Here is a 225,542-nt window from a genome sequence, read left to right on the forward strand (position 1 = left end):
AGAACCCACGCCGGGGCCGATGGCCACGCCTTCGAGCAGGGCCATGTAGTCTGGCGGCAGGCTGGGGCCGGCCGCGCTGTGCATGTGGACGCCATCGTCGTCGAGCAGCATGATGGAGCAGAGCACGCCGCGCGACTGGCCTTCGATTAACAGCAGCAGCTGGTTCAGGGTCGGGATCAGCGGCGCGCCCTTGGCGACCATTTCCAGCAGGGCGCTCTGGCCCGAGCGCATCGCTTCGGCGAGGTTGCGTTCAGTCAAGTCGATGATGCGCGCATGCACGAGCTGGCGTCCCGGCACGGACAGGCGCATCAGCCGGATTTCGCAGGCGATCGGGCGGCTGTCGCGGTGGCAGCAGCTGGCGCGGAAGACGACGATCTTGCCTTGCAAGGTATCGCGGATCTTTTCTTCCAGCAGTTGCGGCGAGGCGCGGCCGTCGCTCTGATGCTGGGGGAACAGCGGCTCCATGCCGCCTTGCAGCAGCTCGGCCAGCGGCATGCCGAACAATTCTTCGGCCAGATGGTTGGCGTCGATCAGCAGGCCGTTGTCGATATCGAACAGCAGCACGGCGTCGGGCGAGCCGGCCAGGATCGAGTGGTAATTGACTTCCAGCGTTTGCGGATGCAGGGGGCGCGGCGGCGTGGCCGCACGCGGCGCGGGCGCCTCGGCCTTGTGCAGCGCCAGTTCCATGAGGATTTTTTCCGCCACGTCGCGCGCGTTGAAGGGCATCTTGATGTAGTCGGAGGCGCCGGCGCCCACGCTGCGGCCCTGTTCCTCGGCGCTGGGCGTGGCCGACATCAGCAGCAGGGGCACGCTGTGGCGTCCGCCCGCATTGCGCAGGCGCATGCAGGTGGCGCCGATATTCGAGCCCGCCAGGGCCGCGTCGAGCAGGATCAGGTCCGTGCCGCCGGCCGCCAGTTCCACGCCTTCGTCGATATCGCCCGCCAGTCCCGTGCCCAGATTATGCCTGTCCAGCACATACAGCAGTTCGCGCACATCGTTCGGCGAATTGCTGACCAACAGCACATTGGCCCGGTCGGTGATGGAAGAAATCAACTGGTTCATGGTGTCGCGCCCTTACGCGTTTCATGGGCCTAGTATTACATCAAGGCAAGTAGGAGTAAACGATAATTCTTGATGACTCAAGGCAATGCGGATGGGTCTCGTTCACGCGGCGTTTTGTGCCGCGGGCGCCGCTGCCAGGTCGGCGCGCGCCTGTTCGATGCGCGGGTAATTATCCTCGATCCAGTCGACCAGCACGGCCAGGCGTTCTGCCGCCTCGCGTCCCAATGGCGTGAGGCTGTATTCCACCTTGGGCGGTATCACCAAGTACGCCTGGCGCAGCACGAAGCCGTCGCCCGCCAGCGCTTCCAGGGTTTGCGCCAGCATTTTTTCGCTGACGCCGCCCACTTCCCGGCGCAGTTCGCTGAAGCGCCGTGTGCCGCTCAGCAGCAGTACCAGCACCAGCACGGCCCAGCGGCTGGTCAGGTGGCTGAGCACGGCGCGCGACGGGCAGGTGGCCGCCAGCAGGTGGGCGTCCTGGGTTTGCCGGGCGAGGGCGGCGCGCAGGCTGGCGCCGGGAGTGTCTGTGGACATGATAGTTGGCCTTGTTAAGGTGGATTGCATTCATACTTACCAAGAGGTACGTACTTACAATAAGTAAGTAATAGTCCTATTATAGGGTTTTACCACCCACGTACCAAGGAGAAATCATGATCGTCATCACCGGCGCCACAGGCAATCTGGGTCAGCACGTCATCGCCAGCCTGCTCAAATCCGTCCCCGCAGCCAATATCATCGCCGCCGTGCGCAACCCGGCCAAGGCCGCCGACCTGGCCGCCCGGGGCGTGCAAGTGCGCCAGGCCGATTACAACGATGGGGCCAGCCTCGACGCGGCGTTCAAGGGCGCAAGCAAGGTTTTGCTGATTTCGTCGAGCGAAGTGGGTCAGCGCGCGCAGCAGCACCAGAACGTCATCGATGCGGCCAAGCGCGCCGGCGTATCCCTGCTGGCCTACACCAGCGTCTTGCGCGCCGACACGTCGCCGCTGGGCTTGGCCGCCGAGCACGTGATCACGGAAGCGGTCATCCGCGCCTCCGGCCTGCCTTACAGTTTCTTGCGCAACGGCTGGTACCTGGAAAACCATACGGAACACCTGGCGCCCGTGCTCGAGCATGGCGTCGTGCTGGGTGCGGCGCAAAACGGGCGTTTCTCGTCCGCCGCGCGCGCCGACTACGCAGCGGCCGCCGCCGCCGTGCTGACGACGGCCCAGCCGCAAGCCATCTATGAACTGGCTGGCGACCAAGGGTTCACCCTGGCCGAGTACGCGGCCGAAGTGGCGCGCCAGTCGGGCAAGGCGATCGTGTACAAGGATTTGCCGCAGGCGGATTTCAAGGCGGCGCTGGTGAGCGTGGGCGTGCCGGAAGGCTTTGCCGATCTGCTGGCCGACTCCGATGCGGGCACGGCCAAGGGCGGCCTGGAAGACCATGGCAAGCAATTGAGCGCGCTGATCGGCCGTCCGACGACGAGCCTGCTTGACGCCGTGAAGGCGGCGCTGGCGAAATAAGGGGGACGGATGCCGTGGCAACGCGGCATCCGGAAATGAAAAAAGCCGCAAACTCGTGAAAGTTTGCGGCTTTTTTGCGAATTAGGTAATGGTGCCCACGAAGGGACTCGAACCCCTACACCCGAAGGCACATGGACCTGAACCATGCGCGTCTACCAATTCCGCCACGTGGGCACTGATGCTGCTTGTTGCTTACTGCTATATCTCACTACTGTACTGCGGACTACAACGAAAACAACTCGTTGCTGGTGGTGCCCACGAAGGGACTCGAACCCCTACACCCGAAGGCACATGGACCTGAACCATGCGCGTCTACCAATTCCGCCACGTGGGCATTGTGCTGCTTGTTACTGCAATCTTACTACTTTACTGCGGATCACAACGATGAACAACTCGTTGCTGGTGGTGCCCACGAAGGGACTCGAACCCCTACACCCGAAGGCACATGGACCTGAACCATGCGCGTCTACCAATTCCGCCACGTGGGCATTGTTACTGCTTGCTGCTTGTCGCTGCGTGTTCTGCAGCGAGGACAAAATCATAAGGGCTGGCGCGCATTCGGTCAATCAACATTTTGCACTTTTCTTCAAGAAACATGTTTTTTCGCCTGAAAAGGGCTGTTCCCTATGAAGAAAGGCTGAGGCTGCCTATTTTTTCAGCGTTTTCCGCAGCTTTTTGTCCGCAGCCATGCCGGGTGAGTTGCTTGCCGGAAGGAGAGGGCTTTTCGCTGCGGAAATGAAAAAAGCCGCAAACTCGTGAAAGTTTGCGGCTCTTTTGCGAATTAGGTAATGGTGCCCACGAAGGGACTCGAACCCCTACACCCGAAGGCACATGGACCTGAACCATGCGCGTCTACCAATTCCGCCACGTGGGCACTGATACTGCTATTGCTTATTACATTGCTGCTCGAGTACTTGTTGCCAAATAATTTAGCAACAATTCTGCTATTATAGCGACTTGAAGAGTTTTGCGCCAGATGAGCTTTCGCTCCATACTGCACATCAACCCTGTACCGCTTTCCTGTAACTGCATTCCCGTGAAGGTTTGTCGCTGCAAGAGACCGAGATTATAGAGCAATATTTGCCGAAGTCAAATGCATTGCGCAGCTTTTCTCCTTTTTTTCATCGGCGGGGCACTTGTTCGGTTTCCGCTACGCTGTCCGTTAGGCAAACCAAGGCGTCCTCCGGTACACTACCGGACATCACCGTGTCAATATTGACGGTGATGTCATCGGTCTTTGTCTTCCGTTTGATCACTGTCAATAACAACTATAGAAATACTTTTGAGCCAAAATACCCACACCATCCCCAGCCGGGAGGACATTCTCGGCATATTCCGCAGCGTCAACGCGCCTCTCGACCCGCAGTCTCTCGGGAAAACGCTGCAAGTGCATGCCGATTCCATGGATGTCCTGGTCCGTCGCCTGAAGGCGATGGAGCGCGACGGCCAGCTCAGGTCTGACGCCAGCGGTGTTTTCAGCCTGGCCGACCAGAGCGCGCTTGTCGCCGGTCGCGTCACCAGCCACCGCGATGGCTTCGGCTTTGTCATTCCCGATGACGCCAGCGCCGACCTGTTCCTGCCTGAGAAAGAAATGCAGAAAGTACTGCATGGCGACAAGGTCATGGCCCGCATCGTCGGCACGGACCGCCGCGGCCGCCCCGAAGGCACGATCGTCGAAGTCACCTACCGCGCCAATACCCACGTCATCGGCCGTCTGATCCAGGAAAACGGTACCTGGGTCGTGGCGCCGGAAGACCAGCGCATCGGCCAGGACATTCTCGTCACCGGTTCGGTCGGCAAGGCAAAAGCCGGCCAGATCGTCAGCGTCGAGTTGACCGAGCAACCAATGCGCTTCAAGCAGCCGGTCGGCAAGATCGTCGAAGTGCTGGGCGCTTTGGATGATCCCGGCATGGAAATTGAAATTGCCGTGCGCAAATTCAACGTGCCGCACATCTTTTCCGCCGCCGCCCTCAAGCAAGCTGAAAAGCTGCCGTTCGAAGTACGCGCCGCCGACCTGAAAGACCGTGTCGACCTGCGCGACGTGCCGCTCGTTACCATCGACGGCGAAGATGCGCGCGATTTCGACGATGCCGTGTATTGCGAGCCCGTCAAGATCGGCCGTGCCAACTGCTTCCGCCTGATCGTGGCGATTGCCGACGTCAGCCATTACGTGAAACCGAACGACGCGCTCGATATCGACGCGCTCGAGCGCAGCACGTCCGTCTACTTCCCGCGCCGCGTGATCCCGATGCTGCCGGAAAAACTGTCGAACGGCCTGTGCTCGCTGAACCCGGCCGTCGACCGCTTGACCCTCGTCTGCGACGCTGTCGTCAGCGACAAGGGCGAGCTGAAGGCGTATCAGTTCTATCCGGCCGTCATCCATTCGGCCGCGCGCCTCACGTATGACGAAGTCGCTGCCGTGCTGGGCAACACCAAGGGTCCCGAAGCGGCACGCCGCGCGGACATCCTGCCGCACCTGCAAAACCTGGAAGCCGTCTACCGCGCCTTGCTGAAAGCACGCACGGAGCGGGGCGCCATCGATTTCGAGACGACGGAAACGTATATCGTCTGCAATAGCGCCGGCAAGATCGAAAAGATCATTCCCCGCACGCGCAACGAAGCGCACAAGATCATCGAAGAGTGCATGCTGGCGGCCAACGTCTGCGCGGCCGATCTGTTGCTGCGTAACAAGCACCCAGGCACCTACCGCATTCACGCCAGCCCGACCAAGGAAAAGCTCACGCAAGTGCGCACTTTCCTGAAACAGGTTGGCCTGAACCTGACGGGCGGCGACACGCCATCGGCATCCGATTACCAGACCCTGATGCAGCAGATCAAGGAGCGTCCCGACGCGGCCCTGCTGCAAACGATGCTGCTGCGTTCGATGCAGCAAGCCGTCTACAGCCCGGACAATATCGGCCACTTCGGCCTGGCGTACGAGGCGTATGCGCACTTCACCAGCCCGATCCGCCGCTATCCCGACCTGCTGACGCACCGCGCCATCAAGGCCATCTTGCAAGGCAAGAAGTACGAGCCGAAGCTGTCCGAAAAGACCGTGCTGAACACGAACGTGTCGAACGCCACGCGCAAGCAGCAGGCCAAGGACAAGGCCGACGGCAAGCCGAAGAAGACGGATCTGACGATCTGGGACGCGCTGGGCGTGCATTGCTCGGCCAACGAGCGCCGCGCCGACGAAGCATCGCGCGACGTGGAGGCATGGCTGAAGTGCTACTTCATGCAGGACAAACTGGGCGAGGAATTCACCGGCACGATCACCGGCGTGACCACCTTCGGCGTCTTCGTGCAACTGGACACCCTGTTTGTCGAAGGCCTGGTGCACGTCACCGAGCTGGGTACCGACTACTTCCAGTACGACGATGCGCGCCATGAATTGCGCGGCGAACGTACGGGCAAGCGTTATCAATTGACCGACCGTCTGACGGTGCAAGTGGCACGTGTCGATCTGGAAACGCGCAAGATCGACCTGCGCCTGGTCACCGATGCGGAACTGGCGGGCGAAGAAGCGCCAGCCAAGCAAGCTGGCGGCAAGCGCAAGGGCGAAAAGAAATCGATGGTCAAGCCCGGTCCCGCGACCGAGCAGCGTCACGAGATCAAAACCAGCGTCAATGGCGGCGGCAACAATGGTGGCAAACCCGGCAAGGGTTCCGGCGGCCGTTCCAACGGCGCCAAGGCGCAAGCCAAGCCTGCAGCCAAGGAAGCCCCCAAGGCGGCAGCCCCCAAGGCCGCCGCGCCGAAGCGCAGCAAGAAACCAGCCGCGGCACCCGCTGCGGCGGCACCACGTGCAGCAAAAACTGTATCAAAATCAAGCAAGAACAAGCGATAAGCGATAGATAGATAATGAAGAATAAAATGATTTTCGGCTTCCACGCCGTCACCTCGCGTCTGCGTCATGAAGCGTCGTCCGTGGAAGAAATTTTCGTCGATGCCAGCCGCGTCGACGGCCGCATGAAGGACATGATCGCCGCCGCCAAGGCTGCCAACGTGCGCGTCATGCCCGTCGATTCGTCGCGCCTGGACAAGATCGTCGGCACGCGCCGCCACCAGGGCGTGATCGCGTTTGCCTCGCAGCTGTCGCTGGCGCGCAATCTCGATGAGCTGCTGGATGCCATCGACGGCCCGCCGCTGCTGTTGATTCTCGACGGCATCACCGACCCGCACAACCTGGGCGCCTGCCTGCGCGTGGCCGACGGCGTCGGCGCACATGCCGTCATCGTGCCGAAGGACCGCGCCGTGGGCTTGAACGCCACGGCCGCCAAGGTTGCCAGCGGCGCCGCCGAAACCGTCCCGTACATCACCGTGACGAACCTGGCGCGCACCATGCGTGAACTGAAAGAGCGCGGCATCTGGCTGATCGGCACCTCGGACGACGGCGAAAAAGGCTTGTACGAAGCCGATTTCACGGGTCCGACGGCCCTCGTCATGGGTTCCGAAGGCGAAGGCATGCGCCGTTTGACGCGCGACACCTGCGACATCCTCGTCAGCATCCCGATGTTCGGCTCCGTCGAGAGTCTGAACGTGTCCGTGGCATCGGGCGTATGTCTCTATGAAGCCCGCCGCCAGCGCATCGCGCTGGAAGCCTAAAAAACGTCCATGGCGGCGTTGCATTGCCTCGCCGTACATTCGTACTGTCTTCGGCAATGCGCCTTGCCCTGAACGTTTTGTAACGCTTCCAGAAAATCAGCCGCCGCCCTTGAGGCGGCGGTTGTTTATCTGCCTCTCCGGCAGCACGCCTCCGAATACGCTACCATTTGCGTTCCACCTTATCCATTTTCATTATGTTCCACCACCTGCGCGAAGACATCAACAGCATCATTGAACGTGACCCGGCCGCCCGCAATGGCTGGGAGGTGCTGACCTGTTATCCGGGTTTGCACGCCATCGTCATGCATGGCTGGGCGCACTGGTGCTGGACGCGGCGCATGAAGTGGGTGGGGCGCTTCATTTCCTATATCGCCCGCATCATCACGGGCATCGAGATCCATCCGGGTGCGGTCATCGGCCGGCGCGTCTTCATCGACCATGGCTTCGGCGTGGTGATCGGCGAGACGGCCGTCGTCGGCGACGACTGCACTATCTACCAGGGCGTGACCCTGGGCGGCACGTCGCTGCACAGTGGCGCCAAGCGCCATCCGACCCTGGAGCGCGGCGTCATCGTCGGCGCCGGGGCGCAGGTGCTGGGCAGCTTCACCGTGGGCGAGTACGCGAAGGTGGGTTCGAACGCCGTACTGCTCAAACCCGTGCCATCCGGCGCCACTGCCGTCGGCAACCCCGCACACATCGTGCAAAAGGATGTCAGTGCCTTGCGCGAGGGCAGCACCGCCCATTTGTTCGCCGCGTATGGCGTCACGCCCAACGGCGACGATCCGCTGTCGAAAGCGCTGCAAGGCTTGATCACGCACGCGGTGGCACAGGAACAGCGTATCGAAACCATCCTCGCCACCCTGAAGGCGGCGGGCATCTGCTGCCAGGGCGTGCCCGAGTGTGATAAATTCGATTCCGAGCAAATGAACAAGCTGGTTGACTAAGGATACAGGCATGACTACAGACGTACACATAGCTGAAAACGCAGCAGAAAAGAGCAGCGACAATCCGAATCTGCTCGACCCCTTCGAGATCCGCGTGCTGGCCGTGCTGGCGGAAAAGGAAGCGCTGACGCCGGACAGCTATCCGCTGTCGCTCAACGCGCTGACGAACGGCTGCAACCAGCTGTCCAGCCGCGACCCCGTCATGGCTCTTTCCGAAGAAACCGTCTACGACGTGCTGCAGCGCCTGATGCAGCGCAAGTTCGTCAACGGCATCACGCAGGCGGGTGCGCGGGTCGCCAAGTACGAACACCGCATGCGCATCAAGTGGTCGCTGGAACAAGATAAACTTGCCATCCTGACGATCCTGATGCTGCGCGGCTTGCAGACGGCGGGCGAGATCCGCAGCCGCAGCGGCCGCGTACATGAATTCAAGTCCGTGGCGGAAGTGGAGTCGGGCCTGCAGTTCTTGATCGACAAATATCCGCCGCTGGTGGCCAAGCTGGCCGTCGCGCCCGGTGCCAAGGAACCGCGCTACGGCCACTTGCTGGGCGGCGAGGAAGCGCTGGCGCAGATCGAGACGGCGGCAGGCTACGCCGGCGCCGTCAGCGCGCCGCAGCAGGGCAGCCGTGTCGCCCAGCTGGAGCAGGAAGTGCTGCAATTGCGCAGCGACTTCGATGGCCTGGCGGCGCAGTTCGAGGCGTTCCGCAAGCAGTTCGAGTAATTTCCGGGCACGCCTATTGGGCTTGCGGGTCGAAATAGGCGGTCCAGGTCAGGCTGCAAGCGGCAAGGCCCTGCGCCTTGCCAAATTGCGCCATGGCCTTGCGCGGTTTTGCCAGTCCCGCCAGAGCCACCCCCAGGTTGTAATGGGTATGGCTGTCCGTCGAGCCCAGCGTGAGCGCCGTTTCCAGCACGTTGACGGCTTCCCTGTACTTGCCCTGGTCACACAGCACGGCGCCCAGGCAAGTGAGCAGGGCGGTGTCTTGCGGATCCGTTTGCCGATCCGATTGCAAGGCGCCGCGCAGCACGGCTTCCGCTGCCGCCATGTGCATATCCCATTGCCCGGCATCGCCTTCGGCCAGCTTGATATATGCCTTGCTTGCGGCGATGGCGTCCATTGCCGTTAGCTGGGCCAGGCGGCGCAATTGCCTCCGGCTTCCAGGGCTTCACGGCCGATTTGCTCTATCAGTTGCCAAAATTTTTCTTCGTTCATTGTTCATTTCTCGTCAATGGTCAATCGATGCCGAAAGAGGGCAGGCATGCAATGCCGGCGGCGCGCTGCGTCCCGTCCGCGCATCTTGAGCTTGTTGAGAATACCATCTTGCCAAACGTTCGCCTATCGGCCCCTTCTTCGGTTGGCGCGTGCCTGCCGCGTGACAGGCCCGGCTTTGCAGCCGCTCCCTGTCGGTCAGCTCGCGTTTCCGGTATCATTCGGCATGAATAATATTTCCTTCCAACCGTTTGTTATTGGTGTCGCTGGCGGAAGCGGCAGTGGCAAGTCCACCGTATCCCAGCAAGTGCTCGCGTCCTTCGGCGCCGACATGGTCTCGGTCGTGATGCAGGACGACTACTATTGCGACCAAACCCATCTTTCCCCTGAAGTCCGGCGCCAGCAGAATTACGACCATCCGCAGGCGTTCGAGTGGCCATTGCTGGTGCAGCATATCCAGGCCTTGCGCAATGGCGAAGCGATCGAGATGCCCGAGTACGACTTCACGCTGCACAACCGCTCCAACCGGACCATCCCCGTCAAGCCGGCGCCCGTGATCGTGATCGAAGGCCTGTTTGCCTTGTATGACGAAGACTTGCGCAACATGATGTCGCTGAAGATATTTGTCGACACGGCCTCCGACGTGCGCTTCATCCGCCGCATGCAGCGCGATATCACGGAACGTGGCCGCTCCGTGGAAAGCGTCATCGAGCAGTATCTGGAAACGGTACGCCCGATGCACAAGCAATTCATCGAGCCGACCAAGCGCAATGCCGATGTCATCTTGCCGCATGGCGCCAACGGCCCCGCGGTCGACATGATCACGGCCAAGGTGGCCAGCGTCATTGGCCGCCTGAAGCCTGCCGGTTAACAGCCCGCCAGCTTACCGCTCCCCCATCGATTCCGAGAATGTCTTGGTGATCGGTTTCGTCAGGTAGCGCAAGACCGTCTTGCGGCCCGTGTTGATTTCCACGGTGGCCGTCATGCCGGGCTGGATCAGGATCGGCTCGCCATTCTTGCCCATCAGGTTGCGCCCGCTGGTCTTGATCTGCACGCGGTAGTACGGCTGCTCGTTGCCCTTGTTGTCTTCACTTAAGGTGTCCGCGCTGATGTAGCTGACGGTGCCGCGCAGGCGCCCGTAAATGCCGTAGTCGTAGGCGTCGAGCTTCACGGCCGTGGGCAGGCCCGGCTTGATGAAGGCGATGTCGGCCGGTTTGACTTTCGCTTCGATGATCAGGTCATCGTCTGTCGGCACGATCTGCAGGATTTCCTCGCCCGGCTTGGCCACGCCGCCCAGGGTAGTAAGGCGCACGTTGCGCACGATGCCGTCCGTGGGCGCGTAGATATCCGTCGAACCCAGCTGCTCCTTGCGCTGGGTGACTGTCTGCAGCACGCCGGCCAGGTCTTCCTGGGCTTTCACCAGATCCGTCTGGCTATCCTGCAGATATTTGTTGCGCCGGTTGGTGATCTGCGCCTGGATGTCGACCACTTGCCGCCGCAGTTTCAGCACTTCGGCGCGGCTGACGTCTCCCGTTTCCAGCAGCGGCAGGTTCATTTCCAGTTCTTCCTTGATCAGCTTCATGGCGCTTTCCAGCGAGCTCACCTCCGCCTGCACGGCGCCCTGGCGCTTGCTGAACAGGGCCAGCTGGTTGGCGCGAAACTCCGGAAACGCCTGCAGTTCGGGCGGGAACTTCGGCGCGCCGCCAAACACCTCGGCTTGCAAACGCGCCACGGCCGCCTTCAGTCCCGCCGCCTTGGCCGTGCTTTCCAGGTAGCTTGTCTCGGCCCGCGTGCGGTCGAAGCGGGCCAGTAATGCTCCCTTTTTCACCACGCTGCCTTCGTGCACACGCAGTTCGGCCAGCACGCCGCCATCGGCCACCTGGATGATCTGGTTGCGCGAACTGGCGATCACCTGGCCGTTGGCGCGCGTGACCTGGTCCAGCTCCGCCCACGAAGCCCAGGCGATGATACCGGCCAGTGCCGCCGTGCAGCTCCAGATCAGCACCCGTCCCCGTTTCGCTTCCTCTTTCGCTTCGACCTTGGCCAGTTTCATGCGACGGCTCCTTGCGCCACCGGCGCCGTTGCGGAACTGGGCACGGCCTGCGGCTTGCCCGACAGCTTGGCCAGGACAAAGTCGCGCGGGCCGTCGAGCAGCACCCGGCCCGCCTGCAGCACCACCAGGCGGTCGAGCAGCGGCAAGAGGGCGTTCTTGTGCGTGGTGGCGACCATGGTCACGCCTTCGGCCGCCAGTTCGCCCAGCAGCCCCACGATGCGCGCTTCCGTCTTCGCATCCATGGCGCCCGTCGGTTCATCGAGCAGCCAGATGCGCGGCTTGGCCAGCAGCAGGCGCGTGACGGCGATCAATTGCCGCTGGCCGCCAGACACGCCGCGCCCGCCTTCGGTAATGCCCAGCGCCAGTCCCCGTGGCTGGCCCAGTATCAGCTCGATCAGGCCCGTGCGCTTTGCCGCCGCCAGTATCGCTTCCTCGCCCGGGTCGGCCAGTCCCAATAACAGATTGTCGCGCAGGGTGCCGCTGAACAGCCGCGTTTCCTGTGGCAGGTAGCCGACCATTTCGCGCACCACGGCCGGCGCCAGCAGGGCCATGTCGACGTCGCCCAGGTACACCTTGCCTTCGGCCGGCTGGTACAGGCCCGAGGCCAGTTTCAGCAGGGTGCTCTTGCCCGAGCCGATGGCGCCCACCAGGCCGACCCGTTCGCCGGGGCGGATGGCGAGATTTTCCACTTCCAGCGCCACCTTTTGCGCGCCGCCATACGTAAAGCGGATGCGCTCGAAGCGCAATCCCGTATCGAGGCTGCGCGGCGTCAGCGCGAACTGCGCGGTGTCGGCCTCGTTGGGCAGGCTGATGACCTGTTCCAGGCCGTCGATCGAGGCGCGCGCATGCGCCCACTGCACCATCACGGCGGGCAGCTGCACGATGGGCATCAGGGCGCGGTTGCTGATGATGGTGCACGCCATCAGGGCGCCCATGGTCATCTGGTTCTCGGCCACGAACCACGCACCCATGGAGATCAGCGCCACGTTGGTCAGCTGCTGGAAGGCGGCCGTGATGTTTTGCGACAGGGCAGCATAGTCGCGGATATTCTGCTCCGCGTGGCTCGTTTCGGCCACCAGCTCGGCCCAGCGCGCCTGCATCATCCATTCGGCGCTGCTGCCCTTGAGCGTTTCCACGCCATCGACGGCTTCCACCAGCAAGCCCGCCTTGCGGTTGCTGGCGTTGAGGTTCTTGCGCGTATGGATCTGGATGGCGCGCTGGAACATCAGCCCGCACACGAGGGCCAGCGGCAGGGCCACCAGCGGCACCACCACGAGCCAGCCGCCGATGATGGTGATCATGGCGAGGAAAATCACGGCGAAGGGCACGTCCGTCAGCACGAACAGCGATGTCGACGTGAGCACGCCGCGCACCATTTCAAAGCCCTTCACTTGCGCCGCCAGGGTGCCGACGGAAGCGGGGCGCGCCTCCATGCGGATGCCCAGCATGCGCTGGAAAAACCATTCGGACAATTCATGGTCGACGTCATTGCACGAGTGGTCGACGATGCGGCTGCGCACCTGCTTGAGGATGAATTCCAGGCCGATCGACAGCGCCACGCCCACCACCAGCACCCACAGGGTGCTGAAGCTCTGGTTCGGGATCACGCGGTCGTACACCTGCATGGAAAACAGCGAGGTGGCCATGGTCAGCAGGGTCACCAGCGCGGTGGCCAGCACGGCGTCGACAAACACGCTTTTCTTCAGCCACAGGGCCTTGCGCACCAGGCTTAGCGCTCCGGGGCGGGCGCCGCTTTTTTCGCTGCGGCGCGGCAGGCCCACGCAAGCTAAACCTGCCAGCGAGGCCAGTTGCAAGGCGCGCCCATCGATGCCTTCGCCGCGCCAGGCGCCGTCGGCGCCGCGCGACTGCAGCAAGCCCCAGCCCGTGCTGGCGCTGTAGACGGCGAATGGCAGCTCACCCGGCGTCGGCTCGTGCAGCGGGCGCGCCGCGCCTTCCAGCCCGGCCGCCTGCCAGATGGCGGTAAGCACCATGGCGGGTGCGCCGCTGCCGTCGATATCTTCGAGCTGGCGCTGCAGGTCGGCCAGGCGCGCGGCCGCCAGATGCTGGCCTGTCAGGCGGGCGGCCCGTTCGACGAGTGTCAGCAAGCCATGTTTGATGGAGGTATCCACGCTGTCTCCTGTGTGCATCATGTCGGTGTCAATTCGCGCGCGCCAGGCCCGGCGGCGCCGTGCGCCCGGCCAGGGTGCCCGTCTGCGCGGCCAGGCGCAGGCTGGCGGCAATCGCCTGCGCGCGCGTGTCTTCCAGCGAAAACCGCGCCTGGGTTGCTTCGCGCACGGCGTTGAGCACATCGTTCCAGCTCTTGCGGCCGATCACGTACTGGCGTGCATACGATTCGAATACCTGCGTCGAGGTGGTGCTGGCCTCGCCCGCGTTGCCCAGGCGCTGGCGGCTTGCCTCGGCCTCGTTCCAGTCCAGGGTGAAACGCTCGCGCACCTCACGTTCGGCCACGTCGTGCGCGGCGCGCGCGCCTTCGCGCCGGGCCACGGCGGCGTCCACGCCGGCCTTGGCCGACAAGCCGGCGCCCGGCTGCGCCTGCAGCACCAGCATGGCGCGCGCGCGGTTGTCGGCATTGATGCCGCCGCCCGTGGGCTTTTCCATGCGCAGCACCACCTTCGGCATGTAGGCCGAGCGCTGCATGGTGATCTCGGAATCGGCCGCCTGCGCCTCGAAATCGAGGCGCTGCAGGGTAGGGGAGTAGCCGATGGCCTGGCGCATGACCCGTTCCAGGCTGGCGTCGGGCAGCGGTTCGCCCACGCCGATGCCGGCGGCGGTGACGAGGCGTACGGGTTTGCCGGCCAGCTGCGACAGCTGCGCCAGCGCGTTTTCCTGCGCCTGGAGCGCATTCGACACGTCGTTGGCCGCCTGGTAGGCGCGCGATTCGGCCAGGCGCTGGTCCGTTTGCGAACTGACCGACTGCGCCACGCGGCGCTTGATCATGTCCAGCAGGCGCTGGTGCTCGGCCAGTCCCTCTTCGGCCGAGCGCATGCGCGCCGTCTGGCGCAGCGCTTCCGTGTAGGCGGCGATCACGCGCAGCGAGAGGGTCAGGCGTTCTTCCTCGATGGCGGCGCCGGCCGCGTCGACCCGGCTGCCGGCCGCATCGATGCCGGCGTCGATGCGCCCGCCGCTCCACAGCGGCTGCTCGAGGCGCACCACGCCGCCCGTTTCCTGCGAACCGGTGGGGACTTCGGCCGACAGGCTGGGGAAGCGCTGCCATTGCGCGCCATCGAGGTCGGCGCGCGCGGCCGCCTGCGCCGAGCGTTTGCCCTGCACGGCGGGATGGCTTTGCAGCGCCTGCTGCAAGACCTGGTCGAAGCTCCAGGCGGTGCCGCCCTGGGCCTGGACGAAGGAGCTGATGGATGCCATGGCCATGGCCGCCAGCAAGGCCGCGCCACGTGGCAGTACAAACAATGCTGGGGAACCGCGTAATCTCATCCCGTATTTTTCCGGCACCAGGCCTGACGCATTTCTAGGTGTGGCGGGAGCGCCCGCTGTGCTGCGCTCCCGCCGCCGTGCCAGGCGCGGGGCCTGGCGTGGGTGCCCGGCTTCAGACGACGAAGTTGGCACCCGTCAGCTGCGTGATGTTCACGCCGCTGAGCAGCACCAGCGCCGTGTCGATGGCGTTGGCGTTGCTCAGGTCAGTCGAGTGATACACGGTTACGGCGCCGCTGTTTTGCGCATCGGCGATGACGATGTAGCCCTGTCCCGACAAGACGCTGTCATCGGCCGCGATGGCGCTGGCCGCCGCGCCGATCGACACGGACGTGCCGTCGAAGATGAACAGGTTGTTGTTGCCAAAGTCCGTGCTCACGTTGACGCCCACGGCCACCGATGCCGTCAGGTCGGCGATGGCCGACATGTCGATCACGTCGCCGCCGGCGGCCGGCAATCCCGTGCTGAAGTCGGCTACCGTCAGCGGGTTGTGCAGGGCATTCTGGCTCAGCACGAACAGCTGGCTCGCGTCCGTCAGGTCGGCCTGGGCCTGGGCCGCCGCTGCCGCCGCGGCATCGGCATTCGCCGCCACCGTCAGCGAGCCGGCGTCCGTCAGGTCCGCCTGCGCCTGCGCCTGCAGGGCCGCGGCCGCGGCCGCATCGGCGGCCAGTTGCAGTGCGCTGGCGTCCGTCAGGGCGGCCGTCTGCGCCGCTGCCAGCGCTGCTGCCGTTGCCGCATCGGCGGCCTGCGTGAGCGCCACGGCATCGGTCTGGTCGGCGATCGCTTGCACGGCGGCGGCGTTGGCCGCATCCGCATTCGCCACGACGGCCAGCGCGCTGGCGTCGGTCTGCGCCGCGATGGCGTTCGCTTGCGCCAGTGCCGCGTCGGCTGCCTGCGCGTCGGCATTGGCCTGGGCCGCCGCCGTGTCGTCCGCCTGCGCGGCATCCGCATTGGCATGTGCTTGCGCCGCAGCCGCTGCCGCGCTGGCGGCGACCGCATCGTCCGCTTGCGCCGCTTGCAGGGCCGCCAGGGAAGCGGCGGCCTGTGCCTGCGCCAGCGGCGCGGCGGCATCGGCCGCATGGGCTGCCGCTGCCGCTGCTATCGCATTGTTGGCGTTGACGGTGGCTGCCGCTGCCGCCGCATCGTCGGCCTGTGCCGCCTGGGTGATTGCCAGCGAGGCGGCGGCCTGGGCCGCTGCGGCTGCTGCGGCGTCATCGTCGTTCTGCGCTGCCGTGGCCGCTGCCAGTGCGCTGGCGGCCGTTGCCGCCGTGCTGACGGCCAGCGCGTCGGCGGCGATGGCTGCCGTGTGCGCGGCGGTGGCGGCAGCGGCATTGGCCGCTGCCTGGTTGGCGGCCGTGTCGTCGGCTTGCGCCGCCTGGGCTGCGAGCAGCGATGCTGCCGCTGCGGCGGCGCTGGCGGTGGCGGCGGCATCGGCGGCTGCCGCTGCCGTGGCAGCCGCTTGCGCCAGTGCGGCGGTTGCGGCGGCATCGGCTGCGGCCTGGTCGTCGGCGACGGCGGCATTGTGCGCCGCCTGGGCGTTGGCCGCGTTGGCCGCTGCCAGCGCGGCTGCCGCGTCATCGGCCTGCGCCGCCTGTGTGGCGGCCAGGGTGATGGCGGCCGCAACGGCCGCTGCCGCTGCCGCAACATCAGCGTCATGCGCGTTTTGCGCCGCCAGCTGGGCTGCCGCCGCGGCGGCGGCCGTGGCGGCGACGTCGGCGTCGGCGGCCAGCGCTGCATCGAGTGCCAGTTGCGCATTGGCTGCGGCGGTGGCGGCTGCTGCCGCAGTGGCGTCGTCCGCCTGGGCATTGAGGGTGGCGGCCAGGGAAATGGCCGCTTGCGCCGCTGCCGCTGCCGCGGCGGCATCGGCGTTTTGCGCCGCGACCGCCGCCGCATGCGCGGCAGCGGCATTGGCGGCGGCGGTGGCTGCCGCCGCATCGTCGGCCTGGGCCGCCGCCAGCGCCGCATGGGCGGCAGCCGCATTGGCATTGGCCTGGGCCGCGTCATCGGCCGCACTCTGGGCGGCGATGAGGAGGTTCAGTTTCAGCGTCTTGTCATTGTCGGCATCCGTCGCGTTGATATCGGCCGTCACGGCGGCGTTCAGGTTGAGGATGGCCGCATCGAGTGCGGCATGGGCGTTGAGGGCTGCCGTATCGGCCAGTTGCGCCGCCAGAGTGGCGGCCGCCGAGAGGGCGGCCGTGTGCGCGGCATTGGCGGCTGCATCGTCTAGGGCCAGCGCCGCGCTGGCTGCCGCCAATGCATTATTGGCCGCCGTGGCAAGGGCCGCCAGGGCGACATCGGCCACCAAGGCCGCATCGGAAAGCAGCTGGGCCGCTGCGGCCGCGGCTGCCGTGCTTGCCGCCGTGGCGTCGTCTGCCGCAGCGGCATTGGCGGCGGCGAGCGAGGCGCTGGCCGTCAATATCGCCGCGTTGAGCGTGGTGACGGCCGCATTCAGGGCCGCTTGCGCGTTGGCCGCCGCCGTGGCTGCGGTAGCAGCGGCGCCGTCGTCGGCCAGGGCCTGGTTCAGCGCGGCCAGGGCGCTCGCTGCCGTTGCCGCGGTCGTGCCGACGGCGAGATCGGCGGCCAGCGCGGCTTGCGTGGCTGCCAGCGAGATCGATGCCGTGAGGGCGGCGGCGGCAGCGGCAATATCGTCCGCTTGCGCGTGCTGCGTGGCGGCGGCCGAGATGGCGGCCACGGCGGCCGCCGCGGCAGCAGCCGTGTCGGCGGTGGCGGCGGCCACCGCGGCGGCCGTTGCATTGGTGGAGTTCAGCACGGCCGCAGCGGCAGCCGCATCGTCGGCCAGGGCCGCATTCAGGGAAGCGAGCGCGTTGGCGGCGATGGTGGCGGCGCTGGCGGCGGCATTGTCTGCCAGTTGCGCCGCTTGCGCGGCCGCTTGCGAGACGCTGGCGACAGTGGCAGCCGTCGCAGCGGCCAGATCGTCGGCGATGGCGGTAGCGGTGGCCGCACTCGCCGTGATGGCGGCAGCGGCCGTGGCGGCCGCATTCGCGTCCGCCTGCAAGGCCGCATTCAGGGCGGCCAGGGCGTTGGCCGCCGTCGCTGCCGTCGCGGCGGCGGCGGCATCGGCTGCCTGCGCCGCCTGGGCCGCGGCCAGCGAGGTGGCCGCCACGCCAGCGGCCGTGGCCGCGAGCGTGTCGTCCAGCGCCGCCGCCGTGGCTGCCGCCTGGGAAGTCAGGGCCAGGGTGGCGGCGGCGGTGGCGGCACTGTCAGCCGCGAGAGCATTGTTCAGGGCGGTCAGGGATGCTGCCGCCGTGGCGGCTGTCGAGGCGGCAGCCGCGTCATCGGCTTGCGCCGACTGCGCGACGGCCTGCGACAGGGCCGCCGTGGTGGCCGCTGTGGTGGCCGCCAGCGCCGCCACCAGGTCGAACGGGTGGGCAGCTGAATAGGCGGCCAGGGCGGCGGCATTGGCCGCATCGTTGCTGGCGATGGTGGTCAGTGCGGCGGCATCCGTCAGGGCAGCCTTGGTGGCCGCCACGGTGGCGGCCGTCACATTGAGCGTGTGGGCGGTACCGAGCAGGACGGCGTCGGTGAGACCGGCGACGGCGGCTGCTGCCGTCGAGGCGGTGGCATTGACGGTCGCGACCAGGCCCAGGGCGACGGCGTCCGTCAGGTTGGCCGTCGTTTGCGCGGCGGTGGCGGCGGCCGCATCGACGGTGGACACCAGGCCCAGGGCGACGGCGTCGGTCAGCGCGGCGGTGGCCGCTGCCGTGTTGGCGGCGGCCGTGGCGGCCGTCGACGCGGTGCCCAGGGCGACGGCATCGGTCAGGTTGGCAACGGCGGCAGCGGCGGTGGCGGCCGTGTTGGCGGCCGTCGACACGAGGCCCAGTGCCACTGCGTCGGTCAGGTTGGCTGTCGTTTGCAGGGCGGCGGCGGCAGCCGCGTCGGCCGTGGCGACCAGGCCCAGTGCCGTGGCGTCTGTCAGCGCGGCGGTGGCGGCAGCCGTATTGGCGGCCGTGGCGGCTGCTGCCGAGACGGTGCCCAGTGCTACCGCATCGGTCAGGTTGGCAACGTTCGTCGCCGTATTGGCGGCGGCAGCGGCGGCCGTGGCGAGCAGGCCCAGGCCGGCGGCGTCCGTCAGGTCGGCCGTTGCCTGCAGGGTGGCGGCCACGGTGGCATCGGCGGTCGAGATCAAGCCCAGCGCCGTGGCGTCCGTCAGCGCCGCCAGGCTGGCTGCCGAGGAGGCGACCAGCGCATCGGCATTCGAGATGAGGCTCAGCGTGGTGGCATCGGTCTGGCCAGCCGTCGTGACGGCCAGGGCTGCGGCCGCGTCGGCTGCGGAAGAGACCAGACCCAGGGCCACGGCGTCGGTCAGGTTGGCAACGGATTGTGCCGCCGTCAGCGCGTTTTGCGCCAGCGTGTTGGCGGCCGTCAAGGTGGTGACAGCCGTCTGGGCGGCAAGTTCGGCGGCGGCGTCGGTGGTGGAAACGAGGCCTAGCGCGCCGGCATCGGTCAGCAGGGCCGTGGCGGCGGCAGCCGCGGCGGCGGCCTGTGCGGCGGCGGCAGCACTGACTGCCGAGATATCGATCCCGCCCAGCCCAGCGGCCACCTCCGCCGCCGAGACGGCAGCGGCCGCCGCAGTGATGAGTGCATCGGCATCGGTCGCGGCGGCGAGGGTTTGCAGGCCGGCTGCCGTCAGCGCATCGGCGGTGGAGATGCCGGCAAGGATGGTGGCATCGAACAGGGAGGCCGTGATATCGGCATTATCGGCACCGAGCTGCAAGGTATTCACGGTGGCCGTCAGGTCGAGCACGCTGGTTTGGCCAGCCGTGACGTTGGCGGCCAGGGCGGCGAGGCTGGCGAGATTGAAGGCATTGAGCGCGACATTGACGTCCAGCAGGCTGGCCTGCGCATTGGCGGCGGCCGCATCGGCATCGGCCTGATCGGCCGCTTGCTGCAGGGCGACCACATCGGTCTGGTCGGCCACTGCCTGGGCGTTGGCGGCATCGCTGGCGGCCGCTGCGTCGGCGGCGGCCAGGGCGGCCGCATCCGTCTGGTTTGCCGTCGTTTGCGCGGCCAGCGCGGCGGCGGCATCGGCGTCGGAAACCAGTTGCAGGGCGGCCGCGTCCGTCAACGCTGCCTGCGCGGCGGCGCCGATGGAGGTATTGGCGGCCGCATCGGCCGTGATTTGCAGGGCGGCCGCGTCGCTCAGGCTGGCTGTGACGACGGCGTTGGCCGCCACGGTGGCGGCAAGGGCGGCGGCGGCGTCGAGCGCGGCGGCATCGCTACTGGCGGCCAATGCTGCTGCGGCTGCGGCGGCAGCGTCGGCATCGGAAATCAGGGCCAGCGCAGCCGCATCCGTCAAGCCGGCCTGCAGTTGTGCCGCGTCCGACGCCAGGGTAGCGGCATCGGCGATCAGGCCCAGGGTGGGCGCGTCCGTCATGTTCGCTTGCGTCTGTGCATTGGCGGCGTTCGTCGCGGCGGCATTGGCGGCCGCTTGCAGGGCGACGGCGTCGGTGGCGTTGGCGATGGCGGCGTCCTGGGCGGCAATACCGGCGGCGGCGTCCGCTGCCATCGTCAGCGCGACGGCATCGGTGAGGTTTGCTTGTGCATCGGCGGCAATGGAGGCATTCGCGGCGGCGGTGGCGGCAATGCCCAGTGCCGTGGCGTCGCTGGCATTGGCCGCTGTCGCCGCATCGGCCGCGGCCGTGGCCGCGGCGCTCGCGGCGGCGGCCAGGGCGGCGGCATCGGTGACATCGGCCAGTTCGGTCGCGGCGGCAGACGCGGCGGCATCCGCATCCGAAATGAGGGCCAGGGCAGCGGCATCGGTAAAGCTGGCCTGGATGCCTGCGGAGACGGCGGTGTTGGCGGCGGCGGTTGCCGCCAGGTCCAGCGCGGCGGCGTCCGTGGCATTGGCCAGCGCCGTGGCGGCGGCTGCAGCGGCGGCGTCATTGGCCGCGATGACGCCCAGCGCGGCCGCATCGGTCAGCGCCGCCTGCGTGATGGCCGCGGCGGCGACCACGTCGGCCGCATCGGCGATGGCTTGCAGGGCAGGGGCGTTGGTCTGGTCCGCTTGTGTTTGCGCCGCATCGGCGGCGGCGTGTGCGGCGGCGGCGTTGGCGGCGGCCGTGGCGGCAGCCGCATCGGCATTTTGCGCCGACGTGGCGGCGGCCTGGGATATGGCGGCGGCAGCGGCAGCGGCAGCGGCAGCGCTGTCGTCATTCGTGGCGGCGCCAGCGGCCGCTTGCGCGCCGGGCACGATAGCGGCCGTGCTGGCCGCCAGCGCATCGTCGCTGGTGGCGCTATTGGCGGCGAGCAAGGCTGCCGCCGCGTCAGCGGCCGCTTGCGCCGCCAGCTGGTCGGCCAGGATGGCCGCATTTGCCGCGGCCAGCGAAGCTGCGGCCGTGGCCGCTGCAGCCGCCGCTGCGGCGTCATCGGCCAGGGCATTGGCGGCGGCCGCCGCGGCGGCAGCGGCGGCCAGCACGGATGCGTTGCTCACGACGGTGGTGGTGGATTGATTGCCCGTGCCACCGCCGGTCGAGCCGCCCGTGCCACCTGTGCCGCCCGTCCCCGTGCCGCCTCCGGTACCACCGGTGCCGCCTGTGCCCGTGCCGCCACCGGTGCCGCCTCCGGTGCCGGAACCGCCAGCCGCGGCGCCACCGCCTCCGCCACCGCCGGCTGCGGCGGCGACCAGGCCAAGGCCGCCGAGCGCGCCCAGCACGCCAAGTCCGCCCAGGCCGCCCGCAGCGCCCGCGCCCGCGCCGCTACCGGCGCCAGCCGATGCGCCGGCCACATCCACGACACTGCCGCTGGGGATGCCGGCAGCACCGGCGCCTGTGCCCGCAGCGCCTGCGGCGCCACCATTGTTATCGCTTTGCGGCGTGCCGAGGTCGGCACTGCCATTGCCGGCCTGGCCTGCGGCCGCGCCACTGCCACTGCCACCGGCTGCCAGGGCGGCTGCCGCCACAGCGGCCGCCGCGCCCACGGCGCCGGCATTGCCGTTGGCGGCGCTTCCCGTGACTTCCACGACATTTTCAGGCGGCATGGTCGCGCTGGCATCGTCCCCTTTGATCAGTTCATCTTCGTCATACTGCTTGCGGTCGCCGTTTTTTGGGTCGACGGCTTTTTTTGCGGGCGTCGCGATCTTGGCGCCAGCGCCTTCGGCATTGACGGGAACTTGTGCTGGGTTTTGGGTGGTGGCCATTTGAAAGTCTCCGGAAAAGGTTAAGTATTCGTACAATTTTCTAAAATAATAAAAAATCAATAATCTGCTTCGATTCCTTGCTTGCTCCGGCGAGGCTTGGGCCGTGGTTGAACTCTGGTGTTTCCGCTGTTGATAGTGGCAAGTAAAACATAATTGGGAAAAAAACGTTGGGGCAAAAGAACGCGATTGCGGCGATATTTAAAATGTTATTTCCATATTCGTTTTATGCGTTGCCGCTTTCCTGTATTTTGTGGCGCCGGCAACTGGCTGGTCCGGCGAGACGTAACGGCAGGATGCAGCGTGTGCACGACGTATGTGCTGACTTCCACTATGAGGATAGTTTCAATTTTGAAACTTCCAATTTCATTTTGATCACTTCCCACGGTCTTATTTTCTCTGGCGTCATGCGGGTAAATACTCACGAATTGTCACGAAACAGGTGTTTTCGGCTGAGTCTGCTGTCGTGCCCGCGTATTTTTGCGCTTTTTATCCAAAAAACCGCCTTGCTATCGAATTGCTAGTTGTTGTTTTTTAACTGTCGATTATCAAATGTGATTGGTAATAAAATACGATAGAAATAATTATTTGTAATTTTTATATCGGATTAATGCTATCGAATGAATAGTCTTGATGTGGCGATGGGGAGTTTTCATAATAACTATCGCTAAGGTAGTTATTATTTTTTGGGGCTGAATGGAGTAGAAATGAAAAACGCCCCGGCGGGCGGGGCGTTTTGTGGGGGAGGTGATATGGCGCTGTCAGCCTTCCTCGCGCCAGCGGCGCAGGCGGATGGCGGCGTAAATCAGCGCCGCGCCTGCCGCCGCACCCAGCCAGACGGCTGGCAAGGCCAGGCTGGACCAGGAATTGCTGAACACGTCGATGCGCGTCATGTGCGATCCCCCCTCTGCCAGGGCATGCATTTGCGACAGCAGTTGCGGCTCGAACAGATACCAGCTGCCGGGGAGGGTGCCCAGCAGGGCGCGTCCGATGACATTCATCTGTATCCAGCTGACATTGCTTTCCGTCTGCGTCAGCTTGCCGGCCCACACTGTCAGGATGAGCAGCAGCAGCGGCACGCCGACGGCCCACAGGAAGACTTTCGATTTGGCCCAGCTCGAGACCATCAGCAGCCAGCCGACCGTCGGCAAGGCCCATAGGCAATACACGGGCAGCAAGCCGAACACGCGCAGCGGTCCCAGGTACAGGCCGGGGGTGGCGAGCAGTTCGGCAAACACGTGGATGCCGTTGGCTGCCAGCACGCCGCTGAGTATCAGGATCAGGGCCAGCGAAGTCAGGCTGGCGGCGGCGGCCACGATCAACGGCGCGACCAGCAGGGCGATGGCCGCTTTCGACAGCACTGTCTGCGCATCCGAGATGGGCAGCGATTTCCAGAACAGCACGCTGCGGTCGCGGCGGTCGTCATGCAGGGTGCTCAGGCAATAGAAGAACACGAGGAAACCCAGCGCCAGGAACAGCGGCGCGGCCGCGTACGTGTAGTTGTTGGCGACGGCGTCGATGATTTCCGTGCGGCGCGGGCCGAAAGTGCGGGTATTGAAGACGGTGCTCCAGGACACTTCCTCGCCATTGACGATGAGCGCCGTGCGCATCTTGGTCTTGGCGATGGTGCCTATCGTCATCAAGGCGCCCAGCACAGTCATGACGATGCCGATCAGGGCGGGTGTCCATACCAGCATGCCCTTGTGTTCCCACAGTTCACGCCGGATCAGCCATTGCAGCTTGTTGGCAGGGGAAATACTCATTGGTACGATCCTTTCATGGTCGCGACAAACAGGTCAGCCAGGCTGGGCGTGCGTACTTCGCCCAGGGCGGCCAGCTGGGTGCGGGCGACGCCGTCGAACAGCATCACCGACTTGCCGAATACGCTGCGTTCGCTGATCGGCTGCAGGGTGCGCGCCGGATTGACGTGCTGCGGGCCCACCATCACCTCGATATAGCGCTCGCCCACTTCTTCCATGCTCGAGGCCAGCACGATCTTGCCGTCGCGAATGAACATCAGGTCGCTGAGGATGTGTTCCACTTCCTCGATCTGGTGTGTGGTGATGACGATGGTCTTGTTTTCATCGAAATAGTCTTCCAGCAAGTTCTGGTAGAACTGCTTGCGGTACAGAATGTCCAGGCCCAGCGTCGGCTCGTCGAGCACCAGCAGTTTGGCGTCGATGGCCATCACCAGCGCCAGGTGCAGCTGTACCACCATGCCCTTCGACATGGCCTTGACCTTCATCTTCGGCGACAGCTTGGTGTGGGCCAGGTAGCGCTCGGCCTTGCTGCGGTCGAAACGTGGATGCACGCCAGCAACGAAATCGATGGCGTCGGCCACGCGCAGCCAGCCCGGCAGGATGGCCACGTCGGCGATGAAGCACACGTCGTCCATCAGCGCATCGCGCTGCACACGGGGATCGCGCCCCAGCACCGACAAGTCGCCTTCGAAGCCCGTCAGGCCCAGGATGGCTTTCAGGGTGGTGGTCTTGCCGGAACCGTTCGGCCCGATCAAGCCGACGATGCGTCCCGGCGCGATATCGAAGCTGATGCCATCGATGGCCACCTGCTTGCCATATTGCTTGCGCAAGCCGCGCGCGCTGATGACGCTATCCTTGTTCAATGCATTCATGCGCTCTCTCCGTGTGCGCCGCTGTCGCGGCTCGCTTGCAGCAGTTGCTCGAGGTTCAGGCCCAGTTGCGTGATGCGTTCAAGCATCGCCGGCCATTCTTCGCGCATGAAGCGCTCGCGTTCACTGGCCAGCAATTTGTCGCGGGCGCCTTCCAAGACATACATACCGAGTCCTCTGCGTTTTTCCACCAGGGCATCGTCGACCAGTTCCTGGTAGGCGCGCGACACCGTGATGGGATTCAATTGATAGTCGGCCGCCACCTGGCGCACCGAAGGCAGGGCGTCGCCGGACTGCAGCACGCCATCGAGCATCATGCCCACCACCCTGGCCTTGAGCTGGCGGTAGATGGGGCTATTGTCGTTCCATTCCGCGCTCATGGAATGCGCTCCCATAAGGGTGGCGCGGCGCGGCGCGTGAAAAATGCGGTAGGCATCGAAGCTCCGTGATGTATTGAGTTGGTGTTGTAGTTAACTATAACACTAAGCCCAAAAAAATCAACACGTATTTTCAGGTCATCCGCGCCTGCAGGTCCAGCGCATTGAACAGGGCCGCCCCGGCCGCCGTATTGTCGAAGATGCACCAGCTGTCCGCCTGCGCCGATGCGTGCAATTCAGCGGCCAGCGCCGCCAGGTAATCGGCCGGGTAGTCCGAATAATATATTCTCGGGCTGCCATGCAGGCGCACGTAGGCGATATCCGTCGTCGGCACGTGCGGGCCCGGCTGGCCTGCGGGCGGATCGGCGCGGACGCGCGTGATGCGCTGCATTGTTAACAGCTCGGTCGCGCCTTGCTCGAACCAGCTGGGATGGCGCGCTTCACACGCGAGCATGCCGTCGAAGCGTTGCCGTAGCGCAGTCAGGAAGTCAAAGGCCACGTCCGCTTCGAATCGCAGGCTGGGCGGCAGCTGCACCAGCACGCAGCCAAGTTTATTCCCCAGCTGCATCACTTCTCCCGCAAAACGATCGAGTTCGGCCGCACAGTCGCGCAAGCGCCGTTCGTGCGTGATGCTGCGCGGCAATTTCACGCTGAAGCGGAAATGAGCGGGCACGCTGGCGGCCCAGCGTGCGTAGGTGGCGGGCTGGTGCGGGCGGTAGAACGAGCTGTTGATTTCCACGCAGGGCAAGACTTGGGCATAGCGCTGCAGGTGGCTGCCATCGAGGGGGAAGTGGCTGGCGGCGGCGCTGGAAATGCTCCAGCCGGCCGTGCCGATGTAAACAGTATGCATGGCGCCATTACAGCAAGGCCAGGCGGGCCCGGCTATCGGACAAACGCCCGTGCCGCCGTCGGCGCAGAGCTAGTCGATGATGTGGCCGTTCAGGTCGTGGCGCGTGATGTTGCCGCGCGTATCGATGGCGATCCAGCCGCCGCGTGGCGGCGTGACATCGCATTCCCAGTCGGGCAAGACGTAGCGCAGGGTATGGCCGACCTGGTGCAGTGCAGGGCGGTGCGTATGGCCGTGGATCATGATGGTGCTCGCATGTTCGGCAAACACTTGCGCGACAGCATCGGGCGTGACATCCATGATGTCCATGGATTTTTCGCCATTGTGCTCGCGGCTGCTCTTGCGCAAACCGTCGATGATGGCCTTGCGCTGCGCCAGCGGCATGGACAGGAACTGTTTTTGCCAGGCGGGCTGGCGCACCATGGCGCGAAACTCCATGTATTGCACGTCTTTCGTGCATTCGGCGTCGCCGTGCAGCAGGACGATGCGCTGGCCGGCTATCGTGGCCACGTGCGGTTCGCTGAGCAGAGTGGCGCCGGCGGCAGCGGCAAAGCCGGAGCCGACCAGAAAGTCGCGGTTGCCGGCGATCCAGTAGACGTGCACGCCAGCATCGCTGACGGCGCGGATGGCGGCCGTCATGCGCGCATTGAACGGGTCTTCCAGGTCATCGTCGCCGGCCCAGTATTCAAACAGGTCGCCTAATAGATACAGCGCTTGCGCATATTGCGCATGGTGTTCCAGGAAAGAAAGAAACGCCGCGCTGGTGCGCGGGTGCGAGCTCTGCAGATGCAGGTCGGAAATAAAGAGTGCGGCAGGCATTGTCATCGTTCAACGCTCCCAAAAAGTGATGTGCATGGAGAGGCGAAAACGTTGCAATGCCTGTTATTCATGATGCTGAAGCCTGATTACGCGGCTTCTACCTTCTCGATGATCACGTCCGTCACTGGCACGTCGGCGAACATGCCGGCGCGCGAGGTTTTCACGGCGCGGATGGCGTCGACGACTTCCTTGCCTTCGGTGACTTTACCGAACACGGCGTAGCCCCAGCCGTCCTGGCCTGGATAGTCGAGGAAGCTGTTGTTCTTGATGTTGATGAAGAACTGGGCCGATGCCGAATGCGGATCCGACGTGCGGGCCATGGCCAGCGTGTAGGTATCGTTTTTCAGGCCGTTCTTGGCTTCGTTTTCCACGGTGGTGTCGGCTGGCTTTTGTTTCATGCCTGGCTCGAAACCGCCGCCTTGGATCATGAAGCCGTCGATGACGCGGTGGAAAATCGTGTTGTCGTAGTGACCGGCTTTCATGTAGGCCAGGAAGTTGGCAACCGTTTTCGGCGCTTTTTCGGCGTCCAGTTCAGCGGTGATCTTGCCCAGATTGGTGGTGATGATGACGGAGGTCATGATGATCCTTAATAAATTGGATGAATAATTGATTCAGCGGCGCCAGGCAGGCCGGCGCCGCAAAAACGCTATTTTACAGTTTTGCTGGCGCGGATTTGAGTAAAGTCGCCGATTCGATCACCACGGGGGTGACCGGCACGTTCTGGTGCGGGCCCTTGTCGGCAACGGGCACGGCCTTGATCTTGTCGACCACGTCCATGCCGCTGACGACTTTGCCGAACACCGTGTAGCCGAAACCGTCGCGGCCAGGGTAGTCGAGCGCGCCATTGTCGTTGACGTTGATAAAGAATTGCGCGGTGGCCGAATGCGGGTCACCCGTGCGCGCCATGGCGATGCTGTAGGTGACGTTTTGCAAGCCGTTTTGCGCTTCATTCTTGATCGGCGCCTTGGTGGCTTTCTGTTTCATGTTCTTGTCGAAGCCGCCGCCCTGTATCATGAAGCCGTCGATGACGCGGTGAAACACCGTGCCCTTGTAGTAACCGCTTTTGACATACTGCAAGAAATTGGCCACGCTGTGCGGCGCTTTTTCCTGGTTCAGTTCCAGCACGATCTCGCCCATGCTGGTTTTCAGGGCCACATGGGGCGTGGGGTCGAGGGCCGTCGCCGGGGCGGCTGCCACGACGGCGCTGCCCAGGGTCAGGCCGGCAAACAGGGTGCAAAAACGGGCCAGGAAAGACAGGCGTTTCGATTTGGTTTCTTGCATGAAGGTGTCCTTGATCGTTATTTTTCTCTAAACTTGCTTTAATTGTAAAGAAATGAAAATTCGGTTGAACATCGTAAAAACCTGATTCATATCGGGCCAGTATGGTTTTTATCAATGTTATACTTGACCGCTAACGCCCTAATTCTAACAAACAAGAACAACAATACAGCGGGTCGTCCCGTCTCGGCGCACACGGCAGTTCTGTGGCGCGGCACCCCCGGTGTCCGCGCCTGTCTGTCGTTTTGCCAGGCTGGCGGCCGCTCCACTTGCAAAGTACGATGAGCAATCTAAAGATTTACAACACCCTGGCGCGCGAGAAGCAGGTATTCGTCCCGATGGAAGCGGGCAAGGTACGCATGTACGTGTGCGGCATGACCATCTACGATTATTGCCATATCGGCCATGCGCGCATGATGATGGCGTTCGACGTCATCTACCGCTGGCTGAAAGCCTCCGGTTTCGACGTCACCTATGTGCGCAACATTACGGACATCGACGACAAGATCATCCGCCGCGCCGTGGAAAACGGCGAGACGATTTCCCAGCTGACGACGCGTTTCACCCGCTACATGGATGAAGACACGGCCGCGCTGGGCATTTTGACACCCGACCACACGCCGCGCGCCACTGAATACGTGCCGCAGATGCTGCGCCTGATCGAGCAGCTGGAAGCGAAGGACCTCGCTTACCAGGGCGCGGACGGCGATGTGAATTATGCCGTGCGCAATTTCCCCCATTACGGCAAGCTGTCGGGCAAGTCGCTCGACGACCTGCGCGCGGGCGAACGTGTCGACGTGAACACGGGCAAGCGCGATCCGCTCGATTTCGTGCTGTGGAAGTCGTCGAAAGAGTCCGAGCCGGAAGAAGTCAAATGGGATTCGAAATGGGGCAAGGGCCGCCCGGGCTGGCATATCGAGTGCTCGGCCATGTCCTGCGCCTTGCTTGGCGAACAGTTCGACATCCATGGTGGCGGCGCGGACTTGCAATTCCCGCACCACGAAAACGAGATCGCCCAATCCGAAGGCGCGTTCGGCCATACCAGTGTCAATTACTGGATACATAACGGCTTCGTGCGCCTGGACAATGAAAAGATGTCCAAGTCGCTCGGCAATTTCTTTACCATCCGCGAAGTGCTGCAAAAGTTCGATGCCGAAGTGATCCGCTTCTTCATCCTGCGCGCGCACTACCGCAGCCCCCTGAATTACTCGGATGTGCACCTCGATGACGCGCGCCTGTCCCTGACCCGCTTGTACACGGCGCTGGCCGACGTGGCGCTGGAAGAGGGCGCCATCGACTGGAACGAGGCGCACGCCGTGCGCGTGCGCGAAGCGATGGACGACGATTTCAATACGCCGCTGGCCGTGGCCGCCCTGTTTGACCTGGCAACGGAAGTGAACAAGAGCAAGTCGCCGGCCCTGGCGCGCCAATTGAAGGGCCTGGCGGGCGTATTCGGCTTGCTCGAACGCACGCCGCAGCAATTCCTGCAAGCGACCGTCGGCGCCGCCGCCGGTGGCCAGGACGAAGCGGCCGGCATCGAAACGGCCATCGCGGCGCGCAGCGCGGCGAAAAAGGCGCGCGACTTTGCCCAGTCCGACAAGATCCGCGCCGACTTGCTGGCTGCAGGCATCATTCTTGAAGACAAGCCTGACGGCTCGACCAACTGGCGCCGCGCATGATGCCAACGTCCAGGGAAAACGGGGAAGCGCCGGTGGAAGCGCAGGTGATCCAGGTGCCGCATTACTGGGAAGAGGCGAAGATCGAGCTGATGAAGCGCGACCGCATCATGAAAAAACTCATCCCGCAATTTGGCGACCTGCACCTGGTCGGCCATAGCGACCCGTTTACCACCCTGGCCCGTTCGCTGGTGGGACAGCAGATCACGCCCAAGGCGGCCGATGCTGCCTGGAAAAAGCTGCTGCTCGCTTGCCCGAAATGCACGCCGTCGCAAGTATTGAAAGCAGGCGCCGAGCAGCTGTCCGCCTGCGGCTTGTCCAAACGCAAGACCGAATACATCCTCGACCTGGCCGACCATTTCAAGGCCAAGCGCGTGCACGCGAGCCAGTGGGACCAGATGGATGACGAAGCCGTCATCGCCGAACTGGTGCAAATCCGCGGCATCGGCCGCTGGACAGCCGAGATGTTTCTGATATTTAATCTGCTCCGGCCGAATGTCTTGCCGCTCGACGACCCCGGTTTGATCCAGGGAATCAGCGTCAATTATTTCTCCGGCGAACCAGTTTCCCGCAGCGATGCGCGCGAAGTTTCCGCCAATTGGGAACCGTGGCGCACCGTGGCGACGTGGTATTTGTGGCGCAGTCTCGACCCTGCAGCCGCCCCTGCCGCACCCGATGCAGCCCCCGGTGCACCAGCCGGTACGGTAAAATAAACATAGATGACGCCGCGCGCCCTGGCGCCGTGGCCGGTAAAACCTGGAGGTACAATGACTAAAACGACTTTCCTCAATTTTGAACAGCCGATCGCGGAACTCGATTCCAAGATCGAAGAGTTGCGCTTCGTGCAAGACGATTCGGCCGTCGATATCTCCGAAGAGATCGACCGCCTGGCCAAGAAGAGCCAGCAGCTGACCAAAGATATCTACGCCAAGCTGACCCCTTGGCAAGTGGCGCAGATCGCGCGCCACCCGCAACGCCCCTACACCATGGATTACGTGAATGAGATCTTTACCGATTTCCACGAATTGCATGGCGACCGCAGCTACGCGGACGATCTGTCCGTCGTGGGCGGCCTGGCCCGCTTCAACGGCCAGCCGTGCATGGTCATCGGCCACCAGAAGGGCCGCGACACGAAAGAGCGCGCCATGCGCAATTTCGGCATGCCGAAACCGGAAGGCTACCGCAAGGCCATGCGCCTGATGAAAGTGGCTGAAAAGTTCAACTTGCCCATCTTCACCTTCGTCGACACGCCAGGCGCCTTCCCCGGCATCGATGCGGAAGAGCGCGGCCAGTCGGAAGCCATCGGCCACAACCTGTACGTGATGGCCGAACTGAAAGTGCCGCTGATCGCCACCATCATCGGTGAAGGCGGTTCCGGCGGCGCGCTGGCCATTGCCGTGGGCGACGCCGTGCTGATGCTACAATACTCGACCTATGCCGTGATCTCGCCGGAAGGCTGCGCCTCCATCCTGTGGAAGAGCGCCGAGCGCGCCTCCGACGCGGCCGAAGCGCTGGGCCTGACCGCCCACCGCCTGAAAGCCATGGGCCTGATCGACAAGATCATCAACGAACCGCTGGGCGGCGCCCACCGCGATCCGAAACAGATGGCCACCTTGCTCAAGCGCGCACTGGCCGACACCCTGCGCCAGTTCCACGGCATGAAAACCAAGGACCTGCTGGCCGCACGCCATGAAAAACTGCTGAGCTACGGCAAGTTCAAGGAAACGACGCCGAGCGAGTAAGCCATCGTCGGTCAGTGCAGGTCGGCGTAGGTCGGCTTAGCGCAGCGTAAGCCGACATGACGTAAGCCGACAAGACAGTAGAACACACCAGGGACAGTCCGCTAAACGACACCATCCGTTTAGCAGCCTGTCCCTCTTTGCATTCCCGGAGTCCTGATTGAAAAAGCAACAAACCGCCACCGTCGCCGATATCTTTGCCCATGCGCTGGACGCCTGCGGACCCCAAGCCGGCGAGACGGTCGGCATTGCCCTCAGCGGCGGCCTCGATTCCTCGGCCCTGCTGCACCTGGCGCTTGCCTGGGCGCAAGAGCACGGCGTGTTTCTTTACGCGTTTCACGTGCACCACGGCCTGAGCCCGAATGCGGACGCGTGGCTGGCCCACTGTGAACAATTGTGCGCCGGCATGGGCATCGCTTTCGAGGCGCGCAATGTCACCCTGGAAAAAAATGCGAAGACGGGCACGGAAGAAGCGGCCCGCAAGCGCCGTTACGCGGCCCTGGGCGAGCTGTGCGCCGCGCACGGTGTGCGCCTGCTGCTCACTGCCCACCACCAGGATGATCAGGCGGAAACCGTGCTGCTGCAATTGCTGCGCGGCTCGGGCACGGCGGGCTTGTCCGGCATGGATGGCGCCAACAGCGCGCCCGAGCTGCTGGGCAATCCGGACCTCGTGATGGCGCGCCCCTTGCTGCCCGTGTCGCGCAAACAGCTCGAAGCGTATGTGGCGAAACATGCGATCGCGCATATCCACGATGAATCGAACGACGATCCCCGCTTTGCCCGCAATGCCTTGCGGCATCAGGTGATGCCCGTGCTGGCGCAGGCGTTTCCCGGTTTCCAGGAACGCTTCGCCCGCAGCGCGCAGCACGCGCAATCGGCGCAGCGCCTGCTGACGGAACTGGCGACGCAGGATCTGGCGGCGTGCCTCGATGGCGATTGCATCGAGCTGGCGAAATTGCGCGAGTTGAGCGCGGACCGCTGCTACAACCTGCTGCGCCACTGGTTCGGCACGCGCGGCTTGCGCATGCCGTCGACGGCATGGCTGGCGGAAATGCTGGCGCAATTGCTGGAAGCGCGGCCCGATGCGCAATTGCTGGTCACGCACCCAGAATGTCACGTGCGGCGCCACCGCGACCGGTTGTACCTGACGCCGAAGCTCGATGACCTGGCCGGCATGCGCGACAAGAGCGACGCGGGCATTCCCGGCCTGGAAAAAGCCAGCCAGGAATTTGTGTGGAAAGGCGAGGCCAGCCTGGCCTTTCCCGCGTATGGCGGCGTGCTGCATTTCGATGCGGTGGAAGAGGGCGGCCAGGGTATCGATATTGCCTGGCTGCAATCTCAAACCTTGACCATCGATTTCCGCCAGGGCGGCGAGCGCCTGAAACTGGCCTTGAACCGACCCACGAAGAGCTTGAAATACCATTACCAGGCGTTTGACGTGCCCGCCTGGGAGCGCGAACGCCTGCCGCTTGTCTGTGCGGCGCAACAATTGCTGTTCGCGGCCGGTATTGGCCTCGATTGCCATTGCTTGAGTCTGCTGGATCGTCCCCGCGTCACCTTGCGCTGGGTCTCCTGCTGAGCGCAGGGGCAGCCGCCACGGCCACTCCCGGGGTGGCTGGCAAGTGGCTGCCCAAGCCGGCTGGACTGCATGGATTGGTTATTTCCATATGCGCAATCGGTATGAGCTAATGCGCTTTTTAGCTTGTTATTTTGCATTGCGGCATGTAGAGTAAAGCCCTCCTTTTTTATTCTTCTTGAGCGGAAACTTCACTCTTATGGCTTTAATCGTCCACAAATATGGCGGTACGTCGATGGGCTCGACTGACCGTATCAAGAATGTCGCCAAGCGCGTTGCCAAGTGGCACGACGCTGGGCATCAAATCGTGGTGGTGCCATCCGCCATGTCGGGCGAAACCAACCGCCTGATTGGACTGGCCAAGGAAATCATGGATCAACCCGATCCCCGTGAACTTGACATGATCGCCTCGACAGGCGAACAAGTGTCCGTCGGCCTATTGTCGATGGCACTGCTGGCGATCGGCAAACAAGCCGTATCCTATGCTGGCTGGCAAGTCGCGATCAAGACCGATTCCGCCTTTACCAAGGCACGCATCCAGTCGATCGATGACGAAAAAGTCAAACGCGACCTCGATGCGGGCAAGATTGTCATCATTACCGGTTTCCAGGGCGTCGACGAACACGACAACATCGCGACCCTGGGCCGCGGCGGTTCGGACACCTCGGCCGTGGCGATCGCCGCCGCCATGAAGGCGGCCGAATGCCTGATCTTCACGGACGTCGACGGCGTCTACACGACCGACCCGCGCGTGGTCTCCGAGGCGCGCCGCCTGAAGACCATCACCTTTGAAGAAATGCTGGAACTGGCTTCGCTGGGCTCCAAAGTGCTGCAAACGCGTTCGGTGGAATTCGCCGGCAACTACCGCGTGCCCACGCGCGTGCTGTCGTCGCTGACCGACCCGATGTTGCCGCTGGAAATAGAAGCCAATTCAGGCACCCTGATTTCGTTTGAGGAAGATACAAACATGGAACAAGCAGTCATCTCCGGCATCGCCTTCAACCGCGATGAAGCCAAAATCACCGTGCTCGGCGTGCCCGACCGTCCAGGCGTGGCATACCACATCCTGGGACCGGTGGCGGACGCGAACATCGAAGTCGACATGATCATACAGAATCAGTCGGTCGACGGTAAAACGGACTTCACCTTCACCGTCTCGCGCGGCGAATATACGCGCGCGCTGGCCGTGCTGGAAGCGAACCGCGAATCGCTGGGCGCGGCCAGCATCACGGGCGACGCGAAAGTGTCGAAACTGTCCGTCGTCGGCGTGGGCATGCGCAGCCACGTTGGCGTCGCATCGCAAATGTTCCGTACCCTGTCGGAAGAGGGCATCAACATCATGATGATCTCCACTTCCGAGATCAAGATCTCCGTGCTGATCGACGAAAAGTACATGGAACTGGCCGTGCGCGCGCTGCATAAAGCGTTCGAGCTGGAAAAAGCTTAAATATCCAAAAATATTGCCCCACGCCCTTGACCAAAGGGGGGGCAATCGATATTATGACGTTCGTCGCTGCAGCGCAGTTAGCTACAGAGACATAGTTGAGTAATCAGCTAGGAGACGTGGCCGAGTGGCCGAAGGCACATCCCTGCTAAGGATGCATACGGCTTATACCTGTATCGTGGGTTCGAATCCCACCGTCTCCGCCAGAATCAAATAAAAAAGCCTCCCCTGCGGGAGGCTTTTTTATTTGTCTGGACGGAACGGTGGGATGCGAAGACGGAGCGCCCTAGGGGGCGCGAGGCTATTCGAATCGCCATTCTGCCGCGCCCCGCGCGGCCCCGCTGGCCGCGCAGCGGCCAGCGCCGTCCCCTCATCTCAGGCACTAGCAGCCAGCTCTCCCACCGGCGCCATGCCCCACACCAGCATCCATGCCGACATGGAGTGATGAACGTACGGTGGCTCAATGAATTTTTGCAAGATTACATCTTATAAAAAGTGATCGAACAAGCGCGACTCAATGAATCGTTTGCCAGAAAGAATGCGCACAATCGCTGGCCGGTAGCCCCACATACCCCTACGGCGCACGCGCGCATACACAAATAATAATGATTCTCATTTATAATTCGGGTCAATGGGGTAGCATGGGCTGGCGCCATGGCGCCACAGGTGGTGAAGGAGGCATGATGGGCAGTGTGTATGGCAACGAGAATGTGATCGCGCACGAGCATCGCGTGCTGATGGGAGAGTATGGCCGCGCGCAGGCGCGCTGCAGTGCGCAACTGGCCGCGCAGGCGGCCCGCATCGCGCAGCTGGAATCGGAATTGATGCGCGCGCGGGCGCAGGTCGTGATCCGCGATACCAAACTGGCGCTGGCGCGCGACGAACTGGCCGAACTGGCGGCCAGCGTGCCGGGCTTGCCGACGCGTGCCAGGCTGGCGCGCAAGGTCGAGTGGCTCAGCGAGCGCGTGCAGGACCTGATGCGCGAGTTGCTGCGCCTGCAGTGGCTGCCCGCGCCAGCCTTGCAAGCCGACGTGCGCGAAAAAGCCGTGCTGTATGTGGGCAGCTATCTGGACCCGAATGCGGGCCAGCAGGCCGCCGGCGCCAACGTGGCGCAGCAGGCCATCGAGCAGGCCGGCGGGCGCTTCCTGCACCATGCGGGCGGCGACGACGGCGCCGATGACGCGGCCGCCCTGGAAGCGGGCCTGGTCGCGGCCGATCTGGTGATTTGCCAGACGGGCTGCGTCAGCCACGACGCCTACTGGCGCGTGCACGACCACTGCAAGCGCACGGGCAAGCAGTGCGTGCTGGTGGACGAGCCGCAAGCCATGCATTTCGTGCGCAAGGAAGCGCTGCTTACCTGACGCCTGTTTCTTCCTGGCCGAGTCCGATGCCGGCGTCGTATCCGACGCGCGCCGTTTCGCGCAGCAGGGTGGGCTGCGACAGGTGCTGGATCATGTGGCCGGCGCCGGGCAGCAAGGTCAGTGCGCTGTTGTCCAGCGCATCGTGCAGGCGCGCGGAATGGTAGCTGGCGCTGACGATCGCATCCTCGCGTCCGGCCACGATGGACACGGGCATGCGCAGTTCCGGGTAGTGTTTGCGCAGCACCGCCGCGCTCGGGATCATCATGGCCGTTTCTTCCGCCTCGGCGCGCAACTGGCCGGGCCGCAGCATCATCCACGGCGACAGGCGCTTGAAGCTGTCCGGCACCGCCGAGGGCGCGAACGCGCGTTTGACCAGCAGGGGCCACATCAGGCGCCCCAGCAGGGGCGACACGGTATGGCTGAGCACGTCGCCGATGACGGGGATGGCCGGCGTTGCCGTCAGCACATCGAAGCGCACGCTGGGATAGTAGTAGCCGGAAGCGAGCACCAGGGCTTGCACCAGCTGCGGGTGCTGCACGGCCATCGAGATCGCCACCAGGGTGCCCCAGGAGTGCGCCAGTACCACGGCGCGGTGTACGCCCAGCTGCTCGAGCGCGGCCGCCAGCAACGCGGCCTGGGCGGCCGGCGTCCACAGCGTGCCGCGCGGCCGGCTGCTGTAGCCGAAACCGGGCCGGTCGAAGGCGATCACGCGGTGCGTGCGCGCCAGCTGCTCGAACAGGCCCGCATGGCGAAAATCCTCGGCGATCACGCCGTTTCCATGCAATAGCACGATGACGGGGCCTTCACCCTGGCTCAGGTAATGCAGGCGCGTGCCGTGCACATCGAGAAATTGGCCGGCCGGCGGATGCGCGCGCTCCGCCTGCCGGCTGCGGCTGCGGACAAACAGCCACGCCGCGCCCAGAGCCAGCGCGCCCAGGGCCCAGCCCGTATGTGCCGACACCGGCGCGCCCTTCGCCACAGCGTTGTTGATGTCTTTGTTCATCTCTTGCTCCCGTGCGAGTGTGCCAGGCATCCATGATGCCCATGGCAGCCCGCTGGCGCGGTAGGCGCGCTGCGGTGCCTGGCGTAGGAAAAAGGCCCGCTCGTCTTTGCCGTGTGGCGCTGCCCGGCGGAGCTTGAGGCACAATGGGCGCCTTGACTGTTGATGAAAGCGCCCATGCTGTCCCTGCAAATCGGTCCCCTGGTCCTGCCCACGGGCCTCGTCCTGCTGTTCGTTTCCCTGTGCGTCGCCTACGGCGTGGCGTGGTGGCTGCGCAGATCCCGCCAGTTGCCGGACGCCGGTCCCCTGGTTTCCGACATGCTGATCGCCGGCCTGCTGGCGGCGCGGCTGGCCTTCGTCTTGCGCTGGCACGAACAGTACCTGGCCGCTCCCTGGTCCATCATCAATATCCGCGATGGCGGCTTCCTTGCGCCGGCCGGTATCGCGGCCGCGCTGGCCATTGCCGCGTGGCGCTGCCGGCGTCCCGCCATGGCGTCCATGCGCCGACCGCTGGCCATCAGCGTGGCGGCCGGCGCGCTGGCCTGGGGCATGTTGAGCGCGGGGATCTCGCTGGCCTACGACAAGCCGGCGGCCTTGCCGGCCGTGGCCCTGCATGCGCTCGACGGCGCGCCAACGACCCTGGCCGCGCTGGCCGGCGGCAAGCCGCTGGTGGTGAACCTGTGGGCCAGCTGGTGTCCGCCATGCCGGCGCGAGATGCCCGTGCTGGCCGCCGCGCAGCAGGCGCGCGCCGATATCGTCTTCGTGTATGCGAACCAGCGCGAGGATGCGGCGGCGGCCAGCAATTTCCTGGGCAGGAGCGGCGTGACCCTGCGCAATGTGGTGCTTGACAGCGAGGCGGCGCTGGGCAAGGCGGCCGGTTCCTCGGCCCTGCCCACCACCCTGTTCTACGACGCGCAGGGGCGCCTGGTCGACACGCACTTGGGCGAACTGTCCGATGCCTCGCTGGCCAGCAAGCTGCAAAAGATCGCGCCGGCGCCTTGAGGCGGCCGTGGCCGTTTCTGATAGTATACCCCCCTATAGTATTGATCGAGGTGAAATCATGGGACACACGACGCACAACAAGACCAAGCTGCTCAATCGCGTAAAGCGTATCCGGGGGCAGGTGGAAGGCCTGGAGCGGGGCCTGGAAGAGGGGCGCGACTGCGGCGAAGTGCTGCAGCTGATCGCGGCCGTGCGCGGCGCCGTCAATGGTTTGATGGCCGAAGTCATCGAAGAACACTTGCGCGAGCACGTGGCCAGTCCCGATATCTCCGGCGAGGAGCGGGCCAGGGGCGCCGACGACATCGCGGGCATCCTGCGCACCTACCTCAAATAAGGAGAACGTCATGAAAACGCAATCCCTCGGCGAAGACCTCTCCGCCTGGCAGCACGAACACGTTTTTGACAGCAGCAATGGCAAGGCCGAACGCCGCGCGCGCATCGTCATGTGGATCACCCTGGCCACGATGGTGCTGGAAATCGTCGCCGGCTGGTGGTACAACTCCATGGCCCTGCTGGCCGATGGCTGGCATATGAGTTCGCACGCGCTGGCCATCGGCCTGGCCGCGTTTGCGTATGCGGCCGCGCGCCGCTGTGCGCGCGACCCCCGCTTTGCCTTCGGCACGTGGAAGATCGAAGTGCTGGCCGGCTACACGAGCGCCATCCTGCTGCTGGGCGTGGCCGTGCTGATGGTCGTCGCCTCGCTCGAGCGCCTGTTCTCGCCGCAGCCCATTCACTATCCGCAGGCGATGGCGGTGGCGGCCATCGGCCTGGCGGTCAACCTCGTGTGCACGCTGATCCTCGGCGGGCACCATGACCACCACCATGGCCATGGGCATGATCATCACGATCATCACGGCCACCACGATCACCATGGCCATGGCGAAGACCTGAACATGAAAGCCGCGTACATCCACGTACTGGCGGACGCCGCCACGTCCGTGCTGGCCATCGTCGCGCTGGCCGGCGCTTGGGCTTACGGCTGGCAGTGGCTCGATCCCGTGATGGGTATCGCGGGCGCCGTGCTGGTGGCCCTGTGGGCGAAAAAGCTGATGCAGGAGACGGGCAAGGTCTTGCTGGACCGCGAGATGGACCACCCCGTCGTGGCTGAAATCCGCGAGGCCGTGGAAGTGGAAAGCGCGGGCGATACGCCGCGCATCGTCGACCTGCACGTGTGGCGAGTCGGCAAGCAGCTGTATTCGTGCGCCTTGTCCGTCGTCAGCCGCGATGCCGCATTGACGGCCGCCGAGCTGCGCGCGCGCATCGGCATCCACGAGGAAATCGTCCACAGCACCATCGAGATTATTCGCCGGCCTTGACAATGATGGTGAAACAAGCCCGCTGATGCGGGGCGTAGGCAGTATAATGTCGGCTTTTACAGCACGCGCTGTTCACCAGACAGAGAAGAAAATGAGCACATTACCACCATGCCCGCAATGCAAGTCCGAATTCACGTACGAAGACGGCAGCCAGTTGATCTGCCCTGAATGCGCGCATGAATGGTCGGCCACGGCCGGCGAAGCGGTCGAAGAGGGCGCCAAGGTGTACCGCGATTCGGCCGGCAATATCCTGCAGGACGGCGACACGGTCAGCGTCATCAAGGACTTGAAATTGAAGGGCGGCGGCGGTGTCGTCAAGATGGGCACCAAGGTCAAGAACATCCGCCTGGTCGACAGCGACCACGATATCGACTGCAAGATCGACGGTTTCGGTTCCATGAGCCTGAAGACGGAATTCGTCAAGAAGGTCTAAAGCTTTTACCCGTAACACGGCGCGCCGGTTTCATTCCTGCGCGCCGTTTTTTTATTCAGACGCCATGCAAATCGATACCATCCGCCAGCGCCTGAGGGCCCTGGGCGCCAAGCCCCTGCACGAACAGCGCGTGCTGCGCGACTGGATACAGGGCCAGCCGCACGACCAGGGCCGGCGCCGCGCCGAGGATTTTTTGCCGCTGCCCGTGCGCGTGGCCTTGCCCGCGCTCGACCTGGAATTGCAGGGCATGCTGAAACTGCTCAGCACCCATCCGGGCGCCGACGGTTCCGCGCGCCTGCTGGTGGGACTGCACGACGGCCAGACGGTGGAAAGCGTGCTGCTGCCGCGCGACGGCTTGTGCGTCTCGAGCCAGGTCGGCTGCGCCGTGGGATGCCAGTTCTGCATGACGGGCCGCGACGGCTTGATCCGGCAAGTCACCAGCGGAGAAATTGTCGCCCAGGTGGTACTGGCGCGCACCATGCGGCCCGTAAAAAAAGTCGTCTTCATGGGCATGGGCGAGCCGGCGCATAACTTGAACAATGTGATGGAAGCGATCGAGCTGCTGGGCACCGAAGGCAATATCGGCCACAAGAACCTCGTGTTTTCCACCGTGGGCGACCCGCGCGCCTTCGAACGCCTGCCGCAAGGCAGGGTCAAGCCGGCGCTGGCGCTGTCGCTGCACACCACTAAGCCGGCGCTGCGTGAACAGCTGCTGCCGCGCGCGCCCAGGCTCACTCCGCGCGAACTGGTGGACTTCGGCGAGTCGTATGCGCGCCTGACCGGCTACCCGGTGCAGTACCAGTGGACCCTGATGGAAGGCATCAACGATGGCGAGGACGAGATGGACGGCATCGTGGAACTCCTGCAGGGCAAGTACGCGGTGCTGAACATGATCCCGTATAACACGATAGCCGACTTGCCGTTCAAGCGCCCCAGCTGGGAAAAGGCGCGCGCCATTGCCGCCGCCCTGCACGCGCGCGGTGTGCTGACCAAATTGCGCGATTCGGCCGGGCAGGACGTGGAAGGCGGCTGCGGGCAGTTGCGGGCGCGCGAAGCGAAGGGCAAGGTTATTCCCATCCGCGCCAGCGTGGCGGCGTAGGTCGGATTAGCGGAGCGTAATCCGACATTCGAGCATACGCTAACAATGGTGTCGGATTACGCGGTGCCCGCTAATCCGACCTACGTGACTGAGCAAATTGCGCGATTCGGCCGTGGAAGGTGGCTGCGGGCAGTTGCGGGCGCGCGAAGCGAAGGGCAAGGTCATTCCCATCCGCGCCAGCGTGACGGCGTAGGTCGGATTAGCGGAGCGTAATCCGACATTCGAGCATACGCCAACAATGGTGTCGGCTCACACCCCGCCCAGCAAATCGTTTTCATTCAATATCGCAAACGCGATCTCGGGATGCGCTGCCAAGCAGCGGCGCACGGCGGCGGGAATGGCGGCGCGCGTCTTGCGGCACAGGCCGGGCTGCTCCAGCAGGCGGATATGGAAGCCGCGCACGGTGCGCACTTCGCCGCTGCCCGGCGTAATCTGCAATTCCACGCCCAGGTTTTTCTGTAACAGCAGTTGCAGCTTCCGCAACTGCGCATGGGTGGCGATGCCTTCGATGTGCGCGAGCAGGCGCTTTTCTTCCGTCAGGTTCAGGCGCAGGATAGACAGGTCCGCCTGCGCATCGCCTAGCAGGCGCTCGCGCTCGCAGTCGCACAACTGCGGCGGACACTCCTTGCGGACTTCAAAGTCGACGATACGCATGTACGGCTTCCAATGGCAACCCCGGATGTCAAGTATCGTCCGCCACCTGGCGCGTGTCAATCAGCGCGGGCTGGCGATCAGACGCCACAGGATCGGCCCCCACTCTGGCACACAATCGTGCGCGGCCTTGACCGCGTGTCTTGGCGCGCGCGCCGCCCTGTGTTGTAATGTTGATCATCCAGACTGCACACGCAAGGCCATGAGAACCCGCATCAAGATCTGCTGTATCGCTTCCATCGACGAAGCGCAACTGGCCATTGCCGCCGGCGCCGACGCGCTGGGCCTGGTGGCGGCCATGCCGTCCGGCCCCGGCCCGATTCCCGACGCGCGCATCGCACAGATCGCCGCCTGGACGCCGCCGCCCGTGGCCACGTTCCTGCTGACGTCCGAGACGACGGCGCAAGCCATCGCCGAACACGTGCGCGCCACGCAGCCGTCCACCGTGCAGATCGTCGGCCATATCGACCCGGGCGAGGTCGAGAAACTGGCGCGCTTGCTGCCGCACGTGCGGCGCGTGCAGGTGATCCACGTGGAGGGACCGGAGGCGCTGGACCTGATTCCCGCCTACGCGCCCCACGTCCATGCTTTCTTGCTCGACTCGGGGCGTCCTGGCGCGGCGGTGCCGGAACTGGGCGGCACGGGCCGCACGCACGACTGGTCCGTCAGCGCGCGCTTCGTGCGCGCCAGCCCCCGTCCCGTTTTCCTGGCCGGTGGACTGGACGACACCAATGTGATGGAAGCGCTGCGCCAGGTTCGCCCCTACGGCATCGACCTGTGCTCGCGCGTGCGCACGGATGGCCAGCTCGATGTCATGAAGCTGGCCTTGCTGATGGCGGCCGTGCGCGACGTCGATGCGGCGCTGTATGCGGAAGGCTAGAGTGTATTCATCTCGCGCACGAACGCTTCCGTAAATGCGGCCACCATGCCGCTGGCCGCGCGCGGCGAGATCAGGCCGACGACGGAGTGCGATTCCTCGTCCGGCAGGGCGATGAAACGCACGCCCGGCGGCGCCACCAGGCGCATGCTGTCGGGGACGATGGCGATGCCCATGTTGGCCTCGATCAGGTTCAGCTGCGACGTCTTGCGCGACAGGGCGCGCGCCGCCTTCGGGAAGAAACCCTGCGCCAGGCACAGGCCCGCCACCAGGTAGCTGAGGCCTCCGCGGTCCTTGTGCGGGATCGAGACGAACGCTTCGTCGCGCAGGGCGGCAATCGTCGTGCGTTCCAGCGCGGCCAGCGGCGACGCCGCCGACACGGCCACCACCAGCTTTTCCGCAAACAGTTCGCGCACGACGATGTTGGCGTGCTTGCGCAAGGTGGGCAGGCGCACGAGGCCCAGGTCGGCGCGGCCTTCCTCGATGTCGGCCGCCTGGTTTTCCGACGATCCCTTCGACACATCGAGCGAAACGCCGGGGAACTGCGCCAGCAGCCGGTTCAGCACGGCGCCGATGGCGGGCGTGAGGGTGACGGAGCTTGAATGCAGCAGGCGGATGATGCCTTGCGCGCCTTGCCCCACATGGCGCGTCTGGCGCACGGTTTCCTCGATGTCGTCGAGGATGCGCTTGGCCCGTTCATAGAACACCTGGCCCGCGGGCGTGAGTTCGATATGGCGCGCGTCGCGCGTCAGCAGCAGCGCCTGCACCTCGCTTTCCAGCTCCTTGATCTGCCGGCTCAGGGCCGACTGCGCGATGTACAGCTTTTCCGCCGCGCGCGAGTAGCTGCCCGCATCGACGACTTCGACAAAGTAGCGGAACTGTCTGATGGAAATCAATCGTATGCCTTTTCGAGATCGGAAACTGCCTGATTTGATATTGGCCCGGCCCCGCCGTTCGCGCTACAGTGCCTGGTCTGCTGTCACTGCAAAGGAAAGGCCATGCTGGAATTGATCGGGGTGCTGGGACTGCTCGTCAGTATTATCGTAAAACTGATTTTCGTCCAGATCGGAGGCGCTGGAAAAGGAAAGGAAGACTAAGAGGCGAGGGTCGCGACGTAAGGCGCAGGCAGGGATAGGGGCTGTAAATGGCAGTCTATGGGCCGTGCATCCCACTCCGCCAACTGCCTGCCCATGCACTTGAGCGCCGCCTCGCGCGCCGTCCACGCCTGCGCCAGCGCCAATGGGCGCTGCGCATCGGTGCAGGCGCTCAGTGCTTCGGCCACCTGCGGCCCCAGGTAATCGCGCGCCAGAGTGAACCAGTCGGCAATGTCCTGCACGCGCATCGCGTCGATGCCAACGGCGCCTTGCAGGTTGATGGCGCCCAGCGACAGTCCCTCGTCATGGCTGAACGACAGGCTGGCCGCGCGGCCGGCCAGCAGCAAGCGGGGAGGGGCGCCCGGCGTCGACTCCACCGAGATCGCCTCGATGTCCAGCTTCAGCCAGTGCGCCACCGCCTCGCGCACGGCGGCGCGGATGCGCAACCGGGCCTCCAAGCGCGGCAGCACGGCGGCGATGCCGATCACCAGTACGCCATCCCCTGACCAGAGCACCGTAAAAGCCATCAGCTACGATCCGTTGCGTAAAGGCGCGGCCGGGCAGCCCGCCCAGTTGCTGCCGGCGGGGATGTGCTCGCCCTTCATCACCAGGGTCAACGGTCCCAGGCGCGCGTTGTCGCCCACCTTGGCGCTGTACAGCACGGAGCTGCGCGGGCCCATGTAAACGCGCTGGCCGATCTCCACGTGGTCGATCTTCATCACGCGGTCTTCGAACAGATGCGTCTGTGGGCAGGTCAGCGCATTCAATTCGCTGTAGTCGCCGATGTGCACGCAGTCGAATTCCGTGATGTCCGTCGTGTCCATGTAGACGCCGCGGCCGATCTTGCAGCCGAACAGGCGGAAGGCCAGCGGCAGCCACGGCGTGCCGCGCAGGTAGCGCATGAAGTTGGGCACGGCGATGCCTTCATACAGATTGGTCACGCCTTCGGAAATCCACACGAATGGCGTCCACATGGGCGCCGCGTGCTTGCGGTAGCGTCCCAGCAGCAGCCACTTGAACAGCACGACGACCAGGAAATTGCCGATGCCGTAGGCTAGGCCGGCAATGGCCAGGTCGCTCACCACTTCACCCCAGCGCCCGGCACCCGCGATTGGCATCACGTCCAGCACGAGGGTATAGCCGACGGCGATCACCACGGCGTGCGGCGCGACGATGCGGAACGCTTCGATCAGGCTGCGGCCCAGGCGGCGCAACAGCGATGGCTTGAACGTCAGGTGCTCGGCAAAGCCGCTGACCTGTTCGCGCGCGGGCAAATGTATGGGCGGGGAGCCGAGCCACGTATCGCCGCTGTGCATCTGCTCATTGCGCGGCGCATGCGTGTGCACGCCGATCAGCACGTGCTCGGGCAGCACCGTGCCATCCGGGATGTAGCTGCCGTTGCCGACGAAGCTGCGGTGCGAGATGACAGTGGGGCGCATGGTCATCCAGCCGCCGTCGATCTGCTCGTCGCCCAGCATGACGGCGTCGGCGATGAAGGTGTCGTCGCCCAGGGTCAGCATGTCGGGCACGACGCCCAGGGCCGTGGAAATCTCGGCACCCTTGCCCACCTTGGCGCCCAGCAGGCGGTACCAGTACGGCGCGTACACGGTGGCGTAGATGCCGTGCAGGACGTTCAGGCTCGATTCCTGGATATGGCTGACCAGCCACTTGGCGCAATAGATATTGCTGTGCACGGGGGAGCTGCCCGGCTTCAAGCGGGGCAGCGCACCCCAGCGGATGGCGGCCGACAGCAGGGCGGTGAGCACGATCAGCACGGCGCTGGCGGGGAAGGCCAGCAGGAAGTAGCGGGCCAGCTGGGTCGTCACGTCGCGGCCCTGCAGCCACGGCATCATTTCGCGCTCGTCGAACCAGTCGATCAGCACGAAGCTGGGGAAGACGGGCATGAAGAACAGCACGGCGATGAGGACCATGCCGAAGCAGAAGAACACGGTTTCTCCCGTCAGGCGCAGGCGCGAGACGGCGGGGCGCGGTGGGTGGCTGGCAGGGTCGAACGCGCCAATGTCGCGCGCGGGCGACCCCGTGTACACGCGTCCGGCCGGTACCGCGGCGCCATCGGCCAGCGCGGACTGGCCTTCCAGGTGGCCAAACGCGCCCACCGTGGTATTGCCTTCCAAAATCGCGTAAGAGCTGATGCAGGCATCGTCGCCGATGTCGATCTGGCCCAGCAGCAAACGGCCCCGTTCGACCCGGGCGTTTTCAAAGTTGACGGCATTGCCCACGCTGACGTTGTCGCCGATGGACAGCAGGTCGGGCGCGCGCAGGGTCATCGAGCCGATGACGACTTCCTTGCCCACTTTCGCGCCGAGAGCGCGCAGCCACCAGCTGTTCAGGGACGAGCCGCTGAGCAGGTAGGCGGGCGCCGATTCGACCAGGCGGTCGGCCAGCCACCAGCGGTAGTAGGTAACGCCCCACAGCGGATAGCTGCCCGGCTTCAAGCGTCCGGCGATCAGCCACTTGCCGGCAATCGCAATGGCAAATTCGGCCAGGGTCGCCAGCAGGAACACGCCGATCGAGGCGGCGATGGCGCGCGACACGGTGTCGCCCGTGTCGCCCGTGAAAAAGTGATAGGTGAAGAACGGCGCCATCCACTGCGCCATGCGCAGGGTGACGAGGCCCGGCACGGCCGCCGCCTGCGCCGCGCCGCAGGTCCAGCGCTTCCACGTCGATGGCGGCGTCCACTCCGCTTCCGGCGTGGCCAGCGCCGGCGCTTCATTGAGCACGGCGGCGATCTTGCCGATCTGCCGGTTCTGGTAAATATCGCGCACCGTCATGTGGGCGTAGGCCGGATCGGCGCGCAGGGCGGATGCCAGGCGGGCGGCCAGGAAGGAGTGGCCACCGAGGTCGCTGAAGAAGTCCAGCTGGCGCAAGATCGCCTGGCCCGGGAACAGCTTGGCCAGCGCCGCGAACAGGGCCGCTTCGGCCGGCGTTTCCGGCATGTCCGATACACCTGCTTCGCCAGGCGGCGGTGCCGACAGTGGCATGGCTTTCAATGCTTTTCTGTCGATCTTGCCCGAGGTCAGGCGCGGCATCAGCGGCAGCAATTCAAAACGGCCCGGCACCATGTAGGGCGGCAGGTGCAGGTTCAGGGCCGCGCGCAGGGTTTTCACGGCCAAGGCGTCGGCCGGCGCCTCGTCGCTGCCGACGATGTAGGCCACCAGCTGGTCGATGCCGTCATCCTTGCGCAGCAGGACGGCCACCGTGCCCACGCCCGGTTGCTGCGCCAGCACGGCTTCGATCTCGCCCAGTTCCACGCGGAAGCCGCGAATCTTCACCTGGTCGTCGGCGCGGCCCAGGCACAGCACCTGGCCGTCCGCATCGATGCGCGCCAGGTCGCCCGTGCGGTACAGGCGCGCATCGTCGGGGCCCGTGCTCCAGGGATTGGGCAGGAATTTTTCCACCGTCAGGTCGGGCCGGCCCAGGTAGCCCTCGGCCAGGCCGGGGCCGATGATGCACAGCTCACCCGTCTCGCCGCGCGCCAGCAAAGTCAATGGACGGTTTTCTCCCGGCTCGGCCACCTGCAGCACCAGCAAGCCGTAGTTGGGCAGCGGCGTACCGATGGTCACAGGCTCGCCGGGGCGCAGGCGCGCCAGGCTGCACGAGACGGTCGCTTCCGTGGGACCATAGGTGTTGAACATGGCGCGGCCCGGACGCGACCAGCGCTCGACGAGCGATTCCGGGCACATCTCGCCGCCCAGGTTGATCAGGCGCAGGCTCGGTACTTCCTCGGCGAACAGGGCCAGCAAGGTTGGTACGGCGTGCAGCACCGTCACGTGGTTGTCGGCCAGTGCGCGCGGCAGCGCTTCCGGGTCGCCCGACATCTCCTTGGGGCCCAGCCACAGGGTGGCGCCCACCAGGTAGGCGATCCAGATTTCCTCGAACGACATGTCGAAGGCGACGGAAAAGCCCTGGTAGACGGTGTCGGCTTGCGTCACTTCCAGCACGGCGTTTTCGCTGCGCAGGAAGTGGCAGATGCTGCGCTGATTGATCAATATGCCCTTGGGCTTGCCCGTGGAGCCGGACGTGTAGATCACATAGGCCGGGTGCTCGGGCAGCACGGTTGCGCGCGCGGGCAGCAGTTCGCCTGGCGCGGCGGGGGCCAGCAGGCTTTCCGCCGTCCATACGGGGCGGCCGATGCCTGCCTCGGCCAGGCGCGGCGCGAATTGGGCGCAGCTGACGACACCAAAGCCGTTTGCGTCATCGAGGCACACCTGCAGGCGCTCGACGGGCGTGTCTTCATCGACGGGCAGCCAGGCGGCGCCCGACTTGGCGATGGCCGCCTGCATCAGCAGCAGAGGGGCACCGCGCGGCAGCCACAGGCCCACGATGTCGCCGGGCTTGACGCCGGCCGCCACCAGGCGCATTGCGGCCAAGCTGGCTTGCGCATCGAGCTGCGCATACGTGATGCGGCGTTCGCCATCGATCAGGGCGATTTGCTCGGGGCAGCGGCGGGCCGTCGCTTCCAGCAGGTCGGCCAGTGCTTCCTCGCGCAGCAGATCCGGTCGCGTCGGGCCGTACAGGATGTCGGCGTGGGTGGAAGGGATGCCTGGACTGACTGCGGTGAAATCGTTCATGGATGACGCTTATCTGTAATGCGGAGTGAGGAATCTGATGGGCTGCGCATGGCGCGCGGCACAGTTGATACATTACAGTACGCAAGACATTTCAGCGTTGCAGATCGGGGAATTTTGTGACGCTTTCAGTAATTTTTGTGCCGCAGGATCAACTGCCATGATTACGGAATGTAAATCGCGGAAACATGGCGCCGATTTGCGCCAAAGTCGTCGCCGCCGGATAGCCGTGCAGGGGGCGGCCAGCCAGCGCCGCGTCCGCGCAGCCTTCGGCGCGGAACTGCTGCAGCACGTAGTTGTCGACACCTTTCGCGGCCAGGGTGGCGGCCAGGGCCAGCAATTGTTCGTCCGGCAGCAGGTCCGGGTGGGTGGTGGTGCGGCATTCGTAGGCCACGCCGCTGGCGAGGATGGCATCGAGGCAGGCGCGCGCCGGGTCGCCGCTGCCGGCCACGCGGGTCACATGACGATAGTCGGCAAACGGCGCCTTGATATCGAAGCCGACCCAGTCGACCAGGGGCAGCACTTCCTGCAGGCGTTGCGGATAGATGCAGGCCGTGTGCAGGCCGATGCCGAATCCCAGTGCCCTGGCGTCCTGCATGGCGCGCGCCAGCGCCGGGTCCATGCACGCTTCGCCGCCGCTGAAGACGACGGCATCGACCAGGCCCACGCGGCGGCGCAGCCAGGTCAGGACGTCCTGCCAGGGCATGGCGCCTTCCGGCGTGCGCGCCTGCAAGTGCGGATTGTGGCAATAGCCGCAGCGCCAGGGGCAGCCCTGCACGAACACCACGGCCGCCAGCTTGCCCGGGTAGTCGGTGGCGGAAAAGGGCGTCAGGCCGCCCACTTTCAGCTCAAACGCCATGGCAGGCGGGCTGGCCAAGCCGGGCGCTCGCTTCCGTAAAATACTGGCGCTCGTGGAATTCGCCCTGTTTGCCGATGTTGAACGAGGCGACGGGGCGGTGGTAGCCCATCACGCGCGTCCAGATTTCGCAGCGCTGGCGTTCCGTATCGAGCAGGGTGATGGCGGGAGTGAAGTCGGGACGTACGTTCATGGCGTTTCCTTGAGTGGGTGAGCGAGATCGGACTGCTTGCGGGCGATCAGTTCCGCGTCGCAGGTGGGGCAGAATTCATGTTTTCCGGCCAGGTAGCCGTGGCGCGGGCAGATGGAAAACGTGGGCGTGACGGTGATGTAGGGCAGCGAGAAGCGGCTCAGCGCGCGTTTCACCAGTTCGCGGCAGGCGTTGGCATCCGACAGCGCTTCCGTCATGTACAGGTGCAGCACCGTGCCGCCCGTGTACTTGCGCTGCAGCGCGTCCTGCAATTCCAGCGCTTCGAACGGGTCGTCCGTATGGCCGACGGGCAGCTGCGACGAATTCGTGTAATACGGATTGTCGACGGTGCCCGCCTGCAGGATGGCGGGATAGCGCTTGCGGTCTTCGCGGGCGAAGCGGTAGGTCGTGCCTTCGGCCGGCGTCGCTTCCAGGTTGTACATATGGCCCGTCTCTTCCTGGAACTGCACCATGCGGGCGCGCACGTGGTCGAGCAAACGTATCGCCAGCGCATGGCCCTCGGCGGACGTGATGTCGTAAGCGTCGCCGCTGAAGTTGCGGATCATCTCGTTGATGCCGTTCACGCCCAGGGTGGAAAAGTGATTGCGCAGGGTGCCCAGGTAGCGTTTCGTGTACGGGAACAGGCCTTGCTGCATCAGTTCTTCGATGGTGCGGCGCTTGATTTCCAGGCTGGTCTTGCCCAGTTCCAGCAGGCGGTCCAAGTCGGCCATCAGCGCTGGCTCGTCGCCGCGCCACAAGTGGCCCAGGCGCGCGCAGTTGATGGTGACCACGCCCAGGGAACCCGTCTGCTCGGCGGAACCGAACAGGCCATTGCCCCGTTTGAGCAGTTCGCGCAAGTCCAGCTGCAAGCGGCAGCACATGGAACGTATCATGTTCGGCTTGAGTTCCGAATTGATGAAATTCTGGAAGTAGGGCAGGCCGTAGCGGGCCGTCATCTCGAACAGGCGTTCCGCGTTGTCGCTATGCCAGTCGAAATCCTCGGTGATGTTATAGGTGGGGATGGGGAAGGTGAAGACCCGGCCCTTGGCGTCGCCCGCCATCATGATTTCGATATAGGCGCGGTTGATCATGTCCATTTCCACCTGCAGCTCGCCATAGCTGAAGTCCATCTCCTGGCCGGCGATGACGGGAATCTGCTCGCGCAAATCGTCCGGGCAGATCCAGTCGAACGTGAGGTTGGTGAACGGCGTCTGCGTGCCCCAGCGCGATGGCACGTTGAGGTTGAAGATCAGCTCCTGCATGTACTGGCGCACGTCTTCGTAGCGCAGGCTGTCCTTGCGGATGTAGGGCGCCATATAGGTGTCGAAGGAGCTGAACGCCTGCGCGCCGGCCCACTCGTTTTGCAGGGTGCCGAGGAAATTGACAATCTGGCCAATGGCGCTCGACATGTGTTTCGGCGGACCCGATTCGATCTTGCCCGGCACGCCATTCAAGCCTTCGTGCAGCAGGGTGCGCAGCGACCAGCCGGCGCAATAGCCGGCCAGCATGTCGAGGTCGTGGATGTGCAGCGCCGCTTCGCGGTGCGCCGCGCCCACGTCCGGCGGATACACCTGGTCGAGCCAGTAGTTGGCGATGACCTTGCCCGACACGTTGAGTATCAGGCCGCCCAGCGAGTAACCCTGGTTGGCGTTGGCGTTGACACGCCAGTCGCGCCGGTCCAGGTATTCATTGATGGACGCGGCGACGTCGACCTGGCCGCGTGTGGGGGAAACTGCATTTGTCGTCATGAAACCTCCAATAAACACAACATGCGGTGTTTTTATGGAGATTAATCACTAAATATAGTGACGTCAAAGGGCGCGTGCAGTTGCGTGACGAATCCTTGATGCAGGTGAAGAAAGCGCGTCAGCGGCTTTTTTTCGCGCGCCCCAGGCGCGGGATGAAGCAGCTCAGGCCAAAGTACATGGCGCCGCAGACGGCGATGCTGGCGACGGAGGCGGGCAGCACGTGCGCCCAGATTTCCCGCGCCGAGAAGGTGCTCCAGCTGGCCACGCGCGCGTCGAACGTGACGTAGTTCGCCAGCAGCCAGTAGACGGCCAGCAGGCCCGTGCAGATGGCGGCCTGGCGCAGCACGGGCATGGCGCGGCGGGCGAAGACGGCTTGCAGGAACAGCAGCAGCACGCCGGCCCAGACGCCCAGCGCCTCGGGCGACAGCACGGAGAGCGTTTCTTCGACATAGCCGTCGGCGGGCGAAGCCCACTGTATTTGCAGCACGGTGAGGAATAGGGTGAGCAGGAATAGCAGCAGCGGTTTGCGGGGCATGGCGGGCAATCGGTGAGGGAGAAAAGTGGGGCATTTTACAGCCAGGTCAAGCAACTTGAACGCGCGCCAGCCATGCATGCATTCCTTCACCTGCGTCAAGGACTGGGCGGTATGGGCGGGGCTATAGTCTGCACCCTGAGCCGATACAGGACTGTGAACACCATGATGCTTGAATCAACCACCGCCACCCGCGTGGCCGGACCGCTGGAACTGGTCTGCCCCGCCGGCAGCCTGCCTGCCTTGAAAGCGGCCATCGACAATGGCGCCGATACCGTCTACCTGGGTTTTCGCGACGCCACCAATGCGCGCAATTTCGCCGGCCTCAATTTCGACGAGAAGGCCATCGCCGAGGGCGTGCGCTACGCCCACCAATATGGACGCAAGGTGCTGCTGGCGCTGAACACCTATCCGCAGCCGCACAACTGGGCCGTCTGGCGCAGCGCCATCGACCGCGCCGCGCAGGCCGGTATCGACGCCATGATCGTGGCCGATCCGGGCCTGATGGCGTATGCAAGCGAGCACCACCCGCAACTGCGTTTGCACCTGTCCGTGCAGGGTTCGGCCACCAACTACGAAGCGATCAATTTTTACCATGAGCACTTCGGCATCGCCCGCGCGGTGCTGCCGCGCGTGCTGTCGATGGCGCAGGTCGAGCAACTGATCGCCAAGACGGAAGTCGAGATCGAGGTCTTCGGCTTCGGCAGCCTGTGCGTGATGGTCGAAGGGCGCTGCGCGCTGTCGTCGTACGCGACGGGCGAGGCGCCGAACACTCACGGCGTGTGCTCGCCGGCGAAATCCGTGCGCTGGCTGGAAACACCGAACGGCCTCGAATCGCGCCTGAACGGCGTGCTGATCGACCGCTATGCCCCAGGCGAAAACGCCAGCTATCCGACCCTGTGCAAGGGACGTTTCGAAGTCAACGACGAAGAGTATTACGCGATCGAGGAGCCGGCCAGCCTGAACACGCTGGCGCTGCTGCCGCAGCTGATCGCCATGGGCGTGCGCGCCGTGAAGATCGAAGGACGCCAGCGCAGCCCCGCCTACGTGGCGCAGGTGACGCGCGTGTGGCGCGAAGCGATCGACGCCTGCCGCGAAGGCAATGCGCGCTACGCCGTCAAGCCGGCCTGGATGGCGTCCATGGACAAGCTGGCCGAGGGCCAGCAGCACACCTTGGGTGCCTACCATAGATCTTGGAAATAAAGGATGAACATGCTGAAGCTTTCTTTGGGCCCTTTGCTCTACTACTGGCCGCGCGCCACCGTTTTCGAGTTTTACCAGCAGATCGCCACCACGGCCGTCGATATCGTGTACCTGGGCGAAACCGTCTGCTCGCGCCGGCACGAGGTGCGCCTGGCCGACTGGCTCGATATCGCCGACATGCTGGCCGCCGCCGGCAAGGAAGTGGTGTTGTCGACGCAGGCGCTGATCGAGGCGGGTGCTGAACTGGCGACCCTGCGCCGCATCACGGGCAATGGCCGCTACGGCGTCGAGGCCAACGACATGGGCGCTGTGCACTGCATGGAAAAGGGCACGCCCTTCGTCGCCGGCCCCCATTTGAACCTGTTCAATGGCCCCAGCCTGCAATTGCTGGCGCGCCTCGGGGCGCGGCGCTGGGTGATGCCGCTGGAAATGGGACAGACGGCGCTGGCCGAGATGCAGCGCCAGAAACCGGAAGGGCTGGAGACGGAGGTATTCGCCTACGGCCGCATGCCGCTGGCGTTTTCCGCGCGCTGCTTCACGGCGCGCAACCGCAACCTGCCGAAGGACGATTGCGGCTACAGCTGCCTGGAAGAGCCGGACGGCCTGCTGCTGCGCACGCGCGACGAAGTGCCGTTCCTCGTGTTGAATGGCACGCAGACGCAGTCGGCGCTCGTCTACAACCTGGTGCGCGAACTCGACGCCATGCGCGACATGGGCGTGTCGGTGGCGCGCATCAGCCCGCAAGCCATGCACACGGAACAAGTCATCGCCATCTTCGACCGCGCGCGCCGCGGCCAGGTCAGCGGCATCGGCGCCCAGGCCCAGCTGGCGGCTTGCCAGCCGGCCGGCGCTTGCGACGGCTACTGGCACGGCCAGCCTGGCATGGAACAGCACCAGCACGCCGCCCATTGAACGCATCGAAAGGAAGCACCATGCAAGATCAACTGGAAAGATTGCCCGTCCCGGCCAAGCCTCCCATGAGCAAGCCCGCCGCGTCATACCGGCTGCCCGAACCGCTGGCCGAATTGCTGTCCAAGCTGCCGCCGTATCCCGCCTCCTGGCTGTTCGTGCAAGGCTTGAACCGCCTGCTGGCGCCGCAATTGCCCGACGACGTGCGAAGCAGCCTGGAAGGGCGCAGCCTGCGCTTGCGGCTGCTGGACGCGGGCATCGCCTTCGATTTCGAGTGGCAGGGAACGGTGTTCGTGGCCGAGCGCTATGTCGACGTACCGGACCTGTGCATCGCCGCCAGCGTGCATGACTTGATGCTGCTGGCGCGGCGCCAGGAAGATCCGGACACGCTGTTCTTCAGCCGCCGTTTGAGCCTGGAGGGTGATACGGAACTGGGCTTGCTGTTCAAGAATACGCTCGATGCCATCGAGCTGCCGCCGTTCGACCTGCAGGCGCTGGGACCGCGCCGGGTGCTGGCGCATCTGCGCGACCGGGGCGCACGGGGAGGGTAAGTTGGGAGCTGGCGGGCTTCAATGACGGCAGTGGCCGCAGGCGCCGCTGCACGAGGCCAGCTGTACTTCATCCGTCGCTTCGCCCATGAAGCCGGCGTCGTTGACGGCGGCCAGCAGGCGTTCCTGCGTGGCCAGGCGTTCGTCGAATTGCACCGTGGCGCCGTGGCGCGCCAGCGAGACGCAGACGGTGGCCACGCCCGTGACGGCTTCGAGCGCGCCCGTCAGCCTGTCGGCGCAGCCTTCGTGATCCATTCCAATAATATTCAAGCGCGCTGTCTGCATGTGTTCCTCTTGTTTTTCAGATAAAAAAACAGCGTAGGCGAGGGGCGCGCATGCCGTCCAGAGCCGCACGCAAGATTTATTTTCTATTTACGGTTTTATTGATCTGGATTAATTCCAATCGCTGCTGGCCATCCTGAAAGTGCTGTTGTTTTATACACGGTCGCCGTATTCCAGTCGACAAGCATGCTCTGCTACGTGATACTGTCATTCTGATAAGTACGCTGATGAAAGCGCTGGAAAGGAGGGCCCATGCAGCGCCGCCCCCTGCTCAAGCTTGCCGCCCTGTGGCCGTTGGGCGCTGCCGCCGCCGGCAAGTCGCCGCCGCTGCCGCTCGTGTATCCGCGCCACCAGGCGATCGATGATCCGCAGCAAGGCTATGTGACGGCCTTGCTGCAACAGGCGCTGGCCCGTTCGGGCCAGGCCTATGCCTTGCGCCGTTCCGCGCTGCGTATGGTGCAGACGCGCGCCATGCAGGAAATCGCCACGGCGTCGGGCAGCGTCGATGTCGTCTGGACGATGACGAGCCGCGCGCGCGAAACGCAATTGCTGCCGGTGCGCATCCCCATCGACCGCGGCCTGATCGGCTGGAGAGTGGCCCTGATCCACGCGCGCCAGCCGCAACTGCTGCGCGACGTGCGCAGCATCGCCGCCCTGGCGCGGCTGTCTGCCGGCCAGATGCGCGATTGGCCCGACTCCGCCATCTTGCAGGCGAACGGCTTGCGCCTCGATACCTCGAGCACCTATGAAGGCCTGTTCCAGCAACTGGCTGCCGGGCGCATCGACTACTTTCCCCGCTCTGTGATCGAAGCGCAAAGCGAGCTGGCCAGCCATGCGCAATTGCCGCTGGCGCTCGATACTCACCTGGTCATCAGCTACCCGGCCGCGCTGTATTTTTTTGTCGGCAGGCACCGGCCGGAACTGGCGCGCCACATCGAGACCGGGCTGGAGAAAATGCTGGCCGATGGCAGTTTCGCGCAGCTGTTCCAGCGCCATTTCGGCCGCCTCGCGCAGGGCCTGAAGCTGCCCCATCGTTACGTGCTGGAGCTGGCCAATCCCGACCTGCCCGAAGAGACGCCGCTGGCGCGCAAAGCACTTTGGTATCGTCCAAAACATTACTAATAGTTTTATTGATCAGTGTCAAACAAGCGCTTCAATCGTGCGCACGATGTTTGATGAAACGCAAAGCGAGTTCAACAGAACACCTGTTGACATAAATAGAATCTTCGCCGAACATAATTCCACGTTGCAACACTTTTGCAATACGTTCCCAGCACAAGCGGTGATACGCAGGTGTCGTGCGGGACCCGTGCGCCCGTTCAACAGCCAGCTGCCGCCAGCCGCCGAACGCTCTGTTCCCTTGTAACCATCCGTTATCTTTTCGAAGGTTTGCCCATGCTCGAGTCGATCACGTCGGTATTGCACCAGGTGCCGGAACTGGCCCTGTTCCTGGCGCTGGCGCTCGGTTATGCGGTAGGGCAGATACGCTTCGGTCCCATCCAGCTGGGCGGCGTGTGCGGCACCCTGATCGCCGCGCTGCTGATCGGCCAGCTGGGCATCACCCTGGACGCCAGCGTCAAGAACGTCTTCTTCATGCTGTTCATCTTTGCCCTCGGCTATGCAGGCGGTCCCCAGTTCTTTGCCAACCTCAATGCCAAGGGTTTGCGCCTGGGCCTGCTGTGCCTGATCGAAGTGGTGGTGGTGCTGGCGCTGGTGCTGCTGGCCACGCGTTTCCTGGGCCTGGACCAGGGCACGGCGGCCGGCATGATGGCGGGCGCGGCGACGGAATCGGCCGTCGTCGGCACGGCCACGGACGCCATCTCGAAACTGGCGCTGCCGGCCGCCCGCATCGCCGAGCTGCAGGCCAACGTGGTCACCGCGTATTCGATCACGTACATTTTCGGCCTGATCGCCATCGTCATCGTCACCAGCCAGATTTTTCCGCTCCTGCTGCGCGTCAACCTGCGCGAGGAAGCAGACAAACTGTGGGAAAAGATGGGCGGCGCGCAGACCGATGGCGACGGCGTGCAGGCGACGCCGGAAATGGTGGGGCGCGCTTACCGCATCAGCCGCGGCGCGGGCCGCCGTCTCGACGCCTTGCAGCATATTTTCGCGGGCCGCGCCAGCATCACGCGCGTGCGCCGGCATGGCAAGGTATTGGCTCTGGAGCCCGCGCTGCGCCTGCGCAATAACGACGAAGTGCTGGTGATCGGCCACCGTCCCGCGCTGGTGGCGGCCGAAGCCATCCTGGGCGAAGAATTTGCCGACACGACGGGCTTGAACATGGCGGTCTCCGCCGTCGAAGTGGTGCTGCAGCAAGCCGCGCTCGTCGGCCAGCCCTTGCGCCAGCTGGCCTTGCCTTCAGGCGTGCACGTGGCGGCCGTCGTCCGTGGCGAGCACAGCATGCCGCCGCTGCCGGACCTTGCATTGCAGCGCGACGACGTGCTGCGCCTGTACGGCACGACGGAAGGGCGCGAACTGAACACGGCGCTGGCCGCCATCGGCAAGCGCGTGCCGACGGGCGACCGCAGCAATATCGTCTACGCCAGCATCGGCATCGTCTTGGGTGTGTATATCGGCGGCTTCAGTGCCAAGCTGGGCGGCATCCCGTTTTCGCTGGGCACGGGCGGCGGCGCCTTGCTCACAGGCCTCGTGTTCGGCTGGTACCAGGCGCGCAAACCGGGCATGCCGGGCATCCACCCGAGCGCGCTCGACATGATGAAAGATATCGGCCTGGCCACCTTCATCGCCTGCGTGGGCCTGGCGTCGGGGCCGCAGGCGATCGACCTGATCCGCCAGTACGGCCTGTCGCTGCCGCTGATGGGCGTGTTGATCGCCGTCATCCCTGCTTCGCTGTCCCTGCTGGTCGGTCACTTTTTCCTCAAGCTGGAAGCGCCCGTGCTGCTGGGCGCCATCGCCGGCCAGCAGTGCAGCACGCCGGCCCTGTCCGCCGTGCAGAACGCGGCCGGCAATTCCACGCCCTTGCTGGGCTACACGATTACCTATGCGATTTCGAACGTGGTGCTGCCCCTCTTGGGGCCGCTGATCGTGGCCCTGGCCGGGTCGGTGCACGCATGAACAGCTTGCAAGAGCATAAGCAGTAAAGAATTCCTTCAACATGAAAGGCGGTCCGCATGGAATGGTTGCATGAGTTATTCAAGAAGTCGCCTGAAATTGCCTTGTTTCTCTCCCTGGCAGTGGGTTACTACATCGGCAAGATCAAGTTCGGCTCGTTCCAGCTGGGCGGGGTGGCCGGTTCATTGCTGGTGGCGGTACTCGTCAGCCAGGTAGGCGTCGCCATCGATCCTGGCGTCAAGTCGGTGCTGTTCGCGCTGTTCATTTACGCGGTCGGCTATGAAAGCGGCCCGCAGTTCTTCAATTCGCTGGGGCGCCAGTCCGTGCGCGAAATCATCCTGGCCGTCGTGCTGGCCGTGACGGCGCTGCTGACGGTGGTCATCCTGGCCAAGATGTTCGACCTGGACAAGGGCCTGGCGGCCGGCGTGGCGGCTGGCGGCTTGACGCAGTCGGCCATCATCGGCACGGCAGGCGACGCGATCACCAAGCTGGGCCTGGCGGCCGACGAAGTGGCGCGCTTGCAGGGCAACGTGGCCGTCGGCTATGCCGTCACCTATGTGTTCGGCTCGTTTGGCGCCATCATCGTTTGCGTCAACATCTTGCCAAAGCTCATGGGGCGCACCATCCGCGAAGATGCGATCAAGGCGGAAACGGCGCTGCAGGCGGGCGTGCAAGTGCTGGGGCCGGGCCAGACGCCGGCCGCACCCGACTTGATTGGCCGCATCTACGACGTGGGCCCCGGTGCCGGGCGTTCCGTCGAGGAGATCGAAAGCGCCCATCCGAACACGGCCATTACCATCGAGCGCGTGAAACGCAATGGCCAGATCATCGACGTCAGCCCGGACCTGGTGCTGGCGGCCGACGATATCGTGCTGCTGGTGGGCCGGCGCGAAGCCATGCTCAGCGTGTCTTCCCAACTGGGCAAGGAATTGCTTGCCGTCGAAGGCATGGAACTGGTGATGCAGCGCCGCGACATGGTGCTGACCAACAAGGCTTACCACAACAAGACGGTGGGCGAGATCCGCAGCGCGACGGCGCCGGGTGTGCGTCACGGCATCTTTGTCGTGCAACTGAGCCGTATGGGCAAGATTTTGCCCATGCAGGCGGAAACCGTCGTGCAGACGGGCGACGTGGTGACCATCTATGGCGCCGAACAGGACGTCAAGCGCGTGGCGGCCGAAGTGGGCTATATGATCGTGCCGAGCGCCAAGACGGACTTTGTCTACATGGGCGCCGGCCTCGTCGTCGGCCTGCTCGTGGGCTTGCTGGTGGCGCGCATCGGCTCGATTCCGCTGACCCTGGGCAGCGGCGGCGGAGTTCTGCTGTCGGGCCTGGTGTTTGGCTGGTTCCGCGCCAAGCGCCAGACGTTCGGCTACATGCCCAGCGGCGCCGTGCAAATCCTCAAGGATCTGGGCCTGGCCGGCTTCGTTGCCGTCGTCGGCCTCACGTCCGGCCTGCAAGCCGTGCAAACCGTGCGCGAACACGGCCTGACACTATTCGGCGTCGGCGTGGTGGTGACCATCCTGCCGATGATTTTGACCATGCTGATCGGCCGCTACATCTTGCGTTATGACAACGTGGCCGTGTTTGCGGGCGCCTTGTCCGGCTCGCGCAGCGCCAATCCCGCGTTCGGCGAAGTGCTGAACGCGGCGCAAAACTCGATTCCCACCGTACCGTTTGCCATCACGTATGCCTTGGCCAACGTTTTCCTGACTTTGCTGGGGCCGCTCATCGTGGCCTTCGTCTGAGTCTGCAAGAACCCTGCACATTGTCTGTCAATAAGGAGTAGCACACATGGATTTCAGTAACCCAAGCAAACTCGCCCTGTTGAGCCCATTCGAATTGAAGGATGCGCTGATCCAGACGGCCAAGCAAAGCAACCGTTTGATGCTCAATGCGGGCCGCGGCAACCCGAATTTCCTGGCGACCACGCCGCGCCACGGCTTCTTCCAGTTCGGCCAGTTCGCCATGACGGAAGCGGAACGTTCCTATGTCTACATGGACGACGTGGGCGGTTTCCCTACGCGCGACGGCATCGAGGCGCGCTTTGAAATCTTCGTGCGCAAGCATGAAGGCAACCCGGGCGTGCATTTCATTGAGGCGGCCGTGTCGTATGTGCGCGACCAGCTGGGCTTGAGCGCGGGCGACTTCCTCTACGAGATGTGCGAAGCCATCCTCGGCTGCAACTATCCCGTGCCGGACCGCATGCTGCGCCTGTCCGAGAAAATCGTCGGCCAGTATATCCACCGCGAAATGGTGGGCGACCATCCCTTCGTCGGCAACTTCGACATGTACGCCGTCGAAGGCGGCACGGCCGCCATGACGTATCTGTTTGCCAGCCTGAAATCGAACCACATCATCCAGGAAGGCGACACGATCGCCCTGGGCATGCCGATCTTCACGCCGTACATCGAGATTCCCCAGCTGAACGATTACAAGCTGAACACCGTGCACATCGATGCGCCGCAATCGAACAACTGGCAATTCACGAAGAAGGAGCTGGACAAGCTGCTCGATCCGAAAGTAAAAGCTTTCTTCCTCGTCAACCCCAGCAATCCACCTTCCGTCAAGATCGATGACGACACCCTGGAATACATCGCCAAGATCATCAAGAAGCGCCCGGACCTGATCATTTTGACCGATGACGTGTATGGCACTTTTGCCGACAATTTCGTCTCGCTGTTCGCCATCTGCCCGTTCAACACCATTCTCGTGTATTCGTTCTCGAAATACTTCGGCGCGACAGGCTGGCGCATGGGCGTGGTGGCCACGCATGAAGACAATGTGCTCGACGCCAAGATTGCCAAGTTGCCGGAAACTATCAAGAAGCAGCTCGATGCGCGCTATCACTCGATCACGACGGAGCCGCGCGCGCTGAAATTCATTGACCGCCTGGTGGCCGACAGCCGCACCGTGGCGCTGAACCACACTGCCGGCCTGTCCACGCCCGTGCAGGCGCAGATGACCTTGTTCTCGCTGTTCTCGCTGATGGATGAAGAGCAAAAGTACAAGCAATCGATGAAGCGCATCGTGCTGCGCCGCAAGGAAGCGCTGTATCGCGAGCTGGGCTTGCCGATGGTGCATGACGCCAATTCCGTGCGCTACTACCACTTGCTGGACATGGAATCGCTGGCCGCGCAGATGCATGGCGTGGAGTTTTCGCAGTGGCTGCTGAAAAAACTGAAACCCAACGAAGCGCTGTTCCGCCTGGCCGAGGAAACGGGCGTCATCCTGTTGCCGGGCCGCGGCTTCGGCACCACGCACCCGTCCGGCCGCGTATCGCTGGCCAACCTGAACGAATACGACTACGCCAACATCGGCCGCGCCATCCGCAACATGGCGTCCGAGTTCTTTGCCCTGTTTGAAAAGGAAAAAGAAAAGGGCGGCAAGAAGGCGAAGAAATAATTAGTTTGGTAAAGGCTTGACCGCAACGGGCGCCCCGCAAGAGGCGCCCGTTTTCATGTGCCAGTCCCGGTAACCAATAGTGCAGGCTGGAATGGACATCCGTAGATATAATTGCTATTGTGAAAGTATAAACATGGCAACCCCGTGCTTTCCCCTCATTCATTGACTGGACGCTACATGGGCAGATTGCAAGGACACTTATCATTATTGCTGGCCGGCGCGCTGGGCGCGGCCATGCCCGCCCAGGCGGAACCGCTGACCTTTAACGAAGCGCTGCAGCAAGCGGCCAAGGCTTCGGGCGCCGTGCAGGGCGCCGCGCTCGACGTGCGCGCAAAAACACTCAAAGCCGAGGCGCTATCGAATATCGATGGTCCATCCGTGGACTTGACGGCGTTTCGCGGCCGTTTGTCGACGGACCTGAATATCGATACGAGCGGCCTGGCCGGCGTGGTGGGCGGCATCGAATCCGTGCTGCCGCCGATTCCCGGCTTGCCCACGCCGCACATTCCCAATTCCCTGAACCGCGAAGTGGTGACGGATTTGACGTCGTTCGGCTTGCTGGGCATGTGGCCCATCTACACGGGCGGGCGCCTGGACGCCGTCAAGGGCCTCGCATCGAGCCTGACCTTGGCCGCGCAGGCCGAGCGGACGGAAGCGGAAGAGCAGCTGGCCACCTTGGTGGCGCAGCGCTATTTCCAGTTGCTGCTGGCCAAAAGAGTGGTGGCCGTGCGGGCCGAAGTGACGGCCGGCGTGACGCAGCACCAGCGCGACGCGGCCAGGCTGGAAAAGGGCGGCCTGATTTCGCGTGCGGAACGCCTGCGCGCCGACGTGGCCATGGATAGCGCCCGCAGCGACGAAGCGCAGGCCCGCAGCGACGAGGAAATCGCCCAGGTGGCGCTCGACCGCTTGCTTGCCGTCAATACACAAGTGCTGCCCAGCACGCCGCTGTTCGTCAACAGCTTGCCGGTCGGCACCTTGCAATCGTTCATCAGCACGGGCATGCGGGAAAACGCGAACTGGAAAAAGATCGACAGCAAGCGCGTGCAGGCAGAGCAAGCCTTGAAGCTGCATGGCAAGGAATACGCGCCCACCGTGTTTGCCATCGGTAACTACAATCTCAATCGCGGTAACGAAAAGCTCGTGCGCTCGAACTGGGCCATTGGCCTCGTCGTGTCCATGCCGCTCGTGCACCGCATCAATACGGGCAAGATGATCGCCGCCGCCAAGCTCGACCAGGAGCGGGTGGAAGTGGTGGCGCGCCAGGCCGAGCGCGACATTCCCACCCTGATCGAGAAGAACTGGCGCGCGCTGGAAAACGCCCGCATCCAGTATTTGTCAACGGCCTCGTCGGTGGAGCTGGCGCGCGAGAATATCCGCTTGCAAACGGTGGCTTTCCAGCAAGGGCAAGTGACGTCGCTGGAAGTGGTCGACGCGCGCCTGAACCTGGCCAAGGTCGAAACCCAGCGCGCGCAGACGGCTTATAACTATGTGATGGGGCTGGCGCAATTGCTGGAAGCGACGGGCGAGACGCAACGCCTTGGCAGCCTGGCCGCCGCGGCCGATATCCAATTACCTGTGGACAAATAATAATGAGTACCTCCAAAAAACCCTTGGCCATCGGCGCCACCGTCATCGTGCTGGCCTTCGTCGGCTGGGGCTTGTACCAGGCATTCCAGCCGCAGCGCCTGCCTTTGCAGGGACAGATGGATGCGCAGGAAGTCAATGTCTCGTCGAAAGTGCCGGGCCGGGTGGGCGAGCTGTACGTCAAGCTGGGCCAGACGGTGCCGAAAGGCCAGCTGCTGTTCCAGCTGACGAGCCCGGAAGTGGATGCGAAGATTGCGCAAGCGACGGCGGCCACGCAAGCGGCCGAGGCCGTGGCGCAAAAGGCGCAAGCGGGTGCGCGTCCGGAAGAAGTCGCGGCCGCGAAAGCCAACTGGGAGCGGGCGCAGACGGGGGCCACCATTGCCAAAACGACGTACACCCGCGTCAACAATATGTACGAGCAAGGCGTGATCGCCCAGCAGAAACGCGACGAGGCGCAAGCGCAATGGCGCGCCGCCGACCAGCTGGCGCAGGCTGCCCGCGCGCAATATGACATGGCGCAAAAGGGCGCCCGTCCCGAAGACAAGACGGCCGCCGCCGCCCAGGCGCGCCAGGTGGGCGCCGTGCTGACGGAAGCGCAGGTCGCCCTGGCCGAAACGAGGATTGCCGCGCCCGTGGCGGGCCAGGTCAGCAAGATCCAGATACAGCCGGGCGAGCTGGCGCCGCAAGGTTTCCCCGTGATTACCCTGGTGAACCTCGACGACGCCTGGGCCGTGCTGCAAGTGCGCGAAGATGAAATGGCCGCGTTTGGCATGGGCAGCACGCATACTGCGAATGTGCCGGCGTTGAAACAGAAACTGAGTTTCAAGGTCAGCTCCGTGGCCGTGCTGCCGGACTTCGCCACGTGGCGCGCGGCCCGTCCGGGCGGCACGGATTTGCGCACGTTTGAAATCCGCTTGCGTCCCGCCATCAAGGTCGAGGGCTTGCGTCCTGGCATGTCGGTCGTGTTTCCACCGCTCTGATACTAGATGAACGAAGCGGATAAAGAACCGGTTTCGGTGCTGGCACGCGAGTGGCGGCGCTTGCGCGGCGACTTCTGGGACTTTGGCATGCTCAGCTGGATTCCGGTGGTGCTGTGCGGCATGTTGTGGCTGGTGTTTTCCGCCGGCATCGCGCGCGACTTGCCCATCGTTGTCATCGATAATGATAACTCCACCTTGTCGCGCCAGCTCACGCGCTGGCTCGACGCCTCGCCCGGCATCGAGGTGGCGGCGAAAGTGGCGTCCAGCGATGAAGCCTTGCATCGCCTGCGCGAGCGCACGGCGTTTGGCTATTTGCTGATCCCCGACGATTTCGAGCGGAAGCTGCTGGGCGGCCGGCAAGCCACCGTGCAATGGCTGTACAACGCGCAGTTTTCCTCGCACGCAGGCGCCTTGCTGCGCGACGTGCGCACGGTCAGCACGACCTTGTCGGCCGGCATCGAGATGACGGCGCGCGCGAAAAAAGGCATGTCGGGCGTGCAGGCGGCCGCCCAGTTCGAACCGATACGCACGACCTTGAACAGTTTGTATAACGAAAACATCAGCTATGAAGCGTTCCTGACCCTGGCCCTGATGCCGGCCATGCTGCAGATTTTCATCGTCGTCGCCATCGTCACGAGCATAGGACGCGAGTTACGCGACGGCACGGTGCCGCAATGGCTGGCTTCAGCCCATGGCAGCTGGCTGCGCGCCATCGGCGCCAAGCTGCTGCTTCCCCTCATCGCCTACTGCGCGCTGGCGCTGCTGTACTTGCTGTTCTTCAGCCTGGCGCGAGGCTGGGCCGTGGCGGGCAGCTTGCCGGCGTTACTACTGAGCATGCTTCTGCTGGTGCTGGCCTATTGCGGCCTGGCCACCTTGCTGATCGCCGCGACCTTGTCGCTGCGTCTGGCGCTGTCGGGCGCGGCCTTCATCACGGCGCCGGCCTTCGCGTTTGCGGGCCAGGCCTTTCCCTTGATGGCCATGCCGGTGCCGGCCCGCGTCTGGGCGGAAGCCTTGCCGCTTACGCATTATCTGCAGCTGCAAACGAAATACTGGCTGGCCGGCGCGCCATGGCGTTATGGTGTGCAGGAAATGCTGATACTGGCCGGTATCGCCATCGGCTGCGGCGCCGTGGGCGTGTTCCTGCTGGCGCGCCGCGCGAATGCGCCAGCCGCCTGGGGACGCGCATGATGTGGCCGGCCTTTCTCGCCACCTGGCGCGCCATGCTGACGGACAAGGGCGCGCTGACCTTGTTGTTCATCGGCGGCATCATCTATTCCTTCTTCTATCCTTTGCCGTACTCGACGGAAATCGTTCAGCGCGTGCCCGTGGCCGTCGTCGACCAGGACCGCAGCGCCTTGTCGCGCCAGCTGACGCGCTTTGCCATGGCCCATCCGTCGCTGGAGGTGATCGCCGTCACGCCGGACCTGCCCGTCGCGCAGGATTTATTGTGGCGCGATGAAGTCATGGGTGTGCTGATCATTCCCGACGGCTTGCAGACGGACGTGCTGGCCGGACGCGCCGCCCACGCGCAAGTGGCGGGCAACGGCTTGTATCTGATGCTCAACAAGGTGGCCTTGAATGGCCTGGCCGAAGTGGTGGGCACCGTGTCGGCCGGTATCGAACTCAAGCGTTTGGGTGCGGGCACGCCATCGGGCATCCAGGCCAATGCGCAGCGCTCGCCCATCGCCTTCGACGCCGTGCCCCTGTTTAACGTCAAGGAAGGCTATGGCGCGTATGTCGTGCCGGGCGTGGCCACCTTGATCGTGCAGCAGACCTTGCTGATCGGCATGACCATGCTGTTCGGCACCTGGTACCAGCGCAAGAGTTTCCCCGTGGCGGGCAAGCGCACGGCGGGTGGATATATGGGCATGCTGCTGGCGTTTGCCTGCGTGGCTTTCCTCAACTGCTGCTATTTCTTCGGCTTTGTCTTCTGGTTCCAGGATTACCCCCGTGGCGGCAACTTTGGCGGCATGCTCTTGCTGCTGGTGCTGTTCTCGCTGGCGGAAGCGGCGTTCGGTATGCTGCTGGGCATGCTGTTCCGCACGCGCGAACGGGGCACGCAGCTGATGATCGCCACCTCGATGCCCGTGCTGTTCCTGGCGGGCCTGACCTGGCCCGTGTCGTCCATGCCCGTCGTGCTGCAATGGCTGCGCTGGCTGCTGCCATCGACGGCCGGCATCCAGGGCTTTGTCGCGCTGAACCAGATGGGGGCCTCGCTGTATGAAATCCGCCATGAAGTGGCGGGCTTGCTGGCCTTGCTCGTGGCCTGCGTGGCGCTGGGCTGGTGGCGCTGGCGCGCCGAGGCGCCAGTGCCCGTCATCCAACAAGGCTGAGCATGCAGCCAGGGAGTGAGCTGGAGCCATAACTGCCCGTATCGTTAGCGACGGGATCCATCAAGCTTTCTGCAGTGCCGCCAGCAGCAGCTGGCAAAAACCGTCACGCACGGGGTCGGGCAGGTTGTCATTGGCCCGCAGCAGGCTGTCGACGCGAGGCAGCGGTACCAGCCGTTCCAGTGCCGCGTGCCGGTGCACGCCCGGGCCCAAGTTGCGTTCATTGACCACCGCCATGCCCAGGCCGGCGGCAATCGCGGTCAGCATGCCCGCCACCGATGGGCATTCCAGGCCCACACTCCAGGCCATGCCGGCCTGGCCCAGCTTTTCCTCTGCCAGCCGGCGGTAAAAGCAGTGCGGCCCGTATGTGATCAGCTTGACGGTCTCTCCCGGCAAGGTCTGCTCTGCCGTGGCAGCGCACCAATGCAGCGTTTCTGTCCATAACAGCGCGTCACCCGGCGCCGCCTTGCCGGCAAAATCCTGGTGCAAAATCACATCGAGCACGCCGTTGGCAAAGCGTTCGCGCAATACCTGGCTTTGCTCCACCACCAGCTGCACATCGACCTTGGGGTGGTGGTGCGAGAACTGCGACAGCACCGTGCACACGTCGGCCAATGAAATCTGCTCCGTCACGCCGATGCGCAGCCGGCCTTGTATCGCCGATGGCGAAAAATGGGCGACGGCGTCATCGTGGGCGTCGAGTATGTTGAACGCATGCCGCAGCAGCACGGCTCCCTGGTCGGTCGTGCCAAACAGCCCGCCGCTGCGCGCCAGCAGCTGGCAATCGAGCTGCTGCTCCAGCCGCTTGATTTTCCAGCTGACGGCCGACTGGCTCAGATGGAGCAAGCTGGCGGCCTGGCTCATGCTGCCGGTTTGTACCACTGCCCTGAACACACGCAGGGCGTCGACGGATAGGCGTAAATTCATGGGTTATGACAAAAGTTGGATTGAAAGTAAAAAGAATGTCACTGGTGTCATGTTCAGTCTAGCCTTAGCCTGCAGGTTCTGCAAACAAAAGGACATCTGATGACGAGTCAAGAACCGCTGTTGAATGGCCACGCCCTGATCCACGGCCAGCGTATCGCCACCGGCATCCATGGCGCAGGCACGCCGCTGGTGCTGGTACATGGCACGCCGGCGCACAGCATTATCTGGCGCGAACTGGTGCCGCTGTTCGTCGATGCCGGTTTCCACGTGCACCTGTATGACTTGCTGGGCTTCGGACGATCCGAGCGGCCCGTCGAAGCCGACACCTCGGTAGCGGCGCAGGTGACCTTGCTGGCTGCCTTGCTCGACCACTGGCAACTGCCGACCACCCACTTGTTCGGCCACGATATCGGCGGCGCCATTGCGCTGCGCCTGGCGTTCGACCATGCGGCGCGCCTGCGCAGCTTGAGCATCGCCGACGCGCCCAGCTACGATTCGTGGCCATCGCCTACCTGGAAGCATCTGCGCGATGACTTCGCCCGGTGTGCTTTGATGCCGGCCAGCGAGCATCGCGCCACGATGGCGCGCCAGCTGGGCATGGCCGTTTTTCACAAGGACACGATGCAGGGCGAGCTTTTGCGGTGTTACCTGGAGCCGCTGTGCGGCGTGGTGGGGCAGCCCTCGTTCTACCAGCACCAGGTGGCGCACTATAACGCCTGCCATACGATGGACTTTACCGAAAAACTGCCGCAGTTGACCTTGCCGGTACAGGTCTTATGGGGCAAGCAGGACGAGTGGCAGCCGGTCGCGTATGGCCATCGCCTGCAGCGCGATATTCCCGGCGCCACCTTGCACCTGTTTGACGAGGCCGGGCACTTCCTGATGGAAGATGCGCCAGCGGCCGTCGCGGCACAAGTGATCGCGTTTATTCATCAGATGGAGAGGAGGGGGCCATGATATTGATCGGAATGCTCGATTCGCCTTACGTCAGGCGCGTTGCCATTGGCATGAAAGTGCTGGGTCTGGAACATGAACACCGGCCCTTGTCGGTGTTTTCCGATTTCGACCAGGTACAAGCGATCAATCCTGCCGTCAAAGTGCCGACCCTGGTCACCGGCGACGGCCAGGTGCTGATGGACTCGACCCTGATCCTCGCATATCTGGAGGAATTGGCCGCGCATGCTCCCCGCATCAGGCCTGAGCCGGAGCCTGCACGCCTGCGCGCGCTGTGCCAGACCAGCTATGCTTTGGCAGCCTGCGACAAAGCCGTGCAGATCGTCTATGAGCGGCGCTTGCGCCCGCAGGAAAAACAGCACCAGCCCTGGCTGGACCGCGTCCAGCTGCAGTTGCATGGGGCCTGGCGGCAGCTGGAAGCGTCATTGCGCGAAGAGGCGCCGGACTGCCTGAGTATGGCCGGCATCACCATTGCGGTGGCCTGGAGTTTTGCTCAGCAGATGGTACCCGACGTGATGGCGGCCGGCGACTATCCGGCCGTAGCCGCGCTGACGGCGCTGGCCGAGCGGCAGCCGGTGTTTCTGGCTACGCCGATGGCGGGCTAATCTGCTTTCATCCGAACCGGTGCTTGCAGGCGGCTTGTGCAATAATTTCATTTCCTTAACGGAAGAGTATTGCCATGCCGTCTTTTAATCTGTTCCAGCGCCTGTCCCAGGCCCCCACCAAACCCAAGTCCGCGCCCGTTGCGCGGCAGTTCGACGTGGCGGACCTGTACCAGGGGCCCATCGCGCTGGGAGCGGAAGGCGAGACGCAGGCGCGGCCTTTCGATGAAAAGCTGCGCCAGGCCTACTTCTGGATCGTCAACCACGCCATCATCAGTCCCCATTACGACATCGAGTACAACGACGGCCCGTCGCAGACGTATTCCGTGGGCGACAGCCGGCGCACCCTGAATCTGCCGTCGGCGCAAAGCTATTCCAGTTTCATTTTGCTGCCGCTGCTGACGTTCGCCACGCGCCGCAAATGCCTGTTCGTCGGCGGGCCGGGGCGGGGCAAGACGGCCAGCGCCTTGCTGATGGGCGTGCTGGCCGGCTCCACCGTCAAGGAAGTCAAACGCGCCATGCAGCATGGCCACCCGCAGATGACGGTGGCCGACTTGCTCGGCAATCCGCTGCCCGCCGATTTGGTCAACGCGCAAAGCATGGACGATATCCGCATCGCCTGGCGCGCCTGGCTGGGCATGCGCGTGAAAATCGTCGATGAATACAACCGCATCCCCACGCGCACGCAAAGCGCGCTGCTCACCGTCATGGGCGACAATTATGCGGAAGTGCTGAACCATATTTACGAATGTCCAGAGGCTGCCTGGTATCTGACGGCCAACGACGACCAGGGCGGCGGCACCTACCAGGTGATCGAGGCGCTGCGCGACCGGGTCGACGTGACGGTGCAGGCGCTCGCCTTCAATCCCCGCTTTTTAAATGAACTGCTGCTGCGCGTGGAAGAAAACGTGCGCCCCGAAGAGCTGGTGCCGCCCGATATCATCTTCACGGAAGGGGAAGTGGACCAGATCGGCGAAGCGATCCGCCAGGTGGATATCCCCGACGCCGTGCGCCGGCGCCTGGAATTCTTCGCCAGCCAGTTCGAGCTGTTCGAGACGGCCGGCGGCCAGTTCGAATACATGACCAAGGACACGGCCCGCCTGGCCGGCGCCGACCGGGGCCAGGCGCAGGCGGCCGACAATGGGCGCGACCGCCTGAAGGATCTCGGCTGCCAGACCCTGAACGGCATCTCCGTGCGCACCCTGATGGCGCTCATGATCTACGCCAAGGCCATGGCGTATTTTCGCGGCAATGGCGAGGTGGAGCTGGAAGACTTGCGCCAGGTGCTGCCATTCGTCCTGCATAACAAGCTGCAGCCGGACCCGGACGCGCCATTCTTCGCGCTGCCGGAAAACGCCGCCTACCGCAGCGACAGGCTGGGCTGGCTGCGCCGTTTGTTCGATCTGTCGAACGATGAATTCAACCGCCTGGACCTGGACCGCGACGATCCTGTCGGCGTGCTGTCGGCCGAATTCGACCTTGGCCTCGACGGCGTCAGCGAACGCGAAACCCTGGCGCGTTTGAACCGCATCGAAAAGCTGATCGCCGAACGCACGAAAGGGAGAAAACTGTATGGTCCTCTGTACGACGACCTGTTGAAGCTCAAATACCTGCACCAGCGCTATACCAACTACCGCAGCTGGCTGCGTTCGCAATGAGCGTCCTGCATTGTCAAGGCTTCCTGGAAGCGCTGGCCCTGCTCAATGGCGAAGCGAGCGACCTGTGCGCCAGCTACGAATTGCAGCGCCTGCCCGATGCGCCCGATCTCGCCACGGCGCTGGGTTTGCGCGTGGAAGATTATGCCTTGCACGTCATCGCCCCCGCGCACGACTTGCCGGCCGACCTGTGGCATATCCATACGGTGCCGTGCGGGCGCGCGCAGCTGGAGCAGGTGTGCCAGCGCTGGTTTTTCTCGTCGCGGCACATGCAGGCGGCGCCACCGGGGCGCTTCCGCGCGCAGCTGGTGGCCTCCTTCATGGAATCGATCGACGACGCGCTCGGTGGATTTTCCCTGCACGCCGTGACGATGACGCCACCAATGTGGTACGCGATCCACTGGGACGAGATCGCGTTCGAGCGCGATGGCGAACGCTATCTGCTGCACTTTTCGCATAGCGACTGACGGGCCGCGATGATTTCTCCTGCTTTTGCCTCGATACTCGCCAGCGGCCGAGCTCAGTTCAATGCACGCGCAGCGGAAGCGCGCCGGCGTTTTCCCTCGCTCGACATGGCCGCCTTTGGCGCCTTCTTGCACGATGGCGTCGATCCGCTGGTGCTGGCTGTGGCCGCCGCTGCGCCCGAGCGCGTGGGCGGCGTCACCCTGGCCGCCTATGACATGGCACTGGAACTGGTGGGCCACGGCCTGGCCGGCCCCGCGGCGAAAAACCCGTTCTTGAATACCGTGTGGCGCGAACTGGCGCCGCAGTTTGCGCCGCTGCTGGCGACGGCCCCCGTCGACGTGCTGGGCATGCTCAGCAACGCCGCCATCCACATAGCCTCTGTGGCGGGGGCGCGGACCGCGCAGTGGCAGTGCGAGCTGGCTGCCGTGGCGCCGCAAGTCGGCAGCGTCGCGCAGCTGCGGGCCGTAGGCCAGGTGCTGGCCTGGCGCGCCGGCGTCGCGCATTTCCGCCAGGGCGCGCTGGCCGCCGCCGGCACCTTGCCGCCCGCGCTGGCGCTGGCCGCGTTTGGCGAGCCGGGTGCGCAATGGCCGCAGGTGCATGCGCAGTTGCTGGACTATCCCTGGCGCGGCAATCCAGAGGGCAGGGAGTTTGGCAGCTTCAGCGGCCTCGGTGGCGACTTCGGCACGCCGCCGCAGGTGCGTGCGACGGCCGACGGTTTTGTCGTGCGCAGCGCCGAGCGCCACTACCTGCTGGTGGCCGATGCCTATGGCGCCGTGCTGCACAGCGCCACGGCGCAGGAGTTTGAGCAGGCCAATACCGGCATGCCATCGTCCGTGCGCCTCGATGGGACGACCGTGCATATCGGCGCGCGCAGCATCGCGCTCGACCTGCCTGCCGGCGACATCGCGCTTGCCGCGAATGCGCATACGCTGGCCATCTCGTCGCCGTGGACGCATGCGATCCGCCTGCTGCCGCTCGCATGAAGAGGACCGCCGACACCGCGCTGATCGACGCCTGGCACGCCGCCTGGCCCGAGGCCCTGGCCGTGTGGAGCAAGTTTACGCGCTTGCGCGACCCCAGCCTGTGCGCCAGCCGCGTCGAGGCCAGCAAGCAGGGCTTGTCCGGCAGTTTCGCCATGATCCGGCTGCTCGATCAGAGCGTGGTGGTGGACTTGCCGCTGGTGACGGAGCTGGGACTGGACGACTATGCGCTGGAAGTGCTTGCCCATGAAATCGGCCACCACATCCTCGCGCCTGGCAGCGCAAGCGACCAGTTCCGCCTGCTGGCCCGCATGCGCCGCGCCTTGCCCACCCTGGAGCAGCACGCGCCCATGGTGGCCAATCTGTACACGGACCTGTTCATCAACGACCGCTTGCAGCGCCAGGCGAACCTGCGCATGGCCGATATCTACCGCAAGCTGGAGCAGGGACGCTCTGTGGACGCCAAGGCCAGTGGCGGCGTATGGACCCTGTACATGCGCATCTATGAAAACCTGTGGCAGCTGGAAAAGGGTGAATTGGGAGGCGGTCAGGCCGACGAACGCCTGGACACGGACGCCTGGCTCGGCGCGCGCTTGATACGCGTCTACGCGAACGATTGGATGCTGGCGGCGGGCCGCTTCGCCACCTTGCTGCTGCCTTACCTGGTGGAAGACACGGACGCTCTGAGCCCGAGCCGCTATCTGCTCGACACGCGCGATGCGGCCCGTGGCTGCCAGACGTATGGCGCGCAGCAGATCGAGGATGACGAGGAGGACGGTGCCATCCATCCCGTGCACGACAAGCGCATCTCGGGCCTCGATGGGGATGAGCCGCCTGCCGAGCCGGCGGCCAGGCAGGGCGGCGGCCAGCTGCGCGAACCGTTCGAGCTGGGCGACATTCTAAAGGCGTCGGGCGTGGACCTGAGCGACCATGAAATCGCCATCCGCTATTACCGCGAGCGGGCCTTGCCGCACCTGGTGGCGTTCCCCAGCCGCCCCGCGCCCGAATCGCAGGAACCGCAGATGGAAGGGCTGGAACCGTGGGAAATCGGTGACCCGCTCGAAGACATCGACTGGCTGCAATCGGTGATGCAGTCGCCGCGCCCCGTGCCGGGCGTGACCACCGTGCGCCGCGTGTATGGCCGCGAACCGGCGCGCGCCATCGACGCCGTGCCCGTCGACCTCGACATGTACGTGGACAGTTCCGGTTCCATGCCGAACCCGCAGGCGCATACCTCGTTTTTGACACTGGCTGGTGCCGTCATCGCGCTATCGGCCTTGCGCGCGGGCGCGAAAGTGCAGGTGACCCTGTGGAGCGGCAAGAACGAAGTGATGCAAACGCCGGGTTTCGTGCGCGATGAAGACATGATCCTGGGCGTGCTGACGGAATTTTTCGGCGGCGGCACCTGCTTCCCCATCCACCGCCTGCGCCAGACCTATGCAGCCAAACGCGAACGCCCCGCGCACATTCTGATGATTTCCGACGACGGCATCACCACCATGTTCGACAACGATGAGCTGGGCAACAGCGGCTGGGATATCTCGGCGAAAGCGCTGGCCCAGGGCGGCGCGGGCGGCACCATGGCCCTGAACCTGGAGCGCGACTGGGAGGGAGCGGCGGCTAACAAGTGGCTGCAGAAAACCTATGACGACTTGAAACGCGCACGCCGTGAACAGGGCTGGGACATCCACGCCGTCGAGCGCTACGAGGACTTGCTGGACTTTGCGCGGGCGTTCAGCCGGCGCCACTATGTTTAAATCCGGGGTCAGACCCGCCGGGTCTGACCCCAGCCTTTGCTTTTGGGGCTAAATTTGCGCATCACTGTATTAAGAAAAGGCCCATGAATATCTCTGGTCCCCACCTCGAAACCCTGACCCATCGCCTGGCCGATACGCCCGTCGAATTCCTCGCCGAGCCCCGCATTGCCGGCGTCGCCAATGCGCAAGCCGTGGCCGTGGCCGCGCTGGTCAACGACATTTTGCTGCTGCATGGCGCCCGCGCGCCGGCCGCGTCCTTGCAGGGGTTTATCGGCGCGCAGGTGAAGGCGGACCGCAACCGGCTGGCGCTGGCCATGATCGTGTGCTGGCTGCTGGCCGACGACTGGTTCACCAGCCAGCAGTTGCCGCAGCCAGCCTTGCTGCAGGTGCTGGGCGAGGCGGCGCGCGAACTGGCCGCCGCCACGCCGGCCCACCAGTTCACGCAAGACCCCGAGCGGCGCGAGGAACTGGCGCGCATCGTGCTGGCGCGCCTCGGTTTTCGACCGCGCGACGAAAGCGTGGCGCAGGCGACGGATCGATTGTCGGCCATCAGCGGCACGGAACGCCGCCGTCTGCTCGAAGCGAGCCGGCTGGCCGAGCAGCGCGCGCGCGAAATCCGCGAAGCGTTGGCGAAAAAGGCGGCCGAGGAATCGGCCGACAAGTGGTCGCGCGAATGACGCTCGCTGGCAAACCTGACGTCAACCTGCCTGGCGGCGCCTGGGAATCGGACCGCGACTACTGTCCCACCCTGACGCCGGCGGGCGCGCGCATGCTGGCGCACTTGCGCAATCATCCTAGCGCCCCTGTCTACCGCAACCGCAGCGGCAACAAGCTGCTGGCAGCGGAGGTCGAATCACTGCGCACCTACGAGCAGGAAGTCATGGACGCGGTAGTCGCTTGGGGCGCCGATGCGCCGCCGCCCTGGCTGGCCGATTTTCTCAGGACGGTCTACGCCACAGTGCCGCATTACCGCGCCTGCGGCTCGCCACCCGCGCGTCTCGCGGACGTGGCGCCCATCAGCCGCGCCGAACTGGCGCACGACATCGCCGCCTTCGTGCCCGACGATGCGGACCTGGCGCGCATGATCAACTTCCAGACGACGGGCACCACGGGCCACCCGCTGCTGATCGCTTCGCACCCGCTGGTGGCGGGCCGCTACCTGGCCTTTCACAAGCGCGCGCTGCGCCGCTTCGGCGTGACCCTGCGCCATGGGGCGGGACAGGTGGGCGTGATGCTGCTGGGGCACCAGCGCCGCTGCTTCACCTATGTCTCCGTCACGCCCACGATGAACGAATCGGGCCTGGCGAAGCTCAACCTGCACGTGGACGACTGGCGCGACCCGGACGACCGCGCGCGCTACCTGGACGCCATGGCGCCGGAGTTGATCGCGGGCGACCCCATCTCGTTTGCCGAACTGCTGACCCTGTCCATGACGCACAAGCCGGCCGCGCTGATGTCCGTGTCGATGATGCTGTTGCCCGGCATGCGCGCGCGCCTGGAAGCGCGTTTCGGTTGCCCCGTGCTCGACATCTATTCGCTCAATGAAGTGGGACCCGTCGCCGTCTACGATGAACAGGCGGGCGGCCACGTACTGCTGCAGCACCGGCTGTACGTGGAAATCCTCGATACTGCGGGCCAGCCCGTGCCCGAGGGCGCGCGCGGCGAAATCACGGTGACGGGCGGCTTCAATTTCTGCTTGCCCCTCGTGCGCTACCGCACGGGCGACTACGCTTCGCTGGCGCATGGCCCGCACGGCCCCGTGCTGGTGGGGCTGGCGGGACGCAGCCCTTTGCGCTATCGCACGCTCAACGGCGAATGGATCAATAATATCGACATCACGCACGCCTTGAAACCGCTGGCCATCGCCCTGTTCGGCGTGCACCAGCATGGCGATGGCGCCATCGTGCTGCGCCTGGCGCCGAACGCCATGCCGCAGGCTGACCGGGCGCGCGCCTTGCTCGCGCCTTTTTTCGGCGCCATCACGGTCGAGACTTTGCTGGCGGAAGACAAGATCATTCAATACACCTCGGATTTGCAGGAAGCGGCAGCATGAACCTTTACAAGCGCGGCCTCGTGGTCGGCAAATTCTGCCCGCTGCACCAGGGCCACGAACTGTTGCTCCATCGTGCGCAAGACGCCAGCGAAGAACTGCTGGTGGTCAGTTACACCAAGCCCGAATTTCCCGGCTGCGAGCCGGCGCGCAGGGACGGCTGGCTGCGCGCGCAGTTCCCCCAGGCGCACATCGTCGTGCTGGACGATGCGCGCCTGGCCGCGCTGTGTGCCGCGCGCGGCGTGCCTGCGCGGACCTTGCCGCACAACGATGCCGATGGCGACGCGCATCGCCACTTCATGGGCTGGTTGTGCTGGACGGTGCTGGAGCGGCCCGTCAATGCCGTCTTCACCAGCGAAGAGTATGGCCCCGGCTTTGCACAGGTACTGGACCGGCATTATGCGAGCGGACCTGTGGCGCACGTGAGCGTGGATCAGGCGAGAACGTTGGTGCCCGTGTCCGGCACCGTGGCGCGGCAAGACCCGCATGCGCACAGCGCCTTCCTGTCGCCGATTGTGCGCGCTGATTTTGTCACGCGCGTGTGCGTGCTCGGTGGCGAATCGAGCGGCAAGACCACCTTGGCGCAAGCGCTGGCGGTGCATTTCGAGACGGACTGGGTGGCCGAGTATGGCCGCGAATTGTGGGAAAGTCAGGATGGTATTTTGGTTTATGACGATCTGCTGAAGATCGGCCGGGAACAGCTGCGCCGCGAAGCGCAGGCGCTGTTGGCCGCGCGGCGCTGGCTGTTTTGCGACACCTCGCCCATGACCACGTATTTCTACTGCGTCGAGATGTTCGGCAAGGCCGAACAGGAACTGGCGCAGCTGGCCGAACACCGCTACGACCTGGTGCTGCTGTGCGCCCCCGATTTTCCCTTCATCCAGGATGGCACGCGCCGCGACGAGGATTTCCGTGCGCGCCAGCATGCGTGGTACCAGGCCGAACTGGCGCGGCGGGGGATTGTCTATGTCAATGTGTCAGGCACGGTGGCCGAGAGGGTCAGGCAAGTCGCCCAGTTGCTCGCGCGTAGGTCGGATTAGCGGAGCGTAATCCGACATCATAGTTGGCGTGCCATGTCGGATTACGCGCTCGCGCGCTAATCCGACCTACGTCGTAAAAGCTGTGTTCACGGCTTTCAGGATTTCATCGGAAAACGCTTCATCGTCGACGGCGCGCGCCAGCGCCACGGCGCCCACCATAGCCGACAGCATGACGATGGCGTCCTGCCGCGCATGGTTTTTCTTTTTCCACGGAAAATGCGCTGCCAGCTTGCCGATGATGGCTTTCAGATGGAAGGTGAAGGCAGGGCGTACGGCCGGCTGCTTGCGCGCGTCGCCCGCCAGCGCCGCCAGCAGACAGCCATCGCCCGGTGCGTCGCGGTGGGCTGCGCTCACGTAATCGCGCACGTACTGGCGCATCGCTTCCGGGCTGATGGTCGCCGCATCGAGCGCCACGCGCGAGTGTTCCGAACCGTGCAGGGTGCTTTCCGCCATCAGCGCTTCCTTCGAGGCGAAGTGGTTGTAGAAGGGGCCGTGCGTGAGTCCCGTCGCCTGCATGATCTGCCCCACGCTGACGCCGTCGTAACCCTTTTCACGGAATAGCCGCGCCGCCTGCGTCAGGATGCGCTGGTGCTTTTCGGCGGTTTCTTCGGCGGGATAACGCATGGCAGGCTCCTGATCGCGATTCAAAAAATAATGGTTGACATCATACATGATGTTCGTCATGCTTCAACACATTAAACATGATGACCGTCATATTTAATGTGTTGAAGCATGATGGCTATCATGTTTTATGGCCTCAACCCACCCCATACTGAAGAAGGAATGACCATGAATGCAGTTACTACCCAAGGCACGGCCCTCATCACCGGCGCCTCGTCCGGCCTGGGCGCCGTATATGCGGACCGCCTGGCCGCGCGCGGCTTCGATTTGATCCTCGTGGCGCGCCGGGTCGAGCGCCTGGGCACCCTGGCTGCCTCGCTGGCGGAAAAATATGGCGTGGCCGTGCGCGCCATGGCGGCCGATCTGGCCGCACCGGCCGACCTGCAGCGCGTAGCCGAAGAACTGGCCAGCAACCCAGCCATCACCATGCTGGTGAATAATGCTGGTGTCTCGACCCTGGGCGCCGTCGTGGACTCGCCACGCGAGGGTATCGCCGCGATGGACCAGGTCAACGTGGCGGCGCTGGCGCAACTGACGTACGCCGTGCTGCCGCAATTCAAGCAGCGCAACCGGGGCACCGTCATCAACATCGGCTCCGTGCTGTCCTTCCACATCCTGCCCGTCAGCACGATCTACAGCGCCACCAAGGGCTATGTGATGAATTTCACGCGGGGCTTGCAGCAGGAACTGGCCGGCACGGGCATCACGGTGCAGCTGGTGCTGCCCGCGTCGACGGCGACGGAGATCTGGGAATTGAGCGGCGTGCCGCTGGCACAGCTGGACCAGGCGACCATCATGCGCGCGGAAGACTGCGTCGATGCGGCGCTGGCGGGCCTGGACCAGGGCGAGCTGGTGACCTTGCCTTCGGTGGAAGACCAGGTCTTGTGGGAGCGTTTTGACGCGGCCCGCCTGGCCCTGTTCGCGGGCGCGATGCGCGGCAAGCCGGCATCGCGCTATGGCGTCAAAGCCAGCGATTAAGCGGCGTTGAGCGCCTGCTCCAGGTCTTCGCGCAAGTCGTCGATATGCTCGATGCCCACGGACAGGCGCAGCATGTCTTCGGACACGCCCGCCTTGGCCAGTTCCTCGGGATTGAGCTGGCGGTGCGTGGTGGACGCCGGATGCGTGGCCAGCGACTTGGCGTCGCCGATATTGACCAGGCGCGTGAACAGCTGCAGGGCGTCGAGCACGCGGGCGCCTGCCGCGCGCGGATCCTCGCCAGCCGCCAGTTTCAGGCCGAAGGACAAGATGCCCGAGGCGCGGCCGTGCATGTATTTTTTCACCAGCGCGTGGTCCGGGTGGTCTTCCAGGCCCGCGTAATTGACCCACGCGACCTTCGGATGCTGTTTCAGGTGTTTTGCCAGTGCCAGCGTGTTGTCGCAGATGCGGTCCATGCGCAGGGCCAGGGTCTCGATGCCCTGGATCAGCTGGAACGCGCTCAAGGGCGAAATCGCGGCACCCATGTTGCGCAGCGGGACGACGCGCGCGCGGCCGATGAAGGCGGCGGGGCCGAACGCTTCCGTGTAGACGACGCCGTGATACGACACGTCCGGCTCGTTCAGGCGCTTGAAGCGTTCCTTGTGCTCGGCCCACGGGAATTTGCCGCTGTCGACGATGGCGCCGCCCACGGTGGTGCCGTGGCCGCCCAGGTATTTGGTCAACGAATGGACGACGATGTCGGCGCCATGCTCGATGGGGCGGAACAGATAGGGGCTCGGCACCGTGTTATCGACGATCAGCGGGATGCCGTGCGCGTGCGCGATTTCGGCCAGTTTCGCTACATCGGTGACATTGCCCAGCGGGTTGCCGATCGATTCGCAGAAGATGGCCTTGGTGCGCGCATCGATCAGGGCGGCAAAGGTCTCGGGCTGGCGCGCGTCGGCGAAGCGCACTTCGATGCCGATCTGCGGCAGGGTGTGGGCAAACAGGTTGTAGGTGCCGCCATACAGCTGGCTGGCGGAGATGAAATTGTCGCCCGCTTCGGCAATCGTCTGGATCGCATAGGTGATGGCCGCCATGCCCGACGCCACGGCCAGCGCGGCCACGCCGCCTTCCAGCGCGGCGACCCGTTTTTCCAGCACGTCTTGCGTGGGGTTCATGATGCGCGTATAGATATTGCCTGCCACCTTGAGGTCGAACAGGTCGGCGCCATGCTGGGCATTGTCGAAGGCGTAGGCCACCGTCTGGTAAATGGGGACGGCGGCCGCCTTGGTGGTCGGGTCGGGGGTGTAGCCGGCGTGCACGGCCAGGGTTTCGATTCTCATGTGGTCTCCGGTGTCGATGGTATGCGGTGGTGAAATCCGCAGCCATTGTGCCATGCGACCCTTAGCTCGATGCTACGCTTGATAGAATATTAAGTCATAAGCTAGTGCGGTCTTGATATAAGTCATGCAGCTCCGCCGGTCCGATGAAACGTTCATGCGTGCCATGCTGGGCGCAGGCAAACGCGCCGCCGATGGCGCCGCGGTGCATGGCGGCGTCGATGCCTGCACCATCGAGCCAGGCATGCAAAAAGGCGGCGACAAACGAGTCGCCGGCGCCATTCGTGTCCACCACGGGCAGCGTCAAGCCCGCCGTCGGATAGTGGCGCACGGACGCGCCGTTCCGTTCCAGCAGGTAGGCCCCATCCGCGCCCGCCATGGCGATGACGGCTTGCGCGCGGCCTTCCGAAATAATCGCGTGCATGACGTCGTCCCGGCGCTCGCCCAGCGCCGCCGTGCTGAGAAAGACCAGGTCGGCGCGCAGCGCAAAGACTTTGTGGTGCGGGTTGACGCCATCCCAGTCGTGCAGGTCGGTCGATACCGTCGTGCCGCATACCTGCGCATCGTCAAACAGCTGGGCCACCCAGCCCATGATGGAAAAGTGCGCGTGGCGCGCCGGTCCCAGATAGGGCAGATAGAAGGCGGCAGGCATGCGCACGTCTTCCGGATGGCGCCCGTCATACAGCGACAGCCGGCGTCCTTGCGGATCGACGAGGTTGACGCTGCGCCGCGTGCCCGAAGGTTCGACGATGTGCGAGAAATCGAGTTTGGCTTCCTTGTAGCGCTGCAGGATGGCCGCGCCTTGCGCATCGTCGCCGATGAAGTCGAGGAACTTGCAGCGCAAGCCCAGCGCGTGGCAACCGAGCGCCACGCCATTGCCCGTGTGCGCCACGTAGTCGCGGATGGGTGGCACATGCAGCGAATCGGCCACGGGCAATTGCAGGTCGGGGACGCGGACGATGGTGTCGATGCCGGCGCCGCCGACCACTAAAATGTCATAGGTACTCATTGTGCAGCTTTCTCCAGCAGGACGGTGCCGGCAGCGTGTACCGCGACGGCGCCGTCCTTGACTATGTAGGTTTGGTTTGTATAGGCGTCGCGCAAGCTGGCGCCGTCGGCGAACACGCCGTGTACTTTGAGTTCGAGCGCGCCTTGCGCTTCGGGCACGGCGATGATGGCGTCATCCTGCATCATGCGGGCGAACGCATACGGCTTGTCGTTGATGAACCGGTGTTCGCCGCGCGCCAGGGCAGGGTGGCGCAGCCGGAACTGGCCCAGCTTGCGCGCATGGGCCAGGGTGGCCGCATCGAGCGTATTCCAGTTCATGTCGGAGCGGGTCGCCTGCTGTTCGTCGCCGATGGGCGCCGCGCCAGGCTGGCGTGCGCTTTCATCGCCATAGAACAGCTGCACGCCGCCTGGCGCCAGCAGCAGGGCGGACAAACCATGCTTCAGTTGATCGCGCGGGAACAGGCTGGTGTCGTGCGACGAGATATACGACAGGATGTCGTAGCGGGGTTCATTGCCAATACGTTTTCCCAGCAAGCCCGCGTACTGGCGGTAGACGCCATCGATGCTTTTCCAGTCGCCGCCCGCGCGATTCTGGAAATCGAAATTGATCATCGAGTCGAATCCCGCGTCATGCCAGCTGCTGCGCTCGGGGCCATGGCCCCATGCCTCGCCCGTCATCCAGAATGGTGCGTCGTCGATTTTCTGCTGTGGGTGGCGCGCCTTCCAGTCGGCCAGGGCATCGGTGGCCGCCGCGCGCAGGGCCAGCCAGCTGGCCGGCTCCACGTGCTTGACGGTGTCGGCCCTGAAACCGTCGACGCCGAATTCGCGCACCCAGTCGGCCAGCCAATGCACCAAGTAGCCGCGCACGGTGGTGTCGGGCAGGGCGACGGCGCGTGTATCGGCTTTGCGCTGCAGAATCGGCGGCAAGCCCACGGCCTTGCCGCTTTCCGTGCGGAAGTCGGGCAGGTAGGCCAGCTGCATGGTGTAGTCGTCCTTGCCGCCGTCTGAATAGCCGGGCAAGCCGGCGCGCACCCAGTCTGGACCCCACCACTGCTTGAATTCGAAGTTGTTGTAGTCGATGAAGCTGTGATAGTCGCGCAGCACGGCCTTTTCGTGGCCAGGCCACAGCACGGGCACCTTGTACTGCGCCAGGGTGCGCAGGTCCGCATAGCCGGGATGGTTCAGCACCACGTCGAACAGCACGCGGATGCCTTGCGCGTGGGCCGTGTTGATCATTTCGCGCAATTCCTCGCGCGTGCCCATGTTGGCGTCCATCGTCGTGTAGTCGAGCGCCCAGTAGCCGTGGTAGGCGTAGTGCTGGAATTGCTGTTTGCCGCCCACCACCCAGCCGTGTATCTGCTCGTACGGCGCCGTGATCCACAGGGCGTTGACGCCCAGTTCCTTGAAGTAGCCGGCTTTGAGCTGCTGCGTGATGCCGGCGATGTCGCCGCCGTGGAAGCTGCCGACGTCGCCGCCTTGCGGGTCGGCGGCGCGGCCATAACTGTGGTCGTTGCCGGGATTGCCGTTGGCGAAACGGTCTGTCACGGCGAAGTAGACAATCGGATTCTCGGCAAAGCTCCCTGCCTGCGCCGAAGCGCACAGGAGCAGGGCGGCCAGCGTAGTCAGGGTGCGCCGCATGGTCAGCCTTTCACGCCGCCAGCCGTCAGGCCGGAGATCATCCATTTTTGCGCCAGCAGGAACACGGCCGTGATGGGCAGGCCGGACAAGATGGCGGCCGCGGCGAAGTCGCCCCACAGGTATTTTTGCTCGTACAGGAACAGCTTGGAGCCGACGGCCAGGGTCAGGTTGTTCTGCTCATGCAGCAGCACGGAGGCGATCGGGTACTCGATGATGGCGCCGATGAACGACAGCAGGAACACCACCATCAGAATGGGCACCGTCATCGGCAGCAGCACGTAGACGAACGCTTGCCACTGCGTGGCGCCGTCGACCTTGGCCGCTTCCTCGATTTCGATGGGGATGGTTTGATAATAGCCCTTGATGGTCCAGATATGCAGGGCGATGCCGCCCGTGTAGGCCAGCACCAGGCTGCCGTGGTGGTCGATGCCCAGCCATGGCACGTAGCTGCCCAGCACGTCGAAGATGGCGTAGATGGCCACCAGGGCCAGCACGGCGGGGAACATCTGCAGCAGCATCAGCGCGGACAGCGTCTGCGACTTGAAACGGAACTGCATGCGCGCGAATGCATACGCGCAGGTGGTCGACAGCAGCACGGTGACGGTGGCGCTCATGCTGGCCACCTTGATGGAATTCCATAGCCACAGCAGCACAGGGAAATCCGGTTCGACGAGGGCACCGTTGGGCGCCTGGTAGGACATGCCCAGCGCCAAACGCCAGTGCTCGAAGCTGATCTCGGGAGGGATCAGGCTGCCCGAGGCGAAATTGCCGGGCCGCAGGGAGATCGACAGGATCATCAGGAAGGGAAACATCACCAGCGCGATCAGCGCGATCACGGCGACGTGGGCCGCCAGGATGCGCCAGCGGTTGGAACGGTCGACAACGATAGCCATGGCTGTCCTTTATGCTTTGTTCATGCGCGTCAGGCGCATGTTGACCAGCGAAATCGCGGCCACGAGGAAGAAGATCAGGGTCGAGATGGCGGCGGCCAGGCCAAAGTTCTGGCCGGAATCCTCGAACGCGATGCGGTAGGTGTAGGACACGAGCAAGTCCGTCGTGCCGGCCGGCAAGGTGGTGTCGAGGAAATCGGGACGCCCGCCCGTCAGCAAACTGATCAGCACAAAATTGTTGAAGTTGAAACCGAGACTGGCCACCATCAGCGGCGTGAGCGGCTTGATGATCAGCGGTAACGTGATCTTGAAGAAATTCGTCAGCGGTCCCGCGCCGGCCAGGGCCGACGCTTCGTACAGGTCCGATGGAATCGCCTTGATCAAGCCCATGCACACCACCATCATGTACGGGTAGCCGAGCCAGGTGTTGACGATCAAAATCATGGCCTTGGCCAGGGTGGTGTCCGAGAACCAGGCGGGCTTGATGCCGAACAGGGCATCGAGCACGAGGTTGATTTCGCCAAAGTTGTTATTGAACAAGCCCTTGAAGACGAGGATGGAAATGAAGCCGGGCACGGCGTACGGCAGAAACAGCAGGGTGCGGTACAGGCCGCGGAAGCGTAGCGCATCCCAGTTCAGGAGCACGGCCAGCACCATGCCCAGGCCCGTCGTGGTGGCCACGCTGATCAGGGCGAAAACGATGGTCCACACAAAAATGCGCAGGAAGGGGCCGCGGAACGCTTCATCGGAGAAAATCTTGACGAAGTTGGCGAAGCCCACGTTCACTTTGAAGCCCGGTTCCAGTTTCGTGCCGTCCGGCATTTCATAAAAGCCCGTCTTGAAGTTCGGCGTCACCAGTTCGCCTGTGGCGATCTTCTTCAGGGTCTTGTCGGGCAGTTGCTTGTAGACGTGCGCGACAGGTCCGAATTCGCGCAAGCCCACCATGCGCAGCTCGATCTTGTTCGGCAGCACGAGGGTGAGCAGCTTCAAATCCTTTTGCAGGGCGATGATGTCCTTGATGCCCAGCGGCGCGGCCAGCACGGGCGCCTGCACGGGATCGATCGGCGCCACCTCCACGTTCAGGGGCACGGCGCGCTTCAGGGCCAGCGGCTGCGTCAAGAGCACTTCGCCCGTGTCCGGGCTTTCCAGGCGCAAGCGGTATTCCTTGTTGTCTGCATGCACGGTCATCGCATAGCCGGCGCTTTCCACCCGCTGCGTTTCGTCGAGCAAATATTGCGTGGCCCGTTCATAGGTGAGCAGGTTGCGCGAACTGAAATTGGTAAAGCCGATCGACACCGTGTACACCATCGGCAGCAGCACGAAGACGATGACCGCCGTGATGCCGGGAAACAGGTAACGGTAGGCATAGGCACGCGGCGACGTGAAGACAAACGTCGTCAGGGTCAGCAAGCCGAGGAAAACGGCGGCCAGCATGGTCTGGCCGGAAATGTACAACATGAAGAGCAGATACAGACCCAGCGCCATGCTGATGGTCAATACCGTAGGGCCGATAAACTTGCGCACGATGGATACCTGTGAAGATGGATGCTGGATGAAGGCGTTGTGGTGTAGGTCGGATTAGGCCCAAAGGGCCGTAATCCGACAACATTGTTGGCTGCACATGTCGGATTACGCGCAAGCGCTAATCCGACCTACGCGAAGTTACGTGGTGCAGCGCGACATTGATTAATTCGCCGTCGTAATCCGCTTCGCCGCCGCATCGAGGCCATCCTTGGTCGTCTGGCGGCCTTGCGTGATGTTTTCCAGCGCCGATTGCATCGACGACCAGAAACGGCCCATTTCCGGGTTGTTCGGCATCGGGCGGCCCGCTTGCGCGCTTTCCATCGTTGCCTGGATGTTCGGATTGGCCTTCAGTTCCGCGAACAGCACCTTGTTGGCTGGCGTGCCCAGCGGGACGTCGGCGTTGATGGTTTTCAGGCCATTGATCTGCAGCATCTGGTTTTCCAGGAATTCCGTGGCCAGGTCCTTGTTCGGGCTGGCCTTGGAAATCATCGCGCCCAATACGCCCACGAATGGCGTGGCCGTCTTGCCTGCCACGGTAGGGATCGTGGCCACGCCGAAATTGATCTTCGACTTGCGCGCATTGTCCCACGACCATGGGCCGTTGATCATCATGGCGATCTTGCCCTGGTTGAAGCCCGCTTCCATTTCCGCGTAGCCGGCGCCCTTCGGCATGGCGCCGCTGTTGATCAGGGTCATCAGCGCATTCACGCCTGCCTGCGAACCGGCATTGTTCACGCCGGTTTTCGCCGCATCGTAGCGGCCGTCGGACTTGACTTCAAACGGGAAGCCGCCGCCCGCGCCCAGCAAAGGCCAAGTGAAATAGGTATTCGTGTAATCCCACAGGATGGCTTTCTTGCCTTGTGCGGACAGTTTCTTGTCCAGCGCGGCGATTTCCTCGAAGGTTTTTGGCGGCGTCGGCACCAGGTCCTTGTTGTAGACGAGGGCGACGGCTTCGATGGAGATCGGGTAGCCCCAGGTCTTGCCACTCACCGTAAAGGCGTTCCAGGCCAGCGGCAGGATGGCGGCGCGCGCTTCCTTGCTTGGCGTCAATGGTTGCAGCAAGCCAGCGTCGATCCAGGTGCCGATGCGGTCATGCGGCCAGATCCAGATGTCCGGGCCCTTGCCGGCGGCGGCCGCTTGCTGGAATTTGTTTGGCGCATCTTCTGGATGCTCGACGACGACCTTGATGCCCGTCTTCTTGGTGAATTCTTCGCCGACCTTGGCCAGGCCTTTGTAGCCCTTGTCGCCATTGATCCAGATCAGCAGGGTGCCTGCTTCGGCCGCGTTCGCCATGCTGACGGCGGCCAGGTTGCCGATGCCGGCCAGTACGGCGGCGATCAGGGTGGTTTTGATGAAGCTGCGTTTCGGGTGCGTGAAGGACATGTCAATCTCCAGTATCTTTTTTTATGCTAAGTTTATGTTGAGTATCAAGGCTGAAACGATACAACCAGGCCAGGCGGCGCCTGTAGCGCCTGGCCCTTTAAATGCGGAATCAGGTACGGGTCTGGCCGTGCTCGTCGAATACGTGGACGCGGGCGGGCGCCACCTGCAGGGCCACGGATTGGCCAATGGCCCAGTCCGTTTCCGCATCGGCGCGCACGACCAGCGGCTCGTCGCCGCCCGGTACCTGCACATACAGATAGCTGATGTCGCCCAGTTTTTCCACGGCCTGCACGGTGGCCGTGATGGCGGCCGTGGCGCCGGGCGCGCATGCCTGGACGTGTTCGGGACGCGCGCCGACGGTGACGGGGGTGCCGCTGGCCAATGGCTGCGTCAACACGGCTTGCACCATGCCGCCCGCGTTGGTGGCGATGGTGGCCACGCCGTCGGCGTAGCTGTGGATCTTGCCCTTGAGGAAGTTCATGCGGGGCGAACCGAGGAAACCGGCCACGAACAGGTTGGCTGGGTGGTGGTACAGCTCGAGCGGCGCGCCCACCTGTTCGATGCGGCCCGCGTTGAGCACGACGATGCGGTCGGCCAGGGTCATTGCTTCGACCTGGTCATGCGTGACGTAAATCATGGTCGAGCGCAATTCGCGGTGCAAATTCGCCAGTTCGATGCGCATTTGCACGCGCAGGGATGCGTCCAGGTTGGACAGCGGTTCGTCGAACAGGAAGACGTCGGGCTTGCGCACGATGGCGCGGCCGATGGCCACGCGCTGGCGCTGGCCGCCCGACAAGTCCTTGGGTTTGCGTTCCAGCAAAGGCTCGATGCGCAGGATTTGCGCGGCGCGTTGCACGGCGTCGGCGATTTGCACCTTGCTCATGCCGGCCAGTTTGAGGCCGAAGGCCATGTTCTGCGCCACGCTCATGTGCGGGTACAGGGCGTAGCTCTGGAACACCATGGCGATGCCGCGTTTGGCAGGCGGCACGTCGTTCATGCGCGTCTTGCCGATGAATAAGTCGCCGCCGCTGATTTCTTCCAGGCCGCAGATGCTGCGCAGCAAGGTGGATTTGCCGCAACCCGACGGACCCACGAAGACCATGAATTCGCCATCGGCGATCTCCAGGTCGATGCCGTGCAGGGTTTGCACGTCGCCATATGCCTTCTTCAGCCCTGCTAATTTCAGTCCTGCCATGTCGTCCTCATCATCTCAATTTGGCCCCGCTGATGCGCGGGGCTCGTTATTGTAATTGGCGGCATGGCCGCCAAAGCCTGCGATTTACGCCAAAGTGCCGAACCAGCCGCCATGCGGAGGCAGGCTGAGCTGTTGGTTATCTTTACTACCTGGCAAGCCATGACCGGCAAGATCGGCCGCTGCCGCCGCGTCCGGCCAAGTGAAGGTGACGGCCTCGGTGCCCAGGTTGAAGGCAGCCAGCACGGACGGTTGGCCGGGCAAGTCGCGGCGCAGGGCCAGCACAGGTTCCGGTGCATCGAAGAAGACGATATCGCCGCGCAGCAATTGCGGCAGGGTGCGGCGCCAGGCGAGGATGTTCTGCGCAAAGCGCAGCGCCGAGCCGCTATCGTGTTCTTCCACGTCAGCGGCGCGCGCCAGGTGTTCCGGCGGCACGGGCAACCACGGCGTGGTGGTGCTGAAGCCGCCATGCGGCGCTTCGGCCACCCATGGCATCGGCGTGCGGCAGCCGTCGCGGCCCTTGAACTGGGGCCAGAACGGGATGCCGTACGGGTCTTGCAGCGCTTCGAAAGGAATGTCCGCTTCCGTCAGGGCCAGCTCGTCGCCCTGGTACAGGCACGGCGTGCCTTTCAGCGCCGCCTGCACGGCCAGCACGACCTTGGCCAGCGAGGGCGATGGGTTCTCGCCGCCCCAGCGCGTCATGACGCGCACGCTGTCGTGGTTGCCCACGGACCAGGAAGCCCAGCCGTCGGCCACTTGCGCTTCGAATTCTTCCACTTGCTTGCGGATGTGCGCGGCCGAAAACTCCGCCGTCAGCAAGTTGAAACTGTAGGCCATGTGCAGCTTGTCGGCGCCCGTATAGGCAGCCATGGTGGCCAGCGCATTGTCGTCGCCCACTTCGCCGATGGAAACGGCCTTGTATTCATCGAGCACGGCGCGCACGCGCTGCAGGTAGGCGATGTTTTCCGGCTGCGTCTTGTCGTACACGTGCGCCTGCATGCCGTAGGGATTGATGGCCGATACGCTGCTCGCATCGCGCTGCGCGGCTGGTGGATTGTCGCGCAGCAACTGGTCGTGATACGGGAAGTTGCAGGAATCGAAGCGGAAGCCGTCGACGCCGCGTTCGAGCCAGAAGCGCAGGTTGTCCAGCTGGGCCTGCTGCACGGCCGGATTGTGGAAGTTCAGGTCGGGCTGGCTGACGAGGAAATCATGCAGGTAATACTGGCCGCGGCGCGGCTCCCATTGCCACGCGGAACCGCCGAACACGGACAGCCAGTTGTTCGGCGCCGTGCCGTCCGGTTTCTGGTCGGCCCACACATACCAGTCGGCCTTGGGATTGTCGCGGCTCGAGCGGCTTTCCACGAACCACGGATGGTTGTCGGACGAGTGCGACAGCACCTGGTCGATCATCACTTTCAAGCCCAGTTCATGGGCGCGTGCCACGAGGCGGTCGAAATCGGCCAGGGTGCCAAACATCGGGTCGACGTCGCAGAAATCGGCCACGTCGTAGCCGAAGTCCTTCATCGGCGACGTGAAGAAGGGCGAGATCCACACGATGTCGGCGCCGAGGGCGGCGATGTAGTCGAGCTTGGAGGTAATTCCGGGCAAGTCGCCGATGCCGTCGCCATTGCTGTCGAGGAAGCTGCGTGGATACACCTGGTAGATGACGGCGCTGCGCCACCAGTCGGCGGGCAGATGGGCGAGATTGTTCTGGATGGTCGGCATGAATGATTTCTTAAAAGTTGCCTGTAGCGTTGGCTATCAGGGCGGCGCTGCTGGTTGGTAGGCGAACGTCTTATTTTAAAATTCAAAGCGCTTTGGGTATGAAATGAGTATAGTTCAAAGCGCTTTGAAAAGTAAAGCGATACACGCTCCAGACATACGATTTTTTTATGAGGGTGATTCAGGACAACAAGGTGGGAGGACCGGGGTCAGACCCGGCGGGGGAATGGCCCCAGTGGGACCCATTCCGATCACGCAGTGACTGACCCCAGCTTTCTGCTGCGGGCCAATGCAATATTTAACTACCTAATTACCGGTCCCGCCGACTCGCCCGGCAACAGTTCGCACGGCCACAGTTCCTGCAGGTCGGTGACGGGCGTGCCGTCCATCAGGGCCAGCAGCATGTGGATCATCTTCGCGCCGGCGCCGCGCGGGTCGGGCTGGACGACGGTGGTGACGTTGTGGCCGGCCAGGGAATCTTCCATCACGCCCCAGACGATCAGCGACATCTCGCTGCCGATGGCGATGCCCGCGTCGAGCAGGGCGCGCACGGCGCCCACGCCCGACATGTGATTGTCGACGATGACGGCGGTGGGGCGGGGCGAGCGGGCCAGCAGGCGCTGCATGGCCTGGTAGCCGGCGCGGCGGTCGTGGGCGTTGTCGACCAGGTTGTCCGGGTCGACGGCCAGGCCGCCCGCCTGCATGGCGTGCTGGAAACTCTCGACGCGCTGGCGCACGAAGTTCAGGTCCGGCGTTGCGCTGATCAGGCCGATGCGCTGGTGGCCCAGCTGCGCCAGGCGCTCGACGGCCAGGCGCATGCCCGCCTCGTTGTCGTAGTCGAACCACGCGTGCGGCTGGTTCAGCTGCGTGCGGCCATGCGCGACAAACGGCATGCCCTGCTGCGCCAGGTAGGCGATGCGCTCGTCGAACGGTTTCGTGCGCCCGACGATCAGGCCGTCGATGCGGCGGCCCTTGACCATGCGCTCATACGTGTGGAATTCATTGGTGGCCGAAGCGGGCGCGATCATCATGTCCATCTGCTGCGCTTCCAGCGCTTCCGACATGCCGCCCACGATGTCGATGAACATGGGGTCGGCCAGGTCGTTCGGCATCAGCGGGTAGATGATGCCGACGATATTCGTGCGCCCGACGGCCAAGCTGCGCGCCATGGGATTGGGACGGTAGCCGGCCGCCTGCGCGGCGGCCAGCACCCGCTCGCGCGTGCGTTCGCTTACTTCCGGATAGCCATTCAAGGCGCGGCTGACGGTGGTTTCGGATATTCCTAGCGTTTTGGCGAGATTTTTGAGGTTCATGGATGCTGCAGTCGGGGTGGGTCGGGAGCGGTGCGGTGCCGTGCAATGCAGGGTAGTTTATCTGATAAATGCCGGAATGATCAGAGGTATGGCAAGCGGCGGCGGCGCCCAAAAAAATACGCGGGCAAACCCAGGGGCGCCCGCGCTAAAAGAGGATACTGCTGAATCACTACATTGAAGCTGCCGGCCATCGCGTGCAGCGGCGAAATGGTGGGTCCGGTTACTACCTGCCCCTGAATGAGCGGGCGGTGCTGCTGCCAGTGGCTGGCGCCTTGCGGCGTCAGCCAGTGTTCGATGCTCTTACCACCACGACTCGACCTGGAAACCGACCGAGCTGCCGTTTGTTTTTCCACCAAACACGCCCGTCGACGACAGCGCCGATTCCGCTGCGGCGGCCGACTGGGCTGCCTTGTTCCATTTGGCGTAGGTGTAGAAGGCGCGCAGCACGGGACGCGACCAGAAGCTGTTGCCGGCCGACAGTTGCGGCGCGAAGGTCAGCTTGGTGAGATTGCGGCTCTCGCCGCCTTCCGGCTTGACGATGTCGTGGCCCAGTTCCACGGCCAGGCTGTAGTTGTCCGTGAAGTGGTAGACGGGACGCGCGCCGATCGATGTCCATTTGCTGCTCACGCCTGCCGTTTCCTTGTCTTCGTAGACGAAGGTACCCATGCCCGACCAGGCGCCTTTGGGCTGGATCATGATCTGTTCCGTCAGACGCACGACCTTGTCATCCTTGCCGGCGCCCAGGCTGAAGCCGCCCGTGTTGGCGGCGCTGCCTTTGCCGTACTGCAATGCCACCTTGTTGAAGCCGCCCAGCAGATTGCCTTGCGTATGCATGATGGTCAGCAAGTGGCCGCTGGCGATGGGGCCCGCGCCTTGCGCATTGCGTTTCTGGTTGAATTGCAGGCCCAGGGTCAGTTCGCCATCGGGGTTGACCTTGATGCCGGAGAAGCGCAAATCGTGGGACAGACCCATGCGATTGCTGTCGCCGTCGTCGGCCGTGCGCACGATGGCGTAGGCCAGTTTGGCGGCGCCCAGGTCGATGTTTTCCAGGCCGGCGCCAGGGCCGCTGTTATTCCAGAAGTAGTAATCGGTGATGTGCACGTCCTGGCGGTCGTAGTAGCGCTTGCCGACCCAGGCGCGCGCCTCGGCGAAGGCGCCCGTGCCGATCTTGTCGGCGACCACGTTCATTTCGCGCCACGACGGATCCGATTGTTCCCAGTCCTGGTTCTGGTTGACGGAAAACGCCACCAGGGTGTTGATGCGGAAAGTGGTGCCGTTGGCTGCCTTGAAGGCTTCGCCGCCGAATTTCAGCTCGCCGTAGGTTTCGCACTCATTGCCCAGACGATACTTGGACGAGGCGCCAGCCAGGCCGAAACACGCTTCCTTGCCGCCTTCACTGCTGGTGCCGAAGCCCGAGCGGATGTAGCCGCCGAAGTCGATCGGCAGGGCGGCCTGGGCCGACGCGCTCAAGGCCATGAGCACTGCCGCTGGCAACGCTTTCAAGAAAAATTTGTTCATTGTGTCTCCAGTGTTTTTATAGGTGTGGGATTAGCGCGCGTAATTTCGCACAACCAAAGCGCTTTAGTTATGCTTCAAAGCGCTTTGAGTATAGTTCAAAGCGCTTTGATCAGTAAACTAGTTTTATTCCTTGAAACTTTTGAGGTGTTGCGGAGAAACATCAGGGCGGGCGGCGGCGCGTGGGCGCCGCCGTGTACGGCAGGAGGAATGGTGATGGTCGTGAATTATTGCTGCGCCTTGCAGGCGGGCAGGGCGGTCGTGTTCGTTGGCACGGCCGCCGGATGACGCAAAAAGGCCAGGATCAGCAGGGCCGAGGCCGTCGTAATGCTGGCCAGCACATACAGCAAGTGGCGGAAGGCGGCGCCATACGCTTGCGCCAGTTCGGCGGCGCCGGCCTGCGGCAACAGAGCGCCCGCATGGCGTAATTCTCCCAGCGCCAGGAAGGGCGCCGCCAACGCCGCCTGCTCCGTGGCGAGGCCGGGCACCTTGCCCAAGGCCGCCATCGTGAGCGTGCCCAGCAGCGCGCTGACGATGGCCAGCGCCAGGCCTTCACCCGCCACGCGCGTCGTGTTGAAGATGCCGGCCGCCATGCCGGCCCGCTCGACGGGCACGACGCTGATGGCCAGGCCATCCATCAAGCCCCACGGCAGGCTGATGCCGCAGCCGATCAGCAGCAGCGGCCCGATCAAGGTAGCGGGCGCCTGGCCCGGCGCACAAGTGGACAGCCACAGCAAGCCACCCGCCGCCAGCAGCAGGCCGCTGGCGCAGATGTGCGCGGCGGCGATGCGTTGCGCCGCCATGCCGGCCAGGATCGGCAGCACCAGCATGGGCGCCGACAGGGCGATCATCATGCGTCCCGCCTCCAGCGCGCTGTAGCCTTCGATGCCGATGAAGCGGGCCGGCAGCAAGACCAGCAGCACGACAAAGGAAAATGCGGGCGCGGCCGCCAGCAATTGCACGCCGGCAAAGGCGGGCAGGCGGAACAGGGTCAAGTCCAGCATGGGGCGCGCCGCGCGCCGCTCCACGCGGATGAAAACGGCCAGCAGCAAGGCTGCGCCACCGAACAGTCCCAGGCTGGCGGCACTGCCCCAACCACTATCGGGCGCCTGCAGCAAGCCATAGGTAAATAGGGACAGCGCACCGGTAAACGTCAGGGCGCCCGGCCAGTCGACGCCTTGCGCCTGTGGGTCGCGCGATTCGCGCATGGCGCGCGCGGCGGCCAGCAGGGCGGCCAGGCCGGCCGCGGCCGTGGCCGCAAAAATGGCGCGCCAGCCCGTGTGCGTGATCAAGGTGCCTGCCAGGAAGGGGCCGAAGGCCAGGCCCACGCCGAAGGCCGTGCCGATCAGGCTGAAGGCGCGCGCACGGGCGGGGCCGTCGAATTCCTGCGCCAGGGCCGCCAGTCCGCTCGACAGGGCCATGGCGCAACCGAGGCCCTGGACGGCGCGCAGCACGTCGAGCCACACAATGCCGGGCGCGGCCGCCAGTGCCAGCGCGGCGACGGAAAACACGGCCATGCCCAGCAGGAACACGCGCTTGCGGCCATAGCGGTCGGCCAGCGCGCCGGCCACCATCAGGCAGCCGCCAAAGCTGAGCATGAAGGCATTCGTGATCCACGCCAGCGCCAGCGGCGTGCCGTGCAGGTCGGTGGCGATGGCGGGAATGGCGATGGCCGGCCCCGTAAAACTGAGCGGCATGCACAGCGCGGCCAGGCAGACGGCTGCCAGCACCAGCGTGCGCCGTGCAGTCGCTGGTTCCGGGGCTTGCGCGGGAAGATTCGTATCCATGGGAATGATTCCAGAAAGAGGGAATCCGATGATAATATGGACGTAATCTGTGAAAAAGTGGCTGAAAATCCGCTCATAACGGACAAATATTCCCTAATAGAGACAGCGAGGTCGCATGGATAATCTGAATGGCATTGCCGCCTTCGTGCGCGCGGCGGAAACTTCCAGCTATGTGGCGGCCGGGCGGCTGCTCGGCGTGTCGGCCTCGGCCGTGGGCAAGAGCGTGGCGCGGCTGGAAGAAAAGCTGGGCGTGCGCCTGCTCAACCGCAGCACGCGGCGCATCAGCCTGAGCAACGAGGGCGCGCTGTTTTACGAGCGTTGCCAGCGCATCCTGGCCGACCTCGGCGATGCCGAGGCGGAACTGTCGCACCTGGCCGAGGCGCCGCGCGGCAAGCTGCGCGTCAGCCTGCCCGTGATCGGCTACCGCATCATCCTGCCCTTGCTGGCCGAGTTTACGCGGCTGTACCCGGAGATCGAACTCGACCTCGATTTCAACGACCGCCTCGTCGACGTGGTGGCCGAAGGCGTGGACGTGGCCGTGCGCAGCGGTACGCTCACTGATTCGCGTCTGATGGCGCGCGAATTGGGGCCGTTTGCCTTTGCCATCGTCGGCTCGCCCGCGTATTTCGCCCGCCATGGCGTGCCGGCCACGCCGCGCGCGCTGGAAGAGCACGCTTGCGTGCGCTACAAATTTCCCACCACGGGCAAGTTGCAGGAATGGGTATTGCAACGGGGCGAGGGCGACAGCGGCGGCGAGTTGCGCTTGCCGACCGCCTTGACCTGCAACAATATCGAAGCCTTGATCGGCGCCGCCACACAGGGCGTGGGCCTCGCCTATCTGCCTGACTTTATCGTGCGCGACGCCATTGCGCGCGGCGAACTGCAAGCGGTGCTGGCCGGCTACTTGCTGCACTCGAGCAAGTTCTGGGTGCTGTGGCCGTCAAGCCGCCACTTGTCGCCGAAGATTCGCGTCTTTGTTGACCATTTGTGTACCCACTTGCATTTCTCTTCGCTTCCTCCCGGCCCTGCATCTATCCCCTGATGCCCCTGGCCGCCGCGCTGGCGGCTGCTTGGGGAATATTCCTACCCTAAAGCGATTAATCCTAACGCCGCCGAATTTATATTTGCTGCACCGCATCAAGCTATGCCGCACGGCATCAACTTATACCCTTTCTGAATACCTATCATTCGTTATGGAAATTGCCATAAGGAATTTATTTATGTTAATTTCATATCTGTTTCTGCAACATTGCATCGGCTCGCCGCTTGCGGGGACATGGGCAGGATTAGGCGCCATCAGCGTGTAGTAACCAACAATTAAGGGATGATAGTCCCGTTCCGTTCAGGGAGTGTGCATGAAGACAGTCACGACGACACCGCCGGATCCGGCATCAGCCGCGACAGCGAAACCGGCCCGCAAAACGGGTCTGCTGCTCGGTGGCGGCGCACCAAATTCCACCTTGATCGCCGGTGCCCTGGCCGCGTTTCTCGATGAGGGCATCGAATTCGACGTCATTTCCGCCTCGGGCGCCGGTGTGTTGATGGGCTTGCTTTACACGACGCCGCACGAAGCCACGCCGCGCCAGGCCTTGCAAAGCTGGGCCGACACGGGCGTGGCCGACAGCATCTACAAGATGATCCCGATCAATTACAAGGTCTTCCAGAAGCCGGGCATGCATGCGAGCGCTTTCCGCGATGCCTTCCAGCCGCCGGCCAACAATCCTTTTTTTCAGGCGTTCCAGCAAACGTTTGCGGGCGTGCCCACGGCCTGGTCCGACTGGGGCAAGCTGATGGTGTCGTCGCTGTCGCCATCGGATCTGTCGGCGAAAAGCCTGGGCCTGTGCGCGCATTTGCCCTTTCTTGAAAAAGCCGTGGATTTCTCGGGCGTGGCGCGCATGCGCCCCGATTTCTACATCAATGCCTACAACCTCAGCGAGCACCGCATGCAAATCTGGGGCAAGCACGAGATCGAACCGATCCACGTGCGCGCCGCGTTGTCGTTTCCCTTCCTGTATGCGCCCACGACCATCGCCGGCGACGACTACATCGAAGGTGCGGCCCTCGATACGCTCAATTTCGACCCGTTTATCGAAGGCAAGGGCGAGCACCATGACGCCGATACCCTGGTCATCCTCGACATCCTCGGTGACGAGCGCTTGCTGCGCAAGCCGCGCAACCTGTACGACGCCTGGGTGCGCTCCATCATCACGCCGCTCGTGAAAATTTCCAAGAGCGAGCTGCGCCTGTTTGAGCTCGAGCACAACACGGATGCGCGCACGGGCCAGCCCAAGCGGCGTTTGCTCAAGCTCGACCTGATGGGCGGCATTCCCGAGCAGCACTGGCCCGACACCCTGGACTGGTCCAGTTCGAACATGCAGTTGCTGTTCGACGTGGGCCACAAGGCGGGCCTGGCGTTTTGCCGCCAGCATGGCGACTTGCTGCGCCGCTTGCCTGACGCCGCCCCGCTGGCGGCCTAGCCGCTAGCAACCGATCCCGGCCACCCGATCGGCAGCTACTCATCCTGCCTGGCCTTGCCAGGCCACCTTTTTTACTGTGACACACCATGAATATCACCAAGCAATTAATTCTGACCCTCACCATCGCCTTGCTGGCCCTGCTATTGCTGGGCGCCGGCGGCGCCATCCAGCTGCAGCGCGCCCAGGAGCGTTTTGACACCGTGCAAAACCGCATCATTCCCAGCATCCAGGGCTTGAATGCGGCCAAGGGTTTCCTCGCTGATTCGCGCCTGGCCGGCTACCGCCTGTCCGTGTTCTCGAACCTGGCCGACAAGACGGCGCTGGACAAGGCCGTGGCCGACGCCAACACGAATTTCGACAAGGTCATCGCCACCTACCGCGCCGAGCGCCTGTATGACGCGACGGACAGCAAGATGCTCGACGCCGACCAGGCCGCCATGGAAGCCTACCGCCGCGCGCTGGCGCCATTCTTTGCCGCTGCCTACGCGGGCGACATGGATGGCGTGCGCGCTACCTTGCTGGCCGGCACGCCGCTGGCCATCACGGCCGCCGCCGCGAAAAAGAGCATGGATGACCATATCGCCTACAACAACAAGCTGGTCGACGATGTAAAAGCGGAAAGCCTGGCCGCCTACGACACGGCGTTCAACACCATGCTGGCCGTGCTGGGCGTGGCCGTGCTGCTGACGGGCGCGCTGGCCTGGCATATCTACCGCACCATCAGCGGTGGACTGGGCAATATCGAACATACCCTGGAGCGCGTCAGCGCTTCGCTGGACCTGTCCGCCGCCATGCCCGTCGAGCGCATGGATGAAGTGGGCCGCACGGCCACGGCCTTCAACAAGTTCCTCGAGCGCATCGTCGGCGTGATCGCCACCGTGCGCGCTTCGGCCGATACGGTCAGCGTGGCGGCCGCGCAGATTTCCGCCGGCAACGCGGACCTGTCCGTGCGCACGGAGCAGCAGGCGTCGTCGCTGGAAGAAACGGCGTCCAGCCTGGAAGAGCTGACCTCGGCCGTACGCCAGAATACGGACAATGCGCGTCAGGCGAACTCGCTGGCCGTGTCCGCCTCGGACGTGGCCCGCAAGGGCGGCGCCGTGGTGGCGCAAGTGGTGGGCACGATGGGGTCGATCAACGAATCGGCGAAGAAGATCGCCGACATTATCGGCGTGATTGATGGCATTGCCTTCCAAACCAATATTCTGGCGCTGAACGCGGCCGTGGAAGCGGCCCGTGCAGGCGAGCAGGGCCGTGGCTTCGCCGTGGTGGCCACCGAGGTGCGCAACCTGGCGCAGCGCTCTGCGGCTGCCGCCAAGGAAATCAAGGGCTTGATCGAGGATTCCGTTGATAAAGTCAACACGGGCAGCGCGCTGGTCGACCAGGCGGGCGCGACGATGGAAGAAATCGTCGCCAGCATCCGCCGCGTGACGGACATCATGGGCGACATCGCCAACGCCAGCCACGAGCAAAGCGCCGGCATCGAGCAAGTGAACCAGGCCATTTCACAAATGGACCAGGTCACCCAGCAAAACGCGGCCCTGGTGGAGGAGGCGGCCGCCGCCGCATCCTCGCTGCAAGACCGCGCGGTCGAGCTGGTCGACGTGGTGGCCGTGTTCCGCCTGCGCGGCGACGCCCAAGGGACGGCGTTGAAAGTGGCGGGCGGCTTGCCGGCCCCGGCAACAACTGCCGCGAGCCGGCGGGTGGCGCTGCCGGGACGTAGTGCTCGCGGCTAAATCTTTTGACCGCTCCGGTTCATTTAAGGGGCGGTATTAGGAAAAAAGCGCAGGTATCCAGCGATGTCAGGTCCGCCTCCAGCACTTTTATCTTTTGGATGGAGTCGGCCTTCGTTGACTGCTACCTCTTCAAAGTCAAACGGACTGATTCCTTCCAGGCAGGCTACATTGATCCCGAATTGATCGGGTTTTGACCGGCGTTGGTGATGTGTGTATATCCCGCATTTTGAGCAGAAATAGTGCTTCGCTTGCATGGTGTGAAACTGATAGAGGGTGAGCAATTCCTCTCCAGAAGTGATCTCTATATCCTGAAGCGCCGCAGAAACCGCTATCGCACCGCGCATGCGGCAATAGGAGCAGTTGCAGCGCCGTGCTGTCTTGAGTCCGTCGCTAAGTCGAACTTGAAATCGTACAGATCCACAATGGCATGAACCTCGTAACTTCCCATCAGTACTGTTCATTTTTTTCCTTTCAATGACGGCTTCTGGCCGAACACGGCCTTCAATCAAAGACAATCCGCTGCCCCACCTCGAATTGATTCTCATGGCAATAAAACACGATAAGCGGCGTGTCGTTCGAATAGATCATCGCGTCGTCACGTGACGGCACAAAAATATCCGGCCAGTTCTCGATCAGGAACACACTGCTGCAGATGAAGCATGCGTCTTCTCCAAACACCACTATGACCTGCTGAATTCCCGGCACACGGGCGCGCAACCAGCTGCTTGCAGCGGCCACATCGTCTCCGAAGGCGAGCCGTTCGATTGAGTCAACGGTGTCAACGTTCAGGCCGGGATGCGTCTTCGAGTCATAAAGGCCGACCAAATCATAGGCACGGCGAGCTTCCTCGGCATCCAGCCAGGCAATATCGGCCGAGTGATGCTGTAGCTCCTGAATCCTCCAATGTGTTGCATTCATAATTTTCAAAATCTAAGGGCTCTTGGTCAGCGTTTCTAGGGTAGCATCGTGCCCAGGTGTGGATACATGCCTTGTCATTTGTTTGTACAGCCAGAATGCAATTATATTGATATTAATAGGGAGATACCCACTGATGCAAATCGAAGAAAGCATCCACATTGCCGTCCCGCCCACGGTCGTCGATCAAATTTGGAGCGAGGTCGACCGATGGCATCAGTGGGACCCGGACACCAAGCAAGCCCGGCTCAATGGGCCATTTGCGGTGGGCACACATGGCCGTATCGTTCCCAGCAAGGGGATGGGCATTCCCATGCTCGTCACGGAGCGCTCCGCGGGCCGCTCGTTCACCGTCGAAGGCTACATCCCTTTGTTCCGCATCCATTTCGAGCACACGGTGGTTGCCGCAGATGGCGGATCGGAAGTCGTTCACCGCGTGTGGTTTACGGGAGCGCTTGCCTTTTTGTTCGGGCCAGGCGTTGCCAGGCAAGTCCGGGACGGGCTTCCCAGGACGATGCGCTCGCTCAAGGCCTATGCCGAGAAGCGCAACGAGACTCCCCATGATGGTGAAGCGGCGGGGCCAGCGCGACAACAGCCTGATAGATAGTTTCCCCTCGTCAATTCCTTGCAAACTGCCGCGTCAAATTAACGTGCCGTTCCCCTCATGATGGAATACAATTCTTGCGTGGCAGCCAGCTTGCCTGGCAATGCCGGGCACGGCGCCTTTGACCTCGGAAAGATGTTTGCTTATGACTCTGCAGTTCCCCCTGCCGAATGTACCTCTTGCGCCTTGCGCGCCATCGAGTCGGTCCCAGCCACTCGGCTCCCTGTTTGCCCTGACCCTGTTCTGCCTGATTCCAGCCGCGTCCGTGATGGCGGCTGCGCCCGCCAGCAGCAGCGTCATGCTGGAAGAGCTGACGAGCACGGAGTTGCGCAGCCGTATCGACCACGGCGCCACGACCGTGTTGGTGCCGATAGGCGGCGTCGAGCAGAGCGGGCCGTATATTGCGCTGGGCAAGCACAATGTGCGCGCCGGGCTGCTGGCGCGGCAGATTGCGCAAAAGCTGGGCAACACCATTGTCGCGCCCGTCGTTTCCTATGTGCCCGAAGGCGCGATTGTTCCGCCGGCCGGCCACATGCGCTTTGCCGGTACGATCTCGATACCGCCCGCCGCCTTCGAAGCCGTGCTGGAGGGGGCGGCCGCCAGCCTGCGCCAGCATGGTTTCCGCGACATCATCTTCCTCGGCGACCATGGCGGCTATCAAAAAAACGAGCAGAACGTGGCCAACAAGCTCAACCGTGCCTGGGGCAAAGCCGCCACCGCCAAGGATGCGCGTGCTTACGCCTTGCTCGACTACTATGACATCACGCAATCGGCCTACATTGCCGAGCTGCAAAAGCGCGGCCACAGCAGCGCCGAGATCGGCCTGCATGCGGGCTTGGCGGACGCGGCGCTGATGCTGGCGACGGACCCGTCGCTGGTGCGCAGCGTGGCCATGGCGCACGGACCGAAGCCCGGCGTGGCGGACGGCGTGCGTGGCGACGCCTCGCGGGCGACGGCTGAACTGGGCCAGATCGGTATCAAGCTGCAGGTGGACACGTCGGTGGCCGCCATCAAGCAGCTGCTGCAACGTACTAAATAATTCCGCTGGAAGTGCTGAACTTCCGGCTTTTGCAACGAAACGACGCGAAATTACATGAAAAAATCTCAACGACGCACCATCGTCACCTTGTCCGCCCTGGCTGCCGCACTGGCCGGCCTGGGCGTGGCCAGCCAGGTCATCGGCGCCAGCACGCCGGCCCCGGCCGCCGTAGCGCCGGCCGCCGCCTATTCGCCGCTGCCGGGCATGCCGCCGCTGGTGGATCCGAAAAACGTGTACGGCAGCATCGCCAGCAGCAATATGAGCCCCGTCGTCAAGGATCATTTGCGCCGGGTCTACGTGCCCAATCTGCGCTCGAACGATGTGTACGTGATCGACCAGGAGAGCCTGAAAGTGGTCGACAAGTTCAAGGTCGGCAGCGGCCCGCAGCACGTCGTGCCGTCGTGGGACTTGCGCACCCTGTGGGTGGCGAACAATGCCGAGCGCACGGACAAGGGCAGCTTGACGCCAATCGACCCGTTGACGGGCAAGCCGGGCAAGGAAGTGCCCGTCGATGACCCCTACAATATGTACTACACGCCGGACGGCAAGTCCGCCATCGTCGTGGCCGAAGCGCGCCACCGCCTCGATTTCCGCGATCCGAAGACCATGGCCGTGCAGTATTCGATCGACACGCCCCAGTGCGGCGGCATCAACCATGCGGACTTTTCGAATGACGGCCGCTACGCCATGTTCACCTGCGAGTTCGACGGCACCATCGCCAAGATCGATCTGGTGGGCCGCAAGGTCGACGGCTACCTGAAATTGCAGATGCCGGCCAAGCGCTTTGCCGAGTCCGGTCCTGTGGGCGGCCCGGCGAATGAAATCTGCAGCGTCAAGAAGGGCATGCCGCAAGACATACGGATCTCGCCGGATGGCAAGAAATTCTTTATCGCCGACATGGACGCCGACGGCGTGCACATCGTTGATGGCGCCACCCTGAAGGAAATCGGCTTCATCCAGACGGGCGTGGGCGCGCACGGCCTGTACCCTAGCCGTGACGGCAAAAAGTTATACGTGGCCAACCGCGGCACGCACCGTATCCACGGCAAGCCGAAGGGCAAGGGCAGCGTCAGCGTGATCGATTTCGCGACGGAAAAAGTCGTGTCGAACTGGCCGATTCCCGGTGGCGGCAGTCCCGACATGGGCAATGTGTCCGCCGACGGCAAATATCTGTGGCTGTCCGGCCGTTTCGACGACGTGGTCTACCGCATCGATACGAACAGCGGCGACGTTGCCAAGGTCAAAGTCGGCCAGGAGCCGCACGGCCTGACCGTGTGGCCGCAGCCGGGCCGCTATTCGCTCGGCCATACGGGCAACCTGCGCTAGGCTGGCGCATGGCGCTTCCTGGAGTAACTGCGGCGGATATACAGTCGTGATTGCCTAAAAAGCAATATTGGCGCATACTGTATTTTCTATTCCACTACCTCCAGGGAGCGCCACCATGATTCTTGATCACATCGGTTTGAATGTCAGCGATGCACAGGCCAGCAAGGCCTTCTTTTCGGCCGCCCTGGCGCCACTGGGCGTATCGGTGGTGATGGAAGAGCAGGGCTGGGTTGGCATGGGCAAGGATGGCAAGCCCGATTTCTGGTTCGGCGTGGGCGACAAGCCGCATGCCGGCATGCATCTGGCCTTCGCGGCGGACAACCGTGCCCAGGTGGACGCATTCTACAAGGCCGCGCTGGAAGCGGGCGGCAAGGATAATGGCGCGCCAGGCATCCGCGCCCTGTACCACCCGAATTACTATGGCGCTTTCGTGCTGGGGCCCGATGGCCACAATGTCGAAGCCGTCTGCCACCGTCCCGAGTCTTGACGCCGGGCATTACCTGAAGAGAGCAGCATGAAGCACAGCGCCACCCTGTTTGCCGACGATGCCGGCCGCTATGCCTACGTCAAAGCGGGTTTTTCCTGGCCGGCCCTGTTCCTGGGCTCGTTCTGGGCCGTCGCCAAGCGCCGCTGGTGGCTGTTGCTGCTCATGCTGGCGATGGATGCCTGCCTGTGGTTTGGCAGTCATCTCGCCACCGGAATGCGCATCGGCCCGATGATGCTGCTGATGGCCGGCGCGGAACTCAGTTACCTGCTGGCGCGTGGCTGGTATGGCAACCGCTGGCTGGAAGCCTCGCTGCGCAGCCATGGCTACAAGCCCGTCGTGCCAGGCACGGGCGCCGTTGGCTGAGCCTGCCTGGCACAAATTTCCCCCTCTGTTACTGACGTTTGCCAAGGGCAGGCTGTCCAGTACAAACTTTCTGCGCTGCCTGGCGCACCTTTGATCCAGATCATCCCTCACCTGTGGTGCTCACGTAGCCTTGGGACTCGCGTTGCAAAGCATCTTCCCACCAACCGGATATGTTTTTTCGCGTTTCGTGGCGTAGCCCGGCCGTCTGCCTATCCGTTCGACAGCCGGTGGTGCCGCCATATGTCCACCCAACCGCTATTTAATGAGGAACTCCATGTATCCATATTCCCGTAGTGTTACCCCCGCCGCCAAAAACCACCTGGAAGCACAACTGGCTTTCTTCAATGGCCTGTCGAAGTCGCTGTTTCAATCGATGCAGCAGTTCAGTGACCTGAATATGCAACTGGCGCAAGGCTTGCTGGAAGAAACCACGGTCACCAGCCAGAACCTGCTGACGGTCGAGCGCGCTGAAGATGCGTTCCAGGTGGCTGCCGCATCGGGCCAGCCAGCCGCCGAGCAATTGCGCAAGTACCAGCAACAGGTGTCGCGCCTGGCCGCCGATACGCAGGTCGAACTGGCCAATGTGGCAGAGCGTCATGTGAATGAAACGAGCCGTACCGCCAAGGCCCTGGCCGAAGAAGTGGCCCGCACCGCTTCGGAAGAAACGGAGAAAAACGTGCGCAAGCAGCAGGAAGCGATGCAGCGCATGGCTGAACCGTTCCAGGCTTATCAGCAAAACGGCGCCAACCGCGACCAGCAACGTGGTGCGCAAAGCCGTGACGGTCAAAGCCTGCAAAGCGCCAGCCACCAGGGCAGCCAGCAGTCGGCCGGCAGCGAAGGCTCGGCCAGCGGCAGCGCCTCGCAAGCGGGCTCTGCACAAAGCAAGAGCGGCGCCAGCCGCAAAGAGTAAGCACGAGGCTGCTTGCAGCTGAGCCGCATCGCGAGGGCCGAGCCTTGCTATGCGGCCAGACGGCACGCGGTATCGTGCGTATTGGTTCAGGCAGAACGCCCGCCCTTCACGGGGCGGGCGTTTTGTCGTAGGCGTGCGGCTCAGGCGCCGGCATGGCCGCGCCAGATACGTGAGGCTGCAAGGCTATGCCTGCCGGCAAGGCTGTATTGGACAAGACCGCGGACAAGACTGCGGACGAGGCCGCGTCACCGCTCCCGGTCCCGCTGTTCGCATCGATGAAGGCGCTGACGGCATCCAGGGTGGGTGCCAGCCTGCGCAAGGGGCCGGCCAGCGTGGCGACCAGGGTGGCGTGGCCCACGTGGTCGAAATAGGTTTCCGTCACGGGCCGGTGCAGCGCCCGCAAGGCGCTGGCCAGGCCGCCCGTGTTGCGTTGCGGATTGACCAGCTTGTCCTTGCCGGGCAGCGGGGCGATTAGCAGGGCGGGCGGGGCGTCGGCCGTCACATGGTGGATGGGCTGCGAAGCGGCGGGCGTGTCCGGGTAAAAAAAGACGGGCCGGGTCGTGGTGTTTTCGATGGGCAGGAAATCATAGGGGCCGGCCAGGCCTATCCAGCCCCGCAAGTCGTGCGGACGCATGCCGTGGCGCGCCAGCAGGCTGGCGTCGAGCGCCAGCATGGCCGCATTGTAGGCGCCGGCGCTATGGCCCATGACGAACAGGCGCGTCGGGTCGCCCCCATGGCGGCGCGATTCCATCGCGGCCCAGGCCACGGCGCGGGCCGCATCCTGCAAGATCTCGGGGTAGTGCACGTCCGGATACAGCCGGTAATCGGCGATCACGGCCATGTAGCCGCGCGCAGCGAGCGCGTGGCCGACGAAGGCATAGTCGGCGCGTTCGCCCGTCGTCCAGTTACCGCCATAAAAGAACACCACGACGGGCACGGGTCCCGTGCGGGTCTTTGGGGCATACACATCGAGCTTCTGCCGTGGCAGGGGGCCGTAGGCCAGGCCCCGCGTCACTTGCGAGGCGCTGCCGGACGACAAGGCATTGATGGCGGTCAAGGGCGAGCAGGCGGCCAGGCCGGCAGCGAGCGGGATGGCCGCCAGCACGCCGAACAGGGTGGTGCGCAGGATCGTCATGCTGGCTCCCGATGGTGGTGGATGATGCTTGCAGTGTAGGCCAGGCTGGGCAGGGCGCACACGGGGAAGTTGCTCTCTAGTATAGATAAATGTTGCATGCGTCAATCAATCCTGTAACAGCCATTTGCGCGCCGTGGCGATGACGGCGTCCGACAGCGTGCGCGTGAGGGGCGTCTGGATATCCCAGGCATGCCAGGTCAGGGGCACGTCGAGCGCTTGCCCGGCCGCCACGTCGATGAGCCGGCCGGCGGCCAGCGCCGTTTCTGCCTGCAGCAAAGGCACCATGCCATAAGCATAGCCCGCTTCGATGAAGCGTACGAAGTCGCGCGCAGAACCGAGCACATGGTGCGGATAGCGGCCCGTGTAGCCGAGCCGGTGCTGCAGGTAGCGCTCGTGCAGCGCATCCTTGCTGCCAAACGTGATGGCGGGCGCCTGGCTGACGGCCTCCACCGTAAAGCCATGGGGAAACCACTGCTGCGCGAACACGGGCGAGGCCACGCACAGGTAGCGCATGCCGCCCAGCGGCGTGGCCGTGGTGCCGGCCACCAGGTCGTTGGCGCTGGTGACGCAGGCAAACACGCGCCCTTCGCGCAGCTGGCTCAGGGTGTGGTCCTGGTCGTCGAGGCGGATATCGAGCAGGCACGACGGCGGCAACAGCAGCGGCCCCAGCGCTTCCGGAATCCAGGTGGCGGCGCTGTCGGCGTTGACGGCGATGGCCAGCGCCGGCAATTGCGTGGTGGGGCCGGGCTGGGCGTCGAGCGCCGCTTCGAGCAGCTTGACTTGCCGGTAATGGGCGATCAGGCGCTGGCCCGCTTCCGTCGGCAGGGGCGGATGGCTGCGGATGATCAGCAGAGTGCCTTCCAGATTTTCCAGGGTGCGGATGCGCTGCGACACGGCCGGCTGGCTGATCGCCAGCGCCTGCGCGGCCTTTTCAAAGCTGCCCAGTCCGATCACGGCGTCGAGGGCGGCCAATCCACGGTAATCGACGACACGCATAAGTTTCTCTTATATATGGTTAGAATCATTCATTATACTTATATTTACTTTTTCTTTACACTGTTGAAATAGGGTAACAACTCCACTCTGCCGCGCGGTCCTCCTGGTTCCGCACCACCCTCCACCTACCTCTGATGACTTTGCCTTTGCCGGCAGAGCGTGGGCGGCCGTGCGCGTGATGGAAAGCAATAAAGGAATCGATATGGACAGCGCAATCTTCTTGAAAGGCATGGGGCTCGGCGCGAGCCTGATCGTGGCCATCGGCACGCAAAACGCCTTTTTGCTCAAACAGGGCTTGAAGCGCCACTACGTGCTCACCTGTATCCTGGTCTGCCTCGTGTGCGACGCGATGTTGATCACGGCCGGCGTGGCCGGCATGGGCACCTTCATCGCCGACAACCCGAATTTCCTGCTGTGGGCCAAGGCCGGCGGCGCCACGTTCCTGATCGCCTACGGCTTGCGCGCGGCGAAGTCCGCCTGGCGCCCAACGGCCCTGACGGTGTCGGCCGCCAAGTCGCCCGAAGGCTACTGGGCCGTGATCGGCGCGGCGCTGGCGTTCAGCCTGCTGAACCCGCACGCCTTCCTCGACACGGTCATCCTGCTCGGCTCGATCGGCGGCCAGCATGAAGGCGTGGGACGCTTCTACTTCGCCGGCGGCGCCATCATGGCATCGGCCCTGTGGTTCTTCCTGCTGGGCTTTGGCGCCCGCTACCTGGCGCCCGTGTTTGCCAAGCCCATGGCCTGGCGCGTGCTCGACGGCATCATTGCCCTCGTCATGTGGGCCATCGCCGCCTCGCTGTTCCTGTAAGCGTGACAAGCGCCGCAGCCTGCCTGCGGCGCGCGGCAATTCCCCGTAGAATAGCTGTCAACTTGACGCTATGCTTTCCAGGAATGCCATGACCACCACGCCAGACTCCCTGCACATCGTGTGCCCCCATTGCGACGCCGTCAACCGCCTGCCCGCCGCGCGGCTCGCGGAACAGCCCACTTGCGGCAAGTGCCAGAAGGATTTATTCACGGGCCAGCCCGTGGACCTGGCCAGCGCCCGTTTCCTCAAGCATATCGAACGCAGCGACATTCCCGTGCTGGTCGACTTCTGGGCGCCGTGGTGCGGCCCGTGCCGCAGCATGGCGCCATTCTATGTGCAAGCCGCCAAGACCCTGGAGCCGGCGTTTCGCGTCGTCAAGGTGAATACGGAAGCGTCGCCAGACCTGGGCAGCCGTTTCAATATCCGCAGCATTCCCACCCTGGCCCTGTTCCGTAGAGGCGTGGAGGTGGCGCGCCAGCCGGGCGCCATCGATGCCAATGCCATCGTCGCGTGGGCGAGGGACAAAGCCCGCCTTTGAGCCGGCAGGAAAACCAGCACGGTTTTCCATTTGACATTTAATATGGCGCCATATTATATTGCGCCATATGATAAAACTCGAACAGAAATACACGGCCTTGCTCGGTGACGTGCAGCGCCGCGCGCTCGGCGCGGACACGCAGGCATCGATCGGACGCTTGCGCCTGTGCTTTGAAGTGCTGGGCCTGGCGTCCGCCATCGATGGCGATTGCGCTGTGCGCCTGGGCCGGCATGGCTTGTCGGAAGGGAAATTTGTGCTGCTGTCTCTGTTGCGCGACGTGCCCGACGGACTTTCGCCGCACGAACTGGCCGAGCGGGCAGGCGTGACGCGCGGCACCATCACGGGCTTGCTCGACGGCCTGGAACGCGACGGTTTCCTCGCGCGCCATCCTGACCAGCTTGATCGGCGCAAGCTGCTGGTGCGCCTGAGCGCCAAGGGAGAAGCCGCCGCCGCGACCCTGGTCGATGAGCACGCGCAGTGGATCGCCAGCCTGTTTGCCGATTTCACGCCGGCAGAAATGCAGCTATTGAGTGCGCTGCTGGAAAAAGCCTGGCGCAAGACGGACCGGGGTGCCGCATGAGCCGCGGCATCGCCGACATCGCGCCCGCGCGCCTGGCCCTGCTGAACGGGGGCAATGTGCCCAGCGCCACCCTGACGGAAGGGCTGGCCATCGATTTCGCCCAGCTGCTGGCCGCGGCCGTGCCCGGTATTGGCGCCGCCCGCCTGGAGCAGATGCGCGCGCAGGCGGCAGACGGCATCACCAGGCGCATGGCGCTGGCGGCGCAATTGCTGCTGGACGCCAAGGCCGATCTGGCTGTGCTGCAAGCCCACCCATCCGACACGGTACGCGGCTGGGTCTGCTTTGCCATCGCCGCCCAGGCTGGATTGAGCTTGCCGCAGCGGCTGGCCGCCATGCGGCTGCTGGCCGACGATGGCCACTTCGGCGTGCGTGAATGGGCCTGGCTGGCGCTGCGTCCCCATCTGGCGGCGCATCTTGACGAGGCAATCACCTTGCTGGCGCCGTGGACGGCGGATCCGTCGGAAAGAGTGCGCCGCTTTGCCTGCGAAGCGCTGCGTCCGCGCGGCGTGTGGTGCGCGCATATCGCCCGGTTAAAGGCGCAACCGCAGCTGGCCTTGCCCGTGCTGCAGCCTTTGCGCGCCGACCCGGCCATCTACGTGCAGGATTCCGTGGCCAACTGGCTCAACGATGCGGCCAAGAGCCAGCCGGACTGGGTGCGCAGCCTGTGCGGGCAATGGCTGCAGGAAACCCCTGCCGCTGCCACGCAACGCATCTGCAAGCGCGCCCAGCGCTCGCTTTCTTAATTCTTGGGAGGAAAACATGCATTATCTGTTAGAACTGTACAGCCCGAAACCGGCCTGGCTGGCCCTCGATGGCGTCGCGCGCCAGGCGTATTTCGACACGGTCGGCGCCGGCATGGCGGCCTTGTCCGGCATGGGCGCCGAAGCGCTGGCCATGGGCGCCATCGATGACGGCAAGCTGCATGCGGCTGCCCAGCAATTCTATGCCGTCTGGCGCTTCCCGGACGGGGCGGCACTGGACGCCTTGCTGGCGGGCATCGCCGGCACGGGCTGGCATGATTACTTCGACACCGTCAATGCGGCTGGCACGGCCGTGGATTTCCCTGGCCACCTGGCGCAGCTGGCGGCAGTTTAAGCGTACGGCGTTTTCCTTGCCACTGAGGTAAAGTTGACATTTCCATCTGAATACCGACGTTGATGCCGACCAAACTGCTCTCCACCCTGTTGCTTGCCCTGGCGCCCATGCTGGCCTCGGCAGTCCCTGCCACTCCGCAAGCGCTCGTCGCCGCCGCCCGCAAGCAGGTGGGCGTGACCGTGCAGTACGATCCGCGCTACGAACGGCTCGCCTATCCGGGCGGCGACGTGCCGCTCGAGCGGGGCGTGTGCACGGACGTGGTCGTGCGCGCTTACCGTCAGCTGGGGCAGGATTTGCAGGTGCTCGTACACGAAGACATGCGCAAGGCGTGGCAGGTGTACCAGCAGCAGGGACGCTGGCAGATGAAGGGACCGGACCGCAATATCGACCACCGCCGCGTGCCGAACCTGGGCACCTACTTTGCCCGCCACGGCACCAGCCTGCCGCCAAGCAAGGAGGCGAACGCCTACCGCGCGGGCGACATCGTCACGTGGCGCTTGCCGGGCAACCTCACGCACATCGGCATCGTCAGCGACAAACAGTCGTGGGGCGGCGTGCCGCTCATCATCCACAACATCGGCGAGGGCGCGCGCGAGGAGAATATTCTGTTCAGCTATCCGATTACCGGACACTACCGCTGGCAGCCGCGCTGACGGATACGGGCGCTATTTCCTGCAGGATCGCCAGCACCTTGGCCAGCGCCGTGTCGATATCGAGCTTGTCGATGGCGCCATAGCCGAGGAACAGGCCTTCATGGCGGGCGGGGCCATGGTAAAAGCTGGCCAGCGCATACAGGCTGATGTCGGCCTGGCGCGCGCGGCGCTGCAATTCGGCGATATCGAGCGGCGCCTGGGCCAGGGCCGCCACGTGAAAGCCGGCGCTGGCCGGCACCAGGCGGAACCACGGCGCCAGCGGACCGTTGAACCAGTGCAGCAGACGCTCGCGCCGCCCCGCATAGATATCGTGGCAGCGCCGGATGTGGCGCAGCAAATGGCCGTCGCCGATGAACTTGGCCAGCGCATGCTGGCCCAGGCTGGCCGTATGGCAATCGCTCAGGTATTTTACCGTCTGCACGGCGGCCACGATGGCTTGCGGCAGCACCACATAGCCGAGCCGCAGTTCCGGCAGCATGATCTTGGAAAAGCTGCCCACGTGCGCGACGATGCCGTAGCGGTCCATGCTTTGCAGCGCATCCTCGGGCCGGCCCTCGTAGCGGAACGCGCTGTCGTAATCGTCCTCGATGATGATGGCGCCCAGCTGCTGCGCCCGCTCCAGCAGGGCGTGACGGCGCGCCATGCTCATCGGCATACCCAGCGGGAATTGATGCGCGGGCGTGACATAGATCAGCCGCGTGCCGTCCGGAATTTGCCCGACGATCAGGCCATCCTCGTCCACTTCGATGCCCACTACGCGCGCGCCCTGGCTGGCGAACACGGCGCGCGCCACCGGGTAGCCGGGTTCTTCCACGGCAACCGTGTCGCCCGGTTCCAGCAAGGTTTGCGCCAGCAGGTGCAAAGCTTGCTGTGCGCCGCTGGTGACGAGCACCTGTTCTTCTGTGCAATGGATGCCGCGGCTGAAGGCGGCATGGCCGGCGATCGCCGCGCGCAAGGCGGGCAAGCCTTCCACAGGACCATAACGGCCGCGCGCCTGGCCACCCTGGCGCAGCGCGTGCAGCATGCAGGCGCGCCATTCATCCTGCGGGAAGTGCGCGGGCGTGGCACGTCCGCCGATGAAGGCGTAGCGCGCCGGCGTTTCCTGGCTGGCGCGGCGCAAGGGCGTGGGCGTCGCTTCCCAGCGGGCGATGCGCTGCGCGCTGGCCAGCGGCGCGCTGGCGTGGCGGCGCTGCGGCGAGGCGTGCGGCGTCTGCACGAAGCTGCCCACGCCCACTTTGCCGACCAGCAGTTTTTCATAGCCGAGCTTGTCATACACGTCGGACACCGTCTTGCGCGACAGGCCCAGCTGGCTGGCCAGCAGGCGCGAGGGCGGCAATTGCTGGCCATCCGTCAGCCGGCCCGAGCGGATGGCTTCGCTGAGCTGGCGGTACAGCTGGCCGCCCAGGTCGCGCGTGCCGTCGATCAGGATATGTAATTCCATGGTGTGTCTGCTGGTGGTCTGCTGTTTTTCGGGGAGATTGGCCTGCCGCACGTACTTCTTGCGCTTCTACAATGATGCATCTCTACTTTATCAAGGAATGCCATCATGACACAGCAACGACTCGATTTCATGCAAGCCTCGCCCGATGCCATCAAGGCCATGTACGCGCTGGAAGCGGCGATCGCCAAGCTGGGCGTCGAACACTCGCTGCTCGAGCTGATCCGCCTGCGCGCTTCGCAAATCAATGGCTGCGCCTTTTGCGTGGACATGCACACGAGCGACGCGCGCAAGGCGGGCGAAACGGAGCGCCGCCTGTATGCCGTGTCCGTCTGGCGCGAAACGCCGTTCTTCACGCCGCGCGAGCGGGCCGTGCTGGCCTGGACGGAAGCGCTGACTCTGCTGCCGCAGAACCACGCGTCCGATGAAGATTATGCTGCGCTGGCGGAACAATTGACGCCGGCGGAAATGGTCAACGTGACCCTGGCCATCGGCTCCATCAATACCTGGAACCGCCTGGCCGTGGGCTTTCGCAAGATGCCGGAATAAGTTCTTTGTTCGTTCGCGAACAGACGCATGGCTTGCCCCTGCGTAGGCTGGCAGGACGATTGATCAGCCAGGGAGCAGCCATGCAAGTACCTATCGGGGAGGGCGCCGACAAGACGCCCGAGCAACAGGAAGAAGCGCGCCGCGAATTCATCGCCGAACTGTGGCGGCGTTTCGAAGCCTTGCAGGAGTGGGCTGTCAGCCACTGGCCCGACCAGCAGCACCCGCTCAGTTCGGCAGACTTCGTTGAGACGCGCAAGGAGATATTGAGTCTGCGTTCGCCGGCGGGGTCGTTGAACCAGCCGTCGCAAAAGGATGAAGCGGAACCGGAGCAGGGCGGGGCGCAGTACCTGGATGTGACGCCAGCGCCGTGGCCGTAGGTCGGATTGGCGCTTGCGCGTAATCCGACGCCACCCGCCAATAATGTTGTCGGATTACGGCCCTCCGGGCCTAATCCGACCTACGCGTCGCTTTTGCCTTGCGCAAACACCCAGCAAACCAAACTCACCAGCAATCCCGCCATCACGCCATACGCCAGGTTCAAGGCGCTGTCGAACAGCAGCGGCGCCACCAGGCCCGAGACGAGGGCGAACAGCAGCATCTGGATGAACGACTGCATCGACGAGGCCAGGCCGCTGTTATTGGGGAAGTGGTTCAAGGCCATCAGGGTCATCGGCGGCATGGCGATCGACAGGGCGAACGAGTAGAAGAACAGCGGCAGCACGGCCCACGGCACTTCGGCGGCAAAGACATAGTTGTAGCCGATGTTGGCGGCCGCCGCCACCAGCATCAAAATGAAACCGGCCCAGATCATCTGGCGCTGGCTGTAGCGGTGGGCGATTTTCGCCGACAGGGCCGAACCGAACACCATGCCGCTGATCAGGGGAATGAACAGCCAGGCGAATGCCGTTTCCGGCAGGTGCAGGATGTTGATGATGAAGTAGGCGGCCGAACCGATGTACAGGGCGAAGCCGCCAAAGGCGGCGCCGATGGCCGTCGACAGCAGCAGGAACTGGCGGTGGCACAGCACTTTCCAGTAATTGACGGCGATGTCGCCCAGGTGGAAGGCTTGGCGCTGCTCCTTCGGCAAGCTTTCCGGCAGCGCGCGCCAGACGACGACGAACATCAGCACGCCGAACGCCGTCAGGAACCAGAATATCCAGCGCCAGCCCAGGCCCACTTGCAGCCAGCCGCCCAGCACGGGTGCGATGGCCGGCGCCAGCGCGAACACCATCATGATGTGCGAGAGGATTTTCTGCGCGGCGGCGCCAGAATAGCGGTCTTGCACGATGGCGCGGCCGATCACGGAACCGGCACCCGCCGAGAGTCCCTGCAGCACGCGCCAGGCCAGCAGCCAGCCCAGCGACGGCGCCAGCGCGGCGCCCACGGAGGCGATCACATACAGCACCAGCGAGACGAGAATCACGGGACGGCGGCCGAACGAGTCGGACAGGGTGCCGTAAAACAGCATCATGAAGGCGAACGTGAACAGGAAAAAGCTCAGGGTTTGCTGCACCAGCAGGGGGCTGGCATTGAAATCTTGCACGATGGCGGGGAACGACGGCAGATAGGTGTCAATTGCAAGCGGTCCGACCATCGCCAGGCCCGCCAAAATCCATGTTAATAATTTAGTCATGTTGAACAGTGTTTTTGTTAGTCCGTCATTTTACGCTAGTGGCAACAATCGGGTTTGGCGCCGGCTTTGTTTGCCACCCATATGCGTTTTTCGTATATACAATCTTGGAATTCTTCGTTTGATTCGCAGTGCCTGGCCGCTAAGCTGGGGCGACCCGGCTTGTTCGCCGTTTTCTGGAAGCGATACCTATGCACAGCATTTATCCCGCGGCGCCCGCCGACGACACGGCCCAGTGGAACCTGGGGCCCGTGATCCAGGCCTTGCGCAGCTCGCGCGAAGACAAGCACAAGATCCGCCATAACGGCAGGGTGCGCGAACTACCGTCGCGCGAAGCGCTCACCACCATCGTCAACGGCCTGTCGGCGGCCCTGTTCCCCACGCATTACGGGCGGCCCAACCTGACGGATGAAAGCATCGACTACTTTGTCGGCGACACGCTCAATACCACGTTGAACCGCCTCAGCGAACAGGTGCGGCGCGGTTTGCTGTTCTCGGCTCCGGCTCACGCCGTTCCGGCCGGTGATGAAGAGGGCGGCGCCAATGACGATGCAGCCCTGGCGCAGCAGGCGCGCGACATCACGCGCGCGTTTGCCGCCAGCCTGCCCGATATCCGCGCCTTGCTCGTATCGGACGTGCAGGCCGCCTACGCAGGCGACCCTGCCGCCACCTCGGTGGCCGAGATCATGCTGTGCTATCCGGGCACCATCGCCATTTTGTACCACCGCCTGGCGCACCAGCTGCACGCGCTCGGTGCGCCATTCCTTGCGCGCCTGATCGCCGATATCGCGCACACCCTGACGGGCATCGACATCCACCCGGGCGCGCATATCGGCGCCTCCTTCTTCATCGACCACGGCACGGGCGTCGTGATCGGCGAGACGGCCATCATCGGCCAGCGGGTGCGCCTGTACCAGGCCGTCACCCTGGGCGCCAAGCGTTTTCCGGCGGATGCTTCCGGTGCGCTGATCAAGGGCACGCCGCGCCATCCCATCGTCGAGGACGACGTGGTCATTTACGCGGGCGCGACTGTGCTGGGGCGCATCACCATCGGCGCGGGGTCGACTATCGGGGGGAATGTGTGGCTGACGCAGAGCGTGCCAGCTAACAGCAATGTATCGCAGGCGCAGATGCGCAACGATTAGGTGCGGCGGAAGGGGCTTGACTCCAGAGTTAGTGCTGGGGTCAGACCCGACGGGGGAATGCGCCCCAAAGGGCGGATTCCGATCGCGAAGCGACTGACCCCACAGTTTTACTTCACCGTCAGCACTTCATACCGCGCCACGGGCACGCCATCCTTCAGCAGCAGCAATTCCTGGTCGGCGTAGCGGTAGCCATTGACTTCGCCCAAGGTGGCCAGCAGCAGGCGCTCGAGGTCCATGTCCTGCGGCTGGCACATCATCATGGTGCCGGCCATCTGTCCAAAGTTCAAGGTGCTGACGCCATCGCTGGTGTAGCCGCCCATCATCTGGTTGCAGCCGCTGTTGCCGCTGGCGCGGCCTTCAGCCAGCTGCAGGGTCACTTCGCGCTGCTCGGGCGCCTTGCGCACCACTTGCTTGCCCTTCAATTCCTTCAGCTTCCACTGCGTGCCCGTCAGCTTCGGCGCCGGCTTGGCGGGCGAGGTGGCGCCAGGCGCGGCGGCGGCAGCATCGCTGCGCACGGGCGTTTGCGCGCAGCCGGCTGTGATGGCGACGATGGCGGCGAGGGGAATCAGTCTGGCGAGTGTGAACATGGTATTTCCTGGTTAAGGTGATAAATGATAGCCGCCAGCGTAGCAGATCGGCGCCGCGCCAGCGTGCACGGTTGACAAGCTCACTGCTGTTTTTCCTGCTCCAGCCGGGACTCGAGCACGGTGCGCGCCGCCGCCACATAGGCGCGGCAAGCCTGCGGGTCGACAAACGCCTCGCTGCCGGCCGTGGCGCTCGCTTCCAGCCTTTCCCACAATTGGGACGCTTCCGGGTGGGCCGAGATCAGCACGTCGCACGGCAGTTTTTCCAGGGTCTCGAAGCTGTGGCGCAAGTCCGCCACCGCGTTCGGATACTCGCTGCTGGCGCTGAACTTGAAGCCGGGACGCGAGACGGCGTTGAGGCTGTCCGCGTAGACCATGTTCAGGCAGCGGGGGCCGTCGCACGATTGCCAGGTCCAGCTCAGGCCTCCGGGCGTGTGGCCCGGCGTGGCGTGCGCCGTCACGTTGACGGGACCGACATTGAACTGGCCGCCGTCGCGTGCCAGGCGCATGTCCTTGACGGGCGGGTACTTGGGCAGCGCGTGGTATTGCGGATCGTCCGGGCCCACTTCGCCCGACGCCAGGTCCAGCGCGGCCGACGGGCTGGCCGCCACCAGCGCATCGCTGCGCCGCTGCAGTTCGGCCAGGCCGCCCGCATGGTCGATATGGCCGTGCGAATTGAGGATCAGTTTCACGTCCTCGATGCGAAAGCCCAGGGCGGCGATATTGGCGATGATCTTGGGTGCCGATTCCGGCAAGCCGCCGTCGACCAGCACGTGGCCCTGCGGCGACGTCACCAGCACGGAACTGAGGCCTTTCACGCCCACATAATAGGTATTGCCGAAGATGCGGAACGGCGCCTGGTCCGCGTTCCAGGTGGCGCAGATGTCGCAACCTGGCGTCTGCGCCCGGGCGACGGGGCCGGCCAGCAGCAGCGCCAGTGCCAGCGCCGGCGCGCGCGTAAGAGTGGGGGGCATTGCGATCCTTATCCGTGTTGCCAAGGTGGCGTATGCTGACATGGAACGGGGCTGGACGCAAACGTCACAACGATGCGGGCGGCGCATAGCCAGTGTCCTTGTACACCAGTTCGATCAGGGTATCGTCCGCATAGCGGGTATCGCCCACGGGCGCCAGGAAGGACGTGCCGCCATTTTTTACCTGCAGCGCGACGCGGCGCTCCCCATCGAGCAGGGTGGCGCTGGCGATGGCCGGATCGCTGTGCGTGCCCATCTTGAGCGCGTCGGCGGAACACCAGTCGGTGGTGCGCAGCTTGGTGGCGACCAGGGTGCGTATCAAGAAGGGCGTCTCTTTCTTTGCAATGGCGACCATCACCTGGCATTGCAGGCGCAAGTCGCCCAGGCGGCGCATGCCGGGCGGCACACCGTCGCTGCGGACGCTGGCCTGCCAGCGGAACTGGCCTTGCTTCCTGTTGGTGACCAGGTCCGCATCTTCGCTGTCGGCTTGCGCGCTGCGGGGCAGCACAAAACTGCCATCGGCCGACAGGGGCACGGTGATCGTGGTGTCGTTGCCGGCGATGCGCAAGGTCACGTCCTGCATGGCGTCCGCAGGAGCGTCGGGTCCGGGAATCAGCTGGAAGCGCACTTCGCGCGCCTTGGGCGCCAGTGCATGGTACTCGTCAAAGGCATCGAGGCCGGCCGCCATCACGCGGTAGGATTTCAATTCCGGATTGCGAATGCTGTTGACGTGGACGGCCTGGCCTGTGTCGGCCGGCGCGTCGGCGTGCGCCGCGCTGTGGATGAGGACCAGGATGGCGAGGACGGGAAGGAAAGGACGATGCACGTAGCAGCCTGTTTGTTTTTGACATGGCAAGCTAACATGAATAGCAAGGCTTGTCACTGGGGCGGCGAGCCAGCCTCAGATCGCGTGCGCGGCGTGCAGTTCGCCCAGGATGGCCTCCTTCAATGCGGCGTGCGCAGGCGGGGGCGGGGTGCGGCCACGTCGTAATGGGCGCGTGGCGTCTGAAATGGTCATAACTTAGTTCACTTTGATGTGATGGCGGCTAAACAATGCTTTGAAGAACTGTTCAACCATAATCGATGACTCAGCGGATTGCAGTTCAATCCCTCCAAATCGATAAACCTCATAACCTGCCAATTTGAGCTCCCGATCTCCTGCCGCCAATCTAGCATACCGGCGCGTGTCAGCTCGGCAGGTATCATCGGCGTAGTGTTGAACCCCGTCAACTTCAATTACGACTCTAGCACCGCCAGGGAAAAGAAGAAGGAAGTCCATACGATGGTTGAGTAGTGCGTGCACACCACGCTGTGCCACTGTCTTAGGATCCCAGTGCAGCCATACCTCAGGTAATAGCGCCGGTAAATCGGGAATCTCCTTTCCGAATGCTCTGTAGAACGATGTAAACAGTAAGCGCTGGGGTGGTGAAGATTTTGGCAAGCAAGATAATAGTCTTTGGTACAACGTCTTTTTCGCAGCTTGCTGGTCTTTTTCCATCGACATATCGGCCCACCATTGCTGCAAGTCTTTCCAACGCAGACCTTCTAAGCCTATTGGCCTGTCATAGAAGAGACAGTCGTTTGCGTTTGACACAATTTCGATGTCGTTGTTTACTGCGTCTCGAAAACGAATGTCTGGTTTGGTGGAGGATGCGAAGATAAGGTTTTTCGGCCGAGTGAGTGTTGTATGCAGAGTTACCAAGTTGAAGACAGGGTAGCCTTCGTGCTCGTCTGTGTGACGCATCTCTGCGCCACATGCCTTAAGAGGTACGTTCATCGCCGCTATGATAGACATCTGGTGCTCGATGTCTCTTTGGACATCTGCTGAGGTGAGGCCTTTGAGAAAGACACTAAATCGATTGTCAGAAAGATCAAACGCATTCAGGTAGTCGAATAGCCATTCGACGTCGGCGTCTTCTTCATTGCGGACAAAATGTCGAAAAATTTCTCCGAGTACTCCAGTGGGTTCGCCATTTAAAGATGCCCAGCTTACTGTCTCGTAGATGACAAACACATCTTTAAGCAGTTGAGCAAAGCTATCCCAATGGTGAAAGAGCACGAGTGATTGCAGTGCACGTGCGACGTCGCGACGGTGCCGTTTCGGTATAACAACAACTGGCGTATCGCCCCAAAGGATGTCTTGGACGTTATTACGCACTTGAGGACTCAAGTGCTCCCGGTCGACCAATTCTTGTGCGAAGAGGGGGACATCCACATCTTCCAAAGCATCGAAAGCGGCGTGCCATCGTTCTCGCTTACTGCCTACGTCGTCCGGAACTGGTAGCCCTAACTCAATGCAGCGTTCCGGTATAAACGTGTTCGTACAGTGATCTTTGAAATCGCCGACGATAGGACGAAGTAGGTCGCGTAAAGCAGGAATATCCATTTGGTCGCGTTGGTCAGAGGACTAACCAATTCTACTCTATGGCGAACAGCTATAGGCGAGTTGCCGAGCTAGACGAGCAGAAGTAACTATCGAGCGTAGAATTTTTATATATTGTGTAAGTGTGACCTGGCCAGCCGCAGGGGACCTTTATCGGAGCTAACCGCCGACTGCAGCTCATCTCATAAAGTGTCTGGAATTGCGGAATTGGCGAAATCCTATGGTGAGCTTTTTTATCTATTCTGCACGGCCGCTCCACACGCAAGAAGTCGGGATTTCACTTCACCTTAGTCCGGGCTCGGTCAGGGTGGGCAAGACGCCGACGGCGGCGCCGCTGGCGGCCAGTTGCAAGATGGTTCTGCGTTTCATGGTGTCCTTGAATGGGGAATCGGATATGTCAGGCCGCTGCCAGGGCGTCGGCGGCGGATGCGATGCTGACCAGGCGTCCCGCGTGATCGGCAGGCAGGCGCGGGCCCCGGCCGAAGACCTTGTGGCGCAAGCTGCCTTCCTCGTAATGGGTGCGGTAGCGGCCGCGCCGCTGCAGTTCCGGCACGATGTGGGCCACCACGTCGGCCATGCTGTCGTGGGCCACGGCGAAGGCGAGGTTGAAGCCGTCGATGCCCGTTTCATCGAGCCAGCTTTCCAGCTGGTCGGCCACCTGGCGCGCATCGCCCACCAGCACGGGGCCGCGCCCGCCCAGGCCGATGTATTCGGCCGCTTCGCGCACCGTCCACGTGCGATCCGGATCGGCCTGGCTGAACGAGGCCAGCGCCGAGCGGCCGGCCGGGGAATCGATGTAGTCGATGGTGGCGTCGAGCGGGTAGCGGCTGAAATCGACGCCCGTCCAGCCCGACAGCAGCACGAGGGCCGCCTCGATATTCACGTGGCGCAGGTAGCCGGCGTGCTTGGCGCGCGCTTCTTCTTCCGTGGCGCCCGTGATGACGAGCGCCTGCGCGTAGATCAGCAGCGCGTCGCCATCGCGTCCGCTTTGCCGCACGGCGGCGCGCAAGTCGTCGGCGTAGCGTTTCACCACCGTCTTGCTGGGGCCACTGACAAAGGTCGCTTCCGCGTGGCGCGCCGCGAAGCGCGTGCCGCGCGGCGAGGTGCCCGCTTGGTACAGCAGCGGCGTGCGCTGGGGCGACGGCTCGCACAAATGGATGCCGGGCACTTGGTAGTGGCGCCCGGCATGGTTGATCGGATGGACTCTGGCCGGATCGGCGTAGATGCCGCGTGCCTTGTCGTTGACGACGGCGTCGTCATCCCAGCTCTTTTCCCACAGCTTGTAGACGACGTCCAGGTATTCGTCGGCCAGGTCGTAGCGCTCGTCGTGGCCCAGCTGCTGGCTCAAGCCCAGGTTGCGCGCCGCGCTGTCTAAATAACCGGTGACGATATTCCAGCCGATGCGCCCACCCGTCAGGTGATCGAGCGTGGAAATGCGCCGCGCGAACGTGTACGGGTGTTCGTAGGTGAGGGCGCAGGTGACGCCGAAACCCAGGTGCGTGGTCGCCTGCGCCATGATGGGCACGAGCGCCAGCGGATCGTTCAGCGGCACCTGCACGCCGTGTTCCAGGGCCGCATCGAGGCTGCCCCGGTACACGTCGTACACGCCCAGCACGTCGGCCAGGAACACGGCGTCGAACAGGCCCGCTTCCAGCAGCTGCGCCAGTTCCGTCCAGTGTGCGGGATCCGTGTAGCGGTGGCTGCGGTCGCGCGCATGCGTCCACAGCCCCGGCGACTGGTGGCCGACGGTGTTCATCTGGAAGGCGTTGAAGCGTATCGTCTTGGCCATGGCTTACTTGGCTGCCGTTTGCAACGCTTGCTGGTAATCGGGTTTCGAATAGCCGGCAAAGTGCTTGTTCGTGATGTCGAGGAATTCGCGCGAGCGGTAGGCCGCCGCCAGGTCTTTCGCGAACTGCTTGTCCTTGTCCGCAGTGCGGATGGCCACCAGGTTGATGTAGTTGGGCGAGATTTTCTCGGCCACCAGCGCCTCCGTCAGTTTCAGTCCCGAGGCCAGCGCGTAATTGCCATTGATGAAGGAGTAATCGGTGTCGCCCAGCGAGCGTGGCAGTTGCGCCGCTTCCAGTGGCAGCAGCTTGATTTTCTTCGTGTTGACGGCGATATCCTTTTCCGACGCGCGCACGGGGTCGAAGCTGGCGCGCAGCTTGATCCATCCCAGCTGGTCGAGCAGCACCAGCGCGCGCGCCTGGTTGGTCGGATCGTTCGGCAAGCCCACCGTCGTGCCTTCCTTCACGTCGTCCAGGGTCTTGTGCTTCTTGCTGTAGATGGCAATCGGCGCGGTCGGGATCGTGATCAGGTCCGTCAGGGCCAGCTTGTGCTCCAGCGCGAATTTCTTCAGGTAGACGATGTGCTGGAAGACGTTGGCGTCGAGCGAACCCTCGGCCAGCGCGAAGTTCGGCTGGATGTAGTCATTGAACTCCACCAGCTTGACCTTGTAGCCCTGTTTTTCCAGGATAGGCTTGATGCCCAGCTTGATCTGGTCCGCATACGGCCCGGCGCTGGTGCCGATGGTGATGTCTTTCGGGTCCTTGGCGTGGACGAAGCCGCCGGCCAGGGCGAGTGACAGGGCGGTGAGGATGATGCTGCGGCGGGCGATGGTCATGTTAACTCCTGCATAATGAAGAACTGGGGTCAGACCCGCCGGGTCTGACCCCGGAAGTCCGCTAAATAGCCTGCGGCGTGAATGTATCGATTCGCCAGGCCGTGGTTTTACGAATACGCCGTCGGCTCGGGCACCGTGCCTGTCAAGGCAAAGCGTCCCAGGTCGCGCAGCTTGTAGTCGATGGGATCGTGCAGGGTATGCACGCGCACGTTGCGCCAGTAGCGGTCGTAGCCATACTGGGCCGAGGTGGAACGGGCACCCGTCAGTTCGAACATCTGGCTGCTGATCTCGAGTCCCGCCTTGTGCGCCAGGCACTTGGCCTCGGCCACGGCCACGGCCAGCAAGCCCCGTTCGCGCGCCGTCACCAGCGCGCCCTTGCGGAACACCTTTTCCAGTTCCTGCGCCGCATTGTCGGCCAGCACTTGCGCGGGGCGCAGCAAGAGCCACAGCTGGCCATAGCGGTGCTGCACCAAGGGGTCGTCCGTTGCCTTGGCCACGCCCGAGGCAAACCAGGCTTTTGCCTGCTCGTCCGTGTACTGGCGCGCCGCCTCGAACGCGCCTTCGGCGATGCCCAGATAGAGGTTGCTCATGATCAGTTGCGCGATCTGCGAGCGCACGGTCGCTTGCGGCGTGGCCGCTTGCGCGGGCGCCTGCAGCACGAGGTCGCGTGGCAGGGCGACACCGTGGAAATGCACATTGCCGCTGTCCGTCTGGCGCTGGCCGAAGGCGTCCCAGTCCGCCTGCACGGTGACGCCATCCTGGCGCGTGGGCAGGGCGGCGATCAGCGCCGTCTGCGTGGGCGCGTGCCAGGCGGAGACGGTCAGCCAGTCGGACCCCACGGAACCGGAAGAGAAGCTCTTGATGCCGTCGAGGATATAGCCGTCGCCACTGTCGGTGGCCGTGACCCGTTTGTCGAGCGGGTTCAAGGCATTGCCCCAGAACAGTCGCTCGTCGACGGTCAGGGTGAGCAGGCGGCGCTGCTGCTGCGCGCTGCCATACAGCTGCAGGCCGGCCAGCTGCAAATGGTGGAAGCCGAAGACGTGCGCCAGCGCGCTGTCGGCGCGCGCCAGGATGCGGATCACCTGGTAGACGAGGGGCCACGACGCGCCCTGGCCGCCGAATTCCACGGGAATCGACAGGGTCAGCAAGCCCGACTCGCGCAGCCATTCGCGTTCCTGCGCCGCATGGCCGCCGGCCTGGTCACGGGCATTGGCCGTTTCGGCCAGGCGCGCGGCCAGCGACGTGGCGATGCTGATGGCGTCCTGCAGGGGTTCCGGCACAGGCGGCTGGGGACGGGCGGCATGGAGAAAAACGCTAGACATGGGTGAGATTCCAGAAAGACGATGACGCTGATATTGCACCGCCCCGCGCGCGCCGTACACGAAGAAAACCGCGCATGGATATGCGAAAAAAGCCATGCGCGGACCGGTGCCTTCGCTTGCGGGGCGTCAGGCCCGGATAGTCAAAAAACGCATATCGAAGCGCGAAAGCATTCGTTTTACTGGGCTTCTGATGGCGATAGGCTGCAAGCATCCGAGCAACGCCACTTTCGACAACCTACAGGGACGGGCATCACATGAGCATCTTGTTATTGGGCGGTAGCCCGCAACTCCCATCGAGTTCCAGCCGCCTGCTGCTGCATATCGGCGAACAGCTGGCGCTGCAGGGCCACAGCTACGCCCAGCTGCATGTGCGCGACTTGCCGGCGCGCGCCTTGCTGCTGGCCGACTACGACGATGCGGCGATCGCCCGCGCCGTGCGCGCCGTGGCCGATGCGGACGCCATCGTGATCGCCACGCCCATCTACAAGGCGTCCTATACAGGGCTGCTGAAAGCCTTCCTCGACCTGCTGCCGCAAGATGGCCTGGCCGGCAAGCTGGTGCTGCCGCTGGCCACGGGCGGCGGCCATGCCCACACCCTGGCGCTCGACTATGCGCTGCGTCCCGTGCTCCATGCGCTGGGCGCCAAGCAAGTCTTCACCAGCATCTATGCTAATGCGCAGCAGCTGGCGTGGCACGAAGAAGGGGGCCTGAGCCTGGACGCGCCGATTGCCGATCGTGTGCAGGCCGGCATCGAGGAATTGTCCACGGGCCTGTTCGTGCTGCAGGGACAGCGCCCGCCTGCGCCAGCCGAGATCCCGCACCCCGTGCGTTCGCTGCAAGACCAGCCGTACGCGTCCCACTATCAAGCTGCCTGATTATTCACCGACCAAGGAACTGCCATGACACACCGCCACGCACAACGACTTTCGCGCCGTACCACCCTGGGCCTGCTGTTTGCCGCCGCTGCCGGCGTGATGGCGGCCGGCATGCCGGTCGCGGCGCAGGCGCAGGCCAAAGGGGAGCTCCAGGTGCGCATCGGCTACCAGAAATACGGCACGCTGACCCTGCTGAAAGGGCGCGGCACCCTGGAAAAACGCCTGGCCGAACAGGGCGTGGGCGTGAAATGGACGGAGTTTCCGGCCGGCCCCGTGCTGCTCGAGGGCTTGAACGTGGGCAGCATCGATTTCGGCACTGTGGGCGAGGCGCCACCGATCTTTGCCCAGGCGGCTGGCGCCAACCTGGTCTACGTCGGCAATGAGCCGGCGTCGCCGGCCAGCGAAGCCATCGTCGTGCCCAAGGGTTCCGGCCTGCGCACCCTGGCCGATTTGAAGGGCAAGAAAATCGCCCTGAACAAGGGCTCGAACGTGCACTACCTGTTATTGAAAGCGCTGGAAAAGGCCGGTGTCGCGTACGCCGACATCCAGCCCGTGTTCCTGCCGCCGGCCGATGCGCGCGCCGCCTTCGAGCGGGGCAGCGTGGATGCGTGGGCCATCTGGGATCCGTTCCTGGCGGCCGCCGAAAAGCAGCTGGGTGCGCGCGTGCTGGCCGATGGCAAGGGCCTGGTGGCGAACTACCAGTTCTACCTGGCTTCGCGCACGTATGCGGAAAAAAATCCCCAGATCCTGCGCATCTTGCTCGATGAAGTGGCCAAGGTCGATGACTGGGGCCGCAACAATCCGGAGGAAGTGGCGACGATCCTGTCGGCACAGACGGGGCTGGGCAAGGATGTCGTGGCGCTGGCCGCCTCGCGCTATGCGTATGGCGTCAAACCCGTGTCGGTCGATGTCATCGCTTCGCAGCAAAGGGTGGCCGATGCGTTTTCCGGACTGAAGCTGATACCCAAACCGATCGTCGTCAAGGACGCGCTGCTGCCGGCGCGCCAGCTGGCCACCAGCACAAAATAAACAAGCAAAGGAAAGCGCACCATGTCATTGAATGTCTTCTGGTTTATCCCTACCCACGGCGACAGCCGTTACCTGGGCACGTCGCAGGGCGCGCGTCCCGTCGATGCCGATTATTTGCGCCAGGTGGCCGTGGCCGCCGACACGCTCGGCTACGACGGCGTGCTGCTGCCGACGGGCCGATCCTGCGAAGATGCGTGGGTGGTGGCGTCGTCGCTGATCAGCGTGACGCAAAAGCTCAAGTTCCTCGTCGCCATCCGCCCCGGCCTGTCCACGCCGGGCCTGGCCGTGCGCATGGCGTCAACGTTCGACCGCCTGTCGAACGGGCGCCTCCTGATCAACGTCGTCACGGGCGGCGACCAGGGCGAGCTGGAAGCGGACGGCCTGTTTGCCGACCACGCCAAGCGTTATGAAATCTCCGATGAATTCATCAAGGTGTGGCGCGCCACGCTGGCGGGCGAGGGCGGCGCGGCCGGCTACGATTTCGAGGGCAAGCATATCCAGGTGAAGGGTGCAAAAACCCTGTATCCGCCCGTGCAAAAGCCGTATCCACCGCTGTATTTCGGCGGCTCGTCGGAACCGGCGCATGAACTGGCGGCCGAGCAGATGGACGTGTACTTGACGTGGGGCGAGCCGCCGGCCGCCGTCGCGGAAAAGATTGCCGACATCCGCGCGCGCGCGGCAAAAAAAGGCCGCACAGTCCGGTTTGGCATCCGATTGCACGTGATCGTGCGCGAAACGAACGAGGCGGCCTGGCGCGCGGCCGATGAACTGATCAGCCACCTCGATGATGACATCATCGCCAAGGCGCAGGCGGCCTTCGGCAAGATGGATTCCGTGGGCCAGCAGCGCATGGCGGCCCTGCATGGCGGGCGGCGCGACAAGCTCGAGGTGTCGCCCAACCTGTGGGCCGGCGTGGGCCTGGTGCGCGGCGGCGCGGGCACGGCCCTCGTCGGCGACGGGCCGACCGTGGTGGCGCGCATGCAGGAATACGCGGACCTGGGCATCGACACCTTCATTTTCTCGGGCTACCCGCATCTGGAAGAATCGTACCGCTTTGCCGAACTGGTGTTCCCGCTGCTGGGCAAGGGCAAGGCCGTGGGTGAGCAGTCACTGACGGGGCCCTTCGGCGAAGTCATGGCCAGCAATATCGTGCCTGCCGCGCCGCAGAAAAAGGCGGCCTGAGATGGCGGCCGGCTCCATACGACGGGCAGGCGCCGCGCCATGGCGTGATTCGCTGGCGCCATGGGCCTTGCCCGTGGCGCTGCTGCTGGCCTGGCAGCTGGCGGCGCAGTGGGGCTGGCTGTCGAGCCGCATCCTGCCCGAGCCATGGGCCGTGGCGAAGGCGTTCTGGCACCTGGCCGTGTCGGGCGAATTGTGGCTGCACCTGAAAACGAGCTTGTGGCGCGCGACGGTCGGTTTCGCCGTCGGTGCGGGACTGGGCTTGCTGCTGGGCTTATTGACGGGCAGCTTCCGCCACGCGGAAACCCTGCTCGACACGACCCTGCAAATGGTGCGCAACATCCCCGCGCTGGCCCTGATTCCGCTGGTGATCCTGTGGTTCGGCATCGATGAAACGGCCAAGCTGTTCCTGCTGGCCGTCGGCGTCTTCTTTCCCGTCTACCTGAATACTTTCCACGGCATCCGCTCGGCCGACCAGGGCTTGATCGAAATGGCGAAAAGCTATGGCCTCTCGGGCTGGCCTTTGTACCGCGACGTGATCCTGCCGGCCGCCATGCCCTCGATTCTGGTGGGCGTGCGCTTTTCGCTGGGCCTCGTGTGGGTGCTGCTGATCGTCGCCGAAACCATCTCGGCGCAGGCCGGCATCGGCTACATGACGATGAATGCACGCGAATTTTTGCAAACGGACGTGGTGCTGGTGGGGATTTTGTTGTACGCCTTGCTGGGCAAGCTGGCCGATCTGTTCTCGCGCCGGCTGGAACGCCACTGCCTGCGATGGAATCCCGCTTACCGATAGTGACGAAATGACGAAGGAAGACACCATGCTGCTCGCCCCCATCCAGATCGAAACGGATTTTTTGTCGCATTTCGTGCAATACGACCCGGCCAGTGCGCCGCCGCAGGCCAAGGCCGCGCCGCAAGCTCCCTTGGCGCGCCGTGGCGTGCCTTTGGAGCTGACGCAATTGAGCAAGGCCTATGGCGAACGTCCTGTTTTGAAGAACGTCGACCTGCAGCTGGAAGCGGGCGAGTTCGTCGCCATCGTGGGGCGCAGCGGCTGCGGCAAGAGCACCTTGCTGCGCTCGATCGCGGGACTGGAAAGCGTCGATGACGGCAAGGTTGCCATCGGCAGCGGCGTGGGCGCGCCCGACATCCGCATCATGTTCCAGGAATCGCGTCTGCTGCCGTGGAAAACGGTGCTCGATAACGTGGCCCTGGGCCTGCCCCGTTCCGTCGGCGCGGCGGCCGCCTCGCTGTGGACGGTGGGCCTGGCCGAACGGGCAAACGACTGGCCATCTGCCCTGTCGGGCGGGCAGAAGCAGCGCGTGGCGCTGGCGCGCGCCCTCGTGCACGAGCCGCAACTGCTGCTGCTCGACGAACCGCTAGGTGCGCTTGACGCCCTGACGCGCATCGAGATGCAGCAGCTGATCGAGTCGCTATGGCTGGCGCGCGGTTTCACGGCCGTGCTGGTGACGCACGACGTGGCCGAAGCCGTGGCCCTGGCCGACAGGGTGCTGCTGATCGAGGGTGGCCAGATCACCATGGACGTGCCGGTGGACTTGCCGCGCCCGCGCCAGCGCGGCCATGCGGCCTTCGCCGCGCTGGAGCAGTCTATCTTGTCGCGCGTGCTGCAGCCGTCTCGGCCAGGACAATAAAGCCGTCGGCATCGACGGTTGCGACGATGGCTTCATAATTGTCGATGGCCGGGTGGCGCGTGGCCAGCGGGTGCGCATGCGTGGCCGTGACGACGATGACCTTCGCGCCAGCCGCTTCGCCCGCCTCGATGCCGACCGACGCGTCTTCGAACACGAGGCAGTCGGAGGGCGCCACGCCCAGTTTTTCAGCCGCCAGCAGGTAGCAATCGGGTTTCGGCTTGCCCGCCTTGACGTCTTCCGCCGTCACCATGATGGCCGGTATCGGCATGCCGGCCGCCTTCAGGCGGGCCGTCGCCAGCGCACGCGGCGCCGAGGTGACGATGGCCCATTGTGCGGGCGGCAGCGATTCCAAAAAGCGCAGCGCGCCCGCGATTTCAATGATCCCTTCCACGTCGATGATTTCCGCATCCGTGATGCCCTGCGACTCGCGCTGCGCGTCGACGCCGGGCAAGCGCAGTTTGGCGATGGTGTCGACCGAGCGGGCGCCGTGGATGGTGGGTAAAAAGGCCGCCACGTCGAGGCCCTGGCGCTGCGCCCACGTGCCCCAGATGCGTTCGGCGGCGGCGATGGAATTGATGACGGTGCCGTCCATGTCGAACAGAAAAGCGCGGTAGCGGCCGGCGGCCGATGGTGTCGGGGATGAAGACGGCGAGGGCAGTGCGGACATGGCTTCCTTCCAGATGATGGGCTGGAAGCCATTGTAACGGCAGTCGATTTTTATTTCACAGGTAGACCGATTCAAACCTGGCCACGGGCGCGCCATCCTTGAGCAGGATCAGCTTCTCGCCTTCGATCTGGTAGCCCGTCACGCTGTTCAAATCGGCCAGTACGGCGCTTTCCAGCTGCATCAACGGGGGCGGGCAGGCCATGCGCGTGCCGGCCAGTTGCGTGAAGCGCAGGGCCGTGCCGGCCAGCGTATAGCCGCCCATGACGCGGTTGCAGCCTGTGAAACCGGTGACCTTGCCATCGGCGGTAAGGGTGATGCGCACTTCGCGCTCCTGCTGCGGCGCCATCGCCACGGGAGCCCCATCGAGCTGCGTCAGCTTCCAGTAGGTATTCGTCAGGCTGGCCTGCGGCGCCAGGCTGGCGTTCGGCTTGGCGCTGTCGCTGGTGGCCGCGCAGCCACCGGCCATGGCGATGGCGGCGGCGAGAGGAAGGTATTTCAGGCGATGCGGCATGGGATGCTCCTGTGAGGGGGAATGCCTGCAGACTAGCAGGTTTTTCGCGCCGTTCAGCGCACGGCAGCGGTGATTGTTTCCATTTTGCCAGTCCTGGCATTAAACTCATGCTTTCTTTAACGTTGATCGGGGAGCCGGGCCGATGCTGCAAGCGCAAGCGCTGGATAATCGACTGGTGGCCACCACTGCCGACGACGTGCTGGTCGACCGCATCGTGCCCGGCGCGCCGCTGGTGATCGCCTTCGGCTTCGTTTCGTGGACCACGCGTCCCGCCTTCGATTTTTACGGGCGCCTGAGAAAACTGGAGCAGGCCAGCGGGCAGCCGCTGAACAAGATCCTCGTGCGCGATTCGGGCAATGCCTGGTACCACCGCCGCATCGCAGGCCTGGGCAACCATGTCGATGAGACGGCGCAAGCCTTGCGCGAACTCGTGCGCCGCATCGCGCCCAGCCAGGTCACGACCGTCGGCCAGTCCATGGGCGCGTACGCGGCCGTCATGTATGGCTTGCTGCTGGACGCGCAGCAGATCGTCGCCTTCGGGCCGCTGTCCTTCCTCGACGTGCAGCAGGCGCGCTTGTACCATGAGCTGCGCTGGCTGCCCGTGATGGAATCGCTGGCGCAAGACCCGCCAGCCTCCGGCTATTACGACCTGGCGGCCCTGTGCCGCGCCAGGGCAACTGAGCATACGCAGCTGCACCTGGTGTTCGGCACGCGGCCTGACGCGGCCCGGCCGGATGTGGCCAACCCTGGCGCCAGCGCCAGCGAATCGGTCAACCTCGACGCCATGCACGCGCAGCGCCTGGCCGCCTTCGGCCGCTGTACCCTGCACCCATTTCCGCACTCGGGCCACGCCGTGGTGCAGCACCTGATCGACACGAAACGCATCAACGGCTTGCTGGCCAAGTGCATACTGGGTCTCACCCTGGAAGAGGAAGCGATGCCGGAGATCGGCGCCGCCTGGCGGGACTGGGTGGCGGAAAACCTGCGTTTGGGCTGCGCCGGCGAACAGCTGGTGGCCGTGCTGCAGCAGCACGGTTTTTCGCTGGCCAGCAGCATGGCTGCCGTGGATGCCGTCCGCGCCAAGGCCACATGACGCCGCAGTTCGAACTCGACACCCTGAAAATCCGCATCGCCGCGCCCGAACTGGCGGCGCTCGATTTGCGCGTGCGCGTGCAGCGCGCGCTGCGCCAGCTGATACTCGATGGCGTGCTGGCACCGGGCCTGCGCCTGCCGGCCACGCGCGCGCTGGCGCAGTCGCTGGGCGTGTCGCGCGACACGGTGGAAATGGCGTACGCGCAACTGCGCCTGGACGGTTATATCCAGCGCCAGGCGGGATCGGGCAGTTTCGTCTCGTCGACGATAGGCGCGAGCTTGCTGGGCAAGCCGGCGGTAGCGCCGTTGTCGATGCCGGCGCAGCCGGTGGCGCTCAGCGTGCGCGGTGCGCAGATTCTCGCCAGCGGCGGCGTGGCCGATCAGCAGAACGTAAAAGCTTTCGCCACGGGCTTGCCGGAAACGCGGGCTTTTCCGCTCGACGTGTGGGAGCGCTTGCGGCGCCAGGCGGCCAGCGAACACCATGTGCTGCTGCACGGCGACCCGCAAGGGGCCGAGCCTTTGCGCCAGGCCATCGCCGACTATGTGAACCTGGAGCGGGGCGCGCGGGCCACGGCCGGCCAGGTGCTGGTGCTGAGCAGCACGCGCCAGGCCCTGTACCTGTGCGCGCAGGTGCTGGCCGACGCGCATGGCCCCATCCTGATGGAAGACCCCGGCTATTTCGGCGCGCGCAAGGCCTTCGAGATGGCGCAACTGCGCGTGGTGCCCGTGCCCGTCGATGCGCATGGCTTGTCCATCGAACACCTGCGCGCGGACCGCAGCGGGGCCAACACGGTGTATGTCACGCCGTCGCATCAATATCCGACGGGCGCCACCCTGGCGCTCGAGCGCCGCCTGGCCCTGACTGCCTGGGCGGCCGAGCGCCAGGGCTGGATCATCGAGGACGATTACGACAGCCAGTTCCACTACGCGGGCATGCCGACGGCGTGCGTGCAGGGGCTCGACACGCAGCAGCGCACGATTTACCTGGGCACCTTCGCCAAGTCGCTGTATCCGGGCCTGCGCATCGGCTACATGGTGCTGCCGCCCGCGCTGGTGCAGCCGATGACCCATGCACGCAGTATCCTCGACGGTCACACGCCGCAACTCGATCAGCTGACACTGGCCCGTTTCATCGCCGATGGCCATTTCGCGGCCCATGTGCGCGCCATGCGCAAGGTCTATGCCGTGCGCCGCGATGCGATGGCGCAGGCCGTGCAGCGGCACCTGCCGCACGTGGTCACGGCGCAGCTGCCGCCGGGCGGCTTGCAGATGCCCTGTCTGCTGCACGAGGGCAGGGTGGAGCTGGAAACGATACGCCTGGCGGCGCAGGCGGGCATCGTGCTGCCGGGCCTGAGCCGCTTGTACGCGACGCCGCCGGCGCGCGGCGGCTGGCTGCTGGGTTTTGCGGCCTTGACCCCGCACGAGATCGACAGCGGCATCGTCCGCCTGGCCCGCGCGCTCGATTGATGCTGTCAAAGTGGTCTGCTGTATGTGCTTGAATTGGCATGCTTCAGCAGTCCATACGGCCATTAATATGCTCGCTTTTAATGGCAGAGGCATATACATGACAACAACCACTACAACCGCCGCCATGGCCGACCGGGCGCGCTGGCGCGACCTGGCGTCCCCCGCCATGGCCGCCTTCATTTCCGTCCTCGTCAACTATGGCGGCACCTTCGTGCTGGTGTTCCAGGCGGCCCAGCTGGCCCAGCTGAGCGCCGCGCAGACGGCGTCCTGGGTCTGGTCGCTGAGCATCGGCGTGGGCGTGACGGGCATCTGGCTCAGCTACCGCTACCGCGCGCCCATCCTCACGGCCTGGTCCACGCCCGGTGTGGCTTTTCTCGCCACCGTCATGCCGCACACGCCGTATGCCGAGGTGATCGGCGCCTATATGATTTCCGCCATCGCCTTCATTCTGCTGGGCATGTCCGGCGCCTTCGAACGTCTCGTGCGGCTGATCCCCGGTGGCATCGCCGCCGGTTTGCTGGCCGGCATCCTGCTGCAGTTCGGCGTGAACGCGTTTGGCGGCGCCAGCGCCGATCCTGTGCTGGTGGTGGTATTGCTGCTGTCGTACGCGGTGCTGCGCCGCTTTACGGCACGCTTTGCCGTGGTCGGCATCATGCTGATCGGCCTGGCCCTGCTGCTGGCGCAGGGGCGCATCGATGCGCAAGGCATCGAACTGGCCTTGGCCGCGCCCGTGTTCGAGATGCCGCGTTTTTCCGTGGCGTCCCTGCTGGGCGTGGCGCTGCCCCTGTTCCTGATCACCCTGACGGGGCAATACATGCCCGGCATGCTGGTGCTGCGCAACGACGGCTACCAGGTCAGCGCCAATCCTATCTTGACGGTGACGGGGCTCGGTTCGCTGCTCATGGCGCCGTTCGGCGCGCACGCCTTCAACGTGGCCGCCATCACGGCCGCCATCTGCACGGGCAAGGATGCCCATGCGGACCCGTCGAAACGCTATGTCGCGGGCCTGACTTGCGGCGTGTTGTACATCCTCGTGGGTATCTTCGGCGTCACCCTGGCCAGCCTGTTCATGGTCTTGCCGCGCTCCTTCATCACGGCGCTGGCGGGCCTGGCCTTGCTGGGCGCCATCGGCAATAGCCTGGCACAGGCGATGGCGGACGTGCGCATGCGCGAAACGGCCTTGATCACCTTCCTGGCCACGGCTGCGAACGTGACCCTGCTGGGCGTGGGCGGCGCCCTGTGGGGGCTGGCGGCGGGACTGGCGGCGCATGGGCTGATGCATTGGGGGCGCAAGGCGGCATAGCATGGATATTTGCCCATTTTGCCAGCCGCCGCATACAATTGCTGCGCCCGTGCCCGTTGGCACCGTCTTTTCCCGATGTGAGCGATGGCCGACCTGACTTCCCTGGCGCAGTATCTGCTGGCGATCACGCCCGCCTTCCTCGTCTGCGCCGCCTTGCTGCTGGCCGTTCCCCGGACGGTGCCGCTGCTGGGCGTGCTCGTGCACATCGTGTTTTTCGTGCTGGCGCGCGACGCGATGACGGCGCACGGCTACTGGCAAGTGGCGGCGGGCGGTTTGCGCTTCACTGCGCCGCCGCTGGTCTTGCTGGTGCTGGGCACCATGTCGCTGGGGCTGGTGGCCAGCACGTGCTGGCTGGAAAACGAGGCGCGCCGCCAGATCCGCTGGTTCGGCATGCGCCCGGTTCTGTCCGTGCTGCTGGGCGTGGCGGGCGCGGCACTGATCATCGCGCTGGCGACGGGTTTGAAAGCGTTGTTCGGCTTGCCGTCCCTGCCGCCCGTCGCGTCATCGCTGCTACCCTTGCTGCTGGGCTTTGCGCTGGCGGCCAACTGTTATGAGGAATTGCTGTTTCGCGGCTTGCTGCAACAGCAATTGCGCGCCTGGCTGCCGGCCTGGCGCGCGGCGCTGGTGTCGGGCCTGCTGTTTGGCTTGTGCCACGCCTTCCTTGCCACCACCGTCACGCAGGTGGGTGCGCCCATCGTCGTCTTCACCGTGATCGAAGGCGTGGTGGCGGGGCTGGTATATTGCCGTGCCGGCTTACTGGGCGCGTCCCTGGCCCATGGCCTGGCGATTTTTGCGCTGGCCGCCGGCTGGGTGTGAATCCTGTTGTTTCAATTTAATGAAGAGTGAGAAAGCGATGCCTGTCAGTTCCTACCTGAATACCCGCCCCGTCGTGGGCGAGCGCGTCTACCTGCATGACACGGCGCAAGTGATTGGCGACGTGCAGATCGGCGACGACTGCTCGATCTGGTGCAACAGCGTGCTGCGCGGCGACGTCAACCGCATCGTCATCGGTGAAGGCAGCAATATCCAGGACTTTTCCATGGGTCACGTATCGCACAGGAACGCGGCCAAGCCCGACGGGTCACCGTTGACCATCGGCAAATACGTGACCATCGGCCACTCCGTCATCTTGCACGGCTGCACGATTGGCGACGAGTGCCTGATCGGCATGGGCAGCATCGTCATGGATGACGTGGTGGTGGAAAAGCACGTGATGCTGGGCGCGGGCAGCCTGGTGTCGCCGGGCAAGGTGCTGGAAAGCGGGCACCTGTACGTGGGCCGTCCCGCCGCCAAGGTACGCGCGCTGACGGAAGCGGAAATCGCCTACCTGCGCTATTCGGCCGAGCACTATGTGCGCGTGAAGAACAACTACCTGGTTGGCGAACCGGACTGATGCTTCAGGCTGGCGCCATGGCCAGCGCATTGATGCGCGCCGCCATGGCGCGTGCATCAGGCACGCCCAGCACCAGGCGCGCCCATTTTTCGCCTTGCAATTCGATGACCAGTGGCTGCATGCCACGCGTCATGAAGACGAACTGGCGGTCGCCGCCCTTGTGATACGTGCCTGCCGAAATGACTCCCGGCAGGTTGGTGCCCGGTGCGCGCAAGCCAAGGGCCGCGCCGCGGAAACCGTCATCGTCGGTGGCTCCACGCACATGTTGCAGGGGAATGCACAGGTTGCCCTGAAAGGACGCCAGTTTTTCCCACAGGGCCAGGCGGATGGTCAGTGCATCGTCGTTCAATTCGAGGCTAGGCATGGTGTCTCCTTCGTTGGTTGATCCAGATGGCTTAACAGGCGTTCGCCCAGCAGGCGGGACGTATCGGCACCCGTGTCCAGTACGGCGGCACGGCACAGCGCCGTGATGGCGGCGTCAGAGGGCGCCAGTTCCTTCAAGGCGATGATCAGCAAATCGACCGCTTCTTCCCGCGCTGGCCAGCCAGGCTGCAGTGCTTGTGTCAGCACGCGCTCAAACAGATGGCGTTTGGAGCCGAAAGCCTTGTACAGGCTGCCGCGCAGCAAACCCGTCGCCTTGACCAGGTCATCGATCGACGCGGCGTTGTAGCCCAAGCTGCCAAAGACGGCGGCGGCCTGGCTGGTGACGGTCGCTTCGTCAAAGTTGCGTGGTCTGGCCATGGTAGGTAGGCGATGGGTGCGACGGGGCGGGATGCCCTGTTTCTGGCACCACTATATGCATTGGTGAACGATTGGTCAATAACTATCTGCAGCCAGCCGTTTCGCGCAGTTCCGGCCGCGGCGCCAGGTCTTGCGGCAGGCGCAGGCCGGAGACGAGCCCCAGGCGCCGCAACAGCAGCAGCATCCACCAGCCCGGGTCCCATTCTCCCGGCAGCAGGCCCAGCCTGGCTGAGCCCGGATACGCGTGATGGTTGTTGTGCCAGCATTCGCCCATCGTCAGCAGCGACGTCAGGCGGATATTCCGGCCCTGCACGGCGGCGCCGTCGACGTGGAAGTGCATCTGGCCATGGTTGTGGGCGAAGTAGCCGATCAACCAATGGCCGAGCACGCCGGCGCTGACCCGCGCGCAGACGCCCCAGCAGACCAGGCCCCAGCCGCCCCAGACAAAGAACAGCAGGGCCCATGGCAGTTGCTGCAGCATCCAGCTTCTTTCCAGAAAACGGTAAAAGCGGTCGTGCGCGATGCGCGGCTCGATGGCGATGTGCGGCGGGTGGTCGAGGTCGAGGCGGCAGAACAATTGCCACCAGGCATCGCGCCAGAAACCGGCGCCGTGGCGCAAATAGGGGTGGCAATCGGGCAGGCGCTGCGCATAGTCGCGCAGTTCGTGCTGGCGCAGCAGGCCCAGCGGACCGCTGAGGCCCACCAGCACGCCCAGGTACACCAGCAGGTATTCCAGCCATTGCGGGCATTCAAAGCTGTCGTGGATCAGCTTGCGGTGGCTGCCCAGCGAGTGGCCGAACAGCAGGACGATGGCCGTGCCGGCCGCAAACAGCAGCAGGCCGGTCCAGCTGAAGAAGTACAGGGCGCCCGTCACGGCGCCGGCCAGCATGGCCGTCAGCCATAGCGATGGTAAAGGCGCAAAGCGCACCGTGCCGTGCAGCAGGCTGTCGGCGTGGGTGGCGCGGGCGCGGTGGCCATCCAGGCTGGCCGCCGTCATCAGGCCTTGGGGGCCGACGATGGTTGCGTGTACTTGTCGAAGTTGGTGATGTAGTCGTTGAAGTTGTCGGTCAGCATGCGCTTGTACTGTTCCGTGAAGAATGCCACTGCGCCTTCCTTTTCTTCCTGCATCTTGGCCACGTCGTTGCTCTTGCTGGCGACGAGGAAGGCGTTGAAGCGGGCGGCTGCGTACAGCAGCGAGGTGGCCACTTCATTGCCGCCGCTGTGCATGCATTGCTCATTGGCCAGGGCGATGACCTGGTCGGCGCGTTCCCAGAATTCCGGGCCCGGTGCTGGTTTTGTCGTTGGTGTGCTCATAGAAATCCCTCATGAAAGTGCGCGCCAGTCTACACAGGGGGCCGCGGGCTGTCCAGCCGCGCGGCCGCCCGTCAGGGCGCCTGCAGGATTTGTTCCAGCAAAACGGGCAGCGGCTGGCGGATGTCGAGCACCATGCCGGCCTCGTCCGGCTGCAATGGCTGCAAGGTGGCCAGCTGGCTGTCGAGCAGGCTGGCCGGCATGAAATGGCCGGGGCGCTGCAAGCGGCTTTCCAGCACGTCGCGCGGGCCATCGAGGTGGATAAAGCGCAGGGCCGGGTCGCCCTCGCGCAGCACGTCGCGGTAGGCGCGCTTCAGGGCCGAGCACGAGACGACGAGGCCGCTGCCTTGCGCGCGGGCCGTGGCGATGCGCTCGCGCAGGGCGGCCAGCCAGCCGGCCCGGTCGGCATCGTCGAGGGGAATGCCGGCCGCCATCTTGGCCACGTTTTCCGGTGGATGCACCTCGTCGCCTTCCACGTAGGGCACGTGCAAGGCGCCGGCCAGCAGGCTGCCGACGGCGCTCTTGCCGCAGCCGGATACGCCCATCACGACCCAGCGCACGGCGGGCACGCCCATGGTCAAGGCGCCGAAACGATGACGGTGACGCGGCGGTTTTCCGCCTTGCCCGTCTTGCTGGCGTTCGAGGCCACGGGTTTGCTCATGCCCAGGCCCTTGACGGTGATGTTCTCGCGCGGAATGCCCGATGCGCTCATGGCGTCGGCCACCACGTTGGCGCGCGCCAGCGACAGCTTGTTGTTGTACGCTTCCGTGCCTTCGTTATCCGTATGGCCTTCCACGCGCATGTGCGTGATGCCCACTTTCAGCAGGGCGGCGCTGATTTTCTGGATGGCGCCCCGGCTGGGTGCGATCAGCTTGGCGGCGTCGAATTCGAACAGCAGCTTGTCGGTAAAGCTCAGTTCCCAGCCTTCGTCCGTCTGGTTGAAGCCTTGTTCCTTCAAGGTGGCCACTTGCTCGGCATTGAACAGCGGTTTGATTTCTGGCGTGCTCTGGCAGGCGGCCAGCAGGCCCAGCATGAACAAGCCGAGTAAGCCGCGGCGTAATTGCGTGTAGATGAATTGCATGGTGTTGCTCCTTGGTTCAGGGGTGAGTATGGGGTTGCGGCAGGCGTGCCACCTGGCGCGTGCCGCGCTGCGCCTGCTTGGCGCGGTACATGGCTTCGTCCGCCGCGCCGACGAGCGAGATGGCGTCGATGGCGTGATCGGGAAAGACGGCCACGCCGATGGTCAGCGAGCTGACGATGCTGTTGCCGGTGGGCAGTTCAATGGCTTGCGCCATGGCGGCGATGATGTTGTCGGCGATGTGCATGGCGTCGCTGCTGTTGCGCAGCGGCTTGAGCACGATGGCGAATTCGTCGCCGCCCAGGCGCGCCACCAAGTCGCCTTCGCGCAATTGCTGCTTGATGCGCGCGGCGATCGTCACCAGCACCCGGTCGCCCGAGGCATGGCCGAAGGTGTCGTTGATGTATTTGAAGCGGTCGCTGTCGAGGAACAGCACGGCCACCTTGCCATTGCCCACCCGCGCGTCGAGGATGGCGCGTTCCAGTTCCGCTTCCATGAAGGCGCGGTTCGACAGGCCCGTCAGGCTGTCATGGTTGGCGCGGTGCGACAGCGAGGCGTGTTCCTTCTGCAGATGGCTTTGCCACGCTTCCAGTTCGTCGAGCAGGGCGTTGAAGTCGTCATTGATCTGGTTCAGCTCGGCGATATTGGCGGGCGGCACGCGCAGCTCGAATGAGCGGTCGCGCCGCACGCGGTGCGCCGTTTCCGCCAGGTGGCGCAGGGGCGACGTGATTTCCGTTTCCATGCTGCGCGACAGGCGCACGGCAACGACCAGGCTCAGCACCAGGCAGGCGAGCAGGCAGGAGAGGCCGCTGAGCAGGAAGGGCAGCAGGCTGCGGCTGTGCGGCACCAGCTTGATGCTGCCGATGGCCTGGTCATTGCGCATGATGGGGAAGGTCAGCGAATCGGGCAGCATCCAGCCCGTCAACGCACGCTCGATGTAGTAGCGCGTGCCGTGTTCGCCCCGTTCCCAGCGGGCCAGCACCTTGCCGGCCTGGTCGCTTACCTGGGCCTGGTCGATATCTTCATTGACGCCGATCAGGGCCAGCGCTTCCCTGGCGGCCATGGAGTCGCCAAAGACGACGGCCCCTTCCACCGTGTAGCTCATCGACCGGGCCACCAGGCGCAGGTTCTGGTCCGAATACACACGCAGGGCCAGCAGCGCCACGGCCGTCAGGGTCAGGCCGGCGGCCAGCACGGCGATCAGCGACACGCTCAGGTGGGCGCGCCGCAGCACGCTGTCGAGCGTGCGGCGGGGCTGGCGGGCGTGCTTGTTGCTCATGCGGGCGCTCATGGCGGCGGTCCCTTGCGACGTGCAATTTGCAAGGCATTCGGATGCACGCGCAGGCCGCTGCGGGCGATGGCGTCGAGGTTGACGTCAAAACCGATCTGCGCCTCGGTCAGGCGCAGGCAGAACATGGTGCCCACGGCGCAGGAAGTACCCGGTTCGGCGACCGATAGAATCGGTTTGCCGATGATCTGCGCGAGCAGATGCTCGCGTTCGCCCTCGGGCAGGCTGCCCATATAGACGACGTCGCATTCGCTGGCCGCGCTGGCCATCGCCGGGAGTTTCACGCGGATGCGCTGGCCCAGACTGGAAGCGGGAGTGTCGACGATGGACGCGCCGTAGCGTGGCGCACCGAGCATGCAGACACGCACTTCCTGGCGCGCCACGGGCCAGCGCACATAACTGATGATGCCGAACAGGACCTGCGCCACTTCGGCGGGACGCCTGGCGTCGGCAGCCGCGCCCGTTTGCGCCCACGCCGCGCACGGCGCCAGCGCACCGCAGGCGAGCAGCGAGGCCAGCAGCACGACAGCGAGCAGGACGGGCGGCGCGGGGCGCTGCCGGTAGCGAGGGAAGGAGGGCACGGCGTCGGTGTCTTTATGCAGGTCGGTGGCTATTCAAATAGTTACTTCGCAACACAGACTCTACGGAAGTCCATGTTGAAAGTAAATCACGGCATGACGCCATAAACCTTGCATTATAAACACGAATGTGAAAACTTGCATTCTTTACCATGAGAATTACTTATCAACACTGCCTCGGCGGGCCAGAGTGTTGCTATTCTTCCAGTGTCGCTTCCAGCAAGTCGATTTCGCGCAGCAGGCGCAAGTGAATGGTGTCGTCCAGCTCGCCCGAGATGCGGCGGCGGAACAGTTCATCGCGCTCCGCATTGAGCGCTTCCAGGCGCAGCGAGCGTTCGGCCCTGGCCAGTTCCTGCAAGCGCATCGCCTCGTCGTTGCTGCTTTCGCCATACGCGAGGCGGCGCCGGTAGGCTTCGATCAGGCGGTTGGCCGCTTCCGTGACGACTTGCTGCTTGTCATTCTTGTCGATGCCTTCGCACACTTTTTCCAGCCGCGCGATGGCCGCTTCGGCGGCAGCGGCGCGGGCGTTGCGCTCTTCCGTCGAACGGCGCGCGGGCGGCGCGAAGACGAGGCCCTTGGTCAGCAGGGGCAGGGTGACGCTGGCCAGCAGCAGCGACAGCAAAATCACGCCCATGGCCAGGAAGATGACGAGGTCGCGCGCGGGAAAGCGCGTGCCATCGGGCAGGAACAAGGGCAGGGTCAAAATGCCGGCCAGGGTCAGCGCGCCGCGCACGCCCGCGAACGACGCCACCAGCAGCAATCGCAGGCTGGGGCGGGCCAGCAGCGCCGCGTCCTTCGGTTCGCCCGCCACCTTCTTGTGGTGCTTGAACAGGGTCAGCTTCATGGAAATGAAGACCCAGAGGAAGCGCATGAAGGTCAGCCCCACCGTGATGGCGATGACGAACAGCGGCAGTTTCCAGGCGCTGCCGGCGCCGATCTCGGCTGAGGCGGCGGGCAAGCCGGCAACGGTGGTGGGCAGCTGTGCACCCAGCATGACGAAGATCACGCCATTCAAGACCAGTTGCACGGTATCCCACACGGCCTTGCGCTGGGTGCGCGTGGCAGCCAGCGGGCGGCCGATCAGGTCGGCATAATGCATGGACACGCCCGCCGTGGCGGCGGCCAGGATGCCGGAGCCGTGGATTTGCTCGGCGCCCAGGTAGGCGGCAAACGGGATCAGGATGCTGATGAGGATTTGCAGGCCCGGTTCTTCGCCGACCTTGCTCACCAGCCATTTATTCGCCAGGCCCACGCCCCATGAGATGGCCAGACCGATGATGATGCCGCCGCCTGCTTCCTGCAGGAAACTCAGCGAGGCGGCGCCGATGGAAAAGCCGCCCGTCATCATGGCGCCGACGGCAAACGTGAAGCAGACGAGGCCCGACGCATCGTTGAGCAGGGATTCGCCTTCGAGGATGTGCATCAGGCGCGGCGGGATCGGATTGCCTGCGGCGATCGCCGAGACGGCCACGGGGTCCGTCGGCGACAGGATGGCGCCCAGCGCGAAAGCGACGGCCAGCGGCACGCTGGGAATCAGCCAGTCGATGAAAAAGCCCATGCCCAGCACGGTAAACAGCACGAGGCCGATGGCCAGCATCAGGATCGAGCGCGCGTCGGAAAAGAAGGCGCCCTTGGGAATGCGCCAGCCATCGAGAAACAGCAGCGGCGGGATGAAGAGCAGGAAGAAAATGTCGGGATCGAGCGGTACTTGCACGCCAAACACGGCCAATCCCGTGCCGCCGGCGATCTGGATCAGGGGCAGTGGCAGCCTGACCCAGCGCGAGCGGGCGAGAAAGCCGCACAGGACGACGGTCAACACGAGGATGAGGATGATGGTAACGGTATGCATGAAGGAGCGGCGGCGTGCTGAAACGCTGATTATAAGGCGCAGCCCGCCTGCAGGCGGCACCTGCGTGTCATTGCGTACATACAACAAGTCACAATCGCGGTAAGATTCTCCCATTCATTGCCACAATCTGCCCTGCTGCCGCCGTCCGTGCGCGGCAGGCGCGTGCCTGGCCTTTTACCGGACTCCTGTTTTGCTCAAGAAAATCTTCACCGGCTTGCTGCTGTCGCTGGCATTGCTCATCGTGGCGGCCCTGGCCGCGTATCTGTATTACTGGCGTCCCGCGCTGGCGCCCGTCGATCCCCCTGCCGCCACGGCATTTCCCCCGCAAGTGGTGGAGCGGGGCCGCATCCTGGCCGGCATGGGCAATTGCGCCGCCTGCCATACGGCCAAGGGCGGCGCCGAGTACGCGGGCGGCCACGGCCTGGCCACGCCGTTCGGCACGATCTATGCGACGAATATCACGCCCGACCGGCAAACGGGCATCGGCCGCTGGTCGCAGGCCGCCTTCCAGCGGGCCATGCGCGAAGGCGTGGGCCGCGACGGTGCCCATTTGTATCCCGTCTTTCCGTACACCCATTTCAACCTCGTCTCGGATGACGACCTGGCGGCCTTGTACGCGTATTTCATGACGCGCCCGCCCGTGTATGCGGCAGCGCCCGCCAACAGCGTGCCTTTCCCCCTGAACTTGCGGCCCTTGCAGGCGGGCTGGAAGCTGCTGTTTTTCAAGCCGGCCAGCTATCAACTCAATCCCGCGCAAGGGCTGGACTGGAACCGGGGCCGCTACCTGGCCGAGGGCCTGGCCCATTGCGCCGCCTGCCACACGCCGCGCAATGCGCTGGGCGCCGAACTTGCCGGCTCATCCTATCTGGGCGCGGCCATCGACCACTGGTATGCGCCGGCCTTGACCAGCGCCAACACGGCCCCGCTGCCGTGGACGCAGGACGAGCTGTACGCCTTTTTGCGCACGGGGGCGACGTCCCTGCACGGCGTGGCGGCCGGGCCCATGTCGGCTGTCGTGCATGAAGGCATGGGCGCCTCGCCCGATAGCGATATCCGCGCGCTGTCCGTGTATTTTGCGGGCGTGGCCGGTGCAGAGCAACGCCAGGTCGATACCGATACCGTGGTAAAAGCTGGCATCAAGCGTTCGCAGCGCGTCAGCCTGGTCGACAATGATCGTGGCGCCAGCCTGTACGTGGCCGCCTGCGCGTCGTGCCATTCGAACAGCGATGGCAAGCCCGCGGCGCTGCGGCCGGAACTGAGCCTGAACAGCGCCGTCAGCGCGCCCGATCCCGCCAACCTGATCCAGGTGATCCTGCACGGCTTGAGCAAGGACGAAGCCATGCCCGGCGTGCTGATGCCCGGCTTTGCCGCCTCGCTGACGGACAACGACGTGGCTCAGCTGGCCGCCTATCTGCGCCGCAGCCGCAGCCACCAGCCGGCCTGGACAAATCTGGAAGCGGCCGTGGCACGCGCCCGCGCCGGCAAGTAATTACTGAAAGACTCTATGTACAACATGACCGTGAATGGCCAGCCCTTCGGCACCGAGAGCGACGCCGAGACGCCCCTGCTGTGGGTACTGCGCGACGAAGTTAAATTAAAAGGCACGAAATTTGGCTGCGGCATCGGCATGTGCGGCGCCTGCACCGTGCACGTGGATGGCCGCGCCATGCGCTCGTGCATCACGCCGATTGCCGCCGTGGCCGGCTGCGCCATCACCACCATCGAAGGCCTGTCGCCCGATGGCACGCACGCGCTGCAGCGGGCGTGGCTTGCCACGCAGGCGCCCCAGTGCGGCTATTGCCAGTCGGGCCAGATCATGCAGGCGGCCACCTTGTTGAAAGACTATCCACAGCCGACGGACGCGAATATCGATGCCGTCATGAGCGGTAACCTGTGCCGCTGCATGGCGTATGTGCGCATCCGCAAGGCCATCAAGCTGGCGGCCGGCATGCAGGAGGCGCCCGGTGTTTAAGTTGCCGAAAGAAAATTCAGGGATACGCCCCAGCGCGCTGGGCCGGCGCGGTTTCCTGATCGCCGCCGCCGGCACGGGGTTTACCCTCGCCTTTTTGCGCGCCGACAGCTCCTTGGCCGCAGGCAAGGCGGCGCCCGTGCCGGCCGTCAAAGCTGCCGCAGCCGTGTTCGACCCCAGCATCTGGTTCCAGATCGGCCGCGACGGCATCGTCACCGTCAACATCGCCAAGGCGGAAATGGGCCAGCACATCGGCACGGCCCTGGCGCGCATCGTGGCCGAGGAGCTGGAAGCGGACTGGAGCAAAGTACGCCTGCATTACGTGGACACGGACCTGAAATGGGGCTTGATGGTGACGGGCGGCAGCTGGTCCGTGTGGCAGAATTTCGACCCGCTCAGCCGTGCTGGCGCGGCCGGGCGCCTCGCGCTGGTCGAGGAGGGCGCGCGCCTGTTGCGCGTGCCCGTGTCCGCCTGCCACGCGAGGCTGGGCGTCGTGCATGGCCGGGGGCGGTCGATCAGCTATGGCGACATCGTGCGCCGTGGCAAGCTGGCGCGCCAGTACACGCCCGAGCAACTGAAAGCCATCGTGCTGAAAACGCCGCAGCAGCGCAGCCTGGTCGGCCAGCACGTGCAGGCGCTCGACATCCCCGCGAAAATCAATGGCACGGCCGTGTACGGCATCGATGCGGAAGTCGAGGGCATGCTGTATGCGCGCCCGAAGATCCCGCCGACCCGCTACGGCGCGAAAGTGGTTTCCATCGATGATACGGCCGCGAAAAAGGTGCCGGGTTATCTGCGTTCGTTCGCCTTGCAAGACCCCAGCGGCACGGTGCCCGGCTGGGTCATGGTGGTGGCCGAAACCTATGCGGCCGCCATGCGCGCGGCCGAGCTCGTGCAAGTCAAATGGCGGGCTGGCGCGGCGGCACACGTGGCGGAGCAGGATATTGTCAACTACGCGACCAAGCAGCTGGCCGATGCCAGCCTGGGCGCCCGCGTCGTCGATGACGATGGCGTGGAGCAAGCGTTCAACGATGCCAGCCTGCAGCTGGAGCGCCACTACACGACCAGTACCGTGCTGCATTTCCAGCTGGAACCCGTCAATGCCCTGGCGCAGGAAATCGACGGCGTCTGGCATATCCATGCGGGCAACCAGTGGCAATCGTTGATCCTGCCCGTGCTGGCGCAAGCGTTGAAGGTGCCCGAGAGCCATGTCATGCTGCATACCTATCTGCTCGGTGGCGGTTTCGGGCGGCGCCTGAATGGCGATTATTGCGTGCCGGCCGCGCTGGCGGCGCAAGCCGTGGGGCGGCCCGTCAAGATGATTTGCACGCGGGCCGACGACGCCCGTTTCGATTCGCCCCGTTCGCCGTCCGTGCAGCACGTGCGCATGGCGTTCGACGACGCGGGCAAGGTGTCTGCGATGGTGCACGAAGCGAGCGCGGGCTGGCCCACGCAAGCGATGATCCCCGCTTTCCTGGCCAAGGATAAGCAGGGCCATCCGTATGACCCGTTCGCCATCGCCGGCGCCGACCATTGGTATTCGGTGGGTGCGCAGCGCGTGCGGGCCGTGTCGAACGACCTGGCCAACAGCAGTTTCCGCCCCGGCTGGCTGCGCTCCGTGGGGCCTGGCTGGACGAATTGGGCTGTGGAAAGTTTCATGGACGAGGCGGCGCAGGCGGCCAAGGTCGATCCGCTGGCGTTCCGCTTGTCGCTGTTGCAGGCGACGGGGCGCAATGCGGGCAGCGCGCCGAACGCCGTCGGCGGCGCAGCGCGCCTGGCCCATGTGCTGCAGCGCGTGGCGGACAAGGCGGGCTGGGGCACGGCCATGCCGCCCGACACGGGCCTGGGCATCGCCGCCACGTTCGGCCAGGAACGCGACATGCCGACCTGGACGGCCTGCATTGCCAGAGTGAAAGTGGACCGCAGCACTTGCATGGTGAAAGTCGAAAAGCTGTTCATGGTGATCGACGCGGGCAGCATCGTCGATCCCGATGGCGCGCTGGCGCAGGCGGAAGGGGGCGCCCTGTGGGGCGTGAGCATGGCCTTGCATGAAGGCACGGCTTTCCTCAACGGCCAGGTGAAGGATACCAACCTGAATACCTACACGCCGCTGCGCATGGCCGACATGCCCGAGCTCGACATCGAATTCGTTGCCAGTACGCAAACGTCGACGGGCATGGGCGAGCCGCCCACGACGGCCGTGGCGCCGGCGATCGGCAACGCCATCTTTGCCGCCGTGGCCTCGCGCGTGCGGCATTTGCCGATCCGCCCGGAAGCCGTGCTCAAGGGGCTGGACCGGCACGGCGCCGTCTGATGGGCGCGCGTGGCGAATTTGACGTGCACCGCGCGAGAACTGGCGCAGGCTGGTACACTGAGGCTTGCCGCTCAGGGCATGCAGACACCGCCCGGCCCGGCTAGATCAGCTTAGCAGCAGCTGGATTTCAGCTCGATAGCGGAGGCAGCCATGCAAGAACAATTTGTCAGCATCACGGCCGATGAACTTCAAATGGACGGCGTGCTTGAAATGCCCGAACGGCCCGTGGGCATCGTCCTGTTTGCCCACGGCGCGGGCGCCGATAGCGACTATCTGGGCGCTTCCAGCCACGCCACTTCCCAAGATTTTTTGCGAGCGGGCATCGCCACCCTGCGCTTCGACCAGGGCGGCATCGAGCCTGGCGGCGGCAGCAATGGCCACGCGTATTTCGTGCGCGGCGATATCGTGCTGCTGGCGCGCCAGCTGGAAAAAGCCCTGGGCTGGCTGCAAGTGGACCCGTCCACGCGGCGCCTGCCCTGCGGCCTGTATGGCTATGGCACCAGCGCGGCCGTCGTGATGCAGCTGGCGGCCTGGCGCAGCGCGGAAATCGCCGCGCTCGCCGTCTGCGATGGCCAGGTGGAAATGGCCGGCAAGGCGGCGCTGGAAAACGTGCGCGTGCCGTCGCTGCTGATCGTGGGCGGACGCGACCCCGACGTGGCCGGCCTGAACCGCATGGCCTTTGCCACCTTGCGCTGCGACAAGCAACTGGAACAGATCGCCGCACCCAGCGGCCCCGACACGCGCCACCAAGCGGCCCTGCTGGCAACGGACTGGTACACACGGCATTTCAACGGGCATACCAGTACGGCGCAGTAGCGCGGCGGATCAGGCGGCGCGCAGATTCCTCGCATGGAAGCGCACGTGCTCTTCCATGAAGCTGGCGATGAAGTAATAACCGTGGTCGTAGCCGGCATGGCGGCGCAGCCGTAATGGCTGGCCGGCGTCGCGGCACGCCGCTTCGAAGACATCGGGGTGCAGTTGTTCGGGCAGGAATTTGTCGGCCAGGCCCTGGTCGATCAAGATGCCTTCGGGGAACAGCGGCGGCTGACCCTGCAGGCCGCGCATCAGCGCGCTGGCGTCGTACTGCTGCCAGCTGGCGGCATCACCGCCCAGGTAGCCCGTGAATGCTTTCTTGCCCCATGGACATTGGCTCGGTGCGGCGATGGGGGCGAAGGCGGACACGGAGCGGAACAGGGCCGGGTTGCGCAAGGCCAGCACCAGTGCGCCATGGCCGCCCATCGAGTGGCCGAAAACGCCCGTGCGTTGCGCATCGATCGCCAGTTCCTGCTCCAGCAGGGCGCGCAGTTCCAGCAGGTAGCTGTACATGCGGTAGTGGCTGCTCCATGGCGCCTCGGTGGCGTCCACGTAAAAGCCGGCGCCCGCGCCGAAATCCCAGGAGTCGCTTTCGCCCGCGATGTCCGCGCCACGGGGACTCGTGTCGGGGGCGATCAGGATCAAGCCTTCCTCGGCCGCCACGCGCTGCGCGCCGCCCTTGATCATGAACGTTTCTTCCGTGCAGGTCAGGCCCGCCAGATAAAACAGGGCGGGGCGCTTGGTAGTGACCGTGGCGCCTGGCGCCGTGTCGGGAATGAAGGCCGAGAAACGCATGGGCAAGCCGATGGCTTGCGCGTCGTGGCGATAAAAGCGTTGTACGCCGCCAAAACAGGCGTGTTCACTCAACAGTTCCAGCATGAATTCTCCTCGTTAATGCCACAGTATAGCCAGAGCGGCGCGGGGCCGGCACGGGATCAGCCCAGCATGGCCGCTAATGCAGGCAAGATGTCTTGTGCCGGGGCATCGGTCTTGAATGCCAGCAAATGGTCGGCGCGCGTCTTGCCCATGTTGATGGCGGCCACGGGCTTGCCCGTTTCGGCCGCCATGCGGCACAGGCGAAAGCTCGAATACACCATGACGGACGAGCCCACCACCAGCAGGGCGCTGGCCGCATGCATCTTGCTTTCGGCCTCGGCCGCACAGGCGGCGGGCACGCCATCGCCGAAAAACACCACGTCGGGCTGCAGGGTGCCGCCGCACCGGGGACAGGCAGGCACGTGGAAGGTGGCCAGCTGCGACGGCTCGAGCAAGGCGTCGCCATCGGGCGCCGGCGTGGCCGTGGCGCCCAGCAGTTGCGGATTGTCGCGTTCGAGCTGATCCTGGATCAGGCGGCGCGTGTGGCGGGTCCGGCAATCGAGGCAGACGACGCCATGTATGCTGCCGTGCAACTCCGTGACGGCGGCGCTGCCGGCTTGCTGATGCAGACCATCGACGTTTTGCGTGACCAGGCCGCCGACTTGCTGGCGCTGGGCCAGTTGCGCGATGGCCAGGTGGCCGGGATTCGGCGTGGCGCGCGCCAAGGTCGGCCAGCCCACCATGCTGCGCGCCCAGTAGCGGCGGCGCACGGCTTCCTGGCGGCGAAAATCGGGTCCTTGCACGGGCGCATTGCCGCGCCGTACGCCTTCCGTGTCGCGGTAGGCCGGTATGCCGGACGCCGTGCTGATGCCGGCGCCCGTCAGCAGCAACACGTCGGGATGGCGCTGCAGGAACTGGGCCAGTTGATCGAGAGCGTAGTGCTGACTGGCTGGCTGCAGGCTGGCTGAGGAAAAGTTTTGCATGATGCGCCATGCTAACCGAAAAGCATGGCGCTGTTGCACGGGAAGGCGATTACTCCAGTTTCATGCCGAAACGCTGCAGCCGCGGCTGCCAATGCTCCTGGATATTGGCCGAGACAAGGATGCGCTCGGCCTTGCCGATCAGCAATGCGCGGGGCACGAAACCGAAGTAGCGCGAATCGGCGCTGTTGTCACGGTTATCGCCCAGCATGAGGAAATGGTCTGCCGGCACCGTCACGGGGGCAAAGCTGCGGGCCGCGCCTGTGATTTGCGGCAAGATCTGGATGCGGTGCTGTTCTGTCTGGTTGCGTTCGCTGATGCGCTGTGCCGTCAGCTGTCCCACGTGGGCGATGGTTTCGGGCGCCGTGTCGAGCGCCGTGTACTGGGCGGGCTGGCCATTGATGACCAGCTGTTCATTGCGCATTTCCACCGTGTCGCCGGGCAGGGCGATGATGCGCTTGATCAATCGCGTGCCGTCTTTCGGCGAGGAAAAGGTGACGATGTCGCCCCGCTGCGGTTCGCCCAGGCGCTGCAGCACGATATCGGTGAGCGGCACTTTCAGGTTGAAGGCGAGGCGGTTGACGAAGACGACATCACCCTCGAGCAGATTGGGGCGCATGGATGCCGACGGGATAGGATTCCAGTCCGCCACGGCCGTGCGGAACACGCCGAACAGCAGGAGAAACATCAAAAAACCTTTGTTGGCGCGCATCCATGTGCTCATGTCGGCTCTTTCGCTGGGCTGTGCCCGTGATGGTGAAGGGAAACGCCATGGCTGCTGGCGACCTGTTCACGATGCACGGCGAGGCTGAAGCCAGTCTTAAATAGGCGCACTGCGCAGGCAAATGGCAGGCATGGTGTGACTGCTGTTGCGTGCACGCATCACCATGCCGGTTTCAAGGATGGCGGCATGGTGACTGCGTATCGTCGCCATTGTGCAGGCGCTTGCCATGCATGTCATCCCACAGCTCACCGAGCGCCACCAGCAAGCCGCCGCCCACGAAGGGGATGGCCACCAGCCATGGAATGCTGTCGAGCCAAGGGCCCAGCACGATGGCCGAGGCCACGGCGATGACGATGGCGCTGCACCAGAAGCGGCGCGGATGCCGGAGCGTCAGCAGGTAGTGAAGATCGTTCATAAATCCTCCTTGGTGAGCATGCGGAACAGCCGGGCGGCCAGGATGCTGCTGACGGCGATGACGATGCAGCCGTCCAGGAAAAACAGCACCTTGCCCACCAGGTGCATGCCCTGCACGAGATAGGCGGGCAGCTCCCGCGCTTCCGCCCACTGTGTCATGCGCGCCAGCACGATGGCGGCGGCAAAGATAACGACGGCCAAGGCCAGCACCAGCAGCACATGTTCGAACAGGCGTAGCCGCAGTTTCATGTTGGACTTGGCAAGGTTGGGAAGATTCCCGAGCCTTGACGTTATCAGTCCATCATGGTGCGGCTTTGCGCTGTGACAAAGTCGCCCCTGATAGGATAAAAGTCGCGTTGCTGCCGGAAAAATGCGGCATCTCAGGCCATGGCTTGCGTGTTGCGCCGCTCAAAATACAGCAAGTCCGACCAGGCATTCTGGAAAAACATGGCTTGTTCCGACTTGCCATACTGATGAAAACCGTTGCGCTGCATGACCGCGACCGAGCCCAGGTTTTGCGGCCGTGCCGTCGCTTCCAGGCGCCACAGGTCCAGCGCGCCGAACGCTTCGTCCAGCAGCAGGGCCACCACGCGCGTGGCGTAGCCGCGTCCGCCGAACCGTTCGCCGATGCGGTAGCCGAGCGCTGCCTTGTTGAAATAGGGGCGCGTGACGCCCGTCAGGTTGACCCTGCCGATGATTTGCCCGTCCAGCTTGGCCAGGTACTGGTAGGCGCGGTCCTGTTCGCGTTCGCGCTGCGCCTGCTCGATGGCGGCGGCGATGGCTTCCTGGTGATAGTAGGACGGCGCGCGCGCCGTGACCCAGTGTTCAAAATACGCGCGGTTGTCCAGTTCGAAGGCCAGCAAAGCGGAAAGGTCGGCGCTGGAGGGCGGGTGCAGCTGAAGGCGGTCGAGGTCTGGCATGGGAGCGTGTCGGAAAGCGATGCGCCATTATAATCAGCTCGCGCATTGCGCCGCACACCCGTTTGAACTCATGAAGGAGCAGCATGCTGTCCCATATCTGCCTCGGCACCAACGACTTTCCCCGCGCCTACGCTTTCTATACGGCCCTGCTGGGAGAACTCGATCTGATCGAAAAATTTCATGATACGGCCAAGCCTTGGGCGGGCTGGATGGCGCAGCAGGCGCCGCGGCCCCTGTTCGTGCTGACGGCGCCCCATGACGGCTTGCCGGCCGCGCCCGGTAATGGCCAGATGACGGCCTTGCTGGCGGCCAGCCGCGCGCAGGTGGACCGCTGCTACCAGGCCGTGCTGGCGCTCGGCGCCGCGTGCGAAGGGCCGCCCGGCTTGCGCCCGCATTACCACGCCCATTACTATGGCGCCTATTTCCGCGACCTCGACGGCAACAAGCTGTGCGTCTGCTGCCACGCCGAGGAATAACTCAGCGCGGGCCCCAGACGTCGTCTTCCGTCCAGCCCAGTTCCAGGAAATCCTGCGCCCGCTCGCTTGCCTCGCCGGCGCAATAGAATTCGTCGAGCTGGGGCGGCGCGATGCGCGTGCCGGCCAGCATGGCGTGCACTTGCCCCCGGTGGTGGATCTGGTGCTGGAACAGGTGTGCCAGCATGCGCTGGCGCGAGTCGACTTGCGGTGTATCGCGCAATATCGTCACGGGCCGCGCTAGGTCGGCATCGCACAGGCTGCGGCAATGGGCGATCAGGCGCAGGTCCGATGCGCGCTGTGCCGCATGCAGGGCCGCGCAATCGCTGAACGGTTCATCCTGTTCAAAGAAGACGTAGCAGTCGGCATGGGGTGCTTCGCCGCGCAGCTCGCGTTCGAGCGCATCGAGATAAAACCAGTCGCATGTGAGGATGTGGTTCAAGGTGAACTGGATGGTGGGAAAAAAGCTGACGCGCGTGGCCTGGAATTCGGCCTGCGTCAGCTGGCCGCACGCCTTCAGCAGGCGGTGGTTGGCCCAGGCGTTGTTGTACGCCTGGCTGGTGAGGTAGTGCGCAAGTGGATTGTTCATGATGGATCGCTTGTCGGGCAGGGCAGGGTTTTGCAATGCCACTTTAGCATGTTGCGGCAGATGGACAAAGCGCTCACGCCAGCCGCACCAGCGCTGCCATCATCAAGTAAAATCGTGGGGCGGATTGCGCGATAGTGATGCAGATAGGGCTTGGATAGCAAAATGGGCTGGATAGGAAAATTACTGAACGGCGGCGACGAAAAAAACAAACCTGCGGCAGTCTCGGCAGCGGCGGCTGCCGAAGCGGCACGGCAGCCAGCCACCATCACTGAAATCGATGCCATGTACTACCGCTGGCTGGCGGCCGCGAGTGCGGCGCAGGCTCCGGAGCAGACTGCACAGCAGATTCTGGACGAGCTGGCGCGCCTGGTTCGTGAACCGATCGCTGGCGCTGCGCTGGTACCGCGTATTCCAGCCATCATTCCGCAGTTGATGCGTACCTTGCAAGATGAAAACATGAGCGCGGCCAAGCTGTCGGCCCAGCTGGCCCAGGACGTGCTGCTGGTCGCCGAGGTCTACCGCGAAGCGAACCGGCCCTGCTACCAGTCGCGCTATAACGCCAGCCCGTCGATCAACAATATGGAAGGCGCCATCATGCTGCTCGGGCAAAACGGCATGCGCATGCTGCTCGCCCGCGTCGCCTTCCGCCCCATCGTCAGCATGCAAAGCGGCGGGCTGACCGTGCGCACGGCGCCGCTGATCTGGCGTCAGTCCGAGAAATGTGCGCTGGCGGCCAGCCTCGTCGCGCCGGCCATGCATGCCAACGCCTTCGATGCCTATCTCGCGGGACTGATGGCCAATGTTGGCCTGGTGGTGGCGTTCCGGCTGATCGACCAGATGCATGCGCCCGATGTCTTTCCGCAATCGGACGCCTTCATTGCCCAGGTGTTTGCGCAAGCGCGCATCCTGTCGGTGCGGATCGCCGAATTGTGGGAGTTCCCCCAGTCCGTGACCCGCGCGATCGGGCAGGTGGGGCAAGCCGATGCCGATCCGCAGGCGCAAGCGCTGGCGCTGGGCGAACGCTTGAGCAAGCTGCGCATGCTGGCCGATACGGGCCGCTTCCCCGGCGACGATCCTTTCGTGACGAGCGGACTCGACAAGAACGCCCTGCTGGCGTTTGGCAAACTGGCTGACGACGAGGACTGATGGCAACCGCGTGCGGCTGATATCGCTCAGCGCGCAAAATACAGTTCGTGCAGGTGCTCGAGGTCGACGTCAAGCGCCGCCTGCGACAGCGCCACTTTACCGCTTTGCATCAGGTAGACGTGATCGGCCACGCCCACGGCGCGCGCCGTGTTCTGTTCCACGAGGATGATGGTGCGCTTGCCGTCGTTCAGGCGCGCGAGAATCTCGAACAGCTCGTTGACCACCAGCGGCGCCAGGCCCAGCGACGGCTCGTCGATGATCAGCAGCGACGGGTCCGACATCAATCCCCGCGCCATGGCCAGCATCTGCGCCTCGCCGCCGGAGAGCGAGCCGGCCAGTTGCTTGCGCCGTTCGTGCAGGCGCGGGAACATGGCGTAGGCTTCGGCCAGGCGCGCCGGCATGTGGCTGCGGTGCTCCTTCGGAAATGCGCCCATGATCAGGTTTTCTTCCACGCTCATGTCGCGGAACGTCATGCGCCCCTCGGGTATCATCGTCACTCTCGCGTCGCTCATTTTCCACGTCGGCGTGCCGTTGATGGGCGTGCCATCGAGCGCGATGCTGCCCGCGTCAACGGGCAGCAAGCCCATGATGGCGCGCAGCAGGGTCGTCTTGCCGGCCCCGTTCGGGCCGATGATGGTGGTCAGCTTGCCCTTCTGGATAGCCAGCGACACATCCCACAGCACATTGATGGCGCCATAGCCGGCGCGCAGGTTTTCAATTTTAAGCATGGGCTGCCCCCGTATAGCTTTCGATGACGGCCGGGTCGCGGAAGACGGCGTCGGGCGTGCCGTCGGCGATCAGCTGGCCAAAATTGAGCACGGCCACGCGCTGGCACAGATTGCTGATGGTTTCGATATCGTGTTCGATCATGACGATGCCCACGCCAAAGGCGGCGTGCAAGTCCTTCAGCATGCCCATGAAGCGGCGTTTGCCGTTCGTTTCCAGGCCCGCCAGCACTTCGTCGAGCAGTAGCAGTTTCGGGTTCGTCGCCAGCGCCTTGGCCACTTCCAGCGCTTTCAATTCCGTCAGCGCCAGTTCGCTGGCCGCGTCGCGCCCGGCCTTGTCAAGCAGGCTCGTGAAATCGAGGATTTCATCGATCTTGCGCATGTCGACCTTGCCCGTGCCGAAGCGCTGCGCCACGACGAGGTTTTCGCGCACCGTCAATTCATGCATCGGTTGCGGGATCTGGAAGGTACGCCCCAGTCCCAGGCGCGCGCGCTGGTACATGGGCGTGGCCATGATGTCGCGTCCTTCGAAGCGGATGCCGCCGCTGGTGGGGCGCACGAGGCCCGAGATCGCATTGAACAGGGTGGTCTTGCCGGCGCCATTCGCGCCCACGAGGCCGATCACGTCATGGCTGGCCACTTTCAACGTGACGGAATCGACGGCCGTCAGGCCGCCAAAGCGCACGGACACATTATCGAGTTCAAGCATGTGCTTTCTCCTTTGCTTTGAACATTTTGCGTAGCAGCGGCAGCAAGCCATTCGGGCTGAAGACGATCATCGCCACCAGCAGCACGCCCAGCACCAGCTGGTGGCCCGTGGGGATCAGCGACTTGAAAATGAGCTGGTCGACCAGGTAGACCACCACGGCGCCCAGCACGGGGCCGAGTATCGTGCGGTAGCCGCCGAAGATGGCCGCCACGATCGGCAAGGTCACCCACAGGCTGTTGAAGGCGTAGTCCGGTTCCAGGAAGTTGATGTAATGGGCGTTGAAGGCGCCGAACAGGCCAGCCATGAACGCCGACACGAGCAGCATCGCGCCTTTCAGCAAGGTGCTGTTGACGCCGACGACGCGCGTGGCGTCTTCGCTGTCGTGCATGGCGCGCAGGGCGATGCCGTAATGGCTGGCGCGGATGCGGCTGTAGGCAAATGCGCATGCCACCACCAGGGTCAGTACGACGAGGTAGGCGCCCGTCTTGCTGGCCAGATCGAAGCCCAAGACGGTGGGCAAGGTGGGAATATTGTTGATGCCGCCGGCGCCGCCCGTGACGGAACTCCATTCCGTGGCCAGGATGCGGAAGATGTGGGCGTAGGCGAGGATGGCCAGCGCAAAATACGGCCCGCGCAGGCGCAGCACGGGCAGCATGATGACGGCGGCGATGGCCGCCCCCGCGCCGCCCAGCAGCATGGCGGCAAACACGGGCAAGCCCAGTTTCACGGTGGCCAGCGCGGAGACATACGCGCCCACGCCGAAGAAGGCCGCGTGGCCGAAGCTGACCATGCCGCCCAGGTTCCCCAGCAGGGCCCAGGACATGGCCACGCCGCCGATGATCAGGGCCGCCACCACCATGCTCATCACGTACTGGTTGGCGCCCAGGGCCAGCGGCACGGCGATATAGGCGGCCAGCAGCAGGCCCGCCGTGGAAATCAAAGTCGAGCGCTTCATCCGCGCCTCCGTTGTGCGCCGAACAAGCCGTTCGGCATGATGAACAGCACCAGCAGGAACAGCACCATGCCCGACAATTCCTGCAGCGCGGAGCTGGCCAGGGTGACGGTCAGCGCTTCGGCCACGCCCAGCAGCACGGCGGCCAGCAGCACGCCGGGGATCGAGCCGATGCCGGCCAATACCGTGATGATGAAGGCTTTGACCGTCAGCGCACCGCCGTAGGCGGGCTGGATCACGCCATAGCTGAACAGGGCGACGCCGGCGAAGGCGGCCAGGATGCCGGCGACCAGAAAGGACACGAGTTCCGTGCGGCCCGGGTCGATGCCCATCAGCTTGGCCGCGTCGCGGTTGCTGGAGACGGCGCGCACGGCGCGGCCATACCAGCTGGTCGACAGCCAGCGCCACAGGGCCGCCATCAGCACCAGGCTGACGCCAAAGAAAATTACTTCGCTGCGCATGCTGAAAAACGGGCCGATCTCGATGCCTTCCTGCAGCCAGCTCGACGACGTCGAACGGATGTCCGCCTTCCATACGAGCAGGATGAAATTAGTGAGGATCACGCCGATGCCGTAGGTGAGGATCAGCGAATTGATTTCGCGGTCTTTCTTGATGCGGCTGACGATCAGGTACACGCCCACGGACGTCAGGCTGACGATCACCAGCGCGATGGGAATGGCGAACATGGGGCCGAGTCCAAGCCCGGATTCCACGCTGTAGGCGATGTAGGCGGCCAGCAGCACCAGTTCGCCGTGCGCCAGGTTGATCACTTTCATGGTGCCGAAGACCAGCGCCAGTCCCAGTGCGATCAGGGCGTAGGAGCCGCCCTGCAGCAAGCCCGAATACAGGGCTTGCAAGATTAATTCTGTCATGTCGTCATCCCGTCAGGCCACTTTGGCGCATCGCGAAGATGCGCCAGGGGGGCCGTTCATCGGTGCGCGTCCGTGCGGGCGCGCGCGTGTGCAGCGGGAGGCTGCCGTTTACCAGGGCAGGGCTGGATAGGCCAGCTTGCCCGTCGCGTGTTCCTTCGGCCAGACGATGACCACTTTCTTGTCCTGGTGCTGCGCCATGCGGTGCACGAAGTTCTGGTTGTCGCCATTGGCGGCAAACTGCACGCGGCCGATCAGGGTTTCGCGGTCCGTCTTGCGCATCTCGTCGGCCACGCCGCCTTTCTTGATGGTGCCCTTGTCGGCCGCGCGCGCGATCGCCTCGAACAGCAGCATCGATTGCACATAGCCGAACTGGCCCAGGTAGTCCGGCTCCTTCTTGTACAACTGCTTGTAGGCGTCGCTGAAGGCCTTGCCGTCGGCTGTCTTGAATTCCGTGGGGAAGGGCAGCAGTGCCGTGCCGAACACGTTCGGCATCAGGTCGGGGAAGTCGGCCGCCATCTTCGGCGTGGCCAGCGACCACACGCCCACCATGGCCTTGATCTTCGGTTTCAGCACGCGCGCGGCGCGGATGATGCCCACGTAATCGTTTTCGTAGCCGACCATGGCCACGACTTCCGATTTGTCCTGCAGCTTGATCTTGTTGATGATGGGCTTGAAGTCGGTAATGGCCGGGTCGAACGAGTGCGTTGTCACTTTCACGCCCTTGGCGGCCAGGGCTTTTTCCACGTCTTTCGCCAGGCCCGTGGTGGCGTCCTTGGTCGAATACACGATGGAGACGGACTTGGCGCCCACGTCCTGCAGCAATCCCAGCATGGCTTTTTCGTAGCCGGCCGTGTTATTGATGCGGAAAAAATTCTTGCGCCCGCTGGTCACCAGGCTGTCGTCCACGCCGCCCGAAGTGATGTAGACGAGGCCCAGTTTATTCGCCGTGTCCGAGGCGGGCGAGATATTGTTCGAGCCATAGCCGCCCGTGATCGCCACCACGCCCTGGCTGGCCAGCTTTTCCACGGCGGCGATGGCCTTGGCGGGGGCCGATTCGTCGTCGACGGTGATGATCTTGATCGTGTGCTTGCCGTTGGTCTTGTTGAATACCTCGGCCGCGACCATGATCCCTTCCTGCATGCCGGCGCCGACGCGCGCCAGGTTGCCCGTCAACGGGATTTCCGCGCCGACCAGGAATTCGTCGGCGCTGGCGTTTGCCATCCAGGCGCTGGCAACCAGCGCTGCCATGGCGATGCGTGTGTAGGTGCGTTTCATCGTGTCTCCTCCGGTGATGTGGCTTGGTTTTATTGTCGGGTCTGGTACAGCAGGGTTAATTCACAGGGTATTCTGCGCCATTTGCCGCAGTTGCCCCTTCAAAATCTTGCCCGTGGCGGCGGCCGGCAGCGCTTCCATGACGATGATGGCGGACGGGCATTTGTACGGCGACAGGGTCTGCGCCAGCCAGGCCTGCAATTGTGCCACGCTGGCGGGCTGGCGCGGGTCGAGTTCCACATAGGCGATGACGTCCTCGTTGCCATCGGCGAGGGTGCGTCCCACCACGGCCGACTGCACCACGGACGGGTGGGCGTTCAGGGCCGTTTCCACTTCCAGCGGATACACATTGAAGCCGGAGCGGATGATCAATTCCTTGGTGCGTCCCACGATGAACAGCGCGCCGTCGGGATCCTGGCGCGCCATGTCGCCCGTGTTCAGCCAACCGCCGTCGCGCATGGCGGCCGCCGTCATGGCCGGCTCGCGGTAATAGCCGGCCATGATGTTCGGCCCGCGTATCCACAGCTCTCCCGGCTCGCCCGGCGCCACATCCAGGCCGGCCACGTCCACCACGCGCACTTCCACGCCGGGGATCGGCATGCCGACGGAATCGTCGCGGCGTGGCGTTTCCAGGCGCGTCTGGCTGATGGTGGGCGCGCTTTCCGTCATGCCGTAGCCATTGTGCAGCGCGGTGCCCAGCAGCTTTTCCACCTCGTGCTTGAGCGATGGCGCCAGCGGCGAGCCGCCCGCATACGCAAAGCGCAGCCGCGTCGGCAGCGGCGTATCGGCCCCGCCCAGGGTTTGCAGCAGTTTGGCGTACATGGCGGGCACGCCCTGCACGATGGTCAATTCATCGTCTTTCAATGCGGCCAGCAAACCATCGACGGAAAAGCGCGGCACCAGATATAAGGCGGCGCCCGCATACAGCGTGCCCAGTGCCACCGAGGCCAGGCCGTACACGTGCGAAATCGGCAGCACGCCGTAGGCGCGGTCCGTGCGCGTCAAGCCGCGCAAGTTGCTGGAGACGGCGGCGATGAACAGCAGGTTGCGGTGCGTGAGCATCACGCCTTTCGACTGCCCTGTCGTGCCCGTCGTGTAGATCAGCGCGGCCACCTGTTCGTTGCCGGGAACCGTGTCTTCCGCGATGGCCGTCTCGTTCAAACCGCCCGCCAGCAGCTCGCCCATGCCATCGACGGTGACGGGGCTGGCCCCGCGCCGCGCCGCATGAGCGGCCGCTTCCGGCGAGGCGCCGGCCAGGAACAGCACGCGCCGTGAGGAACTGTGCGTAGCGATGGTATCGATCTCGCGTGCCGACAGGCGGGCATTGACGTTGACGATCCACGCGTCGATGCTGGCGGCCGCGAAGATCAGCGCCACCTGCAGCGCGCCATTTTCGCCCACCACCATCAGGCGGTCGCCGGCGCGCACATCCAGCTGGCGCAGCAGCAGCGCCGCATGTTCCACACTGTGTTGCAGCTGCGCATAGGTCCAGAGGCGGCCCCCTTCATGCAGCGCCGGCGCATCGGGCGCGCGCGCGGCCCAGTAGGCGGGGATGGCCGACAGGCGCGCCGGCAGGCCGGCCAGCAGGGAAGGAGTGTCCATCGCGGCCTCCTTCACTTTTGCGCTGCCTTGATCATGTTGCGGGCGATGACGATTTGCTGGATCTGCGTCGTGCCTTCATAAATGCGGAACAGGCGAACGTCGCGGTAGAAGCGTTCGGCCGCGTATTCGCTGATGTAGCCGGCGCCGCCGTGGATCTGCACGGAACGGTCGGCAACCCGGCCGCACATTTCGGAAGCGAACAGCTTGCAGCACGACGCTTCCGTCGAAATGTCTTCCTTGTTGTCGCGCCGGCGCGCCGCGTCGAGCACCATGCTGCGCGCCGCATAAATCTCGGCCTTGCTGTCGGCCAGCATGGCCTGGATCAGCTGGAATTCCGCGATGGGCTGGCCGAACTGCTGGCGCTCCATGGCGTAGGCGAGGGCATCGGCCAGCATGCGTTCGGCCGCGCCCACGCAGACGGCGGCGATGTGCAGCCGTCCCTTGTCGAGCACTTTCATGGCTGTTTTAAAACCCACGCCTTCCTTGCCGCCGATGAGGTTTGCGGCCGGCACACGGCAATTCTCGAAGATGACGTCGCAGGTGTGCGCGCCTTGCTGGCCCATCTTCTTGTCGATCTTGCCCAAGGAAAGGCCCGGCGTATCCTTTTCCACGATGAAGGCGGAAATGGCCGAGGCCCCGCGCTTGACGGGGTCCGTGCGGGCCATCACCGTGAAGATGCTCGCTTCGGGCGCGTTGGTGATATAGCGCTTGCTGCCGTTGAGGATATAGAAGTCGCCGTCGCGCACGGCCGTCGTGCGCAGCGAGGCCGCATCGGACCCCGATCCCGCTTCCGTCAGGGCGAACGAGCCGATGATGTCGCCGGCCGCCAGCTTGGGCAGATAGTATTGTTTCTGCGCTTCCGTGCCGTCGATGACGATGCCTTGCGAGCCGATGCCGTTGTTCGTGCCGATCAGTGAGCGGAAGGCGGGCGAGGTGCGGGCGATCTCGAAAGCGACGCGCACTTCCTCTTCCATGCTCAATTCCAGGCCGCCGTACGCTTCCGGGATCGACAGGCCGAACAGGCCCAGTTCGCGCATCTGCGCCACGATGGCGGGCGGTATCGTGTCCGTTTCAGCCACCAGCGCCTCGTTCGGCACCAGCACTTCGCGCACGAAACGGGCGATGCTGTCGAGCAGGATGTTCAGGGTTTCTTCGTCGCGTATCATCGGTTTCCTCGGCGCTTTGATTTGAGCTGTCGTTGAGAGGGGGCGCGCAGTCTAACCGCGGCCCAGGTTTTTTTCCACTGTCTTGACGAGGGCCACCAGGCGCGGTCCCAGGTCGGATTCGAGTTTTTCACGCGACAGCAGGAAGGCGGGGCCGCCGCAATTGAAGGCCATCACCTGTTCGCCATCGGCTCCCAGCATGGGCACGCCCACGGCATGCACGTCGTTCTGCCACTCGCCGGCCGAGATGCAAAAGCCCCGGTCCTGGTAATCCTTGAAGCCTTGTTCGATGCCGGCCTTGATACGGGGCCAGCGTTCCGTCTCGTGCACCCTGGCGTGGTCCATCAGGTAGTCGCGTTCGGCCTGCGGCAGGATGCACAGCAGGGCCTTGCCCATGGCCGTCGTCATCAGGGGAATGCGCGAGCCGACATCGAGGCGCAAGGTGACGTTGGCGCTGCTGCGGCAGGTTTCCACGTAGACCATGCTGAGGCGGTCGCGCGTGCCCAGCGACACGGAGGCTTGCGCATGTTCGGCCAGTTCCTCCATCAGCGGGCGCGCCATCTTGCGCACATCGAGATTCGACAGCATGCGGTAGCCGAGGGCCAGCACGCCGGCGCCCAGCTGGTACTTGCCCAGGCTGTCCGAATAATTGAGGTAGCCGAGTTTGGTGAGCGTATAGGTCAGGCGCGAGATCGTCGGCTTCGGGATGCCCGTGCGCTTGGCCATGTCCGCGTTCGACAGATAGACTTCGCCGGGACGAAAGCAACGGAGCACTTCCAGCCCGCGCGCCAGCGCGTTGACGAACTGGCGGTCCTTGCCTTCCTCGTCATCGCCGAAGACGATGAGTTCCGGATCTGCCGCGGTCTGAATATTTGTCATATTTGCATTCATTTTCAGGCTCCCTGGAAACCAGTTTGCCTAGCCAAATTGTGCGTGTCAACCGTTTTGTGAAACATTCGTTCGCACAGCGAAATGGTGCGGTGCATGAAATGGTGCAGGAGAAATGTCTGAAAAATTGACGTGCGCAAACGTTTTGGCGCTTGTCGCCTGAGTAGCGCCAAACTAGACGATATACGTCGGAAGGGAACACCCTGGCTAGTGGCGCCGCCGTGATGCCGGCGCAGCAGGCCGCCGCCGTGGAGCCATCCCCGGCGGCGGATTTTTATTACACTCCCAGCGCTGTTCGCATCGCCTGGCCTGCCACGTCGAACAATCCCCGCGCTGCTGGCGTCAAGCCCGGCATGTGCATAGCCGCATGGATCATGCCGTCGAGCTGCACGCATTCGGCCTCTACGCCATCGTCGCGCAGCCGCCGCGCATACGCGACGCCTTCGTCATGCAGCGGGTCGTACTCGCATACGAGCACCGTTGCCGGCGGTAGGTCCTTGAGTGAAGCTGCCCGCAATGGCGCCGCGTAAGGCTGCATGCCATCGGCCGGTTCGTTCAGGTAGGCCGACCAGCAAAAACGCATGGCTTCCCGCGTCAGCGAAAAGCCTTCCGCATGGTGCTGATACGAAGCTGTGTCGAAGGCAAAATCGAGGGCCGGGTACAGCAGCAACTGGTGCGCCAGCGCGGGCCCGGCCTGGTCGCGCGCCATCAGCGCTGCCGCCGCGGCCAGGTTGCCACCCGCGCTGTCGCCTCCCACGGCCAGCCGTTTCGCATCGATGCCCAGCGCCGCCGCATGCTCGGCGACCCAGCACAGCGCCCGGTAAAAGTCGTCGAGCGGAACGGGGAACTTGTGCTCGGGTGCCAGACGGTAGTCGACGGAAAAGATCACGCAGCCGGTGGCGTTGGCCAGCGCGCGGCACGGATTGTCGTACAGGTCCAGCGAGCACAGACACCAGCCACCGCCATGCGCGAAGACGATGGCAGGCGACCTCGTGGCCGTGTCCGCACCGGCCGGCACGTAGGCGCGCACGGTGAGCGCATTGTCGCCGGGCAGCACGTAATCCTTGATGGCCGCGACGTCTTCCAATGGCCCGTGCAGCTGGCGCAAGCCCGTTTCCGTGGCCGCCCGCAGCGCTGCCAGCGAGGCGGGCGGCGGCGCACCCTTTGTCTCCTCCAGCCAGGCGGCGATCAGCGGATCGAGGCTCACGTCAGCTCTCCTGCCAGGAAGGGCAGCAGGTGGGCGATGAACGCTTCCGGCTGTTCTTCCATGATGAAGTGGCCGCATTCGGCCACGATGGCGCCTTGCAGATTGTCCGCCTTGCCCTGCATGGTCAGCAGGGGCGCGTCGTTGGTCGCATGGTCGGCGCCGATGGCCAGTACGGGCATGGCCAGGCTGCGCTTGGCCCGCTCGAGATTTTGCTTGATGGTTTCGGGTATGGCCCGGTAGTAGGCGAAACCGGCGCGCAGGGCGCCCGGCGTGGCGTAGGCGTCCGCATACACGTCGACGGCCACCTTGTCGCGGCGGTGCGACCAGCGGTCGAAAATGAAGCGGATGTACTCGCGCTCCTTGCCCGCCGTGAGCATTTCCGGCAAGTCCAGCACCTGGTTGAACATGAAGTGCCACAGGAAGATGTTGTCGGACGGCGCGACAAAAATCGGCGGCGCGGGGGCCAGGCCGGGAATGACGGCTTCCGTCAGCGCCAGTTTCGTCACGGCTTGCGGGAAGTCGCTGGCCAGCGCATAGCCGACCCACATGCCGATGTCGTGGCCGACCACGTCGTACTGCGCATGGCCCAGGGCCAGCATGGCGCGGTGCAAGGTGGTCGCCACGGCGCCCGTGTCATAGCCGCCGGCCGGCCGGTCCGAATGACCGCTCCCCGGCGGATCGATGGCGATGGCCCGGTAGCCGCTGGCGGCCAGCGCCGCCATCACGTGCCGCCACGCATACCAGGTTTGCGGCCAGCCGGGGATCAGCAGCACGGGTTTGCCGTTGCCGGTACCCGCGATGACGCAATGGAGGCGCTGGCCGTCGATGCGGACGTAGTCGTGAATGAAGTCGTTCATAGGGTTTCCTTGATTAGTTGTGCCGGATGCCCAGCAATTGATGGATCTGTTGCGCGCTGACGGGGGCGCCGGCGAAGTCGTCGAAGATCTTGTCGGTCACGGGAATGATGTGGGCGTTGATGAAGGCCACGCCTTCGCGCGCGCCCACCTCCTGGTCCTTCAGGCAGCACTCCCATTCCAGCGTGGCCCAGCCCGCGTAGTCGTTTTGCGCAATCTTCGAGAAGATCGCCTTGAAGTCGACCTGGCCGTCGCCGAGCGAGCGGAAACGCCCGGCGCGGTTTTCCCACGACTGGTAGCCGCCGTAGATGCCTTGCCGACCCGTCGGATTGAACTCCGCATCCTTCACATGGAACATGCGGATGTGGTCCTTGTAGATGTCGATGAATTCCAGGTAGTTCAGCTGCTGCAGCACGAAGTGGCTGGGGTCGAACAGCATCTTGCAGCGCGGGTGGCGTCCCACGCGCTCATAGAACATCTCGAAGCTGATGCCGTCATGCAGGTCTTCGCTCGGGTGGATTTCGTAGCACAGGTTGACGCCCTGTTCCTCGCACACGTCGAGGATGGGCAGCCAGCGGCGCGCCAGTTCGTCGAAGGCCGTTTCGATCAGGCCGGGCGGGCGCTGCGGGAACGGGAACAGGTAGGGCCAGGCGAAGGAACCGGAAAACGTGCCCATGTCCTTGAGGCCCAGGCGTTTCGATGCCATGGCCGTCAGCTTGACTTGCTCGATGGCCCACGCCGTGCGCGCTTCTGGCTGGCCATGCAGGTGTGCCGGCGCGAAGCTGTCGCACAGCGCGTCATAGGCCGGATGCACGGCCACCAGCTGGCCGAAGATGTGCGTCGTCAGTTCGCTGATGACGAGGCCATGGCCGGCCAGCATGGCGACCAGATCGTCGCAGTATTGCTGGCTGTGCGCGGCCTGCGCCACGTCGAACAGGCGCGCATCCCAGGCGGGAATCTGCAGGGCCTTGAAGCCCATGCCGGCCGCCCACTCGGCGATGGCGGGCAGGGTGTTGAAGGGCGCCGTGTCGGCGGCGAATTGTGCCAGGTGCAGGCTCGGTCCTTGAATGGTTTTCATATCGGCTCCTATTATTTGTCGATCGACAAAGAATAGGCGAAATCTTTTGCGCGGTCAAGGCGGCCATGCAAAATAATTGGCGAACGCACCGTCGGCGGCAGGCGTTATACTGGCCGCCAGTTCGCAAGCAGAGGATAGAAATGGCAGGAAGACCGAGGGAATTCGACCGCGCGCTGGCGCTGGCAAAAGCGCGCGATGCGTTCTGGACGCGCGGCTACGAGGGCGTGTCGATGACCGACCTGGTGGCGGCGCTGGGTATCGCCTCGGCGCGCATCTATGCGGCCTTCGGCTCGAAGGAGCAGCTGTTCCGCGAAGCCGTGGAACTGTATGAAACGGGCGAAGGCGCGTTCGCCGTGCACGCGCTGGCCGCCAGCCTGAATGTGCGCGACGCGGTGGCGCGCATGCTGGAAGAAGCCGTGCTGCTGTACACGCGCGGCGGCCAGCCGCAAGGCTGCATGGTGGTCACGGCCGCCACCAACACGAGCGCGGAAAACGCGGGCATCGCCGACTGGCTGGCGCAGCACCGCCGCGCGCGCACGCAAGCCGTCATCGAGCGCCTGCGCGCGGCGCAATTGGCGGGAGAATTGAAAGGGGAAGCGGACGTGCAGGCGCTGGGCGACTATTATGCGGCGCTGCTGCATGGCTTGTCGGTGCAGGCGCGCGACGGCATTCCCGCCGAGCGGCTGCTGGCGCTGATACGGCCGGCGATGGCGCCTTTGGTGCTGGAAATGAAAAACCAGGCTACCTAATCGATAGCCTTCAGGTTCAAGTCTTGACGTCGATCAGGCTGCCCATGGCCTGGTCGGCTGCCTTGACGACATTCGCCGATAAATTAAAACCGGCCTTGTAGACGAGGTTATCCGTCAGTTCGGACGCGAGGCCCACGCCGTTTGGCCGGCTTTCGGCCGCCTTGGCCGCATTCGCATTGGCGCCGCTGACGCTTTCGCTGGCGGCCAGCTTGCGCCCTTCGATGGACAGGCTGACGCCCCTGCCGGCCGGGCTGCTTTCCTGGAATTCGGCCTTTTGCGGCTGGAAACCCGGCGTATTCGCATTGGCGATATTGTTGGCGGCCACATCCAGCGCGCGCTGGTTGGCGGTCAGCCCCGAGGTACCGGTGGTAAGGGCGGATATGGACATGGCAACTCCTTCAGTGTGCGCCCAGTGTACTCCCGTCAACAGGAAAAGTGGTTGGTGCAAGGCAACAATTTTTCCCCAGGTGGTTGCCGTAAAAAATATGTGCGTCACGTAATTTTTTTATATTGTTCTGTGGCATTTCACTGTCTAGACTGGCAGGGAAGTCATCCACGGAGTCCGCCATTTTTCACCTGTTTCGCCCCATTTTGCTGGGTTTGTTGCTCAGCCTGCCTTGTCTGCCACTGAAAGCCCAGCTTGTCCCTTCGCCGTTGCCGCTCGACGCACGCCTGAACGAGCAAGTCATCATGGTGCCGGCCGGCGACGGTTTGCGCGAGGTGCTGGAGACGACGGTGTTTCGTCCCGCCGGCCCCGGCCCGTTCCCCCTGCTGCTGATGAATCACGGCAAGCAGGCCGGCCCGGCCCGGCTGCAGCAGCGCGAGCGCTTTATCTATATGGCCACCGAATTCGTGCGCCGCGGCTATGCGGTGATGCTGCCCATGCGCGCCGGCTTTGCCCGTTCCACGGGCGCCTACCGCGATTTCGGCTGCGACATGCTGGGCAACGCGCAGGGCCAGGCGCGCGACATGCTGGCCGCGCTCGCGTATGCGCGCCGCCAGAGCTGGGTCGACCCGCAGCGCATCGTCGTCGCGGGCCAGTCGTACGGCGGCATGGCGGCGCTGGCGCTGGCCACCCGGGTGGTGCCCGGCGTGCGCGGCGTGCTCAATTTTTCCGGCGGCTTGCGCGTCGACATGCCCGGCTGCGATTGGCAAGGGGCGCTGGCGAAGACCTTCGCCACCCTGGGCGCCTATAACCATATTCCCAGCCTGTGGCTGTATGGCGCCAACGATTCCTACTTCGGGCCGGCCTTGGCGCAGCGGCTGTTTCGCTCGTTCACGGGTTCCGGCGGCCAGGCGCAACTGGTCGCCTATGGCCCGTTCAAGCGCGACGCCCACCTGACCCTGGGCAGCCGTGACGGGGTGGCCGTGTGGCTGCCGGCCACCGAGCGCTTCCTGCAGAAAATCGGCATGCCGGTGCGCCAGGTCTACCGCGTGGCCGATGCGCCGTCGCCGCCCGCCACGCATTTCGCGCCGCAGGACGATATCGCCGCCGTGCCGTATCTGGAAGAGCAGGGCCGCGCGGGCTACCGCGACTTCCTCGAGAAAACCGCGCCGCGCGCCTTTGCCCTGTCGGCCAGCGGTGCCTGGGCCTGGGCCGAGGAGGGCGAAAGCCCCGACGTGCGCGCCCTCGCTTCGTGCCAGCGGCGCAGCAGCCTGCCGTGCCAGCTGTATTCGGTCGATGAAAGCGTCGTCTGGCCCGTCGACGGCGCCAGCGCGAGCGCCGCCGGCGGCGCGCAATAGGCTGCCGCGCACGATAGTTGTCGCCGAAACGGGGGATGGGCGAATATACTAGGGGAAAAGGGAGGCGTTGCGCTTCCCGTCCGCCCTTATCATCAGCGAGAATTCACCCCTATGGCGTCATCCCCAGAAAACCTCAGCATGGCCGTGTTTTGCGACTTCGAGAACGTCGCGCTTGGCGTGCGAGATGCAAATTACGAAAAATTCGATATCAAGCCCATCCTCGAACGCTTGCTGCTCAAGGGCAGCATCGTTGTCAAGAAGGCATATTGTGACTGGGACCGTTATAAAAGTTTCAAGGGCACCATGCACGAAGCGAACTTCGAGCTGATCGAAATTCCCCACGTGCGCCAGTCCGGCAAGAATTCGGCCGACATCCGCCTGGTGGTCGATGCGCTGGACCTGTGCTACACGAAGGCCCACGTCAACACCTTCGTCATCATCAGCGGCGATTCCGACTTTTCGCCGCTCGTGTCGAAACTGCGCGAAAACGCCAAGCAGGTGATCGGCGTGGGCGTCAAGCAGTCGACCTCCGACCTGCTGGTGGCGAACTGCGACGAATTCATTTTCTACGATGACCTGGTGCGCGAGAGCCGCCGCACGGCCGCCAAGCGTGATGCGCGCGAGACCCCGGCGGCCAAGCGTTCGCCCGACGAAGAAGTGCGCCGCAAGGAAAAATACGAGTCGCGCAAGACGGAAGCGATCGAGATGGCCGTTGCCACCTTCGACGCGCTGGTCTCGGAGCGCGGCGACAGCGGCAAGATCTGGGCCTCGATGCTGAAAGAAGCGATCAAGCGCCGCAAGCCGGACTTCAGCGAGTCGTACTACGGTTTCCGTACCTTCGGCAACCTGCTGGAAGAAGCGCAGACGCGCGGCTTGCTGGAATTTGGCCGCGATGAAAAATCGGGCGCCTATGTCTACCGCAGCAGCGGCCTGGTGCCTGTCGCTGCGCCCGTGAGCGGGGAAGTGGCCAGCGAAGCCATCGTCACCGGCGAGACCGGCGTGGCGGCGGAAGAGGGCAATCAGCGCGAAGGCGGCAGCCGCCGCGATTCGCGCCGCAATGGACGTGGCGGCCGCAAGCAGAACGAACAACGCCGCGGCGAGTCCGCGCCACAGGCCTTCGTGCCGGTGGCCGACGCCGAAGCAGTCGTCGAACAGTATGCGCCGGCGCCGCAGCCGGAGGTGCAGCACGAGGTAGCGGAAGCCGCCGCCGAGGTGGTGGCCGAAGAAGGCAACGCCAAGCTCGGTTCGCGCCGCAATGGCCGTGGCGGCCGCAAGAATGGCGATGGCGCCCGCGAAGCGCGCGCCGAAGTTGTCGAAGTCGCTGCTGTGGAAGCCATGCCTGAGCCGGTAGTTGAAGCGATCGTGGAAGCCGTCGCCGAAGCGAAGCCGAAGGCCAAGCCGCGCACGCCGGCCCGCAAGGCGGCAGCGGCGAAGAAGCCGGCCAAGAAGGCGGCTGATGTTGTGGAATCGGCTCCTGTCGTCGAAGCGGCACCGGTGGAAATCGCGCCTGTAGCGGAAGACAAGCCAGCCAAGGCGCCGCGCAAGACGCCAGCGCGCCGTCCGGCCCGCAAGAAGGCGGAAGAAGCTTGATTGACCGCTCCCAGCGGAAGGCTGGGGTCAGACGGGGACGCCGAGTCCCGGCGGGTCTGACCCCGGGTGTCTGCTGCGTCTTGGCAAAGCGGTATTAAGCCATGTACCACGGCGAACGCTTCAACAGCATCTCCCATACGGTGGGCGCCGCGCTGGCTGCCATCGGCGGCGTCATCCTGATCGTCGTGGCGGCCCGCACGGGCGATCCGTGGAAAATCGTCAGCTGCAGCGTGTATGCGGCCATGCTGCTGACCTTGTATCTGACGTCCACCCTGTACCACAGCGTGCGCGGCAAGGCCAAGGCCGTGCTGCAGCGGCTCGACCACTGCGCCATCTACCTGCTCATCGCGGGCACCTACACGCCATTCATGCTGGTGACCCTGCGCGGGCCTTGGGGCTGGTCGCTGTTCGGCGTCGTCTGGGGCCTGGCCCTGTTTGGCATCGTGCAGGAATATGTGTACGCGAAAGGCGCGCGCATCCTGTCGCTGGTCATTTACGTGGCCATGGGCTGGCTGATCGTCATCGGCATCAAGCCGCTGCTGGCGGCGCTCGAGTGGAACGGCTTCCTGTGGCTGGTGGCGGGCGGCCTGTGCTACACGGGCGGCATCGCTTTCTATGCCACCGACCACAAGCTGCGCCATGGCCACGGCATCTGGCACCTGTTCGTGCTGGCCGGCAGTAGCTGCCATTTTGTCGCCATTTTGTTCTACGTTGCCTGACGTTGTTGCCTGCCCTCACTGTTGCCATGGTTCCATTATAATGGCGCGATATGTGAAACGCAGGCAATAATAAGGCAACAATGGATATCAATTCGGACGACCTGAAAATCTTCGTCACCGTCATCGACAGCGGCACCCTGAGCGCGGCCGCCGTGCACCTGGGGCAAACCACGTCGGGCGTCAGCCGCGCCCTGTCGCGGCTGGAAGACAAGCTGGCCACCTCGCTGCTGACCCGCACGACGCGGCGCATGGAGCTGACGGAAGAAGGGCAGCTATTCCTGGACAAGGCGCGCGCCATTCTCGCCTCGATGGAAGACGTGGAGGAATCGATCCGCATCCGCCGCCAGAAGCCGGCCGGGCGCCTGTCCGTCGATGCCGCTTCACCCTTCATGCTCCATTGCGTGGTGCCGCACGTGGCCGAATTTCGCGCCATGTACCCGGACATCCGCCTGGAACTGACCAGCAACGACCAGATCGCCGACCTGCTCGAACACCGCACCGATATCGCCATCCGCATCGGCGCCCTGGTCGATTCGACCCTGCATGCGCGCGCCTTGACGGCCAGCCCGCTGCACGTGCTGGCCACGCCCGCCTACCTGGCGCGCCATGGCGAACCGGCTACGCCGGAAGCGCTGTCCGGCCACGCGCTGCTGGGCTTTGCCCAGTATGACCTGGGCAACAACTGGCCGCTGCGCCACGAAGCGGGCAACAGCCTGCAGATCGTGCCCGCGCTGGCCGCCTCCAGCGGCGAAACCCTGCGCCAGCTGGCCCTGCACGACCAGGGCATCGTCTGCCTGTCCGACTTCATGACGAAGGACGACATCGCGGCCGGCCGCCTGGTGAAAGTGCTGCAGCCGTTCTATACGGGCTACCGCCAGCAGATCCACGCCGTCTACTACCGCAACACGCAGCTGGCGCAGCGCATCAGCTGCTTCCTCGAATTCCTGCAGCACAAGCTGTAAGGCCCGCGCCATATGTTCAAGTCAGGACGCCGCTGTCCTGCACCGCCGTATGCAGCAGCGCTTCCACTTCGTGCGCGGGCAGCGGGTGGCTGAAGTAATAGCCCTGCGCCTCGTCGCAGCCATGGCGGCGCAGGTAATCGAGCTGTTCGGCCGTTTCCACCCCTTCGGCCACCACGCGCAGTTTCAGGTTGTGCGCCAGCGCGATGATGGAGACGACGATGGCCGCGTCGTCCGCGTCGCGCGCCACGTCGCCGACGAAACTGCGGTCGATCTTCAGCACGTCGATGGGGAAGGTGCGCAGGTAGGCGAAGCTGGAATAGCCGGTGCCGAAGTCGTCGATCGACAGCTGCACCCCCAGCGCCTTCATGTCGTGCAGCTGGCTGACGGCCAGCGCCACGTCGTGCATGAACAGGCTTTCCGTCAGTTCCAGCTCCAGGCAGGCGGGCGGCAAGCCCGTTTCCAGCAGCACTTCGGCGATCGATGCCACCAGGTTAGGCTCGTTGAACTGGCGCGCCGACAGGTTCACGGCCAGGCGCAAGGTATCGAGTCCCGCCGCATGCCAGCGTTTCACCTGCGCGCACGCTTCGCGCATGACCCAGGCGCCGATCGGCACGATCAGGCCCGTGTCTTCCGCCAGCGCGATGAAGCGCTGCGGCGCCACCATGCCCAGATCCGGATGCTGCCAGCGCAGCAGCGCTTCCACGCCGACGATGCGCCCGCTGGCCAGGTCCACCTGCGGCTGGTAGTGCAGCACGAACTGTTCGCGTTCGAGCGCGTTGCGTAGCGCTGTCTCGATGCGCAGGCGCTCCAGGGTGGCCTGGTTCATGGCCGTCGTATAGAACTTGATGTTGTTGCGGCCCTGTTTCTTGGCGCAGTACATGGCGATGTCGGCCTGCTCGATCAGGTTTTGCGTCTCGCCATTTAGGGTCACGTCGCCGGGCGCGTCGTAGCGCGACATGTCGTAGACGGCCACGCCGATGCTGCAGGTGACGAAGAATTCCTTGCCATCCAATAGTACGGGCTGGGCCACGGCATCCATCACGCGCTGCACGATGGCGCTGCTGAGCACTTCGTCCGCCTGTTCGCACAGGATGGCGACGAATTCGTCGCCCGACAGGCGCGCCACCGTATCGCTTTCGCGCAGGCTGGCCTGCAGGCGCGTGGCGATGGTTTTCAGCAGCAGGTCGCCAGCCTTGTGACCGAGGCTGTCGTTGACGAACTTGAAGCGGTCGAGGTCGATCAACAGTACCCACAATGCGCGGTTCTTGCGGCGCGACAGGGCCATCGCCTGCGCCAGGCGGTCGCGCAGCAGGGCGCGGTTGGGCAAGCCCGTCAGCACGTCGTGGTGGGCGATGTGCTGGATTTGCTGCTCGGCCAGCTTGCGTTCCGTGATTTCGGAACCCGTGCCCCGGTAGCCGCGGAATTCACCGAGTTCGTTGAACAGCGGTTCGCCATTGATGCTGAACCAGCGCAGCTGGCCATCGCGGTCGTGCATCGCATATTCGAGGTTGGAGAAGGGCAGGTGCGCTTCCAGGTTGGCGATATGCTGCTTGCCCCAGCGCGAATTGCGCATCTCCGGATTGTTTTCCCAGCGCGTCATGCCGATGAAGCGTTCCAGCGGCATGTTCGACTTGTCCGTGAAACCGCTGGTGATGTGGGTAAAGCAGAAGTTGGCATCCTGTTCCCAGTACCAGTCCGAGGACAGGGCCAGCAGGCGGCGGAAGCGCTTCTCGCTTTCCTGCAGGGCGCGCTCCGTGCGCTGGCGCGCCCGCACGTCGGCGCTGAGCAGCTCGTTGCTGCGCTTGAGGTCGGCCGTGCGTTGCTCCACCAGCAACTGTACGCGGCGCGAGCGCTGCGTCAGCGATTGCACGAAGGCGGCCGTCAGCAAGCTGAACAGCAAGCCCGTGATCACGGTGAATAATGAGCCCAGATGGTCGGCCAGGAAGGGGCGCGGATGGGCCACCACGCGCACATGCCAGGGCCGGCCGGCGGAAGTAAAGGCCCGGTCATAATGGTCGTGGTAGGCAAAGTGCAGCCAGCGCGGCAAGGATTCCCAGGCGCCGCCAGCTTCGTTGGCGGGCGCCTGGCCATGCCGGAAGATCAATTGGCGCGGGTCGGCGCCGGCGTCCGCGTAGACGCTCAGTTCGAGCTGCGGGTCGCCCAGCAGGTCGGCGCCGGCGAGGATTTTCTGCACCAGCTCCCCGGCCAGGATGACGGCCGCCGTATCGCCTATCAGCGCCGCGCGCCGCTGCTGCACCGTCTGCAGGGGCGCGCCGTGGCGGTACACGGGATGCACCATGACGAAACCTTGCCGTGGTCCCTGCGCCAGGGCCAGCAAGCCGGTGGCGGTGGTCTGGCCGCTGATGATCGCCTGTTCCAGCGCGCGCGCCAGCACGCCGTTCGGGCTGACGTTCAGGCCGAAGGCGGGGCCGTTGCCCTGCAAGGGTTCGAGGTAGTCCACCACCAGGTAGCTGGCGCGCGTCGTCGCGGGCACGACGACGCCGTCGCGCATTTCCGTCATGGCGTAGTCGGGCACGATGCGCCGCAGCTCCGCTTCGAATGCGGCGCGCTGCGCATGCGGCACGATGCGGTGGAAATTGAAGGCCTGGATGAACGGGTGGCGCCGCAGCAGCGGTGTGGTGAAGTCATGGAACTGTTCACGAGTGACGGGCACGACGGCGGCAAACAGCTGGTTCGTCGTGGTCAGCACCTCGACCGCATCGTCGAGTCCCTGCTCGATGGCGGCCACCCTGGCGCCGGCGCGCTGCTGCAGGCTCAGGCTCATCTTGTCGTATTCGAGCTGGCTGATGGCGGCGAACAGCACGGCCGTCACGCTGACGCCGCAGGCAAAGGTCAGCGCGGCCGCGGCGGAAATCGACAATGGCAGGCGGCCACGCAGCATGGTTTTTCCTATCTCACTTCATGGTCACTTGGGTTCCGCAGCGCCTGCCGGCCCCACGCAGGCCGTAGTTTGTCATAAACCACATCCGGCATGCTGATTTTGCACCAAAACACTGCAAATAAGCAACAATATCTCTGGCCGGGGAAGATGACTTTCAGTCGCTGCCCGCGCCGGACTGGCGGCGCAAACGCCACAATTGCCATGCCGGCAGAAAGCGGTTCAGGAACGCCAGGCCGGCCATCCGGCGCCAGCGCACCAGGCGCACCACGCGCACGGCGCGGCCGCCGGCGCCCGGGTCCTGCCCGGGCTTGGCGGCGAAGACGATGCGGTTATTGCCGGCGATGCCATCGAAGTGGCACACGGCGCCGCGGAAGGTGAGCATCAGCCGCGCCAGCATGGCGGGGTAGTGCTCGTCATAGCTGAACAGGTTGGCCACCAGCACGCCGCCGGGCAGCAGGGCGCGCAGGCAGTCCGCGTAGAAGCGAGCGCTGCCGAGGGCGGGGGGCAAGCCCGTTTCGTCGTAGCCGTCGAGCAGCAGCACGTCCGCGCAGCCCGGATGCTGGCGGATGTAGCTGACGGCATCCGTCTCGATGATGCGCAGGCGCGCATCGTCGGGCGGCAGCATGAACTGCTCGCGCAGGGCGATCACGTCGGCGCGCAATTCCAGCACCGTGATGCGCGTATCGGGCAGGTGGCGGTGGCAGAATTTCAGCAGCGAACCGCCGCCCAGTCCCACCATCAGGATGTGCCGCGGGCGCGGCACGAACAGCGTAAAGCACATCATCGCGCGCGCATAGCGCAGCAGCAGATGGTCGGGGCGCGACAGCAGCATTTCGCTCTGGATCATGCCGGGCTGGAATTCCAGGCGGCGCCGGTCGCCACAGGTATGCACCTGCGGGGCAAGTGGGGTGGTGCTTCTGTTTTCCGGCATGGGACGACTTCGCTGAGTAGGCTGGGGGAGATGCTTTGTTGCATTCAGAGAAATCTGATAAGCTCCCGTGAGCATACCCGATTAATCCGCGCCGAGCATGCGTATATGTACGGCGCGCGGCGGCACGGCCGCGCAGTCGGGCACCATGGAGACAAGCATGTTTTTGGATCACCCCATCATTACGGCGACGAACAGTTTCACGGAGCCTGACCGCATCGAGCGGCTGACGCGCGTGTATGGTTACGCGGCGGCGCTGGCCGACCAGGCCGCCAATGTCGGATTCATTGAAAAAGTGGCGCAGATCCACGACCACAAGGGCACCCTGATCGTGTTCTGGCACGAGGCGCCCAGCGAAGTGGAAAAGCAGTATTTCGTGCAGGCGTGGTCCAGCAAGATCGGCGACGGCAGCACCAATGTCGAACACGAAATCTGACCTGGCGCGCCGCGCCTGCGCATCGATCGCGTAGCCCATGGATATCAAGACCCTGGTACTGGCCCTGGCGCTCGGCAACCTGAGCCTGTGCGCGGCCCTGTTCTTCTTCGAGTACGAGCGCAAGAAGTCGCTCAGCATGTCCACTTGGGCGGTGGCCAAGCAATGCCAGGCCGTGGCCTGGTGTCTGCTGTATTTCCGCGGCGTGCTGCCCGATTTCCTCTCCATCCTGCTTGGCAACAGCCTGCTGTTTGCCGGCATGGCGCTCGATGCGGGCGCGCTGTGGCAGGCGGCCGGGCGCAGCGGCTGGCGCCGCACTGTGCTGCCGGCGCTGGGCCTGTCGGTGGCGCTGTTTGCCGCCTGCTACCTGTTCGACGTGGCGCCGCTGCTGCGCAGCGCCGGCGGTTCGCTGATCGTGGCCGGCTTCTTCCTCTCCGGCGTGGCCGCCCTGTGCCTGAAGTGGCGCGAGGCGAGCATGCTGCGCCGCTTCCTCGTCGTCAGCATGGGCATCCTGTCGCTGCTGATCGCCGCGCGCGGTGTGCTGGCCGCCGCCGTCCCCGGTTTTGACGCGGAGCTGATGCAGCTGGCCGGCTTCGGCGCCCTGTACCTGATGATGCTGACGAACGCCTTCGGCTATCTGCTGCTGTCGCGTGAAAAACTGGGCGGCGAGCTGGCGCGTCTGGAAGTGCTCGATGCGGCCACGGGCGTGCCGAACCGGCGCGGTTTTTACCAGGCGCTGGCGCCATGGATGGCGCTGGCGCGCCGGCCCGGTTTGCCGACGGCGCTGGTGGTGCTCAATATCGACCACTTCAAGCGAGTCAACGACAGCTATGGCCATCCCGTGGGCGATGCGGTGCTGAAAACCATCGTCGACACGTGCCGCCAGCAACTGCGCGACAGCGACCTGATGGGCCGCCTGGGCGGCGCCGAATTCGCCATCCAGTTGCCGCGCACGACCCTGGTCGATGCGTTGATGGTGGCCGAGCGCATCCGCGCTGCCGTCGAAGCGCTGCCCGTCAAGACGGAGCGCGCCGTGCTGCAGCTGACGGCCAGCCTGGGCGTGACCACCATCCGCGCCGAAGACAGCACCGTCAGCCTGTTCAAGCGGGCCGACGAGGCGCTGCAATCGGCCAAGCAGGCGGGCCGCAACCGCGTCGTCGAGGCGCAAGCTGCCAGCACTCTCGATATTTAAATCGGATTACTTCTTGTGCGAGCCCAGCCAGCTCGGTTCCTTGCCGCATTCCTTGGGCAGGAACAGGGCATCGAGGCCCGGATCGCAGCGCCGGTCAGGCGCTTTCATCGGTTCGACGGTCAGCCATTCGCTCTTGGGCAGTATCTTTTCTTCGCGTGGCGCCACGGGCGGCGCGGGCGGCAGGCTGTCTTGCCAGCGTGACTCTGACGCTGTTGCAGGCGCGGCCGCAGTGGCCCAGTCTGCGTCAACTTGCGCGGCGTCCGCTGGCGGCGTGTCCGCGTGCGCGGCGGCGCACAGCAAGCTGCCCGCGAAGAAGAACATGCGCATGGCTGTGCTGTTTATGGAAATCATGGTTGGTCCTTGGTCGGTGCCGCGAAGGCGGATCCTGCATTATGACGGCAGCCGGAAGCAAAAAGACAAGGAAATTGCAACGGCATGTTACCAAAGGGACTATAGTTGCTGGTAGCAAGCACGTGCGCCGCGGCAAGGTGATTGAACGGTGAACCAGGCGTGGAGCGCCTTCACCGGAACATGTGCATTCCCTAACTTTCATTTAAGCTAGGCAAGTTATGCTGTGGCATGCACGCCAGGCTGCCCTTGTTGTCCTTTGCTGTCCACACCGCAGTTCCCCTTTTTTACTCTTGCCAGGCCCATAATGAAAATGCTTAAATCCCTGCCTGTATGGCCGCTTGCCGCCCCGATTGCCGGCTGGCTGTTCCTGTTCGGTTCCACCTTCAATGTCGGCGGCGCCTACCAGATCCTGCTGGTCGCTGGCCTGATCGGCAGCGTGCTGGCCGCCGTGTACCACGCGGAAGTGGTGGCGCACCGCATCGGCGAACCGTACGGTACCCTGGTGCTGGCACTGGCCGTGACCCTGATCGAGGTGGCGCTGATCGTCTCGCTGATGCTGGCAGGCGGACCGGAAACGACGGGCCTGGCGCGCGACACCGTGTTTGCCGCCATCATGATCATCCTGAACGGCATCGTCGGCATCTGCCTGCTGCTGGGCGCCGGGCGCCACCGTGAGCAGACCTTCGGCCTGCTGGGCGTGAGCGCTTCGCTGGCCACCCTGGCGGCCATCGCCGTTCTGACCCTGGTGCTGCCGAACTACACGTCGAGCGCCGCCGGCCCCTTCTACAATTCCAGCCAGCTGATCTTCATCGCCGTCATTTCCCTCGTCCTGTACGGCACCTTCGTGCTGGTGCAGACGGTGCGCCACCGCGATTACTTCCTGCCCAAGGAGGCCGTCGGTGATGAAGAGGTGCATGCGGCGCCGCCCACGCCAACAGTCGCCTGGGTCAGCGCCGGTGCGCTGCTGGTGTGTCTGGGCGCCGTGGTGCTGCTGGCCAAGTCGCTGGCGCCCGCGCTGGAGACGGCGATTGCCGCCATGGGCGCGCCGAAAACCCTGGTCGGTATCGTCATCGCCGCCATCGTGCTGCTGCCAGAAGGCCTGGCCGCCGTGCGCGCCGCGCGTGCCAACCGCCTGCAAACGAGTCTGAACCTGGCGCTCGGCTCCGCACTGGCCAGCATCGGCCTGACGATACCGGCTGTTGTCGTGGTGTCGCTGGCCACGGGCCTGACGATCACCCTGGGTCTCGATATCAAGTCGACGGTGCTGCTGCTGCTGTCGCTGATGGTGGCCACCCTGTCGCTGGGCACGGGCCGCACCACGGTCATGCAGGGCACCGTGCACCTGGTGATTTTCGCGGTATATTTGTTTACCACCATCGTGCCGTAGAACACCTGTCAAAACCTACTGCGCGTCGGAATTTGTGGTCTGCGATGCTCACTGTACCTTCGTACAGTTGCGCTTCTCAATCACAACTTCCTTCCGCTCGCTACGGTTTTGTCAGACGTTCTTAAACGTCACGGCTACGCGCTGTTTTGTCACAATCCTGTCACGCCGCTGTCATACGATGGGGGTAGTGTGGTAGGATTTTTAAATCGTTTAAATGATTTATATAGTTTAGCAACTGAGTTTGCCAACTTTTTCAGTTGGCACAGCAATGACAAGACAAGAGGCCAGTATGTATGCAGCGGTGGACCTGGGGTCCAACAGTTTTCGTTTACACGTCGGCAAGCATGATGGCGACACGATCCGCGTGGTCAAGAGCGTGCGCGATCCGATACGCCTGGCCGCCGGCCTGGATGCCAATGGCGACCTGACCGAGGCGGCCATGCAGGGCGCACTGGCCTGCCTGCAGCGCTTTCGCGCCATCCTCGCGGGCTTCGAGCTCGATGCCGTGCGCGTGGTGGCCACATCGGCCATGCGCGTGGCGCGCAACGGCGCCGTCTTCCTGCCGCTGGCCGAGCAAGCCATCGGCTACCCGATCGAGATCATCTCGGGCGAGGAAGAGGGGCGCTTGATCTACATGGGCGTGGCCAATGCGCTGGCCATACCCGGCGAACGCCGGCTGGTGATGGATATCGGCGGCGGCTCGACCGAACTGATACTGGGGCGCGGCAACGATATCGAGCGGGTCGAGTCGTTCAGCCTGGGCACCGTCAAGCAAAGCCTGTGGTTCTTCATCGGCGGGCGCATCGACGCGCCGTCGTTCGAGGCGGCCATCCTGTCGGCGCGCAGCCATTTCGAGGATGCGGCACCGCCATACCATCCGCAGCACTGGAAGACGGCCTATGGTTCTTCCGGTACCATCCGCACGATCGCCGACATCATCGCCCGCAACAAGCTCGGTGACGGCTTGCTCACGAGCGCCAGCCTCGACGCGCTGGCGCGCCGCTTCATCGAACTCGGTCACACGAGCCGCATCGACATGCCCGGCTTGCGGCCCGACCGCGCCAGCACCATCGTCGGCGGCCTGGCGATCTTGATTGGCCTGTTCCGTGAACTGGCCATTCCCGCCATGACGCCGATCGAGGCGGGTTTGCGCATGGGCGTGATGTGGGATCTGTACCTGCGTTCGACCAAGCGCGACCGTCGCGAACAGTCGGTGCAGGGCTGCATGGAGAAATTCCATATCGACCAGCAGCGCGCCGGCCGGGTGGCCGAGCAGGCGCTGGCCATGTATGCGCAGCTCAAGCCCACGTCCGACGCGCTGGTGAAATGCCTGCGCTGGAGCAGCCTGCTGCATGAAGTGGGCCTGGCCGTGTCGCAGACGGGCTACCACAAGCACGCCTCCTACATCGTGGAAAACGCGGACTTGCCCGGTTTTACCACGCGCGAGCAGAAGACTATGAGCCGGCTGATCCTGGCGCAGAAGGGCAACTTGCGCAAGATCGGCGAAGTGCTGTCCGACCCCGATTTCGCCAAGGCCGTGCTGGCGCTGCGCCTGTCGATTTTGCTCATGCATGCGCGCATCGAAGCCGATTTCAGCGAACTGCGCCTGCGCATGAAGAACCGCATCGAGCTCGATATCAAGCGCGGCTGGGTGGCGCACCATCCGACTGTGTCGTTCTGGATCGAGAAGGAGCAGGAATTCTGGGACGAGGTGGGGGTCGATTTCACCATCCGCGCCAGCGCGTAGTGGATCATTGGGTCATGCCATGCGCGTGACTTGATGTGCAGCAAGCAAGATTTTTAAAAACAGTATATATTGTTTATATTATTTACTAGATTGGAAAATCCATGACCAAAACCGTCCCAGCGAAAAAGCCCGACAGCGCGCCCGTATCGATGTTCCCTACCAGCGCCTCGATCAATGCGGCAGCGGCCAAGGCCGCACCGGCCGCCAAGCCTGCAGTGAAGCCTGCAGCCAAGCCGGTGGCAAAAGCCGCCGTCAAGCCAGTGGCCGCCAAACCGGCCGCAGCGAAGCCGGCAGCAGCGAAGCCAGTAGCAGCGAAGCCTGCCGCCGCCAAGCCTGCCGCTGCCAAGGCGCCAGCCGCCAAGCCGGCGGCCAAGGCCGTCGTCGCCAAACCAGCCGCCAAGGCGGCAGTGAAAGCCGTTGCCAAGCCAGCGGCCAAAGTCGCTGCGAAACCCGCCGCCAAGCCGGCAGCGAAAGCCGCCGTCAAACCGGTAGCCAAACTAGCCGCCAAGCCTGCGCCAGCGAAAAAAGCGCCGGCGGCCAAGGTCGTCGCCGTCAAGGAAAAAGCCCGCAAGCCGAAACTCGTGCGCGACAGCTTCACCATGCCGGAGGCGGAATACGAAGTCCTGGGCCAGGTGAAGAAAGCCTGCCTGAAGGCCGGTTTCGAGATCAAGAAAAGCGAATTGCTGCGCATCGGCGTAGCGCTGATCAGCCAGATCGACCTGGCCACCCTGCAAAACGTGCTGGCCGGCTTGCCGCAGCTGAAAACGGGCCGTCCGAAGAAGGATTGATGGCGCGGGCAGGGGCCGCCCCCTGCCTGGCCGTTCTGGTTTACCATGGGGCCTGTGAAAGTTCCCCCATGGTTGCCATGTCAGAAGATACAGAGATCGAACGCGCCGGCTTCGTCGAGCGCGCCATCGTCCGCCACCAGGCGGGCGTTGCTACCCCCGCCATCGACCACGTCGCCGAGGAAATCCCCGTCGCGCTGGTCTTCAATGGCATTTCCCACGTCGTCATGATGGCCACGCCGCGCGACCTGGAAGCGTTTGCCTACGGCTTCGCGCTGACGGAAGGCGTGGTCGTTTCCGCCGATGCCATCTTCGATTGCGAAGTATTTTTGCGTCCCGACTCCGCCGAAGTGGCCTTGCGCATCGCCCAGGAAGATTTCGTGCGCCTGAAGGACCGGCGCCGCCAGCTGACGGGCCGCACGGGCTGCGGCGTGTGCGGCATCGACAGCATCGACATGCTTGACTTGCAACCGGCGCCGCTGCCGCCATCCCTGATCCGCGTCGACCTGCCGGCCGCACTGGCGCGTGCCTCCGCCGGCTTGCGCGAGCACCAGACGCTGATGCGGGAAACGGGCGGCGTGCACGCGGCCGCGTGGTGCACGCCCGATGGCGATATCGTGCACGTGTTCGAGGATGTCGGCCGCCACAACGGCCTCGATAAACTGATCGGCCATCTCGCGCTGCACGGTATCGACATGCGGCGCGGCTTCGTCTTCCTGTCCAGCCGCGGCAGCTACGAGCTGGCGCGCAAGGCGGCGCGCATGCAGATTCCGCTGCTGGCGACGATTTCCGCCCCCAGTTCGCTGGCCATTTCCATCGCCACGCAGGCAGGCATGAAGCTGGCGGGTTTCTGCCGCCAGGATGCCTACGTCGATTACACGCCCGGCGTCACCTTGTAGTTTCCGCTGCGTTCCAGCAGCACGGGCACGGACTTCGACGTGGGCGTGCCGGCGCCGTCGGCCGTGCTGGCCAGCGGCACCAGCGCGTTCGTCTCCGGGTAATATGCGCCCAGGCAGCCGCGCGGGATGTCGTAGGCGACGAGACGGAAGCCATCGGCGCGGCGCGCCACGCCATCGTCCCAGGCGCCGATCAAGTCCACCATGTCGCCATCGGCAAAACCCAGCATGGCGATATCGTCCGCATTGGCGAAGACCACCTTGCGCGTGCCGTACACGCCCCGGTAGCGGTCATCCATGCCGTAGATGGTGGTGTTGTACTGGTCGTGCGAGCGTGTGCTCATCAAGACCATCAGGCGCTCGCCGTGGCGCGCTCTAGCACGGTGCAACGGCGTATCGAGGTCCAGCGGGGCGACGAGGAAGCTGGCCTTGCCGCTGGCCGTCTTCCACACGCGCTCGCGCGACGCCACCGTCAGATGAAAGCCGCCCGGCTGCGCCACCCTGGCGTTGTAGTCGTAAAAATCGTCAAACACCTTTTCGATGTCGTCGCGGATGCGCGCATAGTCGGCCGCATACGCGCGCCAGTTCACCAGGACGCTCCCCACCGTCGCTTCAGCCATGCCGGCCACGATGGCCACTTCCGAGCGCAGCTGCGGCGCAGCGGGCGCATTGCGGCCGTACGAGATATGCACCATGCTCATCGAATCTTCCACCGTCACGCCCTGCGCCACACCGCCTTGCACGTCGATTTCCGTGCGCCCCAGGGTGGGCAGCAGCAGCGCTTCCTTGCCGATGACCAGGTGGCTGCGATTGAGCTTGGTGGCCACCTGCACCGTCAGCGCGCACTGGCGCAGGGCGGCAAAGGTCAGCGGCGTGTCGGGCGTGGCGGCGGCGAAATTGCCGCCCAGCGCAATGAATACCTTGACGTCGCCGCGCTGCATGGCTGCGATGGTGGCCACCACGTCGTGGCCATGCGCGCGCGGCGGCGCGAATCCATACACCTGGCCCAGGCGGTCGAGGAAGGCCGCCGTCGGCTTTTCCTCGATGCCCACCGTGCGGTCGCCCTGCACGTTCGAGTGGCCGCGCACGGGGCATAGCCCGGCACCCGGCTTGCCGATCTGCCCGCGCAGCATCATCAGGTTCGACAGCATGCGGATGGCCGCCACGCTGTGCTTGTGCTGCGTCAGGCCCATGCCCCAGGTGGCGATGATGCGCTGGCCTTTGATGAAGATGTCCGTCAATGCCTCGATCTGCGCGCGCGCCACGCCCGATTCTGCCACGAGCAGTTGCCAATTCTCTGCGCGCAGGTCGTCGCGGAAAGCGTCGAAGCCGCTGCAGTGTTCAGCAATGAAAGCGTGGTCGATGACGGCGGGCCTGCCTGCCGCCTGCGCCGCATCGTCATGCTCGACGACCCGCTTGGCGATGGCCTTGATCAGGGCGAAGTCGCCGCCCAGCGTCGGTTGGACGAACAGGCCGGCCAGGCGCGTGCTGCCCAGGGTCGCCATTTCCAGCGCGCTTTGCGGGTCCATGAAGCGCTGCAAGCCCCGTTCGCGCAGGGGATTGATGGAGACGATGCTGCCGCCGCGGCGCGCGCAATCGCGCAGTTCGCCCAGCATGCGCGGGTGGTTGGTGGCGGGATTCTGGCCGAAGATGAGGATGGTGTCGGCCAGTTCGAAGTCGGCCAGGGTCACCGTGCCCTTGCCGATGCCCACGGTGGCTGGCAAGCCGCGGCTGGTCGCCTCGTGGCACATGTTGGAGCAGTCGGGGAAGTTATTCGTGCCGTACAGGCGCGCCATCAGCTGGTACAGAAAGGCGGCTTCGTTGCTGGCGCGCCCCGACGTGTAGAACGCGGCCTGGTCCGGGTCGGGCAGGGCGCGCAGGTGGCGGCCCACGAGGGCAAAGGCGTCTTCCCAGGAAATCGGCACATAGCGGTCGCTGGCAGTGTCGTACACCATCGGGTCGGTCAGGCGGCCGTGCTGTTCGAGCGCGTAGTCCGATTGCTCCAGCAGCTGCGTGACGGTATGGCTGGCGAACAGCTCGGGGCCGGCGCGGCGGCTGGTCGCTTCGGCGGCGACGGCCTTGGCGCCGTTTTCGCAAAAGGCAAACGTGGAAGCGTGGTTGCGGTCGGGCCAGGCGCAGCCGGGGCAATCGAAGCCGTCCGGCTGGTTTTGCGCCAGCAGCGCCTTCAGATTTTCGGGCGCGACCCGCTCCTGGCGCAGGCTGATGGTCACGTGTTTCAGGGCGTCCCAGCCGGCGGCCGGCTTGGTGTAGGGCGTGATGTGCGGTGCGTCCTGGTCTTTCATGGGCTCTTTCGGCTGGGCGAGTGTGGTAATTATGCACGATCCCCGAATGACATTGACTTGCGTCACGGAAATGACATTCGGCTGTCATTTTCCTGACATATTAGGCAAGTACGCTGGAGTCGTCTTGATCACAGGGATGAAACCATGCAAAACATAATCGCATCAAACGAAGCCAAGGCCCGTCCGGTCCAACTGGTGCTGAGCCAGGCCACGACAGCGTCGGAATTGCGCGAAGTGCAGCGTTTGCGTTACAAGGTGTTTATCGAGACCATGGGGCTGACGTCGCTGGCGAACGCCGATGGCCTCGACAGCGATGAATTCGACGCGCACTGCGATCACCTGATCGTGCGCGACGCCGATACCCTGAAAGTGGTGGGCACCTACCGCGTGCTGAGCGCGGCCAAGGCGGCCAAGATCGGCCGGCTGTATTCGGAAAACGAGTTCGACCTGAGCCGCTTGAAGAACCTGCGCGGACGCATGGTCGAAGCGGGCCGCGCCTGCATCCACCCGAAATACCGGGGCGGCAGCGTGATCATGCTGCTGTGGTCGGGCCTGGCCGAGTACATGCGCCGCGAGCGCTGCGACTACCTGGTCGGCTGCGCCAGCATCAGCCTGGCCGATGGCGGCCATAACGCCGTCGCCGTGTACCAGGCGCTGGCCGAAAAGCACATGGCCCCAAGCGAATACCGCGTCACGCCGCACCTGCCTTTCCCCATCCACCAGGTGGAAGCGGCGCACAAGCCGCAAGTGCCGCCGCTGATCAAGGGCTATCTGCGTTCGGGTGCCTGGATTTGCGGCGAACCGGCATGGGATCCTGATTTCGAAAGCGCCGACATGTTCATGATGATGCCGCTGGCGAATCTGGACGAACGCTATGCGCGCCACTACGGGGTGGTACCTGGCTGATAGCGGGGAATGATGCCTGCAGCTGGCCGGCCAGCGCCTGCACGGCGCTGCGCAAGGCGGTGTCCGGGCTGTCGGACGGCAGCAGTTCGAGCAGGAAGCGCAGCGGCGCCGTGATCGTTTCGGGTTCGCCGATGCTGCCGTGGCGCCGCACGGCGTCGTGGTACAGGGCCAGGAAAGCGGCGCGCGCGGGCGCGTCGAAAGGCTGGCCGTCCGGCACCTGCCACAGGGCCGCCAGCAGTGCGGCGCGCACGGGGGCGCCGGCGTCGATGGCGCGGTGTTCATCCGCGTGGCGCTGGCGCGCGTAGGCGATGGCGTCGTGCAGCAAGTCGCCCAGCTGCGGATCGAGCGCGCGCCAGGCGCCGCCGTCGCCATGGGCTTTCAGCAGCAGGGCACCGGCCAGCACCTGGAAAATCAGGTCGCAGTCGGCTACGCCGCTGCGCCGCCGCGCTTCTTCCAGCGCGGCCAGGCAGGCATCCGTCATGGCGCGCAGGGCCGGCGCGCCCGAGTTTCCTTCGCGGCAGGCCAGGCGCGCCTGCAAGGCCCAGTAGCGTCCCAGCAGGGCCAGGCGCTGTGCCGTGGGCGCCAGCGCCACCAGCAGGTCGATATGCTGTTTCCCATCCTGCAGCAACCGGCGTCCCTGCGCCATATCGGGTACGGCCGGCACCTCGATGCCGGCGCCCGCATCGAGGCCGCACAGGGCCGCGCCCTGGCGTATCTCCAGTTCCGCCCAGTGCGCCAGCGCGCGCAAGCCCACCTTGCCGTCGGCCGCGCTGTGCGCCGCCCGGTAGTGTTCGATGGCGCGCAAGGTGTTCTCCAGCCCACCGAGGCCGGCGCGCGTGGCGGCCATGTTTTCGCGGATGTCGGCGCAGCCGAAGAAGCGCGCGCGCACGGCTTCCTCGATGCTGCCCAGCTTTTCCTCGATGGCCGCGCGGCGCCCAGGATCGGCGCCGGCCAGGCGTGCGTGCAGGGTTTCCAGGTCGGCCAGCAAATGGCCGTGGTAGTGGTAGTCGGGCGCTTGCCAGGGCCGGCTCTGGGTGTTCGGAAAGCGGTAGCGGTCGTCGCCATACGCCTGGTAGGCGCCCCAGGTGTTCGAGGCGGGGAACTGCAGGTATGCCGCTTCGCGCGCCAGGCGCACGGCATCGCCGAAATATTCGCCGCTCAGCATGGCGTGATAGAAGCTGTGCGCGAAGATGCTGGCCGCCTGGTCGTCGATGCGCCAGCCGGCCGCGATCACGGCCTGCGAACCCATTTCAATGAATGCCGTGGCCAGGCTGGCGGCCAGTTTCGACCACGGCGCGATGGCGTCCGGGCGCATGTCGCCCAGGTGGCAGCAATTGATGAAGACGAATTGCGGCACGCGTTTGAGTTTGCCCACCTGCGCCGCCGTCAGCCGCGTCTTCGGTCCCAGCACCAGGCCCGTATGGGCGATGCCGGGACCGGCCACTTCGCCATGGCCGGCCAGGTGGATGGCGAAATAGCGCTCGTCGAACAGGTGCACGAGCACGCGCTGGGCCTGCGGGCGCAGCAGCTCGCGCACCTGGTAGCCGTACGTGCCGAACATGTGCGCCACGTCCTGCGCCTCGGCCTGCGCGGCGGGCAGTTCGGGCAGGCCGGAATCGGTGTCGCCGATCACCAGCACGCTGTTGCTGGGCGGGCTGACGGCGGGCGGCTGCTCGCGCAGGCTGGCCAGTTGGCGCACCATGCCGATGCGCGTCGACAGCGGGCTTTCCTCGCTGCCCGCCTCGTCGCGCATCAGTTCCCACGGATAGATGGCGGCGCTCTGGTCGACGGCCAGGATCAGGCCACGCATTTCGGGGATGGCCGCCTTCAGGCCATTGGGCAGCATCAGTTCGTACAGCGCGCGCGACAGGCCCGGCTGGTCGGTGGTGTTGTCGGTGGCGTCCATGATCAGGCCATCGACGGCCTGCCGCTGGTTCGGTTCCTCGTCGACGCTGTTGTGGGCGCGGTCCGTCAGCACGGTGAAGCGCAGGGCGCCGGAGAGGTCGGCGGCGACGATCTGCACGCGGCGCCAGCCATTGTCGCCGCTCAGGCTGGGCAGGATGCGCCGGTAGCCGCCGGGGCTGTGGCGGATGCGCCGCTCGAACGTGAAGCTGCCCTGGTAGCGCGCTTCGGCCATGATCTGTTCGATGGCCACGGCGGCGGCGATGGCGCGCGCCTCGGACTGTTCATAGATGGCGATGTGGCCGATGCGGCACGCCATGCCCGCGTCTTCGAGGCGCCGGTTGGCGCTGCGCGCGCCGTCGATCAGGGCCCGCGCGCACAGGGCGATGCTCAAGCCGCCATAGCCGGAACCGGACAACAGGCTGGCCACGCGCAAGCCGTGCTCGCCCATCGGCGGCGCGGCCACGTGGCCGGCGGCGCGCACCTGCAGGCAGACGCACGCGTATTCGAGCAGGCCGCCGGCAAAGGCGCGCGCCAGTTCGCCCGGCGTCAGTTCGCCCAGCGCGCCCAGGCCAATGACGATGGCGCCGCCGGGCCGGCGCGCCGCATCGGGCTGCAGCACCACGAGGGCGGAGTCGGGGCGCTGCGGAAAGCGGCCCAGCGCGTGGATTTCCTGCAGCTTGCCCGCCAGCAGGCGGTCGAGAAAACTCATGCTGCCGCGCAGCGATTCGGACGCGTAGCAGCCGCTCATGACGGGCGCGTCGGCCGAGGCCATGCTGCCGTGGATGACGGATAGGCTCAACTGCGGCGCGCGGCTTTCCGGCGCGCTGGCCGGGCCGGCGGCGCCGATGGCCGCGTCGAGCAATTCCTGCGGCTGCGGGTACAGCGGCGTCGCCTCGGGCACGTAGGGATGGAAGCGGGGCGGGGCGCCGCCGGGCGCGTGCGGCGGGTGGCGGGGCAGGGCTGCGGCCTGGCCGCTGTCGAGCAGCTGCGCGATGGCCGGGTAGTAGTCTTTTTGCAGCAGCAGGTCGCCATGCGCCACGGGCAGGTAGCAGGCGGCCACGCCGTCGGGCACCGCGCCTTGCCAGGCCGTGCGGCCATCGCCGTCGGGCGACCAGGCCGTCTCGATGCCGCCGTCGCGCAGGCGCAGCGCCACCGGCGTGTCGGCGCAGCCGGCCAGGTAGCTGCAAAGGCGGGCGTCGAGCGGGGCCGCTTCCAGCAAGGCGACGGTGGCGCGCGCCGCAGCCAGCGCTTGGGCCTCGGGCGCCTGCCAGCCGCCGGGCAGGTTCGCTTGCGCGTCGCCGGCGGCCAGCTGCGCCCATGTATTGGCGTCGAAATAATCGACACCGCCGGCCGCCTGCGGCCACGGCAGCATGTCCAGCACGCCGGGAAAGGCGCGCACGAAGCCGAGAAACTGGCGCCGCGTGTGCTTCCAGCCGATCCAGCAGGCCAGCATCTGCACCAGCCGGTCGCGCCCCAGCAGCACTTGCACCATCGCCTGCGTGCCGCGGTTGGCCGTGCCCACCTGCAGCAATCGGCTGCCGGGCAGGGCGCCGAAGCGCTGCCAGCGGTCTTTCAGGGCCAGGCGCGCCACCAGCCCGCCCATGCCGTGGGCGACGATGCGCAGCGGTTGGCCGCGCTGTTCCGCGTCGCGCATGGCGTCGTCGAGCACGGGCAGGAAGGCGCGGCACGACTCCTGCAGCGACAATCGCCAGTCATAGGTAAAAGGCCGCACTTCCTGGTTTTGCGCGAGAAAGCGGGCAAACGGTTCATAGCAGGACTCGATCCAGCCGGCGCTGACGATGTGCGGCTGGCCCACGGCCAGGCGTTCGATGCGCCCTTCGACGAGATTGACGGGGTCGAACCAGATGCGGTTGCTGCCCACTTGCAGGTGGCTGCCCATGATGTCGGGCAGCAGCAGCGCGATGGGCGCGTGCGCGCGCCGTTTCGGCACTTCGCCGCCGCGCGCCAGCGGGCCGTGCTCGATGCCGGGCAACGGCTGGTAGGCTGCCTCGTCGCCGGTGAGCACCTGCACGGCGGCCTGGCTGGACGGCGCGCGCTCGAAGTAGTTCATGTGGTGCGTGTGCGGCCCGCGCAGCAGCAGTTGCCGCACCGGCGTGCTGCGCGTGGCGCCGCCGGCCATCGAGGCGCAATTGACCACCAGGTCGTTCTGCCCGCCGTACAGCTGGTCGCCGAGGCAGTCGCCCAGCCAGCCCAGCAAACCATCGCCGCTGCAGGCGCCGGCCAGCACGTGCAGCGGACTGGCCACGCGCACGTCGGGCGCGTTGAGCAGCGCCACCAGCGGCGAATCGGGCATCATCGCTTCCAGGCCGGGCAGGATGCGCGCGTCGCAGCGCTGCCGCACCACGGCCAGCAGGAAGGCCATGGCGCCATCGGGAACGCCGCCATGCAGCAGCAGGTTAAACATCACGCTGGCCCAGCGGTCGAGGCGGCCCGACATCAGGGTGGTGCCGCGCGCAGGACACGCCACGCGCACGAAGCGGGCGATGCGGATGGCGCGCGTCTTCAGTTCCACGCTGAGTGCGCGCAGGCGCGCCGCATCTTCGTCGTAGCCACCGCGTCCGCCCAGCCGCGCCTGCGCCGTGAAGTGTTCGATATCGTGGCTGTTGAACGCTTCGCCGCCCACGGTGTTTTCGCTCAACCGCTCCAGGCCGTCGCCGGCCAGGTCGACGGCGCCGCGGCTGTCGATGCGCTGCGCGCGCGCCAGCAATTCGCCGACCAGGCCGCCGCGCGAATGGGCCAGCAGGTGCAGCACGGCGCCGTGCGGCAGCTGGCGCACGAGGGCCAGCGCATTCTCGATGGGGCTGTCGCTGAGGCTGCGGTGCTCATAGCCGTAGATGCGGTTGCCGTACTGCGCCGCCAGTTGCGGCGCCAGGCCGTTGCGCCACAGGCCGCCAAAGCTGCGCTGGGTCGACGAGGCTGTGCCGTGCAACAGCAGCAGCACGGGTTCCGGCCCGGCGGGCAGGCTGGCGACGGCCGTCATGCTACCCGCCTCGATGCCGCAGCGGTACAGGCCCAGGCGCTGTTCCAGCTGGCGGTCCTGGAAGGCGCCCGCCGCCGCCAGCGCCGTCATGGCGGCGGCGCCGCAGCGGTACACGCGCACGGCCCGCAGCATCCAGGCGCCCAGGCCGTCGCGGCTGGCGCCGGGTGGCTGGCGCGCCGCCTGCGGGCGCAGGGCCAGCCCCACTACGATGCTGGCGGGCGCACCGTCGCGCGCCACTGTGGCCGGACCCAGGTAGCGTGGCAGGTCGAGGCTGCCCGCCAGCAGCGAACTGCCGTCGCACAGCAGCAGTTGCACGACGTCGGACGGGCCGATATCGAGCACGGTGCGGCAGCTGCCGATGCCGCGCGCGCTGGACAGCACATGGGTTTCGGCGTGCCAGCCGGGCGCGGCGGGGCAGTCGCCGGCGCTGGCGAGGGGATCGCGCGTGAGCGTCAGGCGCAGCACGGACGGCGCAAGGGGATCGCTGGACATGCGGTTGGGATCGCTGGTTAAAAGCTGACCTTGATGCCTGCTGGGACTATGCGTGTTGTGTCAGATCAAGTTTGCGTGGAAATGCAGGGGAGAAGCTGGAGGGGACTTGCCGGAGCGGGAGGGCAGAGAAACGGTCAGCATGGTTTGGGCTGGGTCTCTTCGCTATCGTGCTCGGATGTTGTGCGGTGAGCGAACTACGCGAATTGTATGGCAAAAGTTCATGGCGCCGGGAACCTGGGTGCCTGGCATGGCATTACAACAGCGGGTGCTTCAATGGACTGGCGTGGCGGACAGTTCCTTCAGTTCGCGGATGGTGATGTCCGATTTTTCATGCATGCGCAATAAAATCGTTGCACCGACCGACAGTTTTCCGTGCCGAATCTTGCTGATGATGGGAGGCTGAACTTCCAGGACACGGCACAGTTCCGCATCATTTTTCAAGTTCAACTTCTCGATCAAGGTATCGAGCAGCTTGTTGGGCACAAAACTCGATGGTTCGAGCGCACGCGCCCGGTTCATCGCTTCAATCATTTCCAGCTTCTTTTGCCGAACGTTCATTTACTCCTCCTTCAGGTTATGCAAGGGACGAGACCACTTTATATGGTCCCGGCTATAGTTCGTCATCGCAGTACGGCTGTCTGGGTGACGTGACAACATTCGCGTTACAACATTGATAACCAGGCAAGTGTTTTAAATAATACTACGATAACAAAACTTGTGACAGATGGTCAGTTAAATTAACTGATTGTTTGATCAATTTGGTTGACGATTGTTGTATTTTGTAATCCGCTTTTCGTCAGGATCATGGTCCGGTCCGCCATTTCGGCGGCGGCCAGCGAATGCGTGACCATGATCGCGCAACTGCCGTTGGCCTTGATTTCGGCGCGCAGCAATTGCAGGATGCTGTGCGCCGTGTCCGGGTCGAGGTTGCCGGTGGGCTCGTCGGCCAGCACCAGCGCCGGCTTGTGGACGAGCGCGCGGGCGATGGCCACGCGCTGCATTTCGCCGCCCGATAATTGCTGCGGGAAGTCGCCGCCGCGTCCGCCCAGGCCGACGGCCTCGAGCATGCTGGCGGCACGCTCCTGGGGCAGTCCGTTGAGCAGCAGCGGCAGGGCCACGTTTTGCAGCAGGGTCAGGTGCGGCAAGACGTGGAACGCCTGGAAGATAAAGCCCATGCGGGCGCGACGCAGCCGGGTCGCGGCGGCGTCATCGAGGCTGGACATGGCAATGCCGTCCACCAGGATAGGGTGCGCTTCGGCACCCGCGTCGGGCGTATCGAGGCCGGCGATCAGGTTCAGCAGTGTCGACTTGCCCACGCCAGAGTCGCCCATGATGGCGATGAATTCCCCGGCCTTGAAGCGGCAGGAAATGTTGGCCAGCACGGGACGGGCATTGGCATAGGACTTCGACAGATGGCGCAATTCGAGCATGGTGTTAACGGTTACCGTAAAGGGAGGCACGCGGGGGAGAGGGGGGCCTGGGAACTGCAATGGCGCGCGGATTGTTTGGCCGGCAATGTGTAGTATACGACAGGCTTATGCTTTTTGCTTGGTAATACCAATTTTTCTGTGCGCAGCCTGTTTGACCTTAAGTTACCTGCCGCACGGCTGGCTTGTGCGGATTCCGTTATGATGGAAAAAAGTCATCGGCAAGGCGCCTGCAAACCGCTATGGCAGGGGCGGCGCGCCCGTTGGCTGACCGTGCAAGCCCTTCGTGAACCTAATATTGACGACGCCAGCCCATGACCATGCCACTTGCGCAACAGCAGTCCAATTTGTATCCCGCCAGCAACGCAGAAGCGGCCAGCGCCACTCCTGCCACGATAGCCGAGATCAGCAGCGGCCTGCTGGCGCGCGATGCCTGGACCTCGCCCAAATACCTGTACGACGCGCTCGGTTCGAAACTGTTCGAAGCCATCTGCGCCTTGCCTGAGTACTATCCGACGCGCACGGAAGCGGCCATCTTCGCCCGTCACGGCGCCGAGATCGCGCACGCCGTGGGGCCGGGCAGCACCCTGATCGACTTGGGCGCGGGCAATTGCGCCAAGGCCGCCAGCCTGTTTCCGCTGCTGCATCCGGCCCAGTACGTGGCCGTGGATATTTCCTACGATTTCCTCAGTGAATCGCTGAGCCGGCTGCAGCAGCGCTTTCCGCACATCGAGATGACGGGTCTGGGCCTGGATTTCTCCAGCCGCCTGGACTTGCCCGACAGCGTGCGCGACGCGCGGCGCCTGTTCTTCTACCCCGGCTCGTCGATCGGCAATTTTGCGCCTGAGCAAGCGACCGCCTTTTTGCGCCGCCTGCGCGCGAATGCGGACGGCGATGGCGGCCTGCTGATCGGCGTCGACCTGATCAAGGACGACGCCATCCTCGACGCCGCCTATGACGATGCGCTGGGCGTCACGGCTGCCTTCAACCTGAACATGCTGCGCCACGTGAACGGCCTGATCGGCGCCGACTTCGACGTGCGCGCGTGGCAGCACCACGGCTTTTTCAACGCCGACGAGCGCCGCGTCGAAATGCACCTGGAAGCGCGCAGCGAGCAGCTTGTCCATTGGAAAGGCGGCCAGCGGCGTTTCGCGAAAGGCGAGCGTATCCATACGGAAGACAGCTACAAATACACGCGCGCCAGCTTCGTCGGCTTGCTGGAGCAGGCCGGGTTTTCCACTGTGCAAGTCTGGACGGACCCGCAGCAGTGGTTTGCCGTGATTTACGCACGCGTGATCAGGGACTAAGAAAAAGATGCTGATCGATCACTACAACAAGGTGCGCCAGCACTCGCTGCTGCTGGCCGAACCGCTGTCCGACGAGGATTGCGGTGCCCAGTCGATGCCGGACGCCAGTCCCGTGAAATGGCATCTCGCGCATACGACCTGGTTTTTCGAAACGTTTATTCTGGAAAGCATGGAAGCGGCGTTCGCGCCCTTTCACCCGGCCTTCCGCGTGCTGTTCAACTCGTATTACAACGGCGTGGGCGAGAAGCACCCGCGCGCCCAGCGGGGCTTGCTGACGCGCCCCGGCATGGCACAGGTGCGCGCTTACCGCGCCAACGTCGATGCGCGCATCGCGCGCCTGCTGGCGGGCGAACTGGCGCGCGAGGAGCGCGAACGGCTGACCATGCTGCTGGCGCTGGGCCTCGAGCATGAGCAGCAGCACCAGGAGTTGCTGTTGACGGACGTCAAGCACCTGCTCGCGCAGAGCGCCCTGTTTCCCGCTTACCTTGACACTGCGCCTGCGCCGGCGCAAGAACACGTGCAGCCGACGGCCTGGCTGGCGTTCGACGGCGGCCTGGCGCAGATAGGCCATGCGGGCGATGGCTTTTGTTTCGACAATGAATTGCCGCGCCACCCGCAATACGTGGCGCCGTTCGAACTGGCCAGCGCGCTGGTGACGAATGGCGAATATCTCGCCTTCATCGAGGCGGGCGGCTACCGCACGGCGCATTTGTGGCTGGCCGAAGGCTGGGACTGGGTACGCAGCCAGCAGCTCGAGTGTCTGCTGTACTGGCAGCGCGATGATGCCGGACACTGGCAGGAATTCACCTTGTTCGGCTTGCGCCCGCTCGACCTGCAGGCGCCGGCCACGCATCTGTCCCTGTTCGAGGCGGATGCCTATGCGCACTGGGCTGGCGCGCGCCTGCCGACGGAAGCGGAGTGGGAGCTGGCGGCGCAAGGCACCGCCGTGGAAGTTGGCCAGCTGCATCCAGCGGCGGGCGCGCCGGGAACGGGATTGCGGCAGATGTTCGGCCACTGCTGGCAGTGGACCAGCAGCAGCTACGCGCCGTATCCGGGCTACCGCACGGCGCCCGGGGCGCTCGGTGAATACAACGGCAAGTTCATGCTGAACCAGTATGTGCTGCGCGGCTCGTCCTGCGCCACGCCGGCCGGCCATGCGCGTGCCAGCTACCGCAATTTCTTCCCGGCCGGCGCGCGCTGGCAATTTTCCGGCATCCGCCTGGCACGCCAGGTGGAGTAATCGGCTTAGTGCAAGCGCGGGACGGCAGGTGGCGGCGCTTTGCCTCCGGCGTTCTGTTCCAGCTTGAACTGGCTGACGAGGGTTTCCAGTTCGCCCGCCTGTTCATGCATGGCCGCCGCCGCCGCGGCCGCTTCCTCGACGAGGGCCGCGTTTTGCTGCGTCGTCTGGTCCATCTGCATGATGGCGGCATTGATCTGCTCGATGCCTTCGCTTTGCTCGTGGTTGGCGACGCTGATTTCACCGACGATGGCGCTGACCCGGCCCACGCTGGCCACCACTTCATCCATCGTGGCGCCCGCCTGGCTGACCAGCTGCGCGCCCTGGCCAACCCGGTCGACGGAGTCGGCGATCAGTTCCTTGATTTCCTTGGCCGCCGCGGCCGAGCGTTGTGCCAGGTTGCGCACTTCGGAGGCTACCACGGCAAAGCCGCGTCCTTGCTCGCCGGCACGCGCTGCCTCGACTGCCGCATTCAGGGCGAGGATATTCGTCTGGAAAGCGATGCCGTCAATGACGGCGATGATGTCGACGATCTTGCGCGACGATGCATTGATGGCGTCCATGGTGCCGACCACTTCCGCCATGGCCGAGCCGCCGCGCTGGGCGATGGCCGACGCCGAGCGGGCCAGGCTGTCGGCCTGGCGCGCATTGTCGCTGTTGCTGCGCACGGTGCCCGTCAGTTCGATCATCGACGAGGCTGTCTCTTCCAGCGCGCTGGCCTGCGCTTCCGTGCGGGCCGACAGGTCGGCATTGCCGCTGGCGATCTGGCTCGACGCGACGGCAATGGTGCCCGTGCCGCCGCGCACTTGCCCCACCAGGGTGGCCAGGTTGGTGTTCATGTCGCGCAGCGCTTGCAGCAGCTGGCCCGCTTCATCCTTGCCGTCGGCCACAATCTTGCTGCTCAAGTCGCCTCCGGCCACCGCTTGCGCCACGCGCAGGGCGTAGGCGATCGGCGTCGTGATCGAGCGCGTCACCCGCCAGGCAAAGAGCACGCCCAGCAGCAGGGCGGCCGTGCCCAGGCTGGCCATCAGCACATTGGCTGCGGAAATATTCTGCTGGATTTGCTGGCCGCCATGCACGACGACGCCGCGCTGGATTTCATTCAGGCGGTTCACGGTCTTTTGCAACTGGTTCAGGGCGGGCAGGGTGTCGTCGCGCACGTGCGTGGCCGCTTCCGCGCGCTGTCCCGCCACCAGCAGCTTGTCGGCCTGGCTGAACGAGACGACATAGGCCTTGCGCTGCTGCTTCAGCGTGGCCAGCAGTTCCTTGCCTTCAGGCAGCACGATCAGGCGGTCGAGGATGGTCAGCGCATCGGTGATGGTGGCCTTGTTGGCGTCGATTTCGCCGTGGATGGCGTTGGCGCGGGCCGGATCTTCATGGATGAACAGTTCCAGCACCAGTGCCGCATTCGAACGCGTGGTGCTGCGGATGGTGGCGATGGCGTCGGCCTTGGCCCAGTCTTTCTCGATGATGGCTTCGCTGAGCGCGCCGATCTTGTCCAGCCGGAAAAGGCCCGTGCCCACCAGCACTGCCATCAGCAGCAGCACCACGCCAAAACCGGCGCCCAGGCGCACACCTATCTTCATATCCGTCAATTTCATACTGATTCCCTCGGTAGCTAGTGATCTGTCTCCGGTGGTCTTGTTATGAAATGATTATACGGCTGGCGATACCTGATTTGCACTACTAATTGCCTTATAGAAATGAAAAAGCGGCACGGCGATCAAGCCGTACCGCTTTTTCTCCCTATGAGCGATGCTTGATCCGTGTTCAGGCGGCGCTGGCAGCCACGTCGGCCGCTGTTGTTTTTTCGGCGTCCGTCTGCTTGATGCGGCGGTTCACGGCCGACAAGACGGCCTTGAACGAGGCGGTGACGATATTGCTGTCGATGGCGGCGCCGAACAGGGTAGGGCCGTTATCGAGGCGCAATTCCACATAGCAAGCCGCTTGCGCATTGGCGCCGGAGCCGATCGAGTGCTCATGGTAATCCATCAGCTTGATGTCGAGACCGAGCGCGTTGACGAAGGCATCGATGGGGCCGTTGCCGCCGCCTTGCAGGGCCAGCGGCGTCTGGCGGTGCGACAGGCTGATGTCGATCTGCACGGACTCATCGCTGCTCGTGTCTTCCACCATGCGGTGCGAAGCGTAGGAGTACGGCGCCGTCTGCTCCAGGTATTCCTGCTGGAAGATTTCATGGATATCCTGCGCGGCGATTTCGCGGCCTGTGGCGTCGGCCACGGCTTGCACGGCGCGCGAGAATTCGATCTGCAGGCGGCGCGGCAAGACCAGGCCGTATTCCTGTTCCAGCAAGTACGCCATGCCGCCCTTGCCGGACTGGCTGTTGACGCGGATCACGGCGTCGTAGCTGCGGCCCAGGTCGGCCGGGTCGATCGGCAAGTACGGCACTTCCCAGATGCTGTCCGGTTGTTGCTTGGCGAAACCTTTCTTGATCGCATCCTGGTGCGAGCCGGAGAAGGCCGTAAATACCAGGTCGCCCGCATACGGGTGGCGCGGGTGGACGGGCAACTGGTTGCACTCTTCCACGCATTTGCGCACGCTGTCGATGTCGGAGAAATCGAGGCCCGGGTGCACGCCTTGCGTGTACAAGTTCATCGCCAACGTCACCAGGTCGACGTTGCCCGTGCGCTCGCCATTGCCAAACAAGCAGCCTTCCACGCGGTCGGCGCCCGCCATCACGGCCAGCTCGGCCGACGCGACGGCCGTGCCGCGGTCGTTATGCGGGTGTACGCTGATGATGATGGAATCGCGGCGCGCCAGCTTGCGCGACATCCATTCGATCTGGTCCGCATACACGTTGGGCGTGCTGCATTCCACCGTCGATGGCAGGTTGATGATCATCTTGTTGGCGGGCGTCGGCTTCCAGATGGCGCTGACGGCGTCGCAGATATGCTTGGAGAAATCGAGTTCCGTCGTCGAGAACGATTCCGGCGTGTATTCAAAGCCCCATTCCGTTTGCGGATGCTGGGCCACCAGCTGTTTGACGAGGGTGGTGCCGGTGGTGGCGATATTCGTGATCTCTTCGCGCGACATGCCGAACACGACCTTGCGGAACACGGGCGCCACGGAGTTGTACAGGTGGACGATGGCGCGCTTGGCGCCGACGACGGATTCCACCGTGCGGCGTATCAATTCTTCACGCGACTGTGTCAGCACGATGATGGTGACGTCGTCCGGGATGCGGCCTTCATCGACGAGCTTGCGTACAAAATCGAAATCCGTCTGCGATGCCGATGGGAAACCCACTTCGATTTCCTTCAAGCCGATGGCGATCAGCATCTCGAAGAACCGCAGCTTCTTTTCCGCGCTCATCGGCTCGATCAGCGACTGGTTGCCGTCACGCAAGTCGGTGCTCATCCAGATCGGCGGTTTGCTGATGATCTGGTTCGGCCATTGACGGTCGGTCAATTTAACTGGAGGAAAGGCGCGGTATTTGGAAGCTGGGTTTTGCAACATCATGATCGGGTACTCCTGAAGATAGGGGGGAAATCAATGGTTGTGGCGCAAGCTTGCCGGGCGGCCACGAGACACTAGGCCAGGCAAGCGATCGGTAGCGGTAGCAGAGCGGCTGCGATGCCAGCAGGGGCGGTCACAGTGGGGATTACGTGTACGAATGGGGATGGTGCAAACATCATCAAACCTTCCAGGGTTTTTGAAACACGCCGGCGTGTGGCCAGGCGAAGCAAAGCGGCAAACTTATGCGCGTGCTAGGTGTAGTCGCGATAGCGACAGCAGGGAAGGGGATGGATGTTTGAAGGAGGACATGCACTCAATGTAAGGGAAGTCGGGCCGGGCTGTCAAGCGTTTCCGCGCTACATGTAAAGCACATGCGCTGCCTCGTCGGGCATTTCCTGTGCCATGCGCGCCAGGATGCGCTGCAGGATGGCCGCATCGTGGGGCAGGCGTGCAGCAAAGGCTGTCCACCCGCGCAGCTCGATCTGTTGCGGCATGTCCACCAGGCCCGTGACGGCATCCCAGAACGCATCCCAGTTCATGCCATAGAAGGAAGGGAACGCCAGCGCGGTAGCCAGGGCCGCATGCAGCTGGCGCGGCGAGTTGATCTCGCTCAAGTCGATTGTCACGAGGGCTTGTCGATTCATACTATTTCCTTGAGCAAGTTCCGCAGGTCCGTTTCGGCAAAATGGACTGGACGCCGCTACGGCGCCGATTTTTGGCAGCGTGCGGAAAATTGCATGGTGGCACTGTTTTCAAAAGGGGAATTGAACTCGCCCTTTACCTGCGTCAAGTTGCCAGTAAAGCGCATGGTCAGCGGGCCGCTGGCCGGCCCTGCGTCGTATGTGCAAGACAGGCTGTCGCCGCTTTGCCGGCAGCCGTAAAAGTTGCCTGCTTTGCCGCGCCCGTCAACCAGGTGGGTGCCTTGCGCGCCGTGCTGGTCGGGGGCGTCGAAGCTGAGCTCAATCGTGTGCTCCTCCTGATCATTGGGTATCTGCAGCTTCCCCGTACATGTAAAGCCCACCATTTTTGTCGCGATGGGAGTGGCGTTGGCGCAGGCCGCACCCAGCAGGGCGGCAACGAGCAAGCATGGAGGAGCGATGAGGCGGAACTGGTCTGTTTTCATGAGTCGCCAAATGGAGGTGGGGAGGTGGTAAACCAGGCGCCAGTCTAGCAGCCGCAGGGGTGCGCACGGTTCGGAACATTGTCATTTGCAAACATTTAAGACGGGCTTCAGTGCGGGCGGCCCCGCTTGCGCTACAATCGGCTCTCCTTTATTGCCACTGCCGCGCGCGGTTTCCCCTCTCCACCATGTTCCCTAAACGCCTGACCCTGCTTGCCCTGGCCGCCTTCGTGCTGGCCGGTTGCGATACCACCGCCCCGAAACCGATACAAGTATTGACGCCGCCCGAACCCATCGTCGTCACGCCGCGCAAGATCAAGATCGGCCTGGCCCTGGGCGGCGGCGCGGCGCGCGGTTTCGCGCATATCGGCGTGATCAAGGCGCTCGAGTCGCAGGGTATCCAGGCCGATATCGTCACCGGCACCAGCGCCGGCAGCGTGGTGGGCGCCATGTATGCGGCAGGCAACTCCGGCTTTGCCTTGCAAAAGATGGCGTTCGACATGGACGAGGCGGCCATTTCCGACTGGGCCTTGCCCCTGTTCGGCAAGTCGTCCGGCGTGCTGAAAGGCGAAGCGCTGCAAAGCTATGTCAACAAGGCTGTCGGCGGCGTGCCGCTGGAAAAACTCAAGATTCCATTCGGCGTGGTGGCGACCGATCTGAAAAATGGCCAGCCGATCCTGTTCCAGCGCGGTAACACCGGCATGGCCGTGCGCGCCTCGTCGGCCGTGCCCGGCGTGTTCCAGCCCGTGACGATTGCCGGCCACACCTATGTCGATGGCGGCCTCGTCGCTCCCGTGCCCGTGCGCTTCGCGCGCGACATGGGCGCCGATTTCATCATCGCCGTGAATATTTCGTCGCAAACGGATACCCAGAAAGCCATCAGCTCGATGGAAGTATTGATGCAGACGTTCGCCATCATGGGCCAGCGCATCAATCAGTTTGAATTGAAAGATGCGGACGTGGTGATCCAGCCCAGCCTGGGCACCATGAAGGGCAACGATTTCAACAGCCGCAACCAGGCCATCCTGGCGGGCGAGCAGGCGACCTTTGCCGTGATGGCGCAGCTCAAGCAAAAGCTGAAAGCCAAACGCGAGCAGTAAGGGCTGGTTGCCTGCCGCATTTCGTATACAATTTTGTTTCAACATAACAAGGATGCACCATGCAATCGAAACCGATTTTGACCCTGGACGACGTAAAGAAAATCGCTGCCGCCGCCGAAGCGGAAGCGGTCAAGAATAACTGGGCGGTCACGATCGCCATCGTCGACGACGGCGGCCACCTGCTGTGGCTGCAGCGCATGGATGGCGTGGCGCCGATCTCGTCGCACATCGCCCCATCGAAAGCCAAGACGGCCGCGCTGGGCCGCCGCGAATCGCGCATCTACGAAGAGATGATCAATGGTGGCCGCGTGTCGTTCCTGAGCGCGCCGGAAATCGACGGCTTGCTCGAAGGCGGCGTGCCCATCGTGTTCGATGGCCACTACGTGGGCGCCGTCGGCGTCTCGGGCGTGAAATCCGCCGAGGACGCTCAAATCGCCAAGGCAGGCATTGCGGCCTTAGTGTAAGTAGTAACCGATATTGCTTTGCAAGCCGCTCCGCGCACGCCGGGCGGCTTTTTTCATGGGGTGCAAGATTTATGCTGCTGCGCAAAAAAAATGCCGGGCCTTCTGTATTTTCTTCCTTGTGGAAAAGCTTCCTTTTGGTTATAATTCAAAGGTTTAGCCAATCACACATATACCGTAGCGACTACCCATCCCCTCATTCAAAATGACCGTTGAAACACCCTGAGTGCATCTGGCTCGGGTATCTAGGCGGTCGGTCTGACGTGGCGCAGCTACGGTAACTTTATCAGGAGTTGCCCTTGCCGCCATTTTTTTCTGGCCCTGCCGTTCCAGCCATATTAGCGCTTGCTGATGGAACGATCTTTAAAGGTTTTTCGATCGGTGCCGCCGGTCATACCACGGGCGAGGTTGTTTTCAACACCTCGATGACCGGGTATCAGGAAATCCTTACCGACCCAAGCTATTGCCGCCAGATGGTCACCCTGACCTATCCGCATATCGGCAATACGGGCGTCAACCCGGAAGACGTCGAATCTTCCAAGGTACACGCCGCTGGCCTCATCATCCGCGATCTGCCATTGCTGGCATCCAATTTCCGTTCCACCCTCTCCCTGTCCGATTACCTGAAAGCTGAAAATATCGTCGCCATCGCCGGCATCGATACACGCAAGCTCACGCGCATCCTGCGTGAAAAAGGTGCGCAGGGCGGCGCCATCCTCGTCGGTACGCAAGGCAACGAGCCATCCGCCGCGCAAGCGCTGGAACTGGCCCGCTCCTTCCCCGGCCTGGCCGGCATGGACCTGGCCAAGGTAGTCTCAAGCAAGGATGCCTATGAGTACCGCGAAACGGAATGGACCCTGGGTGCAGGCTATGGCCAGCTGGCCGATGCCGACGCGAAATACCACGTGGTCGCCTTCGACTATGGCGTCAAGCGCAACATCCTGCGCATGCTGACGGCGCGCGGCTGCAAAGTCACCGTGCTGCCTGCGCAAGCGACGGCCGCCGACGCCCTGGCACTGAATCCGGACGGCATCTTCCTGTCGAACGGCCCCGGCGACCCGGAACCGTGCGACTACGCGATCGCGGCCACCAAGGAACTGATCGAGAAGGGCATCCCGACCTTCGGCATCTGCCTCGGCCACCAGATCATGGCGATCGCTTCCGGCGCGAAAACCTTGAAGATGAAGTTCGGCCACCACGGCGCCAACCACCCGGTGCAGGACCTGGAAACGAAACAGGTCTTGATTACCTCGCAAAACCACGGTTTCGCAGTCGACGCGGCAACTCTGCCCGCGAATTGCCGCGTGACCCATGAATCGCTGTTCGACGGTTCCCTGCAGGGCTTTGCCCGCACGGACAAGCCGGCCTTCTGCTTCCAGGGCCACCCTGAAGCGTCGCCGGGCCCGATGGATGTTGCTTACCTGTTTGACCGCTTCATCAACTTGATGGCTGCGGAGGAGAAAAAGAAAAATGCCTAAACGTTTAGATATTAAAAGTATTCTGATTATTGGCGCTGGCCCGATCGTGATCGGCCAGGCCTGCGAATTCGATTATTCCGGCGCGCAAGCGTGCAAGGCCCTGCGCGAAGAGGGCTACAAAGTCATCCTGGTCAACAGCAACCCTGCGACCATCATGACGGATCCGGAAATGGCCGACGTCACCTACATCGAGCCGATCACCTGGTCGGTCGTTGAACGCATCATCGCCAAGGAGCGTCCTGACGCGATCCTGCCGACGATGGGCGGCCAGACGGCGCTGAACTGCGCGCTGGACCTGTTCAACAATGGCGTGCTGGCGAAATACAACGTTGAGCTGATCGGCGCGTCGCCGGAAGCCATCGACAAGGCGGAAGACCGTTCCAAGTTCAAGGACGCGATGACCAAGATCGGCCTCGGTTCGGCACGTTCCGGCGTGGCGCACTCGATGGAAGAATCGTGGGCCGTGCAGCGCACCCTGGGCTTCCCGACCATCATCCGTCCATCGTTCACCATGGGCGGTTCCGGCGGCGGCATCGCCTATAACGAAGAAGAATTCGAAACCATCTGCAAGCGCGGCCTGGAAGCTTCGCCGACGAAAGAGCTGCTGATCGAAGAATCGTTGTTGGGCTGGAAAGAGTACGAGATGGAAGTGGTGCGCGACAAGGCGGACAACTGCATCATCATCTGCTCGATCGAAAACCTCGACCCGATGGGCGTGCACACGGGCGACTCCATCACGGTGGCGCCTGCGCAAACCCTGACGGACAAGGAATACCAGATCATGCGCAATGCCAGTCTGGCAGTGCTGCGCGAGATCGGCGTCGACACGGGCGGTTCGAACGTGCAATTTTCGATCAACCCGGTCGATGGCCGCATGATCGTCATCGAGATGAACCCGCGCGTATCGCGTTCGTCGGCCCTGGCATCGAAAGCGACGGGCTTCCCGATCGCCAAGATCGCCGCCAAGCTGGCCGTCGGTTTCACCCTGGACGAGCTGCGCAATGAAATCACGGGCGGCGCCACGCCGGCATCGTTCGAACCGTCGATCGATTACGTCGTCACGAAGATCCCCCGTTTCACTTTCGAGAAATTCCCGACCGCCGACCACCACCTGACGACGCAGATGAAATCCGTCGGCGAAGTGATGGCGATCGGCCGTACCTTCCAGGAATCGTTCCAGAAAGCCTTGCGCGGCCTGGAAGTGGGCGTGGACGGCATGAACGAGAAGACCAAGGACCGCGAAAAGATCGAAGAAGAACTGGGCGAGCCTGGTCCTGAGCGCATCTGGTACGTGGGCGACGCGTTTGCCCAGGGTTTCACCCTGGAAGAAGTGCATCAGCTGACCAAGATCGACCCATGGTTCCTGATCCAGATCAAGGAAATCGTCGACCTGGAACTGTGGCTCGATACGCAGAAGCTGGAAAACCTGGACAAGAACACCCTGTACAAGTTGAAACAGAAGGGCTTCTCGGACCGCCGCCTGGGCTTTTTGCTGCAGACGACCGACACGGCCGTGCGTCAGCAGCGCCATGCGCTGAACATCCGTCCCGTCTACAAGCGCGTCGACACCTGCGCGGCCGAGTTCTCGACCGACACGGCGTACATGTATTCCACGTACGACGAAGAGTGCGAATCGAACCCGACCGACAAGAAAAAGATCATGGTGCTGGGCGGTGGCCCGAACCGTATCGGCCAGGGTATCGAGTTTGACTATTGCTGCGTCCACGCTGCCCTCGCCATGCGCGAAGACGGCTACGAAACCATCATGGTCAATTGCAACCCGGAAACCGTGTCGACCGACTACGATACCTCGGACCGTTTGTACTTCGAATCGCTGACCCTGGAAGACGTGCTGGAAATCGTCGCCATCGAAAAACCGGTCGGCGTGATCGTGCAGTACGGCGGCCAGACGCCTTTGAAACTGGCGCTGGACCTGGAAGCGAATGGCGTGCCGATCATCGGCACCTCGCCTGACATGATCGATGCGGCCGAAGACCGCGAGCGTTTCCAGCAAATGCTGCACAAGCTGGAACTGCGCCAGCCGCCTAACCGCACCGCGCGTACGGAAGCCGACGCTCTGGCGCTGGCGCAGGAAATCGGTTACCCGCTGGTCGTGCGTCCATCGTACGTGCTCGGTGGCCGCGCCATGGAAATCGTCCACGAGCAACGCGACCTCGAGCGCTACATGCGCGAAGCCGTCAAGGTCTCGCATGATTCGCCGGTGCTGCTGGACCGCTTCCTGAACGACGCCATCGAGTGCGACGTCGATTGCATCTCCGACGGCGAAACGACGTTCATCGGCGGCGTGATGGAACACATCGAACAGGCTGGCGTCCATTCGGGCGACTCGGCTTGCTCGCTGCCACCATACTCGCTGGCGCCGGAAACCATTGAAGAACTGAAGCGCCAGACGGCGCTGATGGCCAAGGGCTTGAACGTGGTCGGCCTGATGAACGTGCAGTTCGCGATCCAGAAGCAAGAGATCGACGGCGAAATGAAAGACGTCGTCTTCGTGCTGGAAGTGAACCCGCGCGCGTCGCGCACCGTGCCTTTCGTCTCGAAAGCCACCGGTCTGCAACTGGCGAAGATCGCCGCGCGCTGCATGGTCGGTCAATCGCTGGCCTCGCAAGGCATCACGCAGGAAGTCGTGCCGCCTTACTTCAGCGTCAAGGAAGCCGTGTTCCCGTTCGTCAAGTTCCCTGGTGTGGATACCATCCTGGGCCCTGAAATGAAATCGACGGGCGAAGTCATGGGCGTAGGCCTGACGTTCGGCGAAGCGTTTGTGAAATCGCAACTGGGCGCCGGCGTGAACCTGCCAAAATCGGGCAAGGTCTTCATCAGCGTGAAAGCGTCGGACAAGCCGCGCGCCGTGCAAGTGGCGCGTGATCTGGTCGAGTCCGGTTTCACCGTGGTCGCCACCAAGGGTACCGCCGCCGTGATCGCTGCCGCCGGCATCGCCGTCACGCCAGTGAACAAGGTGATCGAAGGCCGTCCGCACGTGGTCGACATGATCAAGAACCATGAAATCGTGCTGGTGATCAACACCGTGGAAGAAAAGCGCAGCGCCATCGTCGACTCGCGGGCTATCCGCACCTCGGCCCTGGCGTCGCGCGTGACGACCTACACCACCATCGCGGGCGCGGAAGCGGCCGTCGAAGGCATCCGTCACCTGGATGAGCTGCGTGTGTACGATTTGCAAGGCCTGCACAAGACCCTGCAGCAAGCGTAGTCCGCGTGCCATTTGCAGTGACCGCCGTTAGGCGGTACACTGCATGCTTATCAACCACAGAGTTCCGTGCAGAGCAGCGCGCGGCCTCTGTGGTTTTCACTTGGTAAGGCCGTTAAACGTGGCAACACACTGCAACGGCGCCGATAACTAGCAGATAGTAGAGATAACATGACCTCAGTCCCATTGACCAAATACGGCGCAGAACTCTTGAAAGAAGAGCTGCATCATTTGAAGACCAAGGAACGCCGCATCGTCATCGATGCGATCGCCGAAGCGCGTTCGCACGGTGATCTGTCGGAAAACGCCGAATACGATGCCGCCAAGGAACGCCAGGCATTCGTCGAAGGCCGCATCGCCGAACTCGAAGGCAAGCTGGGCGCAGCGCAAATCATCGACCCGACCGCGCTCGACGCGGAAGGCCGCGTGGTGTTTGCCTCGACCGTGAACCTGGAAGACCTGGAATCGGGCCAGAAAGTCACGTACCAGATCGTCGGACTCGATGAAGCCGACCTGAAAATGAACAAGGTGTCCGTGACGTCCCCGATCGCCCGCGCGCTGATCGGCAAGTATGCCGGCGACGTGGTGGAAGTGCAGGCGCCGTCCGGCCCGCGCGAATACGAAATCCTGGAAGTGCTGTACATCTGATGCTCGCCCGCGTGCGCATCCTCGTTGCCACCCTGTGGGCCGGCAGCTTGTGGACCATCGGCTTCATCGTGGCGCCGACCTTGTTCGCTACCTTGAGCGACCGCGTGCTGGCAGGCAATATCGCAGGCAGCATGTTCCGCGCCGAGGCCTGGCTGTCGATCGTTTGCGCCTTGATACTGCTGGCCTTGCTGCAATGGGCGCCCGGCGCGCTGGAACTCAAGCGCCGCCGCCTGCTGGGGGCGCTGGTGCTGTCGATGCTCGTGTGTGCGCTGCTCAGCCATTTCGGCATCTCGCCGCTGATGGCCGAACTCAAGGCGCAAGCCCCGTCGGGAATCATGGACGAGGCCATGCGCAGCCGCTTCGGCATGCTGCATGGCGTGTCGACCGTGATCTTTGCCGTGCAAAGCTTGCTGGCGGGCGTGCTGATCTGGAAACAGCAGTAATTGTTGCCGTGTGTGTCGGATTACGCGCTGCGCGCTAATCCGACCTACCGATCGATGCCGTAGGTCGGATTAGCGGCGCCCTGGCGCCGTGTAATCCGACAAGCGCAATTGCAATAAAAAAGCGGAGCAGGGAAGATCCCGTGCTCCGCTTCTTGTTTCAACAGCCTTGCGGCTGCTGAACGACAGGCTTACTTGCTGCCCAGTGCGCTTTTCTTGGCGCTTTTCTGACGTGGCTTGGCACGCTTGATGGAACCGCCTTCGGTAACGCGCTCATTGCCCTTGATCATGACTTTCGTCACGCTCGGGCGCTTGGTGCCGCTGGCGCTGGCCTTGACGATGGTCACTTCGCGCATGCCTTTGCCGGCGCTGACCTTCTCCTTAACCACTTCTTTTTTCGGACGGTAGATTACCAGCAGTTTGCCAATATGTTGTACCGGGGCGGCGCCGAGATTGCCGCAAATCGTATCGTACATTCCGACGCGGGCTTCGCGGTCGTCGCCGAACACGCGGACTTTAATCAGACCGTGCGAATCCAGGCCAAGGTCGATCTCTTTGAGGACAGCAGGTGTCAAGCCCGCTTCGCCAATGATGACGATAGGCTTCAGCGCGTGTGCTTCGGCGCGCAGTGCGCTGCGCTCTACGGGTGTAAGTTTTAGCATAATAATATTTAGTAATTCCCTTAAAAGCAGTATTCTACGCGAATGGCAAAGAAGAAATTAAACAAAAACTGGTTGCACGACCACATAAATGATCCATATGTGAAGTTGGCGCAAAAAGAGGGCTACCGCGCCCGGGCAGCATACAAGCTCAAAGAAATCGATGAAGACGAAAAACTGATCAAACCTGGCCAGGTGATTGTCGACCTTGGTTGCACTCCTGGCAGCTGGGCCCAGTACACACGGCGCAAGCTGGCCGGCAAGGACGGCGGCGGGGTCAATGGTACCCTGATTGGCCTGGACATGCTGGAAATGGAACCGATCGCCGATTTCCACTTCATCCAGGGCGACTTCCGCGAAGCGCGCGTGCTGCGCCAGCTGGAAGTGGTGTTGCAGGGCCGCAAGGTCGATCTGGTCCTGTCGGACATGGCGCCCAACCTGTCGGGCATTGCCACGGCCGACGCCGCGCGCATGGAGCATCTGATCGACCTGGCCATCGAATTTTCGCAATTGCACCTGAAGCCGTCTGGCGTGCTGCTGGTGAAATGCTTTAAAGACATGGGTTTCAGCCAGATCGTCGAGAAATTCCGCGCTGAATTCAAGGTCGTGGTGCAGAAAAAGCCCAAGGCCAGCCGCGATAAATCGTCGGAAATCTTCCTGATGGGCCGTGGAATCAAGAATCCGCTGAAAAATGCCGTTGAAGAAGATGATTCCGCCCTTGATATTTAAGAGGGAATCCGCACATGGGAACGAGAAGTGCAGTAGCGTCTGATGGTATAAAAGCCTAAATTGTTTATACTGCATTTTTTTTGCGTGAACGCGGTTTTTTCGCGCGCACGGATCGGCGGGCTTTGGCACGGCCCGCTTATTGCGAGTAAAATCGTGTTTCTAGCTATAGGTAAAGAGATGCGCACTGCATCCAAGGAGTCTTCGTGAATAACATGTTTTCCAAATCTGCCATCTGGGTAGTCGTATTGCTGCTGTTGTTCATGCTGTTCAAGCAATTCGACAGTCATGGCGCCACAGGCGGCAGCAAGGCCATCGCTTATTCCGATTTGCTGGATGAAGTCAAAGCCAAGCGCGTCAAGGATGTCGTGATCGAAGGTTCGTCGATCACCGCCAAGCTGATGGACGACACCAAGGTGCGTACCACCGCCACCAGCCTCGACAAGGGCCTGATCGGCGACCTGCGCGACAATGGCGTGCATTTCGATGTGCGTCCGCCTGAGGAAGCGTCTTTCCTGCAAACTATTTTTGTTTCCTGGTTCCCCATGCTGCTGTTGATCGGCGTGTGGGTATTCTTCATGCGTCAGATGCAAGGCGGCGGCAAGGGCGGGGCATTCTCGTTCGGCAAGTCGAAGGCGCGCATGATGGATGAAGCCAGCAACACCGTCACCTTCGCCGATGTCGCCGGTTGCGACGAGGCGAAAGAAGAAGTCAACGAAGTGGTCGACTTCCTCAAGGATCCGAGCAAATTCCAGAAACTGGGCGGCCGCATTCCCCGCGGCGTGTTGATGGTCGGTCCTCCTGGCACGGGTAAAACCCTGCTGGCGCGCGCCATCGCCGGTGAAGCCAAGGTGCCGTTCTTCTCGATTTCCGGTTCCGACTTCGTGGAAATGTTCGTCGGCGTGGGCGCCAGCCGTGTGCGCGACATGTTCGAAAACGCGAAAAAGCATTCGCCATGCATTATCTTCATCGACGAGATCGACGCTGTCGGCCGTCACCGCGGTGCCGGCATGGGCGGCGGCAATGACGAGCGCGAACAGACCTTGAACCAGTTGCTGGTCGAGATGGACGGTTTTGAAGCGAACTCCGGCGTGATCGTCGTGGCCGCCACCAACCGCGCCGACGTGCTCGACAAAGCCTTGCTGCGTCCGGGCCGTTTCGACCGCCAGGTGTCCGTCGGCTTGCCCGATATCCGCGGCCGCGAACAGATCTTGAACGTGCACATGCGCAAAGTACCTATCGGTACCGACGTGAAAGCCGATATCCTGGCCCGCGGCACCCCTGGTTTCTCGGGTGCGGACCTGGCCAACCTGGTCAACGAGGCAGCCCTGTTTGCGGCACGCCGCAGCAAGCGCCTGGTGGAAATGATCGACTTCGAAGATGCGAAAGACAAGATATACATGGGTCCTGAGCGTAAATCGATGATCATCCGCGAGGAAGAGCGTCGCAATACGGCTTACCATGAGTCCGGTCACGCCGTCGTCGCCAAGCTGCTGCCGAAGGCCGATCCCGTGCATAAAGTCACGATCATGCCGCGCGGCTGGGCCCTGGGCCTGACGTGGCAGCTGCCGGAACACGACAATCTGTCCGCCTACAAGGACAAGATGCTGGAAGAAATTTCCATCCTGTTCGGTGGCCGTATCGCCGAAGAGATTTTCGTGGGACAAATGTCCACGGGCGCGTCGAACGACTTCTCGCGTGCCACCAAGCTGGCCCGCTCCATGGTGACCCGCTTCGGCATGTCCGACAGCATGGGCGTGATGGTCTACGAGGATAGCGAAAACGAAGGTTTCTTCGGTGGCGCCACCAAGACGATCTCGGAAGCGACCCAGCAAAAGGTCGATGCTGAAATCCGCAACATTCTCGACAAGCAATATGCTTTGGCGCGCACCTTGCTGGAAAGCAACCGCGACAAGGTCGAAATGATGACCAAAGCCTTGCTGGAATGGGAAACCATCGATGCCGAGCAAATCAATGACATCATGGCCGGCCTGGAGCCGCGTCCACCGAAAGTCATTCCGCCACGCCGCAATGCGGGCGACAGCGGCACGGGCGGCATCTCGCCAAACGTGACGGCGCCAGCCTGATAAAGGCCGCCCTGACGGGCGACACGCAAGGGTATGGCAAGAACGAGGGTAAGGAGCAATCCTTGCCCTTTTTCGTTGCCGCGGCAGTTTTTTCCTGACGACTACAAAGATTCACATGCGACATTATTTGCAATTCGGCCGTTTCGGCTTCAACCTGCAAGGCACGCAGGCGCTGGTGATGGGTATCCTGAACATCACGCCCGACTCGTTTTCCGATGCGGGCCAGTATCAACACCTGGAGTTTGCCATCTCGCGCGCCGAGCAGATGATTGTTGACGGCGTCGACATCATCGATATCGGCGGCGAATCGAGCCGTCCCGGCGCGCCGCCGCTGCCGCTGAAGGACGAGCTTGCGCGCGTCATGCCGGTGCTGTACGCCTTGCGTGACTGCGGCAAGCCCCTGTCCGTCGACACGTACAAGCCGGAAGTGATGCGCGAAGCCATCCTGGCGGGCGCCGACATGATCAACGACATCAATGGTTTCCGTGCGCCGGGCGCCATCGAGGCCGTGCGGGACAGCGACTGCGCGCTGTGTATCATGCACATGCAAAGCGTGCCGCAAACCATGCAGGACCAGCCGCAGTACGAAGACGTGGTGCGCGAAGTCATCGACTTCTTGCGCGCGCGCATCGACACGATGACGGCGGCCGGCATCGCCCGCGAACGCCTGTGCATCGATCCCGGCTTTGGCTTTGGCAAGACGGTGGAACAGAACTATGCCTTGCTGCGCGCCACGCGCCAGCTGCGTAGCGAACTGGGCCTGCCTGTGCTGGCCGGACTGTCGCGCAAGTCGATGATCGGTGCCGTCACGGGCCGTCCCGTCGAGCAGCGCCTGGCCGGCAGCGTGGCCGGCGCGCTGGCTGCGGTAGCGCAAGGCGCGGAAATTATCCGTGTGCATGATGTCGCGGAAACCGCCGATGCACTGAAGGTCTGGCGCATGGCGCACTGACCCTGTAAGATTCATTATAAACAACAAAAAGAGAAAACTATGACGCGTAAATATTTTGGCACCGATGGCATCCGCGGCTTGGTGGGCACGGCTCCGATCACCCCCGATTTCGTCATGCGCCTCGGTTATGCGGCCGGCAAGGTGCTGGCCAAGTCGCAAGGCGGCAAGGCGCGCCCGACTGTGCTGATCGGCAAGGACACGCGCATTTCCGGCTACATGCTGGAAGCGGCGCTGGAAGCGGGCCTGTCGGCCGCTGGCGTGGACGTGATGCTGGCCGGCCCCATGCCGACCCCGGCGATTGCCTACCTGACGCGGGCACTGCGCCTGGCGGCCGGTGTCGTCATTTCCGCCTCGCACAATCCGTATCACGACAACGGCATCAAGTTCTTTTCCGGCCAGGGCACCAAGCTGCCCGACAGCGTGGAACTGGAAATCGAGGCGGCGCTCGACGAACCCATGGCTTGCGTGCCATCGGACAAGCTGGGCCGCGCCAAACGCCTGGATGACGCCCAGGGCCGCTACATCGAATTTTGCAAGAGCACCTTCCCGAACGAACTGGACTTGCGTGGCCTGAAGATCGTCGTCGATTGCGCGCACGGCGCCGCTTACCATATCGCGCCGCACGTGTTCCATGAGCTGGGCGCGGAAGTCATCGCCATCGGCAACAAGCCTGACGGTTTCAATATCAACGCGGGCTTCGGCGCCACGGCAACCAAGGCCATGGCCGAAGCCGTCATCGAGCATGGTGCAGACCTGGGCATCGCGCTCGATGGCGACGCGGACCGCCTGATCATGTGCGACGCCACGGGCCGTATGTACAACGGCGACGAGTTGTTGTACGTCATGGTCAAGGACCGGCTGGCGACGGGCCCCGTGGCCGGTGCCGTCGGCACCTTGATGACGAATATGGCGCTGGAAGTGTTGTTCAAGCAGCAGGGCATCGGCTTTGCGCGCGCCAAGGTGGGCGACCGCTACGTGCTGGAAGTCATGAAGGAAAAGGGCTGGATACTGGGCGGCGAGGGCTCGGGCCATTTGCTGTGCCTGGATCGCCACACGACGGGCGATGGTATCGTCTCCGCGCTGCAAGTGCTGTCCGCGCTCAAGCGCAGCGGCCAGAGCCTGCAGCAATGCCTGGCCGAACTGGTGCTGTTCCCGCAAACCCTGATCAACCTGCGCGTGGCGCCCGGTTTCGACTGGCAGAAAAATGCCGCCATGGTGGCCGAGAAAGAGCTGGTCGAGGCCGAACTGGGCGACACGGGCCGCGTGCTGATCCGCGCTTCGGGCACGGAACCGCTGATCCGCGTGATGGTGGAAGCGAAAGACAAGGAGAAGGCCGAGAGCATGGCGCGCCGCATCGCCGATAAAGTCGGCGCTTAAAGGGGCAGGCACGGGGCAGCGTCGATAGTTATTTCCATCTAATTCGTCTATGGCAATTGACGAAATTGGGTGGGGGCGTTATTATCTTGTCTTCGGAGTGTGGCGCAGCCCGGTAGCGCACCTGGTTTGGGACCAGGGGGTCCAAGGTTCGAATCCTTGTACTCCGACCAAAGTCATAAGCGGGCTGTCAGAAATGACAGCCCGTTTTCTATTTCGCGCTGGCATTTCATTGCTGGCGCGCATGGATTAAAATACTGCACCTTCCGCCCATCGTTCAACGGATAGGACAACGGTCTTCTAAACCGTGAATGGGGGTTCGATTCCCTCTGGGCGGACCAGCTCATGCTGGCCATGCATGCGACAGCCTGTCGCATTGCCATCACTCTTCATCTCTGTTCTTCGCTCGCCTGCAAGCCGTGTCACGGCTGCGCAAACAGCACTACGCTCAGCAAATACAACAGCGGCGCCGCGCACAGCAGCGCCGAGCATGCCGAAATGATTTTCCTGTTGGCCAGCCGGGCCAGGCGCAGCCGTTCCCGCACGGGCAGGTGCTGGCGGATCACGCTGCGCGCGCGTGGCTGAAACGGTTGTTCATGCATGAGTACTCCCTCGTCGGTCAGCAGTGGATGCCGTCGAGCATAGCGAGGGGAGTCTAAAGATGGTGTAAAAAACGGGACCTGCGCCGCAAGCGCGGTGTAAACGGGCCAAACAGGCCGCTGGCGTTGAGGGCGGCAGCGGACGCTGGTGCGCCGCTGCCGCAGATGAGGCTTACTTTCCCTGGCGGCGGCGTGCCATGAAGCCCAGCAGACCCAGGCCGGCCAGCAGCATGGCATAGGTGCCAGGTTCCGGCACGGCTGAAATGAAGGCCCTGTAATTGCTCAGGTCCTTGGGCAGGCCTTCGATCGTGAAGGTGGTGCCGGCAGCCACGGGTGCGGCCCAGTGGAACACCAGTTCGCCCTGGCCGAAGTGGATGGCCAGGTAGTCATAGGCGGCCGCGCTCGTATACGAATTGACGCCGCCGCTCAAGCCTGCCGTGGTGCCGGCAGTGCAACCCGAGGTGGCGCTTTCGCAATACGAGACGGCGGTGCCCAGGCTGGTGCCGAACACGCCATTGATATAACCCTGGATGTCCGAGGGGCTTTGTGGCACGAGATTGTCGTCATAATATTTCACCTGCAGTGCCGGAGATGGTGAATAAGTGACGGTGCTGCCGTCAATGACGAAACCGCTGGCCGGACCCACATCCACCCAGGTGGCGGCTTGGGCCGCACTTGCCAGTACGGTCATTGCGGCCAGCATGGATGCCTTGATGGCAATGCTCTTTACGCTTTTCATGAAAATCCCCTTGTGCTTGAGACAGTCGCTTCATAGTGTTGGGACGCGTCCCTACATACCGGGGAAGTCATCCCATTGCCCGTTTTTATCTATTTCTTGTGCGTAGAGAGTACGCAAATGCAAGCTTACTCTTGATATAAATTAATACAATTTAAATAATACTATTGGTTCAGTTGACAACATCGCATACGGCTATGTCTGCTTGTGTTAACGATAGACAACATAACGTTAGGAAACGGCGTGACAAGGCGCGCCAACTTGTGCTAGCGGCGTCTCGGCTTTTTTGGGAGGGAGGGGAGGAAGGTGCTTCAGTCGTTGTTGTTGCTGACGCCAAACAGGCGATCCTTGGCGTTGAGCAGCTTTTGTACCTTGGCGCCCATTTTCATCAGCTGCGCCATCGATTCGGGCGACAGGCGCTGCAAGTCGTCGAACCAGGTATTGGCCAGGTCGACCAGTTCATACATTTCACGCATGCGTTCCTGCGCATATTGATCCACGGGTTCCGTGGCCGGCGCCAGCAGCGATTCGCGCAGCACCGTCAGGGTGGGCGCCACTTCGCGGCGGCGGCGCTCGGCGGCCACCACGCGGAAGATTTGCCACACATCGCCCAGCGAGGAAAAATACTCGCGCCGGTCGCCGGGAATGCGCGACTGGCGGATCAAGCCCCAGCCCTGCAATTCCTTCAGGCCGATGCTCACGTTCGAGCGTGAAAAACTCAGGTGCTCCGCGATTTCATCCGCGTGCAAAGGGTGCTCCGCGACAAATAACAAGGCGTACACTTGTCCCACGGTCCGGTTAAAGCCCCAGCGGCTGCCCATCTCGCCGAAATGGCTGACAAAGGTCAGGATCAGCGGCGTCATTTGGATATGTTGAGTTTTCATAATTATCTGAATTTTTTCACGCCATACTGGTGGGGTCAATTGATATATGTCATGTTTCGCAGTATTATACAAAATATCGAATTTACAGAAAATTCTGAAAACTCAAGAAGTATAGAAGATGCCGACCACGTCCTTGTCCTTGCCCCGCTTTATTCTTCCCCGTGCCGCCAGCCTGGCGCAAGGCGGGGCCGCCTTGCTGTGGCTGCCGCAGGCGGCCTTGCTGGCCTGGGCCGTGCAAGCCATGCAAGACGGTGCGCCCTGGCGCGCGGCCCTGTTGCCGGCCGCTGGCGTGCTGCTGCTGGGCGTGCTGCGCGCCGGCAGCGAAGCGTGGGGCGCGCGGCGCATGTATGCGGCGGCGCGCGCACACCTGTCCACCTTGCGGGAACAGGTGGCGCAAGCGCTGGCGCAGCGCTCGCCGCTGGACCTCCAGCGCGCCCAGTCGGGCCAGGCGGCCAGCGTCATCGCCGAACAGGCCGAAGCCATCGTGCCGTATCTGGTGCGCTACAAGCCCGCGCGCTGGAAAGTGATGCTCGTGCCGCTCGTGATCCTTGCCGTGGTGACGCCGTTGTCGTGGATCGCCGCCTTGATCCTGCTCATCGCCGCCCCCTTGATTCCCGTCTTCATGGCCCTCGTCGGCATGGGCGCGCAAGCGGCCAGCCGCGCGCAGATGGTGGAAATGGGCAGCATGAACGCCTTCCTGCTGGACCGCCTGCGCGGCCTGGCTACCTTGCGCGCGCTCGACGCCGTCGACGCCACGGCCGAACGGCTCGATGCCTCGTCGCAATCCGTGCGCCGGCGCACGATGGTGGTGCTGCGCATCGCCTTTTTGTCGTCGGCCGTGCTCGAGCTGTTTTCCGCGCTCGGTGTGGCCATGGTGGCGGCCTTCATCGGTTTCTCTCTGCTGGGCAGCATCAATTTCGGCACCTGGGGCCGCGAGCTGAGCCTGGGACAGGGCTTGTTCATCCTGCTGCTGGCCCCCGCGTTTTTCGAGCCGCTGCGCGAACTGGCCGCCGTCTGGCACGACAAGGCGGCCGGCGAAGCGGGCCTGGCCGGTTTGCACGACCTGGCTGCCGATGGCGTGCCTTTGCCTGGTTTTGGTGTGGAAGTGGCCGCCGTTTCCGCCGCCGCCATGGCTGTGGCGGCGGCGCCCGCCGTGGAACTCCGGCAATTGCGCTTTGCCCATCCCGGCGAAGCGCCCGTGTTCGACGGCTTTGACCTGACCGTGCGCGCTGGCGAACATGTGGCCCTGCTGGGCGCCAGCGGCGCCGGCAAGACCACCTTGCTGTCCCTGCTGGCCGGCTTGCTGCCCGCCAGCGGCGGCGACATCCGCATCGGCGGCGTGCGCCTGACCGGCAGCACGGTCAACACCTTGCGCCAGCGTATGGCCTGGATGGGCCAGCGCCCGCACGTGTTTGCCGCGTCCGTCAGCCAGAACGTGACCCTGGGCCGCGTTGGGGCGAACGCCGCGCAGGTGACGCAGGCGCTGCGCCTGGCGGACCTGGCCAAGGTGGCGCAGGCGCAGCCGGCCGTACTGCTCAGCGATGGCGGCCAGGGCTTGTCCGGTGGCGAAGCCGTGCGCCTGGCCCTGGCCCGCGTGGCCCTGCATCCGCATGCCGACTTGCTGCTGGTCGATGAACCGACTGCTCACCTGGACAGCGAAACGGCGGCGCGCGTGACGGACGCCCTGCTGGCACTGGCGAAACGCAAGACGATGATCGTCGCCACGCACGATCCGGTGCTGGCTGGCCGGCTGCAGCGCACGGTGCAGGTCGATGCGCATGCCCAAGTGCAGGAGTTGCGCGCATGAAAACTTTACTCATATCGAACCCCGTCTTGCGGCAATTGCTGCTGGCCCAGCCCCGCAAGCTGATCGGGGGCGCCTTGCTGGCGGCCCTGACGGCGGTGGCCGGCATGGCCTTGCTGGGCTTGTCCGGCTGGTTTATCACGGCCACGTCGATTGCCGGCCTGCACGCCTCGACGGCCATCGTGTTCGATGTCTTCGGCCCCTCGGCCGGCATCCGCCTGCTGGCCATCGGCCGCACGGGCTCGCGCTATGCGGAGCGGCTCGTCACGCACGACGCCACGTTCGCCGCGCTGGCCAGCATCCGCGTGCGCCTGTTCCGTGGCTGGTCGCGTCCGGAAGCGGCCAGCCGCTTGCTGCGCCAGCCTGCCAAGCTGCTGTTCCGCCTGACGGCCGATATCGACGCGCTCGAATCGCTGTACTTGCGCCTGCTCGTGCCCGCCTTCACGGCCCTGTGCGCGGCCCTGCTGGCCGGCGTGGCGCTGGGCGTCATGCAGTGGCAGCTGGGCCTGGGCCTGGCCGTGTGGCTGCTGGCCGCCGGCGGCGGCATCAGCTGGCTTGTGGCGCGCCGCGCCCGCCGTCCCGCCATCGTGCGCTCGCGCGCCATCGAAAAACTGCGTTCCGGCACCATCGACCTGGTGGCTGGCCAGACGGACCTCGTGATGGCGGGCCGCATCGACGCCCAGTGCGCGGCGCTGGGGCAGATCGACCGTTCGCTGGCGCAAGCCGATTTTGCCCTGCTGCGCCTGGAAACGGCGGCCGGCGCCGCGTATGGTGTGGCCGGCAGCGCGACTCTGGCTGGCGTGCTGCTGGCCGTGGCTGCGCTGGTGGAACAGCAAACGATGAGTTTGCCGCTGGCGGCCCTGGCCTTGCTGATCGCCCTGACGGCTGTGGAACCGTTTGCGGGACTGCGCCGCGGCGCGCTGGAAGCGGGGCGCATGCTGCTGGCCATGCGCCGCCTGGCGCCGCGCCTGGATGTTGAAGAGATCGCTGCGCCGCCTGTCGACGCCGCACCGGGCCTGCGCCTGGAACACGTCAGCGCCGCGCATGCGGGCAGCAATAATGCCATCTTGCATGACGTATCGCTGCACATCGCCGATGGCGAGCGCGTCGCCTTGATCGGCCCCAGTGGCGCGGGCAAGTCGACCTTGCTGGCCATCGCCGCGTGCGAACTGGCGCCGCTGTCGGGCAAGGTGGCCGCGCCGCGCGCCTGCCTGTTTACGCAGAAGACGGAACTATTTCAGGACAGCTTGCGCGACAACCTGCGCCTGGCCGACCCGTCCGCCAGCGATGCGCAGCTGTGGGAAGCGCTGCAATCTGCCGGCCTGGACGACGAGGTGCGTGCGTTTGCGGGCGGCCTGGACACCATGCTGGGCGAGGGCGGCCTGGGCTTGTCCGGCGGCCAGGCGCGGCGATTGGCGCTGGCGCGGCTGTTCCTGCATGAATCGACCTTGTGGCTGCTGGATGAAGCGACGGAAGCGCTCAATGCGCAGAGGGCGATTGACGTGCTGCAGCGCCTGCGCGCCCGCAGCGCAGGGCGCAGCTTGCTGATCGCAACCCACTTGCGGCGCGAAGCGGCGCTGGCGGACCGGCTGGTCAGCCTGCGCGATGGCCGTATCGTGGGCGACGCGCGGCGAGGTACGGATGCCTTCGAGACTGCTCTGGCGGGCTTGCGGGGGGACTGACGGGCAACCGGTCAGTATTAGAAAGGTAGCAAGTTTACACACAGTAGGGTAACACCAAGGAAATCATATGGACTTCGATATTGTCGCTTTATCCAGACTGCAGTTCGCGCTGACAGCTCTGTACCACTTTATATTTGTTCCGCTGACGATCGGCCTGTCAGTGCTGCTCGCCATCATGGAGACGGTCTATGTGATGACGAACCGTCCCATCTGGCGCGACATGACCAAGTTCTGGGGTGTCTTGTTCGGCATCAACTTCGCCATGGGCGTGGCGACGGGCGTCGTCATGGAATTCCAGTTCGGCATGAACTGGAGCTATTACAGCCATTATGTGGGCGACATTTTCGGCGCGCCGCTGGCCATTGAGGGCTTGATGGCTTTCTTCCTGGAAGCGACCTTCGTCGGCCTGTTCTTCTTCGGCTGGGACAAGCTGTCGAAGCGGGGCCACCTGGTCACGACCTGGCTGGTGGCCATTGGCTCGAACTTCTCGGCCCTGTGGATTCTGATCGCCAACGGCTGGATGCAAAATCCCGTCGGTGCGGCCTTCAACCCGCAGACCATGCGCATGGAAGTGACGGACTTCGGCGCCGTGCTGACGAACCCGGTAGCGCAGGCGAAATTCGTGCACACGGTGTCGGCCGGGTACACGGCAGCATCGATCTTCGTGCTCGGTATTTCCGCCTGGTATCTGGTGAAGGGGCGCCACGTGCAGCTGGCCAAGCGCTCGATGACGGTGGCCGCCTCGTTCGGCCTGGCCGCCACCTTGTCGGTGGTGGTGCTCGGCGATGAAAGCGGCTACCTGTCGTCGGAACACCAGAAGATGAAACTGGCCGCGATCGAAGCCATGTGGACGACGGAGCCGGCCCCGGCCGCCTTCACGGCCATCGGTTTTCCCGACGCGAAAGCGCGCGAGACGCATTACGCCGTGCACATCCCGATGGTGATGGGCTTGATCGGCACGCGTTCGCTGACGACGGAAATTCCCGGCATCGAGCAACTGGTCGACCGCGGCGAACTGCTGATCCAGGATGGCATCAAGGCTTATGACGCGCTGCAAACCATCCGCAGCGTGGCGCCGGGCAGCCCCGTGCCGCAGGACGCGAAGGATGTGTTCGAGTCGAAAGGCCAGTCCATGGGCTATGCCTTGCTGCTGAAACGCTATGTCGACGATCCGCGCCAGGCCACGCCCGAGCAGATCCGCAAGGCCGCGCTCGATACCGTGCCGCCCGTTGGGCCATTGTTCTGGTCCTTCCGCGTGATGGTGGGCCTGGGCATGTTCTTTATCCTGTTGACCGGCACGTTCTTTGTGCTGTCGACGCGCCGTACGCTGGACAAGCACCGCTGGCTGCTGAAGCTGGCCGTGTTCGCCATCCCGCTGCCGTGGGTAGCGATCGAGGCGGGCTGGATCGTGGCCGAAGTGGGCCGCCAGCCGTGGGTCATCGAAGGCGTGCTTCCAACGGCCGTGGCCGTCTCTAACCTGGGCGCTTCGACCTTGCTGATCACCATTGCCGGCTTTGCCGCTATATACACCGTGCTGTTGATTATCGAAATGAAGCTCATGCTCAAGGCCATCCGCAAGGGGCCGGAAGAGACGGCGCCGGCCCCCGTGGCAGCGGCCGCAGCCATTCATACTCAACGCGCCTGAGGAGGACCAGACCATGATTTTGCATGAAATGATTTCGTATGAAACCCTGCGCCTGATCTGGTGGCTGCTGATCGGCATCTTGCTGGTGGGCTTTGCCATCACGGACGGCTTCGACCTGGGCACCGGTATCTTGCTGCCGTTCGCCGGCAAGACGGACCTCGAGCGCCGCGTCATCATCAACAGCATCGGCCCCGTGTGGGAAGGCAACCAGGTATGGCTGATCCTCGGCGGCGGCGCCATCTTTGCCGCCTGGCCGCAGCTGTATGCCGTCTCGTTCTCGGGCTTTTATCTGGCCATGTTTGTCATCCTCGTGGCGCTGATCGTGCGTCCCGTGGCGTTCAAGTTCCGCAGCAAGCGCGAAGATCCGCGCTGGCGCGCCCGCTGGGATGCGGCCCTGTTCGTGGGCGGCTTCGTGCCGGCCCTGATCTGCGGCGTGGCGATCGGCAACGTGCTGCAAGGCGTGCCGTTCCGTTTTTCGCCGGACATGCACATCTTCTATGACGGCAGTTTCTTTGCGCTGCTCAACCCGTTCGCCTTGCTGTGCGGCCTCGTCTCGGTGGCCATGCTGGTGATGCACGGCGCCACCTGGCTGCAAGTGAAAACGGACGGTGCCGTGGCAGAACGCTCGCGCCGCTACGGCAGCGTGGCGGCGATCGCCACCGTCGTGTTGTATGCGCTGGCCGGCGTGGCCCTGTGGCTGTGGGTCGATGGCTACCGCGTCACCAGCGCCGTTGTCACCGATGGCCCGTCGAACCCGATGCTGAAAACGGCGCAAGTGCATGTGGGCGCCTGGTTCCTCAACTTTGCCGCCCATCCGTGGACCTGGATCGCCCCTGCGCTGGGCTTGCTTGGGCCCTTGCTGGCGTTCGCCTTGCTGCGCGCACGCCGCGAAGTGCCTGCCTTGCTGGCCAGCGCGGCCAGCATCGCCGGCATCATCCTCAGCGTGGGGGCGGCCATGTTCCCGTTTATCCTGCCATCATCGATCGACCCGCGCGCCAGCCTGACGGTGTGGGATTCCTCGTCCAGCCACATGACCCTGTTCATCATGCTGGTCGTCACGGCCGTCTTCATTCCCCTCATCGTGGCGTACACGACGTGGGTGTATAAAGTGCTGTGGGGTAAGGTTGACGGCAAAGCCATCGAAGACGAAACCGGTCACGCCTACTAAGAATTTACGAAAGGAATTAACTATGTGGTATTTCGCCTGGATACTGGGTCTGCCGCTGGCGGCGACCTTCGCCGTACTCAATGCGATGTGGTATGAAATCGCCGATGGCGACACGACGCCCGAGCAGTACCGCGACTAGTTCAACTGGCCGCAGTACGGACTGAACAGCCCCGCCCGGCGCAATGCCCGGCGGGGCTTTTTGCTTGCTACAGCAAGATGAATTCGCCACGGATGCGCAGTTTCATGCCGCGCGGCGCGTCGGCACCCGCCGCCACGGCCCAGGCGGTAATCCAGCGTGCACAGCGTTCGCGCGCCGCCGCATCGGCCAGCGCCTCGTTCAGCCGCCGTAGGCGCGCATCGGCCCGGTCGATGCGCTGGGCCGGGTACAGGCGCTGGTCCATGGGATCCGTCTTTTTGCTGTAATGCTGCATGGCTTTCCCTTTCCGCGTGGTAACAAATCAGGTGGTGGCATAGCCATCTACGCACGGGAGCGTCATTTGGATGTGGTGCAGGCATAAAAAACCACCATGGCGGTGGCTTTGCGAGCTTGCAATGGTGGCGTCGTCGGCTTACGCGCTGCGCGCTAAGCCGACCTACTGGCGGGTGGGTTGCTGGCGGTGGAGAGGTAGGTCGGATTAGCGGGGCCGCCGAGGCGCGCAAGCGCGTAATCCGACAATATTGTTGGCCGCGACGGTGGTGTCGTCGGCTTACGACCTACCGGCAGGTGGCTTGCTCGGCGGTTTGGGTGTTGCAATGGCAATCGGGTCGCTGGCCGGAAAGCTTTCCTTCAGCGCTTCATCGAGGATTTCCTCGGCGTGGCTTTCGCTGGCCGGCGTGGGTGAATCGCGCTCCGGTGGCGGGGCGGGTGCGGTGGCGGCGTTGGTGCTCGAATGCATGATGATCTCCTCGCGGTAGTGCGCCACGCTGCCGAGGTGGCCGTGGCGCGTGCTGCTGTTTCCAGCCTAGCACATCGTGCAGGAATGGCGCGCCGGATGCGCCTGCCGAAGCGATGGCGGCGGCGTCTGCTACACTGCGCTCCACTTTTATCGATGGAACCGCCATGACCTCCCTTCCTTTGCCATACCGCGCCACCGCACTTGAGGCCTGTGCCTGGCTGGCGCAACAGACAGGCACGCCTTGGAGCCTGGCGCGCTTGCTGGAGCAGGGCGGCTTGCCGTACGTCTGGCTCGATTACAGCGAAGCGTGGGCCGAGCTGTTCCATGACGGCGTGACGCGCTACGCGGCGCCCGTCGTGTTCATCGGCGACAAAGAGCATCTGGCCTCGGGCGCCGATGATGTGTGGCTGCGTTTTACGCGCGATTCAAGCAACATCGCCATCGAACTGAAGGCGCCGGGACTGCGCGTGCCGCTGGACGGCTTGCATTTCCAGGAGCGCGATCTGCTGCGTTTGCTCAAGGAATTGCAGCACCCGCAGCTGGCCAAAGCGGAAGCGGAGAAGGCGCCCGCCGTTCTGCCCAGCGCCCTGAAGGGTCTGGGGCGCGAGCAGATTCTGATGGCCTTTGCCGGTGTGGGCAAGGTTGACCTGGAACAGGGGCTGGCCAGCGGCGTGGGTATCTTTGGCGATGATGGCGCGCGCGTGCGCAAGAATTCGCGCGGCGGCAAGAATAGCCACCTGTGGCATCCGGTGACCTTGGCGTTCGGATTGCACGACGTGCACCGCGTACCGATGGCACATCTGAAAAAGGCGTTCGCCACGCAACCGTTGCTGCGCGAGTGGAAGGCGGACTGGCTGGAATCGCTGCGCCTGCTGGGCGAATAACTAGACGAAGCTAGCCTGCCGCGCCGGCGTCTTGTTAAGCGGCATATGCCTTCCGGCCGTTTATTGGCTTTCCTCGATCCTGCCGCCGCACTGCGTATAGCATGCTCTGTAATCGGAGTCGCATTGCCATGTCGATGCGCTGGATGAACAATATTGGCGTTTCTTCGCGCATAGTTCGCGGTCCGCATCTGTTTTCGCTACGGCCAAGCAGATGGAAACGGTACTGGTGTTGCGCATTTCGCAAGCCTGTGCCTGGCTCGCCGCAATCTGCTCTTTGCCGGCAATGCATATTTGCTGATTGGTCCCGCAGCTCGTCACGCATTGACGGCCCGCATCCGAATCCGGAGGAATATAGCGATAGCTTGTGCAGCTGGCCAAGGTGATTGCGAAACAAATCGCAACAGCAAGGCGGAACAAGTAGAAATTGTGGATTTGCAAAGTGCGCATGGTCGAAAAGTGCTTTCCCGTGTCGATGAATTAGGTTGATTGCCCGATATATTGATATTCTGACAGGCGAGCTTTTCACCTACAACGCGCCGCAATAACTGTTACATTTTCGCGTTGATAGATTTACAGCTCGATGGGTGCCACTTCGGTGCCGATATCGGGCGCAGCGTAATGCATGCTGAAATACACGAAAGCGCCGATATTGATGGCGACCGTGATCCAGAACAGCACGCGGAATGAGCGCTTGCTGGACTTGTGGCGCAGCCATTGCTGGGCCAGTACAGCGCCGGGCCAGCCGCACAACAATCCCAGCAGCAGCAAGGTGCGTTCCGACGTGCGCCAGCGGCCTTCCTTGGCGGCCGACTTGTCGATCGCATAGGCAACAAAGCAGCTCAGGCTCAGCACGCCATACACGAGAGCGATCAAGACGGGGATGTGGAAAAAGAACGTGGCCAGCAAATACAGAACGACAAAGAACAGGATGACAAGATAGGACATAGGATGTGTTGGCTTGAGCGGAGGGCGTGAGTATCCCACAAGGGAAGCGATGCCGCAGCCTAAAACAGACAGCCTTGCGCCGTATCTATTTGAACAGCGCGGCGCCGGGCATGGCCCGTCTTCAGCGCTTCGCGGTCGCTGGACAGGGTGATGCCTTCCAGCGCCAACAAGGATTCCTTGGCATGCAAGCCGCCCGCAAAGCCCGTCAACTCGCCCGTGGCGCCGATGACACGGTGGCAGGGGGCGATGATGGAAATGGGATTCTTGCCATTGGCTGCACCCACGGCGCGTACGGCGGCGGGGCGGCCGATCTGGCGCGCGATCTCGCCATAGCTGCGCGTCTGGCCGTACGGTATCGTCAGCAGCGCGCGCCACACTTCCTGCTGGAATGGCGTGCCGGCAAAGTCGAGAGGCACGTCGAATTGCTGGCGCGTGCCGGCGAAATATTCAGCCAGCTGGCGCGCCGTTTCCTGCAGCACGACGCAACCGTCATCGACGCGCATGGCGCCCAGACGCACGCGGTTCGGCTTGTCGTTTTCCCACAGGATGGCGGTCAGGGCTTCCCCGCGCGCCACCAGGGTCAGCTCGCCCACGGGCGAGGGCACCACGATGCAGTCGTATTCCATGTTTGTTCCTCGGTCAGATGGTGCCAGTGTAGCAGGATGGCGGCATGCCGCATATTGCGTGTAGGATGGCGTTTTCGGCATGGAGCACAGGCTTTGACGACGATCCCCACTTATGACGATATCCGCGCCCTTGCCCTGCGGTTGGTGCACGAACGCTATCCCTCGGCCGTGGCGGCCATCATCGGCGGCTCGTTCGCCACGGGCCGGCAAACGGCCACTTCCGATATCGACCTGCTGCTGCTGTTCGACCACGTCGACTGCGCCTGGCGCGACACCCTCGTCGCCGAAGGGCGCACGGTGGAACTGTTCGGGCACGACATGTCCACGTTCACGTATTTTTGCAAGGAAATGGATGCGCCCGGCGGCAAGGTGCCGCTGGCGATGATGGTGGTCGAAGGGAAAAACATTGTCGCTGCCGGCGATGCCTACGCCCGGCTGCATGCGCTGGCGCACGCCATCGAGACGGCCGGACCGCCCGTGCTCGACGTGGAAAACCTGCAGCGCCGCCGCTATGCCATCACCACCGCGCTGGAAGACCTGGTCGACAGCACGCACCCGGGCGAGGCGCTGGCTGTCGCTTGCCAGCTGTACGAAGCACTGGCCGACCTGCACTTGCGCGCGGCCGGCGAATGGAGCGGCGGCGGCAAGCATCTGTTCCGGCGCCTGCAGACATTTGACGCCGCCATCGCCGCGCAGCTCGACGGTGCGCTGCGCCTGGTTGCCAGCAACTTGCCGGCCGGCCAGCGCGCCTTCGAGCAAGTCGCCGCCGCCGTGCTGGCGCCCGTGGGCGGTTCCTTGCTGGAAGGATTTACCCTGCCGGCGCCCGCGCACTGGCGTGTTTAAAACGCCGTGCGCACGGAGAGACTGATGTTGCGCGGTTCGCCCCAGAACACGCCGTCAAAGAAGCCCACGTTGCGGTAGTACTTTTTGTCGAGCAAGTTATTCACGTTCAGTTGCACGCTGGCGTGGAGGTTGAGCGCGTAGCTGGCCATGGCGTTGACCAGCGCATAGCCCGCTTGCGGGATATTTGTGATCGCGTTCGATGGCGGGCGGCCATACCACGATTCGCTGTAGGTGGCGCTCTGTGCCGTCATGCTGGCGCCCGCTCTCAAGCCGGCCAGCTTGCCGTCGAAACGGTAGCTGGTGGCCAGGCGCAGCAAATGGCGCGGCTGCGTGGTGGCGGCGCGGCGGCCATCGGCCTCGGCCGCGTGCAGATAGGTATAGCCGCCGCTCGCTTCCCAGGCGGGCGTGATCTGGCCGGCAACGTCGAACTCGACGCCCTTCGCCGTCACGCCCTTGCCGTTGGCCACCATGGCCTGGCCGCCGTCTGGCAGCAAGAAGCCGGGCGGCACCGTGCGGTCGAGTTCCGCCAGGTTCTTTTTCTTCGTGTGGAACAGGGCGGCCGATGCGTTCAGCTTGCCTTCATAGAATTCCCCCTTGATGCCCAGCTCGGCATTGTCGCCTGTTTCCGGCGGCAAAAACTTGTCGTTGCGGTCCTTGCTCGATTGCGGGTTGAACAGCTGCGTGAAGCTGGCATAGGCCGAATATTGTTTGTTGATGTCGAACACGGCGCCCACATAGGGCGTCACTTCATTGCGCGTCTCGGAAAAGTCGCTATTGTCCGTGTGCAGGCCCCGTGTATCGTAGTTGCGCGTATCCGTGCGGTAAGTGCTCGTGCGCGCGCCGATGATGACGTGCAGTGGATCGGCCAGGCTCAAACGCGTGGCGACATAGCCGCCCGCGAGGCGCGTAATGGTTTCCGAGTGCGAACCGTCCGGATGGAAGACGGGGCGGGGAATGTTGCCCGTCCAGCTGCGGTAATCGGGAACGAAGGCCGGGTAATCGATGTCCGCCTCGCCACCGAGCGAACGGGCGCGCTGGTTGCCGCCGTTCCAGCCGACGATGGCCGTGTGCTTGCGTCCCAGCAAGGTGAACGGGCCGCTGGCGTACAGGTCGAAGTTGTCGTTGGTGGTCTTGCCCGGACCATAGGCGCCCGTCCACAGGAGCATGCCTGCGCCCGTGGTCGGGTCTGGATGGCCGCCACCCGCATAGGCGACGGTGGTGCGGTTCGTGCTTTCCGTGCGCGCGTAGCCCAGATGCATATTCCAGTTGCCGGGCAGACGCTGGTCCAGCGACGTGAACAGCGTGTGCTGCTTGTTGGCCCAGGTGCTCCATGGCGTCGTGAAACTGGTGTTGCGCGGCAAGTTCGCCAGGCTGCCATCCGCATTCCAGTAAGGCACGGCACCCCAGGTGGCGCCCGTGGGCTTGTTGTCCTGGAAGTCGACGCCGGCCGTCAGCAAGGTGCCGGGGCGCAAGTCCGCCTCGACGATGACCATGCCGACCGTCTTGTGTTCGTGATACATGTCCAGGTAGGAATCGCGTTTTTGCCAGGCCAGGGCCGTGCGCGCCCGCACGCTGCCCTCCGCGTTCAGCGGCGTGGACAGGTCGGCTTCGAAGCGCTGGTCGTCCCAGCGGCCCATGATGAGGCCGGCGCTGACCTGGAATTCCTTCGTGGGCCGCTTGCGTATCATGTTGATGGTGGCCGACGGATCGCCCGTGCCGCCCATCAAGCCGGTGGCGCCGCGCACGACTTCGATACGGTCATACAGGATCGTGTCTTGCAGCGGCGCATTGCCGCCGCGCGCCATGCCGTCGATCTGGAGATTGTTGATGCCGAAGCCGCGCGCATAAAACCGCGTGCGCTCCGTGTCGTTCTGGCCCACCTGGATGCCCGTCGTCTGCGCCAGCGCCTGGTCCAGCCGCACGGCGCCCAGGTCGTCGAGCAACTGGCGCGTGATGACGCTGACCGATTGCGGCGTTTCGCGCAAAGTCAGCTCCATGCGCGTGGCGCTGCGCGCTTCGCCGGCCGTGTACGACTGCGTGCCTTCCGTCGTCGCCGTCGACTGGCCCAGCACGGTGACGGCCGGCATGGTGACGTCGGCCGCGTCGGCGGCCTGTGCGGGCAAAACCACGCCGGCGGCAAGGCTCAGCAAGCTGATGTGTAACAGACGGGGGAGGCGGCGCAAGGCGGGCTGGCGCGAAGAAGAGGAGACTGTCGTTGATTGCATCATTTTCCTGGAATATTTTTAGTCGTGAGTGTTCCTATCTCGTCTGGCGAGGTGCGCAGTAGCTGGGGGGATGGCGTGACGCTGGCCCGTGGTCTGGCTTGGATAGCAGTTCCACCGCAAGGCCCGGCGCTGACGGGCAGTGGAAAGGAAGGGCGCGCGATTCCCTTCAATTTCGTGAATAGGAATCATTATCAATATAGGTGGTATTTGCCAAATAATCAAGCGTGCGCACCAAAACTGTGCAGAAGCCCATGGCGGCGTAAGGTCTGGCCTTCTGCGATAATGCAGGCGCTGACAAATATTTTCCTCATTGAAAGAAATGCATGCGTACATGGATCGCTTGTGCCGGATGGTTGTGTGTCGTGTCGCTGGGCCAGGCCCAGGAACTCGCGCCGCCGCCGGCAGTTCCCGCGCCGCTGCAGAGCGCCAGCGTGCCGCCCGCCACCGATACCATGCCAGCACCTCTTGCGCCGGTCACGCCCGCCGCGCCAGCGGAAGAGGCGCTGCCACCGCAAACTGTGACGATCACGGCCAGCAGCGACGCCAAGGCGCCGCGCGTGCGCTTCACGGCTTACCGCGAAAGTTATCTGACGGCCAGGAAAGTGTGGCAAGTGTCGAGCGGCAGCGTGGTCATGGCCCTGCGCCTGATTCCTGCCAAGCTGAGCGCCACCATCGACGACGTGCGCGTAGCCTTGCAAGGCAATGGCGCGCCCATGCCGATCAAGGTGTCGGACGGCGGCGTGTTTGTCGTGCCGCTCAACGATGACATCGCCGCGCAAGATGGCACTTTCCTGGTGAACAAGGGCAGGGGAGAACTGACGGCGAATATCGTGCTTCAGCCCGCCGTGGCGCGCGATGCGTGGAACGTCACGCGTGTGGGGCAAGTCTTGCGCGACGCCCGGCGCGCCGTGCGGGCCATCACGCCGTGGTACAAGCGGCCGTTCGCCAGCGACGTGCAATCGCTGGCCTTTTGCGCGGCCGAGCGGGGCAGTGCCTTGCAGTTGATGGATGGCGAGCAATTGATCGCCACCTTGCCCATGAACGAGCAGGCCGTCAACGACATCAACCAGCCCGTGTTTTGCAAGATTTTCGATGGCGAAGACAAATACCCGGGACACTACCGCGTGGTCATGCCCGAGCAGGCGACGGTGCTGCTGCTGTAGAGGCTAGTTGGGCTGGCGCTGCACCAGTTCCAGCGCCGCCGCCAGGGCCAGGTCCATGGTGGCCTGGTGGAAGATCAGCCATTGCGGCAACAGCGACAGCGCATGGCGTCCCTGTTCCAGGTCGCCTTCATCGACGGCGGCCCATGCATGGTGCAAGCCGCTGAGCACGCGCGCATGCTGTTCGCGGTGGTTGGCCAGCGAGGGAAAGGCGATTTGTTCCATCAAATCCTCTTCCTCGCGGAAATCGCGTTCGACGGCCGCAATCAGTTCGCGAAACGCCACGCTGAAATGCTGGTCGCCCAATTGCTGCAGCCGCGCCAGCTCCTGAAACAGCGCCTCATGCGCCTCGTCGATGACGGGAACACCCAGCGCCATCTCATCCTTCCAATGCGATTTACCCATGCCGATGCTCCCGGTTAAGTCCGTCGCGGTGCGAAGCGGACTGTTCCAGTGTGGGCGCAGCGAAGAGGGAAATCCATGACCTGGATCAAAAGTATGGTGAAGAGGGGGCGAGGAAAACAAAGCAAAAACAAATGGATGTAGGAACCAATTTCCCCTCCGTAATAAAGCGGTTTCAGCGATGCGCCGCGTTACCGAGCGCCGCTGAAAAACGCCGCTGGCAAGGCGCCGTGCCGAAGGCAGTACGAATGTACGACGAGGCACGGCAACGCGGTCAGCGGTGTTTTCTCAGCCACGCGTCTTATTGCCGAGGCCAATGGCTCCACATGGCATGCGCATCGACATTGGGCACCTGCAACTGCTGCCCGGCGGATAGCTGCATCGTATCCCTCAGCACGAGGGGCGCAAGCATCAGGGCCGACAGGGCAAGGCAGGCCAGCACTTTGAGCGTCAACATGGTCGTCTCCCGGTGTCCCGGCGGCGGCGCGGGGATGCGGCGCCTGCCGGTCACTTCCATATGTACTACCATGCTTGCAGTTTAGTTCACCTGGTCGTAACTTCAACTTATTGCTGTGATGCACTGCACCAGTTCGCCTGCTGCCAGGGGCCTATTTGGCCTTGCGGCTGCGCCGTGGCTTGCCTGTGGGCGGCAGGAAGGAATCGAACCACACTTGCGTCAACTGCCGCGTATTTTTCGCCGCCTCGCGCTTGACGGCGGCCGTGGCGTGGCCGCGCGCCGTGTTGGCGATGCGGTTGGCGGCGCTCAGGTACATGCTCATCCAGGGATTTTTCATGGCTAGCCTCGCAGGCAGTGGGTGGGAATGCCTCCACTCTAGTCCGATGGC

The 225,542-nt window shown here is 64.1% G+C and carries 209 protein-coding genes and 7 tRNA genes (1 of these 216 cut by a window edge); 108 read left to right on the top strand and 108 right to left on the bottom strand.

What is annotated here, in order from left to right; genetic code table 11:
- A protein-coding gene (locus V3C40_RS13550) for an ATP-binding protein (protein ID WP_331777698.1) crosses the window boundary here: on the bottom strand, positions 1–1,062 show its 5' portion. It extends 1,179 nt beyond the left edge of the window; only the first 1,062 of its 2,241 coding nucleotides appear in the window; its start codon is at positions 1,060–1,062; its stop codon lies off the left edge, out of view.
- A gap of 102 nt (positions 1,063–1,164) precedes the next feature.
- Entirely contained in the window at positions 1,165–1,593 is a 429-nt protein-coding gene (locus V3C40_RS13555) for a winged helix-turn-helix transcriptional regulator (protein ID WP_034755112.1), read from the bottom strand.
- Between the two features lie 116 nt (positions 1,594–1,709).
- Here V3C40_RS13555 and V3C40_RS13560 point away from each other — a divergent pair, with 116 nt between their 5' ends.
- Positions 1,710–2,561, top strand: a complete 852-nt coding sequence (locus V3C40_RS13560; RefSeq protein WP_331777699.1) for an SDR family oxidoreductase — start codon at positions 1,710–1,712, stop codon at positions 2,559–2,561.
- Between the two features lie 89 nt (positions 2,562–2,650).
- Here the strand turns inward: V3C40_RS13560 and V3C40_RS13565 are convergent.
- From V3C40_RS13565 to V3C40_RS13580, 4 genes are all read right to left on the bottom strand, one after another.
- Positions 2,651–2,735 (bottom strand) — tRNA-Leu (locus V3C40_RS13565).
- Between the two features lie 75 nt (positions 2,736–2,810).
- A tRNA-Leu gene (locus V3C40_RS13570) sits at positions 2,811–2,895 on the bottom strand.
- 69 nt (positions 2,896–2,964) lie between these two features.
- Positions 2,965–3,049: transfer RNA gene (locus V3C40_RS13575), tRNA-Leu, on the bottom strand.
- Between the two features lie 301 nt (positions 3,050–3,350).
- Positions 3,351–3,435 (bottom strand) — tRNA-Leu (locus V3C40_RS13580).
- Positions 3,436–3,843: 408 nt separating this feature from the next.
- Here V3C40_RS13580 and rnr point away from each other — a divergent pair.
- The 4 genes from rnr (at position 3,844) to V3C40_RS13600 (ending at position 8,828) form a co-directional block, all read left to right on the top strand.
- Positions 3,844–6,405, top strand: coding sequence for a ribonuclease R (rnr, locus tag V3C40_RS13585; protein ID WP_331777700.1), 2,562 nt, complete (start codon positions 3,844–3,846; stop codon positions 6,403–6,405).
- A gap of 14 nt (positions 6,406–6,419) precedes the next feature.
- Positions 6,420–7,163 (top strand): 23S rRNA (guanosine(2251)-2'-O)-methyltransferase RlmB, encoded by a 744-nt coding sequence (gene rlmB / locus V3C40_RS13590; RefSeq protein WP_034756912.1) that lies wholly within the window; start codon positions 6,420–6,422, stop codon positions 7,161–7,163.
- A gap of 194 nt (positions 7,164–7,357) precedes the next feature.
- Positions 7,358–8,107 carry a serine O-acetyltransferase gene (gene cysE / locus V3C40_RS13595; protein ID WP_034756915.1) on the top strand — a complete coding sequence of 250 codons (750 nt, stop codon included), beginning with the start codon at positions 7,358–7,360 and terminating at the stop codon, positions 8,105–8,107.
- 10 nt (positions 8,108–8,117) lie between these two features.
- Positions 8,118–8,828: a YceH family protein gene (locus V3C40_RS13600; protein WP_051991822.1), complete on the top strand. Its 711-nt coding sequence runs from the start codon at positions 8,118–8,120 to the stop codon at positions 8,826–8,828.
- 13 nt (positions 8,829–8,841) lie between these two features.
- On the opposite strand, the gene V3C40_RS13605 is transcribed toward V3C40_RS13600, so the two are convergent.
- The gene (locus V3C40_RS13605; RefSeq protein ID WP_331777701.1) at positions 8,842–9,222 is read right to left on the bottom strand and encodes a tetratricopeptide repeat protein; all 381 of its coding nucleotides are present in this window, start codon (positions 9,220–9,222) and stop codon (positions 8,842–8,844) included.
- A 318-nt stretch (positions 9,223–9,540) separates the two neighbouring features.
- Between V3C40_RS13605 and udk the strand changes: the two genes are divergently transcribed.
- Positions 9,541–10,185 carry a uridine kinase gene (gene udk / locus V3C40_RS13610; protein WP_070303044.1) on the top strand — a complete coding sequence of 215 codons (645 nt, stop codon included), beginning with the start codon at positions 9,541–9,543 and terminating at the stop codon, positions 10,183–10,185.
- A gap of 12 nt (positions 10,186–10,197) precedes the next feature.
- Here the strand turns inward: udk and V3C40_RS13615 are convergent, their stop codons facing one another.
- The 11 genes from V3C40_RS13615 to V3C40_RS13665 form a co-directional block, all read right to left on the bottom strand.
- Complete coding sequence (locus V3C40_RS13615) at positions 10,198–11,367, bottom strand: HlyD family type I secretion periplasmic adaptor subunit (protein ID WP_070303043.1); 1,170 nt, start codon at positions 11,365–11,367, stop codon at positions 10,198–10,200.
- A complete protein-coding gene (locus V3C40_RS13620; RefSeq protein WP_331777702.1) occupies positions 11,364–13,496 on the bottom strand; it encodes an ATP-binding cassette domain-containing protein in 2,133 nt (710 codons plus the stop codon). Before V3C40_RS13620 ends, V3C40_RS13615 begins: the two co-directional genes overlap by 4 nt.
- 28 nt (positions 13,497–13,524) lie before the next feature.
- The gene (locus V3C40_RS13625; protein ID WP_331777703.1) at positions 13,525–14,796 is read right to left on the bottom strand and encodes a TolC family protein; all 1,272 of its coding nucleotides are present in this window, start codon (positions 14,794–14,796) and stop codon (positions 13,525–13,527) included.
- A 136-nt stretch (positions 14,797–14,932) separates the two neighbouring features.
- Entirely contained in the window at positions 14,933–21,973 is a 7,041-nt protein-coding gene (locus V3C40_RS13630) for a hypothetical protein (RefSeq protein WP_331777704.1), read from the bottom strand.
- A gap of 758 nt (positions 21,974–22,731) precedes the next feature.
- Positions 22,732–23,733 carry a hypothetical protein gene (locus tag V3C40_RS13635; RefSeq protein ID WP_331777705.1) on the bottom strand — a complete coding sequence of 334 codons (1,002 nt, stop codon included), beginning with the start codon at positions 23,731–23,733 and terminating at the stop codon, positions 22,732–22,734.
- Positions 23,730–24,602 carry an ABC transporter ATP-binding protein gene (locus tag V3C40_RS13640; protein WP_331777706.1) on the bottom strand — a complete coding sequence of 291 codons (873 nt, stop codon included), beginning with the start codon at positions 24,600–24,602 and terminating at the stop codon, positions 23,730–23,732. Before V3C40_RS13640 ends, V3C40_RS13635 begins: the two co-directional genes overlap by 4 nt.
- Positions 24,599–24,979, bottom strand: a complete 381-nt coding sequence (locus V3C40_RS13645; RefSeq protein ID WP_139091276.1) for a GntR family transcriptional regulator — start codon at positions 24,977–24,979, stop codon at positions 24,599–24,601. The genes V3C40_RS13640 and V3C40_RS13645 overlap by 4 nt, the downstream gene beginning before the upstream one ends.
- 130 nt (positions 24,980–25,109) lie before the next feature.
- Positions 25,110–25,826, bottom strand: coding sequence for a DUF72 domain-containing protein (locus V3C40_RS13650; RefSeq protein ID WP_331777707.1), 717 nt, complete (start codon positions 25,824–25,826; stop codon positions 25,110–25,112).
- 69 nt (positions 25,827–25,895) lie between these two features.
- The gene (locus V3C40_RS13655; RefSeq protein ID WP_331777708.1) at positions 25,896–26,642 is read right to left on the bottom strand and encodes a UDP-2,3-diacylglucosamine diphosphatase; all 747 of its coding nucleotides are present in this window, start codon (positions 26,640–26,642) and stop codon (positions 25,896–25,898) included.
- Positions 26,643–26,728: 86 nt separating this feature from the next.
- Positions 26,729–27,220, bottom strand: coding sequence for a peptidylprolyl isomerase (locus V3C40_RS13660; protein WP_034756945.1), 492 nt, complete (start codon positions 27,218–27,220; stop codon positions 26,729–26,731).
- A gap of 73 nt (positions 27,221–27,293) precedes the next feature.
- Entirely contained in the window at positions 27,294–27,923 is a 630-nt protein-coding gene (locus tag V3C40_RS13665; protein WP_175444578.1) for a peptidylprolyl isomerase, read from the bottom strand.
- Between the two features lie 278 nt (positions 27,924–28,201).
- Between V3C40_RS13665 and cysS the strand changes: the two genes are divergently transcribed.
- The 7 genes from cysS (at position 28,202) to V3C40_RS13700 (ending at position 35,716) form a co-directional block, all read left to right on the top strand.
- The gene (gene cysS, locus V3C40_RS13670; RefSeq protein ID WP_331777709.1) at positions 28,202–29,599 is read left to right on the top strand and encodes a cysteine--tRNA ligase; all 1,398 of its coding nucleotides are present in this window, start codon (positions 28,202–28,204) and stop codon (positions 29,597–29,599) included.
- A complete protein-coding gene (locus V3C40_RS13675) occupies positions 29,596–30,309 on the top strand; it encodes a DNA-3-methyladenine glycosylase family protein (RefSeq protein WP_425324038.1) in 714 nt (237 codons plus the stop codon). Before cysS ends, V3C40_RS13675 begins: the two co-directional genes overlap by 4 nt.
- Positions 30,310–30,363: 54 nt before the next feature.
- On the top strand, positions 30,364–31,338 hold the full coding sequence (locus tag V3C40_RS13680) for an acetyl-CoA carboxylase carboxyltransferase subunit alpha (protein WP_034756951.1): 975 nt from the start codon (positions 30,364–30,366) through the stop codon (positions 31,336–31,338).
- Between the two features lie 157 nt (positions 31,339–31,495).
- Complete coding sequence (gene tilS, locus V3C40_RS13685; RefSeq protein ID WP_331777710.1) at positions 31,496–32,914, top strand: tRNA lysidine(34) synthetase TilS; 1,419 nt, start codon at positions 31,496–31,498, stop codon at positions 32,912–32,914.
- A 196-nt stretch (positions 32,915–33,110) separates the two neighbouring features.
- Positions 33,111–34,358 carry an aspartate kinase gene (locus V3C40_RS13690; RefSeq protein WP_035817435.1) on the top strand — a complete coding sequence of 416 codons (1,248 nt, stop codon included), beginning with the start codon at positions 33,111–33,113 and terminating at the stop codon, positions 34,356–34,358.
- Between the two features lie 110 nt (positions 34,359–34,468).
- A tRNA-Ser gene (locus V3C40_RS13695) sits at positions 34,469–34,561 on the top strand.
- A 618-nt stretch (positions 34,562–35,179) separates the two neighbouring features.
- Entirely contained in the window at positions 35,180–35,716 is a 537-nt protein-coding gene (locus V3C40_RS13700; RefSeq protein ID WP_257620311.1) for a DUF2325 domain-containing protein, read from the top strand.
- Here the strand turns inward: V3C40_RS13700 and V3C40_RS13705 are convergent.
- Positions 35,709–36,719 (bottom strand): alpha/beta fold hydrolase, encoded by a 1,011-nt coding sequence (locus tag V3C40_RS13705; protein WP_331777711.1) that lies wholly within the window; start codon positions 36,717–36,719, stop codon positions 35,709–35,711. The two genes, V3C40_RS13700 and V3C40_RS13705, sit on opposite strands and share 8 nt — an antisense overlap.
- Positions 36,720–36,893: 174 nt before the next feature.
- Between V3C40_RS13705 and V3C40_RS13710 the strand changes: the two genes are divergently transcribed.
- The 5 genes from V3C40_RS13710 to V3C40_RS13730 all read left to right on the top strand — a co-directional run bounded on the left by V3C40_RS13710 (position 36,894) and on the right by V3C40_RS13730 (position 40,566).
- Entirely contained in the window at positions 36,894–37,718 is an 825-nt protein-coding gene (locus V3C40_RS13710; protein WP_331777712.1) for a TlpA disulfide reductase family protein, read from the top strand.
- 58 nt (positions 37,719–37,776) lie between these two features.
- On the top strand, positions 37,777–38,052 hold the full coding sequence (locus V3C40_RS13715) for a metal/formaldehyde-sensitive transcriptional repressor (protein ID WP_072454733.1): 276 nt from the start codon (positions 37,777–37,779) through the stop codon (positions 38,050–38,052).
- Between the two features lie 10 nt (positions 38,053–38,062).
- Positions 38,063–39,034: a CDF family Co(II)/Ni(II) efflux transporter DmeF gene (dmeF, locus tag V3C40_RS13720; RefSeq protein WP_331777713.1), complete on the top strand. Its 972-nt coding sequence runs from the start codon at positions 38,063–38,065 to the stop codon at positions 39,032–39,034.
- A 91-nt stretch (positions 39,035–39,125) separates the two neighbouring features.
- Positions 39,126–39,467 carry a zinc ribbon domain-containing protein YjdM gene (locus tag V3C40_RS13725; protein WP_034756972.1) on the top strand — a complete coding sequence of 114 codons (342 nt, stop codon included), beginning with the start codon at positions 39,126–39,128 and terminating at the stop codon, positions 39,465–39,467.
- Positions 39,468–39,531: 64 nt separating this feature from the next.
- Positions 39,532–40,566: an RNA methyltransferase gene (locus V3C40_RS13730; RefSeq protein ID WP_331777714.1), complete on the top strand. Its 1,035-nt coding sequence runs from the start codon at positions 39,532–39,534 to the stop codon at positions 40,564–40,566.
- A 249-nt stretch (positions 40,567–40,815) separates the two neighbouring features.
- Here V3C40_RS13730 and V3C40_RS13735 read toward each other — a convergent pair whose 3' ends face one another.
- Positions 40,816–41,220: a hypothetical protein gene (locus tag V3C40_RS13735; protein ID WP_331777715.1), complete on the bottom strand. Its 405-nt coding sequence runs from the start codon at positions 41,218–41,220 to the stop codon at positions 40,816–40,818.
- A gap of 199 nt (positions 41,221–41,419) precedes the next feature.
- Here V3C40_RS13735 and V3C40_RS13740 point away from each other — a divergent pair, with 199 nt between their 5' ends.
- Positions 41,420–42,097 carry a phosphoribosylanthranilate isomerase gene (locus V3C40_RS13740; protein WP_072454729.1) on the top strand — a complete coding sequence of 226 codons (678 nt, stop codon included), beginning with the start codon at positions 41,420–41,422 and terminating at the stop codon, positions 42,095–42,097.
- Here the strand turns inward: V3C40_RS13740 and V3C40_RS13745 are convergent.
- The 7 genes from V3C40_RS13745 to V3C40_RS13775 all read right to left on the bottom strand — a co-directional run bounded on the left by V3C40_RS13745 (position 42,094) and on the right by V3C40_RS13775 (position 51,106).
- Positions 42,094–42,990 (bottom strand): LysR family transcriptional regulator, encoded by an 897-nt coding sequence (locus V3C40_RS13745; RefSeq protein WP_331777716.1) that lies wholly within the window; start codon positions 42,988–42,990, stop codon positions 42,094–42,096. The two genes, V3C40_RS13740 and V3C40_RS13745, sit on opposite strands and share 4 nt — an antisense overlap.
- 197 nt (positions 42,991–43,187) lie before the next feature.
- Positions 43,188–43,703 carry a 4'-phosphopantetheinyl transferase family protein gene (locus V3C40_RS13750; RefSeq protein ID WP_331777717.1) on the bottom strand — a complete coding sequence of 172 codons (516 nt, stop codon included), beginning with the start codon at positions 43,701–43,703 and terminating at the stop codon, positions 43,188–43,190.
- Between the two features lie 15 nt (positions 43,704–43,718).
- Positions 43,719–47,780 carry a Pls/PosA family non-ribosomal peptide synthetase gene (locus V3C40_RS13755; protein ID WP_331777718.1) on the bottom strand — a complete coding sequence of 1,354 codons (4,062 nt, stop codon included), beginning with the start codon at positions 47,778–47,780 and terminating at the stop codon, positions 43,719–43,721.
- 148 nt (positions 47,781–47,928) lie between these two features.
- The gene (locus V3C40_RS13760) at positions 47,929–48,636 is read right to left on the bottom strand and encodes an anaerobic ribonucleoside-triphosphate reductase activating protein (protein WP_331777882.1); all 708 of its coding nucleotides are present in this window, start codon (positions 48,634–48,636) and stop codon (positions 47,929–47,931) included.
- Positions 48,626–48,826: an anaerobic ribonucleoside-triphosphate reductase gene (gene nrdD, locus V3C40_RS13765; protein WP_331777719.1), complete on the bottom strand. Its 201-nt coding sequence runs from the start codon at positions 48,824–48,826 to the stop codon at positions 48,626–48,628. Before nrdD ends, V3C40_RS13760 begins: the two co-directional genes overlap by 11 nt.
- On the bottom strand, positions 48,823–50,571 hold the full coding sequence (locus V3C40_RS13770; RefSeq protein WP_331777720.1) for a ribonucleoside triphosphate reductase: 1,749 nt from the start codon (positions 50,569–50,571) through the stop codon (positions 48,823–48,825). Before V3C40_RS13770 ends, nrdD begins: the two co-directional genes overlap by 4 nt.
- 118 nt (positions 50,572–50,689) lie before the next feature.
- On the bottom strand, positions 50,690–51,106 hold the full coding sequence (locus V3C40_RS13775) for a hypothetical protein (protein WP_319992671.1): 417 nt from the start codon (positions 51,104–51,106) through the stop codon (positions 50,690–50,692).
- Between the two features lie 162 nt (positions 51,107–51,268).
- On the opposite strand from V3C40_RS13775, the gene ubiU reads away from it, so the two are divergent.
- From ubiU to ubiT, 3 genes are read left to right on the top strand one after another with little or no spacing between them, the layout of a single operon-like run.
- Positions 51,269–52,306 carry a ubiquinone anaerobic biosynthesis protein UbiU gene (gene ubiU, locus V3C40_RS13780; RefSeq protein WP_413774577.1) on the top strand — a complete coding sequence of 346 codons (1,038 nt, stop codon included), beginning with the start codon at positions 51,269–51,271 and terminating at the stop codon, positions 52,304–52,306.
- A gap of 9 nt (positions 52,307–52,315) precedes the next feature.
- Positions 52,316–53,218: a ubiquinone anaerobic biosynthesis protein UbiV gene (ubiV, locus tag V3C40_RS13785; protein ID WP_034757937.1), complete on the top strand. Its 903-nt coding sequence runs from the start codon at positions 52,316–52,318 to the stop codon at positions 53,216–53,218.
- A gap of 20 nt (positions 53,219–53,238) precedes the next feature.
- Positions 53,239–53,766, top strand: coding sequence for a ubiquinone anaerobic biosynthesis accessory factor UbiT (gene ubiT / locus V3C40_RS13790; protein ID WP_080698764.1), 528 nt, complete (start codon positions 53,239–53,241; stop codon positions 53,764–53,766).
- 18 nt (positions 53,767–53,784) lie between these two features.
- Here the strand turns inward: ubiT and V3C40_RS13795 are convergent, their stop codons facing one another.
- Entirely contained in the window at positions 53,785–54,048 is a 264-nt protein-coding gene (locus tag V3C40_RS13795) for a heavy-metal-associated domain-containing protein (protein WP_070304264.1), read from the bottom strand.
- A 249-nt stretch (positions 54,049–54,297) separates the two neighbouring features.
- On the opposite strand from V3C40_RS13795, the gene V3C40_RS13800 reads away from it, so the two are divergent.
- The 8 genes from V3C40_RS13800 (at position 54,298) to V3C40_RS13835 (ending at position 65,422) form a co-directional block, all read left to right on the top strand.
- Entirely contained in the window at positions 54,298–55,167 is an 870-nt protein-coding gene (locus tag V3C40_RS13800; RefSeq protein ID WP_331777721.1) for a substrate-binding periplasmic protein, read from the top strand.
- A gap of 273 nt (positions 55,168–55,440) precedes the next feature.
- Entirely contained in the window at positions 55,441–57,123 is a 1,683-nt protein-coding gene (gene aspT, locus V3C40_RS13805) for an aspartate-alanine antiporter (protein WP_034757012.1), read from the top strand.
- A 56-nt stretch (positions 57,124–57,179) separates the two neighbouring features.
- Positions 57,180–58,868 carry an aspartate-alanine antiporter gene (gene aspT, locus V3C40_RS13810; protein ID WP_034757016.1) on the top strand — a complete coding sequence of 563 codons (1,689 nt, stop codon included), beginning with the start codon at positions 57,180–57,182 and terminating at the stop codon, positions 58,866–58,868.
- Between the two features lie 46 nt (positions 58,869–58,914).
- Positions 58,915–60,525: a bifunctional aspartate transaminase/aspartate 4-decarboxylase gene (locus V3C40_RS13815; RefSeq protein WP_331777722.1), complete on the top strand. Its 1,611-nt coding sequence runs from the start codon at positions 58,915–58,917 to the stop codon at positions 60,523–60,525.
- Positions 60,526–60,702: 177 nt separating this feature from the next.
- Entirely contained in the window at positions 60,703–62,112 is a 1,410-nt protein-coding gene (locus V3C40_RS13820; RefSeq protein WP_331777723.1) for a TolC family protein, read from the top strand.
- Between the two features lie 2 nt (positions 62,113–62,114).
- Positions 62,115–63,089, top strand: a complete 975-nt coding sequence (locus V3C40_RS13825; protein ID WP_331777724.1) for an HlyD family secretion protein — start codon at positions 62,115–62,117, stop codon at positions 63,087–63,089.
- A 6-nt stretch (positions 63,090–63,095) separates the two neighbouring features.
- Positions 63,096–64,277 (top strand): ABC transporter permease, encoded by a 1,182-nt coding sequence (locus tag V3C40_RS13830; protein ID WP_331777725.1) that lies wholly within the window; start codon positions 63,096–63,098, stop codon positions 64,275–64,277.
- Positions 64,274–65,422, top strand: coding sequence for an ABC transporter permease (locus V3C40_RS13835; protein WP_331777726.1), 1,149 nt, complete (start codon positions 64,274–64,276; stop codon positions 65,420–65,422). The genes V3C40_RS13830 and V3C40_RS13835 overlap by 4 nt, the downstream gene beginning before the upstream one ends.
- Positions 65,423–65,482: 60 nt before the next feature.
- On the opposite strand, the gene V3C40_RS13840 is transcribed toward V3C40_RS13835, so the two are convergent.
- Positions 65,483–66,346 carry a LysR family transcriptional regulator gene (locus tag V3C40_RS13840; RefSeq protein WP_331777727.1) on the bottom strand — a complete coding sequence of 288 codons (864 nt, stop codon included), beginning with the start codon at positions 66,344–66,346 and terminating at the stop codon, positions 65,483–65,485.
- Between the two features lie 99 nt (positions 66,347–66,445).
- Between V3C40_RS13840 and V3C40_RS13845 the strand changes: the two genes are divergently transcribed.
- The 9 genes from V3C40_RS13845 (at position 66,446) to V3C40_RS13885 (ending at position 75,849) form a co-directional block, all read left to right on the top strand.
- Positions 66,446–67,303: an alpha/beta fold hydrolase gene (locus tag V3C40_RS13845; protein WP_331777728.1), complete on the top strand. Its 858-nt coding sequence runs from the start codon at positions 66,446–66,448 to the stop codon at positions 67,301–67,303.
- Positions 67,300–67,905, top strand: coding sequence for a glutathione S-transferase (locus tag V3C40_RS13850; protein ID WP_070304274.1), 606 nt, complete (start codon positions 67,300–67,302; stop codon positions 67,903–67,905). The genes V3C40_RS13845 and V3C40_RS13850 overlap by 4 nt, the downstream gene beginning before the upstream one ends.
- A 74-nt stretch (positions 67,906–67,979) precedes the next feature.
- Positions 67,980–69,560, top strand: coding sequence for an AAA family ATPase (locus V3C40_RS13855; RefSeq protein ID WP_331777729.1), 1,581 nt, complete (start codon positions 67,980–67,982; stop codon positions 69,558–69,560).
- A complete protein-coding gene (locus V3C40_RS13860) occupies positions 69,557–70,024 on the top strand; it encodes a hypothetical protein (protein ID WP_331777730.1) in 468 nt (155 codons plus the stop codon). Before V3C40_RS13855 ends, V3C40_RS13860 begins: the two co-directional genes overlap by 4 nt.
- A 9-nt stretch (positions 70,025–70,033) precedes the next feature.
- Entirely contained in the window at positions 70,034–71,005 is a 972-nt protein-coding gene (locus V3C40_RS13865; protein ID WP_331777731.1) for a hypothetical protein, read from the top strand.
- Positions 71,002–72,759, top strand: coding sequence for a VWA domain-containing protein (locus tag V3C40_RS13870; protein WP_331777732.1), 1,758 nt, complete (start codon positions 71,002–71,004; stop codon positions 72,757–72,759). Before V3C40_RS13865 ends, V3C40_RS13870 begins: the two co-directional genes overlap by 4 nt.
- An 83-nt stretch (positions 72,760–72,842) precedes the next feature.
- Positions 72,843–73,436 (top strand): hypothetical protein, encoded by a 594-nt coding sequence (locus V3C40_RS13875; protein ID WP_072454712.1) that lies wholly within the window; start codon positions 72,843–72,845, stop codon positions 73,434–73,436.
- On the top strand, positions 73,433–74,812 hold the full coding sequence (locus V3C40_RS13880; RefSeq protein ID WP_331777733.1) for a capsule biosynthesis protein CapK: 1,380 nt from the start codon (positions 73,433–73,435) through the stop codon (positions 74,810–74,812). Before V3C40_RS13875 ends, V3C40_RS13880 begins: the two co-directional genes overlap by 4 nt.
- The gene (locus V3C40_RS13885) at positions 74,809–75,849 is read left to right on the top strand and encodes an AAA family ATPase (protein ID WP_331777734.1); all 1,041 of its coding nucleotides are present in this window, start codon (positions 74,809–74,811) and stop codon (positions 75,847–75,849) included. The genes V3C40_RS13880 and V3C40_RS13885 overlap by 4 nt, the downstream gene beginning before the upstream one ends.
- Before the next feature lie 66 nt (positions 75,850–75,915).
- Here V3C40_RS13885 and V3C40_RS13890 read toward each other — a convergent pair whose 3' ends face one another.
- Positions 75,916–76,473 carry a TetR/AcrR family transcriptional regulator gene (locus tag V3C40_RS13890; RefSeq protein ID WP_331777735.1) on the bottom strand — a complete coding sequence of 186 codons (558 nt, stop codon included), beginning with the start codon at positions 76,471–76,473 and terminating at the stop codon, positions 75,916–75,918.
- A 165-nt stretch (positions 76,474–76,638) separates the two neighbouring features.
- Here V3C40_RS13890 and V3C40_RS13895 point away from each other — a divergent pair, with 165 nt between their 5' ends.
- Positions 76,639–77,448: an SDR family NAD(P)-dependent oxidoreductase gene (locus tag V3C40_RS13895; RefSeq protein WP_331777736.1), complete on the top strand. Its 810-nt coding sequence runs from the start codon at positions 76,639–76,641 to the stop codon at positions 77,446–77,448.
- Here V3C40_RS13895 and V3C40_RS13900 read toward each other — a convergent pair.
- The 11 genes from V3C40_RS13900 to V3C40_RS13950 form a co-directional block, all read right to left on the bottom strand.
- On the bottom strand, positions 77,445–78,731 hold the full coding sequence (locus V3C40_RS13900) for an O-acetylhomoserine aminocarboxypropyltransferase/cysteine synthase family protein (protein ID WP_070218279.1): 1,287 nt from the start codon (positions 78,729–78,731) through the stop codon (positions 77,445–77,447). The two genes, V3C40_RS13895 and V3C40_RS13900, sit on opposite strands and share 4 nt — an antisense overlap.
- A 94-nt stretch (positions 78,732–78,825) precedes the next feature.
- Positions 78,826–79,737 (bottom strand): carbohydrate kinase family protein, encoded by a 912-nt coding sequence (locus V3C40_RS13905; protein WP_331777737.1) that lies wholly within the window; start codon positions 79,735–79,737, stop codon positions 78,826–78,828.
- Entirely contained in the window at positions 79,734–81,419 is a 1,686-nt protein-coding gene (locus V3C40_RS13910) for an alpha-amylase family glycosyl hydrolase (protein ID WP_331777738.1), read from the bottom strand. Before V3C40_RS13910 ends, V3C40_RS13905 begins: the two co-directional genes overlap by 4 nt.
- The gene (gene malG, locus V3C40_RS13915) at positions 81,377–82,267 is read right to left on the bottom strand and encodes a maltose ABC transporter permease MalG (RefSeq protein ID WP_034757081.1); all 891 of its coding nucleotides are present in this window, start codon (positions 82,265–82,267) and stop codon (positions 81,377–81,379) included. Before malG ends, V3C40_RS13910 begins: the two co-directional genes overlap by 43 nt.
- 9 nt (positions 82,268–82,276) lie before the next feature.
- The gene (gene malF / locus V3C40_RS13920) at positions 82,277–83,788 is read right to left on the bottom strand and encodes a maltose ABC transporter permease MalF (RefSeq protein ID WP_099402470.1); all 1,512 of its coding nucleotides are present in this window, start codon (positions 83,786–83,788) and stop codon (positions 82,277–82,279) included.
- A gap of 162 nt (positions 83,789–83,950) precedes the next feature.
- Positions 83,951–85,171 carry a maltose/maltodextrin ABC transporter substrate-binding protein MalE gene (malE, locus tag V3C40_RS13925; RefSeq protein WP_331777739.1) on the bottom strand — a complete coding sequence of 407 codons (1,221 nt, stop codon included), beginning with the start codon at positions 85,169–85,171 and terminating at the stop codon, positions 83,951–83,953.
- A 109-nt stretch (positions 85,172–85,280) separates the two neighbouring features.
- Positions 85,281–86,366 carry an ABC transporter ATP-binding protein gene (locus V3C40_RS13930; protein WP_331777740.1) on the bottom strand — a complete coding sequence of 362 codons (1,086 nt, stop codon included), beginning with the start codon at positions 86,364–86,366 and terminating at the stop codon, positions 85,281–85,283.
- A gap of 84 nt (positions 86,367–86,450) precedes the next feature.
- Positions 86,451–88,088 (bottom strand): alpha-amylase family glycosyl hydrolase, encoded by a 1,638-nt coding sequence (locus V3C40_RS13935; RefSeq protein WP_051991838.1) that lies wholly within the window; start codon positions 88,086–88,088, stop codon positions 86,451–86,453.
- Between the two features lie 299 nt (positions 88,089–88,387).
- The gene (locus V3C40_RS13940; protein WP_034757092.1) at positions 88,388–89,398 is read right to left on the bottom strand and encodes a substrate-binding domain-containing protein; all 1,011 of its coding nucleotides are present in this window, start codon (positions 89,396–89,398) and stop codon (positions 88,388–88,390) included.
- Positions 89,399–89,698: 300 nt separating this feature from the next.
- Positions 89,699–90,916, bottom strand: coding sequence for a maltoporin (locus V3C40_RS13945; protein ID WP_331777741.1), 1,218 nt, complete (start codon positions 90,914–90,916; stop codon positions 89,699–89,701).
- 224 nt (positions 90,917–91,140) lie between these two features.
- Positions 91,141–92,700: an MFS transporter gene (locus V3C40_RS13950; RefSeq protein ID WP_331777742.1), complete on the bottom strand. Its 1,560-nt coding sequence runs from the start codon at positions 92,698–92,700 to the stop codon at positions 91,141–91,143.
- 115 nt (positions 92,701–92,815) lie between these two features.
- Between V3C40_RS13950 and V3C40_RS13955 the strand changes: the two genes are divergently transcribed.
- The 3 genes from V3C40_RS13955 to V3C40_RS13965 all read left to right on the top strand — a co-directional run bounded on the left by V3C40_RS13955 (position 92,816) and on the right by V3C40_RS13965 (position 96,910).
- Positions 92,816–93,742, top strand: a complete 927-nt coding sequence (locus V3C40_RS13955; RefSeq protein ID WP_331777743.1) for a LysR family transcriptional regulator — start codon at positions 92,816–92,818, stop codon at positions 93,740–93,742.
- 313 nt (positions 93,743–94,055) lie between these two features.
- Positions 94,056–95,177, top strand: a complete 1,122-nt coding sequence (locus V3C40_RS13960) for a patatin-like phospholipase family protein (protein WP_331777744.1) — start codon at positions 94,056–94,058, stop codon at positions 95,175–95,177.
- 86 nt (positions 95,178–95,263) lie between these two features.
- The gene (locus V3C40_RS13965) at positions 95,264–96,910 is read left to right on the top strand and encodes a methyl-accepting chemotaxis protein (RefSeq protein WP_331777745.1); all 1,647 of its coding nucleotides are present in this window, start codon (positions 95,264–95,266) and stop codon (positions 96,908–96,910) included.
- A 23-nt stretch (positions 96,911–96,933) separates the two neighbouring features.
- Here V3C40_RS13965 and V3C40_RS13970 read toward each other — a convergent pair whose 3' ends face one another.
- Positions 96,934–97,425: a GFA family protein gene (locus tag V3C40_RS13970; RefSeq protein ID WP_442907262.1), complete on the bottom strand. Its 492-nt coding sequence runs from the start codon at positions 97,423–97,425 to the stop codon at positions 96,934–96,936.
- Positions 97,412–97,828: a hypothetical protein gene (locus V3C40_RS13975; protein ID WP_331777746.1), complete on the bottom strand. Its 417-nt coding sequence runs from the start codon at positions 97,826–97,828 to the stop codon at positions 97,412–97,414. The genes V3C40_RS13970 and V3C40_RS13975 overlap by 14 nt, the downstream gene beginning before the upstream one ends.
- Before the next feature lie 133 nt (positions 97,829–97,961).
- Here V3C40_RS13975 and V3C40_RS13980 point away from each other — a divergent pair, with 133 nt between their 5' ends.
- The 6 genes from V3C40_RS13980 to phaP all read left to right on the top strand — a co-directional run bounded on the left by V3C40_RS13980 (position 97,962) and on the right by phaP (position 102,554).
- Positions 97,962–98,432, top strand: a complete 471-nt coding sequence (locus V3C40_RS13980) for an SRPBCC family protein (RefSeq protein ID WP_219328262.1) — start codon at positions 97,962–97,964, stop codon at positions 98,430–98,432.
- Positions 98,433–98,697: 265 nt separating this feature from the next.
- A complete protein-coding gene (locus tag V3C40_RS13985) occupies positions 98,698–99,468 on the top strand; it encodes a creatininase family protein (RefSeq protein ID WP_442907268.1) in 771 nt (256 codons plus the stop codon).
- Positions 99,469–99,522: 54 nt separating this feature from the next.
- Positions 99,523–100,794 (top strand): YncE family protein, encoded by a 1,272-nt coding sequence (locus tag V3C40_RS13990; RefSeq protein ID WP_331777747.1) that lies wholly within the window; start codon positions 99,523–99,525, stop codon positions 100,792–100,794.
- 115 nt (positions 100,795–100,909) lie between these two features.
- Positions 100,910–101,281: a VOC family protein gene (locus tag V3C40_RS13995; protein WP_081368210.1), complete on the top strand. Its 372-nt coding sequence runs from the start codon at positions 100,910–100,912 to the stop codon at positions 101,279–101,281.
- A gap of 27 nt (positions 101,282–101,308) precedes the next feature.
- Positions 101,309–101,644 (top strand): hypothetical protein, encoded by a 336-nt coding sequence (locus V3C40_RS14000; RefSeq protein WP_051991844.1) that lies wholly within the window; start codon positions 101,309–101,311, stop codon positions 101,642–101,644.
- A 274-nt stretch (positions 101,645–101,918) separates the two neighbouring features.
- Positions 101,919–102,554 carry a TIGR01841 family phasin gene (phaP, locus tag V3C40_RS14005; RefSeq protein ID WP_034757122.1) on the top strand — a complete coding sequence of 212 codons (636 nt, stop codon included), beginning with the start codon at positions 101,919–101,921 and terminating at the stop codon, positions 102,552–102,554.
- A gap of 106 nt (positions 102,555–102,660) precedes the next feature.
- Here the strand turns inward: phaP and V3C40_RS14010 are convergent, their stop codons facing one another.
- The gene (locus V3C40_RS14010; RefSeq protein WP_081368209.1) at positions 102,661–103,689 is read right to left on the bottom strand and encodes an alpha/beta hydrolase; all 1,029 of its coding nucleotides are present in this window, start codon (positions 103,687–103,689) and stop codon (positions 102,661–102,663) included.
- A 105-nt stretch (positions 103,690–103,794) separates the two neighbouring features.
- On the bottom strand, positions 103,795–104,685 hold the full coding sequence (locus V3C40_RS14015; protein ID WP_072454693.1) for a LysR family transcriptional regulator ArgP: 891 nt from the start codon (positions 104,683–104,685) through the stop codon (positions 103,795–103,797).
- A gap of 202 nt (positions 104,686–104,887) precedes the next feature.
- Here V3C40_RS14015 and V3C40_RS14020 point away from each other — a divergent pair, with 202 nt between their 5' ends.
- From V3C40_RS14020 to V3C40_RS14045, 6 genes are all read left to right on the top strand, one after another.
- The gene (locus V3C40_RS14020; RefSeq protein ID WP_034757131.1) at positions 104,888–105,493 is read left to right on the top strand and encodes a LysE/ArgO family amino acid transporter; all 606 of its coding nucleotides are present in this window, start codon (positions 104,888–104,890) and stop codon (positions 105,491–105,493) included.
- Positions 105,494–105,581: 88 nt separating this feature from the next.
- Entirely contained in the window at positions 105,582–106,031 is a 450-nt protein-coding gene (gene trxC / locus V3C40_RS14025) for a thioredoxin TrxC (protein WP_072454692.1), read from the top strand.
- A gap of 70 nt (positions 106,032–106,101) precedes the next feature.
- The gene (locus tag V3C40_RS14030) at positions 106,102–106,611 is read left to right on the top strand and encodes a MarR family winged helix-turn-helix transcriptional regulator (RefSeq protein ID WP_331777885.1); all 510 of its coding nucleotides are present in this window, start codon (positions 106,102–106,104) and stop codon (positions 106,609–106,611) included.
- Positions 106,608–107,354, top strand: coding sequence for a HEAT repeat domain-containing protein (locus tag V3C40_RS14035; protein WP_331777748.1), 747 nt, complete (start codon positions 106,608–106,610; stop codon positions 107,352–107,354). The genes V3C40_RS14030 and V3C40_RS14035 overlap by 4 nt, the downstream gene beginning before the upstream one ends.
- A 16-nt stretch (positions 107,355–107,370) precedes the next feature.
- Positions 107,371–107,706 carry a DUF6616 family protein gene (locus V3C40_RS14040; RefSeq protein WP_331777749.1) on the top strand — a complete coding sequence of 112 codons (336 nt, stop codon included), beginning with the start codon at positions 107,371–107,373 and terminating at the stop codon, positions 107,704–107,706.
- A 62-nt stretch (positions 107,707–107,768) separates the two neighbouring features.
- Positions 107,769–108,359 (top strand): DUF1287 domain-containing protein, encoded by a 591-nt coding sequence (locus V3C40_RS14045; protein WP_072454688.1) that lies wholly within the window; start codon positions 107,769–107,771, stop codon positions 108,357–108,359.
- Here the strand turns inward: V3C40_RS14045 and pdxR (V3C40_RS14050) are convergent.
- Positions 108,328–109,800 (bottom strand): MocR-like pyridoxine biosynthesis transcription factor PdxR, encoded by a 1,473-nt coding sequence (gene pdxR / locus V3C40_RS14050; protein WP_072454687.1) that lies wholly within the window; start codon positions 109,798–109,800, stop codon positions 108,328–108,330. The two genes, V3C40_RS14045 and pdxR (V3C40_RS14050), sit on opposite strands and share 32 nt — an antisense overlap.
- 105 nt (positions 109,801–109,905) lie before the next feature.
- Between pdxR (V3C40_RS14050) and V3C40_RS14055 the strand changes: the two genes are divergently transcribed.
- Both V3C40_RS14055 and V3C40_RS14060 read left to right on the top strand, forming a co-directional pair.
- Positions 109,906–110,346, top strand: coding sequence for a carboxymuconolactone decarboxylase family protein (locus V3C40_RS14055; RefSeq protein WP_072454686.1), 441 nt, complete (start codon positions 109,906–109,908; stop codon positions 110,344–110,346).
- 80 nt (positions 110,347–110,426) lie between these two features.
- Positions 110,427–110,723, top strand: coding sequence for a hypothetical protein (locus V3C40_RS14060; protein ID WP_051991917.1), 297 nt, complete (start codon positions 110,427–110,429; stop codon positions 110,721–110,723).
- A gap of 80 nt (positions 110,724–110,803) precedes the next feature.
- Here V3C40_RS14060 and V3C40_RS14065 read toward each other — a convergent pair whose 3' ends face one another.
- Complete coding sequence (locus V3C40_RS14065; RefSeq protein ID WP_072454685.1) at positions 110,804–111,979, bottom strand: multidrug effflux MFS transporter; 1,176 nt, start codon at positions 111,977–111,979, stop codon at positions 110,804–110,806.
- A gap of 188 nt (positions 111,980–112,167) precedes the next feature.
- On the opposite strand from V3C40_RS14065, the gene epsC reads away from it, so the two are divergent.
- Positions 112,168–113,121: a serine O-acetyltransferase EpsC gene (gene epsC / locus V3C40_RS14070; protein ID WP_331777750.1), complete on the top strand. Its 954-nt coding sequence runs from the start codon at positions 112,168–112,170 to the stop codon at positions 113,119–113,121.
- A 107-nt stretch (positions 113,122–113,228) separates the two neighbouring features.
- On the opposite strand, the gene V3C40_RS14075 is transcribed toward epsC, so the two are convergent.
- The 7 genes from V3C40_RS14075 to V3C40_RS14105 form a co-directional block, all read right to left on the bottom strand.
- Positions 113,229–113,708 (bottom strand): META domain-containing protein, encoded by a 480-nt coding sequence (locus V3C40_RS14075; RefSeq protein ID WP_051991848.1) that lies wholly within the window; start codon positions 113,706–113,708, stop codon positions 113,229–113,231.
- A gap of 80 nt (positions 113,709–113,788) precedes the next feature.
- Complete coding sequence (bla, locus tag V3C40_RS14080; protein ID WP_331777751.1) at positions 113,789–114,679, bottom strand: subclass B3 metallo-beta-lactamase; 891 nt, start codon at positions 114,677–114,679, stop codon at positions 113,789–113,791.
- A gap of 64 nt (positions 114,680–114,743) precedes the next feature.
- On the bottom strand, positions 114,744–115,502 hold the full coding sequence (locus V3C40_RS14085; RefSeq protein WP_331777752.1) for a hypothetical protein: 759 nt from the start codon (positions 115,500–115,502) through the stop codon (positions 114,744–114,746).
- A 195-nt stretch (positions 115,503–115,697) separates the two neighbouring features.
- Complete coding sequence (locus V3C40_RS14090; RefSeq protein WP_331777753.1) at positions 115,698–117,062, bottom strand: hypothetical protein; 1,365 nt, start codon at positions 117,060–117,062, stop codon at positions 115,698–115,700.
- Between the two features lie 394 nt (positions 117,063–117,456).
- Positions 117,457–118,848, bottom strand: a complete 1,392-nt coding sequence (locus tag V3C40_RS14095) for an LLM class flavin-dependent oxidoreductase (RefSeq protein ID WP_331777754.1) — start codon at positions 118,846–118,848, stop codon at positions 117,457–117,459.
- Positions 118,849–118,851: 3 nt separating this feature from the next.
- Positions 118,852–119,679 carry a MetQ/NlpA family ABC transporter substrate-binding protein gene (locus tag V3C40_RS14100; RefSeq protein ID WP_034757191.1) on the bottom strand — a complete coding sequence of 276 codons (828 nt, stop codon included), beginning with the start codon at positions 119,677–119,679 and terminating at the stop codon, positions 118,852–118,854.
- A 107-nt stretch (positions 119,680–119,786) separates the two neighbouring features.
- The gene (locus V3C40_RS14105; protein WP_331777755.1) at positions 119,787–121,001 is read right to left on the bottom strand and encodes an acyl-CoA dehydrogenase family protein; all 1,215 of its coding nucleotides are present in this window, start codon (positions 120,999–121,001) and stop codon (positions 119,787–119,789) included.
- A gap of 254 nt (positions 121,002–121,255) precedes the next feature.
- On the opposite strand from V3C40_RS14105, the gene ssuE reads away from it, so the two are divergent.
- From ssuE to V3C40_RS14130, 5 genes are read left to right on the top strand one after another with little or no spacing between them, the layout of a single operon-like run.
- Complete coding sequence (gene ssuE, locus V3C40_RS14110) at positions 121,256–121,876, top strand: NADPH-dependent FMN reductase (RefSeq protein WP_331777756.1); 621 nt, start codon at positions 121,256–121,258, stop codon at positions 121,874–121,876.
- Between the two features lie 24 nt (positions 121,877–121,900).
- Positions 121,901–122,905, top strand: coding sequence for a sulfonate ABC transporter substrate-binding protein (locus tag V3C40_RS14115; protein ID WP_331777757.1), 1,005 nt, complete (start codon positions 121,901–121,903; stop codon positions 122,903–122,905).
- A gap of 21 nt (positions 122,906–122,926) precedes the next feature.
- Positions 122,927–124,087 (top strand): FMNH2-dependent alkanesulfonate monooxygenase, encoded by a 1,161-nt coding sequence (gene ssuD / locus V3C40_RS14120; RefSeq protein WP_070279091.1) that lies wholly within the window; start codon positions 122,927–122,929, stop codon positions 124,085–124,087.
- Between the two features lies 1 nt (position 124,088).
- Entirely contained in the window at positions 124,089–124,880 is a 792-nt protein-coding gene (gene ssuC, locus V3C40_RS14125) for an aliphatic sulfonate ABC transporter permease SsuC (protein ID WP_139092366.1), read from the top strand.
- 25 nt (positions 124,881–124,905) lie between these two features.
- On the top strand, positions 124,906–125,736 hold the full coding sequence (locus V3C40_RS14130; protein WP_331777758.1) for an ATP-binding cassette domain-containing protein: 831 nt from the start codon (positions 124,906–124,908) through the stop codon (positions 125,734–125,736).
- Here the strand turns inward: V3C40_RS14130 and V3C40_RS14135 are convergent.
- Together V3C40_RS14135 and V3C40_RS14140 are read right to left on the bottom strand one after the other, a co-directional pair.
- Positions 125,693–126,403 carry an HAD-IA family hydrolase gene (locus V3C40_RS14135; protein ID WP_331777759.1) on the bottom strand — a complete coding sequence of 237 codons (711 nt, stop codon included), beginning with the start codon at positions 126,401–126,403 and terminating at the stop codon, positions 125,693–125,695. The two genes, V3C40_RS14130 and V3C40_RS14135, sit on opposite strands and share 44 nt — an antisense overlap.
- Positions 126,404–126,458: 55 nt before the next feature.
- Positions 126,459–126,914 carry an META domain-containing protein gene (locus tag V3C40_RS14140; RefSeq protein ID WP_331777760.1) on the bottom strand — a complete coding sequence of 152 codons (456 nt, stop codon included), beginning with the start codon at positions 126,912–126,914 and terminating at the stop codon, positions 126,459–126,461.
- A 142-nt stretch (positions 126,915–127,056) separates the two neighbouring features.
- Between V3C40_RS14140 and V3C40_RS14145 the strand changes: the two genes are divergently transcribed.
- From V3C40_RS14145 to V3C40_RS14165, 5 genes are all read left to right on the top strand, one after another.
- Positions 127,057–128,007, top strand: coding sequence for a hypothetical protein (locus V3C40_RS14145; protein WP_331777761.1), 951 nt, complete (start codon positions 127,057–127,059; stop codon positions 128,005–128,007).
- Positions 128,004–129,473 carry a MocR-like pyridoxine biosynthesis transcription factor PdxR gene (gene pdxR / locus V3C40_RS14150; protein WP_331777762.1) on the top strand — a complete coding sequence of 490 codons (1,470 nt, stop codon included), beginning with the start codon at positions 128,004–128,006 and terminating at the stop codon, positions 129,471–129,473. Before V3C40_RS14145 ends, pdxR (V3C40_RS14150) begins: the two co-directional genes overlap by 4 nt.
- A gap of 124 nt (positions 129,474–129,597) precedes the next feature.
- Positions 129,598–130,776 (top strand): benzoate/H(+) symporter BenE family transporter, encoded by a 1,179-nt coding sequence (locus V3C40_RS14155; protein ID WP_442907269.1) that lies wholly within the window; start codon positions 129,598–129,600, stop codon positions 130,774–130,776.
- 84 nt (positions 130,777–130,860) lie between these two features.
- Positions 130,861–131,592 (top strand): CPBP family intramembrane glutamic endopeptidase, encoded by a 732-nt coding sequence (locus tag V3C40_RS14160; protein ID WP_331777764.1) that lies wholly within the window; start codon positions 130,861–130,863, stop codon positions 131,590–131,592.
- A 37-nt stretch (positions 131,593–131,629) separates the two neighbouring features.
- A complete protein-coding gene (locus tag V3C40_RS14165) occupies positions 131,630–132,169 on the top strand; it encodes a gamma carbonic anhydrase family protein (RefSeq protein ID WP_331777765.1) in 540 nt (179 codons plus the stop codon).
- 4 nt (positions 132,170–132,173) lie between these two features.
- On the opposite strand, the gene V3C40_RS14170 is transcribed toward V3C40_RS14165, so the two are convergent.
- The 9 genes from V3C40_RS14170 to V3C40_RS14210 form a co-directional block, all read right to left on the bottom strand.
- Positions 132,174–132,533, bottom strand: a complete 360-nt coding sequence (locus V3C40_RS14170) for a hypothetical protein (RefSeq protein ID WP_219328290.1) — start codon at positions 132,531–132,533, stop codon at positions 132,174–132,176.
- Positions 132,515–132,910 carry a helix-turn-helix domain-containing protein gene (locus V3C40_RS14175; RefSeq protein ID WP_072454667.1) on the bottom strand — a complete coding sequence of 132 codons (396 nt, stop codon included), beginning with the start codon at positions 132,908–132,910 and terminating at the stop codon, positions 132,515–132,517. The genes V3C40_RS14170 and V3C40_RS14175 overlap by 19 nt, the downstream gene beginning before the upstream one ends.
- Positions 132,911–132,992: 82 nt before the next feature.
- Positions 132,993–133,907, bottom strand: coding sequence for an acyl-CoA desaturase (locus V3C40_RS14180; protein WP_331777766.1), 915 nt, complete (start codon positions 133,905–133,907; stop codon positions 132,993–132,995).
- Entirely contained in the window at positions 133,907–134,224 is a 318-nt protein-coding gene (locus V3C40_RS14185) for a DUF3144 domain-containing protein (RefSeq protein ID WP_034757267.1), read from the bottom strand. The genes V3C40_RS14180 and V3C40_RS14185 overlap by 1 nt, the downstream gene beginning before the upstream one ends.
- Positions 134,225–134,295: 71 nt before the next feature.
- Positions 134,296–134,796, bottom strand: a complete 501-nt coding sequence (locus V3C40_RS14190) for a gluconokinase (RefSeq protein WP_331777767.1) — start codon at positions 134,794–134,796, stop codon at positions 134,296–134,298.
- A gap of 2 nt (positions 134,797–134,798) precedes the next feature.
- Positions 134,799–135,302 (bottom strand): OmpA family protein, encoded by a 504-nt coding sequence (locus V3C40_RS14195; RefSeq protein WP_070304319.1) that lies wholly within the window; start codon positions 135,300–135,302, stop codon positions 134,799–134,801.
- Between the two features lie 16 nt (positions 135,303–135,318).
- Entirely contained in the window at positions 135,319–136,578 is a 1,260-nt protein-coding gene (locus V3C40_RS14200; protein WP_072454860.1) for a diguanylate cyclase domain-containing protein, read from the bottom strand.
- Positions 136,579–136,586: 8 nt separating this feature from the next.
- On the bottom strand, positions 136,587–137,168 hold the full coding sequence (locus tag V3C40_RS14205; protein ID WP_072454665.1) for a YfiR family protein: 582 nt from the start codon (positions 137,166–137,168) through the stop codon (positions 136,587–136,589).
- A 193-nt stretch (positions 137,169–137,361) separates the two neighbouring features.
- A complete protein-coding gene (locus V3C40_RS14210) occupies positions 137,362–139,014 on the bottom strand; it encodes a Na+/H+ antiporter (RefSeq protein ID WP_070304412.1) in 1,653 nt (550 codons plus the stop codon).
- Between the two features lie 190 nt (positions 139,015–139,204).
- Between V3C40_RS14210 and V3C40_RS14215 the strand changes: the two genes are divergently transcribed.
- From V3C40_RS14215 to V3C40_RS14230, 4 genes are all read left to right on the top strand, one after another.
- Complete coding sequence (locus V3C40_RS14215) at positions 139,205–140,503, top strand: cytochrome c (RefSeq protein WP_331777768.1); 1,299 nt, start codon at positions 139,205–139,207, stop codon at positions 140,501–140,503.
- 15 nt (positions 140,504–140,518) lie between these two features.
- On the top strand, positions 140,519–140,986 hold the full coding sequence (locus V3C40_RS14220) for a (2Fe-2S)-binding protein (protein WP_331777769.1): 468 nt from the start codon (positions 140,519–140,521) through the stop codon (positions 140,984–140,986).
- Positions 140,979–143,297 carry a xanthine dehydrogenase family protein molybdopterin-binding subunit gene (locus V3C40_RS14225; protein ID WP_331777770.1) on the top strand — a complete coding sequence of 773 codons (2,319 nt, stop codon included), beginning with the start codon at positions 140,979–140,981 and terminating at the stop codon, positions 143,295–143,297. The genes V3C40_RS14220 and V3C40_RS14225 overlap by 8 nt, the downstream gene beginning before the upstream one ends.
- A 150-nt stretch (positions 143,298–143,447) precedes the next feature.
- Entirely contained in the window at positions 143,448–144,113 is a 666-nt protein-coding gene (locus tag V3C40_RS14230; protein ID WP_051991852.1) for a dienelactone hydrolase family protein, read from the top strand.
- A gap of 9 nt (positions 144,114–144,122) precedes the next feature.
- Here the strand turns inward: V3C40_RS14230 and fghA are convergent, their stop codons facing one another.
- From fghA to V3C40_RS14260, 6 genes are all read right to left on the bottom strand, one after another.
- On the bottom strand, positions 144,123–144,989 hold the full coding sequence (gene fghA, locus V3C40_RS14235) for an S-formylglutathione hydrolase (protein ID WP_331777771.1): 867 nt from the start codon (positions 144,987–144,989) through the stop codon (positions 144,123–144,125).
- 56 nt (positions 144,990–145,045) lie between these two features.
- Positions 145,046–145,909: an NAD-dependent protein deacetylase gene (locus tag V3C40_RS14240; RefSeq protein WP_331777772.1), complete on the bottom strand. Its 864-nt coding sequence runs from the start codon at positions 145,907–145,909 to the stop codon at positions 145,046–145,048.
- Between the two features lie 49 nt (positions 145,910–145,958).
- Positions 145,959–146,630, bottom strand: coding sequence for a signal peptidase I (lepB, locus tag V3C40_RS14245; protein ID WP_331777773.1), 672 nt, complete (start codon positions 146,628–146,630; stop codon positions 145,959–145,961).
- A gap of 172 nt (positions 146,631–146,802) precedes the next feature.
- A complete protein-coding gene (locus V3C40_RS14250) occupies positions 146,803–147,045 on the bottom strand; it encodes a hypothetical protein (RefSeq protein WP_070304326.1) in 243 nt (80 codons plus the stop codon).
- Positions 147,042–147,293 carry a hypothetical protein gene (locus V3C40_RS14255; RefSeq protein WP_034757293.1) on the bottom strand — a complete coding sequence of 84 codons (252 nt, stop codon included), beginning with the start codon at positions 147,291–147,293 and terminating at the stop codon, positions 147,042–147,044. The genes V3C40_RS14250 and V3C40_RS14255 overlap by 4 nt, the downstream gene beginning before the upstream one ends.
- A gap of 131 nt (positions 147,294–147,424) precedes the next feature.
- Complete coding sequence (locus V3C40_RS14260; protein ID WP_331777774.1) at positions 147,425–147,964, bottom strand: GNAT family N-acetyltransferase; 540 nt, start codon at positions 147,962–147,964, stop codon at positions 147,425–147,427.
- A gap of 83 nt (positions 147,965–148,047) precedes the next feature.
- On the opposite strand from V3C40_RS14260, the gene V3C40_RS14265 reads away from it, so the two are divergent.
- Complete coding sequence (locus tag V3C40_RS14265; protein ID WP_331777775.1) at positions 148,048–148,440, top strand: VOC family protein; 393 nt, start codon at positions 148,048–148,050, stop codon at positions 148,438–148,440.
- Position 148,441: 1 nt separating this feature from the next.
- On the opposite strand, the gene V3C40_RS14270 is transcribed toward V3C40_RS14265, so the two are convergent.
- Positions 148,442–149,026 carry a DinB family protein gene (locus tag V3C40_RS14270; protein WP_331777776.1) on the bottom strand — a complete coding sequence of 195 codons (585 nt, stop codon included), beginning with the start codon at positions 149,024–149,026 and terminating at the stop codon, positions 148,442–148,444.
- Between the two features lie 150 nt (positions 149,027–149,176).
- Here V3C40_RS14270 and V3C40_RS14275 point away from each other — a divergent pair, with 150 nt between their 5' ends.
- Complete coding sequence (locus tag V3C40_RS14275; protein WP_331777777.1) at positions 149,177–150,172, top strand: HDOD domain-containing protein; 996 nt, start codon at positions 149,177–149,179, stop codon at positions 150,170–150,172.
- 26 nt (positions 150,173–150,198) lie between these two features.
- Here the strand turns inward: V3C40_RS14275 and V3C40_RS14280 are convergent, their stop codons facing one another.
- The 11 genes from V3C40_RS14280 to V3C40_RS14330 form a co-directional block, all read right to left on the bottom strand.
- Positions 150,199–150,900, bottom strand: coding sequence for an ABC transporter ATP-binding protein (locus V3C40_RS14280; protein WP_319992738.1), 702 nt, complete (start codon positions 150,898–150,900; stop codon positions 150,199–150,201).
- Entirely contained in the window at positions 150,893–151,606 is a 714-nt protein-coding gene (locus V3C40_RS14285) for an ABC transporter ATP-binding protein (RefSeq protein WP_331777778.1), read from the bottom strand. The genes V3C40_RS14280 and V3C40_RS14285 overlap by 8 nt, the downstream gene beginning before the upstream one ends.
- Positions 151,599–152,561, bottom strand: a complete 963-nt coding sequence (locus V3C40_RS14290) for a branched-chain amino acid ABC transporter permease (protein WP_331777779.1) — start codon at positions 152,559–152,561, stop codon at positions 151,599–151,601. The genes V3C40_RS14285 and V3C40_RS14290 overlap by 8 nt, the downstream gene beginning before the upstream one ends.
- The gene (locus V3C40_RS14295; RefSeq protein ID WP_034757323.1) at positions 152,558–153,430 is read right to left on the bottom strand and encodes a branched-chain amino acid ABC transporter permease; all 873 of its coding nucleotides are present in this window, start codon (positions 153,428–153,430) and stop codon (positions 152,558–152,560) included. The genes V3C40_RS14290 and V3C40_RS14295 overlap by 4 nt, the downstream gene beginning before the upstream one ends.
- A 108-nt stretch (positions 153,431–153,538) precedes the next feature.
- The gene (locus V3C40_RS14300; RefSeq protein ID WP_034757328.1) at positions 153,539–154,705 is read right to left on the bottom strand and encodes an ABC transporter substrate-binding protein; all 1,167 of its coding nucleotides are present in this window, start codon (positions 154,703–154,705) and stop codon (positions 153,539–153,541) included.
- A 60-nt stretch (positions 154,706–154,765) separates the two neighbouring features.
- Complete coding sequence (locus V3C40_RS14305; protein ID WP_331777780.1) at positions 154,766–156,304, bottom strand: class I adenylate-forming enzyme family protein; 1,539 nt, start codon at positions 156,302–156,304, stop codon at positions 154,766–154,768.
- A gap of 11 nt (positions 156,305–156,315) precedes the next feature.
- Complete coding sequence (locus V3C40_RS14310; protein ID WP_072454648.1) at positions 156,316–157,470, bottom strand: acyl-CoA dehydrogenase family protein; 1,155 nt, start codon at positions 157,468–157,470, stop codon at positions 156,316–156,318.
- A 51-nt stretch (positions 157,471–157,521) separates the two neighbouring features.
- Positions 157,522–158,346: an IclR family transcriptional regulator gene (locus V3C40_RS14315; RefSeq protein ID WP_035817702.1), complete on the bottom strand. Its 825-nt coding sequence runs from the start codon at positions 158,344–158,346 to the stop codon at positions 157,522–157,524.
- A 286-nt stretch (positions 158,347–158,632) separates the two neighbouring features.
- The gene (locus V3C40_RS14320; RefSeq protein ID WP_331777781.1) at positions 158,633–159,562 is read right to left on the bottom strand and encodes an alpha/beta hydrolase; all 930 of its coding nucleotides are present in this window, start codon (positions 159,560–159,562) and stop codon (positions 158,633–158,635) included.
- Positions 159,559–160,419, bottom strand: a complete 861-nt coding sequence (locus tag V3C40_RS14325; protein ID WP_331777782.1) for an alpha/beta fold hydrolase — start codon at positions 160,417–160,419, stop codon at positions 159,559–159,561. The genes V3C40_RS14320 and V3C40_RS14325 overlap by 4 nt, the downstream gene beginning before the upstream one ends.
- A gap of 13 nt (positions 160,420–160,432) precedes the next feature.
- Entirely contained in the window at positions 160,433–161,494 is a 1,062-nt protein-coding gene (locus tag V3C40_RS14330; RefSeq protein ID WP_331777783.1) for a sugar phosphate isomerase/epimerase family protein, read from the bottom strand.
- Between the two features lie 140 nt (positions 161,495–161,634).
- Between V3C40_RS14330 and V3C40_RS14335 the strand changes: the two genes are divergently transcribed.
- Positions 161,635–162,243, top strand: coding sequence for a TetR/AcrR family transcriptional regulator (locus V3C40_RS14335; protein ID WP_331777784.1), 609 nt, complete (start codon positions 161,635–161,637; stop codon positions 162,241–162,243).
- A 16-nt stretch (positions 162,244–162,259) separates the two neighbouring features.
- Here the strand turns inward: V3C40_RS14335 and V3C40_RS14340 are convergent, their stop codons facing one another.
- The gene (locus V3C40_RS14340; RefSeq protein ID WP_331777785.1) at positions 162,260–162,631 is read right to left on the bottom strand and encodes a flagellar basal body protein; all 372 of its coding nucleotides are present in this window, start codon (positions 162,629–162,631) and stop codon (positions 162,260–162,262) included.
- A gap of 215 nt (positions 162,632–162,846) precedes the next feature.
- Here V3C40_RS14340 and V3C40_RS14345 point away from each other — a divergent pair, with 215 nt between their 5' ends.
- The 4 genes from V3C40_RS14345 to V3C40_RS14360 all read left to right on the top strand — a co-directional run bounded on the left by V3C40_RS14345 (position 162,847) and on the right by V3C40_RS14360 (position 167,257).
- On the top strand, positions 162,847–163,986 hold the full coding sequence (locus V3C40_RS14345) for a dienelactone hydrolase family protein (RefSeq protein WP_331777786.1): 1,140 nt from the start codon (positions 162,847–162,849) through the stop codon (positions 163,984–163,986).
- 111 nt (positions 163,987–164,097) lie between these two features.
- Positions 164,098–165,576 (top strand): NYN domain-containing protein, encoded by a 1,479-nt coding sequence (locus V3C40_RS14350; RefSeq protein ID WP_331777787.1) that lies wholly within the window; start codon positions 164,098–164,100, stop codon positions 165,574–165,576.
- Positions 165,577–165,677: 101 nt separating this feature from the next.
- Positions 165,678–166,295 carry a PAQR family membrane homeostasis protein TrhA gene (gene trhA, locus V3C40_RS14355; protein WP_034757360.1) on the top strand — a complete coding sequence of 206 codons (618 nt, stop codon included), beginning with the start codon at positions 165,678–165,680 and terminating at the stop codon, positions 166,293–166,295.
- Positions 166,296–166,375: 80 nt separating this feature from the next.
- Positions 166,376–167,257 carry a LysR family transcriptional regulator gene (locus V3C40_RS14360; RefSeq protein WP_070304341.1) on the top strand — a complete coding sequence of 294 codons (882 nt, stop codon included), beginning with the start codon at positions 166,376–166,378 and terminating at the stop codon, positions 167,255–167,257.
- 16 nt (positions 167,258–167,273) lie between these two features.
- Here the strand turns inward: V3C40_RS14360 and V3C40_RS14365 are convergent, their stop codons facing one another.
- Positions 167,274–170,159 (bottom strand): bifunctional diguanylate cyclase/phosphodiesterase, encoded by a 2,886-nt coding sequence (locus tag V3C40_RS14365; protein WP_070304342.1) that lies wholly within the window; start codon positions 170,157–170,159, stop codon positions 167,274–167,276.
- Positions 170,160–170,313: 154 nt separating this feature from the next.
- Entirely contained in the window at positions 170,314–171,090 is a 777-nt protein-coding gene (locus V3C40_RS14370; RefSeq protein WP_034757369.1) for a transferase spermidine synthase, read from the bottom strand.
- A 157-nt stretch (positions 171,091–171,247) separates the two neighbouring features.
- Between V3C40_RS14370 and V3C40_RS14375 the strand changes: the two genes are divergently transcribed.
- On the top strand, positions 171,248–171,523 hold the full coding sequence (locus V3C40_RS14375; protein WP_331777788.1) for a hypothetical protein: 276 nt from the start codon (positions 171,248–171,250) through the stop codon (positions 171,521–171,523).
- Between the two features lie 37 nt (positions 171,524–171,560).
- Positions 171,561–172,712 carry a GGDEF domain-containing protein gene (locus V3C40_RS14380; protein WP_331777789.1) on the top strand — a complete coding sequence of 384 codons (1,152 nt, stop codon included), beginning with the start codon at positions 171,561–171,563 and terminating at the stop codon, positions 172,710–172,712.
- Positions 172,713–172,718: 6 nt separating this feature from the next.
- Here V3C40_RS14380 and V3C40_RS14385 read toward each other — a convergent pair whose 3' ends face one another.
- A complete protein-coding gene (locus tag V3C40_RS14385; protein ID WP_070304343.1) occupies positions 172,719–173,063 on the bottom strand; it encodes a hypothetical protein in 345 nt (114 codons plus the stop codon).
- Positions 173,064–173,367: 304 nt separating this feature from the next.
- On the opposite strand from V3C40_RS14385, the gene V3C40_RS14390 reads away from it, so the two are divergent.
- From V3C40_RS14390 to fdhD, 4 genes are all read left to right on the top strand, one after another.
- A complete protein-coding gene (locus V3C40_RS14390) occupies positions 173,368–174,450 on the top strand; it encodes a calcium:proton antiporter (protein WP_034757382.1) in 1,083 nt (360 codons plus the stop codon).
- A gap of 289 nt (positions 174,451–174,739) precedes the next feature.
- Positions 174,740–176,197 (top strand): Ppx/GppA phosphatase family protein, encoded by a 1,458-nt coding sequence (locus V3C40_RS14395; protein ID WP_331777886.1) that lies wholly within the window; start codon positions 174,740–174,742, stop codon positions 176,195–176,197.
- A gap of 101 nt (positions 176,198–176,298) precedes the next feature.
- Positions 176,299–176,985 carry a hypothetical protein gene (locus tag V3C40_RS14400; RefSeq protein ID WP_331777790.1) on the top strand — a complete coding sequence of 229 codons (687 nt, stop codon included), beginning with the start codon at positions 176,299–176,301 and terminating at the stop codon, positions 176,983–176,985.
- 77 nt (positions 176,986–177,062) lie between these two features.
- Positions 177,063–177,881 carry a formate dehydrogenase accessory sulfurtransferase FdhD gene (gene fdhD / locus V3C40_RS14405; RefSeq protein ID WP_442907264.1) on the top strand — a complete coding sequence of 273 codons (819 nt, stop codon included), beginning with the start codon at positions 177,063–177,065 and terminating at the stop codon, positions 177,879–177,881.
- On the opposite strand, the gene V3C40_RS14410 is transcribed toward fdhD, so the two are convergent.
- Complete coding sequence (locus tag V3C40_RS14410; protein WP_331777792.1) at positions 177,857–180,181, bottom strand: FdhF/YdeP family oxidoreductase; 2,325 nt, start codon at positions 180,179–180,181, stop codon at positions 177,857–177,859. The genes fdhD and V3C40_RS14410 overlap by 25 nt on opposite strands.
- A gap of 144 nt (positions 180,182–180,325) precedes the next feature.
- Here V3C40_RS14410 and V3C40_RS14415 point away from each other — a divergent pair, with 144 nt between their 5' ends.
- Complete coding sequence (locus tag V3C40_RS14415) at positions 180,326–181,087, top strand: GNAT family N-acetyltransferase (protein ID WP_034757395.1); 762 nt, start codon at positions 180,326–180,328, stop codon at positions 181,085–181,087.
- Here the strand turns inward: V3C40_RS14415 and V3C40_RS14420 are convergent.
- From V3C40_RS14420 to V3C40_RS14430, 3 genes are all read right to left on the bottom strand, one after another.
- On the bottom strand, positions 181,020–186,485 hold the full coding sequence (locus tag V3C40_RS14420) for a CHAT domain-containing protein (protein WP_331777793.1): 5,466 nt from the start codon (positions 186,483–186,485) through the stop codon (positions 181,020–181,022). The genes V3C40_RS14415 and V3C40_RS14420 overlap by 68 nt on opposite strands.
- A gap of 270 nt (positions 186,486–186,755) precedes the next feature.
- A complete protein-coding gene (locus tag V3C40_RS14425) occupies positions 186,756–187,043 on the bottom strand; it encodes a hypothetical protein (protein WP_034757399.1) in 288 nt (95 codons plus the stop codon).
- A gap of 179 nt (positions 187,044–187,222) precedes the next feature.
- The gene (locus V3C40_RS14430; protein WP_034757401.1) at positions 187,223–187,915 is read right to left on the bottom strand and encodes an ABC transporter ATP-binding protein; all 693 of its coding nucleotides are present in this window, start codon (positions 187,913–187,915) and stop codon (positions 187,223–187,225) included.
- A gap of 311 nt (positions 187,916–188,226) precedes the next feature.
- On the opposite strand from V3C40_RS14430, the gene egtD reads away from it, so the two are divergent.
- Both egtD and egtB read left to right on the top strand, forming a co-directional pair.
- A complete protein-coding gene (egtD, locus tag V3C40_RS14435) occupies positions 188,227–189,219 on the top strand; it encodes an L-histidine N(alpha)-methyltransferase (protein ID WP_319992753.1) in 993 nt (330 codons plus the stop codon).
- Positions 189,220–189,226: 7 nt separating this feature from the next.
- Entirely contained in the window at positions 189,227–190,459 is a 1,233-nt protein-coding gene (gene egtB / locus V3C40_RS14440) for an ergothioneine biosynthesis protein EgtB (protein ID WP_331777794.1), read from the top strand.
- A gap of 5 nt (positions 190,460–190,464) precedes the next feature.
- On the opposite strand, the gene V3C40_RS14445 is transcribed toward egtB, so the two are convergent.
- The 4 genes from V3C40_RS14445 to V3C40_RS14460 all read right to left on the bottom strand — a co-directional run bounded on the left by V3C40_RS14445 (position 190,465) and on the right by V3C40_RS14460 (position 195,014).
- Positions 190,465–192,057 carry a methyl-accepting chemotaxis protein gene (locus tag V3C40_RS14445; RefSeq protein ID WP_331777795.1) on the bottom strand — a complete coding sequence of 531 codons (1,593 nt, stop codon included), beginning with the start codon at positions 192,055–192,057 and terminating at the stop codon, positions 190,465–190,467.
- A gap of 169 nt (positions 192,058–192,226) precedes the next feature.
- Positions 192,227–193,933: a 2-isopropylmalate synthase gene (leuA, locus tag V3C40_RS14450; RefSeq protein ID WP_331777796.1), complete on the bottom strand. Its 1,707-nt coding sequence runs from the start codon at positions 193,931–193,933 to the stop codon at positions 192,227–192,229.
- A gap of 353 nt (positions 193,934–194,286) precedes the next feature.
- Complete coding sequence (locus tag V3C40_RS14455) at positions 194,287–194,574, bottom strand: barstar family protein (protein WP_331777797.1); 288 nt, start codon at positions 194,572–194,574, stop codon at positions 194,287–194,289.
- 56 nt (positions 194,575–194,630) lie between these two features.
- Positions 194,631–195,014 carry a hypothetical protein gene (locus tag V3C40_RS14460; RefSeq protein ID WP_331777798.1) on the bottom strand — a complete coding sequence of 128 codons (384 nt, stop codon included), beginning with the start codon at positions 195,012–195,014 and terminating at the stop codon, positions 194,631–194,633.
- A 224-nt stretch (positions 195,015–195,238) separates the two neighbouring features.
- Between V3C40_RS14460 and V3C40_RS14465 the strand changes: the two genes are divergently transcribed.
- The 6 genes from V3C40_RS14465 (at position 195,239) to V3C40_RS14490 (ending at position 202,406) form a co-directional block, all read left to right on the top strand.
- Positions 195,239–196,150, top strand: a complete 912-nt coding sequence (locus V3C40_RS14465; RefSeq protein ID WP_034757417.1) for a patatin-like phospholipase family protein — start codon at positions 195,239–195,241, stop codon at positions 196,148–196,150.
- Between the two features lie 59 nt (positions 196,151–196,209).
- Positions 196,210–196,614, top strand: a complete 405-nt coding sequence (locus V3C40_RS14470) for a GlcG/HbpS family heme-binding protein (protein WP_034757420.1) — start codon at positions 196,210–196,212, stop codon at positions 196,612–196,614.
- 296 nt (positions 196,615–196,910) lie between these two features.
- Positions 196,911–198,089 carry a glutamine-hydrolyzing carbamoyl-phosphate synthase small subunit gene (carA, locus tag V3C40_RS14475; protein WP_034757422.1) on the top strand — a complete coding sequence of 393 codons (1,179 nt, stop codon included), beginning with the start codon at positions 196,911–196,913 and terminating at the stop codon, positions 198,087–198,089.
- The gene (gene carB / locus V3C40_RS14480; RefSeq protein WP_034757425.1) at positions 198,082–201,318 is read left to right on the top strand and encodes a carbamoyl-phosphate synthase large subunit; all 3,237 of its coding nucleotides are present in this window, start codon (positions 198,082–198,084) and stop codon (positions 201,316–201,318) included. The genes carA and carB overlap by 8 nt, the downstream gene beginning before the upstream one ends.
- A 168-nt stretch (positions 201,319–201,486) precedes the next feature.
- Positions 201,487–201,963, top strand: a complete 477-nt coding sequence (gene greA, locus V3C40_RS14485; protein WP_034757428.1) for a transcription elongation factor GreA — start codon at positions 201,487–201,489, stop codon at positions 201,961–201,963.
- Positions 201,963–202,406, top strand: coding sequence for a DUF4149 domain-containing protein (locus tag V3C40_RS14490; RefSeq protein ID WP_331777799.1), 444 nt, complete (start codon positions 201,963–201,965; stop codon positions 202,404–202,406). Before greA ends, V3C40_RS14490 begins: the two co-directional genes overlap by 1 nt.
- A gap of 188 nt (positions 202,407–202,594) precedes the next feature.
- Here the strand turns inward: V3C40_RS14490 and V3C40_RS14495 are convergent, their stop codons facing one another.
- Positions 202,595–203,065: a YhbY family RNA-binding protein gene (locus tag V3C40_RS14495; protein ID WP_010397237.1), complete on the bottom strand. Its 471-nt coding sequence runs from the start codon at positions 203,063–203,065 to the stop codon at positions 202,595–202,597.
- Between the two features lie 42 nt (positions 203,066–203,107).
- Between V3C40_RS14495 and V3C40_RS14500 the strand changes: the two genes are divergently transcribed.
- The 6 genes from V3C40_RS14500 (at position 203,108) to V3C40_RS14525 (ending at position 208,539) form a co-directional block, all read left to right on the top strand.
- Positions 203,108–203,791, top strand: a complete 684-nt coding sequence (locus V3C40_RS14500; RefSeq protein WP_034757436.1) for an RlmE family RNA methyltransferase — start codon at positions 203,108–203,110, stop codon at positions 203,789–203,791.
- Between the two features lie 203 nt (positions 203,792–203,994).
- On the top strand, positions 203,995–205,875 hold the full coding sequence (ftsH, locus tag V3C40_RS14505; protein ID WP_034757438.1) for an ATP-dependent zinc metalloprotease FtsH: 1,881 nt from the start codon (positions 203,995–203,997) through the stop codon (positions 205,873–205,875).
- Between the two features lie 115 nt (positions 205,876–205,990).
- A complete protein-coding gene (gene folP / locus V3C40_RS14510; protein WP_331777800.1) occupies positions 205,991–206,824 on the top strand; it encodes a dihydropteroate synthase in 834 nt (277 codons plus the stop codon).
- Positions 206,825–206,863: 39 nt separating this feature from the next.
- Positions 206,864–208,201, top strand: coding sequence for a phosphoglucosamine mutase (glmM, locus tag V3C40_RS14515; RefSeq protein ID WP_070304355.1), 1,338 nt, complete (start codon positions 206,864–206,866; stop codon positions 208,199–208,201).
- Positions 208,202–208,294: 93 nt separating this feature from the next.
- Positions 208,295–208,371 (top strand) — tRNA-Pro (locus V3C40_RS14520).
- A gap of 93 nt (positions 208,372–208,464) precedes the next feature.
- A tRNA-Arg gene (locus tag V3C40_RS14525) sits at positions 208,465–208,539 on the top strand.
- 81 nt (positions 208,540–208,620) lie between these two features.
- Here V3C40_RS14525 and V3C40_RS14530 read toward each other — a convergent pair.
- The 3 genes from V3C40_RS14530 to V3C40_RS14540 all read right to left on the bottom strand — a co-directional run bounded on the left by V3C40_RS14530 (position 208,621) and on the right by V3C40_RS14540 (position 210,396).
- Positions 208,621–208,800: a hypothetical protein gene (locus V3C40_RS14530; RefSeq protein WP_034757449.1), complete on the bottom strand. Its 180-nt coding sequence runs from the start codon at positions 208,798–208,800 to the stop codon at positions 208,621–208,623.
- A 169-nt stretch (positions 208,801–208,969) separates the two neighbouring features.
- Positions 208,970–209,536 carry a PEP-CTERM sorting domain-containing protein gene (locus tag V3C40_RS14535; RefSeq protein ID WP_051991862.1) on the bottom strand — a complete coding sequence of 189 codons (567 nt, stop codon included), beginning with the start codon at positions 209,534–209,536 and terminating at the stop codon, positions 208,970–208,972.
- Between the two features lie 308 nt (positions 209,537–209,844).
- On the bottom strand, positions 209,845–210,396 hold the full coding sequence (locus tag V3C40_RS14540) for a GbsR/MarR family transcriptional regulator (RefSeq protein ID WP_175560510.1): 552 nt from the start codon (positions 210,394–210,396) through the stop codon (positions 209,845–209,847).
- A gap of 139 nt (positions 210,397–210,535) precedes the next feature.
- Between V3C40_RS14540 and cydD the strand changes: the two genes are divergently transcribed.
- The 5 genes from cydD to cydX all read left to right on the top strand — a co-directional run bounded on the left by cydD (position 210,536) and on the right by cydX (position 216,855).
- Positions 210,536–212,224, top strand: coding sequence for a thiol reductant ABC exporter subunit CydD (cydD, locus tag V3C40_RS14545; protein WP_331777801.1), 1,689 nt, complete (start codon positions 210,536–210,538; stop codon positions 212,222–212,224).
- Positions 212,221–213,903, top strand: coding sequence for an amino acid ABC transporter ATP-binding/permease protein (locus V3C40_RS14550; protein ID WP_331777802.1), 1,683 nt, complete (start codon positions 212,221–212,223; stop codon positions 213,901–213,903). The genes cydD and V3C40_RS14550 overlap by 4 nt, the downstream gene beginning before the upstream one ends.
- Before the next feature lie 67 nt (positions 213,904–213,970).
- A complete protein-coding gene (locus V3C40_RS14555) occupies positions 213,971–215,548 on the top strand; it encodes a cytochrome ubiquinol oxidase subunit I (RefSeq protein WP_331777803.1) in 1,578 nt (525 codons plus the stop codon).
- Positions 215,549–215,561: 13 nt separating this feature from the next.
- On the top strand, positions 215,562–216,716 hold the full coding sequence (cydB, locus tag V3C40_RS14560) for a cytochrome d ubiquinol oxidase subunit II (RefSeq protein WP_331777804.1): 1,155 nt from the start codon (positions 215,562–215,564) through the stop codon (positions 216,714–216,716).
- A gap of 22 nt (positions 216,717–216,738) precedes the next feature.
- Complete coding sequence (cydX, locus tag V3C40_RS14565; RefSeq protein ID WP_034757467.1) at positions 216,739–216,855, top strand: cytochrome bd-I oxidase subunit CydX; 117 nt, start codon at positions 216,739–216,741, stop codon at positions 216,853–216,855.
- A gap of 67 nt (positions 216,856–216,922) precedes the next feature.
- Here cydX and V3C40_RS14570 read toward each other — a convergent pair whose 3' ends face one another.
- The gene (locus tag V3C40_RS14570; RefSeq protein ID WP_331777805.1) at positions 216,923–217,147 is read right to left on the bottom strand and encodes a hypothetical protein; all 225 of its coding nucleotides are present in this window, start codon (positions 217,145–217,147) and stop codon (positions 216,923–216,925) included.
- Positions 217,148–217,423: 276 nt separating this feature from the next.
- Positions 217,424–217,612, bottom strand: coding sequence for a hypothetical protein (locus V3C40_RS14575; protein WP_070304418.1), 189 nt, complete (start codon positions 217,610–217,612; stop codon positions 217,424–217,426).
- A gap of 164 nt (positions 217,613–217,776) precedes the next feature.
- Here V3C40_RS14575 and V3C40_RS14580 point away from each other — a divergent pair, with 164 nt between their 5' ends.
- The gene (locus V3C40_RS14580) at positions 217,777–218,496 is read left to right on the top strand and encodes a hypothetical protein (protein ID WP_072454626.1); all 720 of its coding nucleotides are present in this window, start codon (positions 217,777–217,779) and stop codon (positions 218,494–218,496) included.
- Between the two features lie 60 nt (positions 218,497–218,556).
- Here V3C40_RS14580 and V3C40_RS14585 read toward each other — a convergent pair whose 3' ends face one another.
- The 3 genes from V3C40_RS14585 to V3C40_RS14595 all read right to left on the bottom strand — a co-directional run bounded on the left by V3C40_RS14585 (position 218,557) and on the right by V3C40_RS14595 (position 220,067).
- The gene (locus V3C40_RS14585) at positions 218,557–218,943 is read right to left on the bottom strand and encodes a hypothetical protein (RefSeq protein WP_331777806.1); all 387 of its coding nucleotides are present in this window, start codon (positions 218,941–218,943) and stop codon (positions 218,557–218,559) included.
- A gap of 123 nt (positions 218,944–219,066) precedes the next feature.
- Entirely contained in the window at positions 219,067–219,441 is a 375-nt protein-coding gene (locus V3C40_RS14590; protein WP_034757483.1) for a DUF1294 domain-containing protein, read from the bottom strand.
- Positions 219,442–219,500: 59 nt separating this feature from the next.
- Complete coding sequence (locus tag V3C40_RS14595; RefSeq protein WP_331777807.1) at positions 219,501–220,067, bottom strand: methylated-DNA--[protein]-cysteine S-methyltransferase; 567 nt, start codon at positions 220,065–220,067, stop codon at positions 219,501–219,503.
- Positions 220,068–220,160: 93 nt separating this feature from the next.
- On the opposite strand from V3C40_RS14595, the gene V3C40_RS14600 reads away from it, so the two are divergent.
- Positions 220,161–220,910 (top strand): nucleotidyltransferase domain-containing protein, encoded by a 750-nt coding sequence (locus tag V3C40_RS14600; protein WP_331777808.1) that lies wholly within the window; start codon positions 220,161–220,163, stop codon positions 220,908–220,910.
- On the opposite strand, the gene V3C40_RS14605 is transcribed toward V3C40_RS14600, so the two are convergent.
- Complete coding sequence (locus V3C40_RS14605) at positions 220,907–223,135, bottom strand: TonB-dependent siderophore receptor (protein ID WP_331777809.1); 2,229 nt, start codon at positions 223,133–223,135, stop codon at positions 220,907–220,909. The genes V3C40_RS14600 and V3C40_RS14605 overlap by 4 nt on opposite strands.
- 323 nt (positions 223,136–223,458) lie before the next feature.
- Here V3C40_RS14605 and V3C40_RS14610 point away from each other — a divergent pair, with 323 nt between their 5' ends.
- On the top strand, positions 223,459–224,298 hold the full coding sequence (locus V3C40_RS14610; RefSeq protein ID WP_331777810.1) for a hypothetical protein: 840 nt from the start codon (positions 223,459–223,461) through the stop codon (positions 224,296–224,298).
- Between the two features lie 3 nt (positions 224,299–224,301).
- Here V3C40_RS14610 and V3C40_RS14615 read toward each other — a convergent pair whose 3' ends face one another.
- From V3C40_RS14615 to V3C40_RS14625, 3 genes are all read right to left on the bottom strand, one after another.
- A complete protein-coding gene (locus tag V3C40_RS14615) occupies positions 224,302–224,700 on the bottom strand; it encodes a bacteriohemerythrin (protein WP_070304367.1) in 399 nt (132 codons plus the stop codon).
- Positions 224,701–224,998: 298 nt separating this feature from the next.
- The gene (locus V3C40_RS14620) at positions 224,999–225,154 is read right to left on the bottom strand and encodes a hypothetical protein (protein WP_161781522.1); all 156 of its coding nucleotides are present in this window, start codon (positions 225,152–225,154) and stop codon (positions 224,999–225,001) included.
- Positions 225,155–225,305: 151 nt separating this feature from the next.
- On the bottom strand, positions 225,306–225,491 hold the full coding sequence (locus tag V3C40_RS14625; RefSeq protein ID WP_099402374.1) for a hypothetical protein: 186 nt from the start codon (positions 225,489–225,491) through the stop codon (positions 225,306–225,308).
- Positions 225,492–225,542 lie beyond the last annotated feature (51 nt).

The organism is Janthinobacterium sp. LS2A (assembly GCF_036543145.1).
In the GTDB taxonomy this organism is placed as follows: domain Bacteria; phylum Pseudomonadota; class Gammaproteobacteria; order Burkholderiales; family Burkholderiaceae_D; genus Janthinobacterium; species Janthinobacterium aestuarii.

Bases quoted from the DNA above. Each gene is read 5' to 3' on its own strand.
- V3C40_RS13840 (WP_331777727.1), bottom strand. From the start codon at position 66,346: ATGAATTTACGCCTATCCGTCGACGCCCTGCGTGTGTTCAGGGCAGTG.
- V3C40_RS13680 (WP_034756951.1), top strand. From the start codon at position 30,364: ATGACTAAAACGACTTTCCTCAATTTTGAACAGCCGATCGCGGAACTC.
- V3C40_RS14100 (WP_034757191.1), bottom strand. From the start codon at position 119,679: ATGACCATCGCCCGCCGCAGCATCATCCTCACCGCCCTGTCACTCGCC.
- V3C40_RS14090 (WP_331777753.1), bottom strand. From the start codon at position 117,062: ATGGATATTCCTGCTTTACGCGACCTACTTCGTCCTATCGTCGGCGAT.
- V3C40_RS14115 (WP_331777757.1), top strand. From the start codon at position 121,901: ATGACACACCGCCACGCACAACGACTTTCGCGCCGTACCACCCTGGGC.
- V3C40_RS14315 (WP_035817702.1), bottom strand. From the start codon at position 158,346: ATGACAAATATTCAGACCGCGGCAGATCCGGAACTCATCGTCTTCGGC.
- V3C40_RS13860 (WP_331777730.1), top strand. From the start codon at position 69,557: ATGAGCGTCCTGCATTGTCAAGGCTTCCTGGAAGCGCTGGCCCTGCTC.
- V3C40_RS14360 (WP_070304341.1), top strand. From the start codon at position 166,376: ATGGATATCAATTCGGACGACCTGAAAATCTTCGTCACCGTCATCGAC.
- V3C40_RS14625 (WP_099402374.1), bottom strand. From the start codon at position 225,491: ATGAAAAATCCCTGGATGAGCATGTACCTGAGCGCCGCCAACCGCATC.
- V3C40_RS13880 (WP_331777733.1), top strand. From the start codon at position 73,433: ATGACGCTCGCTGGCAAACCTGACGTCAACCTGCCTGGCGGCGCCTGG.
- V3C40_RS13675 (WP_425324038.1), top strand. From the start codon at position 29,596: ATGATGCCAACGTCCAGGGAAAACGGGGAAGCGCCGGTGGAAGCGCAG.
- V3C40_RS13900 (WP_070218279.1), bottom strand. From the start codon at position 78,731: ATGAGAATCGAAACCCTGGCCGTGCACGCCGGCTACACCCCCGACCCG.
- carB (WP_034757425.1), top strand. From the start codon at position 198,082: ATGCCTAAACGTTTAGATATTAAAAGTATTCTGATTATTGGCGCTGGC.
- V3C40_RS14045 (WP_072454688.1), top strand. From the start codon at position 107,769: ATGCCGACCAAACTGCTCTCCACCCTGTTGCTTGCCCTGGCGCCCATG.
- V3C40_RS14265 (WP_331777775.1), top strand. From the start codon at position 148,048: ATGCTGTCCCATATCTGCCTCGGCACCAACGACTTTCCCCGCGCCTAC.
- V3C40_RS14200 (WP_072454860.1), bottom strand. From the start codon at position 136,578: ATGAGCAACAAGCACGCCCGCCAGCCCCGCCGCACGCTCGACAGCGTG.
- V3C40_RS13690 (WP_035817435.1), top strand. From the start codon at position 33,111: ATGGCTTTAATCGTCCACAAATATGGCGGTACGTCGATGGGCTCGACT.
- V3C40_RS13980 (WP_219328262.1), top strand. From the start codon at position 97,962: ATGCAAATCGAAGAAAGCATCCACATTGCCGTCCCGCCCACGGTCGTC.
- V3C40_RS13850 (WP_070304274.1), top strand. From the start codon at position 67,300: ATGATATTGATCGGAATGCTCGATTCGCCTTACGTCAGGCGCGTTGCC.
- V3C40_RS13715 (WP_072454733.1), top strand. From the start codon at position 37,777: ATGGGACACACGACGCACAACAAGACCAAGCTGCTCAATCGCGTAAAG.
- V3C40_RS13725 (WP_034756972.1), top strand. From the start codon at position 39,126: ATGAGCACATTACCACCATGCCCGCAATGCAAGTCCGAATTCACGTAC.
- V3C40_RS14385 (WP_070304343.1), bottom strand. From the start codon at position 173,063: ATGATTTCCATAAACAGCACAGCCATGCGCATGTTCTTCTTCGCGGGC.
- V3C40_RS14590 (WP_034757483.1), bottom strand. From the start codon at position 219,441: ATGTCCTATCTTGTCATCCTGTTCTTTGTCGTTCTGTATTTGCTGGCC.
- phaP (WP_034757122.1), top strand. From the start codon at position 101,919: ATGTATCCATATTCCCGTAGTGTTACCCCCGCCGCCAAAAACCACCTG.
- V3C40_RS14610 (WP_331777810.1), top strand. From the start codon at position 223,459: ATGCGTACATGGATCGCTTGTGCCGGATGGTTGTGTGTCGTGTCGCTG.
- V3C40_RS14620 (WP_161781522.1), bottom strand. From the start codon at position 225,154: ATGTTGACGCTCAAAGTGCTGGCCTGCCTTGCCCTGTCGGCCCTGATG.
- V3C40_RS14185 (WP_034757267.1), bottom strand. From the start codon at position 134,224: ATGAGCACACCAACGACAAAACCAGCACCGGGCCCGGAATTCTGGGAA.
- V3C40_RS13705 (WP_331777711.1), bottom strand. From the start codon at position 36,719: ATGAACAAAGACATCAACAACGCTGTGGCGAAGGGCGCGCCGGTGTCG.
- V3C40_RS14015 (WP_072454693.1), bottom strand. From the start codon at position 104,685: ATGCGTGTCGTCGATTACCGTGGATTGGCCGCCCTCGACGCCGTGATC.
- egtB (WP_331777794.1), top strand. From the start codon at position 189,227: ATGCTGATCGATCACTACAACAAGGTGCGCCAGCACTCGCTGCTGCTG.
- V3C40_RS14595 (WP_331777807.1), bottom strand. From the start codon at position 220,067: ATGGAATACGACTGCATCGTGGTGCCCTCGCCCGTGGGCGAGCTGACC.
- V3C40_RS13640 (WP_331777706.1), bottom strand. From the start codon at position 24,602: ATGAATGCATTGAACAAGGATAGCGTCATCAGCGCGCGCGGCTTGCGC.
- V3C40_RS14395 (WP_331777886.1), top strand. From the start codon at position 174,740: ATGTATGCAGCGGTGGACCTGGGGTCCAACAGTTTTCGTTTACACGTC.
- bla (WP_331777751.1), bottom strand. From the start codon at position 114,679: ATGCCCCCCACTCTTACGCGCGCGCCGGCGCTGGCACTGGCGCTGCTG.
- V3C40_RS13560 (WP_331777699.1), top strand. From the start codon at position 1,710: ATGATCGTCATCACCGGCGCCACAGGCAATCTGGGTCAGCACGTCATC.
- V3C40_RS14455 (WP_331777797.1), bottom strand. From the start codon at position 194,574: ATGAATCGACAAGCCCTCGTGACAATCGACTTGAGCGAGATCAACTCG.
- V3C40_RS14350 (WP_331777787.1), top strand. From the start codon at position 164,098: ATGGCGTCATCCCCAGAAAACCTCAGCATGGCCGTGTTTTGCGACTTC.
- V3C40_RS14400 (WP_331777790.1), top strand. From the start codon at position 176,299: ATGACCAAAACCGTCCCAGCGAAAAAGCCCGACAGCGCGCCCGTATCG.
- ubiV (WP_034757937.1), top strand. From the start codon at position 52,316: ATGCTGAAGCTTTCTTTGGGCCCTTTGCTCTACTACTGGCCGCGCGCC.
- V3C40_RS14170 (WP_219328290.1), bottom strand. From the start codon at position 132,533: ATGCCTAGCCTCGAATTGAACGACGATGCACTGACCATCCGCCTGGCC.
- V3C40_RS14305 (WP_331777780.1), bottom strand. From the start codon at position 156,304: ATGGACACTCCTTCCCTGCTGGCCGGCCTGCCGGCGCGCCTGTCGGCC.
- V3C40_RS14580 (WP_072454626.1), top strand. From the start codon at position 217,777: ATGACCTCCCTTCCTTTGCCATACCGCGCCACCGCACTTGAGGCCTGT.
- V3C40_RS13635 (WP_331777705.1), bottom strand. From the start codon at position 23,733: ATGAGTATTTCCCCTGCCAACAAGCTGCAATGGCTGATCCGGCGTGAA.
- epsC (WP_331777750.1), top strand. From the start codon at position 112,168: ATGCACAGCATTTATCCCGCGGCGCCCGCCGACGACACGGCCCAGTGG.
- V3C40_RS13950 (WP_331777742.1), bottom strand. From the start codon at position 92,700: ATGGATACGAATCTTCCCGCGCAAGCCCCGGAACCAGCGACTGCACGG.
- V3C40_RS13835 (WP_331777726.1), top strand. From the start codon at position 64,274: ATGATGTGGCCGGCCTTTCTCGCCACCTGGCGCGCCATGCTGACGGAC.
- V3C40_RS14445 (WP_331777795.1), bottom strand. From the start codon at position 192,057: ATGAAATTGACGGATATGAAGATAGGTGTGCGCCTGGGCGCCGGTTTT.
- malE (WP_331777739.1), bottom strand. From the start codon at position 85,171: ATGTCCTTCACGCACCCGAAACGCAGCTTCATCAAAACCACCCTGATC.
- V3C40_RS14155 (WP_442907269.1), top strand. From the start codon at position 129,598: ATGGCCGACCGGGCGCGCTGGCGCGACCTGGCGTCCCCCGCCATGGCC.
- V3C40_RS14040 (WP_331777749.1), top strand. From the start codon at position 107,371: ATGCATTATCTGTTAGAACTGTACAGCCCGAAACCGGCCTGGCTGGCC.
- V3C40_RS13655 (WP_331777708.1), bottom strand. From the start codon at position 26,642: ATGCCTGCCGCACTCTTTATTTCCGACCTGCATCTGCAGAGCTCGCAC.
- V3C40_RS14290 (WP_331777779.1), bottom strand. From the start codon at position 152,561: ATGAAGCGCTCGACTTTGATTTCCACGGCGGGCCTGCTGCTGGCCGCC.
- V3C40_RS14585 (WP_331777806.1), bottom strand. From the start codon at position 218,943: ATGCGCACTTTGCAAATCCACAATTTCTACTTGTTCCGCCTTGCTGTT.
- V3C40_RS14020 (WP_034757131.1), top strand. From the start codon at position 104,888: ATGGACAGCGCAATCTTCTTGAAAGGCATGGGGCTCGGCGCGAGCCTG.
- V3C40_RS14380 (WP_331777789.1), top strand. From the start codon at position 171,561: ATGGATATCAAGACCCTGGTACTGGCCCTGGCGCTCGGCAACCTGAGC.
- V3C40_RS13910 (WP_331777738.1), bottom strand. From the start codon at position 81,419: ATGGATGATCTCCGGCCTGACGGCTGGCGGCGTGAAAGGCTGACCATG.
- nrdD (WP_331777719.1), bottom strand. From the start codon at position 48,826: ATGAACGTACGTCCCGACTTCACTCCCGCCATCACCCTGCTCGATACG.
- V3C40_RS14000 (WP_051991844.1), top strand. From the start codon at position 101,309: ATGAAGCACAGCGCCACCCTGTTTGCCGACGATGCCGGCCGCTATGCC.
- V3C40_RS14300 (WP_034757328.1), bottom strand. From the start codon at position 154,705: ATGAAACGCACCTACACACGCATCGCCATGGCAGCGCTGGTTGCCAGC.
- leuA (WP_331777796.1), bottom strand. From the start codon at position 193,933: ATGATGTTGCAAAACCCAGCTTCCAAATACCGCGCCTTTCCTCCAGTT.
- V3C40_RS14035 (WP_331777748.1), top strand. From the start codon at position 106,608: ATGAGCCGCGGCATCGCCGACATCGCGCCCGCGCGCCTGGCCCTGCTG.
- aspT (WP_034757016.1), top strand. From the start codon at position 57,180: ATGGAATGGTTGCATGAGTTATTCAAGAAGTCGCCTGAAATTGCCTTG.
- V3C40_RS13990 (WP_331777747.1), top strand. From the start codon at position 99,523: ATGAAAAAATCTCAACGACGCACCATCGTCACCTTGTCCGCCCTGGCT.
- V3C40_RS13885 (WP_331777734.1), top strand. From the start codon at position 74,809: ATGAACCTTTACAAGCGCGGCCTCGTGGTCGGCAAATTCTGCCCGCTG.
- V3C40_RS13700 (WP_257620311.1), top strand. From the start codon at position 35,180: ATGCGCGCGCGGGCGCAGGTCGTGATCCGCGATACCAAACTGGCGCTG.
- V3C40_RS14495 (WP_010397237.1), bottom strand. From the start codon at position 203,065: ATGCTAAAACTTACACCCGTAGAGCGCAGCGCACTGCGCGCCGAAGCA.
- V3C40_RS14180 (WP_331777766.1), bottom strand. From the start codon at position 133,907: ATGACGGCGGCCAGCCTGGATGGCCACCGCGCCCGCGCCACCCACGCC.
- V3C40_RS14415 (WP_034757395.1), top strand. From the start codon at position 180,326: ATGCAAAACATAATCGCATCAAACGAAGCCAAGGCCCGTCCGGTCCAA.
- V3C40_RS14075 (WP_051991848.1), bottom strand. From the start codon at position 113,708: ATGTTCACACTCGCCAGACTGATTCCCCTCGCCGCCATCGTCGCCATC.
- rlmB (WP_034756912.1), top strand. From the start codon at position 6,420: ATGAAGAATAAAATGATTTTCGGCTTCCACGCCGTCACCTCGCGTCTG.
- V3C40_RS13665 (WP_175444578.1), bottom strand. From the start codon at position 27,923: ATGCAAGAAACCAAATCGAAACGCCTGTCTTTCCTGGCCCGTTTTTGC.
- V3C40_RS14230 (WP_051991852.1), top strand. From the start codon at position 143,448: ATGCAAGAACAATTTGTCAGCATCACGGCCGATGAACTTCAAATGGAC.
- V3C40_RS14295 (WP_034757323.1), bottom strand. From the start codon at position 153,430: ATGACAGAATTAATCTTGCAAGCCCTGTATTCGGGCTTGCTGCAGGGC.
- V3C40_RS14255 (WP_034757293.1), bottom strand. From the start codon at position 147,293: ATGAAACTGCGGCTACGCCTGTTCGAACATGTGCTGCTGGTGCTGGCC.
- glmM (WP_070304355.1), top strand. From the start codon at position 206,864: ATGACGCGTAAATATTTTGGCACCGATGGCATCCGCGGCTTGGTGGGC.
- V3C40_RS14605 (WP_331777809.1), bottom strand. From the start codon at position 223,135: ATGCAATCAACGACAGTCTCCTCTTCTTCGCGCCAGCCCGCCTTGCGC.
- V3C40_RS13955 (WP_331777743.1), top strand. From the start codon at position 92,816: ATGGATAATCTGAATGGCATTGCCGCCTTCGTGCGCGCGGCGGAAACT.
- V3C40_RS14220 (WP_331777769.1), top strand. From the start codon at position 140,519: ATGTACAACATGACCGTGAATGGCCAGCCCTTCGGCACCGAGAGCGAC.
- V3C40_RS14190 (WP_331777767.1), bottom strand. From the start codon at position 134,796: ATGGGCGTGCCCGCCGTGCGCTGGGTCGTGATGGGCGTATCCGGCTGC.
- V3C40_RS14535 (WP_051991862.1), bottom strand. From the start codon at position 209,536: ATGAAAAGCGTAAAGAGCATTGCCATCAAGGCATCCATGCTGGCCGCA.
- V3C40_RS13800 (WP_331777721.1), top strand. From the start codon at position 54,298: ATGCAGCGCCGCCCCCTGCTCAAGCTTGCCGCCCTGTGGCCGTTGGGC.
- V3C40_RS13845 (WP_331777728.1), top strand. From the start codon at position 66,446: ATGACGAGTCAAGAACCGCTGTTGAATGGCCACGCCCTGATCCACGGC.
- V3C40_RS14370 (WP_034757369.1), bottom strand. From the start codon at position 171,090: ATGCCGGAAAACAGAAGCACCACCCCACTTGCCCCGCAGGTGCATACC.
- V3C40_RS14250 (WP_070304326.1), bottom strand. From the start codon at position 147,045: ATGAACGATCTTCACTACCTGCTGACGCTCCGGCATCCGCGCCGCTTC.
- V3C40_RS14575 (WP_070304418.1), bottom strand. From the start codon at position 217,612: ATGCATTCGAGCACCAACGCCGCCACCGCACCCGCCCCGCCACCGGAG.
- V3C40_RS14325 (WP_331777782.1), bottom strand. From the start codon at position 160,419: ATGAACGACTTCATTCACGACTACGTCCGCATCGACGGCCAGCGCCTC.
- V3C40_RS14615 (WP_070304367.1), bottom strand. From the start codon at position 224,700: ATGGGTAAATCGCATTGGAAGGATGAGATGGCGCTGGGTGTTCCCGTC.
- V3C40_RS14195 (WP_070304319.1), bottom strand. From the start codon at position 135,302: ATGCAATTCATCTACACGCAATTACGCCGCGGCTTACTCGGCTTGTTC.
- V3C40_RS14500 (WP_034757436.1), top strand. From the start codon at position 203,108: ATGGCAAAGAAGAAATTAAACAAAAACTGGTTGCACGACCACATAAAT.
- V3C40_RS13995 (WP_081368210.1), top strand. From the start codon at position 100,910: ATGATTCTTGATCACATCGGTTTGAATGTCAGCGATGCACAGGCCAGC.
- V3C40_RS14465 (WP_034757417.1), top strand. From the start codon at position 195,239: ATGTTCCCTAAACGCCTGACCCTGCTTGCCCTGGCCGCCTTCGTGCTG.
- udk (WP_070303044.1), top strand. From the start codon at position 9,541: ATGAATAATATTTCCTTCCAACCGTTTGTTATTGGTGTCGCTGGCGGA.
- V3C40_RS13645 (WP_139091276.1), bottom strand. From the start codon at position 24,979: ATGAGCGCGGAATGGAACGACAATAGCCCCATCTACCGCCAGCTCAAG.
- V3C40_RS14210 (WP_070304412.1), bottom strand. From the start codon at position 139,014: ATGCATACCGTTACCATCATCCTCATCCTCGTGTTGACCGTCGTCCTG.
- V3C40_RS14010 (WP_081368209.1), bottom strand. From the start codon at position 103,689: ATGACGATCCTGCGCACCACCCTGTTCGGCGTGCTGGCGGCCATCCCG.
- V3C40_RS14095 (WP_331777754.1), bottom strand. From the start codon at position 118,848: ATGGCCAAGACGATACGCTTCAACGCCTTCCAGATGAACACCGTCGGC.
- V3C40_RS13830 (WP_331777725.1), top strand. From the start codon at position 63,096: ATGAACGAAGCGGATAAAGAACCGGTTTCGGTGCTGGCACGCGAGTGG.
- V3C40_RS13795 (WP_070304264.1), bottom strand. From the start codon at position 54,048: ATGCAGACAGCGCGCTTGAATATTATTGGAATGGATCACGAAGGCTGC.
- V3C40_RS13710 (WP_331777712.1), top strand. From the start codon at position 36,894: ATGCTGTCCCTGCAAATCGGTCCCCTGGTCCTGCCCACGGGCCTCGTC.
- V3C40_RS14425 (WP_034757399.1), bottom strand. From the start codon at position 187,043: ATGAACGTTCGGCAAAAGAAGCTGGAAATGATTGAAGCGATGAACCGG.
- V3C40_RS13730 (WP_331777714.1), top strand. From the start codon at position 39,532: ATGCAAATCGATACCATCCGCCAGCGCCTGAGGGCCCTGGGCGCCAAG.
- cysE (WP_034756915.1), top strand. From the start codon at position 7,358: ATGTTCCACCACCTGCGCGAAGACATCAACAGCATCATTGAACGTGAC.
- ssuC (WP_139092366.1), top strand. From the start codon at position 124,089: ATGGCGGCCGGCTCCATACGACGGGCAGGCGCCGCGCCATGGCGTGAT.
- ubiU (WP_413774577.1), top strand. From the start codon at position 51,269: ATGATGCTTGAATCAACCACCGCCACCCGCGTGGCCGGACCGCTGGAA.
- V3C40_RS14470 (WP_034757420.1), top strand. From the start codon at position 196,210: ATGCAATCGAAACCGATTTTGACCCTGGACGACGTAAAGAAAATCGCT.
- V3C40_RS14280 (WP_319992738.1), bottom strand. From the start codon at position 150,900: ATGCTTAAAATTGAAAACCTGCGCGCCGGCTATGGCGCCATCAATGTG.
- V3C40_RS13740 (WP_072454729.1), top strand. From the start codon at position 41,420: ATGAGAACCCGCATCAAGATCTGCTGTATCGCTTCCATCGACGAAGCG.
- V3C40_RS13875 (WP_072454712.1), top strand. From the start codon at position 72,843: ATGAATATCTCTGGTCCCCACCTCGAAACCCTGACCCATCGCCTGGCC.
- V3C40_RS14065 (WP_072454685.1), bottom strand. From the start codon at position 111,979: ATGACTAAATTATTAACATGGATTTTGGCGGGCCTGGCGATGGTCGGA.
- cydX (WP_034757467.1), top strand. From the start codon at position 216,739: ATGTGGTATTTCGCCTGGATACTGGGTCTGCCGCTGGCGGCGACCTTC.
- cydB (WP_331777804.1), top strand. From the start codon at position 215,562: ATGATTTTGCATGAAATGATTTCGTATGAAACCCTGCGCCTGATCTGG.
- V3C40_RS13940 (WP_034757092.1), bottom strand. From the start codon at position 89,398: ATGAACCTCAAAAATCTCGCCAAAACGCTAGGAATATCCGAAACCACC.
- V3C40_RS14390 (WP_034757382.1), top strand. From the start codon at position 173,368: ATGAAAATGCTTAAATCCCTGCCTGTATGGCCGCTTGCCGCCCCGATT.
- V3C40_RS14490 (WP_331777799.1), top strand. From the start codon at position 201,963: ATGCTCGCCCGCGTGCGCATCCTCGTTGCCACCCTGTGGGCCGGCAGC.
- folP (WP_331777800.1), top strand. From the start codon at position 205,991: ATGCGACATTATTTGCAATTCGGCCGTTTCGGCTTCAACCTGCAAGGC.
- V3C40_RS14060 (WP_051991917.1), top strand. From the start codon at position 110,427: ATGCAAGTACCTATCGGGGAGGGCGCCGACAAGACGCCCGAGCAACAG.
- egtD (WP_319992753.1), top strand. From the start codon at position 188,227: ATGACCATGCCACTTGCGCAACAGCAGTCCAATTTGTATCCCGCCAGC.
- pdxR (WP_331777762.1), top strand. From the start codon at position 128,004: ATGACGCCGCAGTTCGAACTCGACACCCTGAAAATCCGCATCGCCGCG.
- V3C40_RS13605 (WP_331777701.1), bottom strand. From the start codon at position 9,222: ATGGACGCCATCGCCGCAAGCAAGGCATATATCAAGCTGGCCGAAGGC.
- V3C40_RS13615 (WP_070303043.1), bottom strand. From the start codon at position 11,367: ATGAAACTGGCCAAGGTCGAAGCGAAAGAGGAAGCGAAACGGGGACGG.
- trhA (WP_034757360.1), top strand. From the start codon at position 165,678: ATGTACCACGGCGAACGCTTCAACAGCATCTCCCATACGGTGGGCGCC.
- lepB (WP_331777773.1), bottom strand. From the start codon at position 146,630: ATGAGCACATGGATGCGCGCCAACAAAGGTTTTTTGATGTTTCTCCTG.
- V3C40_RS14135 (WP_331777759.1), bottom strand. From the start codon at position 126,403: ATGTCCGCACTGCCCTCGCCGTCTTCATCCCCGACACCATCGGCCGCC.
- V3C40_RS13600 (WP_051991822.1), top strand. From the start codon at position 8,118: ATGACTACAGACGTACACATAGCTGAAAACGCAGCAGAAAAGAGCAGC.
- greA (WP_034757428.1), top strand. From the start codon at position 201,487: ATGACCTCAGTCCCATTGACCAAATACGGCGCAGAACTCTTGAAAGAA.
- V3C40_RS14310 (WP_072454648.1), bottom strand. From the start codon at position 157,470: ATGATACGCGACGAAGAAACCCTGAACATCCTGCTCGACAGCATCGCC.
- V3C40_RS14410 (WP_331777792.1), bottom strand. From the start codon at position 180,181: ATGAAAGACCAGGACGCACCGCACATCACGCCCTACACCAAGCCGGCC.
- V3C40_RS13555 (WP_034755112.1), bottom strand. From the start codon at position 1,593: ATGTCCACAGACACTCCCGGCGCCAGCCTGCGCGCCGCCCTCGCCCGG.
- V3C40_RS14330 (WP_331777783.1), bottom strand. From the start codon at position 161,494: ATGAAAACCATTCAAGGACCGAGCCTGCACCTGGCACAATTCGCCGCC.
- V3C40_RS13975 (WP_331777746.1), bottom strand. From the start codon at position 97,828: ATGAATGCAACACATTGGAGGATTCAGGAGCTACAGCATCACTCGGCC.
- V3C40_RS13660 (WP_034756945.1), bottom strand. From the start codon at position 27,220: ATGACCTCCGTCATCATCACCACCAATCTGGGCAAGATCACCGCTGAA.
- V3C40_RS13650 (WP_331777707.1), bottom strand. From the start codon at position 25,826: ATGCATACTGTTTACATCGGCACGGCCGGCTGGAGCATTTCCAGCGCC.
- cydD (WP_331777801.1), top strand. From the start codon at position 210,536: ATGCCGACCACGTCCTTGTCCTTGCCCCGCTTTATTCTTCCCCGTGCC.
- cysS (WP_331777709.1), top strand. From the start codon at position 28,202: ATGAGCAATCTAAAGATTTACAACACCCTGGCGCGCGAGAAGCAGGTA.
- V3C40_RS14550 (WP_331777802.1), top strand. From the start codon at position 212,221: ATGAAAACTTTACTCATATCGAACCCCGTCTTGCGGCAATTGCTGCTG.
- trxC (WP_072454692.1), top strand. From the start codon at position 105,582: ATGACCACCACGCCAGACTCCCTGCACATCGTGTGCCCCCATTGCGAC.
- fdhD (WP_442907264.1), top strand. From the start codon at position 177,063: ATGTCAGAAGATACAGAGATCGAACGCGCCGGCTTCGTCGAGCGCGCC.
- V3C40_RS13890 (WP_331777735.1), bottom strand. From the start codon at position 76,473: ATGCGTTATCCCGCCGAAGAAACCGCCGAAAAGCACCAGCGCATCCTG.
- V3C40_RS13865 (WP_331777731.1), top strand. From the start codon at position 70,034: ATGATTTCTCCTGCTTTTGCCTCGATACTCGCCAGCGGCCGAGCTCAG.
- dmeF (WP_331777713.1), top strand. From the start codon at position 38,063: ATGAAAACGCAATCCCTCGGCGAAGACCTCTCCGCCTGGCAGCACGAA.
- V3C40_RS13735 (WP_331777715.1), bottom strand. From the start codon at position 41,220: ATGCGTATCGTCGACTTTGAAGTCCGCAAGGAGTGTCCGCCGCAGTTG.
- V3C40_RS14145 (WP_331777761.1), top strand. From the start codon at position 127,057: ATGCTGCAAGCGCAAGCGCTGGATAATCGACTGGTGGCCACCACTGCC.
- ssuD (WP_070279091.1), top strand. From the start codon at position 122,927: ATGTCATTGAATGTCTTCTGGTTTATCCCTACCCACGGCGACAGCCGT.
- V3C40_RS14420 (WP_331777793.1), bottom strand. From the start codon at position 186,485: ATGTCCAGCGATCCCCTTGCGCCGTCCGTGCTGCGCCTGACGCTCACG.
- V3C40_RS13825 (WP_331777724.1), top strand. From the start codon at position 62,115: ATGAGTACCTCCAAAAAACCCTTGGCCATCGGCGCCACCGTCATCGTG.
- V3C40_RS13855 (WP_331777729.1), top strand. From the start codon at position 67,980: ATGCCGTCTTTTAATCTGTTCCAGCGCCTGTCCCAGGCCCCCACCAAA.
- V3C40_RS14285 (WP_331777778.1), bottom strand. From the start codon at position 151,606: ATGCTTGAACTCGATAATGTGTCCGTGCGCTTTGGCGGCCTGACGGCC.
- V3C40_RS14260 (WP_331777774.1), bottom strand. From the start codon at position 147,964: ATGCCAGACCTCGACCGCCTTCAGCTGCACCCGCCCTCCAGCGCCGAC.
- fghA (WP_331777771.1), bottom strand. From the start codon at position 144,989: ATGCTGGAACTGTTGAGTGAACACGCCTGTTTTGGCGGCGTACAACGC.
- V3C40_RS13895 (WP_331777736.1), top strand. From the start codon at position 76,639: ATGAATGCAGTTACTACCCAAGGCACGGCCCTCATCACCGGCGCCTCG.
- V3C40_RS13965 (WP_331777745.1), top strand. From the start codon at position 95,264: ATGAATATCACCAAGCAATTAATTCTGACCCTCACCATCGCCTTGCTG.
- ssuE (WP_331777756.1), top strand. From the start codon at position 121,256: ATGAGCATCTTGTTATTGGGCGGTAGCCCGCAACTCCCATCGAGTTCC.
- V3C40_RS14540 (WP_175560510.1), bottom strand. From the start codon at position 210,396: ATGACGCCGCTGATCCTGACCTTTGTCAGCCATTTCGGCGAGATGGGC.
- V3C40_RS13755 (WP_331777718.1), bottom strand. From the start codon at position 47,780: ATGAACGATTTCACCGCAGTCAGTCCAGGCATCCCTTCCACCCACGCC.
- ubiT (WP_080698764.1), top strand. From the start codon at position 53,239: ATGCAAGATCAACTGGAAAGATTGCCCGTCCCGGCCAAGCCTCCCATG.
- V3C40_RS14365 (WP_070304342.1), bottom strand. From the start codon at position 170,159: ATGCTGCGTGGCCGCCTGCCATTGTCGATTTCCGCCGCGGCCGCGCTG.
- V3C40_RS13775 (WP_319992671.1), bottom strand. From the start codon at position 51,106: ATGCCCCGCAAACCGCTGCTGCTATTCCTGCTCACCCTATTCCTCACC.
- aspT (WP_034757012.1), top strand. From the start codon at position 55,441: ATGCTCGAGTCGATCACGTCGGTATTGCACCAGGTGCCGGAACTGGCC.
- V3C40_RS13935 (WP_051991838.1), bottom strand. From the start codon at position 88,088: ATGCCGACCATCCAGAACAATCTCGCCCATCTGCCCGCCGACTGGTGG.
- V3C40_RS13770 (WP_331777720.1), bottom strand. From the start codon at position 50,571: ATGACGACAAATGCAGTTTCCCCCACACGCGGCCAGGTCGACGTCGCC.
- malG (WP_034757081.1), bottom strand. From the start codon at position 82,267: ATGGCTATCGTTGTCGACCGTTCCAACCGCTGGCGCATCCTGGCGGCC.
- V3C40_RS14240 (WP_331777772.1), bottom strand. From the start codon at position 145,909: ATGCAAAACTTTTCCTCAGCCAGCCTGCAGCCAGCCAGTCAGCACTAC.
- V3C40_RS13820 (WP_331777723.1), top strand. From the start codon at position 60,703: ATGGGCAGATTGCAAGGACACTTATCATTATTGCTGGCCGGCGCGCTG.
- V3C40_RS14130 (WP_331777758.1), top strand. From the start codon at position 124,906: ATGCTGCTCGCCCCCATCCAGATCGAAACGGATTTTTTGTCGCATTTC.
- V3C40_RS14055 (WP_072454686.1), top strand. From the start codon at position 109,906: ATGACACAGCAACGACTCGATTTCATGCAAGCCTCGCCCGATGCCATC.
- V3C40_RS14160 (WP_331777764.1), top strand. From the start codon at position 130,861: ATGGCCGACCTGACTTCCCTGGCGCAGTATCTGCTGGCGATCACGCCC.
- V3C40_RS14430 (WP_034757401.1), bottom strand. From the start codon at position 187,915: ATGCTCGAATTGCGCCATCTGTCGAAGTCCTATGCCAATGCCCGTCCC.
- V3C40_RS14270 (WP_331777776.1), bottom strand. From the start codon at position 149,026: ATGAACAATCCACTTGCGCACTACCTCACCAGCCAGGCGTACAACAAC.
- V3C40_RS14555 (WP_331777803.1), top strand. From the start codon at position 213,971: ATGGACTTCGATATTGTCGCTTTATCCAGACTGCAGTTCGCGCTGACA.
- V3C40_RS14165 (WP_331777765.1), top strand. From the start codon at position 131,630: ATGCCTGTCAGTTCCTACCTGAATACCCGCCCCGTCGTGGGCGAGCGC.
- pdxR (WP_072454687.1), bottom strand. From the start codon at position 109,800: ATGGAATTACATATCCTGATCGACGGCACGCGCGACCTGGGCGGCCAG.
- V3C40_RS14105 (WP_331777755.1), bottom strand. From the start codon at position 121,001: ATGTCTAGCGTTTTTCTCCATGCCGCCCGTCCCCAGCCGCCTGTGCCG.
- V3C40_RS14140 (WP_331777760.1), bottom strand. From the start codon at position 126,914: ATGCCGCATCGCCTGAAATACCTTCCTCTCGCCGCCGCCATCGCCATG.
- V3C40_RS14570 (WP_331777805.1), bottom strand. From the start codon at position 217,147: ATGCAGCATTACAGCAAAAAGACGGATCCCATGGACCAGCGCCTGTAC.
- V3C40_RS14375 (WP_331777788.1), top strand. From the start codon at position 171,248: ATGTTTTTGGATCACCCCATCATTACGGCGACGAACAGTTTCACGGAG.
- V3C40_RS13930 (WP_331777740.1), bottom strand. From the start codon at position 86,366: ATGGCAGGACTGAAATTAGCAGGGCTGAAGAAGGCATATGGCGACGTG.
- V3C40_RS13815 (WP_331777722.1), top strand. From the start codon at position 58,915: ATGGATTTCAGTAACCCAAGCAAACTCGCCCTGTTGAGCCCATTCGAA.
- V3C40_RS13905 (WP_331777737.1), bottom strand. From the start codon at position 79,737: ATGAGTACCTATGACATTTTAGTGGTCGGCGGCGCCGGCATCGACACC.
- V3C40_RS14340 (WP_331777785.1), bottom strand. From the start codon at position 162,631: ATGTCCATATCCGCCCTTACCACCGGTACCTCGGGGCTGACCGCCAAC.
- V3C40_RS14530 (WP_034757449.1), bottom strand. From the start codon at position 208,800: ATGCATGAACAACCGTTTCAGCCACGCGCGCGCAGCGTGATCCGCCAG.
- V3C40_RS13985 (WP_442907268.1), top strand. From the start codon at position 98,698: ATGGCGGCTGCGCCCGCCAGCAGCAGCGTCATGCTGGAAGAGCTGACG.
- V3C40_RS14335 (WP_331777784.1), top strand. From the start codon at position 161,635: ATGGCAGGAAGACCGAGGGAATTCGACCGCGCGCTGGCGCTGGCAAAA.
- V3C40_RS13960 (WP_331777744.1), top strand. From the start codon at position 94,056: ATGAAGACAGTCACGACGACACCGCCGGATCCGGCATCAGCCGCGACA.
- V3C40_RS13945 (WP_331777741.1), bottom strand. From the start codon at position 90,916: ATGAACAAATTTTTCTTGAAAGCGTTGCCAGCGGCAGTGCTCATGGCC.
- V3C40_RS14175 (WP_072454667.1), bottom strand. From the start codon at position 132,910: ATGGCCAGACCACGCAACTTTGACGAAGCGACCGTCACCAGCCAGGCC.
- V3C40_RS13630 (WP_331777704.1), bottom strand. From the start codon at position 21,973: ATGGCCACCACCCAAAACCCAGCACAAGTTCCCGTCAATGCCGAAGGC.
- V3C40_RS13760 (WP_331777882.1), bottom strand. From the start codon at position 48,636: ATGGCGTTTGAGCTGAAAGTGGGCGGCCTGACGCCCTTTTCCGCCACC.
- V3C40_RS13870 (WP_331777732.1), top strand. From the start codon at position 71,002: ATGAAGAGGACCGCCGACACCGCGCTGATCGACGCCTGGCACGCCGCC.